Consider the following 225,804-nt stretch of genomic DNA (forward strand, 5'->3'; position numbering starts at 1 on the left):
CGCCGAAGCCTTTGATCTGCTCGAAGATCGCTTCCGCGAATGCCTTGTCGTAACCACGCTGCTGCATGCCATTGACGATGCGGTCGTAGTATTTTTCCAGGCCTCCCTTGCGCTTCCACGCGGCCATTGCCCGCCGTAGTTGATCCGCCTCGCCGGGAGTAAAGCCGGCTGCCAGAATGGCAACCTGCATCACCTGCTCCTGGAAGATCGGCACACCAAGCGTGCGGCCCAGCGCAGTTTCAAGCTCCGGGCTCGGATACGAAACCGGTTCAATCTTCTGCCGCCGGCGCAGATATGGATGCACCGCACCGCCCTGGATCGGACCCGGTCGCACGATGGCCACTTCGATCACGAGATCGTAGAAGGTCCTGGGCTGCATGCGTGGCAGCATACTCATCTGCGCACGTGATTCGATCTGGAAGACTCCGACCGTATCCGCTTGTGAAATCATCTCGTAGGTCACGGGATCTTCAGGCGGAATGTCCTGCATCTCGAAGCGCTCGCCGCGTTGGTTGGAGACAATATCGAGCGTGCGCCGAATAGCCGAGAGCATGCCGAGCGCGAGCACGTCGATTTTCAGAAGGCCCAGCGCTTCAAGGTCGTCTTTGTCCCATTGAATGGCGCTGCGATCGGCCATCGCCGCGTTCTCAACCGGCACGAGGCGCGTGAGCTTGCCGCGGCTGATAACAAAGCCCCCCGAGTGCTGCGACAGGTGTCGTGGGAAGTTGAGAATCTGCGCGGCCAGTTTCGCCCACATCGTGATAACGGGGTTCTGCGGGTCAAGCCCAGACTCCTCGAAGCGGCGCAACAGGTCCTGTGAGTGATCGAACCACTGATGGCTTTTCGCGACCTTGTCGACGATCTGCGGATCAATGCCGAGCGCCTTGCCGGTTTCGCGCAACGCGCCGCGAGGCCGGTATGTGGACACCGCTGCCGCGATCGCTGCGCGATCCCGTCCGTATTTGCGATAGATGTACTGGATGACCTCTTCACGCCGCTGATGCTCGAAGTCGACATCGATATCAGGCGGCTCGCCGCGTTCCTTGCTGATAAATCGCTCGAACAACATGTTGCCGCGCGAGGGGTCGACTTCAGTCACGCCCAGGCAGTAACAGACCGCGCTGTTCGCGGCCGACCCGCGTCCCTGACACAGGATGTGCTGGCTACGTGCGAAACGTACGATGTCATAGACCGTGAGAAAGTACGCTTCATAGCGCATCTCGCCGATCAACTGTAATTCGTATTCGATCTGCTTTTGCACGTCATGCGGAATGCCCGCAGGAAAGCGTTTATGCGCGCCAATGTAGGTTTCCTGCCGCAAATACGCTTCGTGCGTAAAACCCTCCGGTACGAGCTCGTCAGGATATTCGTAGCGCAGTTCGTCCAACGAGAACGTGCAGCGCTCGCAGATGTTGAGCGTTTGAGCCACTGCATGGGCTGGATATAAGTTGCTGATCCTTAAGCGTGAGCGAAGGTGTTGCTCCGCGTTGGGCGCAAGATCGTAACCGCATTCGGCAACGGGCTTGCCGACGCGGATCGCCGTCATCGTGTCTTGCAGCGGTTTGCGGGAGCGCACATGCATGACCACATTGCCCAGCGCGACCACCGGCACCCGGTGTTGCTCCGCGACGTACTCGACGCTACCGCGGTGAATGTCATCCATCGCGCGTTGATGCAGGATCAGGCCGACCCAGCCGCGCGACGGAAACGTCTCGTTGAGCCATTCAACCTGCGCGGAGAGTGCCTCTTCCTTCGCCGGAAAATCCGGCACGAGGATCGCCAGACAATCGGGCATGCCACGCAAGTGTGCGTATTCCTTGTCGGGCTTCGACAGATCGTGCGGCGTGAGCAGGTACGTGCCTTTCGTTGCGCGCATGCGCCCGAGCGTGATCAGCTCGGACAGGTTGCCGTAGCCGTTACGGTTCTGTGCAAGCAGGATAAGGCCGAATGCCGGACGCTTGTCGGCGTGGGCGAGTCGAAAGTAGGAGCCAATGATGAGCGGCAGCTTTTCTTCCTTGGCCTGCACGTGTGCGCGCACGACGCCGGCGAGTGAACACTCGTCCGTGATCGCAAGGCCCGAATAGCCGAGTTGCGACGCACGCAGCACCAGCTCTTCGCCGTGCGATGCGCCATGCAGAAACGAGAAGTTCGTGAACGCGAAAAGCTCCGCGTAGTCAGGAAGCGTTGACGAGAAGAGATCCACGGCAACACCACCGATTATCCAAACAGCCCGTGAAGGAACCAGCGGACTTCTTCCGTCTTCACGCTCGGTCGTTCACGGTAGATCCAGTAGCAGCTTTTATCCGAGGCCTCGGCGACATAGTAGTCGCGCGACACCAGTTCACCGTCGTGCCACCCGGCCTCAATGCGCTCGCCCGTCGAGACGAGTTTGAGCGGGGACCCGTAGAACGGTCGGTGATGCTTGATCATTAGCCGCACGGGCGCGTCAAGCAGCCACGTCGGCCGTGGAAGTTCGGCCGGAGGAGGGCATGTTTTCGTTGCCGTCTGCACTGGCACCCATTGATTCGCATGTTCGGGACGATGATCCGAAGTCGGTGCGGGTCGCAGGACGTTCTCGGCCCCCAGGCGCGCGACCAACAGTTCGAGCAAGCGATTGTGATCTTGAGCCGATCCGCCGGGCTCAGGGAAAAGCGAGTCGCTCGGCGGCTCCGCCGGCTCCACTTTCGATGCTGTCAGGCGCAGGGCGATAACGGCTGCCTCAAGTTCGATACGGCCGAGCCGTTCCTTCAACAGACGAACGAGATGCTCTTCCTGCCATGTCGGCTCGGCAAGCGCAATATCGATCGTCGTCGGCTCGATCGCCTGACGGCCGCGTTCATGTTCGAGCGTGATCGTCGCTTGCGTGAGCGCGAGCTGCTGCGCGCTCAACCAACCGCACAACTGCACAATCAGCCGTCGCGCGGAAAACAGAACCGCTTCCGCATGCTCGACGCGATCCGGCAACTCGGTGCGTGCGCTGAACGAAGGCGGCAGCTCCAGCCACTCGTAGAGTTCCGGTGACAGGCCATAGGCGCGGTCAAGCGAATCCAGTAAATCCACACCGCACCTCTTTTTAAGTCCTGCCCGTGGCAGGCGGCGAACATCGTTGAGCACTTGGCAACCAAGGCCGTTGAACCATTCCCCAAAAGACCGAACTTCGGGGACCACCATGAACGGAAGCTCCCCGAGACTGCGTTCAAGCGAGGCCATTTTGAGGACCCGCCGGCGGCCGCGTTTGGCGAGAAGCCACGCGCCTTGGCCCGTAGGCGCGACGCTCATGCGGGCGGTCACGCCGACCGTGTTGACCGTCTCTCGGATCTGTCGGCAAACGTGTCGGATGCCGCCGAACAGACGCAGACTTGCGGTCACGTCCACGACAATCGTTTCTTCTTCCCGCACCGCTACCTGAGGCGAAAAACGCAGCAGCGCGAACGCGACTTCGCGTTGCACATCAAGCTCGCGCGTGGGGCTGCGGTCGTACATCAACGCATCCACCGCGAGCGTCGTGACGCCACCGCGCTTCATGCCTACCATTACCCCTGCCTCTCTTGCCACCTGATCAAGCACGATGACTTTGTCACGTTCGAGCACCACACAGCCGTGTTCAGCCCGAGGTGAGTACCTCGGCCGAAACACCTCCAGCGAGAGCCGGGGCAGGAAGATGGCGACGAACACGGCCATGAGGGCTGAGCAGAATCGGTGAAGGTTGAAGGTGGATGGAGAGTTGATCGGTGCGCGTCGGTCCTCGTCTCTTGATCACGTCGACGAAGATTCCGCCATCGGCTGGCCGAACCCCGAGCCGTAACGTTGCAGGCGATGAATCCTGGGCGGTGGCGAGCGGTCTGACCAGAATCAACAGGGTTTCCGTTGCTTGCGCCGCCAGATGCAAACGCCGCAGTGCTTCAGACCGGATATGGTGTTGCCAGACGAGCAGTGCACCGCAACTTCGGGCGTTCAGCACGCGCTCGGCGCACCACAGGGCGTCCGCTGTCTTGGGCGCGCGCAACATCATGAGCTTGTCCAGCGGTACGCCCAGATAGGCGAACGCCAGGCTGTTCGGTATATGCGGCGCCTGTAACAGGGCGACAGGCCGCTTGCTTGAGGCGACGAGTGCAGGGTTGAGCAAGCGCATCTCCCCGATGCCCGGCTGTTGCACCAGTAGTTCCACCAGCGCTCCAACCGGCCAACCACCGCCGGGCAATTCCGCCGACAGCGCGGCGTAGCCGGTATCGATGGTTTTGCCATAGGCACGCGCGAGCTGAGACCCACGCCAAAGCGCCGGGTGAATCGACTCGATGTGTATAGGCAAAGCGGCCATGATCGGTAATAGAGGGGCGCGAAACCACTGTATAAATGTACAGTGTCGAGTGTAGCGCAGAAATCGGTGCAGTGATCTGCACCTTTTTATGTAGCCGCAGAAACTTGACCCCTATGCTTGCTCCGAGACACCGACGCCCGAGGTCGCCGACCTCGTCGCCAGGCTGTGCGAGACGTCTGGCCATGTGACGATTGCCGAGGCTGTTGCCTATGCAAATGTCGGCGAGCCTTATTTGCAAGAGAATGGCTGAGGCGTCGGGACAGGGTCACCCGACGAGTTCAAACCTTGGTCGGGCTGAAGACACTGTGGGACCGCCTCTACTACGCCTGACGGAATTGATCGCACGGTGGAGCGGAGTCGCCTGCAGCGCGCCGTCGATCTAGGTCGTTGAAAGTGCGCAAGCCGACCGCACTTGCGTACAGGCGGGCAGTCGAAACGGCTGATTTCGCGAGGTGGCGAACGGAGCCGATGAAGGCGGCTAGTATGTTAAGAACACACGAGGAGCGCAATGGATCTACCCGATATTGACGAGCTGAATGGCGCGCGGGCCGACCTCTTGTGCTTTCTGGTGGCAACGCTTGCTGCCTCGCATGCGCTGACACAGGAGTGGCGGGTGGATCACGTCGTGGATAGCTGCCGCATTTGGCTTAAGCGAAACCTCGTTACGATGAGCTGGCCGGAGCGCGTGCGCATCGGACAATTGGCCCTCAACATTGCCCGCCGTGATTTGAAGAGCGCAGGGATCGCCCTTCGTCAATCCGATGTGCCAGTGCTCTTCACTGGCGACATGGGGTTAAACCATGCGAGCACGGTGGTCCAGAAGATGATGAAGCTGTGCCGCGAAGCAACCGGCACGGCAACATAGACGATCAGGCGAACAGCTGAACCTTACAGGAGGCGGCAGTGTGCTACTCGGCGCAGATCCAGGCGGACTATCGACGCTACGTGAAGATGTTTGGCGCACAGATGGATATTCGCGAGTTCGCGCGCCTGTTCTGGGAACGCGCCGAAGGCAGCAAAGCCAAGATCCCGAAAGCGATGGAGGATGCATTTCTTCATCCAGATAACGACGACGAACGCCAGATCAAGGAATTCATCGATCGTTTCAACACCGGGCAGGCGAACACGATCGAACAGGATGTTTTCAAGCAGCGCACCCGCCTCGCCGATGCCGAGCGTGCGTTACAGACCAAGGTCACGAAAGCGGCGACAGAAAGCCGCCGTATCGCCACCGATAAGATCGATTCCGCTCTTCGTCGGCTCGACGACCTGCGACGTACAACACCTAAGGATCGCGACGCCCGAATCTTTCCCGGACACTATGCGCCGGTGCTGATCATCGAAGACGGGCAGTACGTGGTGAAGCCGATGCGCTATCAATGTCGTATCGCGGGCAAGCCCGGGAACTACGATCGGCGCTTCCCCGGCACGTATAACGCTCGTCGGGATAATCTTGAAGGGTTCTGGAAGCCATGCTTTGGCCATACGCACGGCATCATGCTGGTCGACGTGTTCTATGAAAACGTCAGCAAGGCCAAGATGGAAGGCACGCTCCTGGAATCGCATGAGCAGGACGAAAATGTTGTCCTGGAATTCCGTCCGAACAACGGCCAGTTGATGCACGTCGCCTGCCTTTGGTCGCGATGGACTGCGCCTGGGGAGCCTGATTTACTCTCCTTCGCCGCGATCACAGATGAACCGCCGCCTGAGGTCGAAGCGGCCGGCCATGACCGTTGTATCGTCCCAATCAAGGCGGAAAACATCGAGGCATGGTTGAGCCCAGGCAGATCCGATCTCGAACCCATGTATGCCATTCTTGATGATCGGGATCGACCGTATTACGAGCATCGACTCGCCGCTTGAATCTTGCAAATGCGGAGTCAACTTACTCGTGGAACTGCTTCAAGATAAACGATGACACGACGGCGCATACCTACCACATCATAGATAGTGCCTCGTACGCCCGCTCCGGTATTTGCGCAAGTCGGAACGGAGCGGATATCGCACATCACAGACGGTCACTTCGGTGGCTTGAAGGTGCTGTCCGAGAGCAAATTCCTGGTTGTTCAGTCCTCTCGATTTCCCGGGCACCTTGGAGAGGACGTAGCTTGCAATGAGACCTTGTCGGCAGGTTGTTCGATTGGCAGTGACGCCAATCGTTTGACCGTGACTATGGCCGTTTCCGAATAACGAGTGGCGGCTTATATGACTGCCAGCACGCGGCAACCAGCGTCTGCTAGTGGTGCCGGCTGCGACTCGCTGTCGTGGACCCAGGTCGGCCGCGCAGTGCCGTTGGAGCGTCAACTTGCAAGACTTCCGGCTAGTTCGCCGCAAATCTTCTCCACTCTACAAACGCAGCTTTCCGCCTGGAACACCTGCACCTTGCCTGCAACACCAAACCTTATAAATCAGCGCACAGGAAAAGCATTGGAGGTTTGCAGGTGTTCCAGGTCGTGGTTCCCACACCGAAGCGTGTTGGAAGACTAGCGCTCATGGCTTACTCGAGCACTCCCCGTCGGCGACTGGACGTCAATCAACCGGTAGACCCTTCCTAGCAGTCTAACCGCGTAGGTCGTTCCGAGTTTCTTGGTCCGGACATTCAATGTGAGAGGCCTGCTCCTGAGTTGGTTGATATGGAATCAGAAAGAGACCGCTGTACATGCTGTTTTTTAGGGGTTACAGGGGTTACATGGGTTACGCATTCGCAAGTGATTGATTGTAATGGAGATTTTGCGTTACCCATTTCGTAACCCAAGCGGGCACGTAACCCATTTATGGGTTACGACTGCTTCGGTGTAACCCGTTTAGATTGCGATGGGTTACGCTTTTCTCAGAATGGGTTACGCAAAAACCCTTATGCAGCAAGGCTCCGCAGCTGCGTAACCCGTGTAACCCATGTAACCCGTGCTTTTTAATGTGTAGAGGCTATTTCCATATCTCGGCGGTGAAGACGTAGACCTTTGTTGGGCCTTTTTCGGGAATCCGCTCGGCTCGGACGGAACGACCGTCAGCGGAAGGCCGGATCCAACCTTCGACTGCAAGTGCCTTTGCAACCGAACGAGCATCGTAGCCGCTGCAGATTTCCCGCTTGAAGATCTCCGGAAACACTAAGTACTCGACACATCCCTCGCTCTTACGGCGATAGCCCGCTCGATTGATCGTTGGCCTTTCCGACGCGTCATTCAAATCCGTGAAACGGGATTCCTCGTGAGCTTCGAAGAACGCCTTGACGTGGGAAAGAATGGTCGCGTGCTCGTGATTGCCGGCGCCGCCTCGATTCTCTAGCCATGCTCGGAGACAGGTCGCTGCGGCCGCGAGTGTTTCACCGGGCTGCCATCCAGTGATTCCGCGATCCGTCGCATACTCGCCAGACAGGCCGATGAGGGCGAGCCGCTGACACACGCGATGTGCCTGGCCATTGGCGTCAGCCGGCAAGTGCTCGGCAATGAACTCCGCAGTCTCCTGGCGCAGGTACTGTTCGATCACATCCGGCTCCTTTGCTATCGCATTCAGCATTTCAATCGCAGCTACGCCGTAGCTCCGCGTGCAGCCCTCGTTGATCAACGCCGAGAGCTGCGCACCGCCGGCTTGCCCATGCAGCGTTTCAAAGAGTCCGAAGCCTTTCCCTGCATCGGCCGGAATCTCGACCAGTCGCACTTCCTGACCCGCTTTGGCCTTCTTCCCGCCGGTCTGCATATGTTGTGCAAGACCGATCTCACCAGCTGACAGGAACAGGAGCCGCCATGATTGCCTCGCCCGTGCCGAGCCGGTTCGCCCCGCGCGTGCCTTGCCGGTGCCGTTTGCCAGCATGTAGGCGATCTCGCCCGCTTCGCGCGGATCCACTTGCGCCAGCTCATCGAGCACCAGGAGCGTATCGTTATGAAGTGCGGCAAGACCTTCGAGGCCGTTCGACGTCGCGCGCCATCGCTGCATGTAGTCCGGGCCTCCGTACACGCTGCAGGAAGCACGGAGCGCCGTCGTCTTGCCCGTCGATGAGTCGCCAACGAGGTTCAGGCCGCCCGACTCTTGCCCCGAATACGCCAGCATCATCCCGGCGAACGCCGTCGACACCGCAACAAGCATTCGAGAGTTGCCTGAGCAATAAGCAGCAACGTCTCGCTTCCATTCTTCCAGCGTACCGGCCTGGGAATAGGTGCGCATCACAATCTCCGATTGGAATATCACGCGCTCGGCCGACTCGCCGATCGTTCGATCCGGGAACACGAAAGCGCCGTTGTGCCAGCCGGTGCGCGTAACGCACCGCCCGCGTGCTTTCGGCTTGGCCGTCGTTACGTATTCGGTCAGCTTGTTGCGTGCGCGGAAACTCGGCGAGATGTCCAACCCCAACCGCGCGAGCTCGCCGCGCATGTCCGCACCGTCCGAACGCAACATCTCCATGGGCATTGCCCAGACGTGAGGGTGATCGTCAGCGTCCTTCCACTCCAGCAGGCGGCCCCAGTTCTCCGAGGCACGATCACGCACGAGCGCACGGACGTGTAGCGGCGAGCAGATCCAATGCGGCATCCCGTCGTCGTCGGTATAGAACACGCCGTCCTTGCTTATGGAGAAGCCCCGCGGCACGCAACCCTTATCAGCTTGATCAGCACTGTCAGGTGCCGCGGCCTTTTCAATCTGTGCCGCGACTGCGCCTGCTCCAAAGCGTGTGTGCATGTCGTTGAAATCCGTTTCATCATCACCGCGCTTGTCTCCGAATTCAGGCGTGGCGACGGTGCCCGCGACGGACCGCGCCGCTTCGACCGCCTTTTGTTGCCCGGTCCCGAGGTCGGCGAGTACCGTGATTTCGGCGTCGGGACAGGCAGCCCGCATCGCCAGGGCAACCTTCGTGAGGTTGCCCGCCGAGAGCGCGGCCACCGTGGCGTGGCCGGTGCAAGAATGAGCCGACAGCGCGGTGGCAACGCCCTCGGCGATCAGGATGTGCGTGCAATCTTGCGGCACCGCGCAGACGAACCAACAGCCGCCGGCTTTCTCGCCGCGCGCCAAAGCGGCCTTGCGGCCTGACTCGTCGATCATCTCGACAGTGGTGACGGCGCCTTTGATCATCACCGGCGCGATCAGGATTCGACCTTCGAGCGACGCCCCGCCGGACTGCGGGCGGTAACCAATCAGCATCTGGAGCTTTTCGACTTCGAGCTCACGAAGGGCGTCTACCGCCGCAACGCCCTTGCGTAACAGGTAGGGATGGTCATCCGACGCCCGTTTCGACTTTTGGATAATCGCGAGCGCGAGCGTCGCCGCGTGTTTGCGGTCCTTCGCTCGTTTTTGTTCCTCCTTTTGTACGCGAGCATCGCGCTCAGCCCGGCGGCGTTCGACTTCCACCGGATCAACGACGATTGCCGCCTTCGCGTGCGGGTTGTAGCCGTACCTCTTTGCGATCGCAAATAAGGTGGCGATGGTGATGCCGCCGTCAGGATGGATCGAACGCCACGTGTCGCGAACGTCTGCTGCGACGTAGTTCGGGCTGCCCTGACTCCAATTGTCGAACGTCTCAAAGCCCGCGTCGCCTTGCTCATGCTTCAAAGAGGCAGCGATGCGAAACCACACATCGCGCTCCACGTCCGGCGGGATGAACGAAAGCGCTTCGAGGATCCGCTGGTGATTGTCGAAGACGGTGCTCATTGCTGACCTCCCGCAATCACACCTGCCCGCGCAACTACGCGAGCGAAAGCGACGTTGTCTCCGATCGCCGCCGTCGCTTGCCCCGCGAGAGCGCGCATGCGCGGCGAAGGTTCACGCTTGGACATCATGGTTTCAAGCAGATCGGCACGGCGGAATCCCTTCTCGGCGGCCGCAGCAAACACCACGTCGAGCACGCGGCGCGCGAACTGGCGCACGTCGTCATCGGCTTTCTTTGCATGGAACACGAGGAAGCCGCACATCAGCAAGCATTCGGTAGGGCTCGCGTATTCACCTTCAGCGATCGGAATGCCCAGCTTGTAGTTTTCGTTCATCTTGCCTCCTGCGACGCCAGCGTCAGGCCTTGAATGACCTGTGGCAATAGCTCAGGCCGCACCATCAGACCCTTTTGCGTTGGTACGAAGTCACCTGCGGCGTTCACCACCAAGAGCCGGACATCGACGTACCGGCGACCTTTGAATGAGCGATGAGAGACGCGAATCCGCTGCGTCGGGCTCTTCTGGATGTCGATCACGACTTGTTCTTGACTGTTCATGATCAGACACCCCCAAATGAGGAGTACTGAGTTCGATCTTCGTGCGAAATCGGTTCTTCGACCTTGATCTCTGAGAGCTCGTTTGCGAGTTCGCGGGAGAGGCTCGTCAGCAGGCCCACGACACCGAAAACCGGCACCGCACTGTCCTCTTGGTCTTCAGGAAGTGCCGAGAAGAGCGTCTGAAGCACATCGTGGATCTGCCAGGCTCTTGCGGAGAATTCGTAAATGTCATGCATGCTTCACCTCCTGAGCATCAACCGGACGGATCGATTCAGCTAGTCCGACGCTGTGCTCTCGATAGGTTGCGCCTTCCTCCTCATAGGCGGCTGCATTCGACTCACTCATGCGAGCGCCGAGCGCGGCGAGCTGTTGCACGAGCGTGGGATTCTCAGCGAGCGCGCCAAGAGCGTTGAATACAGCCGAGATGTCATTGAACGACTGAGACGCGCAGGCGAATTCGATCGACGCGGATCCAATCAGCGACGCGAGCTCTTTGAGGTCGATGTCCTTAGCCATGCGTCACCTCCGCACGGGCGATCTCAGCGAGGTGTAGAAGTGCTTCGGCGCAGCAGTCGAGCGCGTCGTTCGCGCTGGGCGCAAGCGCTGCGTCGCGCAGAGCGCGATTGATAATCTGAAGTTGCAGTGGGGATTGTGTTTGCGCAGGACGAGCGAGAGTAGTGCCATGCATGGCTTTGCTCCTAGCAGAGACGATGGACCCGCTTTTGAGACGGGTGGGCAGGAGCTCAAAACCGTTGCTAGACGGCGGGCATATTCCCCTTGCGGGTCTTTTATTAGCCGCACTCCCGCCCATTGGAGCAAAACCAATAGACGAAATAATAGCCGCATGTCTGACGGGGCGGCTAACCGCTAGCAAAGGTGTTTTGAGCACCGTGGGTGAAGGATAGACGACCGATTCCGCCTTCGTCAAGCCAGTCGAACTTTCGTACGGGTCTGATGGTGAACAGGTGCTTCGCGCTCTAAGATCGAATCTCTTCTCGCGAATGACCTTGTGGCTGGCCTTCGGGTCAGCCTTTTTTTTATCTGTCATGCGGGCTCTCCGAGGAGGACCGCACGCAGTTCGCCAACGTTCCACAATGCGTGGCCGCCGATGTTGCGGGGTTTCGGGAGGTCGCCGCGCTTGGAACGGTTCCATACGGCAGAGACGCTGCAGGAGCAGAGGGCAGCAACGGTTTGAACCCTGACGCCTGCCGCGGCGGGCAGGCTGTCGAAGTTCCGGATTTCAACGTTGATCATCGAATCGACTCGAAAGGGTGCGGGATTGCACGAGACGAATTTATTTCGATGGTCTGATGGGTTTTGCCAACTGGCAAAGCTAAATGCCAGCTGGCAAATTGGCCTATTTCCGGAGTAGATTTATTCCCTCAGTCACGTTGGCGCGGATACTCGATCGCCCGAGTCCGCTGGAATTGACGTCAGGGATTTCGGCGATGAGATCTACGACGGCTTCTGCGATCTGGCTGGCGTTCGGCTTTTCCCCTCTTCGGTAGAGCGCCGCCTTCTCGGCGAGCAGCGTGGCCATCGCGCCCACTTGCTTGAGCAGCGTTTCCCGCTCTCGCTTGCCGGTTTCTTCCGCCGCCTGATGGCCGCGCGGGGGAACGGACTCTCCGTTCAATAGTATGCGAAGGTCCGTGCTGGCGACGCGGAACACGTTGGGATCGGGAAATTCGACATCAACAATGAAGTCTTTCACGACGCTGGAACCGGAGGCACGGCCAGGCATTCGGCGCAGCACTTGGAGAAGTGATTCTCCGTCTGCGTCTCGGAGGAGCACTCCGTCCGAGAAAATTATCTGGCCTGCTCGGTCTCCGTCGAAGACCTCCTGGCGCTCCCGGCGGGCGCCGACGGCAATCTCATACATTCCCTCCAGCAACCGAACCTGGTCTGATTGCCAGAACCACTGCTCCCGTCGCTTTGCGTCAACAGAACGCCCGCCAACCGGCGAGGGGGAGAGCAGTCCGAAACAGTGACAACCGCGCGCTATTGGAACCGCATAACGTCCCGTCGCATCCCACCAGATTGGAATTTCACCCGCACCGATTTGCTCGAGAACGTCTGAATCTGTGATGTGCTCGTTGAACGCAGTTTCGAGGAGCGCGGCTGCTTGGCTGACAGAAAACCATCGCTTGAAAGATCCAAGCTTCTGCATTTGCTTGCCCTGTAGCGAAGCCCTAATTAAGAGCCGTGCCAGCCGGGTAGGGCATCCGGTTTTCGCCCCGTCGGGCTAGGCACGGCAGACCTTCATGCCTGCTTGTCCATTGAGGTGGCAGTCCCTTCATCGATGACCTTTCCACAGAACGCGGCCCAGTCTTCCATCAGCCGTCGGCGCTTCTCCAGCACGTCGGAGCGCCAGTAGGCCGCCTCGGTCGCGTCGCCCTTGATGTGCGCCAGCGCCACCTCGGCCAGCTCGCGCGGGTAGTTCGTGTACTCGCTCGCCCAGTCCCGGAACGTCGAGCGGAAGCCGTGCGGCGTCGCCTTCAGCCCCTGCCGGCGCATGATGGCCAGCAATGACATATCGGACAGTGCGCGGTTTGCCCGCGGGCTCGGGAAAACGAGGTGGACATCGTCTTGGCGTTCGATCGCCTTCAGCAGCCGCACGGTCGCCGCTGGTAGCGGCACGCGATGCTCCTTTTGCGCCTTCATCTTCTCGGCGGGCACGGACCAGATCCCCTTTTCAAGGTCGATCTCGCGCCAGTCAGCCGCGCGCGCCTCGCCGGATCGCGCCGCCGTCAGTATCGAAAACTCCAGGCAGCGCGCGCTGACGCCTTCGATCGCACGCAGCGATTTCATGAATGCGCCCATCTGCGCGATCGGCAGGGCGGGGTGATTGCGCACGCGCTTGGTTTTCTTCGGCGCGCTCAGAAGCTTGTCGAGGTTGCCGCGCCATGCGGCCGGGTTCACGCCTTCGTCACGGAAACCCTTGACGCGGGCATAGTCGAGAATCGCTTCGATGCGGCCGCGAAGCCGGCTCGCCGTCTCAGTCTTAGACTGCCAAATGGGTTCGAGGATCTCTAGCACGTGAGAGCGCGTCACATGGCGGACTTGCATTTTGCCTATGATCGGGTGAGCGTACTCGCCGAGGGTATATGTCCACTGCGCGCCGTGCTTGGAGTTGCGCCATTCGACTTCCTTCGCAGCAATGTACCGATTTGCGATCGCCTCGAAGGTCATCTCCAGCGCTTGGCTCGCGCGCAGTTGACTCGCCGCTTCCTTCCGCTGCATCACAGGGTCGATACCGCGCTTGATGTCTTCTCGGAGGGCGAGGGCCTTCTCCCGCGCTTCGGCGACGCCCATCCCCTTTTGGGAGTACGCCTCGATGCCTATCTCGCGACGCTTGCCGGCGACGACCACGCGAAGCACCCAGTAGCCTGCCCCAGTGTCAGAAACGTCGAGGTACAAGCCAGTGACGCCGCCCACTGCGTAGCGGCCCGGTTTTTTCAGTCTGCTGACCGCCAGCGGTCCAAGTTCCTTCGCTTTTTTCGGCATTCGCGCTCGTCGAGGTTCCGACAGGCGGTGAGTGCATGAGAGCGCGCGAGCAATCTACCCACCAACCCCTCCGCCATCAGCCCTCCACCATCCCATCCACCATAAAATTTACGATTAAACGCAACGAAACGCAACGAGTCGAGATTCGTTGAGGAGGAGGTGCAGGGCGGAAAGGCTTGTCAGGCGGGCGTTTCAGCGATTAATTGCGATGAAACGAGACGAGAGAAAACAAGCGGGGTGGCGGAGGCGGTGAGATTCGAACTCACGGAAGGATCGCTCCTTCGCCGGTTTTCAAGACCGGTGCCTTAAACCGCTCGGCCACACCTCCAGCAAGGCGCGTATTGTAGCGCAACTCTCCGGCGCGAAGTGGCCATCGCCCCGGGCCTTCACCCTTCCAGCGATTTCGTCGCCCGCAGTGCCGGAAACAGCCGCATCCACAGCAGCGCGACCGCGATCGTGCCGATCCCGCCGATCAACACCGCCGGCATGGCGCCGAACAGCCCCGCGGTCATGCCCGATTCGAACTCCCCCAGCTGGTTCGACGTGCCGATGAACAGCGAGTTGATCGCGCCGACTCTTCCGCGCATGTCATCGGGCGTCTGCAACTGGACGAGCGACGTGCGCACCACCACGCTGATCACATCCGACGCGCCGAGCACGGCGAGCGCGATCAGCGACAGCACGATGTTGTGCGACAGCCCGAAGAAAACGGTCGCGATGCCGAACACGATCACGCCGCCGAACAGCGCCGTGCCCGCGCGCTGCCGCAGCGGAAAGTGCGCGAGCACGATCGAGCCGGTCAGCGCCCCGACGGCCGGCGCCGCGCGCAGCACGCCGAGTCCCCACGGACCGGTGTGCAGGATGTCGCGCGCATAGACGGGCAGCAGCGCCGTCGCGCCGCCGAGCAGCACGGCGAACAGATCGAGCGACAGCGCGCCGAGAATCACCGGCTTGCTGCGAATGAAGCCGATGCCCGAGAACAGCGCCTCGAACGACAAGGGCGCGCGCATGCGGACCGGTTCATCGATGCTGATCGCCGCCACGGCGCACGCCGCCGCCATGAACGCGAGCGTCACCGCGCCATACACCGTCAACGCGCCGAAGCCATACAGCAGGCCGCCGAGCGCCGGGCCGAGAATCATCGCGGTCTGGTTGGCCGAGGTGGACCACGCGGTCGCCTGCTGCAACTGCGTGCGCGCGACGAGGTTCGGCAAGAGCGCTGCCATCGACGGCGATTCGAACGCGCGCGCCGCGCCCGTGATCGTGGCAATGGCATAGATCGGGCCGACATGATTCCAGCCGTGCCACGCGCCGAGACACAGAGCGAGCGCGCCGATCCCCTCGATCGCCTGGCAGACATACGCGATGGTGCGCCTGTCGTAGCGATCCGCCACGTGCCCGACCACCAGCGTCAGCACGAACATCGGCAGGAACTGCGCGAGTCCGACGAAGCCGAGCGCATAGGCGCTGTGGGTGATCGAATAGACCTGCCAGCCGATCGCCACGGACATCATCTGGAACGCCACCGACGACATCACCCGCGCGCTCCAGAACAGCGCGAACGGACGATGCCGCATCACCGAGCCGGACGCCACCGTCGACGCGCTCAATTGTGCGGATCCTTCAAGAACATCTCCTGGAGATCGTTGAGGAAGCGCTGGCCGAGCTCGGTCGGCGCAATGCGTTCGGGGGTGCGCGTGATGAGTCCGCGCTGTTCGGCGCGCTGGAGCGCCGGCTCGATCGCGGACAGCGACAAGCCGGTGCGCTCCACGAAGGCATGCACCGGAAAGCCTTCCACGAGTCTCAGCGTGTTCAGCATGAACTCGAAGGGAAGATCGCGCGGACCAACTTCGCGTTCTTCCTGCACCGGGGTTTCGGTGGGCGAAAGCGCGTGGTCCATGTAGCTCGCCGGATGCTTGAAACGCGCCTGCCGCAGGATCCGCGACGGGAACGACAGCTTCGTATGCGCGCCCGCGCCGATCCCCAGATAATCGCCGAAGCGCCAGTAGTTGAGGTTGTGACGGCTCTGCCGATGCGGCTTCGCATACGCCGACACCTCGTACCGTCCATAGCCCGCGTCGCGCGTGCGCTCGTGAATCCACTCCTGCATGTCGGCGGAGGCGTCGTCGTCGGGAAGCGCGGGCGGATACTTCGCGAAGACCGTGTTCGGCTCCATCGTCAGGTGATACAGCGAGAGATGCGGCGGCGCGAACGCCAGCGCCGTCTCGATGTCCTGCCGGCATTCGTCGAGCGACTGCTGCGGCAGCGCGAACATCAGGTCGAGGTTGAAATTGTCGAAGTGCCGCGCGGCAATCTCCACGGCCTGGCGCGCCTGGCCTGCATCGTGGATGCGGCCGAGCGCCTTCAGATGCGCCTCGTTGAAACTCTGGATGCCGATCGACAGCCGGTTCACGCCGCTCGCGCGAAACGACGCGAACTTGGCCGCTTCGAACGTGCCGGGGTTGGCTTCGAGCGTGATCTCGGCATCGGCGTCGACGGGCAGCAGCGCGCGCACGTCCGACAGCAGCCGGTCGAGTCCTTGCGCCGACAGCAGCGAAGGCGTGCCGCCGCCGATGAAGATCGTATGCACCTGCCGCCCCCACACGAGCGGCAGCGCGCTTTCGAGATCGGCGCGTAGCGCGTCGAGATAACGGTCTTCGGGAAAGCTGTCGCCCTTCCACTCGTGCGAGTTGAAATCGCAGTACGGGCACTTGCGCACGCACCACGGGAAATGCACATACAGCGCGAGCGGCGGCAACGACGTCAGCCGGATGCTGCCCGGCGACGTGAACGTCTGCACCACGTTGATCGTCTTCGGTCCCGCGCTCACGCCAGTTCCTTCAGTCGTTGCAGCAGGTCGCGCAGCGCCAGCGCCCGGTGGCTCAGCGCGTTCTTGCGGGCGGGATCGAGCTCGGCGGCGCTGGCGTGCAGCGCGGGCAGGAAGAAGTACGGGTCATAGCCGAAGCCGTGCGCGCCACGCGGCTCATCGAGCACTTCGCCATGCCAGCGGCCTTCCGCAATCAGCGGTTCAGGGTCTTCCGCATGGCGCACCAGCACCAGCACGCAGAAGTAATACGCGCGGCGGTCGGCCACGCCGGCGAGATCCGCGATCAGCCGCGCGTTGTTCGCCGCGTCGCTTTTCTCTCCGCCGGCAAGCGACGCGTAGCGCGCCGAATACACGCCCGGCGCGCCCTGCAACGCGCGCACGCACAGGCCGGAGTCGTCGGCGAGCGCGGGCAGGCCCGTCAGCGCCGACGCATGGCGCGCCTTCGCCAGCGCATTCTCGATGAAGGTGACATGCGGCTCGGGCGCTTCGGGCACGCCGAGTTCGCCCTGCGCGATCAGTTCGATGCCCGCCGCTTCCAGCAGCGCCGCGAACTCGCGCAGCTTGCCCGCATTGTTCGAGGCGAGCACGACACGGCCCGGCGCCGCCCCGGGTGCAAACGAATCAGACACCGCGAATCCCCAATGCTTCCTTCTGCTTCAGCACGAGCGCCTTGATGCCGCTGTCGGCAAGCGCGATCAGCTCGTTCATTTCCTCGCGCGAGAACGGCGCGCCTTCCGCCGTGCCCTGGACTTCGACGAATCCGCCCGAGCCCGTCATCACGACGTTCATGTCGGTATCGCACTGGGAGTCTTCGTCGTAGTCGAGATCGAGCACGGGCGAGCCTTCGTAGATGCCCACCGAGATCGCCGCGACGAAGTCCTTCACCGGCGACTTCGCGATCTTGCCCGCCGCCAGCAGCTTGCTCGTGGCGTCGTAGGCCGCGACGAACGCGCCCGTGATGGACGCCGTGCGCGTGCCGCCGTCGGCCTGAATCACGTCGCAATCGAGATGCAGCGTGCGCGCGCCGAGCGCGTTCAAATCGAACACCGAACGCAGCGCCCGGCCGATCAGACGCTGGATTTCCTGGGTGCGGCCGGTCTGTTTGCCGCGTGCGGCTTCGCGGTCGCTGCGGGTATGCGTGGCGCGCGGCAGCATGCCGTATTCGGCGGTGAGCCAGCCCTGTTCGCGGCCGCGCAGGAATTCGGGCACGCGCTCGGCGATGCTGGCCGTGCAGATCACCTTGGTATCGCCGAATTCGACGAGCACCGAGCCTTCCGCGTGCTTCGTGTAGTTCCGCGTGATGCGCACGTCGCGCAGCTGATTCGCGCGGCGGCCGCTCGGACGCGGGGGAGAAGGCTTCAGCAGGGGGGAGTCGGTCATGAGGATCGAGTGGTGAGAGTGAAAGCGCGCGCGTCTGCCAGAGAACGCTTGCAGGACATCCGTGAGACGCCGCGCAGCAAGGCTGGATTTTATCGCCAAACCCCGCATGGCGTCGTGCGGGCCCTGTTCGGCCGACCCCTGGTATCGGCGGTCTGCACGGCAAAAATGGGATAATGCCGGTTCCTCGCCCGGCGGTCATACACGCGCCACTCCAAGGGGCTTCCAGGAGCGCCGGGCGCTTCGTATCGAAACGGCCTTCGCAACGAAGGTCTCAATCGCGAGACGTACCATGATCTACAGCATGACTGGCTATGCCAGCGCGACGCGCGAAGTCGTCGCGGATGGCGCGGGACCCAATGGCGCGGGCGGGTCGGGCGTCGGGGTATCGGTGGAATTGCGCACGGTGAATTCGCGCTTCCTCGATCTCAATTTCCGCATGCCGGAAGACGTGCGCGCCACCGAGCCGCAGTTGCGCGAAATGCTGATGAGCAAGCTTTCGCGCGGCAAGGTCGATATCCGCATCAACCTGAATCGGGTCGAACAGACAGCCAACGCCGGCGCGCTCAATCGCGACGCGCTCAGCCAACTCGCCACGCTCGAGCGCGCCGTGCTCGACATCTTTCCCGACGCCGAACGCATGCGCACCGGCGAAATCCTGCGCTGGCCCGGCGTGCTCGCGGAAAGCTCGGTGTCGCAGGAAACTTTGCGGGAAGCGGTGCTGGCGTGCGGCAAGCAGGCCATTGGCGATCTCATCGAAGTGCGCGGCCGCGAAGGCGCCGCGCTCGGCAATGTGCTGCTCAACAGCGTGACGGAGATGGAAGCGATCGTCGCGCGCATCACGCCGCTCGTGCCCGAACTGATCGCGCGGCATCAGCACAAGATCGTCGAGCGGCTGCAGGATGCGCTCGGCATCGCCACCGCCGACGGCGCCTCTGCCGCCAGCGTGCCGCGCGAGGAAGTCGCCGAACGCATCCGCCAGGAAGTGACCATCTACGGCATCCGTATCGATATCGCCGAGGAATTGCAGCGTCTCACCGCGCATCTGACCGAGACGCGCCACGTGCTGCAAAAGGGCGGCAAGGTCGGCAAGCGGCTCGACTTCATGATGCAGGAACTCAACCGCGAAGCGAATACGCTCGGGTCGAAAGCCGCCGCGAAGGAACTCGCCGACGCCTCGATGACGCTCAAGCTGCTCATCGAACAAATGCGCGAGCAAGTACAGAATCTGGAGTAACGCACCATCATGTCGAACCCCACACCGCACCGCTCGCACAGCCACTACACCGGGATTTATCCGGGCAACCTGTTCATGGTCGTCGCGCCGTCGGGCGCCGGCAAGTCCACGCTCGTGAACGCTTTGCTCGCCGAAGATCCGGCCATCCTGCTGTCGGTTTCCTACACGACGCGTGAAGCGCGTTCGAAGGAAACCAACGGCGTGCAGTATCACTTCGTGTCCGTCGACGAATTCATGGAGCGGCGCGAGCGCGGCGAGTTTCTCGAAAGCGCCGAAGTGCACGGCAACTACTACGCCACCTCCAAGGTGTGGATCGCCGACCAGATGAAGATGGGCCATGACGTGCTGCTCGAAATCGACTGGCAGGGCGCGCAGCAGGTGAAGAAGCAGTTCCGCAATGCGGTGGAGATTTTCATTCTGCCGCCCTCGCTGGATGCGCTCGAAGACCGCCTCAAGAAACGCGGCCAGGATTCCGACAAGGTGATCGTGCGCCGTCTGCTCGCGGCCGGCAGCGAGATGGCGCATGCGTCGGAAGCGGAGTACGTGGTCATCAACGAAAATTTCGACCGCGCACTCACCGAGTTGCGTTGCCTCGTCGCTGCAACGCGTCTGCGCTTCACGTCGCAATACGCCCGCAATACGCAGCTCTTCGTGGATCTCGGCATCCATTCCACGCCGCAATCATGACCACCGCGGTGGCCGGGTCCTGTCGGTCACATAAGGTAGAATAAAGTTCATATCGAGAAGGAAACCAACATGGCCCGCATCACCGTCGAAGACTGCCTGAAACAAATCCCTAACCGCTTCGAGCTCGCACTCGCTGCAACCTATCGCGCTCGCCAGCTGGCGCAAGGCCATACGCCGAAGATCGAAAGCCGCGACAAGCCCACTGTCGTCGCACTGCGTGAAATCGCATCGGGGCAAGTGGGCATCGAGATGCTGAAGAAGGTGCCCGTCTGAGGGCTTGAATCAAGCAGGGAACCGGCCTCGGTTCCCTGAGTTACATCTGCAACCCGCGTCGCACACATCACCACGGAGGAGGCGATCATGAGTCAGACACCGTTGCCCGTCTCCGCCGCCGTGGACCCCGATCTCGACACCGACGCCGATCCCTTGCTCGACGCCGACAAGCCGCATGCGGCGCGCAGGTACATCGACGCCGTTCTCGAACAATCCTTCCGCCATCTGTTCGGGCCGACCGCGACGCCTGAACAGCCGCGCAAGCATGACGTCGTTTCCATCGCGAAACTGACGAATGCGCTCTCCGGCTACATCACGGCCGAAGAGATCAAGGAAGTCAAGCAAGCCTTCCATTTCAGCGACGAAGCGCATCTCGGGCAGTATCGCCAGAGCGGCGAGCCGTACATCACGCATCCGGTGGCGGTCGCGGAAATCTGCGCGAGCTGGAAGCTGGACGCGCAATCGATCATGGCGGCGCTGTTGCACGACGTGATCGAAGATCAGGGCGTGACCAAGACGGAGATTGCGGAGCGCTTCGGTGCGAAGGTCGCGGAACTGGTCGACGGCTTGTCCAAGCTGGACAAGATGGAATTCCGCAATCGCGAGGAAGCGCAGGCGGAGAACTTCCGCAAGATGCTGCTCGCGATGGCGCGCGACGTGCGCGTGATCCTCGTGAAGCTGGCCGACCGCCTGCACAACATGCGCACGCTGGGCGCGGTGCCGCCGGAAAAACGCCGGCGCGTGGCGCGCGAGACGCTGGACATCTACGCGCCTATCGCGCACCGGCTCGGTCTGAACAATACCTACCGCGAGCTGCAGGACCTCTCGTTCGCGAACTTCAATCCGACCCGCTACGCCACGCTCGAAAAAGCGGTGAAGGCAGCGCGCGGCAACCGGCGCGAAGTGGTCGGCAAGATTCTCGAAGCGGTGCAGCGCACCATCGCGGACGCCAAGATCAACGCGGAAGTCACCGGCCGCGAGAAGACCATCTACAGCATCTACAAGAAGATGCGCGACAAGCAGTTGTCGTTCTCGCAGGTGCTCGACGTGTATGGCTTTCGGGTGGTCGTCGAGAGCGCGCTCGAATGCTATACCTGCATCGGCGCGCTGCATGCGCTCTACAAGCCGGTGCCGGGCAAGTTCAAGGACTACATCGCGATCCCGAAGGTCAACGGCTATCAGTCCTTGCACACCACGCTGGTCGGCCCGTTCGGCGCGCCTATCGAGTTCCAGATCCGCACGCGCAAGATGCACGAGATCGCCGAAGCCGGCGTCGCGGCGCACTGGCTCTACAAGAACGGCGGCGCCGACCTGAACGACGTGCAGAAGCGCGCGCATCAATGGCTCAAGTCGCTGCTGGACATCCAGAGCGAAGCGGGCGATTCGAGCGAATTCCTCGAACACGTCAAGATCGATCTGTTCCCGGACGCCGTCTACGTTTTCACGCCGAAGTCGCGCATCATGCCGCTGCCGCGCGGCGCAACCGCGCTCGACTTCGCGTATTCCATTCACAGCGACCTCGGCAACCAGTGCGTCGCGGTGAAGATCAACAACGAGCTCCTGCCGTTGCGCACGGAGCTGAAGAGCGGCGATATCGTCGAAGTGATCACCGCGCCGTATTCGAAGCCGAATCCGGCGTGGCTCGGTTTCGTGCGCACCGGCAAGGCGCGCTCGGCCATCCGTCACTATCTGAAGACGATGCGCCTGAACGAGTCTGTTCAACTGGGCGAGCGGCTCGTCGATCAAAGTCTCAAGGGCTATGGCCTCGCGCTGTCGGACGTCACGCCGGAAGTCTGGGAAAAGCTCGTGCTCTGGACCGGCAACAAGACCCGTCAGGAAATCTTCGCGGATATCGGCCTCGGGCGCCGTGTGGCCGCGGTGATGGCCAAGCGCATCGAGGTGCTGATGAACGGTCTCGACGGCGACGAGCATCCGCATCGCGACCATCACAACACCAATACCGCGCCGCCGGTCGTCATCACGGGCACGGAAGGCATGTCGGTGCAGTTGTCGCCGTGCTGCCGCCCGATTCCCGGCGACGACATCATGGGCTATATCGGCATCGGCCTCGGCATGGCGATCCACACCACCGATTGCCGTGTCGCGCAGCGCATTCACAAGCGCGATCCGGGCCGCTGGATCGACGTCGCCTGGGCGCCGCAGCCGGGCCGCCTGTTCGACGTCGCCGTGAAGGTGCTGGTCAAGAACACCAAGGGCGTCTTCGCGCGCGTCGCGGCCGACATCACGTCGGCGGACGCGAACATCGTGCACATCGCGATGGATGAGGACGTGTCGCAGGAAGCCAAGCTGCTGCGCTTCGTGATCCAGGTCAGCGACCGCGTGCATCTGGCGAACGTGATGCGCCGCGTGCGAACCAATCACGACGTCATGCGGATCGCGCGTGAACGTCCGAGCGACGAACCGCATCATCGCAATCAGGACGGCGGCATGCGCGTCGACCGGGAACGCGCCGACTATTGATCCCGGCGCGGGAACGCGGCGTGCAGGCTCCGTCCTTCATCGACAGGAGAAAGCGCCGCAATGAACACATCCGATCTCGAAGGCGCCACACTCGACTACTGGGTCGCGCGCGGGCTGCACGAATTCGTTCGGGAAATCCACTTTACCGATAGCGGCGAGACGCTTTCCATCCGCGGCAACGATCGCGGACGGCCATGGGACGGGCGCTTTTTGCCGTCGACATCATGGGAAGCCGCCGCCGTGGTGCTGGAGCGTGCCTGCAAGCTCGAGATGCACGATCACGGGCGCGGCGAAGTGGTCTGCAGCGTGAGCTTTGGCAAGGACGGCGAGAACGTGGAAGGGCGCGGAGCGTCGCTGCGCATCGCGCTGTTGCGCGCGTTCGTGCGGCAGGCGTTCGGCGATACGGTGGAAGACGAATTCATGCGCCGCCCGCAATCGTTGCTGGGGACGCGTGCGGAAGCGATCGGCGAGTCGAGCGCGGTGGTGTCGGTGGAAGACGTGCCATCGCCTGAGAAGCATATTGGCGACATCGGTTCGAGTCCGCGCGGTTGATTGCACGGTCCGATGCAGGTAGTTCACGCCTGCAAAAGAAAAAGGGCCTTCCGTCTGGAAGGCCCTTCTAAGATGGTGCGGCTGGCAGGATTCGAACCCACGACCCCTTGGTTCGTAGCCAAGTACTCTATCCAACTGAGCTACAGCCGCACGCAAAACGGTACTGCTTCATGTGACTTCAATGCGCTTATGGTCAAGCGCGTGATGCAATCATCTTTTGGCGCGACCGCCAGTGACGAAGACATCAGGAAAAAAGTGGTGCGGCTGGCAGGATTCGAACCCACGACCCCTTGGTTCGTAGCCAAGTACTCTATCCAACTGAGCTACAGCCGCACGCAGAAGCGGAATTATAGCCAAGCTAGTCCAGAATTGGAAGGCTTATAGGGCAAATTCCCGGTTTTCTTCGTATGACATGCATGTTCCGCATGGTAAGTTGATGTTTTGAAAGCGTGTGTCATCTCGCAACCGAATCTGGATTCGCATCATGAACAAGGCATTTGTCAAAGAGTCGGACGACAGCGACGACGATCTCGAAACCGCGCACCCCGACGTCCCGGCGGGCACGAAGAACTACATCACGCCGCAAGGGCATCAACGCCTGCGTGACGAGCTGCTGCAACTGCTCGACAACGAGCGTCCGGAAGTGGTCAAGCTGGTGTCCTGGGCGGCGTCGAACGGCGACCGTTCGGAGAACGGCGACTACATCTACGGCAAGCGGCGCCTGCGCGAGATCGACCGGCGCATCCGCTTCCTGACCAAACGGCTGGACGCGGCGGAGGTGGTGGACAGCAGCAAGCAGGAGAACGTGGACCAGGTCTTCTTCGGCGCGACGGTCGATTACGCCGGCGACGATGGCGAAGTGAACACTGTGACGATTGCCGGCGTGGACGAGGTGGATCTCGAGCGCGGCTGGGTGAGCTGGATCTCGCCGATGGCGCGTGCGTTGCTGAAGGCGAAGATCGGCGATACGGTGGCGCTGCATACGCCCGCGGGCGTGCGGCAGATCGATATTCTCGACGTGCGTTATCCGCGCTGAGGCGCCTGTTTCGTCCGGCTCAGGATGGCCTGCACGGCTGCAAAACGAAAAAAAGCCGCTCCGAAGAGCGGCTTTTCTACATCAAGACTGCCAGTGACGCTTAGAAGCGGTGACGCACGCCAACCGTTGCCGAAACCTGGTTCGACGACGACGACATACCGACGCCGTTGATCGTCGCGCCGATGGGCAGGCCATCGTCGTCGGTCATGTGTTGGTATTCGCCTTGCAGGTACACGTCCGTACGCTTCGACAGCGCGTAGGCCGTTTGCAGGCTGAACTGATGGAACTTCGGCTTTTCGCCAGCGATGCGGCTGTCCGTGTACGTGTACGCGCCAGCAACCGACAGAGCCGGCGTCAGGTTGTAACGGCCATTGACTTCGTAGTTCGTGAAGCGAACGTGGCTGTCGCCGAGGTTGATGTTGCCTGCGTTCGTTGCGACGTTGTTCAGCGACGTTGCGTTGTCCAGCATCGTCTGCGTGAACACGAAGCCGACCGTTGCCGGGCCGAACGCGTAGTTGATGCCACCGCCGAAGATGCGCTGACGACCAGCCGTGAACGGCGAGTTGTCGCTGCCGACTGCACCAGCGATGTTGTTCGTTGCCGAACCGACGTTGTTCAGTTGCATGTACGCGCCAGCAACGTTCAACGGGCCGTAGTTGTACGATGCGCCGACGCTGTAAGCACGGTTATCCGCAAAGCCGCCTGCCTCGTTCGAGAAGCCGTACATCGCGCCCAGCTTGAAGCCGGCGTAGTTGGCGCTCGTGTACTTGATCGAGTTGTTGACGCGGAACGTGTTGTCCAGGTTGTCGTTGTCGAACGGGTGGGCGAACTGCGTGCCGCCGTATTGCGTGCCGGTCAGGGCCAGCGGGCCGACGAAGTCGACGACGGAGTCATACTGACGGCCGAGCGTCACGGCGCCAAACTGCGTGCTCGACAGACCGACGAATGCCTGACGGCCGAACTCGCGACCACCTTGGCCGTTCGTGCCGTTCATGATGTTGAAGCCGTTCTCCAACGTGAAGATTGCCTTCAGGCCGCCGCCGAGGTCTTCAGCGCCGCGCAGGCCCCAACGGCTGCCGTTGACCGAACCGCTCGTCGCCTTGAAGTTGCTGTGGCCCGTGCCGCCGGCCGTCGTCACGTTGTTGTTCGTGTAGGTGATGCCGGCATCGATCAGGCCATACAGCGTGACGCTGCTTTGCGCATGGGCGGCGGAAGCAAAAACGCCCGTCAGGGCGGCGACCATGAGAGTCTTTTTCATCTTTGTAACTCCGAGAGCAGATTGGGCCCAGGACCCAGGCTTTGAGGAAACCTCGTTCCGGCGCGCTGCGAGAGGGCGCGGCCAGAAGAGCAATGCATCGGCAGCCAACGCATTTGTTTCCGGACCAGACGAAGTGTAAAGAACCGTGTCACCCAGAGCGTTGTTCGATTTCCGCAATAAACCATTCTCGCTCGCGCAATGATCGGAAATCTGCTTATTCCTGTTTATTTACAACGGTTTAAGTACGAATGAAGTCGTAAGGGCTAAGGTGTCAACCGATTGGCGTTGCGCATGAACGACACAAATTGACGTGCAGAAGCAACAAATAATTTCCCCAATTGGATTGTTGATAAATCTGAAAGAGAAGTTTGTGTTTTATGCAGGTAATTTGTGCGAGGGGCGTCGCTATACTGAGTGTTCTGCTTTCCGAAGCAGACTTTTTCGTTGACGGAAAAAGATCTCCAAACTTTGTCAGCGCGACTTCCCAGTCGCGCTTTTTTTTCGTCCTGATTTTCGAATGACGCGTGCGTCCGCAAGACGTCCGGAGCCTTGCGCAGACTGGCTGGAGAGGAAAATGAGGTTGAACGGGGGATGGTGCCGGCTGTCATCGGGACAAAATTCCTTGTTGTGCTCTTATTGACCCGGTCAAAGCTTCCTGCTTCGAAACTAGTGAAAGCAGTTTGTCGTCGGCGCCATTCTGGATGTTGATAGCGGATAAAACCGGCAGGTGGCGTTCGTGGAGAATCCGGCAAGGGTGGCGGGTGCGTGTTGTTTTGAATTTTATTTGTCGATAAAATCCGTATTTCCTCGTAATTTATTTATTGTCTGGAATTGCAACTTTATTTGAGTTGGGGAATCGATTCGATGCTTTGAAGCGCGCTGGATAAGACGCTTTTCAACGCAGCCGTTATCAATACTCCGGTTTGAATTTGGAGAATAACGGGGTTTGAAACTTCAACCTGATTCATGTCGGCGTAGCGGCGCGTTGTCCCTCTCAAGGCACAGCGCCAGCGAGGCCGGGCCTTGCAGGCAGGGATGCAGCGCGGGGTGCCGCCTCGGTGCACACTTTGGCTTCCCCGAAGCGCGTGAAGTCCCTTTCCTGCGCGTTAATCAGTCGGCTTGATTGAGGGTTTGCCTCTATTGCCAGTTTATTTATGAAATGGTTTTCGACGTTTTTATCTTTCACCTCAGCGTTCATCGCGTCTCGATTGCGCCACCACGAAATGCGGGGAATGCTTAATTGTCGAGTGACGCGTCTGCGCGGCCGGGACCAAGCGATGCCCTGCGTTAGAATGGGCAATTCATTTTTATTACGCGCCTGTCCGGTCCTGTCAGGCGCACCGCTTCCCCGCCGTCCATGATGCACTCCGATTCATCCCGTTTCACGCTCCCGGCCGAACCCATCGTTTTCGTCGATCTCGAGACGACAGGGGGTACCTTCGGCGTCGACCGCATCACTGAGATCGGCATCGTCGAAGTCGGTCCGCAGGGCGTCTCGCAGTGGACTTCGCTGGTCAATCCACAACGGTCAATTCCCGCGTTCGTCCAGCAGCTGACCGGCATCAACGACGCCATGGTGCGCAACGCGCCCACGTTCGACCAACTGGCCGAGAGCCTGCTCGAACGGATGAGCGGGCGACTCTTCGTCGCGCACAACGCCCATTTCGATCACGGTTTTCTCAAAGGCGAGTTCAAGCGCGTCGGACTTCGGTTCGTGCCGGACGTGCTTTGCACCGTGCAGTTGTCGCGGGCGGTGTATCCGTCCGAAGCCCGTCACGGTCTCGACGCACTCGTGCAACGCCATGCGCTCGTGCCGTCGGCGCGCCACCGGGCGCTCGCCGACGCCGATCTCCTCTGGCAGTTCTGGCAACACCTGCATGGCGCGCACGCGCCGGACGTCATGCAGGCGCATCTGGAGCGGGTGACGCGCCGGTTCCAGCTTGCAGCGCACATCGACGAGGACACGATCGAGCGCATTCCCGCCGGCTGCGGCGCCTACGTGTTCCATGGCGACGACGACACACCGCTGTACGTCGGCCGAAGCGTCCGTCTGCGGCAGCGCGTGCGCTCGCATCTGGTCGGACCGAAGCGTTCCGCGAAGGACTTGCGGCTGGCGTCGCTCGTGCGCCGTGTCGAATGGAAGGCGACGGGTGGCGAAATCGGCGCAATGCTTGCCGAGGCGCAGTGGATTGCGGCGTTGCGGCCGGCCCACAACCGTGTACCGAAGCCGCGCTCCGGCGAAGCGCGTGGCGCGCCCTGGCCGTATGCGGGTGCGATTGCCGTCGAGGAGCGCGACGCCGAGTCGGCGCGACGCGTATGGCATGTTGTGAATCAATGGCAATACCTTGGCTCGGCCGACTCGCTGGACGCAGCGGCTGTGCTGTCGGCGGGGGCCGTGGCGCCTGGCTTCGAATTGACGACCTATCGCATCCTGAGCGAGCGACTCGCGCGCGGTCTTGCCGTGACGCCGCTCGACATCCGCCCGCTCGCCGCCGCGTTCTAGTCTTCGGTCAACCCACCGCGCCCAACCCGCCGCTTGCGCAGACATGCGACAGGGCGCGCTCGAGCGGCGCATCCATCGCGGCGTCGTAGCGCGTCAGATGCTTCCATCGCGCGACGCTTTCTGCGAGCCGGACGGGGCAATCGTCGGTGTGACGAAGCGGCTCAACGTGCCCAAGCGCCGCGATCAGCGAGCGTGTGAGCTGATCGAGCTTCGGGCGCGTGTCTTTTGCGAGATCCGGCGGCGTGCCTTCCGGCGCGGCCTTGAGCTTGCGCCAGTTGGCGAACAGGGCGTTCTGGACGTCCTTGCTCGCCTCGATCTGATCGCGAAAGAAGGCACGCGCAAATTCAGGATCGACCTGCGCGGCACGCGCTTTCTGTTCGACTTGCTTGAGCAGCGCTTCCTCGCGCGGCGCGTCGGTGATCGCATCGTGATGCGCCCACTTCCAGCGCGCGACGGGTTCTGCGAGCGCAAGACGCTGCGAAACCAGAGCGATGACGTTGGTGAAGGCGGACTCGTCGCCATCGGCGTGGGCGGTTCCGGGTGCGGCAAGCGCAAGTGCGCAGGCGAAAGCGGCGGGAACGAGAAGGGAGAGGGTCGGGCGGCGGCGCATCGGCATGAACGAGCAAAAGCGCCAGAATAGCGTACCGTCGGCGGGGATCAACAAAGAGGAGGAGGTGAGCGTCCTGAGCAGGCGAGCCGGCATCTGCGACTCGCCCCTGAATCAACGACGTGTAACAACCTGGCGCGCGCCACGTCCGGACGCGAACGTCCGCTTGCACCGCACACGGCGGGCAGTCATTCCCACGACGACTGCGTGATCCAGTGCATCCTGCCTACTTCGACTGTGCAGCGTTGCGCTGCTCGTCGAAGAAGGCTCTGACATGCTCAGGCAATTCGGTCGCGAGAAATTCGACGGCTACCGGATCCTGATCCGGACACAGCACCTTGTCGGGCGTCGGGATTTTTGTCGGTTTTGCGTCCATGATCTCTCTCCTCAATGACAACACTCAATTGCGCCAACCTGATGGGTGCGGCTGTTGCGCCGCCGCACACCAGCAGCAGTTCAAACTCAAAATCCTCTCAAAATGCGTTATCGGATGGCTGCCGATTCAACTTGAATCCAATCGATACGGCTAAAGCACAACGCATGATCGTTCGTGTTCTGAAGGGTGGCGCATCGGTAATGCATACTCACCCTTAAAATCCCTTATCGCAAAAACTTCGCCTTCCAGGCCTTACGGGATCTCGCTGTCAGCCGCATGGCGCCTTGCTTGCCGATCCCACGACCTCAAATCATGTCCGACTGTAGCGTTTCCTCTATGGATATAACGATACCGGGAAACCTGCGTTGACGCTCGATGGTGCAGAGCGGAAAATAGCGTGTTGTTGTACGAAGCCGCACATAAAAAGCGAATCAGACGCGCACTCGGGCTGAACGTGAAATCGCGGAGGAAGTTTCGACCAAAGACGCGCACGCGCTGAAGCGGATCAAGACCACTTGAGGGAATCGTGGCATAGGTGCGCGGCATACGCATCCACCCACTCGTGGGGTACGAAAAGAGTGCGGACAGGAAATGAACGGATAAAGCAAAACCCCGCGTCACTTGCGTGAACGCGGGGTTTTTTACTGCTGAATCCTGATGGTGCCGGAAAGAGGAATCGAACCCCCGACCTTCGCATTACGAATGCGCTGCTCTACCGTCTGAGCTATTCCGGCATCAGAGAAACAAGATTATAGCGACCGTTTTCTCGAATTGGCAATAGCTCGAATCAAATTTTCTTTTCGTGATGGTAGCGCGTGACGCGATCCACTTCGCTCTTCGAGCCGAGGAACACCGCGACGCGCTGATGCAGGCTCGTCGGGACGATATCAAGAATGCGCTGCTCGCCGTTGGTCGCCGCGCCGCCGGCCTGCTCGACGATGAACGCCATCGGATTGGCTTCATACATCAGGCGCAGCTTGCCGGGCTTGGACGGGTCGCGCTTGTCGGCCGGGTACATGAAGATGCCGCCGCGGCTCAGGATACGGTGCACGTCCGCGACCATCGAGGCAATCCAGCGCATGTTGAAGTCTTCCTTGCGCGCGCCTTCCTTGCCGTCGGTCAGCTCGCCGACATAGCGCTGCACCGGCTCATACCAGTGCCGGCTGTTCGATGCATTGATCGCGTACTCGCGCGTCTCGACCGGAATCGTCATGTCGCGCTGGGTGAGCACCCACGAACCGAGTTCGCGATCGAGCGTGAAGCAGTTCACGCCATGGCCGGTCGTCAGCACGAGCACGGTTTGCGGACCATACACCGCATAGCCGGCCGCCACCTGTTGCGAGCCCGGCTGCATGAACGCCTGTTCGCTCGGTTCCACGCCGTCCGGACAGCGCAGCACCGAAAAGATCGTGCCGATCGACACGTTCACGTCGATGTTGGAGGAGCCGTCGAGCGGATCGAAGGTCAGCAGATAGTTGCCCTTCGGATAGCGATTGGGGATCGGGAAGATCTTTTCCATTTCTTCCGATGCCATCGCGGCCAGATTGCCGCCCCATTCGTTGGCTTCGAGCAGGATTTCATTCGAGAGCACGTCGAGCTTCTTCTGCACTTCGCCCTGGACATTCTCGCTGCCGGCCGAGCCGAGCGCTTCGCCCAAGGCGCCCTTGCTCACGTGATAGCCGATCTGCTTGCAGGCCCGCGCCACGACTTCGAGCAGGAGACGCAGGTCGGCGGGCAGATTCTGGTGTTCGCGCTGCTGCTCGATCAGATACTTCGTGAGCGTGGTACGGCTGGAAATGGAGGACATGCGAGGCTCCGTGAGCGTTAGACGAATATTTGCGATTCTAACCGCTCGACCCTGTCCCACCGTGTGACAACGCCGGTGTGCATCGGCCAGAAACGAGCAAGGCCGCCGCGCGCCAGGCTGCGCACGGCGGCCTCCAGCCGCTTGCCGCCACTCACTCGGCGGAAAAAAACCCCGACAAAACAGTGCTCAAGCGGCGAGCGCCTTCTCCACGACCTCGCGCACATCGCGCGATTTCGCCTTCGCCGCCACCTCGCTCAGCGCGGCATGCATTTTCTCGCGCAATGGCGGCGTGAAGCGGCGCCACAACTCCAGCCCGCGCGCCAGACGCGCGGCGACCTGCGGATTGAGTGCGTCGAGGGCGATCACCTGTTCGGCCCAGAACGCGTAGCCGGAGCCATCGGCGGCATGGAACTGCGCCGGATTGCCGCTGCAGAAGCTGAAGATCAGCGAACGCGCGCGGTTCGGGTTCTTGAGCGTGAACGCCTGGTGCTGCATCAGCTTGCGCACGATCTCGATCACCTTGCGATCCGGTCCGCCGCGCTGCGTCGCCTGAAGCGCAAACCACTTGTCGATGACGAGCGCCTCCTTTTCGAAGCGGCGATAGAAGTCGGCCAGCGCCGCGTCGGCGACGGTCGCATCCGCGCCGGGCGTCGCGCTCGCGAGCAGCAGGGCGGCGAGGGCGGCCGAGCGGTCGGTCATGTTGTTGGCGCTGTCGTACTGCGCCTGCGCGAGGCGGACGGCGTCGGCGGGGTCGTCGAGCTGGCTCAGGTAGGCAAGGGCGAGGTTCCTCAGGCCGCGCTTGCCCGCGTCTTCCGGCACCGGCCGGTACTCGCCGGGCGTGCGGTTCGCTTCATACGTCGCAAGCCACTTGTCGCGCAGTTGCGCTGCCAGCCGACGGCTCATGAAGACGCGCGCCGCATGCACGGCGGCCGGGTCGGACACCGTCATCTGTTCGGCCAGATAGCTTTCCGAAGGCAGCATCAGCGCGAGTTCGCGGAAGGCCGGCGTGAGGGTGGTGTCGTCGAGCAGCTGGGCGAACGCCGCGATCACGGCATCGTCGATGGCCAGCGCCTCGCCCTGCGCCGCGCGCCCGGCGAGCGCCAGCAGTTCGCGGGTCGCGAGCCGCTGACCGGCTTCCCAGCGGTTGAACGGATCGCTGTCATGCGCGAGCAGGAAGGCGAGTTCTTCGTTCGTATAGTCGTATTCGACGATCACCGGCGCCGAGAAATTGCGCAGCAGCGAAGGCAGCGGCGCCTCGTTCACATCGACAAACGTAAACGACTGCTCGCGCTGGGTGAATTCGAGCACGCGCGTCGTGCCGTTCGGCTCCTTCTCGCCTTCCAGGCGCAGTGGCAGATCGGCGCCGTTGCGGCCGATCAGGCCGACCGAGAACGGAATCAGCAGCGGACCTTTCTGGGTCTCGCGCGCGGCTTCGGACGCGTCGCCATAGCCCTGTGTCAGCGACAGCGTATAGCGCTTGCCGGCGGCGTCGTACTGCGCGCGCACCGAGACGCGCGGCGTGCCCGCCTGGCTGTACCAGCGCTCGAACTGGGCGAGATCGCGATGATTCGCGTCGGCCAGCGCCTGGCGGAAGTCGTCGCAGGTGACGGCCTGGCCGTCGAAACGCTTGAAATACAGGTCCATGCCGCGGCGGAAGCCGTCGCGCCCGAACAGCGTCTGGTACATCCGCACGACTTCCGAGCCTTTCTCGTAGACGGTCATCGTGTAGAAGTTGTTGATCTCGACGTAGCTCTCCGGGCGCACCGGATGGGCCATCGGGCCTGCGTCCTCGGCGAACTGCATCTGGCGCAGCACGCGCACGTCCTCGATGCGCTTGGTCGCGCGCGCCGCGGCGCTGGCCGCGCCGTCGGCGTCGCCGGCGGCCATGTCGGCGGAGAATTCCTGGTCGCGGAACACGGTCAGGCCTTCCTTCAGGCTCAACTGGAACCAGTCGCGGCAGGTCACCCGGTTGCCCGTCCAGTTATGGAAATATTCATGGCCGACCACGGCCTCGATGTTCGAGAAATCGGTGTCGGTGGCGGTTTCCGGATTGGCCAGCACGTACTTCGTGTTGAAGATGTTGAGGCCTTTGTTCTCCATCGCGCCCATGTTGAAGTCGCTCACCGCGACGATCATGAAGCGGTCCAGATCCAGTTCCAGCCCGAAGCGCTTTTCGTCCCAGCGGATCGAGTGGATCAGCGAGTCCATCGCATGACGGGTCTTGTCGAGATCGTGCGGCTCGACCCAGACCTGCAGCAGTTTCTCCTTCCCGGAGCCCGACTCGATGCGCTCCTCGATGCACACCAGCTTGCCGGCCACCAGCGCGAACAGATAGCTCGGCTTCTTGAACGGATCTTCCCATTGCGCGAAATGGCGGCCGTCTGGCAGATCGCCCTCGGCGATCAGATTGCCGTTCGACAGCAACACCGGATACGCGGTCTTGTCGGCGCGCAGCGTGACGGTGTAGGTGGCCATCACGTCCGGACGGTCGAGGAAGTAGGTGATGCGGCGAAAGCCCTCGGCTTCGCACTGCGTGAAGAAGTTGCCGCTGGAGACATAAAGTCCGGAGAGCGTCGTGTTCTCAGCCGGATTGCAGATGCTCTCGATGCTAAGCTCGAAGGCATCGGACGGCAGCCCGCCAAGCGACAGTCCCGCCTCGTGAACCCGGGCATCCGCGTGCGCCGCGCCGTTGACCGTCGCGCTGACGAATTCGAGTTGCTCGCCCATGAGTTCGAGCCGCGCGTCCGGTCCGAAGGCGGCAGCGTCGGGATTGCGACGCAGCTTCATCGTGTTCCTGACCACTGTGCGCGACGGCACGAGATCGAACTCGAGCGCGACAGACTCGATCAGGAAGGCGGGTGGCGTATAGTCCTCGCGGCGGATCACTGCGGAAGCGGTCGTGGTAGACATGGCAGGGTCTTCATGTTTGGATTGAACGGCGGCGCCGGCGTCCCGCATGCGAACGCAGAACGCATGAACGTCGAACGCACGAACGCGTGCGCGCCTGGTCGAACCATTGTACAAGCCGCTCGGGGATCGTGAACCGGACGGCATGACGCGCCGCAAACCCCACAAAACAAGGAGGCTTCCGGGCTGCCCGGAGGCTGGTGATAAACCGGTATGGGTGCTGCAACGGAGTGAGGATGACCATGAACGGGACCATGAACGCGTTTTTCAGATGGACGCTGTTACTCGCGGCGACCTGGCTCGCGGGCTGCACGACCTACGTGCAGACCCAGGTGACCGCCTTCTCCGACTGGAGCGGCAACGACACGACCCGCACCTACGCATTCGCGCGCAAGGACGAGCAGCGCAACAGCATCGAACAGACGACGTACGAGACGCTCGTCGCCAATGAGCTGTCGAAGTACAACTTCCGCCAGGTGCCCGACGCGAGCGCGAACTATCAGGTCGCGATCAGCTATTCGGTCCGCGGTGACACGATGACCGTGCGCCAGCCGGTCTATTACGATCCGTGGATGTACGGCGGCCCGTGGGGTGGTCCATGGGGCGGCCCGTGGGGCGGCTGGGGAGGGGGCTGGGGCGGCTATGGCCCGTGGGGTCCGACAGCCTATGTCGACCAGACCTATCCGGTGTACATCCACGCGCTGCAGATCCGCATGACCGACCGCCAGACCGGCCGCGAAGCCTACAAGGTCACGGCCGTCAATTCGACGGGCGATGCCTCGCTCTACCAGGCCATGCCTTATCTCGTCCGCAGCGCGCTCGCCGACTTCCCGCTCGGCAACGGCACTGTGCGTACGGTCACGCTGCCGATGGGCAAGGACGGCATGATGTCGAACGAAACGGCGTCCGCGACGAGTTCGAACGAGCGCACGGTGCCGCCGCCCGCTCCCGCGCCGGTGCAGAAGACGGTCGAATGATCGCGTGTCCGAACCGGCAGCCGGGTTGCGGGTTCGGCATCGGAAAGTTTTGCCGTGTACAACAATTTACGGCTTTGTCGAAAGTGAAAGTCGAACTTTCAGAATCGCCCGCTGGCCTTGACTAAACAGGGAGTTATCGCTGAAACGGCGCCCCGCAATATATGCAGGTTCGCCGAATTAGCGATATATTCCCGGGATGACAAAATCGTGTCCGCCCCATCCCAAAGCCGTTCCTGAGCCCGCCACCTGGGACGCACGGCTTGCCCGACGCCTCGTCACGCCGCTCGTCGGCACCCCTGTCACACCCAACCATCTGACCACGCTGCGCCTTGCGATCGGTCTGGCTGGCGCCTGGTATCTTTCGCTCGGCGAGTTCTGGTTGTGTTCGCTCGGCGCCGCGCTGATCGCGCTGTCGAATCTCGTCGATCACACCGACGGCGAACTGGCCCGCATCAGCGGACAGTCGAGCAAGATCGGCCACCTCTACGACCTCGCGTGCGACGCGCTCGTCACGGTGCTGCTGTTCCTCGGCATCGGCTTCTATGTGGCCGTGCATCATCCTTCCTTGCTCGTGCCGGCCCAGTGGCTCGGCGGCCTTGCGGGCGTCGCGGTGGCGCTGATCTTCTATCTGCGCATGCGCATCGAGTCGATGGTCGGCAAGTCGGGCACGCAACAGGCCTCGATGGCCGGCTTCGAGACCGAAGACGTGCTTTATCTGCTGCCTGTCGTCACTCTTCTGAACGGCATGACGCCTTTCCTGATGGCCGCGGCCATCGGCGCGCCGCTGTTTGCCGTGTACGTGGCCGTGGACTATCAGCGCGTCGCCGCGAAACAGCGACGCGCGCAGGCGTCGCCCGCGAAGGACGGCAATGATTTCCAGGCGGTGAGATGAGCACGACGGCTTTTCCGGACAACCCGGCGGCGCAGCCCGCCGCGGCAGCGACGGTGTCGCGGCGCGACATCGACGCAACGATGAACACGCGCCTCGCCGCGCTGCCCACGCCCGCATTGCGGGACGAGTATGGCCAGCAAGGGTCGTTTCTGTACATCGAAGACTTCCTGCCGCCTGATTTCACCGAGCGCCTGATCGCCGCCGTGCATGCCGTGACGCCGGCCGTGAACCGCAACTACCTGCCGGGTCACAAGGCGGGCGGCAGCGTGAGCCGCCATACGCTGGACCAGCTCGCGCCGTTCATCGCGGAGCTGTACCGCTCGGAAGCGCTGCTTGCGTGGCTGGAGTCCATCACCGGCGACAAGCTGCAAGTTTCCCCGCCCGACGACGCCCACGCCTACGCGCTGTATTTCTACACGCGCCCGGGCGATCACATCGGCTGGCATTACGACACGTCGTATTACGAAGGCCGGCGCTACACCTTGCTGCTCGGCGTGATCGACGACTCCACCTGCGCGCTCGAATACGAACTGCACACGAAGACGCCCGGCGTGCCGGACCAGCCGGGTGCGGTGCGCTATCCGCCGGGCGCGTTCGTCTTCTTCGACGGCGACAAGCTGCGCCACCGCGTCACGCCGCTCGGCGAAAACCAGATGCGCGTGTCGCTGACCTTTGAATACGTGACGAATCCGTCGATGCGGCCGTTCCAGCGCTTCATCTCGAACATGAAGGATTCGATCGCGTACTTCGGATTCCGGCAGGTCTTTCGCCGCAAGGGCGGCAAGAACGGACCGGCATGAGTCGCGCCGGTACCTTCCTGCTGTCGGCCGGCGTGGTGTTGTTCATCGCGCTGCTCGGCTGGCAAGGCTTCGGTTCCGTGGCGGCGACGCTCGCCGCGGCCGGTTGGGGCCTGGTCGCGGTGGCCGCGTTTCACTTCGTCCCGCTGTTCATCGACGCCGTTGCCATCAGCGTGCTGTTCCCGGCGCACGAGCGCAGCGTGGCGCTGCGCGAAGCGCTGCTGGCCCGCTGGGCCGGCGAATCGGTCAACAGCCTGATGCCGGCAGGCCAGATCGGCGGTCCGATGCTGATGGTCCGCTACCTCGCACAGCGCGGCATGCGCGCGCGTGACGCCGCCGCCGTCATCACCGTCAGCACGACCATGCAGACGGTCGCGCAACTGCTGTTCGCGCTGGTCGGCGTCGTGCTGCTGACCGGTTACGCGACGGGCGGATCGTCGTCGAGCGTGACGATTGCCGTGCTCGCGGTGATCGGCACGATCGGCCTGATGATCTTCGGCTTCTATCTGGCGCAGCGGCGCGGGCTGTTCGGCCGAGCGATGCGCTTCGCCTCCGGCATCGCCGCGAAGTTCTCCGCGAAGCGCGACTGGTCGTCGCTCGTCACACGCGCCGAAGCCGTCGATGTCGCCGTGCACGAGCTCTATCGCGAGCGCCGCAAGGTCGCGTCGAGCTTCGGGCTGAGCCTGCTCGGCTGGTTCGTGGGCACGGGCGAAGTGTGGTTCGCGCTGCATCTGCTGGGTCATCCAGTGGGCTGGACCGAAGCGCTGATGCTCGAAAGTCTCGGCCAGGCGATCCGCGGCGCGGCCTTCGCCATTCCCGGTTCGCTCGGCGTGCAGGAGGGCGGTTATCTGCTGCTCGCGCGCCTGGTCGGCTTGCCGCCCGAGGCGGCGCTCGCGTTGTCGCTCGTCAAGCGCGCGCGGGAGTTGCTGCTCGGCGTGCCGGGCATCGTCTATTTGCATTTCGTTGAAAAAGGCTGGCAGCGCCGCCGACTCGCGCGCGTGCCGGATATCGACTGAACACCCTCGAAGGGAACAACAACCATGCGCGCAATTATTCTTGCGGCCGGGATGGGTCTGCGTCTCGTGCAACCCGAAGGCCAGCAGAAGCCCAAGTGCTTGCTGCGTTTCGGCGATGCCTCGCTGCTCGAACGCCATCTGCATTTCCTGAAAGCCGCCGGCGTGACTGAAGTGGTCTTCGTGACCGGCTTCAAGAGCGAGCAGATCGAGGCGGAACTCGCGTCGATCGACTGGAAGCCCGCGAGCGAAGTCGTCGTCAACGATGAATTCACGCTCGGCAGCGTGCTGTCCGTGCATACCGCGCGGGACGCCATGACGCGCGGCGGCGACGTCCTGCTGATGGACGCCGACGTGCTTTACGACGAGCGCATTTTCGCGCCGCTGGTGGCGGGTGCGAGCGTGAACCGCCTGCTGATCGACCGCGACTTCGAAGCCGGCGACGAGCCGGTGAAGCTGTGCGTCGAAAACGGCGTGCCGGTGGAATTGCGCAAGCAGGTCGCGGCGGGTTTGCAGTACGACACGATCGGCGAATCGGTCGGCTTCTTCCGCTTCGACCACGCGACGGCCACGCGCCTCGCCGAGATCTGCGCCGACTACGTCGCCACGGGCCGCGCGAAGCTGCCGCACGAAGAAGCGGTGCGCGACCTGCTGCTGGAAAAGTCCCACGTGTTCGACATCGCCGATGTGACCGGCGCACCGTGGATCGAAATCGATTTTCAGAATGACGTGAAGCGCGCGGCCGACGAAGTCCTGCCGCAACTCAACGCGCTGCATCAGTTTGCCGGAGCCTCCCAACAATGAACGCACCTACCCAAATTCCCGTCGGCTATTCGCGCACACTGCGCCTGCGCGAGATGCTGCAAAGCAACCGCCTCGAATTCCTGATGGAAGCGCACAACGGCATTTCGGCGCGTATCGCGAGAGAAGCCGGCTTCAAGGCGATCTGGGGCTCGGGCCTGTCGATCTCCGCGCAATTCGGCGTGCGCGACAACAACGAAGCGAGCTGGACCCAGGTGGTCGACAACCTCGAGTTCATGGCGGACGCGAGCGACCTGCCCATCCTGCTCGACGGCGACACCGGCTATGGCAACTTCAACAACGTGCGGCGTCTGGTGAAGAAGCTGGAGCAGCGCGGCATCGCGGGCGTGTGCATCGAGGACAAGCAGTTTCCGAAGACCAACAGCTTCATCAATGGCGAAGCGCAGCCGCTCGCCGACATCGATGAATTCTGCGGCAAGATCAAGGCCGGCAAGGATTCGCAGAGCGATCCGAACTTCTCGATCGTCGCGCGCGTGGAAGCGCTGATCGCGGGCTGGGGCATGGAAGAAGCGCTGAAGCGCGCCGAGGCGTATCGCCAGGCAGGCGCGGATGCGATCCTGATCCACAGCAAGCTTTCGAAGCCGGACGAGATTCTCACGTTCGCGCGCGAGTGGGCAGGACGCGGTCCGCTCGTCATCGTGCCGACGAAGTACTACAGCACGCCGACCGACGCGTTCCGCCAGGCCGGCATCAGCTGCGTGATCTGGGCGAACCATCTGATTCGCGGCGCCGTCTCTGCAATGCAGGCGATCGCGAAGGAAATCCACGACAGCGAAACGCTCGTCAACGTGGAAGACCGCATCGCGGCAGTCAACGAGATTTTCCGTTTGCAGGACGCGGACGAATATTCGGCTGCCGAGAACATCTATCTGAGCGCGGCCAACGAGAAGCGCAGCGCGGTGGTGCTGGCCGCGAGCCGCGGCGCGGGCCTCGAAGCGCTCACCGAAGAACGTCCGAAGGTGATGCTGCCGGTGGCGGGCAAGCCGCTGCTGCGCCATCTCGTCGAAGCGTTCAAGAAGGAGCGCATCAACGACATCACCGTGGTGGGCGGTTATCGCGCCGATGCCATCGAGAAGGGCGGCGTGCGTCTGGTCGTCAACGAGCGGCATGCATCGACGGGCGAACTCGCGTCGCTGGCGTGCGCCGCTGAGCACTTGAACGGCGACACCGTCATTTCCTACGGCGACTTGCTGTTCCGCAGCTACATCCTGCGCGATCTGGTGGAGTCGGACAGCGACTTCTGCGTGGTGGTCGATTCGTCGCAGGCGCCGCAAGCCGGTGAATCCGCCACCGACTTCGCCTATTGCTCGACCGGCGACGACCGCGCGCTGTTTGGCCAGAAAGTGTGGCTCGAAAGCGTGGTCGGCGCGGGACAGAACGCGCAGCCGGGACGCGCGCCGCAAGGCCGTTGGATGGGTCTCATCAACGTGCGCGCGGGCGCGCGTGAGCGCCTGCTCGCCGCGCTTGGCGAATTGCAGCAGCGCCCGGACTTCGACACCCTCGACATGGCCGCGCTGCTCAACGCGCTGCTGGCGGCGGGCCAGAAGATCGAAGTGCAATACGTGCATGGCCACTGGCGCGGCGTGAACGATCTCGATGACTTCCGCCGTGCGGGCGATTTCGCGCACGGCCAGACGCCGATCGGTACGGACGGCCTGGACAGCACGGAGCGCGCGCGTGATTGAGGCCGCCCAGTTCGTCGAGGCCGCGCGCACTCGCGGCTTCGACTGGTACGCGGGCGTGCCGTGCTCGTATCTCACGCCCTTCATCAACTACGTGTTGCAGGACGAGTCGCTGCATTACGTGTCGGCGGCGAACGAAGGCGATGCGGTCGCGCTGATCGCGGGCGTCGCGCTCGGCGGCGGCTCCGGTGAAACGAAGCGCCGCGGCATCGCGATGATGCAGAACTCCGGTCTTGGCAATGCCGTGAGCCCGCTCACGTCGCTCACCTGGACTTTCCGTCTGCCGCAGTTGCTGATCGTCACGTGGCGCGGCCAGCCCGGCGTGCATGACGAACCGCAGCACGCGCTGATGGGCCCGATCACGCCGCAGATGCTCGACACCATGGAGATTCCATGGGAACTGTTCCCGACGGAAGCGGAGCAGATCGGCCCGGCGCTCGACCGCGCGACCGAATATATGGACAGCACCGGCCGTCCCTATGCGCTCGTGATGCAGAAGGGCAGCGTCGCGCCGTACGAACTGAAGACGAGCGGCCTCTCAGGCTTGCGCGCCCATGACGCGCCGGCGCAAGTCGCGCGTTTCGCGGGCGAACGTGTCACGCGCCACGCCGCGCTGCAACGGGTGATCGCGCGCACGCCGCAGGATTCGACCGTCGTGCTGGCCTCGACCGGCTTCTGCGGCCGCGAACTCTACGCCATCGACGACCGCGCGAATCAGCTGTATCTGGTCGGCTCGATGGGCTGCGTCACGCCGATGGCGCTCGGTCTTGCGTTGTCGCGGCCGGACCTGACCGTGGTGGCCGTCGACGGCGACGGCGCCGCGCTGATGCGCATGGGCGTCTTCGCGACGCTCGGCGCCTATGGGCCGAAGAACCTCGTACACCTGCTGCTCGACAACGGCGCGCACGAATCGACCGGCGGCCAGGCGACCGTGTCGCGCGGCGTGGATTTCGCGTCGGTCGCGTCGGCATGCGGCTATGCGCTCGCGCTCGACGGCGACGATATCGGCGTGGTCGACCGCCTGTTCGACGCGGAGAATGGTGACGGCGCCCGCTTCGCGCGCCTGTCAATCACCACCGGAACGCCCGCCGACCTGCCGCGTCCGAAGGTCACGCCCGAGGACGTGCGCGCCCGTTTGCAACACCACATTGGAGGCCGTTGATGCTTTTGCTCAATCCGGGTCCTGTCACGCTGAGCGAACGCGTGCGCAAGAGCCTGCTGCAAACCGACCTGTGCCATCGCGAGCCGGAATTCTTCGATCTGCAGGATGAGGCGCGCCGCCGTCTCGTCGCTGCCTACGAACTGGATCCGGCCGTCTGGAGCGCCGTGCTGATGACGGGCTCGGGCACCGCGGCCGTCGAAAGCATGATCGCCGGCCTCGTGCCGGAAGGCGGGCGTCTGTTGATCGTGGAAAACGGCGTGTATGGCGAGCGCATCGCGCAGATCGCGCAGCAATACGGCATCGAGCATGAAGTCGTGAAGTACGAGTGGATGCAGGCGCCGGACATCGACGCGATCATCCGCCTGCTCGACAGCAAGAGCTTTACGAATCTCGCCATCATCCATCACGAGACCACGACCGGCCGTCTCAATGCGCTCGATCAGTTGTCGCGCGCATGCGCCGAGCGCGGCGTCGGCCTGTTGCTGGATGCGGTGAGCAGCTTCGGTGCCGAGGCGATCGATTTCGACGGCGGCGGCATCGCCGCGATCGCCGCGACGGCCAACAAGTGCCTGCACGGCGTGCCGGGCGCGGCGTTCGTCATCGCGCGCCGGACCGCGCTGGCGCAGGCCGCGAGCCGCACGTACTACCTCGGCATCGCGCGGCTCGCGAAGCTGCAGGATCAGCGCAACACGCCGTTCACGCCTTCGGTCCATGCGTACTACGCGCTGGTCGAAGCGCTGCGCGAGTTCGAAGAACAAGGCGGCTGGCGCGCGCGGCATCAGCGTTACGCGACACTCGCGGAACAGGTGCGCGCGGGACTGGCGGCGCTGGGCATCGAGAGCGCGCTTGCGCCGGAAGAGTCGTCGGTGGTGTTGCGGGCGTACCGGCTGCCGCAGGGCGTCACGTACGAAACCCTGCACGATGCACTGAAGGCCAAGGGCTTCGTGATCTATGCGGGGCAGGGCGGTTTGTCGAAGGAACTGTTCCGTATCTCGACCATGGGCGCGCTCGACACGGCCGACATGGACCGGCTGATCTCGTCCTTCGTGGAACTGTTGCGCTGAGCACTGCGTTCCAGGCGATTACTGCTTGCAGAAAATCGCCGTGATGAAAGGCGCGACGTGGTGCACCACCGCGTCGCTGCCTGCCTCGCGCACCTTTTGCGCGACTTCCTCGTCGCCGCCCCAGACGACCGCGCCATAAGCCGCATCGCCGATCGGCTCGCCCTTGCCCTGCTTGAAGAGCGGATCGTCCTTCTGATACGCGACCAGCGCGTAGACCTTGAAACCGTAGGCCGTCAGCGTCGCGCCCTTCACGGCACGGAAGGCGTTGACCGAGTTCGCCTCGACCCGCATCGGCTTCTTCTCCAGCAGATTGTCGTCCTGTAGCGGCGCGATGAAATCGTGCGGCGTCGACTTGCAGTCGAGCTGCGCTTCGAGCGCACGCGCGTGGACGAATGCGCTGAACGAGGCCAGCGCCAGCGACAGCGCAATCAATGTGATTCGGGAGGCGGGCTTCTTCATGGCGGCGCGGGATCGTGACAGGCTGCACTTTAACGAGAATGCAATAAAAGTGCTTGGACTGTCGAGAGCGTGCGCGGGGATCTGCGCTTGCTTGCTGTGCGTCTTTATTGATACGACATGGTGAAGGTCGCCAGGCCGGCGACTTTGCCTGGCGTGATCGGATTCGCGGTGCGTATGTACCGCACGTTCAGCGGGATCGTCATCGGACCGCCGTTCGCCGTGCCGGCCGACCATTGATTGCTGTTCCCGGCGGCGCTGGAATCCGGCCCGTAAGCGATCGGCGTCATGCCGTTGAGTATCTGCATGCCCACACCGAATGCCGTCGATCCGCTTCCCAGTGTCAGCACAGTCGACGTATTGGACGGCGTGGTGGCATCGGTCAGGGTGAGATTGACCCGCGTGCCGGCCGAGCAGTTCAGGCCGAGCGAGAAGGAGGTGTCTCCCGCCACGGCGCCGGTGCTCGCCAGACTGGAAGGTGAAACAGAGGGCAGGGTGACCCCCACGGACGGCGTGGTGACGTTGCAGCCGCGTGCGGTGATGGATGTCGCCCCGCCCGGCGAAATGACGCGAAACGCGTAGAGTCCGTTGTTACCGGCGAAGAAGTATCCAACGACCCCATTGGCGCCGACCCCGGTCGGGTTCAACGTCAGCACGCCGCCCTTGACGGGTCCGGTGACGACGAGATTGACCATGACGGTAACCTGCGAAGAAAAATAGTTGGCGCCTGAATTGTTGGGAAGCGACGGACCGTTGATGGCGGTGTCCATCGTGGCGGGACCGCTGAGGCCGCCACCGGATACCGACGAGGTGTATCCGATGCCTGGAACCGAGGTCGTGCCTGTCCGGTTCGCCTGAACATAAGTGGCGGCAATGGCCCAGTAAATCGTGCCGCCATTGCCGCAGTTATCGCTGTAGGTCGCCCCGGCCGTATTCGGAATCGGCGCGCTCACCGTGGCGATGACCGAACCCACCGGCGCGTTGGCGGGCACGCTGATGGTGGCCGGGAACGTGACGGATGTGTCTGGAAAGATCGTCGACGGCGCACAGGCATGCGCGCATCGGGCGCCGATCAGCATGCTGGAGATCGCTATAACCGCCGCGATGATCTTGCGCGCTGCCAGCGTGGTCGATCGATAACCGCGAAAACGGGGCAAGGTCTTCCGCGCGTGAAGCGAGAGCCTGGAACGTCCTGAGCCAGACATGAGAAACAGCCTGAATAACTTGTCGGTCTCGATAGCTGAAAACACAGCGGGTCTTCCGTTTGAGCAACGCCTCTTCGTGTTCGATCAGGAACGTGCCGTCAGGCCATTCGATGTCGATGCTTCCTGTCAGGCTTCCACGCAGCCCGAATGTTAAGAAGCCGAAACGTTCTCCGCCATCGTACTAATCCGAATGATGCGGACATGCCAAAAATGCGCATCGATGGCCGCCCGCCGCATGCATGCCGCGATTCGTCAAATTAGGTTTGAACGGCGGTCTGGCCAAGGCAAGTCGGCTACCGTGTGCTCTGCGTTTCGCGAAGTGAATCGATGCCAGCGCGCGGGGTCAGCTTGCCGGCTTGTCGTTTCATCGCGCGTTTCCCTACTCCAGAAGCCGCACGTTTCTGACCACCTGTCCGACGCGCACGCAGCGTGGCGCGAGCATCGTCCGGTGGTTGTCGCAGCGGCAACAACTCGCGTGGGAGGTTGACATGGTTCGAACCCTGGTTGCACTTCGAAGGCTGCTTGCGTCGTTGCTGTGCTGCGCTGTTCCCGGCGTGGCGTGTGCAGCGAATCCGCCGCCGAATCCCTTTCTCGCCGCGCCGAGGCTCGCCATCAGCCACTTCGGTTCCGCGCAGACCAACGCCTTGCCTTATCCGGTGAACCGCGGCACGCAGACGGTGCCGCTCGGCTCCGTGCCTCAGGTTCCGGCCGGCCCCGTCAATCTCATGACGCTCGCCAGCACGTCGCCTGACGCCATGTGGGGCGTGTCGGCCACGGGGGTCGAATACATCGACGTCCGCCACAACGGCTTCAAGGCGGTCGCGCGGACCCTGCTGCCGGGCGTGCAGCCCGCAACCGTCATCCAGCTGAACGCACTGCTTGCCAACGTCCGGAGAGAGCCCGTCGATCTGCAAGCCAGGGTGGCCTCGGCGCAGTCCTTTCTCAAGCAACTGTCGTCCGGTTCGGGCGGTATCTCGTCGGCCTACAGCGTCGTCGACAACAACAATGTGCTGTACCTCAACACCGGCACGCGGATTCTGGCGCTGGGCGTGTCGGACGGACTTCGAGGCAAGCAGATCAACATCCTGCGCTCGATCGACACCACCACCTTCCTGCAAGCCGGAGAAGCGCTGACCGGCATCGTGATGACCTACGACGGCAAGCTCGTCGTGCTGGGAACGCGCTCGGTGCATATCCTGGACCGGAGCTTCACGGGTGCGGTGCCGTCGCTGGTCTTCGGCAGTGACGAGAGCATCAGCAACTCGGCGGCGGTCGATCAGGACAACGGGATCTACATCGTGTCCGACAAGCTGATGCGCAAGGTCGTCTGGACCGGCACGGCATTGTCGGACAGCGCGGCGGACGGCGCATGGAGTTCCCCGTATCCAACCGGCGATACGTTCTACACGCTGTTCGGTTCCGGTTCCGGAAGCACGCCGACGCTGATGGGTTTCGGCAGCGGCGATTCCGATCACCTGGTCGTCATCACGGACGGCAAGAAGCGCATGGGGCTCGTGGCGTTCTGGCGTGATCAGATTCCCATCGGCCAAACGGATCGCATTGCCGGGCAGATTCCGGTGACCTGCGGCTTGCCGCCCAGCTATGCCGGCGATATCCAGACCGATCAATCCGTGACCGTCAATGGCTACGGCGCGTTCGTGGCGAACAATATCTCCGCCTCGAACACGGGCACGACGCCAGTGGTCGACAACCTCATTCGCGGCCTGCCGGGCGCGCCGCCTTCGCCGCTCGGTGTCCAGCGCTTCACCTGGGATCCGCAGATGCACACATGGGCATCCGCGTGGGCACGTCCGGATATCTCGTCGGACAACATGGTGCCCGCAATGAGTTCGCGCTCGAAGGTGGTGTTGGTGAGCGGGTATTACCCCGCGAACCATCAAGGCTGGACCATCAAGGGTCTCGACTGGGACGGCACGGGCGCGGACGTGCAGACGACGATCCTCGGCCCCGGCCTGTTCGGCAATGGGATCTACGCGATGATGGAGTTCCTGCCGAACAGCGATCTGTTGCTCAACAGCGTACTCGGGCCGGCCCGGATCGCCGGACCGGGCAGCGCGCTTCGATAGGCGGCTTCATGCCGCCTTGTCGAGGATGACCGTCTTGCGCCCGTCGCGCGTATGCACGCGTTTGCCGGCGGCATGCGTCTCGAAGACCGCGCGGTCGTCGCCGAGCAGCGCGAACGCGAACAGCAACTCTTCCAGCGACTCGGTGCGCGACGTGCGGCGCGCCAGCAGCGGCGTCGCGTTCGGATCGAGCACGACGAAGTCCGCTTCGCTGCCGGGCGCGAGCGTGCCGATCCGGTCGTCGAGTTCCAGCGCCTGTGCTGCGCCGGTCGTGGCGAGCCAGAACATGCGCGTCGCGGTCAGATGGTGGCCGGTCAGGCGCGCGATCTTGTGCGCGGCGCCCATGGTCTGGAGCATCGAGAACGACGTGCCGCCGCCGACGTCCGTTGCCATCGCCACCGGCATGTTGGCCGCGCCGGCCTTCTCGAAGTCGAACAGGCCGCTGCCGAGGAACAGGTTCGACGTCGGGCAGTGCGACGCCACCGCGCCGGTTTCCGCCATGCGTTCGCGGTCGCGGTCGTCGAGATGGATGCAGTGGCCATACACCGAGCGGCGACGCAGCAGACCGTAGTGATCGTAGATGTCGAGATAGCTGCGATGCCCCGGGAACAGGCTCTCGACCCATTTGATCTCGTCGGTGTTTTCCGCCACGTGCGTCTGGATGAACACGTCCTGATGCTGCTGCGCCAGCGCGCCGCACGCTTCGAGCTGCGCTTCCGTGGAGGTCGGCGCAAAACGCGGCGTCAGCGCGTACTGCTGGCGGCCGCGTCCGTGCCAGCGCGCGATCAGTTCGGCGCTGTCGTCGTATCCGGATTGCGCGGTGTCGCGCAGGAACTCGGGGCAGTTGCGATCCATCAGCACCTTGCCCGCGATCATGCGCAGGTCGCGCGACTCGCTTTCCGTGAAGAAGGCCTCGGCGGATTGCTTGTGCACCGTGCAGTAGACGAATGCCGTGGTCGTGCCGCAGGCGAGCAGTTCGTCGAGGAAGAAGCTGGCCGTCTCGCGCGCGAGCGCCGGATTGTCGAAGCCGCGCTCGGTCGGGAACGTGTAGGTGTTGAGCCAGGGCAACAGGCCCGGCGCCGGCGACGCGATCATGTCCGTCTGCGGATAGTGAATGTGCGAGTCGATGAAACCCGGCACGATCAGCTTGTCGCGCATCGTGTGGACGGTCGCATCGGCGGCGAGCTGATCGCGCACCGACGCATACGCGCCCGCCGCGACCACTTTGCCATCCTCGACGATCAACAGGCCGTCGGCCTCATACACCGCGCCGTCGGCGGCATGCGCGGGATCTTCCCGGAAAGTCAGCAACTGGGCGCGCCAGGCGGTCTGAGTCATGATGCAACGTCTCCGTTTCTGTGAATGGACTACAACTGCGAAAGCAGAACCAAGGCAAAGGCCGCGATGATCCACATCGCCGGCTTGACTTCCCGGGCGCGGCCCGTCGCCGTCTTCAGCACGACGAACGCGAGGAAGCCGTACGCGACGCCATCCGTGATCGAATAGGTCAACGGGATCAGGATCATCGCGAGGAAGGCGGGAATGGCTTCGTCGAAACGCTGCCATTCGATCTTCGTGATCGCCTCCATCATGAAAACGCCGACGAGCACGAGCGCGGGCGCGGTGGCGATGGCCGGAATCAGCGACAGCAGCGGCGAGAGGAACAGGAACGGCAGGAAGCACAGGCCGGCCACGACGGCCACCAGCCCGGTGCGCCCGCCCGCCGAAATGCCCGCCGCCGATTCGATATACGCGTTCGCCGGGCTGGTGCCGAGCGGCGCGGACACGAGCGCGGAGAACGAATCGACCATCATCGACTGGCGGATGTTGCGCGGATTGCCGTCCTGGTCGTAGAGCTTGCCGGCTTCGGAGATCGCCATGAAGGTGGAGAGCGCGTCGAAGAACGACGTGAACAGCATCACGAAGATGAACGGCCAGTAAATGACCTTGAGCGAACCCATCAGGTCGAGCTGGCCGATGGCCGAGAAGTCCGGCGCGGCGAACAGGCCGTTCCAGTTGACGAGCGTTTTGGTCGCGATGGCGGCGGGCCAGTAGGCCGTGCCATCGCCCCACCAGCGGCCGATCGGCAGCGCGATGAGCGTCGTGAACACGATGCCCAGCATCAGCGCCCCCGTGACCTTGCGCGCGACCAGGATGGTGGTGACCGCGAGCCCGATCAGAAACGTGATGACGACCGGATTCAGCGACGCCGAATGCACGACCGTGACCGGATCGCTCACGACGAACTTCGCGTTGACGAGGCCGATCAGGCTGATGAACAGCCCGATGCCGCACGAGACCGCGTGCCGCAGGTTGGCCGGAATGGCATCGACAACAAGCTTGCGTGCGTTGAAGGCCGCGAGCACCGCGAAGATCACGCCGGACCAGAACACGCAGCCGAGCGCGGTCTGCCACGGCATCTTGCCGCCGTGCACCATGACGAAGGCGAACAGCGCGTTCATGCCCATGCCGGGCGCGACGAGCACCGGATTGCGCGCATACAGGCCCATCGCGCAGCTGCCGAGGAAGCTCACGATGACGGTCGCCGTGAGCGCCGCCGGAAACGGCACGCCCGCCTGCGACAGGATGCCCGGATTGACGACGATGATGTACATCGCCGTGAGGAAGGTCGTGATGCCCGCGACGACTTCCGTCTTCACGCGCGAACCCGCCGCGCGCACGCCGAAGAAGCGTTCGATGGCGGTCATGTCCTGGTTGGACGTTGCGGTCGTGTGCATGGGCTCACTGCTTCCAGTACGCGTCCAGGCGCGCGATCATGTCGGCGCGCTGCGCGTCGGTCACGAACGACGCTTCCAGGCTGTTGCGCAGCAGCGTGTAGACCTCGTGATCGTCGAGCCTTAGCGCATCGACGATTGCGAAGTAGTTCGCGTTGACGTAGCCGCCGAAGTACGCGGGATCGTCGGAATTGATCATCACGGCGACGCCCTGATCGAGCAGGTCTTTCAGCGTGTGCCTGGTCATGTCGTCGAACACGCACAGCTTGAGGTTCGACAGCGGACACACGGTCAGCGCGATGCGTGCATCCGCGAGACGGGCAACCAGCGCCGCGTCCTCGATGCTGCGCACGCCGTGATCGACGCGGTCCACTTTCAGCAGATCGAGCGCCTCGTAGACGTAGGACGGCGGGCCTTCCTCGCCCGCATGCGCGACGAGTTTCAGGCCGCGCTCGCGCGCCTTCGCGAACACGCGCTCGAACTTCGACGGCGGATGGCCGCGTTCCGACGAATCGAGTCCCACGCCAATCAGCCGATGCGCGTACCGGTCGAACAGCGGCAGCGCGCTTTCATAGGTGGCGAGCGCGTCTTCCTCGGACAGATGGCGCAGGAAACACAGGATCAGCTTCGACGTGAGGCCGCGCTTTTCGGCATCGGCCAGCGCCCGTTCGATGCCGGCCACGACCGTTTCGATCGGCACGCCGCGTTCGGTGTGCGTCTGCGGATCGAAGAAGATTTCCGTGTGCGTGACGTGATCGGCCAGCGCGCGTTCGACGTAGGCGGCCGTCATGTCGTAAAAGTCCTGCTCGTGCAGCAGCACGCTCGCGCCGGCGTAGTAGATGTCGAGGAACGATTGCAGGTCGGTGAACGCGTAGGCGGCGCGCAGCGCGTCGATGGAGTCGTACGCGAGCGGCACGCCGTTGCGCTGCGCGAGCGCGAAGATCAGCTCGGGTTCGAGCGAGCCTTCGATGTGGATATGCAACTCGGCCTTGGGCGCGTGCGCGATCTTGTCGGCGAATGTGGGATTCATGGGCTGTGATGGGTTGGGGCTTGTCTTGCGTCCGGGCTCAGACGCTCTGTTGCGACGACGCACGCGCATGCGTGTTGGCTTCGACCGCTTGCAGCAGCTGGGCGGCTGCCGCGACCGCGATCACCTCGGGCGCCTTGTCGACGATGCCGTCGATGCCGATCGGGCACACCATCCGCGCGATGCGCGCCGGGTCGATGCCGCGCGCCACGAGCCGGTGCTCGAACTGTTTCTTCTTCGTGAACGAGCCGATCATGCCGAAGAACGCAAAGTCGCCGCGCCGCAGGATGCACTCCGCCAGCGCGAGGTCCACCGTGTGGTTGTGCGTCATCACGAGGTAGTAGGCGTGGGCCGGCGCGCGGTCGATGGCTTCGTCGGGGGCGTCGTTCGGCTCGATCGTCACGTTGTCCGGCACGAACTGCGGCGCGGGAAACGCGGCGTCGCGCTCGTCGACCCAGGTCACATGGCAGGGCAGCGTCGCGAGCACGCGCACGAGCGCCGCGCCCACATGCCCCGCGCCGAACAGCACGACCTGGAAGTCGCGCGGCGCGATGGTTTCGGTCAGCAGCGGCCCGCTTTCCGCGAAACCGGCGCCGTCCCAGAGCAGACAGTCGGCATCGGCGTCGGCCGCTTCGGGATCGGACAGCATGACGGCGTCGGGCTGCGGCGAGAAGGACACGCTGCGCACGGTCGAGAGGCCCTGCGCCGTGCGCTTCGCGAGTGTGGTCACCCAGTTCAGGTCCGCGACGTCGAGCCGCTCGAAAGCCAGCACGACCGCGCCGCCGCAGCACTGGCCGAGACTCGGCCCGAGCGCGAAGCGTTCGAGCCTGCGCATGTGCGGCCGGCGCATGCCTTCCTTCAGGACTTGTCGGGCGGTCTCGATGGCCTTCCATTCGAGATGACCGCCGCCGATGGTGTAGCGCGCATCCTCGCGCGTGACGATCATCTTCGTGCCCGGCTCGCGCGGCGCGGAGCCTTCGACACGCGCGACCGTCACGAGCACGACGGCATCGCCGTGCGCGAGCAGGTGTTGCAGGTCGTTCAGCCAAACTTGCATCGATGGAGCTCCGGGAAAGTAATGAATGTGGCGTGAGGGTGGATCGTCGCAATCCGTAGTTTATCGGGATGGCTCGATGCGCCCCCGCGCGCGCGGAGACTGCCGGTGTTCGGACGTGCAAGGGCCGGGCGCAGCGGTCCGGCAAGGACGCGCGGGCGCCGTGCGCGGAGAGACGTGACAGGGGATGCGGATGGTGTGCTTTGTCATGATCAGGAAGACATTGCGGACCCGGCGCGCGTTACGCGGTTGTCGTTCGTTTCAGGGCTCACCGGAAAAAACACGGCTTGCCTGGGGCAGAACGGACTGCGCGCACGTAGATCGCCATCCAGACACGACCTTAGCATCGCAATATCAAAAAAATATTGCCGGCCCCGTATCAAGGGTATGCGGTCGGGCTGATGCGTGGCGGGAAAGATGGTTTGGAACGGGGAGACGGGCGGCGCGAACGCGCCGCCCGGAAACAACGAACAGCCCGAGCGGCAGGAATTACCGCGCGGTCGCGCGCAGCTTGCGCTTGAAGCGCAGGCTCGCCAGCACCAGCACGAAGATGATCGCGAAGGCGATCAGCGACCATTGCGGCAGCGACAGCCCGAGGATCGGCGGATACGGGGTTTCGCACAGACCCGCGACCTTGAACACCTGCGGCAGCCAGTGCGCGGGCGGCAGGCTGTCGACGACCGGCTGCAACGCGTCGAACCCGCAGCTGAAGCCCGGATGCGATTGCACATACACATGACGCACGGCCGTGGCGAGCCCGCCGAGCGCCGAGAGCGCGACCAGCGTCTCCAGCAGCGCAATGCCGCGCCAGTTGTTGAAGCCCGCGCCGAGGAACGCGAAGACAGCGATCAGCACGAAGAAATAGCGCTGGATGATGCACAGCGGGCAAGGATCCTCGCCGTGATAGAACTGCAGATAGAGCGCGCCGCCGACGAGCCCCAGACTGACGAGCCCCAGCAGCACCAGCAGGCGCCGCTCACGCCGCATGACGCGGTCGCCCTGATGCATCGAGAAGTGATGTAAAGAGTTGTTCATTGTTCCGCAACGATTCGAGAAGGAAGTGCCTGAGTTGCGCCGCTTGACGGTGAATTCTAGCGCGAACGCCGCAGACGCGACGACGCGCCGCCGCTTCAGCGCGTCGTGTCGAGTACGGCTTCGACCGCGCGCCCGATGGCCAGTAACGCGTCGTCGGCGTTCGGCGCGCCGGCCAGCATCAGGCCGACAGGCGCGTCGCCGCGCGGGTGACACGGCAGCGACAGGCCGCAGGCATCGAGGAAATTGAAGGCGGTCGGATTGCGCAGGATGAGCGCGTTGGTGCGCGTGAAGAGGTCGTCGTCGGCGTCCAGGTCGGCGATGCGCGGCGGCAGCACCGGCACGGTCGGGCAGATAATCGCGTCGAAGCGCTGCCAGAGCGTCGTGCGCGCTTCCTCGATCATCGCGGCACGGGCCTCGCACAAGTCGATGTAATCCGCGGCGCTCGCCGCTTCGGCGCGCTTCAGGCGGGCCAGCACGCGCGGATCGTATTGCGCGCCGCGTTCTGCCATCAGCTTTCGGTGCCACGCAAAGGCTTCGATCGCAACCAGCGGATAACGGTTGATTTCCGGCAGCCGGTCGAGCGGCGCGAAACGCACGTCTTCGATCACCGCGCCTGCGGCCGCCAGATGATCGATGGCCGCGGCGACCGCGCTGGCGACCGGCGCCTCGACGCCGTCCGTGACGTAGTTCGTCAGCACGCCGAGGCGCACGCCATCGAGCGGACGGACGGCGGGCACGCCGGGCTCGCGGCCCGCGAGAATGCGGTCCACCAGCGCGCAGCAGGCCACCGAGACGCCGATCGGTCCGAACGAATCAAGGGTGCGGGAGAGCGGCACGCCGCCTTGCTTCGGGATGCGGCTGGCGGTGGGCTTGAAGCCGGTGATGCCGCACAGCGCCGACGGAATGCGGATCGAGCCGCCGGTATCGGTGCCGAGCGCGACGGCGGCCATGCCGTCCGCGACCGAGGCCGCCGCGCCCGACGACGAGCCGCCCGCGATGCGCGCGTCGCCCGGCACGTCGGCGTGCCACGGCGAATGCGGCGTGCCGTAGTGCGGATTGAGCCCGAGGCCCGAGAACGCGAACTCGCTCATGTTGGTGCGGCCGATCAGCACCGCGCCCGCGCGGCGCAGGCGGGCGACCGCGACGGCGTCGGCGCGGGCGGGTGCGGCGTCGTTCAGCGCGGTCGAGCCGGCGCGCGTCACCTGGCCTTCGATATCGAAGAGGTCCTTAATGGACACGGGAATGCCGGCCAGCGGCGACAACACCGTGCCGGCGCGGCGCAGCGCGTCGTGGGCGTCGGCGGCGGCGCGGGCCTGAGCGGCATCGACGTGCAGGAAGACGGTCGAGCCCTGACCCGCGGGATCGGCGATCCGTTCCAGAGCCGTCTCGACCAGCGCGCGGCTGGTCGTGCGGCCGGCGTGCAGATCGGCGGCGAGTTGGGCGAGCGGAGCGAACTGCGGCGAAGGGCTGGGCATGACGTGGCGGTGGCAGGGCCGTTCGCGATGCGCCTTCGACCGGCCCGGCGCTTCGCATCGGCGTGAATGGACGGGCGCGGGGTCTTGCGTGCAGTGCGTGCGGCTCCGGCGCCCAGAGTGGCTGTCATTCTAAGCCAGCGAGGTAAGAAATACGCGTCCTGACGCGTCGTCGCCGCCCGTCTTTGCCTCAGAGCGTCCGGGAGAAGCGCTGCGCGCCGGTCTGTCCCAGATAACGGTCGAACACCGACGCGACATTGCGCACCAGCATGCGTCCCGCGGGCAGGACGCGAAGCCCGTCGCGCGAGAGCTCGATGAGGCCGTCGTCGGCCATCGGCGCGAGACGTTCGAGCTCGTCCGCGAAGACCGCGGGAAACGCGATGCCGTGCGCCTGCGCGACGTCGTGGAAACGCAGCTCGCCGCCGCACATGACGCGCATGATGAGGTCGCGCCGCAGCGCGTCGTCGGGCGAGAGGCGCACGCCGCGCGCAATCGCGAGCGTGCCGGCGTCGATCGCCGCCGCGTAGTCGGCGAGCGTGCGCGCGTTCTGCGCGTAGACGTCGCCGACCTTGCCGATCGACGACGCGCCGATGCCGATCAGATCGCAATCCGCCTGCGTGCTGTAGCCCTGGAAGTTGCGCTGGAGCGTGCCGGCCGCGTGCGCGCGGGCGAGTTCGTCGTCGGGCAGCGCGAAGTGATCCATGCCGATGTACACATAGCCCGCCTCGCTCATGCGCGCGATCACGCGTTCGAGGATCGCGAGGCGCACGGCCGGCGAGGGGAGCGCGGCGTCGTCGATGCGCCGCTGCATCTTGAAGAGCGCCGGCAGGTGCGCGTAGCCAAACACGCTGACGCGATCCGGCCGCATCGCGATAAGCGCGTCGAGCGTGCGCGAAAAGCTCTCGACGCTCTGATGCGGCAAGCCGTAGATCAGGTCGGCGCTGACCGAGCGGAAGCCGTGCCGGCGCGCGGCATCGAGCACGCGCTCGGTCAGCGCGCGCGGCTGGATGCGGTTGACGGCGCGCTGGACGCGTTCGTCGAAGTCCTGCACGCCGAGGCTCAGGCGGTTGAAGCCGAGTTCGCGCAGCAGCGCGACCGTGTCCGCCGAGGCCTCGCGCGGATCGATTTCGATCGAAAATTCCGCGCGCTCGTCGGGTACGAGATTGAAGTGCGCGCGCGTGGCCGCCATTAGTTCGGCCATCTCGTCGTGCGCCAGGAAAGTCGGGGTGCCGCCGCCCCAGTGAAGCTGCGTGACGGGGCGCGCGGGATCGAACAAGGTCGCTTGCAGCGCCAGTTCGCGCTTCAGGCGTTCGAGATAGGGCCGGGCATGCGCGCGGTTCTTCGTCGCGACCTTGTTGCAGCCGCAGTAGAAGCAGACGGTGTCGCAGAACGGAATGTGCACGTACAGCGACAGCGCATCGTGCGCCTGGCCGCGGCGGGCGGCCGTGCGGTAGTGCGCGGGGTCGAAGATGTCGGTGAACTGGACGGCGGTCGGATACGACGTGTAGCGCGGGCCGCGCGCGTCGTAGCGGGCGAGCAGGTCGGGGCGGAAGAACGGAACGGCGGTTGTCATGGCGAGCCTCTGGAATCCGTTCGAGTGTAGGGCGCAGTCGGGCACCGGACGTGCGCGCCAAGGTCGCAGAACGACACGCCCGGTTTGACGAAGCGCAAGACAATGCGTGGGACAATGCGGCTTTCGCATGTTCGTGTTCCCGCGTCTCCTTATCGATATGCCGATCGACTCTTCGCCTCACGCCTGCCGCGAGGGCTGCGGTGCGTGCTGCATCGCGCCTTCCATCTCCAGCCCGATTCCAGGCATGCCGCAAGGCAAGCGTGCGGGCGAGCGCTGCGTGCAACTCGGCGATGACCTGCGCTGCGCCCTCTTCGGCGATCCGCGCAGGCCGGCGTGCTGCAGCGGCTTGCAGCCTTCGGAGGAGATGTGCGGCGAGTCGCGCGAATTCGCGCTCCGCTGGATCGAGACGCTCGAACGGGATACACAGCCCCGCGCGACGCAACTGTCCCGCTGATCGATGGTCCAAAAGCCGAACCGCGCCAGCCGGCGCCAGGATTCGAAGAACCCAGCACTGGAGGAATACGCATGACGCACACCGTCGCGCCGCTGCGGCGCCGGTTCGTGCTGGCAGCGCTGTCGCTGCCCACGCTCGCTCTCACCTCGACCGCCCGCGCGGCGTCGAACTCGATCTTCCCATTCATTCCGGATCACTACACATTCTCGACGCAACAGGTCCAGGAAGCCGTCGCCCGCAAGTTCCCGCTGCAACGCACGGCCTCGCAGATTTTCGATGTCGTGCTGAGCAATCCGGTCGTCGGCATGGCGCCGGACCGCAACCGCGCGACGGTGCGCGTCGATGCGCGTCTCGCGACGCCCTTCATGCCCAATCCCGTGGTCGGCACCTTCACGCTGTCCACGCAACTGGCCTACGATGCGCCCAGCCGTTCGGTGATTCTCGTCGCGCCATCTGTTGACGATGCGCAGTTCAGCGGTGACGCTGGTCAGTACAACCAGCAGATCGCGTCGGTTGGCGCGCAGCTCGCGGCCCAGCTGCTCGACCGCTATCCGATCCACACCTTCAAGCCAGAAGAACTCCAGTTCGCCGGGGTGTCTTACGAACCCGGTACAATCACAGTCCTTACAAACGGCATACGTGTGCAGATCGTCGAGAAGTAAGTCGACATCCGCCTGTACGGTGCTTGACAAACAACAGCTGTATCGGCGAACAAGGGCTGCGGATGGACTGGATACTGATGGTGAAGGCGCTCGTTCTGGGCGTCGTGGAAGGCTTGACCGAATTCCTGCCGGTTTCAAGCACGGGGCATCTGATTGTTGCTGGCAGTCTGCTGAATTTCACCGACGCGCAATCGAAGACGTTTGACGTCGTCATCCAGTTCGGCGCGATTCTCGCCATCTGCTGGGAATATCGCGCGAAGATCGGCTCGATCGTCACCGGGCTGCCGAGTCGCCCCGATGCGCGGCGCTTCACGCTCAACGTCATCATCGCGACCATTCCGGCCATCGTGCTGGGCTTGCTGCTGGAGAAGCACATCAAGGCGGTGCTGTTCTCGCCGGTGCCGGTGTCGGTGGCGCTGATCGTCGGCGGCATCGTGATTCTCTGGGCCGAGTCGCGCCAGCGGGAACGCGGCGTCGCGGCGCGCGTGACCTCCGTCGACGAACTCGCCTATGCCGATGCCTTCAAGGTCGGTCTCGCCCAGTGCTTCGCGCTGATTCCGGGTACGTCGCGTTCAGGGGCGACGATTATCGGCGGGATGTTGTTCGGGCTCGAGCGGCGCGTCGCCACGGAGTTTTCGTTCTTCCTCGCCATCCCGATCATCTTCGGCGCGACGCTTTATGAAATGGCCAAGTACTGGCGCACGCTGACGGTCGGCGATATCGGCTTGTTCGCCATCGGGCTGGTGGCGGCGTTCATCAGCGCGTTCGTGTGTGTGCGCTGGCTGCTGCGCTATGTCGCGTCGCACGACTTCACGGCGTTCGCGTGGTATCGCATCGGCTTCGGATTGCTGATTCTGATCGTGGGCTACAGCGGCGGGCTGAGCTGGGCCGACTGACGTCCACTGTGCGATAGAAAAAAAGCCACGGTTTCGCCGTGGCTTTTTTGCGTGTGCGCCCAGCATCGGCGCACTCCTGCGGGTGCAGGTCCCGTCATAAGCTCATCTTCCCGAACCGCCCGGCGCGGACCCGCGTGCCGGGTGATACGGTCTCATGGCCACCCCTCATGCCGATGTTCAGCGACGCCGGAACATCAGGTCCCACACGCCATGCCCGAGGCGCAGTCCGCGGCGCTCGAACTTCGTGACCGGACGGAAGTCCGGACGCGGCGCGTAGCCGTCGGCGGTGTTCTCGAGCGCGGACTCCGCCGAGAGCACGTCGAGCATCTGCTCCGCGTAGTTCTGCCAGTCGGTCGCGAGATGCAGATAGCCGCCCGGTTTCATGCGCGAGACGAGCAGGGCGACGAACTTCGGCTGGATCAGGCGGCGTTTGTGATGACGTGCCTTGTGCCACGGATCGGGGAAATAGATGTGCACGCCGTCGAGACTGTCCGGCGCGATCATGTGTTCGAGCACTTCCACCGCGTCGTGCTGCAGGATGCGGATGTTGCCGAGTCCCTGCTCGCCGATCAGCTTGAGCAGCGCGCCGACACCCGGCTCGTGCACTTCCACGCCGATGAAATCATCGCCGGGACGCGTGGTTGCGATTTCTGCCGTCGTCGCGCCCATGCCGAAGCCGATCTCCAGCACGCGCGGCGCTTCGCGGCCGAAGAGGGCGCTCCAGTCAGCGGGTTGAGGCGCGTAGGGCACGACGTAGCGCGGACTGAGTTCATCGAGGGCGCGCTGCTGTCCTATCGATACGCGGCCCGCCCGTGTGACGAAACTGCGGATGCGCCGGTGCCGCAGCGTCGAGGCTTCGTCGGTGGAGGCGGGATGGTCGGGGGCGCTGTCGGCGGCTTCGTTCTGGGGATCGTGATTCATGGCGAGGCAATGCTGAAAATCAAAAAGCCGCCCGAGTGTGACTGGAGGCGGCTTGTTCGGGTGTTTTGATGCGGCTTGCGCTGAGAAACCTGGAGCGGGCGATGGGAATCGAACCCACGTCTGTAGCTTGGGAAGCTACGGTAATGGCCATTATACGACGCCCGCTTTGAGCCGATGCTTGAGCTACCCGCTCGAGCCAGCCGCTTGAGTCCGCAATTGTAAGCGCAACGCCTTCGCAGGCGCAATTGCGCGCGCCGCTCAGATCCCGAACAGCGTCATCGATACCGCCACGCGCGTCACCACCATCAGCAGCACCTGCACGATGACGAACAGCAGGATCGGCGAAAGATCGATGCCGCCGAGCCGCGGCAGAATGCGCCGCAGCGGGTCGAGAAACGGCGCGGTGATCTGAAACAGCAGCGGCATGGCCGGTGACTGCGGATTGAGCCACGACAGCAGCGCCATCAGGATCGTCATCCAGATGATGAGGTTCAGCGCCCACTTGATGACCGTCAGCAGGGCAACGAGCGCGAGCATCGGCAGCATGAGCGTCGGGTCGACGCCGGCGAGCACGACCATCAGCGTGACATAGACAGCGGCGGCGATCAGCGCCGCGAGAATGCTCGCCCAGTCGATCTTGCCGCCTGGCAGGATCTTGCGCAGCGGCAGGACGATCCAGTTGGTGGCCTGCATCACGGCATTGGAAACCGGGTTGTAGGGCGGCATGCGCACGACCTGCATCCAGGCGCGCAGCAGCAGCGCCGCGCCGAACAGGGTGAAAACGGTGCTGAGCAGAAAACGGGCGATATCGCCGAACATCTCGGGTCCTCTTGTTTGCGTGTGCAGCGTGGCGGCTGCGTCGGGTCGACTGGAAGAAGCTTGAAACGAACGATGCCAGGGACTAGCGGAGGAGCCCGACTCTCCGTGCGCGGCGCGCGACAGCGCCGGCTGCGACAGCGGGGCGCACGCTCGCGCGGCGCAACTCGGGGTGCTTGACCTTGATCATTGTTCGTTCTCGGGACGGGAGTGTGTTACCAGGTCATCGCGAGCCGTCATCGGCCGACGCGGCGTGCGGCGAGTCTGATAACTCGCCGGCCGCCGCCGGGCCGACCCTGAAACGTCGCGACATCCTGTTCATGGCGACTTGACTTCCCCGCCCACCGGGCCTGCTCGGTGGGGCGCCGGTCGTCACCTTAACACGGCTACAGCGCCCGTTGGGGGCGGCCGAGCGCATGCGCGGGCGGCGACGTTGTCATTTGCATGGCAGTCGAATGAAAGTGAACCGTAATTTTCAGATTGATCGCCGATATTCCGGCCCGTGTTGCGATTTCGACACGCGGGTCGACGACGCGCGTCACGCAATGCTGGCAGGATAGACTGCATAAAGTGAAACGGACGCACAACGGTGGGTTCGAATCCTCGACGGCCCTTGAACGCAATGCGCATTTTTGCGGGCCAGAACGGCATGGATTCTGCTGAATGTGGTCAAGCCCACATCGAAGCCAGTGTTGAGTTCCCTGGCGTACGAAGTGAGCGAGGACAGCGCGAAATACTAAAGAGAAGAAGCATTCGACTGAAGAGGCGGGCGCAACCGGCCTTCCACCTCTTCTTCAGGTTTCATTCGCTACGTTCGGAGGTTGCCATGAGCATTTTCTCGTATCGGAAGCATCTGCGATTCTTGAGTCAGACCCAGCGCCGCTGCTGGTGGGATCAGAAGAAGCGCTTGACGCCGCGTGTCGTCATCAGCGGCGCCTATGTTCCGCCCAATGTCACGCGCGAGTTCGCCTATGTGAAGGTTGGCTGAACGCGCGACGCATGAGCGCTTTCCGAGCGCGCATCGAAGCCCCGTCGAAGAATGCTCGACGGGGCTTTTTCGCTTATTTGTAATCAGACGTTACCCATTATTCGTGCGCCGAGATCGCACGTCCTTGCTTGGGCGTCGAGAGCCGCGTCGGTGGGCGTTTTCACGTGACTTCCCAATTGCACGCCGCTTTCACCTTTGAAGCCGCGTTAAGGAACTTGCAATTTGCAACAAATGGTCCCAGCGATAAATGTGCTTTTTCGTTAAATTCGGCTCATACCGTCGCTCATGTTCCGCGCAAGCCGGAAACGATGCGAAGCGACGAGGAGAACGAAAGTGAAAAAGCTCGGTAGTGTGTTGGTGGCTGGCGCGCTGGGCGTCGGCTTCATGAGTGCGGCACAGGCGCATGTGTCGATTGGCGTCGGCATCGGGGTGCCTGCTTATCCGGTTTATGCCGCGCCGCCTCCGCCGGTGTATATGGCTCCGCCGCCGCCGGTGTATGTCGCGCAGCCGCCGGTCGTTTATGCGCCGCCGCCCGCGGTGGTTTATGGTGGCTATGGCGGTTATGGTTATTACGGTCGGCCGTACTACCGTCACCACGGTTATTACCGGCACGGCCCGGGTTACTGGCGTCATTGAGTCAACCCGAACACCAGTCTGAAGTAAGGGCGATTCGCTATAAAGCGCGTCGCCCTTGTTGTTTCCGGCACCCGGGCAGCGCGGCATAAACTGGGACAATGCCCTTTCCTCCCAGCACAGGTTGCCGCCGATGACCTCCCTTCCCGCACCCACCTACGATGACGTCGCCGATGCCGCCCGACGCCTCGAAGGCTTCGCCCATCGCACGCCGGTCCTGACGTCGCGTACCGCTGACGACCTTGCCGGCGCCTCGCTCTTCTTCAAGTGCGAGAACTTCCAGCGCATGGGCGCGTTCAAGTTCCGCGGCGCGTGGAACGCGCTGTCACACTTCGATGCCCGCCAGCGTGCGGCCGGCGTCATCACTTACTCATCGGGCAATCATGCGCAGGCCATTGCGCTGTCGGCGAAACTGGCGGGCATACGCGCGACCATCGTGATGCCCGAGGACGCGCCGGCCGCGAAAATGGAAGCCACGCGCGGCTATGGCGGCGAAGTCATCACCTACGACCGCTATACGCAGAACCGCGAGGAGATCGGCCGGCAACTCGCCGACGAGCGCGGCATGACGCTCATTCCGCCCTATGACCATCCGCACGTGATCGCCGGTCAAGGCACGGCGGCGAAGGAGCTGATCGAGGAAACCGGGCCGCTCGATTATCTCTTCGTCTGTCTGGGCGGTGGCGGGCTGATCGGCGGATGCGCGCTCGCGGCGGCCGCCCTTGCGCCGGACTGCAAGGTGATCGGCGTGGAGCCGGAAGCGGGCAACGATGCGCAACAGTCGCTGGCGCGCGGCGAGATCGTGCATATCGACGTGCCGCGCACCATCGCCGATGGCGCCGCGGCCACGCATGTCGGCGCTTATAACTTTCCGATCATCCGCGAACACGTGGAGCGCATCGTCACGGTGAGCGATGCGCAACTGATCGACACGCTGCGCTTCTTCGCCCAGCGCATGAAGATGGTCGTCGAGCCGACGGGATGCCTCGCGGCGGCAGCGGTCCTGCAGAAGATCGTGCCGGTCGAGGGCAAGCGCGTGGGCGTGATCGTGTCCGGCGGCAATGTCGATCTCGCGAAGCTCTCGCAGTACCTTGCCTGAAGGCGCCGTGTACGCCGGGATCAGCTTGCCGCGTGCACGATCAGATCGCGATATCCATTGACGATCACGCTATAGGCGAAGTACGCGAAGAGCACTGCCGACATCACATGACAGGCGCGCAGCAGCCGTGTGCCGGCGCGTTTGCGGCCGTGGCTGGCCAGCGTGCAGATGAAGAGCGTCCAGGCGAGGCCGCCGCAAAAGAAGCCGGTCAGGAACAACGACGCGCTGACGGTGCTCGTCGCGCCCGCCTTGGCAATGAGCGCGCCGCCGACGGCCGCGAACCACAGGATCGCACTGGGCGACGACACCGCCAGCAGGCAGCCGCGCACGAAGCTCTTCCAGTGCCGGGGACGCGGCACGGCGAGATCCGCCTCGCCTTCGACGGGCGGCGCCGACGCCGGATCGAGCGCCTCGCGCGCCATCTTCCAGGTGAGGAACAGCAGCACGATGGCGCCGCCGATCCACACCACCCAGCGCACGGCGGGGAACTGCAGCAGCGCCGTCATCCCGAGCAGCGCGAGCGCCGCATAGAACAGATCGCCGAAACAGGTGCCGAGGCCCAGCACGAGCCCCGGCTTGAAACCGTGTGACAAGGCCAGCGAGATGATCGCGACGTTGGCGATGCCGATATCGAGGCACAGCGACAGCGACAGAAAAAATCCGTCCGACAGCAACGACCACGCATGCATGTTCAAGCCTGATGGGAATGCAGCGTGAAGCGCACGTCGAGCTGGCCGGTCGGCACGCCCATGGTGTTGCGCACGACGGGTTGACGGAAGGCGGCGAGCGCGTCGCGCTGCTGCGGCGTGCCGATGCCGAGCTGATCAAGCACGTGAACGACGACCGCGTTCAGCACCGCGGTATTGCCGTCCTCGATCTTGATCGCGATGCCGAGCGTGCCGTGCTCGCGCCGCACGCCGATCGCATAGCACGCATCTGCGCCGGTCTTGCCGACCAGCGTGCCGTCGAAGGCCTGCATCAGCAGCGTGCAGAAACGCCCTTCGCCCGCGACGAGTTCGGGATGTGCCGTCATCGCCCGGTAGATGCGGGCGAGCGGCGCGTCTTCCGGAGCGTCGGCGATCTTCATGAAGAGCTGCGCGAGATGCGCGAGCGGGAAGGCGGGCGTCGGCAGGTTGCAGCCGTCGATGGCCCATTGCACTTCGTCGTCGGCCAAGTCTGCGGCGCGCGCCATTGTGCGTCTCACGTGCGCCTGTAGCGGATGGCCGGGCAAGTGATAGTCGGCGAGCGCAAGACCCATCGCGCGAGCGCCCGCGAGCATGCCGGCGTGCTTGCCGGAGCAGTTGCTGCACACGGCGGTCGGCGTGAAGCCGCGTTTGATCCAGTCGCGCTGCACCGCGTCCGAGATCGGCGGATGGCCGCCACAGCGCAAGTCGCTCTCGCTCGCCTGCGTCTTCGCGAGCATCGCGCGCACGCGTTCGACATGGCGCGGCTCGCTGCTGTGCGAGGCGCACATCAGCGCGAGATCTTCTTCCGTGAAGCCGAAGCGTTCGAGCGCGCCGGTCTCGATGACCGCCAGCGCCTGTGCGGGCTTCGCCGCCGAGCGCGGCAACGTGACGCGCTGCGGGTCGCCGAACGAATGCACGAGCCGGCCCTGCGCATCGACCACGGCGACGTGCGCCGCATGCGTGTTCTCGACGATGTCGCCCCGATAGAGCGTCGCTGCGAGCGCGCTCATGCGTCGAGCCCGAGTTCGGCCCACAATCCGTCGACGCGGCGTTTCACCGCCTCGTCCATCACGATGGGACGGCCCCATTCGCGGTTCGTCTCGCCGGCCCACTTGTTGGTGGCGTCGAGGCCCATCTTCGAGCCGAGTCCCGCCACCGGCGACGCGAAATCGAGGTAGTCGATCGGCGTGCTGTCGACCATGACGGTGTCGCGCGTGGGATCGACGCGCGTCGTGATCGCCCAGATCACTTCCTTCCAGTCGCGTACGTTGACGTCCTCGTCCACCACGACGATGAACTTCGTATACATGAACTGGCGCAGGAAGCTCCACACGCCGAACATCACGCGCTTGGCGTGTCCCGGATAGCTCTTCTTCATCTGCACGATCGCCATGCGATAGCTGCAGCCCTCGGGCGGCAGATAGAAGTCGGTGATCTCGGTGAACTGCTTCTGCAACAGCGGCACGAAGACTTCGTTCAGCGCGACGCCGAGCACGGCCGGTTCGTCGGGCGGCTTGCCGGTGTAGGTGGAATGGAAGAGGGCGTCGCGCCGCATGGTGATCTTCTCGACGGTGAAGACCGGGAACCACTCCTGTTCGTTGTAGTAGCCGGTGTGATCGCCATACGGGCCCTCAAGCGCGTGCTCGTAGCGCGCGGCGGCACCCGTCGAGGGACGCGGCGGTGCGCCTGCGGGCGCGGCTGCGGGATTGCCGTCGTGCGGATAGATAAAGCCTTCGAGCACGATCTCCGCGCGCGCCGGCACCTGCAAGGTGTCGACGCCCGGCGTCAGGCACTTCGCCAGTTCGGTACGCGAGCCGCGCAACAGCCCCGCGAACTGATATTCGGACAACGAATCCGGCACCGGCGTGACCGCGCCGAGAATGGTCGCCGGGTCCGCGCCGAGCACGACGGCGACCGGATACGGCTTGCCCGGATTCGCCAGCGCGAACTCGCGGAAATCGAGCGCGCCGCCGCGATGCGCGAGCCAGCGCATGATGAGCTTGTTGCGTCCGAGCAGTTGCTGGCGGTAGATGCCGAGATTCTGGCGCGGCTTGTTCGGTCCGCGCGTGACCGTGAGGCCCCAGGTGAGCAGCGGTCCTGCGTCGCCGGGCCAGCAGGTCTGGATCGGCAGGCGATAGAGGTCCACGTCCTGGCCTTCCCATACGACTTCCTGGCAAGGCGGCGCGCTGACCGATTTCGGCGCCATGTCCCATACCGCCTTGGCGAGCGACAGCAATTTGCCGGCGTCCTTCAAGCCTTTCGGCGGCTCGGGTTCCTTCAGCGCCGACAACAGCCGGCCGACGTCGCGCAGCGAACCCAGCGCGGCGACGTCGCCGCCGAGGCTCGTGTCCGCACTGCCGGGCGCGTCCGTTTCGATGCCCATGCCCAGCGCGACGCGCCGCGTGGTGCCGAACAGGTTGGCCAGCACGGGCATGGTGTGGCCGGTGGGCGCTTCGAACAGCAGCGCCGGGCCGCCTGCGCGCAGCACGCGGTCCGAGATTTCGGTGATTTCGAGAACAGGGGAGACAGACTGCCGGATGCGGCGCAGTTCACCGAGCGCTTCGAGGCGGGCGGTGAAGTCGCGCAGGTCTTTGTATTTCATCGATGCTCGCAGGTGGACTCGGGACGCCCGCGGGGCAGGTCTGCACAGGGCGGGACGGCTGCGCGCCAGACGATTGTCGATTTTACCTGTGCTCGCGTCCGTGCGTTGGGGGACATTCAGCGAAAAACCGTGTCGAGCGCAGAGAAAACGTGCTTTTCGGGCACTGAACACTGTTCAATATAACTGTAAGTAATTGAAACGGAAGTCTATAGCATTGACGGATCATTAAACCCTGCTAGAATCGCTTGGCATCCAAAGCAGGTTTTGAAACTTTTTACCGCTGCCTCAGGTCTTTACAGACGCACATGCGTCGCCTGCGCCGAACCTGCCCGGCGACTCATGGCTGTTGGTTGTCCTTGCCGGCGTTTCTCACGCCGGTTTTTCGCGTCGAAGGTCACCTGCGCATTCAGGGCATGCAGTACGTGCCGCGCAACCCGGTGCTCATGCCGGATCGACCTTCCAGACGGCGCATGCCGTATCCCCGATGCCGCTTACGCTTGCCAAGAGCGAGCGGTGTCTGATTTGTGCTTTTGATATGGGCTTTATTCATATTCATCTGCGCTAATCATGCAACATTGGGAGCATCGATGAACGCTTGGTTATCGTGGGGTTCCGACACTCGCGCCGCGCAACTCGTGCGCATTGCGCTACGTCGTGGACGCCGTTTGAGTCACCATCTCTTCAGCCTGGTTGGCGGCTTCGCCGTCATCACGGCGCTGTCGCTGTGGCTGCTGCCTTCGTGGCGCACCACACTCGCCGCAAAGGTCATGCCGTTCGTGTCCGCTGCCGTGCAGGCCGGTCCGGCCCGCCTGCTCGCGGGGCAGCCGCTGCCGCCGTTCTCGGCCGTGCATCGGCCGACGAACGACGCCATGCTGCCGGTGAACCTGGCTGTGAACAACGCCAGCGCCGCCAACGCGCCCGCCGCGGACAGCAAGGCGCCCGGCGCGGTCACGCCGTCGCTCGGCGCTGCCGCCAGCGACGACGACAGCACCCGCCAGCTGACCGGCGGCATCAGTCTCGCCGTTTCGCCGAACGGTCTCGACCCGCGCACCATGCCGTCCGTGGGCATGCTGGCGAGCCTGATCCCGGCACAACGTGTCGTTGCCGATGCGCGCGACGACCGCGTACTCGTCTCCACGCGCGAGCAGAAGCTCGTCGCGAACTTCATCGCGCGGCGCTATCGCGTGGCGGAAGAGCCGGTCAGCGACCTCGTGCGCGCGGCCTTCGACACGGGCCGCGAAGTCGGGCTCGACCCGCTGCTGCTGCTTTCCGTGATGGCGATCGAATCGGGCTTCAATCCGTATGCCGAAAGCGGCGTGGGCGCGCAGGGGCTGATGCAGGTGATGTCGAAGGTTCACTCGGACAAGTTCCAGTACTTCGGCGGCTCGCACGCGGCGCTCGATCCGCTCGCGAACATCAAGGTCGGCGCGCTCGTGCTGAAGGACTGCATCGCGCGCGGCGGCTCGGTGGCGGGCGGTCTGCGCTTCTACGTCGGCTCGACGACGCAGGACGACGGCGGCTACGGCGCCAAGGTGCTGGCCGAACGTTCGCGTCTGCGCGACGTTGCGCGCGGCCGCAACGTGCCGATCAACGCTCCGCAGGCGCCGGTCCAGGCTGCGCCCAAGCAGCAGGTGCTGGCGTCCGCCTCGCCCGAAAAGCGCGTTCACGTGACGATCGATACGTCGAAGAAGCAGGGCGCGCAGGACGATGGCGACGCGGAAACGAAGCATGTCGCGTCGGCGGAATTCGGCGCCTGATGGCTGCCTGACGCGTCTGACCAATGAAAAATGGGCACCCGAGGGTGCCCATTTTTCATGGTCGGGACGGGCGCAGTCAGATCAGCGGCTGAACAAGGACCCCAGCCGTGCCACCGCCTCTTCGAGCTTCGCGTAAGCCGTCGCATACGAAAGACGCAAATAGCGCTGCGGCGCATGAAACCCGAAGTCGGTGCCCGGCACGAGCACCACGCCCGCGTCATGCAGCATCGCGTGCGTGAGCGCGTCGCTGTTGCCGGCGGCGGGATGGCGCACCGTGGTGGTGTCGGCGTATACGTAGAACGCGCCGTCCGGCACCACCGGCACGCCGAAACCGAGCGAGCGCAGCGCCGGCACGATGTAGTCGCGCCGCCGCTTGAATTCGCCGCGGCGAGCCTCGTAGATCGCGAGCGTCTCGGGCTCGAAGCAGGCGAGCGCCGCATGTTGCGCGAGCGCCGACGCGCAGATGAACAGGTTCTGCGACAGTTTTTCGAGCGCGCCGACCATCGCGTGCGGCACGACGAGCCAGCCGAGCCGCCAGCCGGTCATGTTGAAGTACTTCGAGAAGCTGTTGACCGTGACGACGTCGTCGCCGAAGGAGAGCGCGGACACGGGTTTCGCGTCGTAGCTCAGCCCCTGGTAGATCTCGTCGACGATGGTGAAGCCGCCGCGCGCACGCACCGCGCCAATGATCCGCCGCAGTTCGTCCGGCTCGATCGACGTGCCCGTCGGGTTCGACGGCGACGCCAGCAGCACGCCGCGCGTCTTGTCGTTCCAGTATTCCTCGACATGTCCGGCCGTCAGCTGGAAGCGTTCCGCCGGACCGCTCGGAATCAGCACCGGCTTGCCGTCCGCGGCCGACACGAAGTGCCGGTTGCACGGATAGCAGGGGTCGGGCATCAGGACTTCGTCGCCGTGATCGACCAGCGCCATGCACGCAAGCAGCAGCGCCGCCGACGCGCCCGCCGTCACGACGATGCGCGCCGGGTCGATATCGAGGCCGAAGGCATCGCGGTAATGCTGCGCAATGGCCTCGCGCAGCGCGTGGATGCCGAGCGCGTTGGTGTACTGCGTGACGCCGCGTGTGAGGGCGTCGGCGGCGGCGCGGGTGACGGGCTCGGGCGCGGTGAAATCCGGCTCGCCGATGCTCATGTGGATGATGTCGCGGCCGGCGCGTTCGAGCACCTGGGCCTGCTTCATCAGCTCCATCACGTAGAACGGCTCGATGGCGCCGACCCGCGACGCCAGCCTCACCAGCGGCTCCGCTGCGTGGTTCATCTACTGGGCTCCGCGCCCGCGCGCCTGCGCCTCGGTGGGCCGCATGGCGACGGCGAGCTTGTCGAGCACGCCATTCACGTACTTGTAGCCGTCCGAGCCGCCGAAGGTCTTCGTCAGTTCGACCGCTTCATTGATGACGACGCGATACGGCACGTCGATGTGATGCTTGAACTCGAAGGCCGCGACCAGCAGCACCGCGCGTTCGACCGGCGACAACTGGTCGATCGGCCGGTCCAGGCACGGCTGCAACTGCTCGGACAGCGCGTCCGCTTCCTTGATCACGCCGTGCAGGATGGCGTCCAGGTGTTCCTGGTCGGCCTTGTCGAAACCCTGCGTTGAACGCAGCTGCGCGTCGATTTCACCGGCGGGCGCACCGGACAGCAGCCATTGATAAAGCCCTTGCGTCGCGAGCTCGCGCGAACGGCGTCGTGCGCTCTTCATGCGCGGTCCTCGTCTTCTTCGTCTTCGTCTTCTTCATCGCCGCCGAGCTGCTCGAGCGCGACGGACAGATTCGCCATTTCAACGGCGACGCGCGCGGCGTCGCGGCCCTTTTCGGTCATGCGCGCGACGGCTTGCTCGTCGTTCTCGGTCGTGAGCACCGCGTTCGCCACCGGAATGCCGAAGTCGAGCGCGATGCGCGAAATGCCCGCGCCGTTCTCGTTCGACACCAGTTCGAAGTGATAAGTCTCGCCGCGCACGACGCAGCCGACCGCGATCAGCGCGTCGAACTGGCCGGACTCGGCCAGCTTTTGCAGCGCGAGCGGAATTTCCAGCGCGCCGGGGACGGTGACGAGCAGCACGTCTTCACCGATCACGCCGAGACGTTCCAGTTCCTCGATGCATGCATCGGCGAGGCCGTTGCACACCGGTTCGTTGAAACGCGACTGCACGATGCCGATACGCAGGCCGTCGCCGTCGAGGTTCGGCTGATATTGTCCGATTTCCATGAATTGAATCCGTTGGTTCTGTTGGAGAGAGGCGGCGTCTGAGAGGTCGTCAGGCCGAGCGCAGCTGCGCGACGGACGGCTCGACGGGCGCGGCGGTCGCGGGGCAGCCGGGCATCGGGATGAAGCCCGTGACCTCGAGTCCGTAGCCCGACATGCTGCCGAGCTTGCGCGGATTCGAGAGCACCTGCATCTTGCCGACGCCGATGTCGCGCAGGATCTGCGCGCCGATGCCATAGGTCTTGAAGTCGATCGGCCGACGCTGCAACTCCTTGGCCTTGTGCTGCTGGTCGAACGCCTCGAACACGGCCACGAGATGTTCCTTCGTGTCGCCGCAATTGAGCATGACGATGGCGCCGAGGTCGCGCGCGGCGATTTCCTTCATCGCGGCGTCGAGGGTCCACGAGTGCATGGAGGCATCGATTTCGAGCAGGTCGAGCACCGACAGCGGTTCGTGCACGCGCACCGGCGTTTCCTGCTCGGGACGCGGCGTGCCGCGCACCAGCGCGATGTGCGGCGAATGCGTGGGCTCGTCGCGATACAGGATCGCGCGGAACGAGCCGTGCGCCGTCTGCATGGTGCGCTCGGAGACTTTCTCGATGATCGATTCGGTGCGGCTGCGATAGTGGATCAGGTCGGCAATCGAGCCGATCTTGATGCCGTGCTGCTCGCCGAACTCGATGAGATCCGGCAGGCGGGCCATTTCGCCGTCGTCCTTGATGACTTCGCAGATCACGGCGGCGGGCGTGAGGCCGGCGAGCGCGGTGAGGTCGCAGCCGGCTTCCGTGTGGCCGGCGCGCACCAGCACGCCGCCGGGCTGCGCCATGATCGGAAACACGTGACCGGGCTGGACGATGTGGTCGGCGCGCGCGTCCGGCGCGACTGCCGCCTGGATGGTACGGGCGCGGTCCGAGGCGGAGATGCCGGTGGTGACGCCCTCGGCGGCTTCGATGCTGACCGTGAACGCGGTGCCGTACTGCGTGCCGTTGCGCTGCGTCATCAAGGGCAGGTTGAGCTGCTGGCAGCGCTCCTGCGTGAGCGTCAGGCAGATCAGGCCGCGGCCGAATTTCGCCATGAAGTTGATGGCTTCGGGGGTGACGAATTCGGCGGCGAGGATCAGATCGCCTTCATTCTCGCGATCTTCTTCGTCGACGAGAATCACCATCCGGCCGGCTTTCAGTTCAGCGATGATCTCAGGAGTGGAGGCGAGCGACATGATGACGTCCCGTAAGGGTCCGGTTCGGGGAAAGGGCGTATTTTACGCCACGGCCGCCACGCGGGCGGTGAAATCCACGGGACGGCGGACGGGAAATTGCCTAGGCCATTCGGACGAATGGTGCGCACGCGCCGAGCCTGAGAGACTGGCTGGACCTCAACTCTCACGGCGTGACAACCATGATCAGCATGAAGCACAGGAACGGATCACAGGCGCTGACCGCCGCGGATCCGGCACTTTCCCCGGATCGCGCGGCGGTGCGCATCACGGACTATTTCGAGGCGCGGCTGCTTGAAATCGAGCGGCAGTGGATCGAGGGGGGCAATGCGGAGGCGTTCGACCTTCTGATCGAACGCCTGGATAAGGAAGTACTGCCCCAACTCAGGAGTGCGCCGCGCATGGGGCGCGATGTTTCCGGACAGATTCCGGAACAGTTCGAAGCGGCGCTCTGCGTGGGTTATCTCGTCGAGCTGCTGGAGCGGGCGAGGGCGGCAGGCGGCGAGCTGTACGTGCACGAGTTCGGCGACGCGCCGTCCGGAGAATACGCACTGCTCTATCTGCTTGCGCAGGACACGCTGTACCTGGTGTCGATCCGGGAGACCGGCGCCGGCGGCGTCACGACGCGCTCATCATCCGTTCCACATAGCGCGCAATCAGATCGATCTCCAGATTCACCCGGGTGCCCGCCTTGAGCGCGCTCAGCGTCGTCACTTCGACGGTATGCGGAATCAGGTTGATCGAGAACTCGCTGCCATCGGGGCGGTCGGTGACGGTGTTGACGGTAAGGCTCACGCCGTTCACCGTGACCGAACCCTTGTAGGCGAGATACTTGCCGATATCCTTCGGCGCGACGATGCGCAGCTCGTGCGACTCGCCCACCGGCTCGAACTTGGAAACGACGCCCAGGCCGTCCACGTGTCCTGAAACGAGATGGCCGCCCAGGCGGTCGTGCGCGCGCAGGGCCTTTTCCAGGTTCACGCCGGCGCCGGCCTCGCCCAGACCCACCGTCTTGTTCAGGCTTTCGCGCGACACATCGACATCGAAGGACTCGGGCGTCTTCTGGATCACCGTCATGCAGGCGCCCTGAATGGCAATGCTGTCGCCGAGTTCGACGTCGCTCAGGTCGAGCCCGCCGGCCGCGATCGTCAGGCGAACGCCCGCGTCCTGTGCGCCGAGCGGCGTGACTTTTTCGATGCGGCCCATCGCCGCAACAATTCCTGTGAACATCTGGAGCGTTCCTTTCGAATCAAAAAACGGAATCAAACCCGGGAGACCGGGGTGCCGTCAGCTTGCCACGTTCGCATCGGCGAAGCGCGCCAGAATGCGTAAATCGTCGCCCAGACGGTCGATGCGATGAAATTTCAGATGCGGACGCGCGTCGAGCGTTTCAGGCGGCGCGAAGTCGAACATGCCGGGCGCGCTGCCGAGCAGGCTCGGCGCGAGATAGACCAGCAATTCGTCGACGCAGCCTTCGCGCAGCAGCGAGCCGTTCAGCTTGTGGCCCGCTTCCACGTGCAGTTCGTTGATGCCGCGATCGGCGAGGGCCGTGAGCATGGCGGGAAGATCCACCTTGCCCTGCTCGTTCGATACCTCGAGCAGCTCCACGCCTTTGTCGCGCAGCGCGGCGGCGCGCGCGGGATCGGCGTCGGCGGCATGGAAGATCCACGGCGGCGCGCCGTCGAGAATGCGGGCTTCGGGCGGCACGTCAAGACGGCTGTCGATCAGCACGCGCTGCGGCTGGCGCGGCGTATCTACCGCGCGCACCGTCAATTGCGGATCGTCCTCGCGCACCGTGCCGATGCCGGTCAGGATCGCGCAGGCGCGGGCGCGCCACGCGTGGCCGTCGGCGCGCGCGTCCTCGCCGGTGATCCATTGGCTGGCGCCGGACGGCAGCGCGGTGCGGCCGTCGAGCGTGGCCGCGACCTTCATGCGCACCCACGGCCGGCGCCGCGTCATGCGCGACACGAAGCCGATGTTCAGCTCATACGCTTCGTTCGCGAGCAGCCCGCAGCGCACGTCGACGCCCGCATCGCGCAACATGGTCAGGCCGCGCCCGGACACGGCCGGATTCGGATCTTCCATCGCGGCGATCACTTTTTCAACGCGCGCGTCGATCAGCGCGTGCGCGCACGGCGGCGTGCGCCCGAAATGACTGCATGGTTCGAGCGTCACATAGGCCGTGGCGCCGCGCGGGTCCTTGCCGCGCGAGCGCGCGTCCTTCAGCGCGCGAACCTCGGCGTGATCCTGACCGGCCGGCTGCGTGAAACCCATGCCGATCACTTCGCCGTTCTTGACGAGCACGCAGCCCACGCGCGGGTTCGGCGTCGTCGTGTACATGCCTTTCGAAGCGAGCGCGAGCGCGCGCTCCATGTGCGTGAAATCGGTTTGCGAGAACATCGGCGCGGCCCGGAAGCGTCAGGCCGCGAGCGACGCGAACGCGCCGCGCGCCGCGTCGAGCGTCGCGCCGATCACGGCGTCGTCGTGGGCGCTCGACACGAAGCCTGCTTCGAACGCCGACGGCGCGAAGTACACGCCCGCGTCGAGCATGGCGTGGAAGAAGGCGTTGAAGCGCAGCGTGTCGCCTTGCTGGATCTGCGCGAAACTCGCCGGCACCTGTTCGGAAAAATACAGGCCGAACATGCCGCCGATCGAGTCGGCGCAGAACGGAATCCGGGCCTCGCGCGCAGCGGCCGTCAGGCCGTCGACCAGCTTGCGGGTCTGCTTCGCCAGGTCGTCGTAGAAGCCGGGGCGCTGGATCAGGCGCAAGGTCGCGAGACCGGCGGCCACTGCAATCGGATTGCCGGACAGCGTGCCCGCCTGATAGACGCCGCCCAGCGGCGCGAGATGGGCCATGATGTCGCGCCGCCCGCCAAAGGCCGCCGCCGGCATGCCGCCGCCGATCACCTTGCCGAGACACGTAAGGTCGGGCTTGATGCCGTAGACCTCTTGCGCGCCGCCGAGCGCCACGCGGAAGCCGCACATCACTTCGTCGAAGATCAGCACGGCGCCGTATTCGCTGCAGCGTTCGCGCAGCGCATTCAGGAACTCGGGGGTCGCGCGCACGAGATTCATGTTGCCGGCCACCGGCTCGACGATCACCGACGCCACTTCCGCGCCGAAGGCCTTGAACGCCTCGTTCAGCTGCTCGACGTTGTTGTATTCGAGCACCGTGGTGTGCTTCGCGATGTCGGCCGGCACGCCCGCCGAAGTCGGATTGCCGAAGGTGAGCAGGCCAGAACCGGCTTTGACGAGCAGGCTGTCGGCGTGGCCGTGATAGCAGCCTTCGAACTTGATGATGCGGCTGCGGCCCGTAAAACCGCGCGCCAGACGCAACGCGCTCATGGTGGCTTCCGTGCCCGACGACACCATGCGCACCTGTTCGATCGACGGCACGAGCTTGCAGATTTCCTCGGCAATCTCGATTTCGGCTTCGGTCGGCGCGCCGAACGAAAAACCCTGCGCCAGCACGCGCTGCACGGCTTCGAGCACGTCCGGGTGAACGTGGCCGAGGATCATGGGACCCCACGAGCCGATGTAGTCGATATAGCGCTTGCCGTCCGCATCCCAGAAATACGGGCCCTGTGCGCGCTCGATGAAACGCGGCGTGCCGCCTACCGAGCGGAACGCCCGCACCGGCGAGTTCACGCCGCCCGGAATGGTTCGCTGTGCGCGTTCGAAGAGTGCTTGATTCTTGGACATGGATGGAAGCCTGCGCTGAAGGTGAATGCGGGAGCCGCGCCGGACCGGCCGCGCGCCGGATGGGCGCTGGCCCGCGGAACGCGCGATCCGACGCGAAAAAACGGTCCTTAAATTGTACCGGAGTCGTTGCGACCGGGCCGGGTCGGGGCCTGGACGTTGACCGGTGTCAAGCGGGCTTGCGGGCAGTGCGGGCGCGCGTGCTGCGCACTGGGGGAGTGGGATCGGGTCGCGCGTTGCGCGGCGGCGGCATGGAAGGCTGCGAGCGCCGCCCGGTGCGCTCGGTCCAGCGCTTTTCCAGCGCGCCTTCGGCCATTGGCTTGATGAGCGTGCCGGACATCTGCGCGTCCCAGGTCTGCACCGAGAAGGGATGGGCCCGCAGTTCATCGCGCGTGACGACCACCTGTTGGTGTGCATCGACAAGCCAGTCATAAACGAAGTCGATGCAGAGCCGGTAGCCCCGCTTGCTGTTGGCGTCCGGCACCTCGTAGGGGGCGCGCGTCACATAACCCGACGCGAACACGCCCTTCGGCTCCTGCGCCACCCGGTGCACGAACACGCGGTCGCCCGGCAGCAGACCGCGCGCCGTGCCGCAGCCCCAGACATCGGCGACAGCCTCTCCCGCGGCCACCCGGCGCGCCAGGTCGGGCAGTTCGGGCCATGGCCACTTTTTCGGGCTCCAGATCAGCAGGAAGGCGGTCATCGGGGCGGCGCGGCGAGTGAGGAAGGAAGCGTCGAGCTTAGCGCACGGCGCGGTTCAGGGCCGGATCGTGGGAAAGCGTCGCGTACAATGACCTTCTCTTACGCGGCCGAAAGCCGCACCGCCTCCACCTTTCCCGTCCTGCGAATTTCATGTCCGACACCTCCCGGCGCCGGCCCGACGGCCGTTTGATTCTGCTGCTCGGCGCGCTCGCCGCCTGCGGTCCGCTGTCGATCGACATGTATCTGCCGAGCCTGCCCGCGCTGGCGGCGGCCTTCGGCACGAGCCCGGCCGCTGCGCAAAGCACGCTGACCAGTTTCATGTTCGGCTTTTCGTTCGGCATGCTGCTCTATGGCCCGATGTCCGACGCCTACGGCCGCCGGCCCGTCCTGCTCGGCGGGATTGCGCTGTATGCGCTGGCGAGCATTGCGTGCGCGGCGGCGTTGTCCATCGATGCCCTCGTGCTCGTGCGCTTCCTGCAAGCGCTGGGCGCGGGTGCAGCCTCGGTGCTGGCGCGCGCCATTGCCCGCGACGCGCACGCACCGGCCGACGCCGCCCGCGTGCTGTCGATGCTGTCCATCGTCACGTCGATGGGCCCGCTGCTCGCCCCGCTGATCGGCGGGCAGTTGATCCTGCTGGGCGGCTGGCGCGTCGTGTTCATCGCGCTGACGCTGTTCGGGCTGACTTGCGCCGTGACCGCCTTCCTGCGTGTGCCGGAAACCTGGCCGAAGGAGAAGCGCGCGAGCGCGGCGCTGACCAAGTCGTTCGCCGCCTACCGGCACCTGCTTACCGATCCGGTTACCTGGGGCCACATGATTTGCGGCGGCATGGCTTTCGCGTCGATGTTCGCGTACATCACGGCCACGCCGTTCGTCTACATCGACTACTTCCATGTGAAGCCGCAGTTCTACGGCTTCCTGTTCGGGCTCAACATCGTGGGCATCATCGCGGGCAATGTGCTCAACACGAAATGGGTCGGCCGGGTGGGCGCCATGAAGATGATCTCGGCGGCGTCGTTCGTGAGCGTCGCCGCGGCGCTCGCGGTGGCTTTCGTGTCGCTGACGGGGTGGGGCGGCCTGTGGTCGATCGTCGTGTGCCTGTTCTTCGTGGTCGGCGTGGTCGGGCTGCTCTCGGCCAATTGCACGACCGAACTGATGCATCGCTATCCACACAACGCAGGCGCGGCCGCCGCCGTGTTCGGCGCGATGCAGCTCGCGCTCGGCGCGTTGTCGAGTCTCGCGGTGGGACTGTTTCACGATGTCTCGCCGCACGGCATGGGCATTGTGATCGGCGTGAGCGGGGTGCTGACCTTCGCCGGACGCACGCTGGTGCTGCGCTCGCACGCGGCGCCGGTGAAGGTCTGAGGCACGGACTCAACTCAACTGATCAGCCCCACCTTCGCCGCGACGAACGTGAACGCGGCAGCTTCCGTCCGCGCCACGGCTTCCGGTTCCACACCCGCGCCGTGACCGCCTTCGCCGGGTTCCGCGTACCACACGTCCGGATGACCTTGCGCCTGCATCTTCGCCACCATCTTGCGGCCGTGAGCGGGATGCACGCGGTCGTCCACGGTCGATGACGTGAACAGCGCCGGCGGATAGGCCGTCTCCGCCCGCACGTTCTGATACGGCGAATAGGTCATCAGGAAGCGCAGGTCGTCAGGGTTGTCGGGATCACCGTATTCTTCGATCCACGACGCGCCTTGCAGCAACTGATGAAAGCGCGCCATGTCGAGCAACGGCACTTCCGACAGCACGGCGCCGAACAAATCCGGTCGCTGCACCATGCAGGCGCCCACGAGCAGGCCGCCATTGCTGCCGCCGCGGATGGCCAGCTGCTTGCTGGACGTGACGCCCGAATCAATGAGCGCCTGCGCGACCGCGATGAAGTCGTCGAAAGCGATCGGCCGTTTCTCGCGCAAGGCCGCCTGATGCCACGCCGGTCCGAATTCACCGCCGCCGCGAATGTTCGCCATGGCATACAGCCCGCCGCGTTCGAGCCACGCGATGCCGGTCGTTGCATCGTAGGCCGGATCCAGCGCCACTTCGAAGCCGCCATAGCCGTACAGCAGGCAGGGCCGCGCAGCCGTGTTCGTCTCGACGTCACGTCCGATCAGCCAATACGGGATGCGCTCCCCGTCCGGCGCGATGGCGTGACGGCGCACGGCGGACATGCCGCCGGCGTCGAACTGGGCGGGCAGACGGGCGAGCAGTTGCCAGGGCGCATCGCCTGCGAGATCCGCGTGATACAGCGACGGCGGCACCAGGAAATGTTCGGCATCGATCAGCACGGTGTCGTCGCGTTCGGGGTCGATGGCGGACACATACGCGTGGCTTGTTTCCGGCAGATCGAAGGCACGCGTCTGCCAGGCTTGCGCGCTGTCCGCAGGCGGGCGCATCAGCGTGACGCGCGGCTCGCCGTCGTCCATTTCCGACACGATCAGCCACTGTTTCGTGAAATCGATGTCGGCCAGCACGCGACGCTCGGACGGCGTGTAAAGCACGGTGAATTGCCGCGAGCCTGCGAGGAATGCGTCGCGGCGGATGACGGTGAGTGTGCCGGGCGCATGGCGGCGGCCGCCTGCGTTCCAGTACTTGCGCGGCGTCACGAAGAGCCAGCCGTGCCAGTGCTCGATGTCCGCGTGCGCCGGCAGTTCGTACTGGCGCCACTCGCCGGAGGCTTCGTCCAGCCAGTAGTTCAACGTGTCGAAGAAGCTGGTTGCGCGCGCTGCATGATGCAGCTTGTCGATGGGGTCGTAGGTCACGCTCGCCGAGATGTCACGTCGTACGCCCTCGAACACGACCGGCGCAGCGGCGAGCGGCGTGCCGCGTGACCAGCGCCGCGCCTGGCGTGGAAAGCCCGACGTGGTGAGCTCGGGGCGCGGGTTCGTCCGGCTGTCGTCCCAGCCGACATAGACCGTATCGCGGTCGATCCACGAGATGTCGTGCTTGCCGACTTCGGTTAGGCAGAAGCCGTCCGCGACGAAGCTTTTTGTCTCGATGTCGAATTCGCGCACCACGCACGCGTCCGAGCCGCCGGGCGACAGGCTCACCAGCGCGCGGTCGTAAGTGGGGTAAAGCAGGTCGAAGCCGGCAAGCGTCCAGCGTGTGTCGTCGTCCTCGCGTGTATTGAGGTCGAGGGCGTCGACATCGAGCACGGTTTCCCATTCAGGCGTGCCTGCGAGCCACGCGCTCCACGGCGTGCGCCGCGTGATGCCGAGCGGATGCGCGTCGTCCTGCCAGGTGTTGTAGCCCCAGTCGTGGTAGCGCGAGCACACGACGATGCGGTCCTGCGACGTATAGATGGCTTCCAGCCGCGCGGCGAGCGCATGCGCGTCGGGCGTGGCGCCGAAGGCAGCCTCCGTGCGGCGGTTCTGGGCGTCGACCCACGCTTGCGCGCGCGGATCGTCGAGGGCTTCGAGGCCGATGAAGGGATCGGCGCCTTCGGACGCCGGCCAGGCGAGTTCGGGATGCGAGGAGAGAAAGGGCATGCGGGGGTGCGGAGGTTCAGGTGTCGAAAGAGGGATTGTGCCAGCCAGTCAGCCACGCGCTACGCGAGCCGTGCCTCGACGAGGCGAGCGGAGGGCACCGCCTACGTCACGTTCTGCAACGCGGAGAGGAGGGCGCGCCAGGCGGTGTCGCCTGCCGACGCGAGATACCCCGACCGGCCGACGTCCATGATCGCGTCATCACAGCCCGCGACGGCCAGCCCATCTTCGTCACGGTCTTGCGCGCGAAGTTGATATCCGAGAGTGACGAGATGTGCCATGAGTCATTCCAGTTTCCGCGTGACCGCGCCCGTGCCACCGACCTTCCAGAGGTTCGACCCTTGCAGCATGAAAGGCAATCCGAAATATCCTGAAAATTGTTTCGCGAATCGGCGTCTATTCCCGCATCCAGACATCAACAGTCGTTCAATCCCGCGCATCAAAAAAAACGCCACGGCGAACCGTGGCGTCCAGACTGCTTTTGCGCGCTGACCTCAAGCCAGCCGCTCCTCCGTCTGCGGATCGAACAGCACGGCCTTCGAAACATCGAACAGCAGCGTCATGTTCGACAGCGGCTGCGGATTCGACGCCGGGTGTACGCGCGACACGATGCGCTTGCCGTTCACCTGAGCGAAGACCAGCGTGTCCGGCCCGGTCGGTTCGATCACGTCGACCCGCACCTCCACCGGCTGCAGGCTGGTATCCGAGACATCGTGCGCGCTGCGCGAATCGGTGATGCGTTCCGGACGCAAGCCAACGATCACGTCCTGACCCACTTTCCCGCGCAGTCGGCCCGCATCGAAGGGCAGGTTCAGCACCTTCTGCGCGACGCCGGTATCCAGCTGCAAGCCCACGCCCGCGCCGGCTTCCACCAGCTTGCCGGTGATGAAGTTCATCGGCGGCGCGCCGATGAACCCCGCCACGAACAGATTCGACGGCGAATCGTAGATCTCCTGCGGCGCGCCGAACTGCTGCACGACGCCGTCCTTCATCACGGCGATGCGATCGCCCAGCGTCATCGCCTCGATCTGATCGTGCGTCACGTACACGATCGTCGTGCCCAGGCGCTGATGCAGCAGCTTGATCTCCGAACGCATCTCGATGCGCAGCTTCGCATCGAGGTTGGAGAGGGGTTCGTCGAACAGGAACATGACGGGATCGCGGGCCAGCGCACGGCCCATCGCGACGCGCTGACGCTGGCCGCCCGACAGCTGGCCCGGCTTGCGGTCCAGCAGATGGCCGATCTGCAGCGTCTCCGACACGCGGTCGACGATCTTCTTCTGCTCGTCCTTCGGCACCTTGCGGATGTTCAGGCCGAACGAGATGTTGTCGCGCACGCTCATCGACGGATAGAGCGCGTACGACTGGAACACCATCGCGATATCGCGGTCTTTTGGCGAGAGGTCGTTGACCGTCTTGCCGTCGATCATGATGTCGCCCTTGGTCACCGTCTCGAGTCCCGCGATCATGTTCAGCAAGGTCGATTTGCCGCAGCCCGAGCCGCCCACGAGAATCAGGAACTGACCGTCCTCGATGTCGATGTTGACGCCCTTGAGAACCGGCACCCCGTTCGGGTAGGTCTTGTACACGTCACGGATGGAAAGGCTTGCCATGTGAATCCTCTATGTAGTCTCTGCAACAGGGAATCGCGCGCTTGCGGCGATCAACCCTTCACCGCGCCGGCCGTCAGCCCGCGCACGAAGTAACGTCCGGCAATCATGTAGACCAGGATGGTCGGCAGCGCGGCAATGATCGCGCCCGCCATGTCGACGTTGTATTCCTTGACGCCTGTCGACGTGTTCACCAGGTTGTTCAGCGCCACCGTGATCGGCATCGAGTCCACGCCCGAGAACACGATCCCGAACAGGAAGTCATTCCAGATCTGCGTAAACTGCCAGATCAGGCACACCATGAAGATCGGCAGCGACACCGGCAGCAGGATCTTCGTGAAGATCGTGAAGAAACCCGCGCCGTCGATACGCGCCGCCTTCACCAGTTCGGCCGGAATGCTCACGTAGAAGTTGCGGAAGAACATCGTCGTGAAGGCGATGCCGTAGATCACGTGAACCAGCACCAGGCCCGTGGTCGTGTTCGACAGGCCGAGGAAGCCCTGCAGGCGCGCCATCGGCAGGAGAATGGCCTGGAACGGGATGAAGCAGCCGACCAGCAGCATCGTGAACAGGCCATCCGCGCCGCGAAAGCGCCAGTGCGTGAGCACATAGCCGTTGAACGCGCCGACGAAGGACGAGATCAGCACCGCCGGAATCACCATGCGCACCGAATTCATGAAGAACGGCTGCATGCCGTCGCAGCGCACGCCGGTACAGGCCTCCTGCCATGCCTTGACCCACGGCGCGAAGGTGAAGTGCGTCGGCGGCGTCAGCAGGTTGCCCGTGCGCAACTGGTCGAGATCCTTGAAGGAGGTCGACAGCATCACGTAGATCGGGAACAGGAAGTACAGCGCGAAGAGAATCAGCACCGCATAGATGACGGCGCGGCTCAAGGTCATCTTAGGCTCCATTGCGGGTGCTCCTCGATTCGAGATACATGAGCGGCACGAGCACCGCGACGACCGTGGCGAGCATCATCATCGACGACGCCGCGCCGACGCCCAGCTGTCCGCGGTTGAACGAGAACGTGTACATGAAGATGGCCGGCAGCGAGGACGACGTGCCCGGACCGCCCGCCGTCAGCGCGACCACCAGGTCGAAGGTCTTGATCGTGATGTGGCAGAGGATCAGCAGCACCGAAAAGAACACCGGGCGCATGCTCGGAATCACGATCTTGCGGTAGATGGTCGGCAGCGTCGCGCCGTCCACTTGCGCGGCCTTGAAGATCTCGGCATCGACCCCGCGCAGTCCCGCGAGGAACAGCGCCATCACGAAGCCGGTGGATTGCCACACCGCCGCGATCACGACGCAGAAGATGGCCTTGTCCGGATCGCCCAGCCAGTTGAACGAGAAGCTCGTCCAGCCCCAGTCGTGGAACACCTTTTCGAGGCCCAGGCCCGGGTTCAGGATCCACTGCCACGCGGTGCCGGTCACGATGAACGAGAGCGCCATCGGGTAGAGAAAGATCGCGCGCAATGCGCCTTCGTTGCGGATCTTCTGATCGAGCAGGATGGCCAGGAACAGCCCGAGAATCACGCAGATGCCGATGAACGGAATGCCGAACCAGCCGAGGTTGGCGGCGGAGGTCCACCAGACGTCGTTGGCGAAAAGCTGTTTGTAGCGGGCGAAGCCTGCGAAGTCGTAGCGCGGCATCAAGCGCGACTCGGACAGCGAGAGATAACCCGTGATGCCGATGAAGCCATACACGAACACGAGCGCGATCGCGACGCTGGGCGCGAGCACGAGCTTCGGGATCCAGCGATCGGCAAGCGCCGACGTGGGCGGCGCGCGACGCGGCGGGTTTTGCGGTTTCTTGTCCGCGGTAAGGGAGGCAGTCACGACTCGACTCCTGGAAAATGCGCCGACGCTCGGTGCGTTCTGTCGCACTTTTCTTATGGCGCCTGATGGCGGAATGGCTGTGCTTCGGCGGAAGCAAACGGCGCTGCTTGCAGCTGGCGTGATGCAGGTGGTGCAGATGCTTGTGTGTGGAAGCGGCGCGCCCGAGTGAGCGCGCCGCTTCTGAGTGCAGCTGGCTTACTTCGTCTTGGCGGCGTTCGCGAGTGCGGCAACCGCGCTCTTCGAATCCTGCGACGAATTCATGAACTTCGTCACGACGTCGGTCATGGCGCCGGCGACGGCGTCGCCCTGAGCCATGCCGTGCGCGAGCGACGGAACATAGCCGCCCGATTTGATCGCCGTCTGTTCATCAGCGTAGGACTTCTTCGCGCAGTCGTCGAATTTAGCCATCGACACGCCGAGACGAACCGGGATCGAGCCCTTGTTCAGGCTGAACTGCTCCTGGAATTCCGGCGTCATGATGGTCTTCGCGAGCGCGAGCTGGCCAGGCGTGGCGGCCTTCTGGTCCTTCTGCTGGAAGAAGACGAAGGAATCGACGTTGAAGGTATAGGCCTTCTCCGTGCCCGGCACCGGCGCGCAGATGTAGTCCGTGCCCGCCTTCTTGTTCGCGCCGGCGAATTCGCCCTTCGCCCAGTCGCCCATGAACTGCATGCCCGCCTTGCCCTGGATGACCATGGCCGTGGCCAGGTTCCAGTCACGGCCGGTGCGGCCGCTGTCGAAATAGCCCTGGATCTTGCGGACCGTGTCGAACACCTGAATCATCTGCGGCGAGGTCAGCGTCTTCTGGTCGAGGTCGACGATCGCCTTCTTGTAGAAGTCCGCGCCCTGCGAGAGCACCACGTCTTCCCACAGCGTCAGGTCCTGCCACGGCTGGCCGCCCATCGCGATCGGCATGATGCCCGCGGCCTTCATCTTGTCCGCGACCTGGAAGAACTCGTTCCAGTTGGTCGGCACCTTGCCGCCAGCCTTGTCGAGCGCCGCCTTGTTAATGTACAGCCAGTTCACGCGGTGCACCGAGAAGGGCGCGGCGACGTAATGGCCGTCCGCGTGGATGATCTTGTCGATTTCCGGCGGCAGGTTCTTCTTCCAGTCACCCGCGACGGAGTCGATCGGCACGAGCACGCCTTGCTCGGCCCATTCCTGGATCAGCGGCCCCTTGATCTGCGCGGCCGACGGCGCATTGCCCGAGATCACCTGGGTCTTCAGCGCGGTCATCGCCGCAGCGCCCGCGCCGCCCGCCACCGCGAAGTCCTTCCACTGATAGCCCTGCTTGGTCATGTCGTCCTTGAGCACGCCGACCGCCTTCGATTCGCCGCCGGACGTCCACCAGTGCAGCACCGATACAGCCTCGGCAGCCTGCACCGCCGACGCCGTCGCACCGCACAGAAGACCTGCGGCGCACAGTGCGCCCATGAGCTTACGGACTTTCATTGTTTATCTCCTCGACACCTGAACAAGAAACGATTGGCTCCCGAAGCCGCCAGAAGCATTGTTGGAAAAACAGTGGTCAAAAACGGCACAACGTGGGCGGCCGGGAATCGGCGGTGTCGGCGGGATGCGGCAGGCGCGAGGCGCATGAACGCCGCGTGCGTGCAGGGCCGGCAGACCGATAGCGGCCGCACGGCTCTCAAGAGATGAGTGGGTGGAATCGCAACTGCTGTCTCCTCTTTTGATTTTTGCCGGCCTGGACGCGCGGAACGGCGGGTGCCCAGGCATGGCGGCGAGGCCGAACGCACTGAAGCTGAAAGGCACGCCTTGCGTGAAAAGCAAGGGTTCCGGGGCTCCGCTAACATGCGCTCAGAAGGTCGGCCTGGATTTCGCACGCTGTCAGATAAACCTCCATGACCGTGCGATTTTCCCTGCGATGACATTTCCTCTTGATTTGAATTGTAGTTAAACTACAATTCAGTGTCAAAAAAAATTTTATCGGACTACGGCCGGTTTAGAGGAATTCTTCAGCGAATGCTTCAGAATAGTGCTGAAATCGTTCCGTAATCGCCATGAAAGTCCGCGAAAAAGTCTAATAAGGCCGCGCTCCCCGTTTCGATTCACCCCGTGTCAGGAACCCACGTTCAGACTCATGCAAAGCGACTCGAACTTCATCTTCGTTCTCTTCGGCGGCACCGGCGACCTCTCCATGCGCAAGATTCTTCCTGCGCTGTTCGAGGCCCATCGCGCGGGCATGCTCAACCCGGCAGGCAGGATCGTCTGTGTCGCGCGCGAGTCGCTGGATCAGGCGGCGTATCGCGCATGGGTTGAAGAGCATGTGAAGCCGCATGTGTCGAAGAGCGGCGTGGACGAGCCCGCGTGGCGCAGCTTCCTCGAACGCTTCCAGTACGTCGGCATCGACCTCGGGCGCGCCGAAGACTTCGTCACGTTACGTGACGCGCTCGCGCAGTTCGACGGAACACGCGTCTTCTATCTGGCAACGGGTCCGTCGCTGTTCGTGCCCATTTGCCGCGCGCTGGCGGATGTCGGCCTGAACCAGAATGCGCGCATCGTGCTGGAGAAGCCGCTCGGCTACGACCTGAAGTCGTCGAACGCCATCAATGACGCCGTCGGCGAGATCTTCCAGGAAGAGCAGATCTACCGGATCGATCACTACCTCGGCAAGGAGCCGGTGCAGAACCTGCTTGCACTGCGCTTCTCCAACGTGCTGTTCGAGCCGCTGTGGCGACGCGAGTGGGTCGAGAGCATCCAGATCACGATTGCGGAAGAACTGGGCGTGGAAGCGCGCGGCGACTTCTACGACAATACGGGCGCGCTGCGCGACATGGTGCAGAACCATCTGCTGCAACTGCTTTCCATCGTGACGATGGAGCCGCCGCATTCCATCGATTCCGATTCCGTGCGCGACGAAAAGCTGCGCGTGCTGCGCGCGCTGAAGCCGGTGGATGAGCGCGACATCAGCCGGGTCGCGGTGCGCGGTCAATATCATGCAGGCGTGATCCGCGGCGCGGCGGTGCCGGCCTATGCCACCGAAAAGGGCGTGCGCCCCGACAGCAACACGGAAACCTTCGTCGCGCTGAAGGTGGAGATCGAGAACTGGCGCTGGGCGGGCGTGCCGTTCTTCCTGCGCACGGGCAAGCGGCTGGCGGACCGGGTTGCGGAGATCGTGGTGAATTTCCGCGCGGTGCCGCATTCGGCGCTGGGCGCGAACGCGTCGCGCGTGGGCGTGAACCGGCTCGTGATCCGCCTGCAGCCGAACGAGTCCATTCGCCTGTACTGCCTCGCCAAGCAGCCCGGCGAGGGCATGAATCTGGCGAGCGTGCATCTCGACCTCGCTTTTGATCAGTTCTTCAAGGAAGGGCAGATGGAGGCGTATCAGCGCCTGCTGCTCGACGTGATCAACGGCCGGCTCGCGTTGTTCGTGCGGCGCGACGAACAAGAGGCGGCGTGGCGCTGGGTCGAGCCGATCCTGAACGCGTGGGCGTCGTCGGCCAACAAGCCGAAGCCGTATGCATCGGGCACCTGGGGGCCGGCGGCATCGAGCGCGATGCTGGCGCAGCACGGCACCTGCTGGCTCGAGGAAGAGAACTGAAGACGTGATGCCGACGCCGTCCGTCAGAGATAAAGGCAGAGACGCGCGCAGCACGCGGTGACAACAGACCGCTTCGTCCATCGTTGCGATGGCGCAAGCAGAAAGCGGATCGATAAACCAAAACAAGCAGGAGGAGCAGTGATCGAGCTTCACACTTTCGATGACCCTCGCGCCCATTCGGACGCGCTGGCGAAAGCCGTGGCGGACGCACTGAGCGCGTCGCTCGCGGCGCGGGGCGCAGCCTCGGCCGACGCCGCCGGGCAGGGCAAGCACGCCACGCTCGCGGTATCGGGCGGCAGCAGCCCGAAGCCGTTCTTGCAGGCGCTCTCGCACGAGCCGCTGGACTGGGCGCATATCGATGTCACCCTGGTCGACGACCGCTGGGTGCCGGAAACCGATCCGGCAAGCAACGCGGAATTCGCGCGCAACACCGTGCTGCAGAACGCGGCGGCAGCGGCGTGTTTCCTGCCGCTCGTGGACACGACGAAGCCGCTTGAAAGCCATGTCGCGGAACTCAATGCCGACCCGCTCCGCCGTCTGCCTGACGTCGCCGTGCTCGGCATGGGCGAGGACGGCCACACGGCGTCCATCTTCGCCGATGCCCCCGAGTGGGACTTCGCCATCAGCACGCCGGATCGTTTCATCGCCGTGCATCCGGGCGCGGCGCCGCATGCGCGCGTGAGCCTGTCGATGTCGGCGCTGACGCAGGTCGGGCAACTGTATTTGTTTATCGCCGGGCAGAAGAAACTCGACGTCCTGAATGCCGCGCTCGCCGCGCCGCAGAAGAACGCCATCTCGACGCTGGCCCATGCTGAAGGAGTGAAGCTCGATGTCTACTGGTGTGCATAAGGGCGTGCATAAGGCAGCGGCTCAGCACGCGGACGGACCGAGACTCCTGGCCGATGTCGGTGGCACCAATGCGCGCTTCGCGCTGGAGACGGCGCCGGGCGAGATCGGCCAGATCCGCGTTTATCCGGGCGCGGATTATCCCGGCATCGCCGAGGTGATGCAGCAGTATCTGAAGGACACGCAGGTCAGCCGCGTGAATCACGCGGCGATCGCCATCGCCAATCCGGTGGACGGCGATCACGTCAAGATGACCAATCACGACTGGAGCTTCTCCATCGAGGCGACGCGCCGCGTGCTCGGCTTCGACACGCTCCTGGTCGTGAACGACTTCACCGCGCTGGCCATGGCCGTGCCCGGCCTCACCGACGCGCAGCGCGTGCAGGTGGGCGGCGGCGCGCGCCGGCAGAACAGCGTGATCGGCTTGCTCGGGCCGGGCACGGGCCTGGGCGTGTCGGGCCTGATTCCCGCCGACGACCGCTGGATCGCGCTCGGCAGTGAAGGCGGTCACGCCACGTTCTCGCCGTTCGACGAACGCGAAGACACGGTCATGCGCTTCGCGCGCCGCAAGTTTCCGCATGTGTCGTTCGAACGTGTGTGCGCGGGACAGGGGCTTGAGCTGATCTATCGGGCACTGGCTGAGCGGGATGCCGTGAACGTCGCGGAGTCCTTCAGCGCCGCCGACGTCACGCATCGCGCGCTGGACGGCGAAGCGCTCGCGCTCGAAACGGTCAACTGCTTCTGCGCCATTCTCGGCAGCTTCGCCGGCAATATCGCGGTGACGCTGGGCGCGTTGGGCGGGATTTTCATCGGCGGCGGCATTGTGCTGAAGCTCGGCGAGCTGTTCCACAAGTCGCCGTTCCGCGAGCGCTTCGAGGCCAAGGGACGCTTCCAGCAGTATCTTGCCGGCATTCCTACCTTCATCATCACGGCCGAGTATCCGGCGTTCCTCGGCGTCTCGGCGATCCTGTCCGAGCAGTTATCGAATCGCGCCAACAGCGGCTCGTCGGCGGTATTCGAGCGCATCCGCCAGATGCGCGACGCCTTGACGCCCGCCGAGCGGCGCGTGGCCGACCTCGCGCTGAACCATCCGCGCTCGATCATCAACGACCCGATCATCGACATCGCGCGCAAGGCCGACGTGAGCCAGCCCACCGTGATCCGCTTCTGCCGCTCACTCGGCTGCCAGGGTTTGTCGGACTTCAAGCTGAAGCTCGCGACCGGGCTGACCGGCACGATTCCGGTGAGTCACAGCCAGGTGCATCTCGGCGACACGGCCACGGACTTCGGCGCGAAGGTGCTCGACAACACGGTGTCCGCCATCCTGCAGCTGCGCGAGCATCTGAACTTCGACAACGTCGAGCGCGCGATCGACATCCTCAACGGCGCGCGGCGCATCGAGTTCTACGGGCTGGGGAATTCGAACATCGTCGCGCAGGACGCGCACTACAAGTTCTTCCGCTTCGGCATTCCGACCATCGCGTATGGCGACCTGTACATGCAGGCCGCGTCCGCCGCGCTGCTGGGCAAGGGCGATGTGATCGTCGCGGTCTCGAAGTCGGGCAGGGCGCCGGAACTGCTGCGCGTGCTGGAAGTGGCGATGCAGCAAGGCGCGACGGTCATCGCCATCACGTCGAGCAACACGCCGCTCGCCAAGCGGGCCACGGTCGCGCTGGAAACCGATCACATCGAGATCCGCGAGTCGCAGTTGTCGATGATTTCGCGCATCCTGCATCTGCTGATCATCGACATCCTTGCGGTCGGCGTGGCGATCCGCCGCGCCGCGCCGCAGCCGGGCGCCAAGCTCACCGAGACGGTCGAGAAAGCGCGCGCATCCGGCGACGATGACGCGACCGCGGTGCTCGACTGGTTGAGTCATGGCGCATCGGGGTCGGCGCGGGAATAGCGCTGACCTTGATTTTGTTGCGAAAGCCGCCGGCGTACACCGGCGGCTTTTTTGCACGGGCTGAACGGCAGTTTAGAACGAATGCTGGATGCCCGCGTACACGCCGCTCTGGCTATGGCCGGGCAGTGGGTTGTCGGTCGCGGCCGTGTTACCCACGTTGTTCGCATTCAGGCCGTAGTTCGCGCTGCCGCTGTTCTGCATCGTCGCCACCTGGAAATCGAGCAAGGTGCGCCTGGACAGGTTGTAGGTGCCGCCAATCGAATACAGCGTGGCGTTGCCCGCGCCGTTGTTGCCGTTGACGTGATACACCGCGGCGATCAGCGCGGCGGCCGGCGTTGCCTGCCAGGTCACGCCGCCCCATTCCTGATCGAGCGCGGAAGGCTGGCCGGGTTGCAGGCCGCTCATGCCCGAGCTGCGGATGGCCTGGTAGCCGCCCTGAAGCTTGAACGACCCCAGGAACACATTGAGCAGCGCGGTGTATTCGCGCGAGTAGGCATAGACGCCGTTGCCGCCATTTGCGTAAGCGCCGCCGAGCGAGCCGTTGGCCGGGTTGCGGATCTCGTCGTAGAGGCCGCGCACCTGGAAGAGCGGCGCGGTGTAGGTGATCTGCGCGCCGGCTTCACGGCCTTGCGGGCTCGTGCCATTGCCATTCCAGCTGCTTGCATTCGAGAAGGCGTACTGGCCGTAGAAGTCGAAGCCCGCGACTTTCGGCGACTGCCAGGAGACGTTGTTGCTCGACTGCGGCCAGTTGCGCCCGCGCACCAGCGATGCCGACGACCACGCCGACTGTCCGAACGGATCGAAGTCCCACAGACCGTTCGAGATGAACAGTTCGCGCCCGACCCGCAGCGTGCCGTAGCGGTCGTTGGCCAGGCCGACCGTGGCCCAGCGGTTGAAGAGGCCGTTGTTGCCCGGGCCCTGGCCGTTCATCGTGTTGAAGCTGCCTTCCAGCTGGAACACCACGCGGTTGCCGTTGCCGATATCCTCGACGCCCTTCAGTCCCCACAGACTCGTGCCCCAGTCGCCGCTTTCGGCGCGGAAGCGGTGCGAACTGCCCGTGGCCGCGCCGTTCGGCGCGACGCCGGTGGGCACGCCCGTCATGTACTCGAGGCCGGCGTCCAGGCGTCCATATAACGTGATGCTGCCCTGGGCCTGCGCGAGCGCGCTGAATGTCCATAGCGCCGCCGACGCGAGCAAAGCCTTCTTCATGGTCTCCTCCAATGTCCTTGATCGATGGCGATTCGATCGGACGCGACGCGCGGCCGGATGAACCGCCGACTCGAATTCTGGAGGAGAAGAGATGCTATTCGGCAGGATGCCTTTGTCGAATTTTGTCCGCCGCGCATGAGGCCGTCAGCCGGGTGATGCAGACGCGGCGCTCCAATAAAAAACGGTGCGATACCCTTTCGGGTACCGCACCGATACGCGCCTCTCGCAGCAGCGTGAAAACCTGTTGAAGCTCTGTTCTTGTCCGCCTCGTGTTTTAGAACGAGTGCTGGATGCCTGCGTACACGCCGGTCTGGCTGTGGCCCGGGAACGGATTGTCCGTCGAGGCCGCCGAACCGTAGTTGTTGGCGTTCAGACCGTAGTTGGCGGTCTTGCTGTTCTGCACGGATGCGACCTGCACATCGAGCAGCGTGCGCTTGGACAGGTTGTACGAACCGCCGATCGTGTAGATGTTCGCGTTACCCGCGCCGTTGTTGCCGTTCACGTGGTAGACCGCCGCGATCAGCGCCGCTGCCGGCGTGGCCTGCCACGTCACGCCGCCCCACTCGTGATCGAGTGCGGTCGGCTGGCCGGGCAGTTGACCCGTCATGCCGGAACTGCGGATGGCCTGATAGGCGCCCTGGATCTTGAACTGGCCCAGGAACACGTTGAACATCGCCGAGTACTCACGCGAATATCCGTACACGCCGTTGCCGCCCGCGCCGCCGTCGATCGCGTTGTACACGCCGCCGAGCGTACCGTTTGCCGGGTTGCGGATTTCATCGTACATACCGCGAATCTGGAACAGCGGCGTCGTGTAGGTGATGTACGCGCCACCTTCGCGGCCTTGCGGCGTCGTGCCGTTACCGTTCCAGTTCGTCGCGTTCGAGAGCGCGTACTGGCCGTAGAAGTCGAAGCCGGCGATCTTCGGCGACTGGTACGAAATGTTGTTGCTCGATTGCGGCCAGTTGCGGCCACGCACCAGCGAGGCGGACGACCAGTTCGACTGGCCGAACGGATCGAAGTCCCACACGCCGTTGGAGATGAACAGCTCACGACCCAGCAACAGGGTACCGAACTGGTTGTTCGCCACACCGACCGTCGCCCAGCGATTGAAGAGACCGCCGCCGCCCGGGCCCGCGCCCGTCATGGTGTTGAAGCTGCCTTCCAACTGGAACACGGCGCGATAGCCGCCGCCCAGATCTTCGACACCCTTCATGCCCCACAGGCTCGTGCCCCAGTCGCCGCTTTCCGCCTTGAAGCGGTGCGAGCTGCCGGTGGCGGGTGCGCCGGCCGGACCGGTCGGCACGCCATTCATATATTCGAGCCCCGCGTCCAGGCGGCCGTACAACGTCACGCTGCTCTGAGCGTGCGCCACCGCGCTGAACGTCAGCAGTGCTGCCGACGCGAGCAAAGCTTTCTTCATCATCTCCTCCAACCCTGTCGAGAAATAGAACCCAAGTGCTGCGGTGTGGTTCGATGCAGGCGCACCCAACCGAAAATTGTTTTTCAGAGGAAGGACACGCGGGCTTGTAGTGCTTGCAGCGATTCACGTGGGGTACGCGCGAATCTGACGCCGATTCGTTGATCGGTGTCGTTCCTCAGTTTCTTGTGGACTTTTGAAGTAAAACTACTTTTTCGGTACTTCGTTTTGGTACTTTCGTTACCAATTTAACAAATTACGTTATGCGCGCCAAAGAAAAATGACAAAGGCCGTTCGTTTGTGTCAAAAACGCAATGGTGATGTGTTATGGAGATGACCCACAGCATGGGAAACACCCCGCAAAGCCTTATGCCACCGAGGCTTCAGCGCAATGTAAGTTTCGGGGTCAGGTTTGTCTCCTATTGACGCGGACGGAGCGTGGCGCTAGTTCGACTTGCGACGCGAAACAGTGGGATGCGGCGGCGCGCGGACGCAAAAAAAGCGCCTCGCGGGCGCTCTTTCTGGAGTTGATGCTTGCTGGTGCGACAGGATGACGCTTACTTCAGGCTGCCCGAGAGGAACTGTTTCAGGCGCTCACTCTTCGTGTTGCCGAAGATCGCATCAGGATGACCTTCCTCCTCGATGCGCCCCTGGTGCAGAAACACCACGTGGTTCGAGACGTTGCGCGCGAACGCCATCTCGTGGGTCACGACGATCATCGTGCGGCCTTCCTCGGCGAGCGTCTGCATCACCTTCAGGACTTCGCCGACCAGTTCCGGATCCAGCGCGGAGGTCGGTTCGTCGAACAGCATGACGTCCGGATGCATCGCGAGCGCGCGGGCGATCGCCACCCGCTGCTGCTGTCCGCCCGACAGATGCGACGGATACTGCTTCTCCAGGCGCGGCGCGAGGCCCACCTTTTCCAGATACATGCGCGCACGGTCCTCGGCGTCCTTCTTCGAGAGCCCGAGCACGTTGATGGGCGCCTCGGTCACGTTCTCCAGCACGTTCATGTGCGACCACAGGTTGAAGTGCTGGAACACCATCGAGAGCTTCGAGCGCATCTGGCGCAGCTGCTTCGGGTCGGCGACCTTGAGCGCGCCGGTCTTGTCCTTCAGCGTGCGGACTTCGTCGCCGTCGACGAAGATGCGCCCCTGATTGGGCTGCTCGAGGAAGTTGATACAGCGCAGCATCGTGCTCTTGCCCGAGCCCGACGAGCCGATGATGCTGATCACATCGCCGGCCTTCGCCTTGAGGGAGACGCCCTTGAGCACCTCGTTGCTGCCGTACTGCTTGTGAATGTCGTCGACGAAAAGCTTGTGCATCTGGGAGTTCATGAACGGTCCTTGACTGACTCGACTACTTATTTGCCTTGCGGCCGCAAATAAGCGAGCCAGCGATGCTCGGCACGGCGGAACAGCCACACGAGCGCGAACGAAATGCAGAGATAGAGCAGGGCGGCGATGCCGAACGCCTCGAACGACTGATAGGTCGCCGAGTTCACGTCGCGCGCGATCTTGAGGATGTCGGGCACGGTGGCGGTGAACGCCACCGTGGTGGCGTGCAGCATCAGGATCACTTCGTTGCTGTAGTAGGGCAGTGCGCGGCGCAGCGCCGACGGCAGGATCACCCGCCGATACAGCGTGAAGCCCGACATGCCATAGGCGCGCGCCGCCTCGATCTCGCCGTAGGGCGTCGCCTTGATCGCGCCGGCGAAGATTTCGGTGGTGTACGCGCAGGTGTTCAGCGTGAACGCAAGCAGTGTGCAGTTCATGCCGCTGCGGAAGAATTCGGCGAGCAGCATGTGATCGCGCACGACCTGCAGGCTGTACAGGCCCGTGTAGCACAGCAGCAGCTGCACATACAGCGGCGTGCCGCGGAACACGTAGGTGTAGAGCCAGACGGCGCGCGACAGCAGCTTGTTCTTCGACACCCGCGCGACCGCGAGCGGCACGGAGAGACAAAAGCCCAGGCCGATGGAAATGACCAGCAGCCACATCGTGATCGCGAGACCGGTGATGCGGTAGCCGTCGGTGAAGAGGTAGTTCTTCCAGTATTCCTGGATGATTTCGATCATGATCCCAGACGCTCGTGATTAGACCAGTAGCAGGATTAGAGGTCGGCGCGGCGCACGCCGATGGAATAGCGCCGCTCGAGCCAGATCAGCACCAGATTCGAGATCGTGGTGATCGCGAGATAGATCGCGCCCGCGAGAAGCGTGAAGAAGAAGAAACGCAGCGTGCCCTTGCCCGCGTCCTGCGAGGCCTTGACGACGTCAGCCAGGCCGATGATCGAGACCAGCGCCGTCGCCTTGACCATCACCTGCCAGTTGTTGCCGATGCCCGGCAGCGCGAAGCGCATCATCTGCGGAAACATGATGCGCGTGAAGGTCTGCCAGGGCGTCATGCCATAGGCCGCGCCGGCTTCGAGCTGGCCGCGCGGCACCGAGAGGAACGCGCCGCGGAAGGTTTCGGTGAAGTACGCCCCGTAGATGAAGCCGAGCACGAGAATGCCCGCGAGGAACGGGTCGATGTCGATCTGATCCCAGCCGAACAGGTCGGTCAGCTGGTTCAGCCAGATCTGGATGCTGTAGAACAAAAGGAGCATCAGCACGAGGTCGGGCACGCCGCGGATCAGGGTCGTATAGATCGTGCCGACCCCCGAGGCCAGGCGGTTCTTCGACAGTTTCGCCGCCGCGCCGATGAGACCGATCACGAAGGCGAACGCGAGCGACAGCACCGCCAGCTTGACGGTTTGCCAGGTGCCCGCGAGGATCAGCGGACCGTAGCCTTGCAACATGGTGATTCCTTGGTAAGGTGCCTGACGTGCATGCAGTGGAACGAGTCCGTCGCGTGACGGTTCGCGCGACGGCTTCCGGCGGCGTCGGCCGCGGATGACGGCGCCGCGCGCATGGCGAATGGTCTCATCTTTCTCCCCGGCCGTTCGCGCCTTGTTCCGCGCGTTGCAGCTGTATTTCCCGGCCTGGCCTGTTCTGCGCTGTCCGTGTTTCAGCGAACAGGCCAGCGGTCGGTATTCTAGATGGTCAAAAATGCGGATTACCGCGGGTTTGCTGTTCTCGCAAACCCTTGCCGGCAAGCAACTGTCGAGCCGCCATCGTCGCGCGAAACGTCCAGGCGCGGTATCCGGAACGCCTGTCGACCTGCGCCAGGCCGGTCTCGCGCCCGATTACAACGCGTCGCCATCCCGGAAAAGCGCGGTATTTTACCCGAACCCGGCGGACACGCGGACGTGCAGCCGGAAGCGTCCGATTACCTGCATCAGCAGAACAATGTAGTGCCGTTGCACGCGTTGTTCAGCGGGGGCGTCGCCCTTACATTCTCTCCATCGCAAATCAACGCCTTGGGCGGGAGCAAACATCATGTTCGAGATTCGTCGCAGCAACGAACGGGGTCATGCCAACCACGGCTGGCTCGACTCGTATCACAGCTTCTCCTTCGCCGACTACTACGACACGCAGCACATGCACTTCGGCGCGTTGCGCGTGATCAACGAAGACCGCGTGGCCGGCGGCCAGGGCTTCGGCGCGCATGGCCATCGCGACATGGAGATCATCAGCTACGTGCTGGACGGCGCGCTGGCGCACAAGGACAGCATGGGCAACGGTTCGACCATCCGTCCCGGCGACGTCCAGCGCATGAGCGCCGGCACCGGCGTGCGCCACAGCGAATTCAACGGTTCGCCGACCGAGACCGCGCACTTCCTGCAAATCTGGATCATTCCGGATGCGCCGGGCGGCGCGCCGGGCTACGAGGAAAAGCGTTTCGCCGATGAAGACAAGCGCGGCCGGCTGCGCGTGATCGCGTCGCCGGAGGGCGAGGACGGCTCGGTGCGTATCGGGGCGGACGCGCGCATCTTCGCGGGGCTGTTCGACGGCGCCGAACGCGCGGACTTCGACGTGCCGGCGGGCCGCCGTGTCTATGTGCACGTGGCACGCGGCGCGGTGACGGTGAACGGCAAGTCGCTCGGCGCGGGCGATGCCGCGATGATCGAGGATGTCGCGAAGGTCTCGGTGGAGCAGGGCGAGAACGCGGAAGTGCTGCTGTTCGATCTCGCGTAAGTCCGGGTCCGTCACGGCAAAAAAGAAGGCCGCGGGGCGTCAAGCTCCGCGGCCTTTTGCATCAGGACATCAGATCGAGCGCGGGCTTACTGCGCCGCGGGAGCCGATGCACCGGGTGCGGGCGCCGCGCCGGCCGCGCCGTCGCGATGCTTGTTCCAGCGCTCATGCTTGCGTTGCTCGTGCGCGTGCATCCGGGCGAAGTGCTTCTTGAGCGCCGTGCTGACGGTGGTCTTCTGCTGGTCGTTCAGCGCGTTGTAGAAGTTCAGCCACGTGGCGGCGGTCTGCTCGCGCAGTTGCGCATTCTGCTCATCCACCTTCTGATGCGCGGCGTGCATGGCGTTCAGGTCGAGGATCGGCTGGTTTTGCATCGACTTGAACTGCTCGCCCATCTGCTTGAAGTTCGCGTGCATCGCCTGATGGTTCTGCTTCATCGTGGTCAGCGCCGTCTGCCAGAGCTTTTCCTGGTCCGCGTTCAGCTTCAGCTGGCCATGCAGTTCATCCAGCTGCTTCTTCATGCGCTGTTCCATGTGATGCCCGCCATGACCACCGGGGCCGCCGGGGCCACCCATCATCGCCGGGCCGGCCGGCGGCGGCGGGGGCGCGTCCGTGGTGGCGGCATGCGCGGCGCCGAACGTCAAAGCGATGGCGGCTGCTGCCGCGGTGAGAATGCGATATTGCTTGCTCATCTCGAAACTCCCTGATTGTTTTGAAGCCGAGGCAGCAACGCCTGCATGACAGGTCCGTCAGCGGTTTGTGGCATTGCCCTTGTCGGTGAAACACAGCGTAGGGGTTCGCGATGCGAGCCGTGTTACGGCAAGGTTCAGGCTTGTTACGCCGGTTTACGCCATGCTTTCGTGGTAACACCCCGTAACCCTTGAGGCCGGTCCGTCATCGATGGCCGCCTGACTCACGCGCTAAACTTCGAGCCATGACTACGCAAATACTTGTCGTCGACGACGACGCCGAACTGCGCGACCTTCTGCGCGACTATCTGGTCCGGCAGGGCATCGAGGTATCGGTGCTGCATGACGCCGGTGGCCTCGAACGCCGCATCGAACGCGAGCGGCCCGACCTGATCGTGCTGGACCTGATGATGCCGGGCGTCGACGGCCTGACCGCGCTCAAATCACTGCGCGCGTCCGGCGACGACATCCCGGTCATCATGCTGACCGCGCGCGCCGACGACGTGGACCGCATCGTCGGTCTGGAACTCGGTGCGGACGACTACCTCGGCAAGCCGTTCAATCCACGCGAATTGCTTGCGCGCGTGCAGGCGGTGCTGCGGCGGCGCCGCACGGTGCCCTCGGCGGCGCCCGAGCAGCGCGAGCCGTATTCGTTCGGCCGCTTCAGGCTGGACTTCCAGTCGCGCACGCTGCAGCAGGACGACAAGCCGCTCACGCTGTCCGGCAGCGAATACGCGCTGCTGAAGATATTCGTCAACAACCCGATGCGCACGCTCACCCGCGAGCGCCTGCTCGAACTGCTGCACGGCCCGGAATACGACGGCACCGACCGCGGCATCGACGTGCAGGTGTGGCGCCTGCGGCGCATTCTCGAAACCGATCCGTCCGCGCCGCGCTTCATCCAGACGGTGCGCGGACGCGGCTACGTGTTCGTGCCCGACGGCGAGCAAAATGCGCCGGGCAATTGACACGCTGTTCGGACGGCTGGTCGTCATCGTCATCGGCATGCTGGTGTTGTCGCATGTCGCGTGGTTCGCGATCATCCGCTTCGAGCGCGACAACGTGCAGACGCGCTTCGCGGTCGAGGAAGCCGTGTTTCTCGTCGAGGCGGTGCGCCAGCACATCACCAATACGCCAGACCAGCCGCTGCCGCCGCGCGTGCGCGTGGTCCCGCTCGGCAATGCCGAAGTGCCGAGGCCGCCCGACGAAGACCTGCCGCCGCCGTTGCAGCGCTTCATCGAGGATCTCAAGGACCGGCTGCCGGAAGGCACCGAAGTACGCCTGAACGAGCCCGGCGGGCCGCCGAGCGTCTGGGTGCACGGCGCGAAGGATGCGGGCTGGATTGTCGTGCCGGTGCAGCCGCTGCGTCCGCCGCGCTCGCGCGACCGCATGGTCGTGTGGCTCCTGATCATTTTCTCGGCGGCGGTGCTCGCGGCCTTGTTCGGCGCGTGGCAGTTGCAGAATCCGCTGCGCGGTCTGGCGCAGGCCGTGCAGCGTTTCGGCCGGGGCCAGCCGACGCCGGTCGTGCCCGAGCGCGGGCCGCGCGAACTGCGCCAGCTGACGCACGGCTTCAATCAGATGGTGCGCGAGGTGTCGCAGGCCGAGAACGACCGCGCGGTGATGCTCGCGGGCGTCGCGCACGATCTCAAGACGCCGCTTGCGCGCCTGCGTCTGCGCGCCGAGATGATGGACGACGAGAAAATGCGCGACGGCGTGGTGCGCGACGTGGATTCCATGGCGCATATCGTCGACCAGTTCCTGGTGTTCGCGCACGACCGTCCGGACGGCAGCGAGCCGGTTCCAGTGGATCAGCAGTGCGAGCGCATCGTGCGGGCCTACCGGGCGGTCGCGCCAGGCGCCGAGCCGGTGCAACTGAGTCTGGAGGCGGGGCCGACCTTCGCGTTGCCGGCGGCGACGCTGGACCGGCTGCTATCGAACCTGCTCGACAACGCCCATGCCTACGGCGCGCCGCCGGTCGTCATCGAGACGCGGCGCGGCACGGGCGGCTGGGTCCTGCAGGTCACGGATCACGGCAAGGGCATTGCGCCCGACGATCTCATCAAGGCCAGCAGGCCCTTCGTACGGCTCGATCCGGCGCGGGGCGGCAGCGGCCACAGTGGCTTGGGGCTGGCGATCGTCGAGCGGCTGGTGCGGCGCGCGGGCGGCGAGTGTGAAGTCGCCAATTGCGCGGAAGGCGGCTTGCAAGTCCGGATGACGTTCCCGTTCGACCTCGCGACCTTGCCGGCCGACGAGCGCCGCCCGGGTCCGCAACCGGAAGAGCGCGTGCTGTAGAAAACGGCGTGTGCGGCGTGATTGTCGCGCCGGCGGCGCTCAGTCGAACAGCGTTTCGAGCGCCGAGGCCGCCTCGCTGTCCACCGTGTTGTATGTCACCGTGGACGCCTCGAAGATGTAGTGCGTCGTGTACTTGCCGAGCCGCGAGAGAATCTCGTCCTGGATCGCTTCCGGGGCGAGGTCGATCTTCAGGAACCAGGCCGTCGACGAAAGCCGCGTCTGATACGAACCGTATTCGGCGAGCAGGTGGTCGAACGTTTCCGCATCCTGATCCCGGCACACGATCACCAGATTTCCCTTCATGCAATCCTCCGATTGAGGCCAGCGTCATTCGAAATCGAATGTCGATGATACCTGCCCGCTGCGCGAACGTCGCGCCGGGCGCATGACCGTGCATATGACCGGACGTTACCGTGGCACGCGGTCTTACTTGCCCGCGAGCGAGTCTTCGGGATGTCGGGCGGGCGGCGCGGGGTCGGCGGGCCGCACTTCGCTGCGGTCGCGGCCGCGCGACTTGGCCTCGTAGAGCGCCAGGTCGGCGCGGGACAGAATCCATTCGAGCGCGTCGTCGGGCGCCAGTTCGGTAATGCCGATGGACACCGACAGCGCCGCATCGTCCGGCAAGTGCGCGCAATGCTCGTGATGGAAGCGCTTGCGCAGCCGTTCGAGTACGGCCTGGGCGTCGGCGAGCGCGGTCTGCGGCAGCAGGATGCCGAATTCCTCGCCGCCGAGCCGGCCGATCGCGTCGCTCGGCCGCAGCTGGGTCCTGCACACCTCGACGAAATGCTCGAGCGCCCGGTCGCCGGACGCATGGCCGAAGCGGTCGTTGATCTGCTTGAAGTGGTCAAGATCCGCGATCGCGACCGAGAGCGGCGTGCCGACCGAACGCGCCAGTTCCACTTCGTGCCGTAGCGTGTCGAGGAAGTAGCGCCGCGACAGCGCGCCGGTGAGCGCGTCGTGGCGCGCTTCGGCGGAAAGCAGGGTATTGGCTGCCTGCAACTGCTCGGCGAGATCGCGCGTGGCGCGGTGCAGGCGGCGCTCGCGCGAGTACGAGGTCGCGATGACGATGGCCAGCGTCACCACGCCGAGCATCGTCAGGAAGACCAGAAAGCGGTCGCGGCTGTGATTGCGGCTGATTTCCGGCCAGCTCGTCAGCGGATGCACGATATGCGCCGAGAGCCCGGAGTTCAGGCCGGTGCGCTCGTCATACAGCGAGGGCACGTTGCTGCCGTTGGCGGCATAGAAGGTCTGCGCGAGCGCGGGCGCAAGCCAGTGTTCGGACGCGCGCATCTGCTCGCCGACGCGCGTCAGGCGCAGTTCGGGAAAGGCGTCGCGCCGGTAATGCTCGACCCTTTCGCGCGCGGTCATGCGGCTGACGGGCGCCTGGGGCATGGCTTCGTATTCGAGCCGGCCGTCGTGCGCCATCACGATGACGCCGTTTTCATCGGTGACGAAGGTGCCTGCGCGCGACACCCAGTGGCGCAGGCGGTCGATGCTCACCTTCGCGATCACCGCGCCGACCAGGATCCCGTCCTGATAGGACGGCGCCGCGATGAAGATGCCCGGCTCGCCGGACAGCCGGCCCACGCCGTACATCTCGACGAAGCCGCCGAGCAGCGCGCGCGTGACATAGCCGCGCGCGCTCATGTCGAAGCCGATGAAGCTGTTTTCGTCGCCTGCATTGCTGGAGGCGATGCAGTAGCCGTGCTCGTTGACGAGCCAGATCGTATCGAGTCCGGAGAAGCCCTGGGCGTCGTGCAGGAAGAGATTGACCTTCTCGAGCCCGGGGCGCGCCGCCCATGTGTTGCGCCGTTCGAGTTCCGTCTCGCCGGGCTTCGAGGCATAATTCCGCGACTCCGCGAGGGCGCGCTGGGTCAGGTCCATCTGGGCGAGCGTGGCGGGAATGGCGCGCGACAGCGCCAGATCGCTCGCGATGATCTGCGCCATGTTGTCGACGATCGACGCCGCCATGTTGCGCTCGGTGCGCACGGTCGACGTCATCTCCTGCTGTACCATGCGGTCCGACAGCAAGCCCGCGGCGATCCAGCATGCGAACGCCAGCACGGCCAGGCCGAGCGTCGCGATCACACGGTGCAGGATGAGCTTGTTCATCGGACTGGGGCGCAAGGGTGGTTCACGCGGCCTGCATGAATGGCGCGCCGCCCGGCCGATGCCCGTCCACCCGCTTGGGGAACAGGCATGCTGCGAACCAGGCGCGCGGCTTGCAAGGCGCTGGGTTCGCGGCGGCCTGAATCAGGCTCACGCCGTGACGGCGGGCAGGGGACAGGCGGACTTCCGGCTCGGATCGGGCGTCTCGCATCGCATCGGCGCTCATTTTATTGTTCGTGACAAGCCCAGATTGGACGATGTTTTTTGCCGTCTATCAAGCGCCTCGTGACGGTCTGCGACGTGCGCCCAACACAGGCGTCGCGCAAGGGTTCGCGCACTTGACCGCGCCGTTCTTCGCACGGTCCGGCGCACCGCTTGCCGCGCTGCCCGGCAAGGACGTATTGCAGCCCTGTTGCAGCCCGTCTGAAAGGAAGCAATAGCACGCGGGAGGCATTCACGGAAGCGCTCGTCGACCCTTCATTGTGCCCTTGCCGCGCCGAAGAGCAACAGAAACATCGCATGAATGACGGGTGCGGACGCAGTTACGGTTGTGCGTGTCATGTTGCTTGGTGTAGTGTCGCTCGGTTCGGCACGGGCGATCCTTGAAACGACAGGCAGCGCGTATGACGTTCGTGTCGTCCATTTAGTCGCGGCGCGCGTTGAGCATGGGGCTGCCGGCGACTGCTCCGCCCGTCCGCCGCCTGCCGGGCTGTCACCAGTATCAAGTATCAAGTACCAACCCGCGCTCGCGCGGTCGCATCACAGCCTTACGGGGAGGGCCTTGCATGGAATTTGGTTTCAATCTGAAGCGCACGGCGAATGCGTCGGCCTGGCGGATCCTGCCCAACCGCTGGGATTTCGTCGCCTTCCCGATGATCATCTGCCTGATCGCGCTGGCCGCCGTCGGCTTTCACGAAACCCTGGCGCCGATCTCGACGCTGCAAACGCAGGCCATTTCGCTCGATCCCGCGAATCTCCCCGAATACGCGCTGCGCACGACCCTGCGCATGCTGCTGGCGATGGTCGCCTCGCTGATCTTCACGCTGGTCTACGGCACGCTCGCGGCCAAGAGCCGGCGCGCGTCCATCGTGCTGGTGCCGATCCTGGACATTCTCCAGTCGGTGCCCGTACTCGGCTACATCTCGTTCACGGTGACGTTCTTTCTCGCGCTGTTCCCCGGGCGCGTGATCGGCGCCGAATGCGCGGCGATCTTCGCCATCTTCACGAGCCAGGCGTGGAACATGACCTTCAGCTTCTACCAGTCGCTGCGCACGGTGCCGCGCGACCTGGACGAAGTCTCGCGCGGCTTTCATCTCACCAACTGGCAACGCTTCTGGAAGCTCGAAGTGCCGTTCTCGATGCCCGGCCTCATCTGGAACATGATGATGTCGATGTCGGGCGGCTGGTTCTTCGTCGTGGCGTCGGAGGCGATTACCGTCGGCAACCGGACGATCGTGCTGCCGGGCATCGGCGCGTATCTGGCGGCGGCCATCGGCGAGCGCAATCTCGCTGCGATCGGCTGGGTCATCCTCGCGATGACGGTCGTGATCCTCGCCTATGACCAGTTGATGTTCCGCCCGCTGGTCGCGTGGGCCGACAAGTTCCGCATGGAGAACACCAGTTCCGGCGACGAGCCCAGCTCCTGGCTGCTCGACCTGATCCGCCGCACGCGCCTGATCCACCGTCTGCTGGTGCCGGCGGGCTGGATCCTCGCCAAGGCCGCTCGCGTGCCGATCAAGCTGCCGTCGCTGCAGGGCGCGCTCGAGAACGTCAGGCTGCCGCTGCGCGCGAAGACGCCGTCCACCCGCACGGGCGACATCGCGTGGGGCGCGGTCGTGCTGCTGATCACCGTGTTCGTCGTGTGGAAGGTGGTGTCGTTCGTGTCGACGGGCGTCACCTGGAGCGAAGTGGGCCACGTGTTCGTGCTCGGCTTCATTACGCTGCTGCGCGTGGTCGTGCTGATCGCGCTGGCATCGGTGGTCTGGGTGCCTATCGGCGTATTGATCGGTTTGCGTCCGGCGCTCTCCGAGAAGGTCCAGCCGCTCGCGCAGTTCCTCGCGGCGTTCCCGGCCAACCTGCTGTTTCCGGTGTTCGTCGTCGTGATCGTGCGCTGGCACCTGAACCCGGACATCTGGCTGTCGCCGCTGATCGTGCTCGGCACGCAGTGGTATATCCTCTTCAACGTGGTCGCGGGGGCGTCGTCCTATCCGAACGATTATCGCGAAGCCGCGAGCAACTTCCAGATTCGCGGCTGGCAGTGGTGGAAGAAGTGCATGCTGCCGGGCATCTTCCCGTACTACATCACCGGCGCGATCACCGCGTCGGGCGGCGCATGGAATGCCAGCATCGTCGCGGAAGCGGTGTCGTGGGGCAAGACCGAGGTCGTCGCGCACGGCCTGGGCGCCTATATCGCGCAGACCACCGCCGCTGGCGACTATCCGAAGATCATTCTCGGCATCGCCGTGATGTCGCTGTTCGTCACGCTGTTCAACCGCCTGTTGTGGCGCCCGCTATACGCCTACGCCGAAGCACGGCTCCGGCTGGATTAAGGACGAGTTCCGATGCAGAACCCCAAAAACCCGCAGACGTCCGCTGCACCGGGCTTCCAGCGCCCGCCAGGCACGCCGCCGCGGCTCGGCGCGGAAATCATGCGCGTGCAGAATGTCAGCCGCGGCTTCAACAAGACCCAGGGCGAGCTATTGGTGCTCGACGATGCGAACCTCGCGTTGCGCGAGGGCGAGATCGTCGGCCTGCTCGGACGCTCGGGCTCCGGCAAGTCCACGCTGTTGCGCATCATCGCCGGGCTGATCGAGCCGACGGCCGGTGAAGTCACGTATCTGAACGAGCCGTTGCGCGGTCCGGCGAAGGGCGTCGCGATGGTGTTCCAGACCTTCGCGCTATTCCCGTGGCTGACCGTTTTGCAGAACGTGGAAGCGGGACTGGAGGCGCAGGGCGTCGGTGCGCGCGAGCGACGCGAGCGCGCGCTGGCGGCGATCGATCTGATCGGTCTCGACGGGTTCGAGAACGCCTATCCGCGCGAGCTGTCGGGCGGCATGCGGCAGCGGGTCGGATTCGCGCGGGCGCTGGTCGTCGATCCCACCTTGCTGCTGATGGACGAGCCGTTCTCCGCGCTCGACGTGCTCACCGCCGAGAACCTGCGCACCGACCTGCTGGACCTGTGGACGCAGGGCCGCATGCCGATCAAGTCGGTGCTGATCGTCACGCACAACATCGAGGAAGCGGTGTTCATGTGCGACCGGATCCTGGTGCTGTCCTCGAATCCGGGGCGCGTGATGGCCGAGATCAAGGTGCCGTTCAAGCATCCGCGCAACCGGCTGGATCCGGCGTTCCGGCGGCTCGTCGACGACATCTACGCGAAGATGACCGCGCGGCCGATGGACGAGGCGAAGAAGAAGGGGCTGGAGCTCGGCACCTGGCTGCCGTCGGTGTCGACCAACCTGATGGCGGGTCTCATCGAAACGCTGGCTGCCGCGCCGTACCATGGGCGCGCGGACATGCCGGAGATCGCGCGCACGCTGCATCTCGAGGTGGACGACCTGTTCCCGGTCGCGGAAGTGCTGCAGCATCTCGGCTTCGCCGACGTGCGCGAAGGCGACATTTTCCTGACGCCGCAGGCGCGCGTGTTCGCGGAGTTCGGTACGCAGGAACGCAAGATGATGTTCGCCGAGCATCTGCTGCGGCACGTGCCGCTGGCGGCGCGGATCAAGAAGGTGCTGAACGAGCGGCCGGGGCACCGGGCGCCGCGCGTGCGCTTCGAGCAGGAACTGGAGGACTTTCTCTCCGACAAGGCCGCGCAGGAATCGCTCGATGCGGTGATCGACTGGGGCCGCTACGGCGAGATCTTCTCGTACAACGATCAGACCGAAATGCTGAGTCTGGAGGACGTGGAGGCCTGACGGTCTTCCCTGCAGTCGGAAAGCGCGAAGAAAAAGCGCGGCGCGCCGGTGACGGCGGCCGCGCTTTTGCATGAAACGATCTTATTGCAGGTTGCCCCAGCGAGCCACCGCCGGTTCCGCCGACGCCCACTTCCAGCCGCTCGACTGCTGGCAGGCCGTGGCGACGAACCACTCGGCGGGCGCCTTCGCGTCATCACCATCGACGACCGAGAAGGCGAACTCCTTGCAGGTCGCAAGCGCGCTGCCGAATTCACGCAGCACGCGCACTTCGCCGTGGCCGTTCTCGACCGGCAGCGTGTGCTTGACCTTCCACGGCCGCGTTTCGCCGACCGAGGCCGTGCCCGCGGTCACCGCGATCATGACCTGCTGATCCTGATGCAGCGACTTCATCGTGCGCTTCACGAGTTCGTCGGTGGCGCTTTGCACCGCGACGCCCACGCCGAAGCCAATGGCCGGATTGGTCGTGAAGGCGCCCGTCGCAATGCCGGCCGCGGCGCCGGTGGCCGCGCCGATCGACGCACAGCCATTCAGGGTCAAGCAGGCCGCGGCGCCGGCCGCGAGCAGGCCGATGCGCAACGCCATCGGCACGCTGATGGGACGCGTCATTGCAGCGAGCCCCAGCGCGGCGTCGCCGGTTCGGCGGAGGCCCATTTCCACTTGTTGCCGTCGCGGCAGACCGAGGCGACGTAGAAGGCGCTGTCGGCGGGACGGTCTTGCGTGGCGTCGCGATCGACGGAAAACACCACTTCCTTGCACTCGAGCGCGCCGCTGCTGATGATGCGGCTCACGGTCACGCGGCCTTTTTCGTCGTCCTCGATCGGCACCGAGTGCACGATCTTCCACGGCGCCACCGCGCCGACGTCGAGCGGACCGGCAGCCGATGCGATCTGATCCTGGGTGTTTGTGTGGACCACGCGCTGGCTGTACTGCACGCCCGTTCTGGCCGCGGCGACCGCGCCGAGGCCGATGCCGGTGGCCACGGCCGCATTGTTGGTGACGCTGCTGGCGATGGCTGCGCCGCCGATACCCGCGCCGGCCGTCGCGCCTTCGCTGTAGAGGGAGTTGCATCCCGTCAGGCTTGCGCAGGCCATGACCCCCGTCACGAGCGCAGCCAGTGCGGCCGCGCGCCGGCCACGCCGGTCTACCCTGTTTTGCATGTTGCTTTCCTTCATTGTCCGGTTCCCGGCCGAGCGGACCGGGTGCTCGAATCTGCTTTAACTTTCGCCGCCGGAACGAGGCCAGCCAGGCGGAACAGCGCCCGTGAAAAGCGCGACGCTAACGTTTCACGAGCTTTGCGCATTCTGAAGCAAGCCTCTAATTACCGGGCTGTGAAAATTGCAAGCAAATGCAAACGAACGGAACGCCCTCGGCGTGGCGTCATGCCTGCGGGCAAAAAAAAGCGAACGCTGCAGGGCGTTCGCTTTGCGTTGATTGCGTATCGGCGGGGTTGCCGGGGGCGCGTCAGCTTTCGTTCTTCGAGGCGGATGCGCCGGAATCGGAGTCTTCGTTTTCGTAGGCGCCGAGCCGGTTGTACAAGGTCTTCAGACTGACCCCGAGCGCCTTCGCCGCACGCCGTTTGTCGCCGCCGCAGTGCTTGAGCGTGCCGAGGATGATCTGCTTCTGCGCGTCGGCAAGGGGCGTTCCGACCCAGACGTTCATGGCATCGCCCTGCGTCACCGGCTTCTTCACCCGCGACGCAAGATGCGGATGCGCGATTTCAACCGTCTTCTCGGCCAGAATGAACGCGCGATACACCGTGTTCTTCAATTCCCGCACGTTGCCGGGCCAGGAATAGGTGCGCAGGACATCGAGCGCGCGCTTGCTGAACGCCTTGTTCGTGCCTTCCTGCGCGTTCATTTCGGCCAGGAAATGCTGGGCGAGCAGCTCGCGGTCGGCGTCGCGCTCGCGCAGCGGCGGCGCGCGCAGCGGGAACACGGCGAGGCGATACATCAGGTCTTCGCGCAAGCCGTTTTCCTTGACGGCCGTGACGGGATCGCGGTTGGTCGCGGCGATCACGCGCACGTCGGACGTGATCAGGTCGTTGCCGCCCACCCGAAAGAACGTGCCGGTTTCGAGCGCGCGCAACAGCTTGACTTGCCGCACGGGCGACATTTCGGTGACTTCGTCGAGGAACAGCGTGCCGCCGTTGGCGTGCTCGAAGTAACCGATGCGTCCCTGGACCGCGCCGGTGAAGCTGCCTTTCTCGTGACCGAACAGTTCGGCTTCGATGAGATTGTCGGGAATCGCGCCGCAGTTCACCGCGATGAACGGAGCATCCTTGCGCGCACTGTGGTCATGAATGGTCCGCGCGACGAGCTCTTTGCCAGTGCCCGACTCGCCGATGATGAGCGCGGTCGCGTCGGTGGCGGCGACGCGTTCGATCTGCGCATATAACTCCTGCATCACGGGCGACGAGCCGAACATCAGTCCATAGGACTTCAGGCCGGGCACTTCTCCCGCGCTGCGCTTTTTCTGCGCTGGTGTATCGCCGACTGCGATGGGCGGCTGATCGAGATCGGTTGACGCCATGTGTCCTGATGTGTCCTGAGTGCTTGCGAATAGGGTTGTCCGGGCGGCGTCCGGCGGCGCGCCTGCGCTGAGTCCGGTAGCGGCCGGCGCGCGAGCGACGCGGAAGTGCAGTACCGCGCGCGTCGGAAGGCGACGCGCAACGCCCGTTGCCGGATGCGTTCCCCGCGCTGGGCGGGTGTCGATTCCTGGCCGTGCGTCGGTCCAGGCGCGTCTGCGCGGCGAGGCGGCCTCGATGTGCTTCAAGGCCGCCTGAACGCGGACGTTCCTGTCTCATAAACGCTATTTAACCATTCGCAACGACATTGCGGCAATGCGCGCTCAAGGCCATGCGGTGTTTTGTCTGAAGGCGCCCGGCGCTGGCGTCAGATTCCGGCAAGGTTCGCCGGACGCGTCGCGAATTTACAAAGGCACGGCGTAATTGTTACCCGCTTCTGTCGGCTGTCTGTTCATGGCGGCGCGGGCTGTGCGCATGCGGGCTTTTGCTTCTCATCAAAACGGTTGCTGGCACGAAAGCTGCATCTTACCCATCGATCTTATTCGAAAGCGCCGCGGTGACACGGATCGGCGGCGCAAATACGAGGATGGGCGAGAGAGGCAAGAGCATCATGGACAACATCCAGCATTTCGACAGTATCGCGTACGAGCCCGTCCGGCCCGCGAAGATGCGCGGCACGCGCGGCAACCGGCCGGAACTCGCGGCGAGCGAACCGATCGACATTTATCACTGGGCCGCGGTGGCGCTGGTGACCGCGCTCATGTGCGCGGTGTTAGGGTATGCGGCAGGGACGCCCGCGCTAGCGCGCGCGGCAAATGTGACGAGCTTCGTGTTCGGCACGATGGGCGGCGCGCTGGTGGCGAGCGGTCTGGTGCGGCGTCTGCGCGCGCGCGGCGCCGCAGGTCAGCGGCTCGCCGTGTCGGTATCCGTCGCCGAAACGCATTGAAAACCGCATCGATAAACACAAGCACGCCCGCCGGTAGCACTACCAGCAGCAATGGCGATGCGTGCATGACCCCACTTGGGCGAGGACTTCACTCCATGAGTCAGACGACTGTCCAGCTTGCGTTGGGCAAGCAAAAAATCATTGAAGACATCAAGGTGCTGCTCAACGACTCGGAAGAGTTGCTGCGGCTTTCGGCGACCCTGCCGGGAGAAGGCGTGGACGCTCTGCGGTCGCGCCTGCGCGAACACGTCGATTCGGCCCGCACCGCCCTCGAGGACGCGCAGGCGAGCGCACAGACGCGCTATCGCGCAGGCGTGGACTGCACGGAGAAATACGTGAAGGACAACCCCTGGCAGTCGCTCGGCATTGCAGCCGGCGTCGGCTTCCTGGTCGGGCTGCTCGTCTCGCGATGACTGCGCACGCCGGGCACCCATGACACAGGCCGAAAGCCGGACGCATGGCCGCGTCCACGTTTCAGCGATTTTTCATGACACTGGGAGAGAACATTCATGGCACGTCCTTCGATCGGAATCTTCGGTGCGTTGTTCGCAGTGGGCAGCGTGCTCGCATGGAAATGGGTGCAATCGCAAGACGCCAGCCGGCGAACCGCCCGCGACGTCAGCCGCTGGGAAGACGAAGGCGGCAAGGTGCTGACGCCGGCTTCGGGCGGTGCGGTGAATGGCCACGGCGTAGTCGGCGGCACAGCTGACGCGTGGCACTTCCCGCGCAGCTGAGCCCGCGCGTACACGGGCGCCTGCGGATGCGAGAAAGCATCGCGCAGCCGCTTCAGGCAATGAAACGCACGTCTGGTCAGCGTGCGTTTTTGACTTGATAAACGCTTATAATCAGTGAAACTCTTTCATAAGTTGTGTAAATGGAAAAACTTACGATGAGTTGATTCCAAGCGTGCGGAATATCGGAAATTATTCTATTTTTGCGGAATCACACGGCGCGCGCCTCTCTGACAGATCCAGCGCTGCTGCCCACCGCACCGGCCCGCGCGGCCTGCCCGCACGGAGAAGACCACGCCGCATCGAGGCGTGTGACCTGAAAACGCTTTGGAAACATTCGAGACGCAATGCCACACGTATTGATTGTCGATGACGATCCCAGTACCCGCGAGGCACTAGCCGCGATCATCGGCGAAGACGGACTGACAACGGCCGTTGCCAGCGATTTGCGCGAGGCGCGCATCCAGCTCGTGCGTCAGACGCCGGACGTCGTCTTCACGGACCTGAAGCTGCCCGACGGCACCGGCGTCGATCTGTTCGAAGATCTGGACCCGCGCTCGGGTGTCGAGGTGATCGTCATCACCGGACACGCCACGGTCGAATCCGCCGTCAGCGCGCTCAAAATGGGCGCCGCCGACTATCTGGTCAAGCCGATCAACATGCAGCGCGTGAAGGCCATCCTCGCGCGCCTGCCGCGTGCCGGCGACCTTAAGGCGGAAATCGGCACGTTGCGCGGCGAACTGCGCCGCATGGGCCGCTTCGGTCTGATGCTCGGCAATTCCCCGGCGATGCAGACTGTGTACGACCAGATTGGCCGCGTCGCGCCCACGGCTGCGTCGGTGCTGCTGATTGGTGAATCGGGCACGGGCAAGGAAGTGGCGGCGCAGACGCTGCACGAGCTTTCGCTGCGGCGCAAGCACGCGTTCATTGCGGTGAACTGCGGCGCGATCTCGCCGAACCTGATCGAATCGGAGATGTTCGGCCATGAACGCGGCTCGTTCACCGGCGCGGATCGCCAGCACAAGGGCTATTTCGAGCGCGCCAACGGCGGCACGCTGTTCCTCGACGAAATCACCGAAATGCCGATCGAGCTGCAGGTGAAACTGCTGCGCGTGCTCGAAACCGGCATGTTCATGCGCGTCGGCACGACCAAGGAAATCGAGACGGACGTGCGCCTGATCGCCGCGACCAACCGCGATCCGGAACAGGCGGTGCTCGAAGGCAAGCTGCGCCTCGACCTCTACCACCGGCTGAACGTATTCCCGATCAACCTGCCGCCCCTGCGCGAGCGCGGCAAGGACGTCGAGTTGCTTGGACAGGCGTTCCTCGACGAGCTGAACAACCGCTACAGCACGAAGAAGGTTTTCCCGTCTGCCCTGCGGGAGATGCTGGCCTCGTACAACTGGCCAGGCAACGTGCGCGAACTGAAGAACTACGTGCAGCGCGCGTACATCATGTCCGCGTCGGATTCCGACAGCACTGCCACCGTGCCGCTGCAGATTTCGCTGTCGAAGCCCTCGGCGGGGACCTCGGTGACCATTCCGTTTGGCACGTCGCTGGCGCAGGCGGACCGGCAACTGATTCTCGCCACGCTCGAACAGTGCGGCGGCGTGAAGACGCGGGCTGCGGAGATCCTCGGCATCAGCCTCAAGACCCTCTATAACCGGCTCGTCGAGTACGGTGAGGATGCCAGCAAGGCCACGGTCGGCGAGGGTGGTGAAGTCGGCGAGCCGGATAGCGAAAATCCTTGAACGTCGGCTATCTTTAGACGAATCAGACGCCTGCTGCTGTTAAAAGCGCAGGCGTTTTTCATTGGCAGGCGCCTTTTCTGCGCCGATAATGAGACCCATAAAAGCGTGAGAGCGGGATTCCGAAGGGCATGCCCCTTGCTGTCTTCTGATTGACATCCGCGCAAGGCGCGAAGGCGCCGGCGCCGGATAGGGAACGTACGATCACAAGACCGCAAGGAGCCCATCATGTCCCGGAATGATTCAAGTCATATTTTCCATGCTGTGGGTATCGAGGCGCAGACGCCGCAACCGCCGGATCCGCCGGTGACGCCGCCCGATCAGCCGCCGCCGGTTCCGATGCCGCCCGACACCAATCCGGATCCGACGCGCGAGCCGCCCGAGCCGCCGTCACAGCCGATCGGCGATCCGCCGCCCGGGCCGAACGAAACGCCGCACGTGTATTGAACGCTTGTAAGGCGGTTGAACAGCTTGCAGAACCGCCGACGTTGGACCATGCCCAGACTTCGTGCACGGTTTGAAGAAATTTCCATCCCGTACGTAGGGATTACAAGGAAAGACGCAATAATGACCGGCGATTCGCTTTGTCGCCGGTCGTTTTTTCTGAAGCTGCGCTCGTCCGGAGCGCATCGGTCCGACGCCGCCGAGGTCCTATCGCGACGGCCTTCTTCTCTGGAGGCATCATGAGGCATCCCGCACTTCGACGCTCCGCGCGTCATTCTTCCAAGCGCGAAGCGCGCGCCGAAGCCGCCAAGGCGGCCGGCACGCAAGCCGGCCCGGCGTCCGCGACAGAGCACGATCCCGCCAGTCAGAACCGCGCCGCGCCTGACGCTCCGCCCGATGGCGAGCACAATCAGGGCGGCGTGCGGCGCGAGGGAATAGACTATCAACGCGACCTCGGATCCGAGCAGGATTCGTGATCGGGGCCGATCGGGCAATCCGGTTTCAAGAACAAAAATTTCTACGCGGCGGACGGTCGCCGCGTGTTTTTTTTCGTCCGTAACATCCACGTACAAATTTTTATTTACGGAAGGTCACAAAAAGGCACACTTTTTGCGTACTCTTGATCGCCAATTCGAGCATGCAACGACAACTGAGAGGTGAAGCTGTAATGAGCAGATTGATCGTGGTATCGAATCGCGTCGCCCCGATTCAGGAAGGCAAGCCCAGCGCGGGCGGCCTCGCTATCGGCGTGCTGGATGCGCTCAAGGAGACGGGGGGCGTGTGGTTCGGCTGGAGTGGCGAGATCGTCGGCGAGGCGGCTGCGCCGGTCGTCGAGAAGGGCGGCAAGGTGACCTACGCGACAGTCGGGCTCACGCGTCGTGACTATGACCAGTACTATCGCGGCTTCTCGAACGCCACGCTGTGGCCGACTTTTCACTATCGCAATGACCTGTCGCGCTTCGACCGCGAGGAATTCGCCGGTTACATGCGCGTCAACGCGAGCCTCGCGGCGAAGCTGAAGACGCTGCTGAAGCCCGACGACATCATCTGGGTGCATGACTACCACATGCTTCCCTTCGCTCAGGAGCTGCGCAAGCTGGGCGTCACAAACCCGATCGGCTTCTTCCTGCACATTCCCTTTCCAGTGCCGGAAGTGATGCGCACCATCCCGCCGCACGAGGAACTGATGGCGGCGATGTGCCAGTACGACGTCGTCGGTTTCCAGACGGACAACGACAAGCAGTCGTTCATCGATTACATCGAACGCACCGGGCGTGGCCACTATAGCGACGACGGCATGCTGCAGGCGTTCGGACGGATGATGAAGGTCGGCGCCTATCCGATCGGCATCTATCCGGACGCGATCGCCAAGTCGGCCGAGCAATTCGCCAATCGCAAGCAGGTCAACAGCCTGCGCGACAGCATGCGCGGCCGCAAGCTCATCATGAGCGTGGACCGGCTCGATTATTCCAAGGGGCTGGTGGAACGCTTCCAGGCTTTCGAGCGCCTGCTGCTGAACGCGCCGGGCTGGCATGGCCGGGTGTCGCTCGTGCAGATCGCGCCGCCGACGCGTTCCGACGTGCAGACCTATCAGCGCATCCGCCAGAATCTGGAAGGCGAGGCGGGCCGCATCAACGGGCGCTTTGCGCAGCTCGACTGGACACCCATTCAGTACCTGAACCGCAAGTACGAACGCAATTTGTTGATGGCGCTGTTCCGCCTCTCGCAGGTCGGCTATGTGACGCCGTTGCGCGACGGCATGAACCTCGTCGCGAAGGAATACGTCGCGTCGCAGGATCCGGAGGATCCGGGCGCGCTGGTGCTGTCGCAGTTCGCGGGTGCGGCGGATCAGTTGCCGGGCGCGCTGGTCGTCAACCCGTTCGATTTGTCGCAGATGTCGGAGGCGCTGGAGCGCGCGCTGTCGATGCCCCTCGCCGAACGTCAGGCACGCCACGCCGACATGATGGTGCCGCTGCGCGAGAACAACCTGTCGGTCTGGCGCGACTCGTTCCTGTCGGACCTGCGCAGTGTGGCCACCGCAGCTTCGGTGACGGAGAAGACCGTCAAGACGGTCAAGCAGAACGCAACGTCCGCGGCAGGCTCCGCAGGCGCGGCGGCCGTAAAGCCTTCGGCAGCGCAGGCCTGAAGCCTCGCTTTGCCGCGTTGAACCGCAGCCCCGCGTTTCGAGAGAAGCGTGGGGTTTTTTATTGACGTGCGGAACGGCTTTTGCGGAACTCCATGGAACACGAACAGGAACCGACCATGGAGGTCACGATGAGTGGAAGCACATTGAACCCGCCCGAAGACGACGGCGCGGAATACGGCAAGGGACATGGCACGGGCGCGCTCGGTCCCAGCGATTCATCGGACAGCGGCTCGGACGTGCAGGGCGAGAAGCGCTATCCGGGCGAGATCGAAAGCGAACTCGATGCCCACGCACTCGGCCAGTCCGAAGCGGAATTGAACAGCGATACCGATCGTTACGGCACGGGTGAAGCGGCGTCGGCGGACGGCGACAATCATCTGACGCCGGATGGCGACATCCTTCCCGACGAAGTGGAGGACGAGACGCGCGGCATTGCCGACGACGAAGCCGATCCGGACGCCGAGCGCCCCTGAGCACATCCAGGCGTGAATGGAGGCAAGCGGCACGTTCCTTAGGGATCGTGCCGCTTTTCATTCGCGCCCCCGCTGTGCGCGCCGTCTGTCCGGGCTAACATCAGCGCTGGCACCTTTCGCCGCGCTCCGTTTTCCTGTCTCCTGTCAATGGATCAGAACCTTCGCCCGACCACCAGCCAAACTCCAACCGTTGCCGCCGGCCGCACGTCGCGGGTCGGCTGGCTGTCGTGGCTGGTCGACCCGGTGTCGCAATGGGTGCAGGACCACTGCCTGATGTTCTCGGCGTCGATCGCCTTCTTCGCGGCGTTTTCGGTTGCGCCGACGCTGGTCATCGTCATCGCGGTGGCGAGCATCTTCTTTGGCGCCGACGCTGTGCAGGGACGTCTGTTCGATGAGATCAGCGGCGTCGTCGGCGCCGACGCGGCTCACGCGCTGGAGGCGATCGTCGCGAACGCGTGGCATGCGGATATCGCGCGCAGCACGGCGCTGCTGTCGCTCGCGGGCGTGCTGGTCGGGGCGTCGGCTACGTTTTCGACGCTGCACAGCGCGCTCAACGTGATCTGGCCGACGCCCGCGGTGAGTGCGCGCGAGAGCATCGTCTCGCTGCTGCGCGTGCGGCTGATGTCCTTCGGGCTCGTGATCGGCGCGGGCCTGCTCGTGGCGGCGCTGCTCGTGCTGGATGCGCTCGTCGAGATTCTCGGGCACTGGGTACTCGGCGACGGCAGTCCGTTCATCGTGCTGTCGGGGCTCAGCCAGCGGGCGATCTCGCTGTCCGTGCTGATGCTCGCCTTCACCGTGCTGCTGAAGTTCCTGCCGACGACCCGCATGCTCTGGCGTGACGCCGCGCTGGGCGCGGCTGCGGCGGCCTTGCTGTTCGAGGGCGGCAAGCGGCTGTTCGCGTTCTACCTCGCGCATGCCGGGACGGCCAACATGTTTGGCGCAGCCGGGTCGCTGGCGATCATTCTGATGTGGCTGTATTACTCGGCGGCGGTGTTCTTGCTGGGTGCTGAACTCGCGGCCACGGCGGCGCGCAAGCGCACGCATAGGGCTTCTGGATGGCGCTGAAGGATTTCGGTTGAACGCTGTGAGAAACACGGCGCTGAACGGAGGCGTTGAACGAGGGCGCTGTGCGAAGGCGCGGAACGGAGGCGTTGGACACCGGCGCTGAACGGAGGCGCAGAACCAAGGCGCTGAAGGGAGGTGCTGGACGGAGGCGCTGAACGGAGGCGCTGAACGGAGGCGCTGAAGGAAGGCGTTGAACCCGGCGTTGAGCGAAGGCGCCGAACGAAGGCACTGAACGGATGCGCTGAAGGAAGGCGTCGAACACCGGCGTTGAACACCGGCGCTGAGCGAAGGCGCCGAACGAGGGCGTTGAACGAGGGCGCTGTACGAAGGCGCGGAACGGGGGCGTTGAATACCGGCGCGGGACAAAGGCGCGGAACCAAGGCGCTGAATGAAGGTGCTGAACGGAGGCGCTGAACGAAGGCGCTGAACGGAGGCGTTGAACACCTGCGCAGAAAAGCCACGCAGAACGACAGCACTGAACAGCGACGTTGAACAACGCGCCAAGCGCAGGAACAGCGACCCTGACCTCCAGCGCCCGCAAAAAAAGGCCGTCCGCGAACGGACGGCCTGTCGGCTACGCTCCCTGTCGCTCAGGCGCCTCGCTTGACCGGGTCGTCGCCGAGCGCTTGAGAGCGTGACAATCAGTGCATCCGCGTGAGCCGCTTGCCCACGCGAACGAAGCGCATCACGCCTGGCGACGCAACTCCGCGGGCGGCACCTTCATCAGGTGGCGATACTTCGCCACCGTGCGGCGCGCCACGATCACGCCCTGGTCCGCCAGCATCTTCGCGAGACTCACGTCGGACAGGGGATCGCGGGTGTTCTCCTGCGAGATCATTTCCTTCAGCAACGCACGCACGGCTGCGGCCGAGCAGGTGCCGCCGCTTTCCGTCGACAGCTCGCGCGGGAAGAAATGCTTGAACTCGAAAATGCCGCGCGGCGTGGACATGTACTTGTTCCCCGTCGCGCGCGAGATGGTCGACTCATGCAGACCGAGTTCATCGGCGACGTCGCGCAGCACCAGCGGCTTCAATGCGATTTCGCCATAGTCGAAGAACGCCTTCTGATGCGACACGATGCATTCCGCCACGCGCTGGATCGTAGTGAAACGTTGCTGGGCATTGCGGATCAGCCAGCGTGCTTCCTGCAGCTGCTGCGCGAGCGGCGAACGGCTTGCGCCGGCCGATTGCGCGAACAGTTCGGCATACATGCGGTGGATGCGCGCGCGCGGCAGCACGGCAGGATTGATCGTCACCAGCCACTGCTTCTTGACCGGACGCACGATCACATCCGGCACGACGTAGTTGTCCTCGCTCTGGCCGTAGTTCTCACCCGGTTTCGGATCGAGACGGCGGACGAGCGCGCAGGCGATGCGCAGTTCATCGGCGCTACAGCCAATCTTCTTCTGCAGCTCGGCTTGCTCGCGTCGCGCCAGACGTTCGAGGTGATGCGCAACGATCTCGAGCGCGACCGCGCGGCCCGGCGTGTCTTCGTCGAGCGCTTCGAGCTGCAGGGTCAGGCATTCGGACAGATTGCGCGCGCCCACGCCCGGCCGGTCGAGCGATTGAACCAGCTTGAGTGCAATCGTGAGTTCGTCTTCGCCGAGCGCCGGCTCGATCTCGACCACATTGGCCAGATCGCTCAATTCCTGGCGCAGATAACCGTCGTCATCCAGCGCTTCGATGATGAGCTGCGCGATCGCCCGATCGCGCTCGCTCAGTTGATACATGCGCAACGAGTCGTGCAGGGTCTCATGCAGCGACGGTTCGATGCGGACCCAGTCCGCCGGATCCGAGCCTTCGCCGTCGCCGTTGTTGCGGGACCCGCTGCGTCCGAACGGGTCCGAGGAATAGTCGCTCATGGAATCGTCGCGCGAGCCTGCATCCACGCTGGCTTCGCTTTCGCTCGACGATTCGGTGCTGCTGGGCCCTTCGCTTGCGCTATCTGTGGGAGTAGAAAGCGTCGAATCGCTCATGGAGCTGCCGTTGTCGGCGCCGAGCGCGTTGTCTTCGGTTTGCGTTTCGTCGTACTCGAGAAACGGATTGGTGTCGAGCGCATTGCGCAGTTCCTGCTGGAACTCGAGCGATGACAGTTGCAAGAGGCGAACGGACTGCTGGAGACGCGGTGTAAGCGCGAGGCTTTGCTTCGCGCGGAGTTCGAGTATGGGCGGCATTGCGTGCTGATCCTCGATTGTTCTGACTGTGACGGGCTAATGTGCAAGTCTATAAAGCACAGGCCGTGCCAGCGTTCGTTAAGCTCGTGCCGCGACTGGCTTTTTTGCGTCAGGATCGATTCTTCGATGCGTGGCCGAGGCCACATTCACGTACTTTTTTACACGCACTCAGACAAAAGCGCTGCGTGTTTTACGGATTCGCACGGGCTGGCCGCCACGCCCGCTGGCGGCTTTTGAGTGCGTCTTCGCAACCGCAGCAAGCCCTTGATTCTTCACAGGGATCGCGGTCGGTATGGCCACTGTTGTACGCCGTGGACAAGCCTTCGGCACGCAAGTTGCGGTAGGGAGATCACGTTCCGCGTGCTACGGCGCGACGTAAATCGAAGAGCGGCTCCTCGCCTTTGCTAACAAGCAGCGAGTGAGTACGCCAGACCAAAATCGACAAAATGGGAGTATTGCCATGAAGACGACTCAAATCCTGAAGGCAGCTGGTGGTATCGCTTGTGTGATGTTCGCGCTGAACGCCAGCGCCCAGAACGCGACCGTGACCCCGGCATCGTCCACCAGCGGTTCCGGCACGACGATGGGCCAGAAGGTCGATGACAGCGCGGTCACGACCAAGGTCAAGGCCGAACTGCTCGGCGCGAAGAACGTCAAGTCGACGCACATCCATGTGAAGACCCGTTCGGGCGTGGTGTCGCTGACCGGTACGGTGCCGTCGGCGGAAGACAAGACCGCCGCCGAGGAAGTCGTCTCGAACGTCTCCGGTGTTGCATCCGTGAAGAACCATCTTAAAATTGCGGCCAAGTAATGGCATAGTGCGTATGCCCGGCTTCGCCACGGCGGGCCGCGGTTGAGTGCCAGCAGCAAGGAACCCGCGCAGGGTCCGATGGTTCGCCGGAAGGCGGACGGCCGGATCGGGCGCGGGTTCTCGCATCAGGGCGTCGTGATTCGTGTCGCAACGGATCCGGCGCCGCAGTCGCAACATGACTCCGCTTCAGGCAGTGCGCATTACCTCGCAGCACTTCGAAATCTAAAAACGAAGTACGGCCGTTCAGGACGTTACTTACACAGGTGGTTGACGAGCGTGCAGAACAGCGCCGTTCCGAAGCCCCGACAAAAGGAGCTCTTCATGAAGACGAAAAAGATGGCATTGATCGGCGCGCTGGCACTGGCGTTCTCCACGGGCGCCTTCGCACAGGCTGCATCGGATGCGGCGGCCACCGGCTCGCACGCGAAGAAGTCGAAGGGCACCTATCTGCATCAGCAGGACAAGGCGCACAAGCTGAAGGGCGCTTCGGCGGCCGCAGCGGCGTCGTCGCTGGGCACCAACGACAAGGGCGCACCGCAGTAAGCTGCGCGTTCCTGACCGCAAGAAGAAACGGCCGCGCAAGCGGCCGTTTCTTCATCTGCAGACCTGGTACCGATCAGGACTTGGCAGCCGCATATTGATCGCGCAAGTCGCGAATGCGGTCGTGATTCTCCAGCACGCCTTGATATTGACGCTCGACGATCGCGCGGACATCAGCCGGCAGATCCTTGTCCAGCGCCTGGCGATAATTCTTCTTCGCCGCATCTTCACCCCGCTCGCATTCGGCGAGGATGGCATGGTCGCTATGACCGCTGACGGCCGACTTCACATCCACCCAGCCACGATGCAACGCGCCGGCCACTGAGCCGCCGGTTTCCGGCTTGCCGCCGAGACGCTGAACCACGTCCTGCAGTTCGCGCGCGCCTTCGGCGCACTTTTGCGCGCGGTTCTGGAACAGCAGCTTGAGGCTGGGATCGCGCGTGTCCTCGGCGGCCTTGAGGAAGCCCTTTTCACCGTCCTTCGAGGTTTCGACGAGATCATTGAGTACCGATACGACGTTCGTGCTCATGGGATACCTCCGTTATTGGATTGAGATTCTTGCTGCGCCGCGGCCTCCCTGCGAGTTGCGGCTTGCCGATACTTAGCGCATGCAGCGTGCCCGCAAGGCGTGCTGTTTGGGCTCGCCTCTCGAGGGTCATGGACGGAAGAGGGCGGCACACAGCTTGCTGCTCTCCGGCCACTACAAGCGCGAATCCCATTGAGGCGTCGCGCACGACAAGCGGAGAAAACAGCATGGATTTCTTGCATCGGCTCGCGAAGCGCGAGTCCCTCGTACTCGTGGCCATCGTGGCTTCCGCGCTCACCCTGCAAGTGCGACAACACGTCAGCGCCGCTCAAGAGACAGCCACACAGGCTCAACCGGCGCCTGCCGCGCCGATCTGCGAGCCTTCCTCGGCCCAGACGGACACGCCGCGCATGCAGCCCGCCGATTGCAGCATCCGCGCGCATGCACGACCCACGCATCCCGTCGGGCTCTGGGTCTGACCGGCTCTGACAATCGGTGACCTCAATGCAGAAACGCCCGCTTTCGCGGGCGTTTCACTGTGAGACATGGACGGAGGCCTCAAGCGCGCGTCTGCGCGAACTCGCCTACCGGATGCGGCGGCTGCAGCGGGTCGAAGTCGCTCCAGCGCCCTTGTTTCCAGCGTCCCGACGCCCGCTCGATATCCATGCCGCCCGCCGCGCGCAGCGTATCGGCGGCCTGGCCCTGGGACTCGGGAGAGACATGCACGGCCACCACCACGCCGGCATGACGCATCGGCTCCTCGGCCTGCGCGGACGTCTTCGGCTTGCGCGTATGCGACATCGCGCCAACCAGCGATCCGATATACGCGCCGACGCCCGCCGCGATCACGGACACGAGCAGCGGCGCCTGAAACACGGCGAAGATCGCCGCGCCGACAACCGCGCCCGCCACCGCGCCGATTGTCACGCCCTTGCCGGCGCCCTTGGGTGCGGCGCTTGCACCGGCATCGGTGCCGACGTCACCGCCGATAGGATGGCGCGCGTGCTGCCCGCTCGGGTTGACGAAGAACAGCGTCACGTCCTCTTCGACGAAACCGTCTTTGAACAGGCGCTGCGCCGCCGCCTCGGCAGCGGGAAAAGTTTGAAATCGGCCCGCAATGATCAGGGACATGTTCCCTCCTTATCGACTGGGTGAATGGGTTCGACGCGCGGCATGCCGGTCCGGATCACTCCGGCTCCAGGCCCGCGACGCGGAACAGCCCGCTTCTCAGCACGACGGGCTGGCCGCCGTTGTCATCGAGTGCTTCGGCGCAGACCGCGCGGATGCGCGCCTCGCCATTCGCGAAAGCTGCGCGCAAATCGTCTTCGCGCGGCGATGGTGCGCCGAAGTGGTCTTCGAGCGCCTCGGCGGAGATCGAACAGACGACCGGTTCGCCATCGACGAGTGCGGCGAAGTGAATCGCGAGGTCGTCACCGTCGTAAACGGGGGATTCGTCTGCGAACGTGATGTGCATGGTCGAGTCCTCATAAGCGGGACGAGGGTGGGCGACGCGCCGCATGGCGTGAGCGAGGATCATGACGCCGCGTTTCCAATATAGGCCGTGCCGAAAGCATGACCGCAGGGATTTTCGGAGGCATCCGCCGCCAGGCGGGAGCCGCGTCCCTGTGCGTACATGCGCTCGTATCGACTGGACGGATTGGACATCGTGACAACTCCGTTGCGATGTTGCCGGCTCAGGCCGCGCGCGTCCGGCTGAGGGCTTCGATGAGCGCGCGATTGAAAGCGGGCAGGTCGTCCGGCTTGCGGCTCGTGATGAGATTGCCGTCCACCTGCACTTCCTGATCCACCCAGGTGCCGCCGGCGTTGCGCACGTCGTCCTGCAGGCTGGGCCAGCTGGTCATCGTGCGGCCCGCGACGATGCCCGCCGAAATCGGCAGCCAGCCGCCGTGACAGATCACCGCGATCGGCTTCTTCGCCCGGTCGGCTTCCTTGACGAAGCTTTGCGCCTTGGCGTCCAGGCGGATGGCGTCGCCGTTGACCACGCCGCCCGGCAAGACCACGGCGTCGTAATCGCCGGCGTTGGCGGCATCGAGGGTGATATCGACGTCTACCTTGTCGCCCTTGTCGACGTGCTTGAAACCCTGGATCTGGCCAGCCTTCTGCGAGATGACATGCACTTGCGCGCCGGCTTCCTCGAGCGCGCGTTGCGGCTCGACGAGTTCGGCCTGCTCGAAGCCGTCGACGGCGAGAATGGCAACCTTGCAACCGTTGAGCGATGCGCCCATGAACACACTCCTGTCAGCAATTTTCGGGGGATTCGCGTGTGCGGAATCCATGCTCGAAGTTCAGCAAGGGGTGTGCCCAAAGGGCTGGCTACAGCGATGCGGGCGTTTGTCTCAGGCAGTCTCGACGCGGCGTCCGCCGGTCATCCGCAGCAGGCTGACGACGGCGGCCACGGCGGCGAATCCCGCGCCGAGGCTGAGCGCGAAAGTGGCGCCGTTTTTGGAATCGATGCCGAAGCTCAGCGCGACGAGCGCCGCGCCGAGCGTCTGGCCAGTGAGGCGAGCCGTGCCGAGCATGCCGCTCGCCCCGCCGCTGCGATGACGCGGCGCCGCAGAGATGATCTGGCGATTGTTGGGCGACTGGAACAGGCCGAAGCCAAGGCCGCAGACGGCCATGCGCCACGCGATGTCGAACGCGTCCGGATGCGCGCCGAGCGTGGCGAGCGCCACGAGCCCGAGCGACAGGATCGCGAGTCCGATGCCGCCCAGCAAACCTGCCGAGTAACGATCCGCGAGAATGCCCGAGAGCGGCGCGACGAACACGATGACGAGCGGCCAGGGCGTCATCAGGAAGCCGGTTTCGACCTGGCTCATGCCGAAGGTGTCCTGCAGCAGGAACGGCAGTGACACGAAGGCCAGCATCTGCGCGCAGAACGAACAGACCGAGGTGCCGATCGACAGCGCGAAGACCGGAATGCGCAGCAGGTCGACCGGCAGCAGCGGCTGACTGCGGGTCAACTGCCGCCTGACGAAGAAGTAGCCGATCACCACGACCACCGCGAACTCGCCGATGACCCATGGCCGATGCGCGCCATGACCGGCGCCGTCCACCGCGACGATCGCGAGACCGAAGAACAGCGCGTTCATGATCGCGCTGAGGTAGTCGTAGGGCTGGCGATGCCCCGGCGTGCGCGGCAACGCGCGGATGCCGATGGCGAAGGCGGCGAGGCCGATCGGCACGTTGATCGCGAAGAGCCACGGCCAGGTGGCCACCGCGAGCACGCCCGAGGCAACGGTCGGGCCGACGACCGAGGACACGGCCACGACGGTCGTGTTGATCGCGACGCCGCGCCCGAGCTGCTTGTGCGGATAGATCATGCGCACGAGCGCCGTGTTGACGCTCATGATGCCGGCCGCGCCGAAGCCCTGCACGATGCGCGCAATGGTCAGTCCGACGAGCGAGCCGGACAGCGCGCAGGCCAGCGACGACACCGTGAACAGCGCCAGTCCGCCGACATACACGTGACGGTAGCCGATACGGTCGCCGAGCGAGGCGAGCGGCAATAGGGAGATGGTGATGGCCAGCTGATAGGCGTTGACGACCCAGATGGAATCGGCGGGCGACGCGTTCAGGTTGCGCGCGATGGTCGGCAGCGCGACGTTGGCGATGGCGCCGTCGAGTACCGCGAGCGTCACGCCGAGCGCAACGACGAGAATGGCCCAGTAGCGCTGGGGCAGCGGCAGACCTTGATCGGAGTCCATCGATAGGCAGGAAGTGGCGGCGCCGCATTGTATGACACGCCGTTTTCAAATGGCTTGTGCGCGGGCGCTGCAAGCCGGGACGCGGACCTCGCGGACCTGGTTGACCTTCAAGGCCGCGTCCTGGTCATGCCTACTTCAGTTCATAAAGACCGGTATAGGTCGCCGAATCGATTTCGTTCAGGTGCGTCATGAAACGCGCCACGGCATTGGTCGCGTTGACGTCGAGCGGCAGGCTTTCCGCGGACAGCGCATGGATGCGGAAGATGTAGCGATGCGGTTTGTGGCCGCGCGGCGGCGCCGCGCCGCCGAAGCCAATCGTGCCGTAATCGTTGCGCAGTTGCAGCGCACCGGCGGGCAGCAGGCTGCCGTCGGCCTTGCCGGCATTGCGCGGCAGGGAGCGAGTATCGGGCGGAATGTTGACGACGATCCAGTGCCAGAAACCGCTGCCGGTCGGCGCATCCGGATCGTAGACGGTGAGCGCGAGACTGCGCGTCTCGGCGGGCGGGGCATCCCACTGCAGCGCCGGGGAAATATTTTCACCCGCGCCGCCGAAGGCTTGATGGTCGAACTCGTGGGCGCGCGTCATGAAGCCATTGGCCGGAAATTCATCCGACCAGATGCGAAAGTCAGCCATGAGAGTCATGCCTCCTGGTGGTTGCGTGTCGATGACCGCGGCATCGCGCCGTGTGTCGTGCCTGGGTGCGCGCGGGCGAGGCGAGGTGTCGTGGATCTGCAGGAAGTGCAGCAAACGTGCCCGGTCTGTACGCGGCGAACATCGTGTTCGGGGTTGCCGGGGGCTGCCTGTGAATTGAGTGTAGCATCTGCCCCCGATACACGGCGGCGACCTTGGCGAGGACCTGAGCGCGACCTGAGCACGACCTGAGCAGCGACCTGAGCAGCGACCCGGACCCCCGCAAAATATGGCGCGCTACAATAATGAGATGATTCGGGAGCGATCCCGCATGCCTTAGCCATGACCGAGAGCCGGCGCCAGCCGAAAGGACCCCCATGCCAAACGACCCGCGCCGCGCTGCCGGTCAATTCACGCCGGCGAGCGTACCGGAGGACGATGCCGACATGTTCGACCTCGCCCCGGTCTCGCTCTGGCTCGAAGACTTCAGCGCGGTGCGCGATCAGTTCGAGCGCTGGCGGGCGGCGGGCGTCACGGACTTGCGTGCGTTTCTCGCCGACGAGCCCCAGCGCGTGGCGGAGTGCTCGTCGCGCATCCGGGTGGTGAAGGTCAATCAGCGCACCTTGTCCCTGTTCAAGGCGAAGGACACCGATCATCTGGTGCAGAATCTCGACCGCGTGTTTCGTGACGACATGCTCACGACCCACGTCGACGAACTGGAGCAACTCTGGTCCGGCAAGGCGCGTTTCGTCAGCCAGACGGTCAACTACACGCTCGACGGCAAGCGTCTCGACGTGCTGCTCAAGGCGGTCGTCCTGCCGGGGCACGAAGACACGTGGAGCCGCGTGCTCGTGACGATCGAGGACATCACCGAACTCGAAGCGATGCGGCGCACGGCCGCCGCCAGCGAACTCTATGCGCGCGGCCTGTTCGAGCATTCGCCGGTGTCGCTGTGGGTGGAGGATTTCAGCTCCGTGAAAGCGTTGCTCGACGACGTGCGCGAGCGCGGCATCGTCGATTTCCGCACCTTCACGAATGTGCATCCGGAGTTCGTCGAGCGCTGCATGCAGGAGATCCACGTCCTCGACGTGAACCAGCACACGCTGCGCATGTTCGCCGCCCCCGACAAGGCGACGCTGCTGTCGCGCCTGCCCGATGTGTTCCGCGACGACATGCATGCGCACTTCCAGGAGCAGTTGGTCGAGCTGTGGGAGCACAAGCTTTTCCATCAGCGCGAGGTGGTCAACTATTCGCTGGAAGGCAACGAGGTGCACGTGCATCTGCAATTCTCGGTGTTTCCGGGGCACGAGGCGCGCTGGGACCTGGTGCTCGTCGCGCTGACGGACATCACCGCGCGCAAGAAGGCCGAGGCTTACCTGGAATTCCTCGGCAAGCATGACGTGCTCACGAAGCTCAAGAACCGCTCGTTCTACGTCGATGAAATCAACCGGCTCGAACGCAAGGGGCCGTTCCCGGTGACCGCCATCGCGATCGATGTCAACGGCCTGAAGGCAGTGAACGATCAGCTCGGTCACGCCGCCGGCGATGCTTTGCTGCGGCGCGCGGGCGAAGTGCTCGGCAAGGCGGTGGAGAAGCCGTTCCAGGCGGCGCGCATCGGCGGCGACGAATTCATGGTGCTGCTGCCCGGCACCGACGAACGCGGCGGCGAGGCGGTGATCGACAGCATCCGGCAGTTGCTCGAAGTGAACAATCAGTTCTATTCGGGCATGCCGCTGTCGTTCGCCATGGGCGCCGCCACGGCCCAGGACGGCGAACGGCTCGAGGGGATGCTGCAGCGCGCGGATGCCGTCATGTACACGGAAAAGCGCGCGCACTACGAGGAAAGCCAGCGCAACGACGAATGAACGCCATCCCGCTGCTTACTGCGACGGCTGGGCCGTGACCTCGTCGATGCCCCGCGCGAGTGCCGGACACGCCTCGCCAATCTCTTTCTTGTACTCGGCCGGCTGACTCGTCTTGAGCCGCGCGAAGCGGTCGACGGTGGCCTGCGCCTGGGCCAGCCCGAGTTTCCATTCGCCGTCGAAGTCGGGCGCGTCGGGGTAGCTGGTGTGGACCACGTCCTTGAAGCGCGCGATCTTGGCGGCATCGATATGACAGACGTCGGCGGCGCCGCGCGCGAGGCTCGCGCTGGTCATGACGCCTTCGGCGGCCATCAGTTGTTTGGCATCGGGATGACCCGGCGGGAGGGCGGTCTGGGCGAACAGGTCCGTGTTTCCCATCAGACTGCATGCGGCCAAAGCGCACGCTCCCAGCGTTTTCGAGTGCTTCATGCGTAATGATTTTCTTGATTGCATGCGGGGAAGAAAATTATAGGCGAAGCGCCCGGAAAGGATTGGCGCGTACGCCAAGGATGCCTATATAGCCCATGCTAGAATCGATTTTCCATGCCGTTCTCAGACAGAAAAATGAAAAAAGGAAGCAAGGCCGCCAGTACTGCGCCCTCGTCGACCACAGCAGAAGGACGGCGCAAGTACGACCCTGAGGAGACCAAGCGGAACATTCTCGACATCGCCACGCAGGAGTTCTCGGCGATGGGCCTGACCGGTGCGCGCGTGGACGCCATCGCGGAGCGCACCAACACCACCAAGCGCATGCTGTACTACTACTTCGGCAGCAAGGAAGGGCTGTACGAAGCCGTGCTGGAGCAGGTCTACGGCGACATCCGGGCACTCGAGCAGGAACTCCAGCTCGCGGAGATGGAGCCCGAGGAAGCGCTGCGGGAATTTGTCGGCTTCACCTTCGACTATCACGACAAACACCGCGACTTCGTGCGGCTCGTGACCATCGAGAACATTCACTCGGCCAAGTACATCGAGCAGTCGAAGACCTTCAAGGCGCGCAATTCGAGCGTCGTGAAAACCATCGAGGATCTGATCGCGCGCGGGGTGGCAGCGGGCAAGTTTCGCGGCGACGTCGATCCCATCGACCTGCATCTGATGATCAGTTCGTTCTGCTTCCACCGCGTGGGCAATCGCCACACATGGAGCGCCGCGTTCGGACGTGATCCGTCAGGCGTGCGTTCGCGGGCACGGCATCGCGAGATGATCGTCGATGCGGTGCTGTGTTTCATGCGGCGCGACGACTGAGCGCCACGGCCAGGAGCGCCTGGTTCCTGCGGCGCCTGACGCCCGACCATCCCGCTGATCACCTGTTCTTCGCCATGGGGCTCGACGGCGCGCTCGATGCACGCGGTGCTTGCGGTCGTCGAGCGGCACGAGATCCTGCATGCCCGCTTCTCGAAGATGCGCCGCGCTGAAACGCCAACGGCGGCTCTCTTGCGAGGCCGCCGTTTTTCGTGATGCCGCTTGAACGTTCAGCCTTCCAGCAGACTCTGGAAGTGCGCGAACATGCGTTCGGCATCCGGCTCGCGGCCGGTGAAGATGCGCAGCGCATCAACGGCCTGGCACACCGCCATGCCGCCGCCGCTGACCGTGCGGCAGCCAAGCGCTTTCGCCGCCTTCAACAGCTCGGTTTCAAGCGGGAAGTACACGATCTCCGCCACCCACAGTTCCTTGTGCAGATAGTCCGCCGGCAACGGCAAGCCGGGCAGCTTGGCCATGCCCGTGGGCGTCGCGTGGATGAGGCCGCTCGCGGCACCCAGCGTCTCGCGCAGATCGCCGCCACTCGTCACCGTGCGGTCCGGAAAACGCGCGCCGAGGTCGGCGGCGAGGGCAGCGGCGCGCGTGGAATCGGAGTCGAACAGCGTCAGCGCGCGCGCGCCCATCGCCAGGGCCGCGTGCGCCACAGCCGCGCCCGCGCCGCCCGCGCCGAGCTGCACGACACGTTCGAGCGGCACGCCCGGCAGGCCACGCTGGAACGCGCGCGCGAAGCCTGATCCGTCCGTGTTGTAACCGATGCGCCTGCCGTCCTTCAGCACGACCGTATTGACCGCGCCCAGCGCGCGGGCGTCGGGATGGAGTTCGTCGAGCAGGGGGATCACCGCCTGCTTGCACGGATACGTGATGTTCAGGCCGTCGTAGCCCATGCGCTCGGCCGCGACGAGCAAGTCCGGAAGGGCAGCCGGTTCGAGTTGCAGCGCCTGCAGATCGATGCGCCGATACACATAGTTGAGGCCGAGCGTGCGGCCTTCCTGCTCGTGCATCGCGGGCGTGAGCGAGCCGCCGATACCCGAGCCGATCAGGCCGATGAGATACGAAGTCTTCTGAGTCATGCATGCGCTCCGGCAAGGTGGGGCACTGCGCGAGGATTCGATGCTGCAGTGCGAAATCGAGTACGGCGCAGTGTGAACGGCCTGATGAGACGTGTCGTTCGGTGTTTTCACGTATTTGTACGGTCTAGTTAGTTTGCTATCATGCCGCAGACTGACATGGATTGCGCGCCGTGCTCGTTCATCTCCGGCGCGAGGGGTCCATAACGGCCTACACTGGCACGAGAGGCGCCCAGTCCATGCCGCATCCCATCGAACGAACCGAATGCAACCAGGAGGCAGCGATGCTGCGTTCAATCCGGACATCCATCGCGACGGTTTCCATCAGCGGCACGCTCGCCGAGAAACTGCAGGCCATCAAGGCGGCGGGTTTCGACGGCGTCGAGATCTTCGAGAACGATCTTCTGTACTTCGACGGCACGCCCGCCGACGTACGCCGCATGTGCGAAGACCTGGGCCTCGCCATCTATCTGTTCCAGCCTTTCCGCGATTTCGAGGGCGTGAGCGCGGAGCGTCTCGGGCGCAATGCCGAGCGCGCGAAACGCAAGTTCGAGCTGATGCATGAGCTCGGCACGGACCGCATGCTGGCGTGTTCCAACGTGTCGCCCGACATGATTCGCGACGATGCGCTGATCATCGATCAGCTTGGCGTGCTCGCGCGTCTGGCGGAAGAAGCGGGCGTGGTCGTCGCGTACGAGGCGCTCGCGTGGGGCCGGCACGTGAATTCGTACAAGCATGCGTGGCGGCTCGTCGATGCCGTGAACGTCCCGAGCCTCGGCCTCGCGCTCGACACGTTCCATACGTTGTCGATTGGCGATTCGGTGGACGAGATCGCGTCGATTCCCGGCGAGCGCATCGCGTTCGTGCAGATCGCCGATGCGCCGGTCCTCGCCATGGACGTGCTCGAATGGAGCCGACACTATCGTTGTTTCCCGGGGCAGGGCGCATTCGATGTCGCGGGCTTCACGGCGCGCGTGCTCGAGGCGGGCTACACGGGGCCGCTGTCGCTGGAAATCTTCAACGATGGCTTCCGCGCCGCGCCCACCGCGATCACGGCGGCGGACGGCTATCGCTCGTTGCGCTTCCTCGAGGAACAGACGCGCGCGCTGATGGGCGACAAGGCGCCGCCGGAACTGTTCGATCCGCCCGCGCCGCCGGCGCACATCGGTTTCCAGTTTCTCGAATTCGCCGTCGATCAACCCACGCGCGAGCACCTCGCGCAATGGCTCGGCAGGCTCGGTTTCAGGCTTGCGGGCCAGCATCGCTCGAAGGACGTGCAGCTGTACCGGCATGGCGCGGGTTCGATCGTGCTCAACGCCGAGGCCGATTCGTTCGCCAGTGCGTTCTTCCAGCAGCATGGCCTGTCGCTGTGCGCGTCGGCGTTTCATGTCGACGATGCCCGGCTCGCGTTCGAACGCGCCGCCGCCTATGGATCGAAGCCGTTTTCGGGGCGTATCGGGCCGAACGAACGGCATGTGCCGGGCGTGCAGTCACCCGATGGCAGTCTCGACTACTTCGTCGACGAAGCGCCCGGCGGCCCGACGCTGTGGGAGTCGGACTTCGTGCTCACCGACATCGACGGGCCGTACGAAGTGGGGCCGTTGTCACGTATCGATCACGTGTGCCTGTCGCTGCCCGCCGATGCGCTCGACACCTGGGTGCTGTTCTTCCGCAGCGCGTTCGGTTTCGAGACGGAAGCGGCCGTGCTCGTGCCGGACCCGTACGGTCTGGTGCGCAGCCGGGCCGTGCGCAGCCGCGACGGCTCGGTGCGCATTGCGTTGAATGCGTCGGTGGACCGCTATACGGCGGTGTCGGAATCGCTGTCGGCGTATCGCGGCTCGGGCCTGAATCACGTGGCGTTCAGCACGCCCGACATCTTCGATGCGATTCCCCGTCTGGAGGCAGACGGCGTCAAGTTCCTGCGCATTCCGCGCAACTACTATGACGATCTGGTGGCGCGCTTCGGCTTGCCTGACGAGCAGATCGAGACCATGCACGAGCACAACATCCTCTACGATCGTGACGAGCGTGGCGGCGAGTTCTTTCACGCCTATACGGAGCAACTCGACCAGCGCTTTTTCCTGGAAGTGATCGAGCGGCGGGGCGGCTACGACGGGTATGGCGCGGCCAATGCAGCCGTGCGACTCGCGGCGCACGCGCAGCAGCAGCGGGCGCGCAAGGCGGGCTAGGCGGGCTAGGCGGGGAAACGCAAAGGGTATTCAGGCGCTGCGCGGCTTGACGCCGGCGGCGAGCGTGGCGAGAGCGGCAGTATCGGCTTCGGCGGCGCGCTCGCGTTCACGTTGGCTTTCACGCTTGCGCACGTCGGCCTCGAAGGCGTCGATATGCAGGTACAGCCGATGCACGGTCTGAATCTGGGTATGGGAGAGATGCGACTGACGCGTGATCGATGCAAGCCGCTCGCGCCAGTACGAGGGCGGCAACAAGGGACCGCCGAGATCGGACGACAATGAGCGCCGCAACACCTTTTCGAGGTGCGTCAGGTCTTGGTCTGCCAGCAACGCCGAAAACGCGCCCTGCGGCTTGGAATCGGGAATGGGGTCCATTAACGCGATGGCGGCGCGGCCTGGCGATTCTTGATAGGCGTAAACCCGTATTCATCGGAATTTATCGCCGCTCATGTAGCGGCCAGATTTTTGCCAAAGTGCGGTCGATGCCTGCCAAGCGCCTTTGCTATACTCTGCGCTCGCTCGCCGATGCCCTCGGCGAGCGGCGGTCCGCTCCCCGTAGTTCACGGGGTGGAATGAAAGCTCTGCGCTTTACAGGAAAAGGATTTCCCCCCTTGCTGTAGCAATTCTGTAGCAGGTGAAAAATGTAGCCGGCCTCCTGCCCTCGCGACAAATTTCGGGCTGAACCAGTTGAGGCGCGGACATCGTTAGTTGTTTGCTTTTCGATATCTCTGGTATCTCTGATGGGCAGAGTTGTTAAGGCGCTGCTTACGCTGGAAAGCCGACACTCCGCCTCGCCAGCGATCCGTCTTGCCGTTCCGGTCAAACCGTATCCACAAGACCGTGTGCGGGCCAACCTCGGGCACAGACGCAGTTGCTCCTTAGAATGGGTTTGTCAGAGCTTCACTGAGGTAACTGAGCTCGAATGCGCAGGACCCCCTGATTCGCCGGAGCCGCTGCTCTCACAGTTCCTTCAATAAAAAGGTCAGCAGTCGGCCAGTACCTGCCGTTCACGGTCAACTGCGCATGGTCACTCCAATGGCTGTTCAGCCTTGAACAAGAGACATCAAGGCGGGTGGGCGGTTTGCGAAATCGTGGCGATGCTTCGGACGAAACATAGACAACGGGGTACGCCGGAACCGTGTCCGCCGGGAGGCATCTCCGACGGCACGGTCGACCGTGCCGTTCAGCGTTCGCTCCTGTGCCTGTGGTCCACGAAGGGCGATCTCGCAGGCCTGTATGACATGCTTGGGATCTCGAAGCCGGCGGCGAGCCCGCCGGAACGACCTCCAGTCGAATGCAGTCACTATTTGGCCGGGCTCGGTACACTTAACGACTGCCGTCTCCGCATTTTTATCCGCCGGACAGGCAAGTCCGTTTCACGGACTTGCGTCGTTGTTGTCACGGGATTTTCAACCGCAAGTCTTTGGTAGTCCCAGCGCGAGCTAAGCTGGCGGCATCGCGGCTCCCCGGGCGGCAGCTTTGAAAACCGTCGCCCCCTTGCAGCGATGCCATAGAATGGGGCTCGGTGTCAGCCATAATTCGGGTCATATCGCGTTTTCTGACTGGACGGGATTGGCGTTGCACCGAAAACTCCTTGGAGAGACCAGATGGACAATCCCATTACCATCGCCGGCACGCCGATGGATGCATTCCATGTGTGCGCTTTTTTCGACAGCCGGGACGAGGAGTACGACGCGCTGAATCCGTTCTATAAGCAGGCAATCGAGAACGGAGAAAAGAATTTCCACATTGTCGACCCGGCGCTGATTGACGACCACCGTGCCAGACTCGAGGCTTCGGGCATTAGGACGCACGACTGTGAAGCGTGCGGGCAGCTCGAAGTCGTTACCTGGCCCGAGGCCTACCTGGATGGCGAAGGCAGCTTTAACAAGGACCGAATGCTGGCAATGGTGGACCGCCTCACAGGTTCGGGTCGCGACGCGGGCTTTTCCCGGCTGCGCATCATGGGAAACATGGACTGGGCCTTCGGCGACACGCCAACTGTGCCCGACCTCATCGCGTACGAAGCCGAAGTAAACGAGATCATCGAACGTAACCGGCAACCTGCCGTGTGTGTCTACGATATGGCCAAGCTGACGGGTGCGATGCTGATGGACGTGCTGCGCACACATCCACTGACCCTCATCAATGGCATTGTCCAGGAAAATCCGTTCTTTATCTCTCCGTCGGAAATGATCAAGGAACTCGACTTGCGCAAATCGCGAGCCGCAGTCTAAAAATCAAAATACAACGTACGCCTTTCATGTCAGAACGGGATAGATGAGCATCGATCGGGATACTCAGCAAAGTGCGGAGCGCGCCCTGAGAGACCTAATGGGTCTGCTGGCGCTTCCCGCGCTCTGGGCGGGGCGAGACGGGAAAGCCATCGTCGAACTGATGATCCAGGCGATCGAGCGAATCGTTCCCCTCGACATCTGCCATGTCGACGTTCCGTTGCTGCCGCAGGCGGCGGCACTCGTACAGATGCGACTCGGTGGCAGGGATGTCGAGGTCGACGATGCAAGCGCCTGGTACCAGACGGTTGCCGAATGGCATCGGCTTCCAATCGGCACGCGAGTCAATCTGTGCGAAACCCCGGTCGGCCCGATGAGGGTGATTCGCCTGAGCATGGGCTTCAGTTCCGGGCAGGGAAGTATCTGGTTCGGTGCAATGGAGCCCGACTTCCCGACCGTCAACCAAATCGCTTTCTTGCGTGCGGCCACATCGCAGGCAGCGACCGGCATCCAGGCGGCCAAGGCTGCACACGAACGTGAAGAGGCAAACCGGTCAAAAGACGAATTCCTCGCGATGCTCGGACATGAGCTGCGCAACCCGCTGGCGCCGATCACCACCGCGTTAGAGATGATCCGTCGCGAACGTGGCAACGTGACGGACAAGTATTACGAGATTATTGATCGTCAGGTTGCCCACCTGTCGCGCCTTGTCGAAGACCTGCTTGATGTCAGTCGCATTACCCGGGGGAAGATCGAGCTGCACCGCGAAAGTCTGCGAATCAGTTCGGTGATCACGCGTGCAGTGGAAGCCGCCAGTCCGCTCGTGGAACAGCGCAAGCAACGGCTCTCAGTGGAGGTGTCCGACGACGGTGCACAAATCTTCGGGGATCTGACACGTCTGACCCAAGCCTTTAGCAACTTGCTGAATAACGCGGCCAAGTACACAGAAACTGGCGGAGAGATCAGGGTCGAAGCTCGCGTGGTGGCAAGCCAGGTCCTGATCTCAGTTCGCGATGACGGCGTCGGCATCAGTGCCGAACTGATGCCGAAGCTTTTCACGATTTTTGAGCAGGGACGCACGACAATTGACCGTTCAAAGGGTGGGCTGGGGATCGGTCTCGCACTTGTCAAAAATCTCGTTGAGCTCCACGGCGGTTCTGTCACGGCGAGTAGTGACGGACCGGGACAGGGGGCGACATTTACAGTGACACTGCCGCTTGCTACACCGGCCGAGATTGCAAGCATGCGCGCAGCGCGCGCACCAACCAAGCGTATCGTTCCGAGTTGCGCGGGAACACGCGTACTTCTCGTTGATGACAATGCGGACAGTCTGTTTTCTATGGAAGCCTTTCTCTCTGAATCGGGCTTCGACGTTGCGACAGCAATGGACCCCATACAGGCTCTTGAGGTCGCAACACATTTTGAACCTTCAGTTGCCGTGCTTGATATCGGCCTACCCGGCATGAGTGGATATGAACTGGCCGTCATCCTGCGTGCGCAGCCGCAACTTGTTGGGCTTCGTCTGTTCGCGCTTACAGGCTATGGCCAGGCCGAGGACCTGAGGCGTTCATCCACTGCTGGCTTCGAGCGCCATTTTGTGAAGCCCGTGGCATTGCCGAATCTTGTTGATGCACTAAATGACAAGAAAGACCGGCTGGCCAACTGAAGCATACCAATGCCTCGCGATGAATGTCCTTTGGTTGAGGAAGTGTTCGGCCGGGGAGCAGACACAGCCATCCGAGACAGATCCGGAGGCAGCAGTTACGCAGCGGGCTCAACTATGGCAATGTTTCTGTCGGCACTGCACGTTTGGTCAAACACGTGCGATTCGCGAAGCGAGTGGCACTTAGATCCTGGAAGCAGTCGTTGGCATGGTGCCAACGCGCGTGTCTGTTTCGGGTCGGTTTCGGGCGACCGCGTCGAGCAGTGAGTGGCCAATGCGCATTGTTCGATCTTCGCAGGTCTGGTTTGGGCTGCATCCCTTAGCGGTGACTCCTGAATAGGCCCCGGCCAAGTCAAGCAGACGCCCTCTGTTCCTCCAAGGCGGAGCAACGCAAGCGGATCTCACAAAGTCACTCACTCGGCACGGAAAAAGCGTCGCCGACGCGATAGGCGTCATCGCTGATATACGTCAGAACATCTTTGGATATGGAAGGGACTGAGCGAACGAGTCCAGCTCGGCGAGTTCGCCCCTCGCTGCCCGCGAGTCTATTAGGCCCTTAAGTTGCAAATCGCAACCTGTTGAGATTCCGCCGGCGATCTAATCTAGCGCGGCCTACGAAAAGGCGAGGGGCTATGCGCCCACGTTTCTTGAGAGAAGGTCAATCGCTTTAAGAAGCAGTTCAACGCATGCGTCCAAGTCGCGCTGCGTTTGCCCGGCTCGACCCGCCATGACCAAACAAGCGGCGTGCACGGCGTTCGAATGCCGCGCAAGGGCGAGCAGATGCTCGCCTTTCGGCCCCCGCGTTGCGTTCAGCCAGTTTTGCGCGGTCCGCTCGCTGGCTCCCGTCCAGCGCGCCGCGACTTTGACGGCGTTCGCGGAGTCTCTGAGGTCTGATTTCAAAGCCATCGCGATCGCGAGGGGATATTCGGCGCCGACTGGCTGAACATCGCGCAAATTCTTGCGGTTTCTCGGCAACATGTTTCTCGCCTCCAAACGTATAGTTTCCGAACGGAAGAATCGAGGCTTGGCTTGGCGCGCCGCCTGTCGGGACGCCGCTAGTCTTCGAGCTAAGGAGGCGAAGCGTGATTTGGCTCGCGCGCGATCAAAAGACAAGTGACGAAGCCGCCGGGCGAGCGCGCGCGGCCGCGTATGTGCGCATGTCGACGGAGCATCAGAAATACTCCACCGAGAACCAACGCGAGGTCATCGGCGCATACGCCGAGCTGCGCAACCTCGACATCGTGCGCGTTTATGCTGACGAGGGCAAAAGCGGGCTGCGACTCGACGGCCGGGAGGGCCTGAAAGATCTTCTGCGAGACGTAGAATCGGGCCGGGCAGACTACGATTTCGTGTTGGTCTATGACGTGAGCCGCTGGGGACGCTTCCAAGATCCGGACGAAAGCGCGAGCTACGAAATCCGATGCAAGCAAAAGGGCGTCCGCATCCTCTATTGCGCGGAGCAATTCGAGAACGACGGCTCCCCGGTGAGCAGCATCATCAAAAGCCTCAAGCGCTCAATGGCCGGAGAATACAGCCGCGAGCTTAGCGTCAAGGTTCACGCGGGGCAAACGCGCCTAATCAAAATTGGCTACCGCCAAGGGGGCGCAGCGGGCTACGGGCTTCGCCGTGCCGTTGTCGACCCGGCCGGAGAGGTGACGGAACTCACCGCCGGCAAGCACAAATTCGCCCAAACTGACCGAGTCATTTTGCGTCCCGGCCCCGCACAAGAGGTGGCCACAGTGCGGGAGATCTATCGCGCGTTCGTCGAGGAAGGCCGCGCCGAGAGCGAGATCGCGCATGTACTCAACGCGTCGGGGACTCGCACGGATAGAGGCGCCGTATGGACGCGCGGGACGGTGCATCAGATCCTGATAAACGAAAAATACGCAGGGCACAATGTTTGGAATCGCGTCTCCTACAAGCTCAAACAAGAGCGGGTGAGAAACCCTCCCGCAGAATGGGTGAGAAAGGATAACGCGTTCGAGCCGATCGTCGACCAGATCATGTTCGACGCGGCCCGCCAGATGATCCTCGCGCGATCTTATCGCCTTAGCGATGCCGACATGCTCGACGCCCTGCGGCGAGCGCTTCGAGAACACGGTTATCTCTCTGGGATAGTCATCGACGAGACGCAGGACTGTCCGTCAAGCAGCGCGTTTCGCGGCCGATTCGGAAGCTTGTTGCGCACGTATTCGCTCATCGGCTACCGCCCGGACCGCGACTACCGATACGTCGAGATCAACAGGCGCTTGCGAGAGATGCACCCTGAGATTGTTCGAAAAGCCAAAGAGGTGATGGCGGCTTCGGGGGCTTCCGTCGAGGACGACGCGGAACCGGGCCTTCTGTGGATCAACGCCGAGTTCAAGGCCTCCTTGGTCCTCTGCCGATGCCGCGCCACTCCAGGCGGCGGCCTGCGTTGGATCGTTCGGCTCGACAACGCGCTGCGGCCCGACCTGACTGTCGCTGTGCGGATGGAGCCGGACGCTCAGGCGATCCGCGACTACTACCTCCTGCCCGCATGGGGGATGGGCGAAGCGATGCTGCGCATCGGAGAACAAAATGAGCGCGGCCTGGACGCGTTTCGCTTCGACGACTTAGAGATGTTGGCTTTCATGGGGCGCAGAGCGCCATTGCGAGGAGCGTCTTATGGATGACGAAGCCAAGGGGTTGGGAGCCACGCTGCCTCGGGAGGAGCAGATCACGTTGTTGCCGGCGGAGCGCCTTCGAGTCCTCAATCCGCGCACGCGCAACAGCCTTTTCTTCGCTCAACTCGTGGAGAACATCGCCACGGTCGGCTTGAAGCGCCCGATCACCGTGGCGTTTGGAGGAAACGATGAGGGCGGCCCTTGGCACGAAGTGCTGTGCGGCCAAGGGCGATTCGAAGCCCTAAAATCGCTGGGTGAAACCATGATCCCGTGCTGCGTGGTCGAGGCGGATCGGGTTGAGCGCTTCCTCATCAGCCTGACGGAAAACATCGCAAGGCGGCGGCACACGACGGAGGAGCTTCTCAGCGGCTTGCAGATCCTCAAGGATCGAGGATACACGAGCGAGCAAATCGCCAAAAAGACCAACTTGGATTCGAGCTACATCAACAACATCCTGCACTTGTTGGCCAAGGGCGAACAACGGCTGCTTCGCGCCGTTGAGAAGAAGCAAATCCCGATGTGGGTGGCGCTCGACATCTCGCGCTCATCAAGCGACGAGATTCAAGCCGCGATGGTAGCCGCTTACGAAAGCGGAACGCTGAAAGGCGAGCAACTGATCAAGGTGCGCAAGCTGATCAGCAAGCGGGAGGCGATCGGGAAGGCCTACCACTCCAAGAAGCCGATGCCCAAAGACGCTCCCACCCCGCAAAAACTGCTGCGGACTTATCAAACTGAGGCTCGGCGCCAACGCCGCATCGTACAAAACGCCGCGTTTCAAGAGCAGCGGCTTCTCATGATCACATCGACGTTTCGAAGACTGCTCGCTGACGAGCATTTCCGCACCTTGCTTAGAGCGGAGGGAATCAAAGACATTCCGCAAGCGCTCGCGAGCCGCATCCCTGAGGAGTTATTGCCATGAGCGGCATCAAGCATGGATTTGAGCGGCAAATCATCGAAGTCCCCATCGCCCTCATTCGCCCTGGCGCGCCGATGGCGCCCCGCGTTCTGTTGACGCCGAAGTTTCGAACGATTCTGAGTTCGGTGCGGGAGCTGGGCGTGATTGAGCCATTGGCTGTGTTCCGGTCGGCCGACAACGAAGGCGAGTATCACTTGCTCGACGGGCGCCTTCGGCTTGAAGCGCTCAAAGAATTGAAAAGGCAAACAGCGCCGTGCATGGTGTCCTCGGACGACGAAAGCTACACCTTCAATCGCCACATCAACCGAAGCACCGCCGTTCATGATCATCGAATGATCCGGGCCGCGCTTGCCAAGGGGGCATCGGAGGAGCGCATCGCAGCGACCTTGCAAATGGACCTTAAACGTGTCCGAGAGAAAGTTCATCTCCTTGACGGCATCGCGCCGGAGGCTGTCTCTTTGCTCAAAGACCGCATGGTGATCCCGAGGGTTTTTTCGACCTTGAGAAAGATGAAACCTATGAGGCAGATCGAAGCCTGCGAAATGATGATCGCGGCAAACCGCTTCACGGCGAGCTATGCGGAGATGCTTTTGGTTACTACACGCCCTGACGCGTTGGCGGAACCGGCGAAAGCGAAGAAGCGCGAGCATATTTCGCAAGAGGACCTCGCGCGCATGGAGAAGGAGATGGAGCGGCTGAATCTAGACAGCCAGGCGGCCGAGGAAAGCATCGGGGACACGATGCTGACACTTGTCGTTGCCAAGGGCTTCACAACGCGGCTGCTTCGAAATGAGGCGATACACAAGCATCTGCGGCACCACCACCCCGACCTCTTGGCGACATTGGTCGCGACGATGGAGGCCATTGCCGCCGACAGTCGTAGCCCCGAGCGAGAGTAGGTGCTCGTCCGCCATTTGGCGCGCGTTTCGACTCTGCCGACTTGACAGACTGCCGGGCGTTCGATCGGCGCGTCGGTCTGAGACTGGCGGATGCATAAGCAGGTGCGGCTCCGCTGCTGGCTTAGATTAGTCTCGCCTTCGGCAGGTTATTCGAGGATTTGAAACGCAGCATTTCAGTTTTTGATCTTTCGAGATGGCCCGGTGTCGCCAATACTTGGATGGCGCCGGTCGCACGGCGACTCTCACTGTTCAAGTTTTTGGCCCGTCTTTAAGATGGGCCTTCTTCTTCGCGTTCAAGTTTCTCTATGCGCTTCGCTATTAGCCGGCGATGTTCGATCATGGCATTCAGCGTGCCCTGGAGGGTTATCAGTAGTTTGACAGCCATGTCTGCGTCGTGACCGTCCCGTTGCAGTTCGTGGATGATTTCACCCTGGCGCACGATCCGCGCGTGGGCTTGATCAATGTCAATGTCTGCCTTGGCTAGATGCTGTTTCTCGTCGTCTAAGTTCATAATTGCATCCCCTTCGATACTGGGTAGGCGGCAAGATCTGATCAAGAGGCCGGTTCGCACGGAGATTGTCGCATTAACCGTTGACGAATATCCCGTAAGCGTCCCATACCTCCATAAAGACACTTACGTTGTCCATACTGCGCTCGCGCCGCTCGCATGGCGTTGTGTGTACGTCGGAAGTTTTAAGCCCGCCTCCACGCGGGCTTATTTTCTCTTAAGCGATTCCTAAGGCGCCGCGTGCAGACTAATCGGTCGCGTCACATGAATCCCCGGACAACGCCCTTGATAGATCATTTCATTCAACATGGGACTTATCCAATACTGCTCGACCTGCGGGGAGCCCTTCTTCTTTGATGGCGACAACGGGCTCGTCGGCGATCACTGTCCAGCTTGTCATTCACTGCTGGTGCTGATCATGGCTGCAAGCATCCAATTTTCGCAGGCTGCCAACGATCCGAGTAACTTGGAAACTGAGACGCTTGGTGGTCACAGTCGCTCTGATTTAAAGTGCTGAAGACCGGCCGGCAGCGGGGCAGCAGCCCCGCTGGGTTCTGACTGCTCCGGCTGCAAAATCGGACTGTGCGAGTCTAAAATATATCGGTCAATTCCGCGAACGCGCTCATGAAAACGCTCACCGCCGAAGGCACTGACGTCCGTGAAGTGCTCGTGCGTCCGGTGTTCCAAAACGTCTATCAAATCGAGTTCCACCAGCCTCGCGGAATTTTTACCGTAATTCTTGTAGGGTTGCCGCAGGCATTGTGGCTGGCTGCACGAATCCGGCCTGGCGCTAATGTCAGGCTTGTGCCCGCTGCAGATTCTTCCCCTCAATGGCAAGTCAGCGATACGAGCATGATCCTTGCTGCGAGGAACCGTGCGACCGCGGGGAGTCGTGATTTGCACGGTGCAATAGTGAAAAAATCAGATGTTTTGTTTTTGATCGAGTCGCTTAAGCGGCGGCTAGGTGATTCGTCGGAATGGACGAGCATGCAGCTGCGCAATGAGGTTACCTGGATCGCCGACCAAGCGGAACGATGGTTGGAGCCAACGAAGGAGTTGCACTACAGTTTGCTGCTCGTGCGCTCCATGGCGCTTACGGGTAGGCCCTTGGCGGCATTGCAGCGGCTTGAACTGGTCATAATCGATTTAAATCCAGCAGGGGATCAATAGCTGAGGTGGGGTGGCTCGACGTGTGCTAAATCTATCTTCACGCGCGGTAATGGATGCTTCTCGTATGACGATGGGATGCCTTTCGGCAATTCTTGCCGTTAAGACGGATGAGGGTGGCATTGAATGCGAAATCGAGAATTCGAATGAACGACAACGCTGCCGAGAGTAGGTCTGAAGCAAAGAGTCGATCAGGCAAATGCACTGGCTGTCACGTGCCGGCGCACGAGGTAATTGACTTAGCTTTTGCTTTTCAGCCGATCGTTGATACTAGAAGCGGTGCAGCTTACGCGCATGAGGCACTGGTCCGCGGTCCGAATGGTGAGTCAGCCGCATCGATCCTTGCACAGGTTGGCGAAAATAATCGCTACCATTTCGATCAGCGCTGCCGCACGATTGCCATCGAGCAGGCTGCATCGCTCGACCTCAGTGGCTATCTTTCAATCAATTTCATGCCCAACGCCGTTTATCGGCCAGAGGCATGTATTCGGAGCACGTTTCAAGCGGCAGAAAAGTATCATTTCCCGACCGATCGGATCATCTTCGAGACGGTCGAGGGCGAAAACATCATCAGCCGCGCGCATTTAGTCGAAATTTTTCGCGCGTATCGGCGCTTTGGCTTCCAGACGGCTATCGACGATTTTGGCGCAGGCTATTCAGGGCTCACTTTGCTCACAGAGTTCCAACCGGATTTGATCAAGCTTGATATGGAACTTGTGCGGGGCATCGATACAGACGGTGTTCGCCAGAGCATAGTGCGAGGTGTGTTATCAATGTGCCGGGATCTGGGAATCCGCGTGATCGCTGAAGGTATCGAGACAGGTGGCGAGCGAGACTTTTTTGTTGCCAACGATGTGACGCTCATGCAAGGATACTTCCTCGCGAAGCCAGCATTTCGTTCGATACCGGATCCGACCGAGAACTGGCTTGTGACGTAAGGATGCACGGTGCGTGTTGAACGCAACGGGAAAACGCGCGACCATAATACAGATATTGCTGGAAATCGTGGTCTCCTCTGGCGCGCGCTGGTGGTAGCCCCGTTGTGCTAGCGTTGCAGGAAGCGCCCCTGTGATGAGGGCATCTACCGACCTACTCGGTCAGGGCTATCTGCCCAGGCGCTTGGATCAAAATAGCTGATGCAAGTCCGAGGCAATCCAAGTGCCTCCGTCATGAAGATCACTGTGTCCTGGCCCGTTGCCCTTTTCATTCTTGGTTGCTAGCCAGTTAGAGACTTGGTGACAATCGCCAAGAGTTCGGCCGTCGAATCGGGTATTGGAAAGGGATCCCAACCGCTGCACCCAGTCAGACTCTGAAAAGACGTTGCTCACTGACGCAATATTTCTGAGGTTGACCGTGTACTCCCTGCAAATGGGCGTTCCTAGGAGAATCAGGCGATTGATTTTGAGTCCGGCGCGTGCGGCAGCCAGGCAAACGTTGCCGCCATGGCTGTGAGCAATGATGTCCACAGAGGAGGATGTCGATCGAGCTACCCATTCCGTCAAATCGTGTGCCGCTGTGACGCGTGCACGGTGAGCGTTGTCTCCCGACCAGATGAACGGGGAAGGTCCGTCGTAAAGGTGTGCCCAGTGTTCCTTCACGTAATTCCAAAAGCGTCCTCCTGGTCTCCACCAAACCTCCTTCGCTGCCCAGGTTCCATGTACGATGAGAGCGATACGACCGCCTGCCTGACGAGGGGGCTGCGGTTTAAGTTCGCGCATCGAAGACCGAAGCTGATGCACCTGACTCGCCTCGATGGCCGCTGCCGCCGCGAGGCGCGTAGGCGCTTTCCACGTAGTAGAGAAATGCTCCTCCGCGTGAGCTTCAAAGTCGCTGTGCATGAAGTTAGCGGACAGGTAGCTGGCAGCCAGTAACTTGGCCATCGCATCGATATTGTGGTCTGAGTAGAGGCTAACGATTTCTTCGCGAGATAGTAAGCCGGTTAGATATAGCCCGGTACGCCATTCGTCGGGGTCTTCAGATGCGGTTAAGCGACGCAAGGAGTCGCTTGGAAACGACACATCAATGCCTACTTCGAGCTGCCGTAAATACTGCATCGCCCGGCGTGCGTCATCACTTGGTTGGGGAATTATTTCAGCACAGCTAACACCACCGCACTGAGCAACAAGCAGGGAGTTGGTATTCATAGCGCCCTCGACGATAACAAGAGTTGTTTATGACGCGTTGACCAGAGCCGCAAGGTCAACACTTGGTTCGCTTGGTCGACTAATGGATCACGGGGTAAGGGAATGATCCCGAGCTTTCGCAGACATGTCGTCGAGATAATCGGCGACAGCGTCGTATGCTGCGAATCGCTTCGCGCCTTCTGTGTAGGTTGGGATAGGGAACGTCTCGGCACTGACCTGATTACGGATCGTGCCTTCCGACATCACGAGAAGGGTTGCCAGCTGATTCATCGTGAGGCGGACGCCGTATCTCTCGAGAATAAAAGCGCGAGTAAGAAGCTTCATTGGCTTGACCCCCGACTGGCAAGAAAGGCGGCGTGCTCCTGCATCGCTCTGAGCGTCTCGTTGCCTCGAAAGGAGAAGGCCGGTGCTGTCGCGGAAGGCGCCTGCCCAGGCAGACACCAAAACGCATCGAGTCGTCCCCGCGCGCTGAGCATCGTGAAGCTTTCGACGAGTGCTTCCTCTTCGAGACGAGCGAGAGCGTCGTTCATCACCCTCAAGCTAGTCCGTAGCTCGATCACGAGCCGTGATTTCGTTGTATAGCCGGCAGCGAGGCGGTCGACAATCCGATCACGAGGAGCGCCGCCGTCGCGAGTTAAGCGCAGCTTTGCGCGACGATCTGGAACTGTTGAAACGCGTGATGATGTACAGGTGAAATGCACCATATGGCGAATATTATAGGTAGTTGTACTTAGAAAATTGAGCAGGCATTCTCGGGAAACGATGAATGCAGAGAAACGGGTATCTCCGAGGAGACAATCGGTGCAACCGGATGCGCTCTAATTCACTTACGCGCCCCTGTGACATTACTGGAGCGAAGGGCAGAGTCTTGGGCAACGAGTACGTGAGACGGCACATGACTCCGTTGTTGAGGACTCGGGTCGAGTGTTGAGCGAATGGCTCAGTCCTCTAGACCTCGCTTAAGTTTAGTGTACACTAAACAATGTGACAAGCGAACTCTGAACGCCGCGCGTCGTTGCACTCTTTGTAGGTCGCTTACCCTTTGGGCCGAGGATCTTGATCGGTATGTCCTTCCCTTGCGAGAAGTTCGGCGAGGAGCCGAGCATTCTTGTCGGCCATGCTTTGCATGATGTCCGCTATTTCCGCCTTCTGTGTCTCTGTCATCTGAGGAAGCAATCGAAGAACGAGCTCGGACGCGGTTTCCCGATGCTCCTGCTCTATGTCGTGCGCTGGACCGCTCTTAGCAGCGTCGTCCGTTCGATGTGATGTCGAGGCGACAGGTGAGTCAAGGTAACCGTCAGCCATACCGTACTGCTTTTCGATGCGTCGAGCGGCCTTCTCGCCGAACGACGCAGCTCCGTTGGTCAATTGAGAAAAATAGCTTTTCTCCTTTGGCGGCATGGTATGCGTTTCCAGCCATTCCCTGAGCCGTGCGCGGCGCGTGTCAGATATTTTCATCACCCCAGTTTAGTGTTTTATAAACAAGTAATCACTTGACTTTAAGTTAAGTAAACACTATGGTTTGGCGATGGATTGCGTTCTGTCTTGATCACCAGCCGCCAGCGGAAGGCCCGGCAGATGCGCGTACCTCGGGCTCACGTCGTCGTACGTGTCTCAGATCGCATCAAGAAGACGCACTCCGTCTGCTGCACGATCCGTCTAAATCGAAAATTTCTTTCACTACTCATTTAGTCGTCGGGAATCGCGACGACGAGGCTGGCACGAGATTTGGCCAGGCTTGCTTGAATGGGAAGCACTGCATCGAGCCCCTCCCATCGAGCCGACGTGAAGCAAAGGAGCCTAAATGACTGAGTCCGTCTCAAGCAGATGCTCGCGTCGGCAAAGGGCAGGAGCTGTCCCGGTGGACCGTCGACCGAGCAGGGCATTCGCTGCCGCTGAAACGTCGATGCATGTGCAACGGTTGCTACTTGCTCGCGCGTATGCATGGGTGACGACGATCGCGGGCTGGATCGATCGCTTCTTTGATCGCTTGATGGCGGCAAGCATGCGGAACTCGGCTAACCGGCAAGCACGGATGGTCGGGGTATTTGCGCGTCTACGCATGAGTTTCGTGCAACTCACAGGCGACTGCGGCGACCTGCTGATTGAACGCGCTTACGTCATTCGACGCTACGAGCGCTTTCTGCTTCGGTGTCGATGCGGCTTAGTCGATACGACGAGTCTACCTTGCATGGGCTTCACCTCTATTGAGTGTTACCGGCTCATTACCGGTAGCAAAAGGCTTCTCGACGAGATCGAGAACGTCGTTGTCACCTATGAAGGACGTGGCAAGTGACGAACCCACTTGGATCAAATCGCGATATTGACGTACTCGCCTGTCGGATAATCGTTTTTACATATCGGGAAAACGAGAATGTACTCGTACGCCACTTGCGCGCGCTTGAGTACGCCTTTCTTCGCCGCGTTGTCCATGCAGGACTGACAAAGGTAGTGAGGGCTTCGGCCGGTCTTCGAAGGATTCAGCTCCGCCAGGACAAAGACGCCTTCACTGAGCTCGTGAAGGTCGTAGCTTTCGCGCTCGGACCGTTGCTTCTCAGGCTCAGCTATTCGTGCACTCAGCTCTCTTTTCCCGTCTTTGAGCGCCTGCTTTTCATCCAGCAGAGACGAAATTTTTTCTTGGGCTTGAAGTGCGGTGTTCTGGACATCAATGATCCGATTTTGAAGGTCCTCCAGCGCCGCGGTGATCTTCGCATCATTGCGCAAGACTGCCGCGGACCTAACGAGTTCAAATGCGGTTCATGCGTCGCTACGCGCCGCGTGGGCAAGCGCGACAGTGGGCGCTTGCCCAATCTCATCCTTCGAAGGGAAGCAAAAGAATGAATTTGGTCAGATGGGGAATCCCATTGGTGCGGCGTCTTCTTCGTTCACGCGGTATATCGCTACGACGGCGTGATGCGGAATGTGAAGAGATTGATGTGACTTGTCTCCCTTCAACGGGCGCGTTGCGAAAAGATAAGTCGGATGGTCGATTGAAACGTCGGAGCAGAGCAGGGCAGGGTGACTGAGCTGTGCCTCTGCGTCAGGAACGTTAGTGTCAGCCTTTCGGTTATAGATAGCGCCGATTGGCGAGCGTACGTCGAGCACGACTAGATAGTTCACAGGGGTCTCCGGTCAGAACGGCAGTTTCGAAGTGTGGAAGCCAAGATTCTGCCAGAGGTCGGAGCCCCCGCAATTTCTATAGGAGACGCATATATGCACCTGGAACGACATCGCAAAATGTTGATGGAAGCATCTAAGGAAGCAGTGCCCGCAGTTGTGGCGCAGATCAAGAGAGAGAAGCCAGAAGCGTTGCATGTGCTGTCAGGCAAATACGAAACGCTTTCTCAGCGCAATTTTCATGATCAACCGGTCAGCGAGATCCCGATGGCGAGCTTTGTCCGCGCCTTTGTTCCGCCACCGCCGCCGACCAAGACGGATGCAGCGCCTTCGTCGGAGGAAGGCAACGTACAAGCGGAAGACGGCGCTCCCTCTGAGCCGGTAAGCATCGATTAGGAAACCCATTTTAGGAAGGAGGACCCTTTGAAAGAATTCGCACTACTACCGAAGCACGAGCGCAGCAAAGCCAAGGATGGCGAGGATGTGAAGAGCATCGAACGCGTCGAACCCGACACTTTGTCGAGAGACCGCTATCCCGCAGCCGTCTTGCTGACATGCCTGTCTTGCGGGGCACGGCAGGACCTTGATGGCCGCCTGCCGTGCGACCACTGACCTAATTAGGAAAGGCCGATGGCTAAGAATTCAGTTGACGCATATGGAGCGTCAGGAAAGACCAATCTTCTGTTCTTCGATCCCGAGCGATTGGTGCTCGTGACCGATGTAACGTCGCCGCTGTATGACCCGCGCGTCGACCTCCCGGTGAACGAGGACCTTGCTCGCAACATCGACTTCCAGGGCGTGTTGCAACCGATCTCCGTTGTAAAGAACACCGAGACCGGTGAGACGGAAGTCGCGGTCGGACGGCAGCGTACCAAGGCGGCGCGGCTCGCTAACGAATGGCGGCGCGCACGTGGAGAACAACCGATTCAGATTCCGGCGCAGGTCTACCGAGGCGACCGACGAACTGCGCTTACTGCAATCATCGGTGAGAACGAGTTGCGCGAGGCCGACACGCCGCTCGGCCGAGCGGAAAAGATGCGACGCGTCATGGCGCTTGGGTATAGCGAGGCCGAGATCGGCACAATCTTCGGCTGTTCGACCTCGACAGTGCATGCCACGCTCGCGCTGCTCGATTGCTGCGCCGAAGTCCGCAGAGCAGTCGAAAGCTCGCGCATCAACGTTACTCACGCGCGCCGCTTATCGAAGCTGTCTCCAGAGCAACAAGGTGAGAAGGTTCGGGAGCTAATCGCAGCAGGGGAGCATGTAGTCGGGCATGCGCGAGCTCGTGCTCAGCGCGCGGTGATCGGCGAGGCCAAACCGAAGCTGCGCAATCGCAAAGAGATCATGCACGAGCTGAGCTCGTCCTCGGGTGAACGCGCACAGGCTCTGCGCTGGGTGCTCGGTCTTAACGCAACAGACGAGGAATGCCCGTGAGGGTCTCTGACGTTCTTCGTGACATCGGCCGACCAGTGGCGTACTACCCTGGTCTTGCGCGATACCTTGGTGGCGTTAAAGCGACCGTGCTGTTCTGCCAGATTTTCTATTGGCAGAGCCGGGCGACCAGCGAGCTCGGGGTTCATAAGACTTCGGAGGAGCTGTGTGCCGAGACGGGCTTGACCTACGAGGAGCAGAGGGCGGCGCGGCGCGCGTTGAAGAAGTGTGGCGTGTTGATCGAGACCGAGAAGCGTCTGGAGCACAAGATCTACTTCCGCATCGACGAGGACGTTCTCGAGCGGCTGGTTGAGGAAGGCCAGGCGAGCCAGGTTGAGCAATCAGCCGAATGGGAAAACCCCATCTCCCGAAATGGGAAAAGTCCATTTCGGGAAATGGACTTTTCCCAACCCGCCGAGCGGTCAAACCCTTGTCCGCGGACCGGTAGAACCCTTGCCCGCGGAGAGGGGTTTGACCAGGTCGTTAACGGTGTAAAGACTACAGCAGAGATTACAGCAGAGAGCAGCAGCAACGCGTGCGCGCGTGAGCCTGTGGATAACTTCGATGCTGCCGCTGCTGCTTCCTTGCGAGCGGATTCGTCAAAACGTGAGCTCGAGCTCACTGACCTGCTTGTAGCTTTGGAGGCTGCGCGTCGCAAACGTTGTCAGGTCGATCGCAGTCGGGACCGAACCCAGGTGCTCGCCTGGGTGGGTCGTGGTGTCTCGACCGAACAACTTCGCGAAGCGCATCGCAGAGCGGCGGCGGCGCGCGAGCGGGACGCTGATAGCCGGGCCGTGAATGTCGGATTTCTCGCCCGCTTCGTTGATGAGGTGCTGGCCGAGACTCCCGGTAAGCAGCAGTGTGCGGAACACGCCCAGTGGTGGCTCAGCGGCGAAACGGATGTTTGTAGCGAGGGCGCGCGCCTGGGCGTTCGTGCGAAGCGCCCTGATGAATCTTTGCCCGAATACCGCGTGCTCGTTGCGAAGGCCGCCGGCAAGGGTCCTTGGATCGACCATGTGTTGCGGGATGCCAAGCGTAGCGGCTCCGAGCGCTTCTATCAAAACGTCATTGACACGTTCGGCGATGCACTGCTGCCGACGGATTTCTACGCCTGAGTTATGTGAAGGCAAAGGGGAAAAGTTGAAGCAGAAGGTGAGGCGGTTTTGTGCTTTAAAGCCGGGAGTCGCGGGCGAATGGATGAACGACATGCTGCGCACGTTCAGCCGCGAGCGCGAGGGACCGTACGATCAGCTCTATGCCCCATTCAAAGGCATCCCGCGCAACAGGAACGGCAACTCGGAGGCCGCATGACGAAGCGCACGTCAGGTCTCCGTTTCACGGCAAGCACCACACGAGTCGGCACCGCTCACGTGCGGGAGGACTGGACCATCGCCCCTGATTTCGCACGCAGCCAACTGATGCGGCAGACGGGCAACCAGCCGAACTGCGAGTTCGACGAGATCGCATCCGGCCATGGTCAGGTCGCCTCGCTCGCGCCGGCGCCGATGCCCCGGACGATCAAGTTCACGGTTGCAGGCCAACCGGTACCGAAGGGTCGCCCACGGGCTTCTCGCACGGCGACAGGCGTCCGTATGAGGACGCCTGAGAAGACCGCAAGGTACGAACGTAAGGTCAAGGCCTTCGCGATCAACGCGATGTTGGGTGGCAAGCCCATCGCGCGGCCGGTGCGCCTGAAGATCTCCATTGTCGTGCCGATTCCGGCGAGCTGGTCAAAGCCTCGAAGGGAGAAGGCGCGCACTGGCGAGATCTGCGCAACGAAGAAGCCGGACGCGGACAACGTGCTGAAGGCGATCAATGACGCCATGAACGGCGTGGTCTACGCGGACGACGCCCAAGTCATCGAGATCCAACTGAGCAAGGCATACGGCGACGAGCCGCGCGTCGAAGTTGCCGTCACTGAAATCGGCAGGGAGGCAGCGTGAGTCGAAGCAAGAAACCGCGCAAGCAGTATCGTCCGCGCGCCGTGAGCGCGACGGCAGAAATTGACGTGCTGGGGCGCCGCACGCCGACGAACAGAAGCCAGGCGACCGATCTAGGTGTGGAGGCTCGATGAAACGCTCTGCACCCCTCGCGCGCAGGAAGCCGTTGAAGTCGAGCGGCTCCAAACGCAAAGCCATCGCCCCGATTGGCAAGCGGCCATCGCCGCAGACGTCGCTGACGCGCGGCGTGATGAAGCGCAGCACGAAGAAACCGACCATGACGCTGGGCTCGAAGTATCTGGCCGCGTGCCGAGGCGAGGCGTGCTACCTGGGCGTGCTCGGTGTGTGCGTTGGCCGCACCACCGTCGTGCCGTGCCATTCGAATCAGGCGCGCCACGGGAAGGGCATGGGGATCAAGGCGAAGCACAAGTTCACGGTGCCCGGCTGCCGGGCGTGCCATGCGTGGATCGATCAGGGGCCGGCGACGCGCGAAGCAAAGTTCCGGCAGTGGGATGTTGCGTACGCGAACTGGGAGCCAGTGCGCGCCGCGAAGATGGGATTGACGGAGGGAGCAGCGTGAGAACGATAGAGCCGATGTGGTTGAAATTCCACGTTCCGATGATTGGGATCTTTGCGGAGCGGTGGCCCTTCCGGCACCGATACCTGAAGCCTCGGGTGGTCCAGCAGAGAGAAACGGACGGGATGGTGTACGGGCTACGACGGATTCGAACGCTGGACCATGGCGGGAAGCAATACATGCTGGAAGTCTTGGCGTTTATCAAGCCGGGATATGGCCACAACATCCCCAAAGAGAAGTGGGTGACGGATGACATCGCGTGGGTCAAAAGCCTCTATTCGATGAACTGCAACCCGAAATCCGTGGGCGCGCTGGCCGTGCAGGCCCTCGAAGAATTCCGTGAGAGTACCGATTACGAATGGCTCGCCCCGGATGCGCCGATGCCGGGAAAGCAAGGAGACGCGCCATGAACTGCAAACCGGGCGATCTGGCTATCGTTGTGGTGCCAACTGACTGGCCGCGTAAGACGCTCGGCGGCCTGGTCGTCGAGGTCGTTCGATTCGTACCGCCGCGCGGGCCTGAGGCGCATTGGGATCAGCGTCCGGCGTGGTGGTGCACGTGGAAGGCCGCTTGGTTCAACGACCACGGCGTTATGTTCCTCAACGGCGAGCTGCTCGATTCGTGGCTTTGCCCCATCAGCGGTGTGCCCGTCAATGACGAAGAGCCGGCGGCCGTGAACATGCCTGAAGCGTTCCAACTCTCGCTCGGCATTGAAGTGAGGGCGCGGGCATGAACGTCGAGCGACTCACCGGCGCGCAGCTCGACTACTGGGTCGCTCGCGCCGAGGGCATGCAGGCTGAGGTGAAGCACGCGTACGGCATGGACTGGTGCCAGGTCGACGTGCAGTACGTCGGCTTCATCCAGTATCAGCCGTCCGAAAACTGGCACATCGCCGCGCCGATCGCCGAGCGTCAGTGCTATGTGACTTACCCGCGTGTGCGCGAGGACGGAAAGCTCGAATGGCTGGCGGAAGCGCAGCTCAACCCCGACTTCCACGCCATGTTCGCGGACGAGTCGCCAAAGGTAGCCATCTGCCGGCTGCGCGTCGCGGAGGCGTTCGGCAACGAGGTGGCGGATTGATACCCCGCGCGCCGCGCGCCTTCCGCGATCCGCTCCGCCAGCTGATTGAGAAAGAGGGCAACACCTGCAAGGGCTGCCCACACGAACGAACCTACGACTTCATCGGCACCATGCAAACCATCTGCGCCATCGGCAAGAACCACGGACACCGCTGCGAACAATACGGAAAGAGGAAAACCATGACGACGAGCGCAATCGACGCTGACGAGATCGACGCTGTGCTGACGGAGTGGTACGAGTGGAGCGAGTCGTATCAGCCCGCTGTCGGCTACGGCCGAGCGAGCGCCATGTTCCGCGACTGTCGCAGCAGCCGGCAATGGATGAGCTATGACGAAATCGGCGACGTCGTTGATAGCCAGTTGCGCGCTGCGACCGGGCGGGCCGTCGAGCCGATCATCCAGACGCTGTCGCTCGCGCATCGCATTGCGGTGATGACCGCCGTGCGCAGCTTCGTCGCAGGCGCGCCCATCTTCACGAACCCGCGCAGCCCGGCGACGCAGGACCGCGACTATGCCGAAGCGAAGGAACTGATGCGCCCCGCGCTTGTGGCGAAGAACCTTATCTGCGCGCGCTGATCCTGTAGCTACAAATAATCCTTGCGCTTGATATTAAACGTAGCTACAATTATTTACATGGACATCACATACGACCCGCCCAAAAACGAAGCGAACATCGGCAAGCACGGTGTGTCGATGGAAATGGCAAGCCAGTTGTGTTGGCCGGACGTGATGGCCTATGTCGATGCCCGCGAAGACTACAAGGAAGTGCGTGAAGTTGGTTTCGGCATCATCGACGAGCGCCTCTACTGCGTGGTGTTCACGCAGCGCGGCGATAGCATGCACATCATCAGCATGCGCAAGGCAAACAAGCGAGAGGTGAAAGACTATGTCGAGCAAGCCTAAGATCATCATGCCGACGGACGAAGAAGACGCGGCAATCAACCGCGGCATTGCCGCAGATCCGGACACGTACGAAGTGTCGGCCGAGGACTTCAAGAAGATGAGGCGGCTCGGCACGCGCGGGCGGCCGCGTCTCGATTCGCCGAAGGTGCTGCTGTCCGTGCGCTACGATGCGGACATCGTCGAGGCATTCAAGGCATCCGGCGAAGGATGGCAGACGCGCATGAACGATGCGCTGCGTGACTGGCTGAAGGATCACGAACCCGCCTGACGCGAAAGGGGTTGTAAACCCGTTCGACCTATCGTAGTATCTTGTCCGTGGGGAGTTCGCTCGCCCAAAGAAAAGCCCGCTCGGTTCGCTCCGCGCGGGCTTTTTGCATTGGCGCGCCTGACGCGCGATAGCCTCGTTCGAGGCTAGTTGATGAACCTCACTGTTGCAACCTGCTAATGCCGACCAGACCAATGCGCCCATGCAAGCATCGCGGGTGCAGCGCTCTCGTGCCGGGAGGCAAGACGTACTGCATGCAGCACGCTTGCGAGGAAGTGAAGTGGAAGCCTGACGCGGTGCGCGGCAATCGCCACGCACGAGGCTACGGCAGCGCATGGGCTAAGCGGCGCGATCGCATCCTGCTGCGCGACTGCGGCTTGTGTCAGGTCTGCCGACGTACAGGCCGCGTCTCGCTCGCGACTGAGGTCGATCACATCGTGCCGAAGGCGCAGGGAGGAACTGATGACGACGCAAACCTGCAGTCGATCTGTCATCCCTGCCACGCCACGAAGACGGGCGGTGAACGCCGTTGATGGGGAGGGGGGAGGCGAAAATCTGAGCCGAATCGGCTAGGGACCGACCACTCCGTCAGATTTTTACACCCGCGAAATTAAAAATTCAGGAGTTGGCCGATGAGTGGGGTTGCCACGGTTCCAGGCCGCGGCAGAAAACCAAAGCCGACGGCGCGAAAGATCGCTGCCGGAAATCCCGGCAAACGCGCACTGAATAAGCATGAGCCGGATTTCGGTGCCATCGCAAACATTGATCCGCCGGATTGGATAACCGGCTATGCCGCGGACATATGGAAGCGCGTGGCACCGCGGCTTTGCACCCAGAACGTTTTGCAGTGGACCGACGTCGAAGTGCTGGAAACGTATTGCTCCGCGTACAAGGACTGGCGCCGGGCCTGCGAAGATCTTGATAAAAATGGGCTGGTTGTCATGAGCGCACAAGGCTCGCCGATGAAAAACCCCGCGGAGACGGTCAAGCGCGGAGCCTTCGCAACGATGCGCGCGGCAGGCGCGTTGCTCGGATTGGATCCGGTGAGCCGTCAGCGAATGTCGGGTAGTGGTATCAAGACCGACAACCCATTCGACGCGCTGCTAGGCAGTTAAGTCACGATGGTCAGAGTGTATCCGCGGGTGGAGCAAGGCCTCCAGTTTGCGCGAGCCGTTGTGCGCGGCAAGCGGCTGGCCGGCGAATATGTGCAGCTCGCATGTCAGCGTCATCTGGACGAACTTTCGTCCAGTCGCAGAAAAGATTTCCGCTGGAAGTTTGATGCGGCAGCAGCCGAGAGGAAGCTCGCGCTCATCGAGCTCCTTCCGCACGTGAAAGGTGAGTGGGCGTTCAAGCGTCAACTCGTGACACTCGAGCCGTGGCAAAAGTTTGGGCTGATGTGCACCTTCGGTTGGGTCGATAAAAGAACGGGCTTCCGACGCTTTCGCGAATCATATTGGGAAGTGCCGCGAAAGTGCGGGAAGAGCATTATTGCAGCCGGCGTCGGCATCGCGATGTTCATAGCGGATGCGGAATTTGGTGCCGAGGTGTATGCAGGCGCGACGACGGAGAAGCAGGCTTGGGAGGTGTTTCGCCCCGCTCGCTTGATGGTTAAACGGTCTCCGCTTTTGATTGAAGCCGCCGGCATCGAGGTCAACGCCTCGAATTTGAATAAACCGGCTGACGGGAGCCGCTTCGAACCACTGATCGGGAATCCAGGTGACGGCTCGTCGCCGTCCTGCGCGATCGTTGACGAGTTTCACGAGCATGACAGTTCGGCTTTGTACGAGACGATGCTGACTGGCATGGGCGCCCGGCGGCAGCCGCTCATGTTCATTATCACGACCGCCGGCGCGAACATCGAGGGACCGTGCTATGACAAGCGTCGTCAAGTCATTGAGATGCTTGAAGGAACGGTGCCCGACGATGAGCTTTTCGGCTGGATCTGGACGATCGACGAAGGCGATGACTGGTCCGATCCGCGAGTGCTGGCGAAGGCCAACCCGAACATCGGAGTTTCGGTCTTTCAGGAGTATCTGGAGAGCCAGCAGCAGCGCGCTATGAAGTCCGCGCGTTTCACTAATACGTTCAAGATGAAGCATCTAAACGTCTGGACGTCGGCGAAAGCGGGGTATTTCAACCTCAAAGATTGGAAGAACTGCGAGGACTCGTCGCTGACGCTTGAGCGCTTCGAAGGCCAGGACTGCATCCTTGCTCTCGACATGGCGCGAAAGCTCGATTTGAACAGCATGGCTCGGCTCTTCTGGCGCGACATCGACGGCCGGCGGCACTACTACAGCGTTGATCCACGGTTCTGGGTACCAGAGGAGACGGTAAAAAACACCGAGAACCGGCGCATGTCAGAACGCTACCAAAAGTGGGTGAATTCTGGCGATCTGTTGGAAACGCAAGGCGCCGAAATTGATTATCGTGAAATACAGCACGAAGCCGTTGAAGCGAATCGCGCTTGTCGTGTGCAGTGTGTACCAATGGACCCGCATGGCGCGACAAACCTTGCGCACCAACTCGAAGACGAGGGGCTGACTCCGGTCACAATCGTTCAGAACTACACGAATATGTCCGACCCAATGAAGGAGTTGGAGGCGGCGATTGCGTCTGGTCGGTTTCATCACGACGGCAATCCGATCATGACTTGGTGCGTAAGCAACGTGGTGGGCAAAAACCTTCCGGGCAACGACGACATCGTGCGCCCAATAAAGCAAGGAAACGACAACAAAATTGACGGCGCGGTGGCGCTAATCATGGCAATAGGTCGAGCGTCGCTTGCAAATCAGCCAAACTCAGGCTCAATTTATGACCAAGGGGTAAGCGTTTGAATTCAGTTAGCGTTGCAGCGTGGACCGTGGGGCTGCTCGGATTTGGGGTGCTGGTTTGTGGAATCGCCCTGATCAGCGTGCCCGCCAGCCTGGTCGTAGCCGGCGGGCTGCTGTTGTTCTGGGCTTTTCTAGCCGATCGTGCAGCAGCACGCATCTCGCTTGCGTTGCAGGATCAAGATTAGTCGATGTTTTTCAGCAAACATTTGCTACCCAATGGGGGCATCCCTAAAGCTGGCTCGCAAGGTTGGGTGTCAGCGCTGCTCGGTAGCGCTTCGTCGGAATCCGGGCAAGTCGTCACCGCCGCAAGCGCGCTTTCGCTTACGATCCTTCAAAACTGCGTCACGCTTCTTTCGGAAAGCATTGCGCAGTTGCCGCTCGAGCTCTACGAGCGCTCCGGAGACGATAGGAAGCCGGCGGTCGATCATCCACTGTATTCCGTACTGAAGTATCAGCCTAACCCTTGGCAAACGCCCTTCGAATATCAAGAGCAATCCCAAATCACTGTTGGACTGCGCGGAAATAGCTACAGCTTCATCGATCGCGATTCTGATGGAGTTGTTCGAGGCCTGTATCCCCTCGATACAGAATCTGTCACGGTCATGAAAGGCTCTGACTTGAGACCGGTCTACCGCGTCAACGGCGCTGACCCGATGTCTCAACGCCTCGTTCATCACGTCCGGTGGATGTCGACGAATGGCTACACCGGCCTGTCGCCGATCATGCTGCATGCGAATTCGATCGGTCATGCTCAGGCCGTTCAGCAATACGCCGGGAAATCGTTCATGAACGGCACCGTGCTCTCTGGCGTGATTGAGCGACCGAGCGCAAGCGCGCCGATCAAGGAACAGACGAGCATCGATCGAATCACAGACAACTGGAACGCAAAATTTGGCGGCACCGGCAATGCGAAGAAGGTCGCGCTTTTGCAGGAGGGAATGACCTTCAAGCCGCTATCGATGACCAACGTCGACGCAGCGTTGATCGATGCGCTGCGCCTTTCCGCTGTCGATATTGCGCGGATCTACAAGATTCCAGCGCACATGGTGAATGAGCTCGAGCGTGCGACGTTTAGCAACATCGAGCATCAGGAGATTCAGTTCGTTATCTACACGCTGCTGCCGTGGATCAAGCGCCACGAACAGGCAAAGATGCGCGATCTGCTTCTCCCCTGCGAACGCAATCGATACTTCATCGAATACAACCTATCGGGTCTTCTACGCGGTGATCAGGCGTCGCGGTATGCCGCTTATGCTGTTGGACGTCAATGGGGCTGGCTGTCAATCAATGACATTCGGCGCTTAGAGAACATGTCACCTGTAAAAGGCGGCGACATATATCTGAGCCCGCTCAACATGGTTGATGCATCGAAACAGACGCCTTCTCCCGAAAGCAAAACAGAGCCTACGGATGCCCAAATCAAAGACGTTGAGAGGATTTTTTCTTGAAACCACATCTTAGACTTGCGAGCCTGATCTTCAATCAGCCTCAGCTCGTCAGTGACCCCATGATGTCGCTTGCTGTGCAATGGGCGAACCAAGCCATGCACCTGAACATCGTGAACCTGACAGTGAACGGCACGCAGCCAGAAATCATGGACAACGATGACTCGGCTGCTGGCGCGCAGATGGCGAGGGCTTCAGATCGCCGACGCGCCGTCGTGGCGGATACCGGTCTCGACATCATTTCGGTGTCTGGAATCCTCGTGTCGCGTTCGGCACACTTGAATCCTTGCGAGCCGATGACGAGTTATGAAGGCCTGCGCTCTTCGTTAAATCAGGCCGTCGGCGATCCTGCGGTCGAACATATCATTCTCGATATCGACAGCAACGGGGGCAGCGCGACGGGCGCGTTCGAGCTCGCTAACGACATCCGTACTGCTACAAAACTGAAACCGATCACGGCGATCGTCAATTTTTCGGCGTTTTCAGGTGGCTATCTGATCGCGGCGGCCGCGTCGAACGTGATTGTGAGCCAGACCTCCGGCTTGGGTTCGATCGGTGTAATCGCGAAACACCTCGACGCGTCCAAGCGCGACGAGCAGCAAGGCATCAAAGTCACCTCGGTGTTTGCTGGCGACCGGAAGAACGACCTTACGCCTCACGAGCCGCTTAGCGATCAGTCTCTGCAGTTTCTAACCGAAATGGTGCAGACCAACTACCTGCAGTTCGTTGATGCAATTGCGAACTTCCGCGGTCTTACCACAAAGGCGGTCAAAGATACGCAGGCGGGAATCTTCTTTGGCAAAGAAGGTGTAAGCGCGGGTCTGGCCGACACTGTCGAGACGCCACAGGCCGCCGTGAACCGAATCGCGGCCGAGGTCCGCGACTCGCGCGGCGAGCGGGCGTCGAACATCGCTTCGCGACGAAGCGTCGCCGCCCAGGCCGCTGCAATGAGCATGCGAAGCACGTACTAACGCAACCCAAGTTTCGTCCTTGAGCGCGTTCGCGTCTCGGTCGAGTACTGCCGCCCTGAGGCGGCTTTTTTATTGGAGGTCTGATTTTGAATATCAATGAACTTCGCCGCGAACGCGCAATCCTTAACCAGCAGGTCCAGGCGCTCGCCGCGATCGAGGCCGGGGGCGTTGCACTGTCGGCCGAGCAGCACGCGGAGTTTGCAAGTTTGAGCGCAAAATTCAGCGAGATTACGTCGCAGATCGAACGGGCCGAGTCGGCTGAGCGCATGGCGGCCGCGGCGGCGGTCGTCGTCGATCCGACGCCAGCGGCGATGTCGGCGCCCGGTGCGCCGAGCATTCCGGCGGAGCCGAAAGTTCCGGAAGTAAAAGGCGCGAAGATGGCGCGCATGGTCCGCGCCCTAGCTGCTGCGCGCGGCGATGCGCAGCTTGCCTCAAAGCTTGCGATCGAACGCGGCTTTGGCGAGGAGGTGGCGATGTCCCTAAACACGCTCACTTCGAGCGCGGGCGGCGTGCTCGTGCCGTCGAACCTGTCGAGTGAGGTCATCGAGCTGCTGCGTCCAAAGTCGGTCGTACGTAAGCTCGGCGCACGCACTCTGCCGCTGTCGAACGGCAATATCACAATTCCCCGATTGAAGGGCGGTGCGGTAGTGAGTTACATCGGGTCCGACAGCGATATCAACGTGACGGAACAAGAGTTTGATGACCTGAAGCTGACGGCGAAGAAACTCGCTGCCTTGGTACCGATCTCCAACGATCTCATCAAGTATGCAGGCGTGAATCCCAACATCGACCAAATCGTCGTTGGTGATCTGACGAGCGCGATTGGGGCTCGAGAAGACAAGGCGTTCATTCGCGACAAGGGCGAAGCGAACACGCCGAAGGGTCTGCGCTTCTGGGCTGCTGGCGCTAACCTCCTGGCAGCAAGCGACGGGACAACGCTTCAAAAGGTAGAAATCGACCTGAACAAGGTCATCCTTGCGCTCGAAAGCGCAGATGCGAACATGATCACGCCGGGGTGGATCATGGCACCTCGTGTGTTCCGCTTCCTGGCGAGCATGCGCGACGGAAATGGCAACAAGGTCTATCCGGAGCTGGACAATGGCATGTTGAAGGGCTATCCGGTCGGGCGGACGACGCAAGTTCCAGTCAACCTTGATGTAGAGGTAAAAGGAACGAAGACCAATGATGCATCTGAGATTTACTTTGCGGATTTCGGCGACCTCTTTATCGGCGAAGAAGAGACGCTTGAGATCGACTACAGCAAGGAGGCGACCTACACGATCACCCGCGATGGAAAAAGTGAGACGGTGAGCGCCTTCCAGCGCGATCAAACGTTGATCCGTGTGATCGCGAAAAACGACTTCGGCCCTCGCCACGTCGAATCGATCGCCATTCTCACCGGCGTTCGCTGGGGTGCGTAACGCACGTCAACGACAGGTGATCGCCAATGGCTGCTGTGCTTCTTGAATACCTGGACGTCGAGCCGCTGACGTTCGAAGACGTCGCCGCGCAGTGCCGCATCGACGATGAAGATGAGCGGGAGTTTATTGAGCGGATCGTGATTCCTGGTGCGCGGCAGGCGGCGGAAAGCAAGTCGGGCGCTGCTATTCGGAAGGCCCGTTATGTGGAGCGTTTTGCTGGCTTCCCGCAAGGCGATTTAGTGTTGTCGATCGGGCAGATCCTGACCGTTGATAGCATTCAATCGCGCACGGCTTCGGAAGCGTTGACGACGTTCGATCCGAACAGCTATGAGACTGTGCAGTTGGGACGCGAGACGCTTCTCACACTGTTCAACGGCAGTTCTTGGCCCACTGCAAGCGCCGTCTTCATCACGTATCAAGCAGGCATCGATTTAGAACGATATCCGTCGGTGCGTTCGTGGATGCTTCTTTCCGCCGCATGGGCGTATGACCACCGCGAGCTGTTCGCTAACGGACAAGCGATCGCAGCGATGCCTGGCGGCTATGCCGACGTGCTCCTCGCGCCGATCTGCGTTCCCGCGAGGTTCTAGTGGGAGCAGGTTCATTCAATCGGAACGTGCGCATCGAACGCCGTGTTCTTAATCCGGATGGCGAATCGTTTGTGTGGGAGCTTGTCGCTAGCACGCGCGCGTCGGTGATCATGCAGAGCGGCAAGGAAATTATTGTTGCAGACGCACCGATCAGCCTCATGAAAGCAAGCGTGCGCATCCGGTATAGCAAGCGCAATTGCGAGGAAATCCACGTAGGCATGCAGCTGACTGTTGACCACATTGTGATGCGCATCGAACAAGTGCAGCCGGACCTCGCTCGGCACGAACACGTCCAACTCGTGTGTATAAGCGATGACCGCTGAAGATATCGTTCGTGACGCGCTCGCCCATCTTGCCGACGGTCACGTGTTCGAGGATGTCGCTGATCAAGGGGTGCGTCTGCCCTGGATCGTGTATCAGGTGGCGGGTGGAAAAATCTATGTCGATTTGAGTGGCAATGCGTATGATAAGTGTTGCAGGCGCGTGCAGGTCGCGGTGTGGCACGGGACCGCTAAAGGTCGGTCCTCGCTGATGCGGCAGGTCGTACGCGCGTTAGTTAATCCAGAAGTGGGGGCTATTCCAATCGGTGCGCCGAACAATGTATTCGAGCGTGAGACGCGTCTGTATGGCAGTCGGCTCGATGTGAGTGTCTCAGTTGAATTTTAGTTAAGTCGATATAGTGAAAACCGCCTTCCCAGGCGGTTTTCTTATTTAATAGGAAGATTCTGAATGGCAGACGCACGAACGTTGCAAGACGACGGGAGCGGCCAAAAAGGTTCGACGGCGGTTCCATCGCAGAAAACGAAGCTGCATTATCGCGCCGCGTCGAGCAACGGCGCGTGGTCACAAGTCGCGAACTTGACCGATGTGACGGGCTTCAACGGCTCGGCAAGCATGGCCGACGTCACACGACTGGATAGTGATTGCAAGGAGAAGCGCCCCGGCTTGCAAGACTGGGGGCAGGTATCAATCGCTCTGCACATCAACTTCAAAGAGGAGTCTCACAAGGCGCTGCTGGATGCGAAGCGTGCCGGCATGTCGCTGGACTTTAAGCTGACGCTTTCCGACAAAACCACAATCGAATTCACGGCGTATGTGAAGGACTTCCCGGTTTCGGCGAAGGTTGATCAGTATGTGTCGGGCACGGTCAATCTCGATATCACTGGCGACGTCATTGTCACGCCGGTTCCAGAGCCTAAAAAATAGGAGCGCGGCGTTGCCGTGGACAGAAACGATGAATAAAGAACAGATCTTGGCGGCGCTCGCGCCGCGAGTGGCCGAAGAGACGGTCAATTCGCTGGACGGCGCAATCGTACGTTTCCGAGAACTTTCGGGGGAGGCGCGCGATGCGTTGTACGACAACGCGAAGAACGGCGGCGGCAATAGCGATTTCGAAGCGACGCTGATTGCTTCAACGGTCGTCGATGAGAGTGACGCGCTGCTATTTAGCGAGGATGACGTAGCGGCGATGCGCGGGGGACGCGCACCGCTGCTCGAAGAACTCGCGCAAATCGCCATGCGTTTGAATGCGCTTGGCCAGCGCGCGCAGGAGGAAGCCTCAAAAAACTAAGGGCCGACCCGCGGAAACTGATGTGGATGCGCATCGCCGCGAAACTCGGCATGTCGGTGCGGCGCGCCAAGCTCGAAATCTCCAGCGTGGAATATGCGGACTGGGTGGCGCTATTCGAGCTCGAACCGTGGGGCGAGCACATCGAGGATCTGCGGGTTGGCACACTCATGAGCCTCGTCTATAACTCGAATCGAGGTAAAGATGCGCCGGCGCTAGGTGCGGTGGATTTCACGCCGTGGTCCGGTTGGTGTCGCGAGTCGCTCCACAAGCACGGTGGTGAATGTGAACGGGATGCAGACGACATCGCAGCCTGCGCTTTTGGTATTGATCTGGAAGCGATCAAACGCTCCGGCGACAAGCGGGTTGTCGTGCGTAAGGGCGAGGTGGTCGAGAGATGAGTAAAACCTATCGGGTCGAGAATCGCGAAGCCTTGACTGGGATGCTGCGGAGGCTCGATGAGTCGGTTAGCGAGAGCACGCTCCGTCAGGCGGCTGTTGCTGGCGCGCGCATCATCCATGACGAGACAAAGCGCCAAGCACCGGTGGGTCAACGCGCCGGGGTGGTTGCTGGACAGCCGCACTGGCCTGGCTTTCTACGAGATCACTTGTTGATCGCGTATGACCAGCAGGAGTCTGTGCCCGGCAAGTACGCTTCTTACCTGATCACCTGGAGCAAAGAGGCCTACTACGGGCGGTTTGTTGAACTCGGCAAGCGAAACGCGGTGAAATTAACCGCGCGAACGCTAGCGCGCGCGATTGAGGAAATCGAGTTCGGCAGTTCGCGCACGCCCGCCCAGCCATTCCTTCGCCCTGCGTTTGATGCCTCAAAAGCACAGGCCGCAAACAAAGTGGCGGAGATCGTCGAAAAGAAGATCAGGGAGGCGAGCAATGGCTAACGAGGTGATCACCCGCGTCAGCGTCGATGCAAGCGGCTTTGAGGCGGGTATGGAGCGCGTCGGTCGTGCAAGCAAAGGGTTTGTGTCCGCTCAAGAGACGTCCGCACGTAAATATGATGCGTGTCAGAAAGAGATGGCTGCGAGCGGCGCAACGACCGCACGCGCGCTTGAGGAGGCGGTTAGTAAAGGAAGCGCTGCAACGGCTCGCCAAGTCAGTGCAGCGGTCCGAAGCTTCGAGAAGATGGCTGATGCGGCGGGCAAGACGCGCGTCGATCTTATGCGCCTGAAGGCTGCGAAGTTAGGCATCGCCGAGGCGGTCGAGCCGTTGATTGGAAAGGTCGAGGCGGCGTCGCGCGCAATGCATCATCTAGGAACGGGGAGTTCAGCGGCCCGGCGTGAGCTGTTCGTGCTCGGACACGAAGCGATGCAGGGCCGTTGGAAGAACTTTGTGGGTTCGCTGATGGTGCTGGGCGAGTGCATGGACGTCCTGCCGCTTTTATGCGGACCCGCCGGTATCGCACTAGGTGCCCTGGGCGCGAGTGCATACGTTGCTTACCACGCGATTCAAGGACTCACCGAGCAACAGAAGGAGCTGGATCGCGCGATCGTATTGACGGGCAACTACGCTGCGCTTACCCAAGGCAAGCTTCTCGCTTATTCTGAGACGATCTCACGCCATTTAGGCGTGTCGGCTAATGATGCACGCCAGGCGCTGAGGAAGCTTGCGCTGTCTGGTCATGTAGCCGGTGCCGATCTGTCGCTGGTCTCCGAGAGTGTGGCGGCGTATGCAAAGGTATCGGGTCAGTCGGTAGAGGACACCGTGCGGCAATTCGAGCAGTCATATGGTCATGCGGCCGAGGCGGCGCGCAAGTGGTCTGAGTCGCATCATGATTTGACGCGAGCGCAGATCGAACAGATCCGTGCGATGGAGCAGGCCGGCGACAAGGCAGGTGCGTGGGCGAAGTTTGTTGCGACCGCAAGTGCGGAGGCGCGCAAGTCGATCACCTCTGATAACCATGCCATGGCCGAAAGCTATGAGTCGCTGGGGGAGCGATGGGAACGTTTCTGGCGCAGCATCACGGGCAAGGGCGATGAGCTTACGAAGCTGCAGGATGGAATCGCGTCTAAACGCGCGATGTTGTATGACGCAGACGCCAATCCGTTCGGGATGAACACTGAGGCGATCGAGAAAGAAATTACCGTCCTTGAGCGACGCAAGAAGGTTATGTTGGACCAAGCCTCTAGGAGCGACGAGCATAAAAAGAGCGTTGACACGTTCGCTTCAATGATGGCGCGCCACGACGAGGAGCTGAAGTCAGCCCGTTCATGGAAGGAAAAGCTCGATGACGCAAATGCCAGCGCGCGCGCGGCGAGAGACAGCATTCTAGAGGTCGCGAGAGCAGCAGGAAAAAGCCATGAGGAGCTTCGTGCACTGGGGCAGAGGCTCGACGCAGACCTGAAAAAAACCATCGCTCACAATGAGGATGTCTATCGACCGCGCCGTGGGGCGGCAGGCGTGCCGAAGGTCGATGCCGGCTCGCGCTACCTTGAGCATGTTCGCGAACAGGGCGCAGCCTTGGAGGCGCAATCGCGCGCAACCGATAAGCTCACCAATGCGCAGAAGGAACTCGCCCAATTCAACGAGAAGATAGCGGCGGCCAAGCGTCATATCGGCAATGCCGACGAGGCAAGTTTAGTACGTTCAGAGAAGGCGATTCGGTCATCGCTTGAGCACAATACGGCGCTAGAAAAAGGCATCAGGCTTCGCGAGGCGCGGGCAAAGCTGCTGGAGCGGATGCCGCGCATGGACGAATACCAGCAGTCGCAGAAGGAGCGTTACACGCGCGCACTTGACGAACGCAGGAGCGGAGGCGGGATCGATCCTCTGTCTCGGGACGAGCGGGCGGATATAACCAAGATCGTGCATGACTATCAGCGCGCACTCGATAAGTTGAAGAGAGTCACGCCTTCAGAGTTGCTCGGCAGCGAAGAGTATCGGCGGGCAGTCGAACAAATCAAGGCGCAACTCGATGAGTCGACGGCGCTTCACACGGAGCACTTCGGAACGCTTGAACATCTGAGGGACGATTGGGCGGCGGGGCTGCGCAACGGCATGGCCGATTTCTATAAAGACACGTTCGATAAGGCCGACTTTGCAAGGCGTGCCATGACCGATGCGATGAGCGGGATGGAGGGCGCGATTGAAAAGTTTGTGTCGAGTGGCAAGCGTGGGATGAAAAAATTCGTTGCAAGCGCGCTCGCAGACTTATCGCGGCTTTCTATGCATCAGGCGCTCGGGAGCTTGATCGGAAGTCTCCTGCAATCTTCACCGACCACAGGCCTGATTGGGCAGATTTTGAAGTTTCTTCCTCATCACGCACGAGGAGGGACGATTAGCGGGCCGGGCACCGGCACCAGTGACAGCGTCCCCGCCATGTTGTCGAATGGTGAGTACGTTGTGAATGCGGCGTCAGCAAGACAACATCACGCTTTGCTCGAAGCCATTAATTTGAATCACGTCGCGCATTTTGCGTCAGGCGGCCCCGTCGGGGCGACGCCGCTTTCAGCGTCACAAATAGGCGGCGCTCAAATCCACATGGAAATACATAATCACGGAGGCGGCGGATTGAGCGATCACGACGTACGCGAATTGAAGGAAGTGGTGAGCGCATTTGTCGATCAGAAGATTTCGCGTCGAATGGGCGGTCAGGGTGGAGTCGGATATCTCATGTCGCAGGGCCATCTCGCGTGAGCCAATTATCGACGCGGCGCACTTTCAAGTGGTCGCCCTCAGTAGGTGCAGAGGGCACGACGCATTATCGAGTAAGAACCGTGCAATTTGGCGACGGCTACAGCCAAGCGGTGCCCGACGGAATTCACAACATAGCCGACTCGTGGCCGCTTCGCTTCGTTAGCGACGCCGGCGAGATCAAGGTGATCCGGGAGTTTCTCGACGCTACGCGTGGTAGCGAATCGTTCTTCTGGACGCCGCCTCTGGGCGCTAAGGCGTTATTCCGTATCGACACGCAGCAAGGCGTGCAAACGAGGGCGCTCGGTGGCGGCTTGTACTCGTTGAGCGTGACATTCAAGGAGGCGTTCGATACATGAACGGAGTAAATGCAGACGTCCAGCGTCTTGAGCCAGGCGCGCTTATTGAGTTGTATGAGCTTGATCTGACAAGATGGATTTCTGAGGTTCTACGATTCCACGCCCATGAGGACGGCGGCATCATAAAGTGGAATGGTCACGAATATCACGCATTCCCGATGCAAGTCTCGGGCTTCGGGCGCACGGGCGATGCGGCGCAACCTACGCCGATGCTGAGCGTGGCGAATTTGGACGGTCTCATATCGCATTTGTGCATGAGATGTGATGACATGGTCGGCGCGCCGTTGCGTCGGCGACGAACCCTCGGGCAGTATCTCGACGGCAACCCAAGCGCCGATCCCACGGCGGAGATGCCAGTCGAGCTGTGGCACATCGAGCAGAAGACGCTCGAAACGCATACCGTAGTCGAGTTCGCGCTCAGTTCGGCGTTAGACCTGTCGGGTAGAAAGTTGCCTGCGCGACAGATCATTGGGTCGGTATGTCAATGGATCTACCGCGGGCCTGAATGCGGTTACAAGGGGCCCCCGTACTTCACGCGCAATAACGTCCCAACAACTAACGAGAAAGAAGACGCGTGCGGTAGGCGCCTCGCATGTTGTCGGTGCCGCCACGCTACTGAATCAGTTCTGCCGTTTGGTGGTTTTCCCGCAGCGGGTGTGGCGGGCTCCTTCACGCGCAGATAAGTGTTGACTTTGAATCGTGACGCACGTGTGGCGATCGAATCGCACGCAGTGCGATGTTACCCGAATGAGGCATGTGGGCTGATCGTGCAGGGCGATTACATCCCATGCACGAATATCGGCCCAGATCCGGCGCGAGGTTTCGTGATCCCAAGCAGAGAATACGCAAATGCCGAGGATCAAGGAGAAATCCAAGCAATCGTACATTCGCACCCGGATGCCGGCGCTTTGCCAAGTATAGAAGATTTGACAGCTTGCGCGACGTCGAGCATTGCTATCTGGATTATCGTCAACGTGAGTCGTGACCAGGAGGACCGACCGTATGTGGGTCGCTTTCATCTGTTCAGTAAGTCCGTTGAAGGTTGCGCGCTTATCGGCTTGCGATTTGCCCATGGCACGAATGATTGCTATGGGCTTGTACGGCGCTACTACCGCGCGGCCATTGGCTTGAACTTGCCTGATTTCTCGCGATCGGGAATATGGTGGGACGACGGACAGTCGTCTTTATATATGGAGAACTACAAGGCTGCCGGCTTCGTGAGCATCGGTTGCGATGCGAGCTTGCACGAGGGTGACGTATTGCTTATGGCGGTCGCGAGTCGCCGTGGCATCCCTAATCACGCTGCAGTTTATCTCGGCGATGACACGATACTTCATCACCTTTGGAATCAACTATCGCGGCGGGAAGGTCTACCGCGCTACCGCGCGCACGTAACGCACGTGCTGCGGCATCGAGACATGCTTGAATGGAACAGGTAGTTCGATCGATCAGACTGTACGGCAGTCTAGGCGCAAAGTTTGGCCGGGAGCACCGGTATGTAGTAGGTTCGCCTCGCGAGGCGTTGCGCGCACTCGGCATAATGATTCCGGGCTTTTGGCGAGAGTTGTGCGACAGCGGTGATCGCGGTGTCCGCTATGCGGTATTTGTGGATCAACGCAATCTAAGCGAGATGCAGCTCGGCATGCCTGCGGACGGTGACGTGATTCGGATCGCGCCAGTCATTGCCGGCAGCAAGACAGGTGGAGTATTTCAGACAATCGCGGGCTTTGCGTTAGCGGCCGCGGGGGCTGCATCGATGTTCATCGTGCCGGGAAATGGATTCGGTATCGATATGATGCTCATGGGGGCGTCTCTAGCGTTGGGCGGCATTGCTCAGTTGGTCTCGCCGCAGACGCCAACGCCGTCCCGGGTCAACCAGCACGGGATGCCCGGTATTCAGAACGTTCTGTCGCAAGGCGGCCCCGTGCCCTTGCTATACGGGCGCATGCGAGTCGGGTCGACAGTGATCAGCGAATCCCTCAAGGCAATCGATTCTTCCGCTGGCTCGGTCCAGGACGAAGACAACGGACTTGATTCGGCACAAGACTGCGGTGCGTTCACCTCCAACAGGTACTTCAATAGCAAGGTAATCTACAACGCTATTGACCTTGTTTCGGAAGGCGAGATCGAAGGGTTGGTTGTTCAAGGCGAAGGGAGCGGAGCGTCTGTGCTTCGCTCCGTGTATCTTGACAATGTGCCCTTGAAGAATTTCGATGGCACAGATAACTTCGAGATCGATAATTTTTTCTATCGCAGAGGGGAGTCGAATCAACTCCCGTTTGACAGCAAGGCGATCGACTCCGCAGCGAATGAGGTACATGTTGGAATCGAGTTGCGAAGACGCTCAGCGGATGAGGGGCGGATCGTCGTGCCCCTTCCATGGGTGCTGGAATTAGATGAGCCGGACGTCGACGAAGTGGCGCTCATGCTGTGCTTCAGCGATCAGCGCTGGGATGACAGAGGAAAAATTTCGAACGCCTCTGTAACGGTTGAATTCACTGCCTCGTACCCTTCGGACCCAAACAGCAAACCAGATACACGGATCGACACGATTGACGGCGTTTGTCACAGTTACCGTAAGACCTACGTTTTTACGGTGGAGGCAGGCAAGCCATTTAGACTTCAGATTAAGCGCACTGACCCGATTGGACAGGGGGACAATGCAAAGAAGAAACATGGAAAGGTTCATGTCGACAGCTATACGAAGCGTCGAACGGGGCAATTCGCTTATCCGAGAAGCGCGTTGATGGCATTGCAGATAACGTCCGAAAAATTCGACCGCATACCGGTCCGCTCGTATGATTTGAAGGGACTGATAGTCGATGTGCCTTCGAATTATGATCCTATCAAGCGAGTGTATGTGGGCAGCTGGGATGGAACCTATAAGCGAGCTTGGACCGATAATCCCGCTTGGATCCTCCGCGACGTTCTGCTTAATCGCCGATACGGAGCAGGTGCGTGGATGAACGAAACATCCGTCGATCGATACGGGCTTTATGAGATCGCGAAATACTGCGATCAGTCCGTTCCAAATGGCGACGGGGGCACTGAGCCGCGTTTTTCGTGCAATTGCCACATCACGTCCCGGACGCATGCGTTCGCGTTGCTTCAGCAACTAGCTAGTGTATTTCGAGGCATCGTCTACTGGAGTGCGGGAACCGTGCTGAGCTCGGCGGACATGCCAAGCGATCCGGTGTATGTGTATAACCCGACAAACGTTGTGAACGGCATCTTCAAATACACCGGCAGTTCGTTGAAATCTCGTTATACGGCAGTCGCGGTGACCTGGTGCAATCCTCATAACGGATACAAGGGAGCGGTAGAAACCGTAGAAGACGCCGAGGGCATTGCGTTATACGGTCATAATGCGGCGGAAATCACTACCTTTGGCTGCACGAGCCGTTCCCAGGCGCAGCGCGCCGGACATTGGTTACTGCAAACGTCGAAATGCGAGACAGAGACCGTAACGTTCGGCGTCGGACTTGATGGTGTGCTGGCGCTCCCAGGTCAAGTGATTGAGGTGGCGGACCCATTAAGATCACCGCTGCCTGTCGGTGGGCGCATCGTGGATATCGACGCTTCCGGACGCGTTGTGCTCGATCGAGAGGTGCGAGCTCAGCGCGGCGATTACATCACGTTGATGATGCCGGATGCAAAAGCTCATCGCGTTGAAATTAGCGAAGCAAGCGGAACGGCGGTGACACTGTCTGTCCCGCTTGCGCAGAGGCCTGTGCGAGGGGCTGCATGGACGCTCAAGTCATCCGGAGTCGCAACGCGGCTCTTTAGAGTCGTCAGTGTTTCAGAGATGACCGAAGGAACTGCTTTCAGTATTTCCGCTGCGACGCATAGACCCGAGAAGTTTGCAGCAGTAGACAACGCGGCGACTAGCAACGTTATCTACGATAGATATGTTCCCGTTGATTCGCCTCGCAATTTGCAAATTCAAGCCGTTCAAGGGCCTAACATGGAAATGGCGGCAAGGGTGTCTTGGGATCTTGTGAAGGACGCGCAGCAATACAACCTCGAGGTTTCTGGGCCGAAAGGCCGCCGAGAAGTTGTAGTTGTGAAGAGTCCAGACCGCGAAGTTGTCTTCTCCGATATTCAGCCGGGCGCGTATGCCGCGAAGGTAACTGCACAGGCTTGGGATGGACGTTTGTCTGTTATCGCACATACAGAAGCCGTATTGGCAGGGCTGGTATATGTTGAGGGTTTTTGGTCGGAGACCATCAGTGATCGTTCGGTGCTTTTATTTGAGGTCAAGAACGCCTGGGACGTACCGGATTGGTTTATTGAGCTTCGCCTGAGCGAAACCGAGAACTTTGACCAGTCTACTGAAACGATCCTTGGAAGAACGCGTGATACTTTTATTTCTATTGATCGGAGGAGGAAGGGGTTCGCGTGGGCGCGCGCCCGGTATGGAAAAGGCGAATGCAGTTTGTTCAGTGCGAGCGCGTGGTATCCGAGCGAAACCGGGGCTGGCGAGCCGTTTGGAAAGGACTGAACGGGAGAAAACAAATACGGCTATCAGGCGCCGTAATTTTCGGATGGTACCAAGTTCGAGTATCGGCGTACGCGGACGCGCTGAAGTATTTTAGGTGAGCCACGTGTCGCGGCGTGATCTCCGACGCGATCCTGCCCGAAATGTGCGTTGCAGGCTCAGAGCGCTATGACGCTTCATGGCCAGTCTAGGCGTTCAGTCTGCATCCGAAACCGTACGCGTCCAATTGCCGACTTGACAACGGGATTTTAAGCTTGATTGCACTTCACTTCAATCGCTCCTTCGGACAAGTTCCGATGACGCCGATAGGTTGCGAAGCGCAACTATCGTGAGATAGTCGCTGTGTATCCTCCGTTTTAGCCGCCTTCGGGCGGCTTTTTTTCGCTTTCGATCCATCTAAGTAACGCGGCGGCAGGATGAGCTACGTTCGCGCGAAAGACGCTGCGATCGAATTGGTAATACGGCAACTTATCGTGCAGTGATTGCGGAGAAGGAAATGAAAAATGACATGGCCGCAAGTGCGGCGACGACGGCACCAGCGATGGGCTGGAATTTTTGGCTATGGTTGAGTGATCACGATATTAATTGGTGGGTCGCAGTGGCCACGCTCGCTTACATCGGTGCGAGTTTTGCTTTTGCTTTAAGGAAAGACCAGCGGGACAAACGCCCAGAGCCGCGATGACGCAGAGAAGAAATTACAGCGAAGTTAGCAAAGCGGACAGAGCAGAGCATCAGCACCGAAAATCTCATTATCGACGGGAGCTGGGGCTTTTTTTCCCTTTGAGGCACCTAATGCACAATCTGCCGAAAGCAGCGCTCGTCAGTGTAGTCGGCACCACGGCCGCGGCGATTTTGATCTCTTTTGTTCCCAAATTCGAGGGCGTCATTCACCGCGGCTACTTTGATCCCGTAGGTATTGCGACGAAGTGCAGCGGGGACACGCACGATGTCGTCGTAGGCAAGCAGTACAGCGCAGCTGAATGCTGGACATCATTGAATCAACAATTGCTGGCACACGCCGAGGATGTCCTCCGGTGTACCCCAGACCTCAAAGACCATCCCAATCAACTCGCCGCTGCGGTGAGCTTTGCTTATAACATTGGCGGTCACAACTATTGCGCGAGCACGACCGCGAAGCGATTTAATAAGCACGATTGGAAAGGTGCATGCCGGGCAATGAACGAAGCCGACGACGGACGAGCATTATGGGTGACCTCACATGGCACGGTGCTTTCTGGTCTTGTGCGACGCCGTGCTGAAGAACGTGCGCTCTGTGAACGAGGCTTATGATAGGGCAAACGTCGGATATTGTGCGCATGCAACGACAAATCCCAATTGGATTAAAGTTAGATTATTTAATATTACAAAGATAGGTCAGGTTGGGATAGAAGAAAGCGGGATAGGACTTTGATTGCGTGATCGGAATTAATATAATTCCAATAGTGAAGATATCGTGTGAAATTAATTCGATCAAATTCTATTGAGGTGTCAAACATAGAGCCGCAGAATTGATTACTCGAGTCGGCAGTCGACCGAAACTCAGTCGACTGCCGCGCGTTACATAGACAAAAGGAGCGATAATGCCCTTGCGGACGTGTTTGCGATAATCAACTCGTTCGAGTTTATACGGGAGATCTCATATCCGTCCTGCAGAAAATAATTCTGTGGAAGTGGAAACCCACGCATCGAAACTTGCTACCTACGCGTAACGGAAACGAAGTCACGCGCAGAAAGATGGAAGTGCCATCACACGCGTTCCTTCGATTAACCGTAGGGATGGGTTCACTTTAAGATGCACATTCCATTGGCATAGATAGGTTCTTTAGCACATTTTTGAATGCAATTCGACTTTCCTTCCATTGTGCAGCCTAATTCCATCATTGATGTGCTTTCGACGTGTCCATTCGGTAGTGCAGCCGCCGAAGCAATGGGAAAAGCCAGCGCGGCTGAAAAAGCGATCGCGGAACCCAGAGTAGAACGATCAAGTTTCATATTGTTTAAGGTTAGGAAGTTTAAGAGTTTTATAAGTGACGGTAGAGGGATTCAATATTATAAAAAATCAGGTTGTGAGACGGTGCGCTTGTTGTTTGGATAGTTGTTGACTTTATATCTAGAGCGAGGAACAGATATCATGTTCGCAAATGTTTGCATCGCAAGTATCGCCGGCGTAGTCGGGATCGCCATTGGTGGTGGAACTGCTATTCGTGTCGTTGATCGTGTCAGTCTCGCTCAAGAGCAGCGGGATCACGCGTTCGACAATGCAGCCAACACACAAAAGCTAGCGGCCATTTCAGATCGCGCAGCAAAAGCGGCAAGCGACGCTATCGCAGCTAACTACGCCGCTAATAATCGTATCTTGGCACTCAATCAACGTTATCACCAAGAAAATAAATTTTATGAACAGAGCAACTCAAAGAACCGCGCTTCTATTGCTAATGGCACTCGTCGGCTGCGCATCGCAATCCAAAGCTCCAGAAGCGGTGACCTCAAGAAATCAAATTCTCCCCCCGGCGGCATGGGCAATGGAGCCGGTCGCTACGCCGACATATCGCCAAAGGTTGGAGAAAATCTTTTCGGAATAGTCGATGACGCCGACCGCGACGCTCGGGCTAAAGCTGAGTATTTGCAGCATTATGTCTGCAGCCTTCAGCATTCGGGCGTCATTGCGGGCCGATGCGTTCTTAAAGATCCTTCATTGTAGCGCGCATAAGGTTGCATAGCGTGTAAAAGCCTGGACGAAATTCTGCATCCCTGCGTGCGCTATACCGTGATTCGGCGCTATCTGAATTGGATACTTCCGTCGACATGTCAAAACGCGGGGTTTCGGCTCTGATCGCGATGGTTAATGATCGTGCTTAATATCCACGGCGTGGTTCGTATGTCGAAGAACGAATTACCTACTCCAAGTCGGAGGCTATCGTTGGGGTTGCAATTGAACAACGATCTCCGATATTCTGATCCCCGTGAGAGTCTCAGAAATCACCTTCAGTGCTGTTGAGCGCGCGTCAACTGCTGCGGCTCTTACTATTTGTCGAGCCCCCGGCAGAAGATAACGTCCTGGAACAATAAAACTACGCATCGAGGGAATTAGAGTCGCAACGGCATTGAGGCAGAGTATGTGGCCACTAATGTTCTCGATAGTTATATCCCCGTGTTTGTTCAAAGAGGCAGATAACGGAGAGTGTGACTGGCTTAATTTTCGCATCTCTGGAGAACGCGCAAGAAGCGGAAGCGATGTGTTTCCCTCTTCGCATTCCCGATCGCCGCTAATGGTGATCCAATCGAAGGCTATGTGGAAAAGCTGCTCCCTATCTGCATAATCTCCAAGAAGAAAGAAATCGACTTTTGCGCATTCATCCCTGTCGAGCTCCAACAGAAGCGGGGCTACCATCACCATGGCGGTGTGACTTTCCGAGATACGATAAACTGCAGGGAATACGAGAAGTTTGGCAGGACTAGCATTTTGAACTGTTAAACTTGTCTTTTTGCGTGGCGAATCAATCGTGAGGGCGCTAGCACTGAGCACTAAAGAGTGAGTGGCACGGCTACTCGCTTCGCTCGCAGTTATACGAGACCGATGACAACTAGCGTCACCCTGATTTTGTTCTTTCGCGGACTGAGCTTTGTCATCTGGCGAATATGTGGCCTTCGTCTGATCATTCGTTGGTTTGTTCATTAAGGCTCCAAAAGGGGGCTTGCTATTGACGAATCACAACGAATTATTTATTCATTTTTTGTTGACAGCAATCGGACAGGTCGGTTTTTTTCTAGTATTTGTCCGAGATGCGAAATTCGTACATGTCAGATTGAATCGTATTTGGTCTCCCCGTAGGCTAGTCACCCCGTAGGAGGGGCGTCGCCTCGCCGTTCGGTTCCATATTTTTAGTGGGAGGCCAAACTCGAATATGGCAATCAATGTGATTACAGCTGAAAGCCACCCGATCACCGCTTTAGGTCTTGAGGCGGTTCTTCGACGATGCCACGGTGTGAATCTTCTCGCGACAATCAGCAAAGGGCATGAATTTTCGCAGGTCATGTCGGCTTTTGAGTGTCACGTCGTAGTGACAGACCGGGAGGCTGCGTGTGGAGTTAGCAGCGGCACATCGGAGCCGCTAATTAAGGTTATCCTCGAAGAACATCCAAATATAGGAGTGGTTCTACATTCGTGCGTTCGAAACGCGGCCTACGTCTCTACTTTATGTCAGCTGGGAGTGCATGCCGTATTGGATAAGGATGATGTCCTTGAGTATCTGCCTGCCGCCATAACGGCGGCGCATGCGAAGGCTAGTTACGTGTCTCCAAAACTCACCGACCCGGCGTTGCTGAATACGCGATCGAGGACTGATGTCAGGCCGCTTTCCCGTTGCGAAGTAGTTGTAATTAAAGCGGTCTTGTCAGGCTCGTCGGTGAAACAGATTTCGATGTCGCTCTTCCGTTCGAAACAAACGATCAGCACACACAAGAAGAATGCGATGCGCAAATTGCAGGTCGACTCTGAGGCGGAACTGTTTCGAGTATTTTCGGAAACAGACTTCAGCCTTATGGCGATCACTGTCTCACGTCACGCTCTCTAAACCTGGCTGGATGTCAAAGCGTTCCGCCTGTTGAACTACTGAGTTCCTGCATGATTAAGTTGATGCTATCGCTCGTTCTAGCGCTGGGGTTTTTGCTTGGATGCACGAACCCGTTTATCGATAGCTTCCAAAGATTTCGCGGCGGTGCTTGCCGCGACAGAGTGGCTCAGCATACAAATATTGAGGTTCGACGAAGCAGCGATCTTGAGAAGGATTGCGCCGCATTGATCGACGCTGGCTTTGTAATGCTAGGCATTTCGTGCTTCGTTGACACAGACACCGGTGACCGATGGGACGATGCTGCGCGGTTCGGGAAACAAGCGGGCGCGGATGTCCTTCTGATGTGGGACATGCCAGTGACTAATGCAGCGATGCGCATCCCACGCGGATTTGTGCCTCGCCAACCTAGCCCGTGGGCAACATTGCCAAAGGAGATCGAGGTGCCGATCGCAGCGCGAGCGTACTGTGCGATCGCGTTCGCTCGGTCCTCGGGTCCTCCAAGGGCTTCCTTGCCTAGGTAATGGTGGTCTCGAAATGGCGACCGCGGGTCTTCGCAGCCGCCGCTGGCTGATCACGAAACTTTGGGCACGCTGACTCGTCCTTTCTGGGCGACGTTTTCGGGACTCAAGTTAGTGTATCGTTTCAAATTACGCCAGTCTTTATGACCAGTTACGGTTGCAACCTCGGGAATATTCCAGCCGGCCTCAAACAGCGCGCTTGTAGCTTCGTGCCGTAAGTCGTGCAGGCGCAGATCGAGGATTGCTTTGCCGTCACATGCTTGCTTGAAATATTTGCTCGCGGTGCCTTTGTTGAACCGGAAGATGAACTCGTTACGGTGCGGATCCAGATTGGGATCTGCCGCGCGTTTCCTGGCATATTCTTCCGGGATTGGATACCGCGCCTGCCTCATGATAATTTCCAGCGAATTACCAATAAGAGGCACCCATTCGTTGTTACCAATTTTCTGCCTCGGGTGTTTGCGATCTCGCACCAGCGCGAGATGTTTTTGCTGGTCAATGTCTTCCCATCGAAGCGAAAAAAGCTCTCCACGGCGGAAAGCACATTGCATGGCGAGGCGCAACAGGTCAGGCATGGCTTGCTCGCGCTCAGGGTGCTCAGCAAACCAAGCGAAGATTTTCTCGATCTCTTCTTTCGTCGGGCGGCGCTCGCGCTTTCTGCCCGGCCCTATTAAGTGAAGATGATTGAGGACGGGGCGCGCGGCGCCCACTGCGTCGGGCAGAACTATGTCAAGAAATGACGCGGTGTGACGCATCACCGTACCTAGCTTCGAAATATCCATGTCGATCGTGTACTCGCCAGCGCCAGCGGCCCTCCGCTGTTGTGCGAATTTCACGATCTGTTGAGTGTTGATCTGCGCAGCCAGGCTATCTGAAAATGAATCCGCAAGCCGCTGCAAGACGTAATCCTCGTTTGATTTGAGCTTGACAGGGCGGCCGGAGGCGGCACGCGTCTCGCGATATTTGGCGATCAAGTTTCCGAGGGTGACGACGTGAACGTTGGCAGCATTTTGTCCTCGGTCAATAGTCGTTTCCTGCTCGCGGGCCCACGCTTGGGCCGCACTCTTCGTCTTGAACGTCTTTGTTATACTCTGGCCCCGACGGCGAATTTGTGCGCGCCAGCGGCTTCCGATTTGTAGAATCGACGCCATAACTTCCTCCAGATTTGTAGCAGGGCCAGATCAAGGCGGCGGTGGTACGGTCGGTTCGTAGCAAAATTGTAGCAAACGAAGCGTTACACTGCGGTCAATTGCGATTCATGGTGCTTCATTTAGGGTGAGGGCAAAACACCGGAAACGCATGCTGGGAAAGGGGGAAGCTCGCTGCGACAGGCTTCCGATCGATCCCGTTGAAAGTCTCATCTCCCCGTAGTTCAATGGATAGAACGAGTGCCTCCTAAGCGCTAGATGCAGGTTCGATTCCTGCCGGGGGGACCACGGCCCTCTGACGCATGCCGGATGATTCCATCATCCGCGTCGCCTGCCTCCTGCCTCCTGCCATTCGAGCGGGATGACTTCCGCCCTTTCAGTACCCGCTCTGCTTACGCGCCGCACACCTGCGCGCTCCCGTGTCGTCCTGATCAAATCCGTCAAACCCCTTGTGCATCCACTGTGCGCAACGATCTCGCTGTCTACGCACCGCCTCTGAAAAATGCGCACGATTAAGAATCGTCCGAGGTGCGATTGCGGAGCATTCTTATAAAGTCCTACAAATTCCTGACAATGCTTTCAGATGGAATTCAGATTCAACGGCGATCCCGGCGCGCAGCGCGGGCGATCGATTCGTCACGGTCAATCAGGACAAGAAAATGAAGAAAAGTGTGCTCACACTCGTCGCCATGCTGAGCGGCGCCGCCTGCGGCGTGGCCCATGCTTCCGGCGGTACGTTGACGATCATCGGCCAGCTCACGGCCAGCACCTGCCAGGTCAGCGGCAACGGCGGCACCGGTGACGACACCGTCCCGCTGCCGACCATCGCGGCATCGGACTTTGCCGAAGCCGGGCGTTCCGGCGGCAACACGCCGTTCAACCTCGCGTTGACCAATTGCACGCCGGACACCGGCAACGTGCATGCCTTCTGGGAGAGCGGCGCCAACACGCTGCCCAACGGCAATCTCAAGAACACCGGGACGGCAAGCAACGTCGAAGTCCAGCTGGTCGACGTGAACAACGGTGTAAAGGTCATCGACGTGAGCAAGACGGATGGCGCGCAGAACGCCCAGAACGTCGCGATCACCGGCGGCCGGGCCACGCTCCGCTATGCGGCCCAGTACACCACGTCCGCAGGCGGCGCGACGGCCGGCACGGTGAGCACGGTCGTGACGTACTCGATGTCGTATCAGTGACCGGCTCGCGCCCGGCGCCGCGGAGGCAGGCCAGATGACTTTCCGACGACGAAGCCCCGAGCCCGCGGCCGTGCGAGCGCTTCCGGCGCCGTTCATCGGCCCGCTCGTCGCGCTCTGGCTGGCGGTGGCGCTGGCGCTGACGCTTGCGGCGATGCCGGCCTGCGCGTCGGTCGTCGTCGCGGGTACGCGGGTGGTTTATCCGGCCGCGGAGCAGGAAGTGACGCTCAGGCTGTCGAATGTCGGCAAGTCGCCGGCGCTTGCCCAGGTGTGGCTCGACGCAGGTGATCCGAAAGTCGACCCGAGCCTGCTCGATCTGCCGTTCATGCTGACGCCGGCGCTCGCGCGCCTCGACCCGGGCAAGGCGCAGACGGTCCGCATCGTCTACACCGGTGAGCCGATGCCGCCGGATCGCGAGAGCCTGCTGTGGTTCAACCTGCTCGACGTGCCGCCCAGTCCGGCCGAGGCCGTGACGGGCCCCAACTACGTGCAGCTGGCCTTCCGCACCCGGCTCAAGTTCTTCTTCCGCCCGGCGGGCCTGGCGGGCCGGGTCGACAAAGCGCCGGACACGCTCGTGTGGCGCCTCGTCACCGAAGGCGGGAAGTCTGCGCTGCGGGTGTCGAATCCGTCGAGCTACTACGTCACGATCATTTCGGCCCGCGTCGGCGGGAGCGATCCACTGGCCCGGTTCGATGCCGGCGACATGGTCGCACCGGGCGACGCCGTCTCGCTGCCGCTGTCGGCCGCGCCCGCGCAGGCCGGCACGGTGTTCTTCACCACGCTCGATGACTACGGCGCGCCGGTGAAGCACGAAGCGTCGCTCAAGCTCGAGTAACCCGCACCCGGTGTGACCGGATGAGCGCTCGTCCGCCGCCGCGCCCGTCTTCGCACTACCGCATTCGGTTCCATCAACCCTCGCACCTCGATGCCGGCGCGTCTCCGCTGCGGCAGCGGGAGCGTTCGCCTGTTTGCCGGGCATCCATGAAGAAGAATCGCTGCTCGAGGCCGCGCGCGTCCAACCGCGATTTCCTGTCGCTGAGTCCGGCTGGCGTCGCGGTGTTGCTGGCGGTTGTCGCCACGAATGCCGAGGCGGACAGCGCGGCGCTCCCGCCTGCGAATCCGCGGCCGGAAGCGGCTGCCCCGAACGGTGCCGCCCGCGCGCTCGCAGCGCCCGACCCCGCGCCGGTGCGCTTCAATGCGCGGTTCCTGAGCGGCAGCGCGGCGGCGCAACTCGATATCAGCCGTTTCGATCGCGGCAATCTCGTCGCGGCGGGCACCTATCGCGCCGACCTGAACGTGAACCAGACCTGGATCGGCACGACCGATATCACCCTGCGCGAGGTGAACGGCCCCGGCACGGCCGCGCAGCCGCTCTTCGACCGCGCGCTGCTGACGCGTATCGGCGTGGATCTCACGAAGCTGGGCGATGCCGCGCGCGCCACGCTCGACACCGCGCAGGCCGCTTTGCTACCCGAGTTGATACCCGGAGCGAGCGCTGTCTTCGACCCGGGCGAACAGCGCCTCGACGTCAGCGTTCCGCAGGCCTGGATGAGCCGCACGGCGCGCGGCTGGATCGATCCGACGTTCTGGGACGACGGCGTCCCGGCGGCGCTCGTGCAGTACAGCGGCAATGTCTATCGCTCGAACGGCAACGGCGTGTCGAACATGCAGAGCTATCTCGGCGTGAACGCCGGTGTGAACCTGGGTCCGTGGCGTTTCCGGTATAGCGGCAACCTCACCGGGGCGACGGGCGCGGGCGTGCGCGGCCAGAGCATCCAGAGCAACGCGCAGCGCTCCATCGCGCGGCTGAAGAGCCAGTTCACGCTGGGCGACACCTACACCGACGGCTCGGTCTTCGATTCGTTCGGTCTGCGCGGCGTGCAGATCGGCACCGACGACCGTATGGTTCCCGAGTCGCAACGCGGCTATGCGCCGACCGTTCGCGGCATCGCCAATACGAACGCCCGCGTGCAGGTCACGCAGCGCGGCAACCTGATCTACGAGACCACGGTGGCGCCCGGTCCGTTCGAGATCGACGATCTCTATGCGACGGGTTACGGCGGCGACCTGCAAGTCACGGTGACCGAGGCGGACGGCAGCCGGCACACGTCGCTGCTGCCCTACGCCGCGCCCGTCAACGCGCTGCGCGAAGGACGCTGGCGCTACAGCGTCGCCGCGGGCCAGTACCGCAATGCCACGGGAAGCAACACGCCGTTCGTGTTGCAGGGCAATGTCCAGCACGGCCTCAACCGTTTCATGACGCTCTACGGCGGGGCCATCGTCTCGTCGGGTTACGGGTCGGCGGCGGCAGGCGTGGCGCTCGACACGCCGGTCGGCGCGTTCGGCTTCGACGTGACCCAGGCGAACGCGTCTCTGCCGAACGTGCCGCCGCGCGGCGGCCAGAGCCTGCGCGTGTCCTATTCGCGCAGCTTCACGCCTTTGCAGACCGACGTGACGCTCGCCGCCTATCGCTATTCGACGCAAGGCTTCCTGAGCTTCGCGGACGCGATGGCCCTGCGCGATGCCGCCACGGCGGGCAATGCGTCCGCGCTGACGGGCAGGCAGAAGGGACGGTTGCTGCTGACCGTGAACCAGAGCCTGCGGGAATACGGGTCGATGTATCTGTCGGGCTCCGCCCAGATCTACTGGAACCGCTCCAGCCGCGATACCTCGTTCCAGGCCGGCTACAACACGTCGATTCGCCGTGTCGGGGTGAACGTCTCGGTGTCGCGGGAACTCGATTCGAGCACGGCCCGCTGGGGCACGCGTTTCATGGTGAGTCTCTCCGTGCCGCTGAGTCTTGGCGCGCGCCACGCGAACTCGGTGACGAGCTTCACGCGCGATTCCCGCGACGGCAGCAGCCAGCTCCAGACGTCGTTCACCAGCTCGGCCGGCGCGAACCATCGCCTGAACTATGGCGTCACGACGGCGCGGCAGTGGCGCGGCGCGCAGACGGACGACAGCGTCAACGCGAATCTCACCTTCCTGTCGCCGGCCGCGCAGATGCAGTTGAATGCCGGCCGCGCCAACGGCTACACGCAGGTGGGCGGGGGGCTGTCGGGTTCGATCGTCGCGTACGGCGGCGGCGTCGTGTTGTCGCCGCAGAACGGCGACACCTTCGCCGTGATCGAGGCCGACGACGCCGTAGGCGCGAACGTATCGAGCTCGCCGGGCGTGCGCATCGACGGACGCGGCCATGCGCTGATCGCGGGCTTGCAGCCGTACGCGCTCAATCAGGTTGGCATCGATGTGAAGGGCCTGCCGATCGGCCTGCGCCTGAAGACCACGGAACAGCGCTTCGCCCCGACCGCCGGCTCGGTCGTGCGCGTGCAGTTCGACACGGAAGATCGCGGGCCGGCGCTGGTCGTGCGCATCAGGCGCCCGGACGGCCAGCCGGTGCCGTTCGGCGCGGAAGTGCTGAACCCGCGGGGCGATGTCGTGGGCACGGTGGGACAGGGCAGCCGCGCGCTGGTCTATGGCGGAACGGGCGGAATCGGCGGGGAGGAATGGACGGTGAAGTGGGGTGAAGGCGCCGGGGGGCGGTGCCGGGTGCGTGCGGAATGGCCGGCTGCATCGAAGGCGCCGAGCCGGGCGATCGCGGCTTTCGCGGAAGCGAGTTGCCGATGAGGCTGGCAATCCCGATACGAGCAAGCCGAGCAAGCCGAGCAAGCCGAGCAAGCCGAGCAAGCCGAGCAAGCCAAGCAAGCCGAGCAAGCCGAGCAAGCCGAGCAAGCCGAGCAAGCCGAGCAAGCCGAGCAAGCCCAGCAGCCGAGCAAACCCAGCAGCCGAGCAAGCCCAGCAAGCCCAGCAAACCCAGCAAACCCAGCAAACCCAGCAAACCCAGCAAACCCAGCAAACCCAGCAAACCCAGCAAACCCAGCAAACCCAGCAAACCCAGCAAGCCCAGCAAGCCCAGCAAGCCCAGCAAGCCCAGCAAACTTCACGGAGATGGACATGAACACGAAGCGCCTCAGCTTCAGACCGGCCGCGTGGCTGCGACTCATCGCACTGACGGCGGCGGGGCTGGCGCGGGAAGCGGCCGCGTGCAACCCCGACGCCGCCGCGACCTGCTACACCTGCTCGGCGCCGCAGACGCTCACGCTGCCTGCGAGCCTTTCGGTGGCGTCCGACCTGCCGCCCGGCGCGCTCCTGACCCAATGGGTGACGAGCGGACTCGTTGAATTCACCTGCAAGACGCAGAACGCCACGGTCGGAGTCGTCATGAATCTGAACGGCGACGCAACGACGCGCACGGGTGTCGAGGTCCCGTACAACGGCGCGAGCATTCCCGTGCTGGCCACCGCCTCGCAGGGCATCGGTATCGCCATCGCCATGCAGTTCGAATCGGCCGACGGCTCGACGACCGCGTGGCAAGGCGCGCGCAAGAGCGGTCCCACGTATGCCGACGCATCAAGTCCGTTGCTCGCCGGTCAGACGGGCACGAAGACGGTCGGCGCACGGACGTCCATCGCACTCGTGAAGACCGGCCCTTTGCAGATGGGCGGATGGGTAGGCGGCGAGCAGATCATGACCCTTCAGCCCTACGTGAACACCACCATCTCGCCGACGCTGCCGATCTCGACGGTCGTCAGCATGGTCCTGCCGATGACCTGCACGACGCCGGACCAGAGTGTCGACGTCGGCACGTTCATGGTCTCGGATTTCCCGGCGGTCGGCTCGCTGTCGCCGCCGCAGCCGGGCAAGGGCATGTTGAACGTGCAGTTCCTCAGCTGTCCCGGCGGCAGCGACAACCCGGGCACGCAGGCCGGTTCGATTCACTCCGTCACGTACATGATCTCGCCGCAATTCGGCGAGGCGGCGAACGATGTCGCCGCATTGCAGCCGGAGGCGGGCTCGGCGGGCGGCGTGGGGGTGCAGTTGCTTGACAACAGGACGGGCCAGGTCGTGCCGTTCGACACCTGGCAGGCCCTGGCCGGTTACAGCAGCTACTCCGGCGGCAACTATCGAGTACCGCTGACCGCGCGTTTCTACCGGACCGGCCCGGTCACGCCGGGCAACGCGAGCACGATCATGACCATGACCGTGCTCTACCAATGACGGGCTCGTGCCCGCCACTCTTTCGACGGAGCGTACCGAATGCGCAGCATCCGGCTCATGACGGCAGTTTCGATGCTGCTGAGCGCCCCGGCGGCGCTCGCCAGCTCGCAGGCCACCTTCAGCTTCTACGGCTCGATTCTGGCGTCGTCGTGCTTTCCTAACCCTGCAACGCTGCCGCAGGTCGTCACGCTCGCCACCGTGCCGGTCGCGGACTTCACCGGCGTCACGAGCGGCGCGAAGGCGTTCGTCATCGAGCTGTCCGGTTGTCAGCCGCAAACGTCGTTGACCATGTCCGTGAGCGGCACGACCGATACGCTTCCCACCGTGCTCAAGAACCTCAACGGCAGCGCGCGGGTCGGCGTGCAATTGCTGCTGGCAAGCGCGCCGGGAGTGACCACCGGCACACCCATTCCGATCAATGGCGACGCCGTACCGCTCGGCACCAGCGGGCCGACCGGCACGATGATCATCCCGCTGGTCGCGCAGTACTACCGGCTCGGTGCGTTGTCGGCGGGGACGGTCGGCGTGACCGCGACCGTGACCTTCACGTACGACTGAATCGACTGAAGCCGCCGGACTTTTTGCGGAATCGAAACGAGCGGCGCCATTTCCACCCATAATGCGCATGTTTCGGCCTCGCCCTTCCGGCTCAACCGCTCATGACGGAAATCCAGACCGCGGTACTCGTCTTCGTGCTGCTGCTGGCCAGCACGGGCCTGGGCGCCATCGTGCGGCCGCTGTTGCCCGAGGAACACAAGGCGCAGGAAACGGTGCAGCTGCTTCAATTGCTGGTCGGCATGCTGGTGACGTTCGCGGCGCTCGTGCTCGGCTTGCTGACGGCCTCGGCGAAGACCGGCTTCGACACGACCAACAATGACATGCGTACTTACGCCACCGTGCTCATCGAGCTGGACCGCACGATGCGCGACTACGGTCACGATCTCGATGACGCCCGCGCGCTGCTGCGCACCTACACGGCGGCGGCGATCGCCAGCACCTGGCCCGATGAGCCGCGTCCCGCGGGCGACTATCCGGCCATTGCGCCTTCCCCCAAGAACGGCGATCTCGCGAGCCCCGAACTCGGCACGCTGCTCGGCCGGGCCCAGCACAGCGTGCGTCTGCTGCAGCCGGCCGACGCCTACCACCGCGCGCTCGCCGACGAAAGCGCCGGGCGCTTCGAGCAGCTTATTGCGCTGCGCTGGAAGCTGATCGAGGAGGCGCACGGCTCGCTCTCCTATCCGTTCGACCGCATTCTGGTGGGATGGCTGCTCATCATCTTTCTGTGCTTCGGCCTGATCGCGCCGCGCAATGCGCTCTCGCTGGTGACGATCATGCTCGGCGCGCTGTCGATCGCGTCCGCCGTGCTCGTGATCGTCGACCTCGACACGCCCTTCAGCGGTCCGATCATGATCGCCAGCCAGCCGATGCGCGACGCGCTTGCTTATCAGAGTCACTGAGCCAGGCCACTGATGCTCTACACCGATCCGCGCCTGGTCGCGCTCTACGACGTCCTCAATCCGTTCGCCGCCGATACGGCGTTCTATCTGTCGCTCGCCGATGGAGCCGCGCATGTCGTGGACCTTGGCTGCGGCACCGGGTTGCTCGCCTGTGAACTCGCCCGGCGCGGCGTGCGCGTGACCGGCATCGATCCGTCGCGGGAGATGCTGCGCGTGGCGCGGGCGCGTCCGGAAGGCGACCGGGTGACCTGGATCGAAGGCGACGCCGGCGCGCTGCCGTTCGTCGGTGCGCCGGCGGATCTGCTGGTGATGACGGGGCACGTCGTGCAGATGTTGCTCGATGACGCCGCGTTGCTGGCTGCGTTGCAGGCCGGGCGCCGCGCATTGCGTCCGGGCGGTCGCTTGGCGTTCGAGAGCCGCCATCCGGCAGCGCGCGCATGGGAGAACTGGACGCCGGAGCGCTCGATGAAACGCATCGAGGCGCCTGGCGGCGGCACGGTCGACGTGTGGCAAGAGCGGCATGCGCAGCCCGATCCCGCGACGACGGGCCGCGTCGCGTTCACGACGCATTACCGCTTCGTGTCGACAATGGGCGGGACGGATGCCGCCGAAACGCTCAGCGCCGAGAGCGAGTTGCGCTTCCGGACCGCTGACGCATTGACGGACTTACTGAAGCGCGCGGGTTTTGCGCACATCGACTGGTATGGGGACTGGACGCGCGCGCCCCTGGATGAGACGAGCCGCGAGCTGATCGCGGTGGCGCGCTGACGGCCGGCCGGCGCCCGATGGCGTAGCGTCCGCCGCGCGGGCGCGCGGCGGCAACGATCAGAATTCGACGGCGACGAAATCCGCCTTGCCGACGTCGCACAGCGGGCAGCGCCAGTCGGCGGGAATGTCGTCGAAACGGGTTCCGGCCGCGATGCCTTCGTCGGGCAAGCCTTCTTCCTCGTTGTAGACCCAGCCACAGATCAGGCAGACCCAGCTCTTGAATTCGATGACTTCGCTCACGGCAGACTCTTGATTCCAGAAAGAATGAACAGGCCGCGCGGACCACGCCCGGACGGGCAGGAACGCGGCGAGCCGCATCTTACAGGAATCTCCGCTTGGCCCGCGCGGGCGCGACGGCGTGCCGCGGCGTGGCCTTCGAGATGGCGCTGCGCAGTGGTCCCGATGTGACGGCCGGAACGCCCGGTGTATGCTGCTGCGAATTCCCGGCGCCGAGGCCGCGCCATCGACCGGTTTACCTTGCATGGAGAAAACGATGTTGAAGAAGACACTGTTGGGTGCGGTGCTGTCGGGCGCGGTGCTGATGTCCTTCATGAACACCGCGCAGGCGCAGGCGCGGGTCTATTTTGTCCAGCCGAAGGACGGCGCGACGGTCACGAGCCCGGTGCACGTGCAATTCGCGGTCGACGGCATGTCGATTTCGCCCGCCGGCACGATGACCGAGGGCACCGGCCATCATCATGTGCTGATCGACGGCAAGCCGCTGCCGAAAGGCACCGTGATTCCGGCGAACGATACCTCGCTGCATTACGGCAAGGGCCAGACCGAAGCCGATATCAAGCTGCCTCCCGGCGATCACACGCTGACGCTGCAATTCGGCGACGGCGCGCATCGCTCGTACGGTCCCGAGATGAGCCAGACCATCAAGATTCACGTGCAGTAACCTCCCAACGGCCGGCCGCACGGTTGCGGTCGTCCGTTCGGCCAGCAGGGAGGCGCACGACCCCCGCGCCCGGCACGCCCGGTACAATGAACGCTTCCCTTGATTGCCGGGCACGCCGGCAATCCTTCGCCCTTCATCCGGTTTTCCCATGTCGCTTTATTCCATTTCGGACGCGCAGCTCGCGTTCGGCCATGTTGCATTGCTGGACCACGCCGACTTCACGCTCGAAGCGGGTGAGCGGGTCGGGCTGATCGGCCGCAACGGCGCGGGCAAGTCGTCGCTGCTCAAGATCGTCGCGGGCCTCGCCGCGCCCGATGACGGCCTCATCACGCGTCAGGGCGAGCTTTCCACGGTCTACGTGCCGCAGGAGCCTGAATTCGATCTCGACGCCACCGTCTTCGACGTGGTGGCCTCGGGTCTCACCGAGGCGCGCGCGCTGCTAGACGAGTTCGATGCCGTCACGCATGCGCTTGCCGACACGCCCGAAGGCCCGGAGCACGACACGCTGCTGTCGCGCATGAACGCGCTGCAGGGGGCGCTCGACACGCGCGACGCCTGGAACTGGCGCACTCGCGTGGCCACCACGCTCGCGCAGATCGGCCTGGACGGCGACGCCCGCACCGGCGCGCTGTCCGGCGGCATGAAGAAGCGCGTGGCGCTGGCGCGCGCGCTGGTGGTTCAGCCGGACGTGCTGCTGCTGGACGAACCCACCAACCATCTCGACTTCGAAGGCATCCGCTGGCTGGAGGACCTGCTCGTCACGCTGCGCTCGGGCCTGCTGTTCATCACCCACGACCGCGCGTTCCTCGACCGTGTGGCCACGCGCATCGTCGAGCTGGATCGCGGGCGCCTGCTGTCGTATCCGGGCAATTTCAGCGCGTACCAGACGCGCAAGGCGCAGCAGCTCGAAGTCGAGCAGGTCGAACAGGCCAAGTTCGACAAGCTGCTCGCGCAGGAAGAAGTGTGGATCCGCAAGGGCGTCGAGGCGCGCCGCACGCGCAGCGTCGGGCGCATTGCGCGGCTGGTCGAGATGCGCAATGAGCGCGCCGAGCGCCGCAACGTGCAGGGCAACGTGCGGCTGGATGTAGGCCAGGGCGAGAAGTCGGGCAAGATCGTCGCCGAACTGACCGAGGTGACCAAGCGCTATGGCGCGCGCACCATCGTCGATAGTTTCACGGCCACGGTCATGCGCGGCGACAAGATTGGCTTTGTCGGTCCGAACGGCGCGGGCAAGACCACGCTGCTCAAGCTGATCCTGGGCGAACTGCAGCCCGACGAAGGCCGCGTGCGCACCGGCACCAACATCCAGGCGGCGTACTTCGACCAGATGCGCGCGCAACTCGACCTCGACAAATCGCTCGCCGACACCATCAGCCCGGGCAGCGAATGGGTCGAGGTGAACGGCGTGAAGAAGCACGTGATGAGCTATCTCGGCGACTTCCTGTTCGCGCCGGAGCGCGCGCGTTCGCCGGTGCGCTCGCTGTCGGGCGGCGAGCGCAACCGCCTGCTGCTGGCGCGGCTGTTCGCGCGGCCCGCCAACGTGCTGGTGCTCGACGAACCGACCAACGACCTCGACATCCCCACGCTCGAACTGCTCGAGGAACTGCTCGCGGACTACGACGGCACCGTCCTCCTCGTGAGCCATGACCGCGCGTTCCTCGACAACGTCGTGACCTCGGTGTTCGCGGCCGAGGGCGGCGGTTTGTGGCGCGAATACGTCGGCGGTTTTTCCGATTGGCAGATTCAGCGCGAACGTTCGGAGCGCATCGCGGAAGAGGCGGCACGTCAGACCGCGAAGGAGGCGCCGAAGGACGAGACACCGAAAGACAGCGCGGCCGGCCGCAATGCGCAGCGCACCGTGAAGCTGTCGTTCAAGGACCAGCGCGAGCTGGAGGGGCTGCCGGCGCGCATCGCCGCGCTGGAAGAGGAGCAGAAGTCGATCGGCGCGCAGCTCGAGGACGGCTCGGTCTTCGCGCGCGACGCGAAGGAAGGCGCGCGTTTGTCGGAACGGCACGCGGCGATCGAAGAGGAATTGCTGGTGGCGCTGGAGCGTTGGGAGGAACTGGAAGCAAAACGGAAATGACGGGCGTGCCCGGCGCGATGGGTGTAATGGTCGCGATGCGTGCGATGGGTGCGCCGGGCACAGTGGCTACAGCGGCTACAACGGCTTCGGCTACAGTGGCCGCAGCGGCCGCAGCGGCTACAGCGGGCACAGCGGCCACAGCGGCCACAGCGGCCACAGCGGCCACAGCGGCTACAACGGCCACAACGGCCACAGCAGTCACAACGCGCGCCCGGACCCGGCCCGAGCCCATGACATCGCCCCGCCAGCCGGGTGTTTTACGCTCCCGAGGTGGGCGCGGCGAGCGAAAAACGCTATTCTCCTAGCGCGGCACGGAGCGCCGGGCGGGTCGACACCCCGCCGCAGGCCGTTCCGGCCAGGCACTTTCATCAGCATTCGCCGGCAGCCCGGGCGTCACGCGAGCGTCACGTTGCAGCACTTTTCCGCGCACGCCGGGGAGCCGGATCAACGTTCAACTATGTCCACGAAAAAATCCAGCGCAATGGCGACAGGAACCGACCGAGGCAAGCGGCCTGTCATGCATGCCAAGGCAGCCGGTTACAGCGAAGCATCGATCAAGGTGCTCAAGGGCCTGGAACCGGTCAAGCAGCGGCCCGGCATGTACACGCGGACCGAGAATCCGCTGCACATCATTCAGGAAGTGATCGACAACGCCTCCGACGAGGCCTTGGGCGGCTACGGCAAGCAGATCACCGTCACCGTGCACAATGACAATTCCGTGTCCGTCGAAGACGACGGCCGCGGCATTCCCTTCGGGCTGCATCCGGAAGAAGGCGTGCCGGTCGTCGAGATCGTGTTCACGCGTCTGCACGCGGGCGGCAAGTTCGACAAGGCCGCAGGCGGTGCGTATACGTTCTCGGGCGGGCTGCACGGCGTCGGCGTGTCGGTGACGAATGCACTTGCCACGCGTCTCGAAGTCACCGTCTGGCGCGACAACAAGATCGCGCAACTGGCGTTCTCCAATGGCGACGTCGTCGAGGAACTCACGACGCGCGCGGGCGAACGCGGCGTGAAGAAAAACGGCACCCGCGTGCGCGCGTGGCCGAACCCGAAGTATTTCGATTCGGCGAACCTGCCGGTCGGCGAACTGCAACGTCTGCTGCGCTCGAAGGCCGTGCTGTTGCCGGGCGTCGAAGTCGTGCTCGTCATCGAGAAAACCGGCGAGCACCAAACCTGGAAGTATGAAGACGGCCTGCGCGGCTATCTGCTCGAAGGCATGGGCGGCAGCGAGTTGCTGATTCCGCTCTTCGAAGGCGAACGCTTCGCCGAAAGCTCGAAGAACACCGAGGAAACCTTCGCGGAAGGCGAGGGCGCGTCGTGGGTCGTCGCGTGGAGCGAGGAAGGGCCGCTGTTGCGCGAATCCTATGTAAACCTGATTCCGACGCCCGCCGGCGGCACGCACGAATCCGGCCTGCGCGACGGTCTCTTCCAGGCCGTGAAGAACTTCGTCGAGATCCATAATCTCCAGCCGAAGGGCGTCAAGCTGCTCGCGGAAGACGTGTTCGCGCGCGTGTCCTTCGTGCTGTCGGCCAAGGTGCTCGACCCGCAGTTCCAAGGCCAGATCAAGGAACGGCTCAACAGCCGCGATGCCGTCAAGCTCGTCTCGTCGTTCTCGCGGCCCGCGCTCGAGTTGTGGCTCAACCAGCACGTCGAATTCGGCAAGAAGCTCGCGGAACTGGTGATCCGCCAGGCGCAGGCGCGCACCCGCGCCGGCCAGAAGGTCGAGAAGAAGAAAAGCTCGGGCGTCGCGGTGCTGCCCGGCAAGCTGACCGACTGCGAATCCACCGATATCAGCCGCAACGAGATCTTCCTGGTCGAGGGCGATTCGGCGGGCGGCTCCGCGAAGATGGGCCGCGACAAGGAATTCCAGGCCATCCTGCCGTTGCGCGGCAAGGTGCTGAACACGTGGGAAACCGAGCGCGACCGGCTCTTCGCGAACAACGAAGTGCATGACATCGCGGTGGCCATCGGCGTGGATCCGCACGGTCCGGACGAACAGGTCGACTTGTCGAATCTGCGCTACGGCAAGATCTGCATTCTGTCGGACGCGGATGTGGACGGCGCGCACATCCAGGTGCTGCTGCTCACGCTGTTCTTCAAGCATTTCCCGCAGTTGATCGAACGCGGCAATGTGTGCGTCGCGCGTCCGCCGCTGTTCCGTGTCGACGCCCCCGCGCGCGGCAAGAAGCCGGCGCAGAAGCTCTACGCGCTCGACGAAGGCGAACTCGAAGCGATTCTCGACAAGCTGCGCAAGGACGGCGTGCGCGAAACCGCGTGGACCATCAGCCGCTTCAAGGGCCTGGGCGAGATGAGCGCCGAGCAGCTCTGGGACACGACCATGAACCCCGACACGCGCCGCCTGCTGCCCATCGCGCTGGGCGATCTCGGCTTCGACCTCACGGTGTCGCGCATGACGATGCTGATGGGCAAGGGTGAAGCGGCATCGCGGCGCAGCTGGCTCGAAGAGAAGGGCAACGAGGTCGAAGCGGACATCTGAGCCCGCTCCGAACTCGACCTGAGACACGCATAACGGAAATTCGATGGGAACCACAGACGATCTCTTCGCCGCCCAGACCGCACCGGACGGCGAACAACTGATGCTCGGCGAGTACGCCGAACGCGCTTACCTGTCCTACGCGGTGAGCGTGGTGAAGGGCCGCGCGCTGCCGGACGTGTGCGACGGCCAGAAACCGGTGCAGCGCCGCATCCTGTTCGCGATGAACGAGATGGGCTTGTCGAACAACGCGAAGCCGGTGAAGTCGGCGCGCGTGGTCGGCGACGTGCTGGGCAAGTATCACCCGCACGGCGACCAGTCGGCGTACGACGCGCTGGTGCGGCTCGCGCAGGACTTCTCGATGCGCTATCCGCTCATCGACGGGCAGGGCAACTTCGGCTCGCGCGACGGCGACGGCGCTGCGGCCATGCGCTACACGGAAGCGCGCCTGACGCCCATCGCGCATCTGCTGCTCGATGAAATCGACCAGGGCACGGTCGATTTCATGCCGAACTACGACGGCTCCTTCGAAGAGCCGAAGCTCTTGCCCGCGCGCCTGCCGTTCCTGCTGCTGAACGGCGCGTCGGGCATTGCGGTGGGTCTCGCGACGGAAGTGCCGTCGCACAATCTGCGCGAAGTGGCGCAAGCCGCCGTCGCGATGATCCGCGACCCGAAGATCGGTCATGCCGGATTGATGGAAAAGCTGCCCGGACCGGACTTTCCCGGCGGCGGGCAGATCATCTCGTCGCAGGCCGAGATTTCGGCGGCTTATGAGACCGGGCGCGGCAGCCTCAAGGTGCGCGCGCGCTGGAAGATCGAGGACCTCGCGCGCGGACAGTGGCAGGTGGTGATCACCGAACTGCCGCCGGGCGTGTCGAGCCAGAAGGTGCTCGAGGAAATCGAGGAGCTCACCAATCCGAAGATCAAGCTCGGCAAGAAGACGCTCACGCCCGAGCAGGCGCAGACCAAGCAGACGTTGCTCGGCCTGCTCGACGCCGTACGCGACGAGTCCGGCAAGGACGCGCCGGTGCGGCTCGTGTTCGAACCGAAATCGAGCCGCCTGGACCAGACCGAGTTCGTCAATTCGCTGCTCGCGTATACGAGCCTCGAATCGAACGCGTCGATCAACCTGGTGATGATCGGCTCGGACGGCCGTCCGCGGCAGAAGGGCATCGTCGAGATCCTGCACGAGTGGGTCGGCTTCCGTTTCGTCACGGTGACACGGCGCACGCAGCATCGGCTCGGCAAGGTCAACGACCGCATCCATATTCTCGAAGGACGGATGATCGTCTTCCTGAATATCGACGAAGTCATCCGCATCATTCGCGAATCCGACGAACCGAAGCAGGCGCTGATCGCGCGCTTCAACCTCTCCGACCGCCAGGCCGAGGACATCCTTGAAATCCGTTTGCGTCAACTGGCGCGCATGGAAGCGATCAAGATCGAGCAGGAACTCAAGGACCTGGGCGAAGAGAAGGCCAAGCTCGAAGAACTGCTCAACAGCGACGCCTCGATGAAGCGTCTGCTCATCAAGGAAATCGAAGCCGACGCGAAGCAGTATGGCGACGACCGCCGCACGCTGATCCAGCAAGCCACGCGCGCGACGTTCGAGGCGCGCGTCGTCGACGAGCCGGTGACGGTCGTCGTGTCGCAGAAGGGCTGGGTGCGGGCGCTGAAGGGACATGGACTCGATCCGGCTGGCTTCACCTTCAAGCAGGGCGATGGTCTCTACGCGGCCTTCCAGGCGCGCACGCCGGACGCGCTGGTGGCATGGGGCAGCAAGGGCCGGGTGTATTCGGTGTCGGTCGCGGCCCTGCCGGGTGGACGAGGTGACGGCGTGCCGGTCACGTCGCTGATCGAACTCGAATCGGGCACGCATCTGCTGCATTACTTCGCGGCGAATGCGGAGCAGCAACTGCTGCTGGCGTCGAGCAACGGCTTCGGCTTCATCGCGAAGCTGAGTGACCTCGTAAGCCGCCAGAAGGCGGGCAAGGCGTTCATGACCATCGACGAAGGCGCGGCCCCGCTCGCGCCGATGCCGGTCATTCCGGGCGCGGCCTATGTGGCGTGTCTGTCGAGCGCGGGACGCTTGCTGGTGTTCGGCATGGACGAGATGAAGACGCTCTCCGGCGGCGGGCGCGGCGTCACGCTGATGGCGCTCGATCCGAAGGAAACGCTGCGTCAGGCGCTCGCCATCGACGCGCGCGGTGTCGTGATGATCGGCACCGGACGCGGCGGCAAGATCAGGGACGAGAAGCTGGCCGGCTCGCAACTGCAACTGCACCTCGGCAAGCGGGCGCGGAAGGGCAGGGCGCCGGATTCGTCGCTGAAGGTGGCGGAACTCAGGCCGGTGTTCGAGGGATAAGCATCAAGGCTTGCTTCGGCATTGTCTGGAACGCCTCGTCGCAAGCTTGCGGCGAGGCGTTTTTATTTGGCTCGTGGCCGCACGCACAGGAACTGGCGGGCGGCGTCCTAGTCGAATGCCCAAACTCGAATACCCGCGACACCCGCGTTCAAGCCCACGACGTCAGCCCAAAACCACAATGAACAAAGCCATCGAAGCCGCGCTTTTCCTGCATCTCCTCGGCGTTGCCGTATGGATCGGCGGAATGATCTTCGCGCATTTCTGCCTGCGTCCCGCGCTCGGCGACCTCACGCCGCAGCTGCGCCTGCCGCTGTGGGAATCCGTCTTCACGCGCTTTTTCAACTGGGTCGCGGCGTCGGTGCTCGTCATCCTGCTCTCGGGCGGCTTCCTGCTGGCCGAGTTCGGCGGCACGCACGCTGCAGTGCCGCTGCACGTGATGGCCGGCCTCGGCGTCGTGATGATGCTGATCTTCGGGCATATCCGCTTCGCCGTGTTTCCGCGCATCCGGCGCGCGGTGCAGGCGCAAAACTGGCCCGACGGCGCGCGCGCCGTCGGAACCGTGCGCAGGCTCGTCGTGATCAATCTGGTGTTGGGTATCGTGACGATTGGTGCAGCGGTGTTGTCACGCGGTCTGTGAAGTGCGTCTGAGGCTGAGGCTGCGCGGCTTGCGGCTCCAGTTGCGGGCCATCCTTCAGATAGCCTTCCTTTGAAGGATCGCGCATGCACAGCGACACGAGCCCGGCCACGGCGCACAGGGCGGTGACGTACCAGTAGAACATGCTTTCGATGCCCGCCTGCTTGAGCCAGAGCGCCACGTATTCCGCCGAGCCGCCGAAGATCGCATTCGCCAGCGCATAGGACAGGCCCACGCCGAGCGCGCGCACGTGCACCGGGAACATCTCCGCCTTGATCAGGCCGCTGATCGACGTATAGAAGCTCACGATGCAGAGCGCCGTGACGATCAGCGCAAACGCCGCCAGCGGGTTGCTGACATCCTTGAGCGTGTCCATGAGCGGCACCGTGCACAATGTGGCGAGCGAGCCGAAGCAGATCATGGACTTGCGTCGCCCGATGCGGTCGGAGAGCGCGCCGAAGAGCGGTTGCAGCAGCATGAACACGAACAGTGCGGCCGTCATCACGTGGCTGGCGGTCTTCGCGTTCATGCCGGCCGTGTTGACGAGATACTTCTGCATGTAGGTCGTGAACGTGTAGAACACGAGCGACCCGCCGGCCGTGAAGCCCAGTACGGTCACGAAGGCGCCCTTGTGCCGCCAGAGTCCGCTGAACGAACCGGCCTCACTGCTGCGGCGGGACTCGGCGGTGGTGGTTTCGTCGAGCGAACGCCGCAGCAGGAGCGCGATGACCGCCGCCGCCGCGCCCACCAGGAACGGAATGCGCCAGCCCCAGGCCTTCAGGCTTTCGGTGCTGAGCGTTTGCTGAAGGATAACCAGCACGAGCAGCGCGCAGAGTTGCCCGCCGATCAGCGTCACATACTGGAACGACGCATAGAAGCCCCGGCGGCCTTCGAGCGCGACCTCGCTCATGTAGGTTGCGCTCGTGCCGTATTCGCCGCCCACCGAGAGTCCCTGAAACAGACGCGCGACCAGCAGCAAGGCGGGCGCCAGCGCGCCGATCTCGGCATAACCGGGCAGCAGCGCGATGACGAGCGATCCGCCGCACATCATCAATACCGACACCATCATCGACGCGCGCCGTCCATGCTTGTCCGCAAGACGGCCGAAGAACCATCCGCCAATGGGACGCATCAGGAAGCCTGCGGCAAAGACGCCTGCGGTGTTGAGCAACTGCGTGGTCGTGTTGCCTGCGGGGAAGAAGGTGGACGCGAAGTAAATGGCGCAGAACGAGTAGACATAGAAGTCGAACCATTCCACAAGATTGCCCGACGACGCCCCGACAATGGCGACGATGCGGCGCCGTGTATCGCGTTTATCACGTGGTTCGGATGGGCGAGTCAATTGCGGTTCAGTTGATTCTTTCATTGTTGATTATCTCCATAATTGTCATCAAGCAGGTGGATTGAAAAAACGCTCTTAGAAAAGTCTTATTTGTTATGGGCCACATTAAGATTATTTTTGGATTTTTCTTAAGTCACGCTAAATAATCATTAAAAAAATCAGTCATCCTTTATACAGGATATTAAAATGCGATTTGTATAAAAATTCATCGCACAAGCTAAGGAAATAACGCCGACCATGGCATGCCGTCCTTGTCAAAAAACGGCCGATCACATCCTCTCGATCAATTTCCTTTGCGGAGCTCGTATGATTTCAGTGTCCAGCGATTATTCGAAAAGCACCCAGACGCTGAGCGGATCCAGCGACACCTCGGATGATCCGCCGCCGGCCCAGCAGCCTTCACAGGACGCGGAAGCGTCGTCCTCGCAGGGTTCGGACGGCACGTCGGGTTCGGGATCGGCGCAGACGGATTCGGCCTCTGATATCCCGCAAAAGTCGCCCGCTTCGACGAACGCGGAAGACGCCCAGGACGCGCAGAACGCGCAGAACGCGCAGACAGCGTTGCCCACATCGACTGCGCAGGCCGGTCAAGTTTCACCGACCGGGCAGGACGTCGCAGGACAGCGCGCGCCGGGCGTCGGAACGCAGCAGCAGTTGTCGCTGGAACAGCCGTCGCCGGCTACGCAGTCCGTTCCGGACGCCAGTGCTTCAACTAAGACGTCGGGCACGCCACGAACGGCAACCGACAAAGCTTCCGCTGACATGACTTCGCGAGATCTCGCGGATTCGCTCGTCTTGCGGAACGACCTGGCGGCGGCTGGCGACCGCTTCAATTCCGCGGTCGATGACTCGATGAAGGACGTGAGGGACGGCAAGGACACCACCGACCATGTCATCGCAGCGGGCAGGGCGTTCGACGAGACTCAAAAAATCCTGGGGCAGACCACACTGAGCCGCGATCAGCAAGACCGGTCGGACCGCCTTGCGTATGCGTTCGAACATCGGCAGGACAATGACACGCCCGAATCCATCAGCAAGAACGCCAACGTCGATCTGAAGCCGCTGACGAAGGACCACGCACTCGATGACTTCAACAAGTATGGGAAATATCCGGGCATCATCGCGCGCTCGGCGCTCTTCGATGAAGGTCGTTTCAACAACTCCCAGGTGTTGAAGAACTGGCCTGTGGTATCGCGGTTCCAGACTCCCGGCCAGAGCCGGTTCGACTGGATGGGTCCGAACGGCCGGCTCGCGACGCTGCTGGGTGCGCGCGGGCTGGCGGCGACCAACAACTTCTCCAAGGCGGGTTCCATGTTCATGTCGGGCATCCAGAAACTGAAGGACGGCAAGGATCCCACTGACGACTTCGTCGGCGGCGGCTCGGCCATGGCGCAGGGCCTGAACGAGGTTAGCGGCGGCGCGGGCACGGATATCGGGAATCACCTCGCCAAGCAGTGGCAGGCGAAGCAAGCGCAGGCCGCCAGGTCGGAACCTGTTTCGAGCCCGGGGAACGGCTCGAACACCAATGGCACTGCGCCTGCGCAAAACGGCTCGAACACCGTCGGCACTTCGCCTGCGCAAAACGGTACGAACACCAATGGCACTGCGCCTGCGCAAAACGGCTCAAACACCAATGGCACTGCGCCTGCGCAAAACGGCACGAACACCAATGGCACGTCGCCCGCGCAAAACGGCTCGAACACCAATGGCACTTCGCCCGCGCAAAACGGCTCGAACACCAATGGCACGTCGCCGGCGCAGAACGGCTCGAACACCAATGGCACGTCGCCTGCGCAGAACGGCACGAATACCGTCGGCACTTCGACACAGCCGAGCGGCCCGTCAACGAGCGCGGACGATGCGCGCTCGATCCATTCGCTGAACCAGCAAGTCGACGCCGATCTGGCCCATGTGAGCGGCGCAATCGACGGGCAGGTCGCGGATCGCCAGAAGCAACTCAAGCAAGATGTCTTCAAAAGGCTGGATGGCACCGATCCCACCAATCGGCGACTGATCCTGCAACGCGCGATCCCGGAGATGTACGGCGAATACAGCGGCATGCAGACGATGGGCGATGAACTCAAGAAAGCCGCTCGGGAAGACGCGCAAAACGCCCACGACAATTTGCTGAAGATCGAATCCGAGTCGCACACGGAGATGCAGAAGCTCAACGATCTGGGCTTCCAGACTGTCGAGGCGGCGCGCAAGTCGGAGAACGCCGCGGCACGGGACGCGGTCAGCCGTCTGGACCATCTCGGCCAATTGAAGCACGACACCTACGACCAGTTCGATCGTGCGATGAACGAGCGGGAGGCGTTGATGAAGGACGCGCCGACGGCATACAGGGAATTGGGACAGGCGATGAACACGCCGAGTCAGGAGGTCCGGCAGTCGCAGATCGGCCAATGGATGGACAAGTACGGCGAGAATTTCAGCAAGTATCAGAACACCTTTCTCGCGAATACCGAAACGTATCCTGACTGGTTCAAGATCTCCAAGCCCTTGCGCACGCAGCTTGTGCCCTCGATGATCGGCACCGCGTTTGGAGCGGTCGGTTTTGGCGCCTCACTTCATTCCTACTTGCAGAAACAGCAGGCGGGCACATTGACCGTTCCGGACAAGCTCAATCTCGGCGCGCAGGTATTGGGTCTGGTGGGCGGTATCGTGGGCTTCGTGCCCTTTGTCGGGCCGGTTGCAAGCATCATCTGCACGGGCGTCGGCGCGGTGATGGGCGGTATCGCCGATGGTTACGACGACTACCAGCGGACCGAAGCCCAGAACGATCTCCTGAACCAGTACCGGGACGAATGGAACAAGCGTCATGCCGAAGCAGACCAGATCGAGGAGCCGTTCGATGGAGGTTGATGGGCCGCTTTATGGGCTGCCTTATGGTCCACGTTATGGCCCGCGTGAAGGCCCGCGTGAAGGCCTGCGGAGCAGTGTGGCGTCCGACAGAGCCTTGGCCGTCGGGCGCGGTTGCTGGTCATGGGGATGCGTGCCGGCCCGCTGATCGTTCGTGCGAACCACCGGCCGGTGCGCCATGGGCCACCCTGGTTCCGACAGCCGCGCCTAGCGTCCGCCGGGTTCGTCGGTGAGGGCGGGGCTCGACGGCTCCCGGCCGACGTCATTGCGGGTCCGCGGCGCCTGTCCGCGCGACCAGCCGCATACGCCGAAGCGATCGAGCAGCGCCTGCACGCCGTCGGCCGGCACGGGCCGCGAGAACAGGAAGCCTTGCGCTTCCACCGGCCCCAGCGCCGCGAGCCACGCGATCTGCTCGTCGCGCTCGGTGCCTTCCACCACCACCGTCAGGCCGAGCGAACGCGCGAGATTGATGATGGCCGACACCATCACGCACACGCTGCGGTCCTCGGGGATCGCCTGGATGAACGAGCGGTCCACCTTGAGCGTATCCACGGAGAAGCGGTTCAGATACGACAGCGACGAATAGCCGGTGCCGAAGTCGTCCAGCGCGATGCGCACGCCCAGGCGCTTCAGCGCGACGATCTTCTCCTGCACGAGCTCGGGATATTCGACCATCACGGTTTCGGTGATCTCGAGTTCGAGCTTGTCCGGCGGAATGCCGCTCGCTTCGATCGCGCGCGCGACCGTCTCCAGCAAGTCGCCGCGCCAGAACTGCACCGCCGAGATGTTCACGGCCAATGAAAGCCCCGTATAGCCGTCCTGCTGCCATTGCGCGAGTTGCCTGCACGCGGTGTGGATCACGAAATCGCCGACCGCGACGATCAGGCCGGTGGACTCCGCCACCGGAATGAACTCGTTCGCCGGAATCAGCCCGTGCTGCGGATGGTTCCAGCGCACCAGCGCCTCGAAGCCGGTGATGCAGCGGCGCGTCAGGTCGATCTTCGGCTGGTAGACGAGGAACAGCTGCTCCTCGGTGAGCGCGACGCGCAGCTGCTGTTCCCACTTCATCAGGTGATCCGCGCGATGCGACAGCTGCGGCGAATAGAACTGATAGCAGTTGCGGCCCGCGTCCTTGGCGCTGTACATCGCGAGGTCGGCCTTTTTCAGCAAGTCGATCTCGCTCTCGTTCGACACCGAGAACAGCGCAATGCCGATGCTCGCATGCAGCACGAACGCGCTGCCGCGCACGTCGAAGGGCGTGGCGAACATGGTGGAGATGTCGTCGGCGAGCGTGACGGCGCGCTGCTCGACCTCGTCGCCCTTCACGACCACCACGAACTCGTCGCCGCCGATGCGCGACAGCGTGCCGCTCTGGCCCACCGTCTCCGCGAGCCGCGAGGCCGTCATCTGCAGGACGATGTCGCCGGCATTGTGGCCGAGCGTGTCGTTGACGGTCTTGAAGTTGTCGAGGTCGATGAAGAGCAGCGCCAGCCGCCCGATGTTCTCCTGCTGCGCGACGTCCTGGCGCAGCGCGCGCAACGTGGAGTAGCGGTTGCGCAGGCCGGTGAGCAGGTCGTACTCGACCAGGTGCGTCATCTCGCGCTCGCGCCCGAGCAGCTTGCCGATCAGGCCGGTGGCAACCGCGAAGAAGCCGAGCATCGCGAGCGAGATGAAGCTCGCCATCAGCAGATAGACGTTGCGCGTGTGGTTGTAGTCGATCATCTCTTCGCGTTCGGAGAGACCGACGAGCACGCCGAGCGGATAACCGTCGATATGCCGGTACGACACGATGCGCTTCACGTGATCGATGGGATCCACATAGATGCCCGACGCGTGATCCAGCGTCGGATACACGCCGCTCGCGGTGAAGTCCGCGCGGGCGCGGCTGCTGGCGGCAGCGCTTGCATCGCCGCCGTTGCCTTGCGCAGCGGCCGTGGCGGCCGCGGCGCCATCGGCCAGGCCGCCGCCCGTGCTGCGCGCGAGCACCGAGCCGCTGTCCGACACCACGGCGATCACGCCTTCGCGGCCGATCGACGCGACGTTGTAGAAGTCGCTCGTGAAATAGGCCGGGTCTTCCGACACGACCACCACGCCCGCGAACGAGCCATCCGGATGATTGAGCCGGCGCGTGAACTGCAGCGTCCACAGGCCGGACACGCGGCCGCGCACCGGGCGGCTGACGTAAAGGAGGTCGTCGTTGGAATGCGCGTGGACCTTGAAGTGCTCGCGGTCCGACAGGTCGATGGGTTTCGGATGCGGGTCCGAGGTATTGCCGACCAGCGTGCCGTATTCGTCGATCAGCGAGACCTGCACCAGCGTGTCGCTTTGCACGACGCCTTTTTCGACGGTGGCGATCAGGTCGAAGTTGTCAGGCGATTTCTCGTATTCGTATTTGACGAAACGGGTGATCTGGTCGACCTGATGAATGGCCTTGATGGTGTGCTGCTCGAGCGCCGCCGACAGAATGGCGGCGGAAGACATGGATTCGTGCGTGGTGGCTTCGCGCTCCACCGAAAGCCGGGCGAAGATCACCGCCCACAGCAACACGAGCACGAAAGTGCCGAGTACCGGAATGGCCAGCAACGCCCGCCGCCGCCGCGCCGCCGGGGCGCTTGTGAGGGTGTCCGGGACGGCATGCGTGCGCGCCCGCTTCATGGCGCTCCCTGCAACGCTGGATCGCGTAGCGCCTGACGTGCTGCGAACTGCGCGAAATGGATGAAGCGATGCATGTGCGGAAGCGTTCGGCCGAAACGAGTGACTATACCGCGCGCGGTACGCCGCGGTTGAGGGATGGACATTCTTTGGCAGATCCTGTTCGCGGCGTCATTCGGGCGCGTGGCTTTCGCTGTGCGCGCTGTGCCCGGCGGCGCTTGCCGATTGTCCTGGCGCGCCGGCACTGAGCCGCTGAAGGATGCTTCGAGTCTGGATTCGGGCTGCGCCCCTGCCGGCTCCGTCACGTTGCCGCCGCCACGCCCGACGCTATTTGTATTCCCATTGGTCAGATAGTAGCGAAGCCGCTTCCTTTAAGAAAGAGTCCGCTCTTGGGGGTATACGCGCGCCGGGGGAAACGCACAGGTCATTGTTTCAGCAACGGAAATTTCCGTCGATCACAGTTACCGAATGGCCGCCGATCCACACGGGCTCGCCGTCCGCCGGATCGTCGTAAGTGACGCTTACGCGGCCGTCGCGGCCGAGCACGGTGCCTTGCCGAACCGTATAGTGCTCACCCGGACGTTTGCCCTGCTGCGTCAGCAGCGTAGCGAGCGCGGCATTCGCGCTGCCCGTGACCGGATCCTCGATGTTCTCCGCGCCCAGCAAGAGCGCGCGCAGTTCGAAGGTCGCCGGTCCGCCGGGCGCGTGCGGCCCATAGACCACGATGCCGTGCGTGCCCGTCTCCGCGACGATCTGCCGGACTGCTTCGCGCGACTCGCCCGCCAGCGTCAGCGCAAGACATTGCGCTGCGTCGCGCACGCGCACCACGAGCCAGGGCGCGCCGTTGTCCACCGCGGCGGGCGGCGCTTCGGCATCGAGTGCAGCGGGCGCGAGCGCTGCCGCGAGACGCGCGTGCTGCGCCGCACTCAGCGGCGTGATGCGCGCAGGCGGCGCGGCGAAGGCCCACTCGCCGCCGGCGCGTTCGGCGAGCGTCACGAGGCCGACGCCGCATTCCTGCACCAGCCGTCCGGGCGTCTTCGGCGTGTAGCCAGCGTCGATGAGCGCGTGCGCGCTGCCGAGCGTCGGATGCCCGGCGAACGGCAATTCCACCGCGGTCGTGAAGATGCGTACGCGGTAGTCGGCGCGTGCATCGGTCGGCGGCAGCAGGAAAGCGGTTTCGGACAGGTTGGTCCAGCGCGCGATCTCCTGCATGCGTTCGGTGGAGAGGCCGTCGGCATCGAAGATCACGGCGAGCGGGTTGCCCTTGAACGGCACCGAGGTGAAGACGTCGACCTGCTTGAACTGGACGACGCGTTCAACGTTGTGTGGGGACATGAGCTTGTGTCTCGCTGAAGCAGAGCATAAAAAAACCCGACGCGTCGCTGCGTCGGGTTTCGCGGATGAACAGGCGAACGGGACGCGCTTCAGGCGACTTCCGCGATCAGTTCAATCTCGACGCACGCGCCGAGCGGAATCTGCGCCACGCCGAAGGCGGAACGTGCGTGCTTGCCGGCATCGCCGAAGACTTCCGCGATGAGCTCGGACGCGCCGTTCGTCACGATGTGCTGTTCCGTGAACTCGAAGGTCGAGTTCACGAGGCTCATGACCTTGACGATGCGCTTGACGCGGTTCAGGTCGCCGACGTGCGCGTGCAGCGTCGCGATGAGGTCGATGGCCACACTGCGCGCGGCCGCCTTGCCTTCTTCCGTGCTGATGTCGGCGCCGAGCTTGCCGGCGTGCACTTTGCCGTCCTTCTTCGCGATATGGCCGGACAGATAGACCGTGTTGCCGCTCTGCGCGCTCATCACGTAGGCGGCCGCCGGCGCGCCTGCCGTGGGCAGGTCGATGCCGAGTTCCTTCAGCTTGTCGTACACATTCGATGCCATCGGTTGCTCCTTGACTTCAAGCGGGTGAAGGGGCGCGCGGCGCCCCGGAAATTCAGAGGCTCGCGCGGATCAGCGCGCCGAGCCGGCCGACGCCTTCGTCGATCGTCGCGGGCGGCACCGTCACGAAGGACAGGCGCAGCGTGTTGTGCGCGGCTTCGTTGGCGTAGAACGGACCGCCCGGCACGAAGGCCACGTTCTGCGCGACGGACTGCTCGAGCAGCTTCATCGTATTGATGTGCTTCGGCAGCGTCAGCCACACGAACATGCCGCCCTCCGGACGGTTCCATTCGACACCGGCGGGCATGTGACGTTGCAGTGCGTCGAGCATCGCTTCGCACTGGTCGCGATACAGCGTGCGGATCTTCGGCACGTGCTGGTCGAGGAAGCCGTCCTTGACCACTTCGTAGACGATGCGCTGCGTGAGGCTCGGCGTATGCAGGTCGGTGGCCTGCTTGGCCTGCACGAGTTTGAAGTGCAGTTCCTCGGGCGCGATGATGTAGCCCACGCGCAGGCCCGGCGCCAGCACCTTCGAGAACGAGCCGAGATGCACGATGTGATCCGGCGCCATCGAGAGCAGCGTGGGCAGCGGGGCGCCGGCGTAGTCGAGCGCGCCGTAGGGATCGTCTTCGATCACCGGGAACGCGGCCGTCTTCGCGAGGGCGGCGAGCGCCTGGCGGCGCGCGAGCGGCAGGCGGCGGCCGGTCGGGTTCTGGAAATTGGGCTGGGCGTAGAGCAGGCGCGCGCCGGCGGTGAGCGTGGCATCCAGGCCTTCGGGAATCAGGCCGGATTCGTCGGTGGGCACCTGTACGTAGTCAGGCTCGAACAGCGAGAACGACTGGAGCGCGCCGAGGTAAGTCGGCGTTTCGACCAGCACGCGGCTGCCCGGATCCACCAGGGTCTTGCCGAGCAGGTCGAGCGCCTGTTGCGAGCCGGTGGTGATGAGCACCTGCGACGGACGGATCGACGCGCCGTTCACCGAATAGCGCGCCGCCACCCATTCGCGCAGCGGCAGGTAGCCTTCGGTCGCGCTGTACTGGAGCGCCGCGGACGGCTGGTCGCGCAGGATGCGCTCCGACGCGTGCCGCATTTCCTCGACCGGAAAGGTCGCGGGCGAGGGCAGGCCGCCCGCGAAGGAAATGACCTCCGGCCGCTCCGTGACTTTCAGGATTTCGCGAATCGCCGAGCTCGTGAGCTTGCGGGCGCGTTCGGAGAGTTGCCACGGGGTGGCGCGGAGATCGGCTTGATTCATGGGGTGCCTCGGTTGGCTTTGGAGTGGTCCCGCGTTGGGTGGAAATCGGGGTGCGCGGGCGAGCGGCGCTCGCGCAATCCAGCATTATCGCGCGAGCGCGTCATCTTGCGTGCGTCGGGCCGGCGGCGGGCGCCGGCACTGCCTGAGTCTGCGGCGGCGCGGGACGTACGGCGGCGCGGCGGCCGAGCACGACGGTCACGATGACCGCGGCCGCGTACAGCCACGTCGAGCCGCTCACGTGTTCACCGAAGAACAGCGCGGAGAAGGCCATCGTGAAGAAAATCTGCAGCAGCTGCACCTGGCCCACCCGCGCGATGCCGCCCATCGCCAGGCCGGCGTACCACGCGAAGAAACCGATGAACTGCGAGAACAGCGTGACATAGCCGAAGGCGAGCCACACCTTGAGCGAGAGCGGCCCGGGATGCGCCGCGTGATGCGCCCACGCAAGGCCGCCAACCGGCAAAAGCAGGAACGGCGCCGACAACACCAGCGCCCAGCAGATCACCTGCCAGCCGCCCATCTGGCGGGCGAGCCGCGCGCCTTCCGCGTAGCCGAGCGCGCCGATGCCGACCGCGACCAGCATCAGCAGGTCGCCCGCCTGCAGGCCGCCGCCGCCCGTCTGCACCGCAAATGCGACGACGATCGCGCTGCCCGCGAGCGCACTGACCCAGAACAGCTTCGACGGCCGTTCGTGCGAAAGCCACGCGGCGTAGATCGCGACGCACAGCGGCTGGAGACCGTTGACGACCGCGCCGTGCGACGCGGGCACGTATTTCATCGACCACGCGGAAAACACCGGAAACGCGATGATCACGCCCAGCGACACGACGGCCAGGCTCTTGACCTGCGGCCAGCTGGGCCACTTTTCGCGCCGCCAGGCGAGCAGCGCGGCGGCGGGCAGGGCGGCGACGAGCGCGCGGCCGAGCCCGTTGAGCAGCGGATGCACCTCCGCGACGACGATGCGCGTCATCGGCAGCGTCAGGCTGAAAATGACGACGCCGATCAGGCCGAGCAGCATGCCTTCGGTTTCGCGGGTTCTCATCGTGGGGTGTCTCCTCGGATCGGATCTCAGATGTCTTGTTGGGGTGTGCCGGGCAGGTCGAGTTGCTGCGGTGCCTGCGTGTCCGGTTTCTTCGCGCGGCGGCGTTTGGCTGCCTGAAGCGCCTCTTCCTCGCGCGCCTGAGCCTGTTCCGCGGATTCGCCGAGCGTAAGCGTCGAGCCGTCCGGCAAGTCGAATTCCGCCACCAGCACCGGCGTGCCCGCGGTTGCCTCGATGTGCATCAGGTGCGCCGCGCCGAGCCACGCGAGCTGTTCGGCGATGCGCGCGGCATCGGGATGAAAGCCGCTCAACGACCGCAGCGCGATGCCGCTGGGCGGCAGCACGTCGCTCGGCAGCAGCGGCGTGTCCCACTGGATCAGCGACGGCAGTACGCCTTGTCCGGCGCCTTGCCACGCGGGGAACGCGCCGTCGTCGGGGACGGTCAGGCCCCAGGTATTGGCGCCGCGCGACATGGCCGCGACCGGCGCAATGCGCTCGGGATACTGCTCGCGCCAGCGCGTCAGCGACTTCGGCCGCGCCACGCGCGCGACCCAGTGCACGAGCTGCGGACCGTGTTCCGCGATGCGCTGCTGCTGCGCCGGATCGTCGAGTGCGAAGAGACGCGGCCGCGGCGCGTCGACGGCAGGCGCGGCGGGATCGATCGCGATGACTTCCAGATAGGCGCCGCCCCACAGGTTCAGCAGGCGATTGTGCGTGCGCATCGACGGATGCGTGCCGCCGGGCGCCGTTTCCACGCCGAACTTCGCGGCGACGAATTGCGCACCTTCCTCGAGCGTGCGCGCGGCGATGACGAGGTGGTCGAGTTGGAGTCGGGAATCGGTCATGACAGGCGCGGTTGGACTGGGAGACGCTCAAGCTTGATGGCGGCCCCGAAAGGAGAATGTAGCGTCTCCTACCATAACAGTAACGGTACAATCGACCCAGCCGTGTTCGGTACAGTTTTTGATGATTCCGGAACAGTCCAGAACGCATCGGCCACGCATCGGCAACCGCCCGGAGGTCCGCATGTCCGTCCCGCTCGACCAGATTCCCGCCCCGCACGACGCCGCGCAGCTCACCCTCGTGGATCAGCTCGTGCAATGGGGCCGCCGCCGTATCGACGAACGCGTGTTCCGGCCCGGCATGCGCATGCCGTCCATCCGCAAGCTCGCGCTCGACAAGGGCGTGTCGCGTTTCACCGTCGTCGAGGCTTATGAACGGCTCGTCGCGCATGGCTATCTCGATTCGCGCCGCGGTTCCGGCTTCTACGTGCGCGAGCGGGCGGCGCCGTCGCTCGTCGCCCGTGGCGAGGCGCCCGCCGCCGCTTCGGAGCGCGAGCCGTTGCAGAACACCATCGACGTGGTCTGGCTGCTGCGCAACATGCTGCACACATCGAGTCCGGAGAAAGGGCCGGGACTGGGTTATCTGCCGGGCCGCTGGCTCGACGGCGAACTCATCACCAACGCCCTCCGCGCGCTGTCCCGCCTGAGCGGCGCGCACATGCTCGGCTTCGGCACGCCGCAAGGCTTCCTGCCGCTGCGCCAGCAGTTGCAGACGCGGCTGGAGGAACTGGAGATCGGTGCATCGGCGGCGCGGCAGATCGTGCTGACCTCGGGCATCACGCAGGCCATCGACCTGATCGCGCGGCTCTATGTGAAGCCGGGCGATGCGGTGGTCGTCGGCGATCCGGCGTGGTTCCAGATGTTCGGGCGCTTCGCGTCGCAGGGTGCGAGGCTCGTCGGCATGCCGTACACGCCGGACGGACCCGACCTCGACGCCCTCGAAGCGCTCGTCGCCACCTGGCGGCCGAAGATGCTGATCATCAACTCCGTGCTGCAAAACCCGACCGGCACCTCGCTGACGGCCGCGCAGGCGTACCGGATCCTGCAACTGGCGCAGGAATACGACTTCATCGTCGTCGAGGACGATGTCTACGGCGACCTGTGCCCGACCAACTTCCCGGCCACGCGCCTGGCCTCGCTCGATCAGCTGAAGCGCGTGATCTTCCTGGGCAGCTTCTCGAAGACGCTCGCGGCGAACCTGCGGGTCGGCTATATCGCCGCCGCGCCGGACGTTGCGAAGGCGCTGGCCGATCAGAAGATGCTCGTCGGCATGACCAGCCCGGAGCTGAACGAACGGGTCGTCTACAAGATCCTGACCGAAGGACACTACCGGCGGCATGTCGAACGCCTGCGCACGCGGCTCGACGGCGTGCGCGACAAGACCGCGCGCATGCTCGAGAAGACCGGCCTGCGGCTGTTCTCGACGCCGTCGGCGGGCATGTTTTTGTGGGCCGACGCGGGCGTCGATTCCGATGGTCTCGCCGCGGCCGGCCACGAAGCCGGTTTCCTGCTGACACCGGGCAGCCTGTTCTCGCCGCAGCAGTCGCCGACCACCTGGATGCGTTTCAATGTCGCCAATTGCGGCGATCCGGCGCTGCCGGAACTGCTGTCGAACTATCTGGACCGGGCGTCGCGGCGCAGCGCGTGAAGCATGAAGCTTGAAGCGGGGCGCTAACGCCTTCGTCCGGGCAGATTGCGCCGCGCGGACGGCATCCGGATGAAGTCCGCGAGCACGGTCTCGAACAGCGCGAGCGCGCCGGGCATCTGCCGGTAGCCCTGCTCGTAGAGCCGGTTCTGGCCGTCGCAGAAGCGCAGCGCGAAATAATCCGCAAGCAGGTTGCCTTGCGCTTCCATGTTGAAGTCGGCGAGACGCTTGCCGACGGCCAGCCGGTACGCGTAGGACAGCCCGATGCGAAACGCGCCGCGCCATCGGACCGGATAGCCGAGCTGGAATTGCCAGACGTGCGTCATCTCGTGAATGAACCACATGCGATTGCCGAGGTCGCAGCACGAGAAATCGTCCTGACAACAGGCGCGCGGAAAATACAGGTGACCATTGGGCGCCATCGCGGTGCGGGGCGGCTGCAGGCCGAACGGCAAATAGGCGCGGGCATGGACGCGCACCGCCGGATAGTCGATTGCGTCGCCGAACACGAGCCGCGCCATACTGGTTTCTCCCGGCGTGAGCGGACGGCCTGGCGGTGCGCGGCGGAACAGGAGCGGCATGACAGTACGGGGCAGGCTGCGGCGAGGTAAAAGCCCCATCATAGGGCGCTGTCCGGAACGGCCCTTGAAAAACGCCGGACCGCCCCGATATCGCTCGGATTGCCGGCCTGGGCGGCGCGCGTTTCGCCACCTGAGCCGTCAGCATCACTTCAACACAGATAAATCAACACAGAGGACCCGGACATGGCGCAAGAAACCATGAGCTTTCAGGCAGAAGTGAAACAGCTTCTGCACCTGATGATTCATTCGCTGTACAGCAACAAGGAAATTTTCCTTCGCGAACTTATTTCCAACGCGTCCGATGCCGCCGACAAGCTGCGCTTCGAGGCCCTCGAGAACAGCGCGCTGTACGAGAACGATCCGGACCTGCGCATCCGCGTGTCGTTCGACAAGGCCGCGCGCACCGTGACCATTGACGACAACGGCATCGGCATGAGCCGCGACGAAGCCATTTCGCATCTCGGCACGATCGCGCGCTCGGGCACCAAGGAATTCTTCTCGAAGCTCTCGGGCGACCAGCAGAAGGATGCGGCGCTGATCGGCCAGTTCGGCGTGGGTTTCTATTCGGGCTTCATCGTCGCGGACAAGATCACGGTCGAGACGCGCCGCGCCGGGCTGCCGGCGGAGCAGGGCGTGCGCTGGACCAGCGCGGGCGAGGGCGATTTCGAAGTCGAGGACATCGAGCGCGCGCAACGCGGCACCACCATCACGCTGCATCTGCGTGCCGACGAAGACGACCTGCTGTCGTCGCACAAGCTCAAGTCGATCATCCAGAAGTACTCGGATCACGTCGCGCTGCCCATCCTGATGAAAAAGGAAGAGTGGGACGCGGAAAAGAGCGAGATGGTCACGCAGGACGAGGACGAGACCGTCAACCAGGCGAGCGCACTGTGGACGCGTCCGAAGAGCGACATCAGCGACGAGCAATACACGCAGTTCTACCAGCACATCTCGCACGACCACGACGAGCCGCTCGCCTGGACACACAACCGTGTCGAAGGGCGCAGCGAGTACACGCAACTGCTGTATGTGCCGAAACACGCGCCGTTCGATCTCTGGAACCGTGAGCATCGCGGCGGCCTCAAGCTGTACGTGAAGCGCGTGTTCATCATGGACGACGCCGAGCAACTGCTGCCCGCGTATCTTCGTTTCGTGAAGGGCGTGGTGGATTCGGCGGACCTGCCGCTCAACGTGTCGCGTGAAATCCTGCAGGAAAGCCGCGATGTGAAGGCGATCCGCGAAGGCGTGACCAAGCGCGTGCTGTCGATGCTGGAAGACATCGCGAGCGCATCGGCCGAAGCCACGGACGACGCCGGCAAGCAGAAATACGCGAGTTTCTGGAGCGAGTTCGGCCAGGTGCTGAAGGAAGGCGTCGGCGAGGATTTCAGCAACCGGGAACGGATTGCGAAACTGGTGCGCTTCGCCTCGACACAGAGCGACAGCAGCGAGCAGACCGTTTCGCTCGCGGAGTATGTCGCGCGCATGAAGCCCGAGCAGACGAAGATCTATTACGTGACCGCCGACAGCTGGCAGGCCGCGAAGAACAGTCCGCATCTGGAAGTGTTCCGCAAGAAGGGTGTGGAAGTGCTGTTGCTGACGGATCGCGTCGACGAATGGATGCTGTCGTTCCTCAATGAATTCGACGGCAAGCCGCTCGCGAGCGTGGCGCGCGGCGACCTCGATCTCGGTGCGCTCAACGACGAAGAGAAGCAGCAGCAGGAGAAGGTCGGCGAGGACATGAAGCCGCTCGTCGAGAAGATGAAGGAAGCGCTGGAAGGCAAGGCGAAGGACGTGCGGCTCACGTTCCGTCTCACCGATTCGCCGACTTGTCTCGTGGCAGACGAAGGCGACATGAGCGGCTATCTGCAACGCATGCTGAAGGCAGCGGGCCAGCAGGCGCCGGAGATGCAGCCGATTCTGGAAGTGAATCCGGAGCATCCGCTCGTGAAGGCACTCAGCGCCGACAATGCCAACTTCGCGGACTGGTGCCATCTGCTCTTCGATCAGGCGATGCTGGCGGAAGGCGGCACGCTGGAAGATCCGGCGAGCTTCGTCAAGCGGACCAACGCGCTGCTGCTCGCGCGCTGAAGCACTGAGGGCAGTGTGAAGCAGGCGCCGCCGGGAAACCGGCGGCGCCTGTTTTTATTTGCGCTTGCGCTCCTTGTTCGACTGGGCGAGCACGGACGCCGCGAGCGTCTTGGTGTCCGGCGAATACTTGGTGCTGTGAAGCACTTCGCTGGCTTTGTGCTCCATCTCGGCGCTGGTTTGCTTGCTCGTATGCGTCTGAGCCAAGGCGGACGCGGCAAGGCTCTTGGCCGTTGCCGACGCCTTCGGGTCATGCAGCGTTTCCGCCGCCAGATGCGCAACCGGTTTGGAAGTCTGTTTCTTGTTTATCGACATTCGATTTGCCTCTCAGGATGAAGCCGGTGCGGCACGCGACCGGCATTTCAGTTTCCGCTTCCGACATGCCCGGCACCATACGAATCGTCCTAAGCTGCGGTCGGCATGTGTGTAAGGCGGGCGTTGGCGGGCGGCCTTTATAATCGCCGCCATGTCCATGCCGACCGATCCCACCGACGCGCACTGGCGCGTCGTCCCCTGTCCCGTTCTCTCCGATGCTCAACAAGACTGGCTGACGCGCGGCGGCTCGCTGACCGCGCATCTGCGCACGCTGGGCGCCGTGACGGTCGATGTCACGCGCGAAGCCGTCAGTCTTCCCTGGCTGGATGAAGCCCGCGCGCTCGGCATCACGCCGCGTACGCCGGTGTGGCTGCGTGAAGTCGCGTTGAAGGTCGAAGGCACGCCTTTCGTCGTGGCGCACAGCATCGTGCCGCTGGCGTACAGCACCGGCATATGGCAGTCGATGCGCCGCCTGCGCACGCGTCCGCTCGCCGAACTGCTGTACAGCGACAGCAGCGTGTCGCGCTCGGCGCTCGCGAGCCGCAGGTTGACGGCGCGCCATCCGCTGCATCGGCTGGCCGTGCGGCAGTCGCGCGACGTATCTCATGCGCTAGTCGCGCGTCGTTCGGTGTTCGAACGGCACGGCGCGCCGCTGATGGTCACCGAGTGCATGCTCGATGCGCTATGGGCCCGCCTTGCCACGCTGCACGGTCCGCACCAGCGCAAGCACGCGCGCGCGTATGGGCATCTGAGTTCGCATGCGAAGCGCGTCGTACGCGGCGAGGCGAAATGACGCTCGCCGGATTCGAGCCGATCGGCGATGACGCCACTCATACGCTGATTCTCGGCAGCTTTCCGGGTGTCGCCTCGCTGGCGGCGGCGCAGTACTACGCGCATCCACGCAACCAGTTCTGGCGGCTGGTGGGCGTGGCGATCAATGAACCGCTGCACGAGCTCGCCTACGACAACCGCCTCGCGCGCCTGCTGGCGCATGGCATCGGCCTGTGGGACGTGCTGGCGGCCTGCGAGCGCGAAGGCAGCCTCGACAGCGCGATTCGCCATGCGTCGCCGAACGACTTCGCCGTCTTCCACACGCGCTTTCCGGCACTGCGCCGCGTTTGCTTCAACGGCAAGACCTCGGGCCGGTTCGCACCGGTGATCGGCGCGGCGGGCTATGCGACGCGGGTGCTGCCGTCGTCGAGCGCGGCCAATGCTATGCTTTCGTTCGACCAAAAACTGCGTCTCTGGCGCGACCTCCTCACCCATGACGACACTGATCAAACGCGCGTCCGCTGAAGCCCGCGCGTTCGGACGCAAGCAGGACTCCAAGAAGCACAGCAAGCAGAAGCAGAAGCGCGCCGCGCGCGAGCACGATGACGACGATCTCGCCCACGCGCCGCGCATCGAGGCGCCGCGCAAGCCGCGCTTCGCGCCGGTGACGTTCTCGGAAGAGGGCGGCGTGCGCTATCTGCATTTCGGCACGGAGTGGGTGCAGGGCGCGATGCGGCTGAGAAAGCCCGACCACATCGAACTCGAATACGTGCAGCAGATGATGGCCTGGCTGCTGTTCATCGAGACGCCGGAGCGGATCGTGCAACTCGGGTTGGGTGCGGCGGCGCTCACCAAGTTCTGCTACCGCTTCCTGAAGCGCGCGAAGGTCGAGGCAGTGGAAGTGAATCCCGCTGTCGTGATCGCGGCGCGCGCGATGTTCGATCTGCCTTATGACGACGCGCGCCTCACCGTCACCGAACGCGATGCCTGGGAGTTCGTCAACGATCGCGCGAATCACGGCACCGTCGGCGCCCTGCAGATCGACGTCTATGACGCCGCCGCGCAGCGCCCGGTACTCGACAGCGTGTCGTTCTACCGCGCCTGCCGTGCATGCCTCACACCGGCGGCGGGCGTCGTCACGATCAACCTGTTCGGCGACCATCCGAGCTTCGTGCGCAATATGCGGCATCTGAACGAGGCGTTCGATCATCGCGTGATCGCGCTGCCGGAAGTGCACGATGGCAATCGCGTCGCGCTGGCATTCGCGGGGCCGGCGCTCGACGTGCCGTTCAGTGCGCTCGACACGCGCGCCAGGCTGATCGAGGACCAGTTGGGTCTGCCCACGCGCAAGTGGGTCAAGGGTCTTGCCGAAAGCGCAGGCCTCAAGCCGGGCGAATCCTTTCGGATCTGACGGCGCACCGTGCGGCACCGTGCGGCACCGTGCTGGACGTGCGTTCCAGCATGGTTACAAAAGCCTTTCAAATCAGGGGAATAGTCGGGAATCCCCTTGCTTGACCGGCATTTAAGGGTCCATATACTCCTCCTGTTATTTCGGGGCGCTTTCAACGGCCGCCAGGCCAGCAAAGTGGCGTGAAAACCGATACGACAACCGGCACGTCATCCGTCCGGACCGTAGACCAAAATCAAACAAGAGGAGAGGACCGTTCATGGCTCAAGAAGCTGCGACCGGCACTGGACAACCGCGCAACAAGCACTGGCTGTGGCTTTTGATCCTTCCGTGGATCGGTGTGGTATGGGTGCCGTTTTATAACAAGATCGAGCCCGTGTTGTGGGGCTTTCCGTATTTCTACTGGTACCAGCTGCTGTGGGTGCTGATTAGCGCGGTAATCACCGCGGTCGTCTATCAGAAGACCAAGGCGTTGCCCTCGGGCCGGAAGAGCGGAGGTGCGCGATGATGAATTCCACCGCAACCTTCGTCTTCGTTCTCTTCTTCGTCGGCGTCACGATTCTCGGCTTCATTGCCGCGCACTGGCGCAAGGGCGATCTCGCCCAGCTCGATGAATGGGGTCTCGGCGGCCGTCGCTTCGGCACCATCGTCACCTGGTTCCTGCTCGGTGGCGACCTCTACACGGCCTACACCTTCGTCGCGGTTCCGGCGCTCGTGTTCGGCGCGGGCGCAACCGGTTTCTTCGCGCTGCCGTACACCATCCTCATCTATCCGTTCGCGTTCGTCGTGTTTCCGAAGCTGTGGAGCATCGCGAAGCGTCACGGCTATGTGACCGCCGCCGACTTCGTGCATGCCCGCTACAACAGCCGCATGCTGGCGCTGGCCGTCGCGGTGACCGGCATCGTCGCGACCATGCCGTATATCGCGCTGCAACTGGTCGGCATCGAAGTGGTGATCGGCGCGCTCGGCTTTTCCACGCAAGGTCTGGTCGGCGATCTGCCGCTGATCATCGCCTTCGCGATTCTCGCCGCGTACACCTACACCTCGGGTCTGCGCGCACCGGCGATGATCGCCGTGGTGAAGGACGTGCTGATCTACATCACGATCATCGCCGCGATGATCGTGATTCCGGCGCAGCTCGGCGGCTTCGGTCACATCTTCGGCATCGTGCCGCCCGAGAAGATCCTGCTGAAAGCGCCTGACGCCGCGAGCCTCAACGGCTACAGCGCCTATGCGACGCTGGCGGTGGGTTCCGCGCTCGCGCTGTTCCTGTACCCGCACTCGGTCACGGCCATCCTGTCGTCGAATTCGGGCAACACGATCCGCCGCAACATGTCGCTGCTGCCGGCGTACTCGCTGGTGCTCGGCCTGCTGGCGCTGCTCGGCTACATGGCGCTTGCCTCGGGCGTGAAGGACATGCCGGAATACGCGCCGTACTTCAAGGCCTACGGCGCGAACTTCGCCGTGCCGGCGCTGTTCCTGCATTACTTCCCGTCGTGGTTCGTGGGCGTGGCGTTCGCGGCGATCGGCATCGGCGCGCTGGTGCCGGCGGCGATCATGTCGATCGCGGCCGCCAACCTGTACACGCGCAATGTGCACCGCGAATTCGTCAATACGTCGATGACGCCGGAACAGGAAACCAACGTTGCCAAGCTGGTGTCGCTGATCGTGAAGGTGGGCGCGGTGGTGTTCATTCTCGCGCTGCCGCTGACCTATGCGATCCAGCTGCAACTGCTCGGCGGTATCTGGATCATCCAGACGCTGCCCGCGCTGGTGCTCGGCCTGTACACGCGCGTGCTCGACCATCGCGGTCTGTTGATCGGCTGGGCGGTGGGGATCGGCGTCGGCACCTGGATGGCCGTGTCGCTGCAGCTGAAGGGCTCGATCTATCCGCTGCATCTGTTCGGCTATGTCGTGCCAGGCTACGCCGCCGTGTGGGCGCTGATCGCCAACCTGATCGTGTCGATCGCCGTCAGCCTGCTCGTGCGCGTCCTGGGCCTCAAGCGCTCGGATGACCGCACGCGTCCGGAAGATTATCTGGACATCGTGGAGAGCTGATCCAGCCGCCGCTGGTGCCGCTTTGCCACGCCGGACGCTCACCCGGCGCGGCTCGCGAAAAGCTGGTAAAACGCCCGTAGCAGCCGCTGGCCGCTACGGGCGTTTTGTTGGTGCGACGCGCGCGGCGGGCGGACGGTCGATCATGTTCATCGACGCGAGCGAACCATGCTTTCTCCGACATCGACGTCAGTCAGACACGGCCGTCTGTCGCGTCTGTTCAGCTGGATTGGATCGCCGTACTTTCGCTATCGCCACGCCAACCTGATTCATGGCGTGCGGGTCGCGCTGGCCGTGGCGATGTCGATTGCCGTGACCACCGGCATCGACGTGCCGCATGGCGTGTGGGCGACGGTCTCGGTGCTGGTGGTCGTCGGCGGCTTGCAGCACTACGGCAACATCCGCAAAAAGGCCGCCGAACGCGCGATCGGCACGACGCTCGGCGCGGCGTTCGGGCTCGTGCTGATCGCCGCGCAGGCGCTGACCGGCTCGCTGATGCTGTTCTTCGTGCTGATGTGCGCGATCGCGGGCGGCTGCGCCTACTACGCAATCGGCAAGGCGGGTTACGTCGCGCTGCTCACGGCGATCACCATGGTCATCGTCTCGGGACACGGCGACCTGCCGTTCACCACGGGCCTGTGGCGCACGGCGAACGTGATGATCGGCGTGGTGATCGCGCTCGGCTTCTCGTTCGTGCTGCCGCAGTACGCGACCTATTCCTGGCGTTACCGGCTCGCCGACAATTTGCGCGAAGGCGCGAAGATCTACGGCGCGCTGCTCGAAGGGGTGCCGCTGCTGCCGGAAGACATGGCGAAGCGCTTCTTCCGCATGAGCCAGCGGCTGGTGCAATCGCGCGGCCTGCTGGAATCGGTATCCAAGGAAACGAACCTGCCGATGGCGCGGCTCGAGGAAATTCAGCGGCTGCATCGCGCGATGCTCGCGGCGCTCGAAATGCTGGTCACGTCGATGCCGGAGGTGACCTCCGTAGGTGGACATCGTTTTGCGCTCGGCTGCTCGCCGGGCGAAGTCGCGGTGCGCCGTCAATTGCTGCAGATGGCGCGCGCGTTGCGCTTCGGCCGCGTGAGCCTGTTGCATCATGCGCCGGGGACCGCCGCCGACGGACCGACGGTATGCGCCGAGACGCCCGGCGACCACGTCACGGAAGGTATGCACTGGCTCGCGATGCGCTTCGTCGAGCAGGCGGAGCGCTTGCGGCTGCGACTGTCGGAAGTGGAACGGCAGTGGAACATCGAGGGCGCGCGGCCGTTCGGCGCGTGAATCCCGCCCGGCGCGGGCGGAAATGAAAAAGGACCGCGCACCGGATCGGTGCCGCGGTCCTTCCTGTCTCAGACCACGCCCGCGTTACTGCAACGCGGTGATCAGCTTCTCCAGCTTGACGGCGTCGGCGGCGAAGGCGCGGATGCCTTCCGCGAGCTTCTCGGTGGCCATCGCGTCGTCGTTGACGGCGAAACGGAAGGTCGGCTCATCCACCGCGATCTTCTCGACGTTCTCGTTCTTGCTCGCTTCTGGAGAGAGCTTGCGTTCGACGGTGTCGTTGCTGTCGGCGAGCTTCTTGAGCAGGTCGGGGCTGATGGTCAGCAGGTCGCAGCCGGCCAGTTCCGTGATCTGGCTCACGGTGCGGAAGCTCGCGCCCATGACTTCGGTCTTGTGGCCGAACTTCTTGTAGTAGGCGTAGATGCGGCGCACCGACTGCACGCCTGGATCGTTCGCGCCACCGTTCTTGACTTCGTCCCAATCGGCGCCGGCCGACTTCTTGTACCAGTCGTAGATGCGGCCGACGAACGGCGAGATCAGTTGCGCGCCCGCTTCGGCAGCGGCGACGGCCTGCGCCAGCGAGAACAGCAGCGTCATGTTGCAGTGGATGCCTTCCTTCTGCAGCACTTCGGCGGCGCGGATGCCTTCCCACGTCGAGGCCAGCTTGATGAGCACGCGCTTGCGGTCGATGCCGGCGTTCTCATACAGCTTGATGATCTCGCGGCCCTTCGCGATGGAGGCCTGGGTATCGAACGACAGGCGCGCGTCGACTTCGGTCGAGACGCGGCCCGGGACGATCTTGAGGATTTCGGTGCCGAACGCGACAAGCAGATTGTCGATGATCTGCGGCATCGGCTTCTTCGCGTGCTCCTTGACGGTATTTTCGAGCAGCGGCTTGTAGTCGTCCTTCTGGACGGCCTTCAGGATCAGCGACGGATTGGTGGTCGCGTCCTGCGGCTTGAATGCGATGAATTGCTGGAAATCGCCCGTGTCGGCGACGACGGTCGTGTATTGCTTGAGCTGGTCGAGAGCGGATGTCATGTCGAGTCTCAGACGCGTGGCGCCTTGTCAAAGTGCGGTAACGAACCCGCGGATTGCCCATGATTGCGACGCCGCGCGGCGATTTCGAAAACAACTGCCATCGCGCGGCGCGCCCCTGAAAACCATTCCGTCATTCTAGTCCCGCGCGCGGGAAACGCGCTGATCCCGTGCGCGGACGGTGTCGGCGCGTCCGGTTCGACCGGGCGCCGGCTTTAGCGTTCCTTGCGCACGTCTCGTGCCGTCGCGCGGCATGTCTTAATGAGCGGACGAAAGCGGCGGACGAATCAGGCGCGCCGGGCGTTGAGCACCAGATGCGTCGCCAGGCCCGCGATCAGCCCCCAGAACGCCGGTCCGATCGACAGCAGCGTGAGTCCTGACGCCGTCGTCATGAAGGTGACGAGCGCCGGTTCGCGCTGACGCGGATCCTGCATCGCGTTCGTGAGACCGCTCATGATCGAGCCGAACAACGCGAGCGCGGCGACCGAGACGACCAGCGCCTTCGGAAACGACGCGAACAACGCGGCGATGGTCGCGCCGAACACGCCGGCGAGCAGATAGAACACGCCGCACCACACCGCCGCCGTGTAGCGCCGGTTGCGGTCCTCGTGGGCCTCGCGGCCGGTACAGATGGCGGCGGTGATCGCAGCGAGGTTCACGCCGTGCGAACCGAACGGCGCGAGCAGCAGCGAAGCGAAACCCGTCGCCGAGATGAGCGGCGCGGACGGCGTAGTGTAGCCATCGGCACGCAGGACGGCGATGCCGGGCACGTTCTGCGAGGCCATCGCGACGACGAACAGCGGAATGCCGATGCTGATCGCCGCCGACACGGAGAACACGGGCATCGTGAAGACGGGATGCGCGAGCGCGACGTGAAAGCGCGAGAAATCGAGCAGCCCGAGCGCGCCCGCCATGACCACGCCCGCGCTGAGCGTCGCGGGAATCGCGTAGCGTGGCGCGAGGCGCTTGCCGGCGAGATAGGTGAAGAACATGACGAGCACGAGCGGCGTCTGCGCCTGCGCGGCGTGAAAGATCTCGATGCCGATCTCGAACAGGATGCCCGCCAGCAGCGCCGCCGCGATGCCGCCGGGGATGCGCTTCATCAGCGTATCGAACCAGCCGGTCAGGCCGACGGCAGTCAGCAGCGCGGCGCACACGACGAACGCGCCGATCGCTTCCGCATACGGGACGTTCGGCAGCGAGGAGACGAGTAACGCGGCGCCCGGCGTGGACCAGGCGATGACGATCGGCGCGCGGTAACGCAGCGACAGGCCGATGGTGCACACCGCCATGCCGATGGACAGCGCCCAGATCCACGACGAGATCTGCGCATCGCTGAGATGCGCGGCCTGGCCGGCCTGGAACATCAGCACGAGCGAACTGGTATAGCCCGTCATCATCGCGACGAAGCCGGCGACGATGGTGGACAGGGACGAGTCGAACAACGGGCGCAGCGCGACGGGCGCCGCTGACGGGGCTTTCATGGTGGTTCTGCTTTTTGCTTTCTATGAAATTATTTCGACAGCGCCCGCATGGCGCTTTCGAGGCCGGACATCGTGAGGCCGTACATGCGGTTGCCAAGGATCTGGCGGATCGCACCGATCGACTGGCGGTATTCCCACAGGCGCTCGGGCTCGGGGTTGAGCCACGCGTGATGCGGGAACTGGTCGGCGAGCCTGCGCAGCCACACGGCGCCCGCTTCGGCGTTGTTGTATTCGACCGAGCCGCCCGGCTGCAATACTTCGTACGGGCTCATGGTGGCATCGCCGACGAAGATCAGCTTGTAGTCCGACGTGAACTTGTGTATCACGTCGAGCGTCGGCGTGCGTTCCTGATGACGGCGCCGGTTGTGCTTCCACAGATAGTCGTACACGCAGTTGTGGAAGTAATAGAACTCGAGATGCTTGAACTCGGCCTTGGCCGCCGAGAACAGCTCTTCGACGCGCTTGATGTGGTCGTCCATCGAGCCGCCGACGTCGAGCAGCATCAGCACCTTCACGTTGTTGTGCCGCTCGGGCACCATCTTGATGTCGAGCCAGCCGGCGTTCGCGGCGGTGCTGCGGATGGTGTCGGGGAGATCCAGTTCTTCGGCCGCGCCTTCGCGCGCGAAGCGCCGCAAGCGCCGCAGCGCGACCTTGATGTTGCGCGTGCCGATCTCGACCTGGTCGTCGTAGTCCTGATAGGCGCGCTCGTCCCACACCTTCACCGCCGTGCGGTTCCCCGACGATTCCCCGCCAATGCGAATCCCTTCCGGGTTATAGCCGCCATGTCCGAACGGCGACGTGCCGCCGGTGCCGATCCACTTGCTGCCGCCTTCATGACGTTCCTTCTGTTCATCGAGCAGGGCCTTGAGACGCTCCATCAGCTTGTCGAGACCGCCTAGCGCCTCGATGCGCTTCTTTTCCTCGGCGGTGAACTCGCGATCGAGCCGCTTCTTCAGCCAGTCGAGCGGAATGTCGAAGGCTTCGTCGGGCAGTTGCGCGAGCCCGTGGAAGTACGTGCCGAACGCGCGATCGAACTTGTCGAAGTACTTCTCGTCCTTCACGAGCGTCATGCGCGCGAGGAAGTAGAACTCGTCGAGCGACGGCGCGATCACCTGCGCCTTCAGCGCCTCGAGCAGCGTCAGGTATTCCTTCACCGAGACGGGCAGCTTCGCGTCGCGCAGCGAATAGAAGAAGTCGATCAGCATGGCGCGCTCACCATCGGCTCAACGATGATTGCGGTTCATGAACAGGAGCCGCTCGAACAGCGCGACATCCTGTTCGTTCTTGAGCAACGCGCCGTGCAGCGGCGGCACGATCTGCTTGTCGTCGGCCGAGCGCAGCGCCTCGGGCGCGATGTCTTCGGCGAGCAGGAGGCGCAGCCAGTCGAGCAGTTCGGACGTGGACGGCTTCTTCTTCAAGCCGGACACCTGGCGCAGTTCGAAGAAGCTCTGCATGGCCGCGGCGAGCAGATCCTCGCGGATGGTCGGAAAATGCACCTCGACGATGGCCTTCATCGTTTCGGCATCGGGGAAGCGGATGTAGTGAAAGAAGCAGCGGCGCAGGAACGCGTCGGGCAGTTCCTTCTCGTTGTTCGACGTGATGATGACGAGCGGGCGCTGCTTCGCCTGGATCAGCTCGCGCGTCTCGTAGACGTAGAACTCCATGCGGTCGAGTTCGCGCAGCAGATCGTTCGGGAATTCGATATCGGCCTTGTCGATTTCATCGATCAGCAACACGCTCGGCTGGTCGGACTCGAAGGCCTGCCACAGCACGCCCTTGACGATGTAGTTGCGGATGTCCTTCACGCGCTCGTCGCCGAGCTGCGAGTCACGCAGGCGCGAGACGGCGTCGTATTCGTACAGACCCTGCTGGGCCTTCGTCGTGGACTTGATGTGCCATTGCAGGAGCGGCATGCCGAGCGCGCCGGCCACTTCCTCGGCCAGCATGGTCTTGCCGGTGCCGGGTTCGCCCTTGATCAGCAGCGGCCGTTGCAGCGTCATCGCGGCGTTCACCGCGAGCTTGAGATCGTCGGTTGCGACGTACTGCGATGAGCCCTCGAAACGCATGACGAAGATCCGGTCGGAGAAAAAAATCCCAGTATAAGTCAGAAGCCCTTTCGGCATCGGGGGCCGCCGGGTATCGTGTGAGCCGCTTCACGCATGGATTCGCCGCTTCGCCGAGGCGGGTCCGGAACGAGCACGCAGGCGGGCTCGTTGCTTGTACAGGGACGAATTGTCGCAGCGAAGCGCGGTCCTTTTCAGGCGATTCCCCTTGCCAGCAAGGCTGCGAGAGGGTGCGCGTGTGGACGGAGGGTAGGTCGCGCGGTACAATTAGCGCGATTTTTTTGGCCTGCGTGGCGCCAGACCCTGAAGCAGCAAACAGTCCCGAGAAGGTTGTATGCGCTCGGCGCGGGCCGCGGCCTTGTGAGCGCCGGATTTCCCCTCAAGCCAGGTTAGAAGAGCTATGAACAATTTTGTCGGCACATGTGCCGTGATTGCAGCGCTGTCCGGTCTCGCCGGCTTCGCGACCCAGGCGTCGGCCGACGTCGTCGGTAACGCGAAGGCCGCAGAGGGCAAGGTTGCGATGTGCATCGGCTGCCACGGCATCCCCGGCTATCGCACCGCGTACCCCGAAGTCTACGAAGTGCCAATGCTGGGCGGCCAGAACGCGCAGTACATTGCCAACGCGCTGCATGCCTACAAGAAGGGCGACCGTCATTTCGACACGATGCGCGCCATCGCGACCACGCTGTCGGATCAGGACATCGCCGATATCGCCGCGTACTACGCCGCGCAGACTCCCCAATCAAAGAACAATCCCGACAAGTAATCCGCGCGTGACACCGCAAAGCGACAACGGGAAGGAGAATTCATGAAGCCCTCGAAGGCACTTCGCAGCATCAAGGCAGCATGCGCGGCGGCGCTGGTTGGCATGGCAGCGCTCGGCACCGCGCACGCGGCCGACATCAGCAACGGTAAAGCGCTGTCCGACAGCCACAATTGCGCGGCCTGCCACGGCCCCGGTCTGAACAAGCCGGTGAGCGGAGAGTATCCGCGGCTCGCGGGCCAGCACGCCACGTATATCTACTGGGCGCTGCGTCAGTATCAGATCGGCGGCAACAATCCGAACTTCGGCCGCAACAACGCCATCATGTCGGCGCAGGTGCAGAGCCTCTCGCCGAGCGATCTGAAGGATCTCGCGGCTTATATCGAGTCGCTCGACGGCAGTCTCGTGCTGAAGAAGTAAGCGCTCAAGCTTTGATGGTTCGATCGACACCCCGCACATGCGGGGTGTTTCATTTGGTGTGGTTGCGCTGCCTGGCGCGCGTCAGTCGCGCGAGGCGCGCCGTTCGATCAGCGCGAGATAGGCGTCGGTATCGGGCGGTGTGTTCGAACGCTGCGCCTCCCAGATGACCTGGCCGAGACAGTCCATGATTGCGTGCTGCGCGTCGTGCGGCGAACCGAGGCGCGCGACCAGTTTGTCATGCGCGCGCCGGATGCCCGGCGGCTGGTCGATGGACAATTGTTCGCTGATGGCGAGATGCATCGACAGATGCAGGAACGGGTTGGTCTGGCCGCGATCGGGCGAATAATCGGCGTCGCGTGCTTCGGGATGGGCCAAGGCGTCCTGATATTCCGGATGCTCGCTGATCCAGTCGGCGGCCATGCTTTCGAGCGGCGTCAGGATCTCGCCGGCGCGCTCCTTGCGCCAGGCGTCGGTGAAGAACTGGCGAACTTCGTCGCGGCTGGGATTGAACATAAGGTGCTGATTCGATTGCGGGTTTGCGGATTCTGCTGGCCCGATATTGTACGCCCGCGAGGCTTGGAGCCGCTCGAACCCGGCTTCACTCAACCGGCGCGGGCGTCTTCGGACGGTACTCACACAGCGGCTCGATCACGCAATGCCAGCACTCGGGCACGCGCGCCTTGCAGACGTAGCGGCCGTGCAGGATCAGCCAGTGGTGCGCGTCGTGCAGGAATTCGTTCGGCGTGAACTTCTCGAGCGCGGTTTCCACCGCGCGCACGTCCTTGCCAGGCGCAAGACCGGTGCGATTGGCGACGCGGAAGATATGCGTGTCGACAGCGATGGTCGGCTGTCCGAACGCAATGTTCAGCACGACATTGGCCGTTTTCCTGCCGACGCCCGGCAGCGCTTCGAGCGCCTCGCGGTTGTCGGGCACGTCGCCGCCGTATTGATCGATGAGAATTCGGCACGTCGCGATCACGTTCTTCGCTTTCGTGCGATAAAGCCCGATCGTGCGGATATGCCCGGTCACGCCTTCCTCACCGAGCGCCAGCACGGCCGCCGGCGTATTCGCGAGCGGAAACATCTTGCGCATCGCCTTGTTGACGGAGACGTCGGTGGCCTGCGCGGAGAGCATCACGGCGATCAGCAGCTCGAAAGGCGTCGTGTATTCGAGCTCGGTGACCGGATGCGGATTCAGGCTCTGCAGTGTTTCGAAGATCGCGTGGCGCTTCCTGGCGTTCATGGGTCGAGGTCCGGGTTCACGCGGGTTTATCGGGATCGTGCGGCGTAGGCGTGTTGTCTTCTTTCAGGCCGAGACGGCGGCGGCGTGCGTCGGCCGCGTCGATCTGCGCCTGCACCGCGGGGCTCACGTGGTCTGTGTTCTTCGGCCCCGCGCCCAGCTTCGCCATCTCTTCTTTCTTCTTGCGCGCACGGTCCAGCGCGGCCTGGATGATCGCGCGTTTCTTTGCTTCGGGGTCATCGGCCGGGGCGGGCGATGCGGGCTGCGGCGTCGATGTCGCAGCGCTTGCCTCCGCCGGCTGCGCCATGCGCGATGCCTGCCGCGCGTTCGCCTTCGCTTCGGCGGCCGCGCGCTCGCGCTCCAGACGCGTCGCGCGACGGTCGTGACGCGTGCGGGCCGCGTCGGCTTCGGGCTGGCTCCAGGCGTCCCAGCCCGTGCGCGTGCCGGTGACGGGGATCATCGCGATGCAATCGACCGGGCAGGGCGGCACGCACAGATCGCAGCCCGTACACAGTTCCGTGATGACCGTATGCATCTGTTTCGCCGCGCCGACGATGGCATCGACCGGACAGGCCTGCATGCACAACGTGCAGCCGATGCACACGCTTTCGTCGATGACGGCCACCGGCCGCGGCCGTTCGATGCCATGCGTCGTGTCGAGCGGGATCACGGGCTTGCCGAGCAGCGTCGCGATGCGCGCAATGCCTTCGGCGCCGCCCGGCGGGCACTGGTTGAGGTTTGCCTCGCCGGCGGCGATGGCTTCGGCATAAGGCCGGCACGCCGGGTAGCCGCACTTGGTGCATTGCGTCTGCGGCAGCAGGTCTTCGATGCGCTCGGCGAGCGTCCTGGAAACGGTTGCGGTCACGGGGAAGTGCTTTGATGCTGGGGAATGGCGCAGCGTGGATGCGGACGTCGCCGCGCGGGCCGAATGCTTCGAGGGCGCCAAAGGCGCTGTTGATTCGAAGCAGCTCGCACGCTGCCTGTTCCAGGCCGGTTGCATGTGGGGGATCACGCGTCCCGTCAGCGGGCGCGTGACCGATTTTGTCCGTCATTATCGCCGAAGTCGGCGGAGCGGTGACGGCTGGCTTTCAATCCCAATTGCCAACGTTCTTCGATATGCGCATAATCAAATCGCTTTCGTTTGACCGCAGGACGGTGTTCCCCAATCACCTTGGCGCGCCCGTTCACGTCATGCGTCCCTTCTCGGGCTGCGTGACGCTCATCCGGCAACGCGGCTCCCGAATCATGCCACCATGAATCAGCCGAAAATCAAAAGAGATCCTGAAGGCACCCGGCGCCGTATCCTGCTTGCCGCCGCGGAGGAGTTTGCAGCCGGTGGCCTGTTCGGCGCACGCGTCGACCAGATCGCGCGCCGGGCCGAAACCAATGAACGCATGCTCTATTACTACTTCGGCAGCAAGGAGCAGCTGTTCACGGCGGTACTGGAGCATGCGCTGGCCGCGCTCGTCGAAGCCGAGCGCACGCTCGAACTGGATGGCGTCGCGCCCATCGAAGCCATGACGCGTCTCGCGCATTTCGTCTGGGATTACTACCGCGACCATCCGGAACTGCTGCGTCTCATCAATAACGAGAACCTGCACGAGGCGCGCTACATCAAGGGATCGAACCGGATCCGCGAGCTCATCTCGCCCATCGTCACGACGCTGACCGCCATTCTCGAACGCGGCCAGAAAGCCGGGTTGTTCCGTAATGACGTCGATCCGCTCCGGTTCTATGTCACGCTGTCGGGTCTCGGTTATTACATCGTGTCGAACCGCTTCACGCTCGAAGCGACTTTTGGACTCGACTTCAACGAAGCCCATCAGCGCGAGCAGATCGTGCGCATGAATACCGAACTGTTGCTGGCATATCTGACGCGGCGCTGAAGGCGCATGCCCCGCAGAAAACAAAACGTCGCGCCCTGAGAGGGGCGCGACGTTTTCGTTGGTGCTGCGCTGAAAGCCGAGCAGAGCAGACAGACCTCAGGCGGGCACGGCTTCGCTCTTCGGCTGCTTGTCGTGTTCGAGGATGAACTCGCGCAGTTGCGGATACACCATCGTGCGCCAGCGGCGGCCCGAGAAGATGCCATAGTGGCCAGCCTTCTCCGCCGTGAAATGGCGCTTGTGCTTCGCAGGGAGGCCAGTACACAGGTCATGCGCGGCGCGCGTCTGACCGCTGCCGGAGATATCGTCCAGCTCGCCCTCGATGGTGAACAGCGCCGTGTGCTTGATGTCCTGCGGACGCACCATCTCGCCGTTTACCTCCCACGTGCCTTCCGCGAGCCGGAACTCCTGGAACACGATGCGGATGGTCTCGAGGTAATACTCGGCGGCCATGTCCAGCACGGCGTTGTATTCGTCGTAGAAGCGGCGATGTTGCTCGGCATCGTCGTCGTCGCCGCGCAGAAGATTCTGATAGAAGTCCCAGTGGGCGGTCAGATGCCGCTCCGGATTCATCGCGACAAAGCCCGCGTGCTGCAGGAAGCCCGGATAGACCTTGCGGCCCACACCCGGATAGTTCGCCGGCACCGTATAGATGACGTTGTTGTCGAACCATTCGTAGGAATGCTCATTCGCCAGCGAGTTGACCGAAGTGGGGCTGCGGCGCGCGTCGATCGGGCCGCCCATCATGGTCATGGTGCGCGGCGTGTCTTCACCGCGGCTCGCCATCAGCGAAATGGCGGCGAGCACGGGCACCGTCGGCTGGCAGACCGAGATCACATGCAGGTCCTTCGCGCCGATATGACGGATGAACTCCTGGATGTACTCGACGTAGTCGTCCAGATGGAACGGGCCGTTTTCGATCGGCACCATGCGGGCGTCGAGCCAGTCGGTGATGTAGACCTTGTGATCCTGAAGCAGGGTTTTCACCGTGTCGCGCAGCAGCGTGGAGTGATGGCCGGACAGCGGCGCGCACACCAGCACGATGGGTTCGTTCTTCAGCTTGGTGACGGTGGCGCTGTCGTCGGCGAAGCGCTTGAAGCGCAGCAGCCGGCAGAACGGCTTCTCGATCACCGTCTGTTCGACGATGGGAATGTTGTGACCGTCCTTGACGATCTGGTGCAGCTCGAACTCCGGTTTTTCGTAATCCTTGCCCAGCCGGTAGAGCAGTTCGTAGGCGGCGGCGAAGCGCGTGGAGCCGGGCACGTAGGCGAGCGGGCTGGCCGGGTTGACGAAGGACTTCGATGCGGCCTGAGCCCATGCTGTGAGGGGAGACAGCACGGCTCGCTGGAATTCGTGAATTTGATAGAGCATGGTTGCCCCGGTAACTCCGGTCGGAACCGGTACGCCCGTTGATGCCTGCGACCCGAAAAAGCACGGCCCGGCGACGACGTTCAACGGTACTGGATGATCCCCGGCTGCGCGGCGGGCTGAAGCCGCACGGCCGAGGCACTGTCTTCCTGCGATCACTGCCGCTTCCCAAGCAAATCACCAGGAAGCGATGCTCTTTGCACTTAACGACGGCTGGCTCTTTGATCTTGAGCGCAGGATTTTCCGGGTAATGGGCGTTCGATTCAATCGGTCGGTCGAAACTGCCGGCTTTTACACAACACTTCAGACTTTACTTAAAACAGGATACGTTTTGTGCGTTGCACCAATATTACCGTCCGAGCATTATTCTCGCCAGCAAAAACAAGCATTTAGGACTCACCCGAGGCCGCATCGATCGCCGCTTGCGCCGCGTCTTCCGCGTGACCTTCGGAGCCGGATGGCTGGCCGGTCGCCTTTGCCATCTCCTCTTCGTGCCGCATCAGGTTCATCCCGGTGTGCACCAACGCCACGTGGGTAAAGGCTTGCGGGAAATTCCCGACCATGCGCTTCGCCACGGTGTCGTATTCCTCTGCCAGCAGGCCGACATCGTTGGCCAGGCCCACGAGACGCTCGAACATCGCGTGCGCCTCGTCGATCCGGCCCTGCAACGCCAGGTTGTCCACCAGCCAGAAGCTACAAGCCAAAAACGTGCCTTCCCCCGGCGGCAAGCCATCCTCGACTTCGGTCGTGTGATACCGCTTGACGAGACCATCGTGCGTCAAAGTCGTCTCGATCGCATGTACGGTGCCGATTACTCGCGGGTCTTTTGGCGGCAGGAAACCCAATAACGGGATCAACAGAAGGTTCGCGTCGAGCGCTTCGCTGCCATAAGCCTGCGTGAAGGAGTTGAGCTTCGGGTTCCAGCTCTTCTTCAGCACCTCGGCACGGATGCGGGAGCGCATGTCGCGCCAGTGATCGATCGGGCCCGGCAGCTCGAAGGTTTCCGCCGACTTGATCGCGCGATCGTACGCCACCCACGCCATCACCTTCGAGAAAGTGAAGTGCTGACGACCGCCGCGCACTTCCCAGATGCCTTCGTCGGGTTCCTGCCAGACGGTGTCGAGATGCTGGAGCATCGCGCACTGGATCGACCAGGCGGTTTCGTCGCTTTGCAGCCCGCCCACGCGTGCGAGGTGCAGCGCGTTCATCACTTCGCCGTAGACATCGAGCTGCAACTGATTCACCGCGCCGTTGCCGATACGCACCGGCGCCGCGCCCTCGTAGCCCGGCAGCCAGGGAACCTCCCACTCGGGCAGGCGGCGCTCGCCCGCGATGCCGTACATGATCTGGATCTGCGCCGGCGACCCGGCCATCACGCGGCCCAGCCAGGCGCGCCAGGCGCGGGCTTCGTCGTAGTAGCCGCCGCGCATCATCGCGAGCAGGGTGATGGTCGCGTCGCGCAGCCAGCAGTAGCGATAGTCCCAGTTGCGCGTACCGCCCAGCTGCTCCGGCAGCGAGGTCGTGGGCGCCGCGACGATGCCGCCGGTCGGCTCGTAGGCCAGCGCCTTGAGCGTGATGAGCGAGCGGCGGATTGCCGGCGCGAACTGGCCGGTGAGTTCGCTCTGGCCGGACCACTCGCTCCAGTGGTTTTCGGTGCGGGCGAGCTGGGTATGAGGATCGTGTGCGGGCGGCAGACGCAGGTGCGATTGCGAATAGCACAGCGAGAAGGGCACGCGTTCGCCCGGGCTGATCTCGAAGCTCGCGGTCGTGCGCATGTTCTCGCCGACGAGATCCACCGGCGTGCGCAGCACGGCGAGATCGGGACCGGCGATCGCGCGGATGCCGCTGTCGTCGGGCAGACGGCTGACCCACGGCACGGCGGAGCCATAGTCGAAGCGCAGCACCAGTTCCATCTTCATGCGCACCGTGCCGCGCCGTCCGACGACGATGCGCACGAGTTCCGAATGGCCATTGCGCAAGGGCATGAAGTCGATGACTGTCACCGCGCCGTCGGGTGTCTCGAAGTCGGTTTCGAGCACCAGTGTGTCGCCGCGATAGCGCCGCGTGATGACGGGCGTTCGATCATCGGGCATGTCGGGGGCGAGAAGCCAGCGGCCATGCTCGGGCGTGCCGAGCAACGCGGCGAAACAGGCGGCGGAGTCGAAGCGCGGCCAGCAGAGCCAGTCGACCGAACCGTCGCGTGAGATCAGGGCTGCCGTGTGGCCGTCGCCGACCATGGCGTAGTCTTCAATCAAAGCGGGCATAAGCGAACATCTTCCTGCTTGCGGCGTGCGTCATGCGTCGACGCGCGCCGTGGGTTGAGCCAGGGATCCGGGACGCTGCGCGTCCTGGGCGAAGCGCGGCGCCATCGGATAGAGGTGCTGAATCGCGCCGCGTGCATGCCTTCTGGCCGCATTCTGCCGCAATCGTTCGATGTGGGCAGGGAAACGCGCCATCTGACAGCGTGTTGTGTGGCCTCGGACATGCGACTGCATGCCGCGCCGTTCTGGCGGAAAAAGACGGATCTTGCGCCGTTCGCGCCATTGATCCGTCATTGGACTGATGTTTAGAATAAAGCTTCGTGAAAGGTAGCAGCGCTAATTCATGGGCGCGGAACGATAAGCTGCTTTCACATGTCTTTCTTTTGTGTTTCATCTGTCCTGTCTGATCGGTCCTGCTCATTGCCGCCACGCCATGCGCAGTGGGCCTGTCTCCACCGTAGCGTTTTCGAGGAACGGAATTCCATGCTCTATCCGTCGAAAGCCGATTGCATCGCCGTCCTTTCCGCCGCCAGCGACATGACGCACGCGCAAGCGCTGCTCACGCTCGATCATCGGCATCTGGGTTTGTCGCGTAACGCCATGGAAACCGCCGCCGCCTTTCTCACCGAACGCGGCTGCTTCAGCCGCTACACCTTCGACGTGAGCGGGGTATCGGTGGGCGCATTGTCGTTGCAAGGGCGGCTGCGGCTGGATCGGCTCGCCAACGGCTGAGCTTCTCGCGGCACGCTTCAGTCGGGATTCTTCAACCGCGAACACTTCTGACGCGGGTGCACGGCGTGAGCCGCGCATCCGCTTTCGCGCGTCCGTAGCTGTGTGCGCCGCTGAGCTCAGAAATGCGTCGAGCCCATGCCGAACAGGCCAATCAGCCCAATGACGATCAGATAGATTGCGACAATGAAATTCAACAGTCGCGGCATGATGAGAATCAGGATCCCGGCGATCAGCGAAACCAGCGGTCCCAGGGCGAGATGAACGTTCATGGCGGCAACTCCTGTTGTTGGTTCGAATCGGTTGGCCCGTCGTGCGTGGTGTATCTTGGACTCGACACTGTCTTCATGAAGTCCTGAACCCGTCATGAGCCTTGGGCGCCTTTGG

The 225,804-nt window shown here is 62.9% G+C and carries 217 protein-coding genes, 6 tRNA genes and 1 pseudogene; 119 read left to right on the forward strand and 105 right to left on the reverse strand.

Going from position 1 to position 225,804, the window contains the following annotated elements:
- The 3 genes from QCE88_RS05155 to imuA all read right to left on the reverse strand — a co-directional run.
- Positions 1–2,203 (reverse strand): error-prone DNA polymerase (locus QCE88_RS05155; protein WP_309899772.1); only part of this gene is annotated, 2,203 nt, incomplete at its 3' end.
- A 14-nt stretch (positions 2,204–2,217) separates the two neighbouring features.
- A complete protein-coding gene (locus tag QCE88_RS05160) occupies positions 2,218–3,681 on the reverse strand; it encodes a DNA polymerase Y family protein (protein WP_309899774.1) in 1,464 nt (487 codons plus the stop codon).
- The gene (imuA, locus tag QCE88_RS05165) at positions 3,605–4,318 is read right to left on the reverse strand and encodes a translesion DNA synthesis-associated protein ImuA (RefSeq protein ID WP_309899776.1); all 714 of its coding nucleotides are present in this window, start codon (positions 4,316–4,318) and stop codon (positions 3,605–3,607) included. Before imuA ends, QCE88_RS05160 begins: the two co-directional genes overlap by 77 nt.
- Before the next feature lie 508 nt (positions 4,319–4,826).
- On the opposite strand from imuA, the gene QCE88_RS05170 reads away from it, so the two are divergent.
- Both QCE88_RS05170 and QCE88_RS05175 read left to right on the forward strand, forming a co-directional pair.
- A complete protein-coding gene (locus QCE88_RS05170) occupies positions 4,827–5,183 on the forward strand; it encodes a hypothetical protein (protein WP_309899778.1) in 357 nt (118 codons plus the stop codon).
- 38 nt (positions 5,184–5,221) lie between these two features.
- On the forward strand, positions 5,222–6,181 hold the full coding sequence (locus QCE88_RS05175) for an SOS response-associated peptidase family protein (RefSeq protein ID WP_309899780.1): 960 nt from the start codon (positions 5,222–5,224) through the stop codon (positions 6,179–6,181).
- 1,062 nt (positions 6,182–7,243) lie between these two features.
- Here QCE88_RS05175 and QCE88_RS05180 read toward each other — a convergent pair.
- The 14 genes from QCE88_RS05180 to rph all read right to left on the reverse strand — a co-directional run bounded on the left by QCE88_RS05180 (position 7,244) and on the right by rph (position 18,219).
- Positions 7,244–9,955 (reverse strand): DUF927 domain-containing protein, encoded by a 2,712-nt coding sequence (locus QCE88_RS05180; RefSeq protein ID WP_309899782.1) that lies wholly within the window; start codon positions 9,953–9,955, stop codon positions 7,244–7,246.
- Complete coding sequence (locus QCE88_RS05185) at positions 9,952–10,287, reverse strand: hypothetical protein (RefSeq protein ID WP_309899784.1); 336 nt, start codon at positions 10,285–10,287, stop codon at positions 9,952–9,954. The genes QCE88_RS05180 and QCE88_RS05185 overlap by 4 nt, the downstream gene beginning before the upstream one ends.
- Positions 10,284–10,508, reverse strand: a complete 225-nt coding sequence (locus tag QCE88_RS05190) for a transcriptional coactivator p15/PC4 family protein (RefSeq protein WP_309899785.1) — start codon at positions 10,506–10,508, stop codon at positions 10,284–10,286. Before QCE88_RS05190 ends, QCE88_RS05185 begins: the two co-directional genes overlap by 4 nt.
- A 2-nt stretch (positions 10,509–10,510) precedes the next feature.
- On the reverse strand, positions 10,511–10,744 hold the full coding sequence (locus QCE88_RS05195; RefSeq protein WP_309899787.1) for a hypothetical protein: 234 nt from the start codon (positions 10,742–10,744) through the stop codon (positions 10,511–10,513).
- Positions 10,737–11,024 (reverse strand): hypothetical protein, encoded by a 288-nt coding sequence (locus QCE88_RS05200; RefSeq protein WP_309899789.1) that lies wholly within the window; start codon positions 11,022–11,024, stop codon positions 10,737–10,739. Before QCE88_RS05200 ends, QCE88_RS05195 begins: the two co-directional genes overlap by 8 nt.
- Positions 11,017–11,556, reverse strand: a complete 540-nt coding sequence (locus tag QCE88_RS05205) for a hypothetical protein (protein WP_309899791.1) — start codon at positions 11,554–11,556, stop codon at positions 11,017–11,019. Before QCE88_RS05205 ends, QCE88_RS05200 begins: the two co-directional genes overlap by 8 nt.
- Positions 11,553–11,762, reverse strand: coding sequence for a transcriptional regulator (locus QCE88_RS05210; RefSeq protein WP_309899793.1), 210 nt, complete (start codon positions 11,760–11,762; stop codon positions 11,553–11,555). The genes QCE88_RS05205 and QCE88_RS05210 overlap by 4 nt, the downstream gene beginning before the upstream one ends.
- Before the next feature lie 103 nt (positions 11,763–11,865).
- Complete coding sequence (locus QCE88_RS05215; RefSeq protein ID WP_309899795.1) at positions 11,866–12,675, reverse strand: hypothetical protein; 810 nt, start codon at positions 12,673–12,675, stop codon at positions 11,866–11,868.
- 92 nt (positions 12,676–12,767) lie between these two features.
- Positions 12,768–14,012, reverse strand: a complete 1,245-nt coding sequence (locus QCE88_RS05220; protein WP_309899797.1) for a phage integrase central domain-containing protein — start codon at positions 14,010–14,012, stop codon at positions 12,768–12,770.
- A gap of 238 nt (positions 14,013–14,250) precedes the next feature.
- Positions 14,251–14,340, reverse strand: a tRNA-Ser gene (locus tag QCE88_RS05225).
- 58 nt (positions 14,341–14,398) lie between these two features.
- Entirely contained in the window at positions 14,399–15,589 is a 1,191-nt protein-coding gene (locus tag QCE88_RS05230; protein WP_309903405.1) for an MFS transporter, read from the reverse strand.
- A 29-nt stretch (positions 15,590–15,618) separates the two neighbouring features.
- Positions 15,619–16,842, reverse strand: coding sequence for a radical SAM family heme chaperone HemW (hemW, locus tag QCE88_RS05235; protein WP_309899799.1), 1,224 nt, complete (start codon positions 16,840–16,842; stop codon positions 15,619–15,621).
- Positions 16,839–17,468: an RdgB/HAM1 family non-canonical purine NTP pyrophosphatase gene (gene rdgB, locus QCE88_RS05240; protein ID WP_309899801.1), complete on the reverse strand. Its 630-nt coding sequence runs from the start codon at positions 17,466–17,468 to the stop codon at positions 16,839–16,841. The genes hemW and rdgB overlap by 4 nt, the downstream gene beginning before the upstream one ends.
- Positions 17,461–18,219 carry a ribonuclease PH gene (gene rph, locus QCE88_RS05245; protein ID WP_409018045.1) on the reverse strand — a complete coding sequence of 253 codons (759 nt, stop codon included), beginning with the start codon at positions 18,217–18,219 and terminating at the stop codon, positions 17,461–17,463. Before rph ends, rdgB begins: the two co-directional genes overlap by 8 nt.
- Before the next feature lie 289 nt (positions 18,220–18,508).
- Here rph and QCE88_RS05250 point away from each other — a divergent pair, with 289 nt between their 5' ends.
- The 5 genes from QCE88_RS05250 (at position 18,509) to QCE88_RS05270 (ending at position 23,446) form a co-directional block, all read left to right on the forward strand.
- Positions 18,509–19,453, forward strand: a complete 945-nt coding sequence (locus QCE88_RS05250) for a YicC/YloC family endoribonuclease (RefSeq protein ID WP_309899804.1) — start codon at positions 18,509–18,511, stop codon at positions 19,451–19,453.
- Between the two features lie 9 nt (positions 19,454–19,462).
- Entirely contained in the window at positions 19,463–20,140 is a 678-nt protein-coding gene (gmk, locus tag QCE88_RS05255; protein ID WP_309899806.1) for a guanylate kinase, read from the forward strand.
- A 69-nt stretch (positions 20,141–20,209) separates the two neighbouring features.
- On the forward strand, positions 20,210–20,413 hold the full coding sequence (gene rpoZ / locus QCE88_RS05260) for a DNA-directed RNA polymerase subunit omega (protein WP_050456014.1): 204 nt from the start codon (positions 20,210–20,212) through the stop codon (positions 20,411–20,413).
- 87 nt (positions 20,414–20,500) lie between these two features.
- Positions 20,501–22,894, forward strand: a complete 2,394-nt coding sequence (locus QCE88_RS05265; RefSeq protein WP_309899808.1) for a bifunctional (p)ppGpp synthetase/guanosine-3',5'-bis(diphosphate) 3'-pyrophosphohydrolase — start codon at positions 20,501–20,503, stop codon at positions 22,892–22,894.
- A gap of 60 nt (positions 22,895–22,954) precedes the next feature.
- The gene (locus QCE88_RS05270) at positions 22,955–23,446 is read left to right on the forward strand and encodes a phage protein NinX family protein (RefSeq protein ID WP_309899810.1); all 492 of its coding nucleotides are present in this window, start codon (positions 22,955–22,957) and stop codon (positions 23,444–23,446) included.
- A gap of 73 nt (positions 23,447–23,519) precedes the next feature.
- Here the strand turns inward: QCE88_RS05270 and QCE88_RS05275 are convergent.
- Positions 23,520–23,596: transfer RNA gene (locus QCE88_RS05275), tRNA-Arg, on the reverse strand.
- Between the two features lie 106 nt (positions 23,597–23,702).
- A tRNA-Arg gene (locus QCE88_RS05280) sits at positions 23,703–23,779 on the reverse strand.
- Between the two features lie 151 nt (positions 23,780–23,930).
- Here QCE88_RS05280 and greB point away from each other — a divergent pair.
- A complete protein-coding gene (gene greB / locus QCE88_RS05285; RefSeq protein ID WP_309899812.1) occupies positions 23,931–24,482 on the forward strand; it encodes a transcription elongation factor GreB in 552 nt (183 codons plus the stop codon).
- 100 nt (positions 24,483–24,582) lie between these two features.
- Here the strand turns inward: greB and QCE88_RS05290 are convergent, their stop codons facing one another.
- Both QCE88_RS05290 and QCE88_RS05295 read right to left on the reverse strand, forming a co-directional pair.
- Positions 24,583–25,740, reverse strand: a complete 1,158-nt coding sequence (locus QCE88_RS05290) for a porin (protein WP_309899814.1) — start codon at positions 25,738–25,740, stop codon at positions 24,583–24,585.
- Positions 25,741–26,003: 263 nt separating this feature from the next.
- The gene (locus QCE88_RS05295; RefSeq protein ID WP_309899816.1) at positions 26,004–26,348 is read right to left on the reverse strand and encodes a hypothetical protein; all 345 of its coding nucleotides are present in this window, start codon (positions 26,346–26,348) and stop codon (positions 26,004–26,006) included.
- 752 nt (positions 26,349–27,100) lie between these two features.
- Here QCE88_RS05295 and QCE88_RS05300 point away from each other — a divergent pair.
- Positions 27,101–28,243: an exonuclease domain-containing protein gene (locus QCE88_RS05300; RefSeq protein ID WP_309903409.1), complete on the forward strand. Its 1,143-nt coding sequence runs from the start codon at positions 27,101–27,103 to the stop codon at positions 28,241–28,243.
- 7 nt (positions 28,244–28,250) lie between these two features.
- On the opposite strand, the gene QCE88_RS05305 is transcribed toward QCE88_RS05300, so the two are convergent.
- From QCE88_RS05305 to pepN, 5 genes are all read right to left on the reverse strand, one after another.
- Positions 28,251–28,853, reverse strand: coding sequence for a chorismate mutase (locus QCE88_RS05305; protein WP_309903411.1), 603 nt, complete (start codon positions 28,851–28,853; stop codon positions 28,251–28,253).
- A gap of 223 nt (positions 28,854–29,076) precedes the next feature.
- Positions 29,077–29,226: a hypothetical protein gene (locus QCE88_RS05310; protein ID WP_309899818.1), complete on the reverse strand. Its 150-nt coding sequence runs from the start codon at positions 29,224–29,226 to the stop codon at positions 29,077–29,079.
- Between the two features lie 658 nt (positions 29,227–29,884).
- Positions 29,885–29,960, reverse strand: a tRNA-Thr gene (locus QCE88_RS05315).
- Positions 29,961–30,013: 53 nt separating this feature from the next.
- Positions 30,014–31,033, reverse strand: a complete 1,020-nt coding sequence (locus tag QCE88_RS05320) for a class 1 fructose-bisphosphatase (RefSeq protein WP_309899821.1) — start codon at positions 31,031–31,033, stop codon at positions 30,014–30,016.
- Between the two features lie 186 nt (positions 31,034–31,219).
- On the reverse strand, positions 31,220–33,943 hold the full coding sequence (gene pepN / locus QCE88_RS05325; RefSeq protein WP_309899822.1) for an aminopeptidase N: 2,724 nt from the start codon (positions 33,941–33,943) through the stop codon (positions 31,220–31,222).
- Positions 33,944–34,182: 239 nt separating this feature from the next.
- On the opposite strand from pepN, the gene QCE88_RS05330 reads away from it, so the two are divergent.
- From QCE88_RS05330 to QCE88_RS05365, 8 genes are all read left to right on the forward strand, one after another.
- Entirely contained in the window at positions 34,183–34,917 is a 735-nt protein-coding gene (locus tag QCE88_RS05330) for a DUF4136 domain-containing protein (RefSeq protein WP_309899824.1), read from the forward strand.
- Between the two features lie 196 nt (positions 34,918–35,113).
- Positions 35,114–35,809, forward strand: coding sequence for a CDP-alcohol phosphatidyltransferase family protein (locus tag QCE88_RS05335; RefSeq protein WP_309899826.1), 696 nt, complete (start codon positions 35,114–35,116; stop codon positions 35,807–35,809).
- Positions 35,806–36,609: a 2OG-Fe(II) oxygenase gene (locus QCE88_RS05340; RefSeq protein ID WP_409018046.1), complete on the forward strand. Its 804-nt coding sequence runs from the start codon at positions 35,806–35,808 to the stop codon at positions 36,607–36,609. The genes QCE88_RS05335 and QCE88_RS05340 overlap by 4 nt, the downstream gene beginning before the upstream one ends.
- Positions 36,606–37,622 (forward strand): flippase-like domain-containing protein, encoded by a 1,017-nt coding sequence (locus tag QCE88_RS05345; protein WP_309899829.1) that lies wholly within the window; start codon positions 36,606–36,608, stop codon positions 37,620–37,622. The genes QCE88_RS05340 and QCE88_RS05345 overlap by 4 nt, the downstream gene beginning before the upstream one ends.
- 24 nt (positions 37,623–37,646) lie before the next feature.
- Complete coding sequence (locus tag QCE88_RS05350; protein ID WP_309899832.1) at positions 37,647–38,423, forward strand: phosphocholine cytidylyltransferase family protein; 777 nt, start codon at positions 37,647–37,649, stop codon at positions 38,421–38,423.
- The gene (aepX, locus tag QCE88_RS05355) at positions 38,420–40,126 is read left to right on the forward strand and encodes a phosphoenolpyruvate mutase (RefSeq protein ID WP_309899833.1); all 1,707 of its coding nucleotides are present in this window, start codon (positions 38,420–38,422) and stop codon (positions 40,124–40,126) included. The genes QCE88_RS05350 and aepX overlap by 4 nt, the downstream gene beginning before the upstream one ends.
- Positions 40,119–41,285, forward strand: a complete 1,167-nt coding sequence (gene aepY, locus QCE88_RS05360) for a phosphonopyruvate decarboxylase (RefSeq protein WP_309899835.1) — start codon at positions 40,119–40,121, stop codon at positions 41,283–41,285. Before aepX ends, aepY begins: the two co-directional genes overlap by 8 nt.
- Positions 41,285–42,349, forward strand: a complete 1,065-nt coding sequence (locus QCE88_RS05365; RefSeq protein WP_309899837.1) for a 2-aminoethylphosphonate aminotransferase — start codon at positions 41,285–41,287, stop codon at positions 42,347–42,349. Before aepY ends, QCE88_RS05365 begins: the two co-directional genes overlap by 1 nt.
- Positions 42,350–42,367: 18 nt before the next feature.
- Here QCE88_RS05365 and QCE88_RS05370 read toward each other — a convergent pair whose 3' ends face one another.
- Together QCE88_RS05370 and QCE88_RS05375 are read right to left on the reverse strand one after the other, a co-directional pair.
- Positions 42,368–42,808: a hypothetical protein gene (locus QCE88_RS05370; protein ID WP_309899840.1), complete on the reverse strand. Its 441-nt coding sequence runs from the start codon at positions 42,806–42,808 to the stop codon at positions 42,368–42,370.
- 104 nt (positions 42,809–42,912) lie between these two features.
- Positions 42,913–43,884 carry a fimbrial protein gene (locus QCE88_RS05375; protein ID WP_309899841.1) on the reverse strand — a complete coding sequence of 324 codons (972 nt, stop codon included), beginning with the start codon at positions 43,882–43,884 and terminating at the stop codon, positions 42,913–42,915.
- 614 nt (positions 43,885–44,498) lie between these two features.
- Between QCE88_RS05375 and QCE88_RS05380 the strand changes: the two genes are divergently transcribed.
- Entirely contained in the window at positions 44,499–46,097 is a 1,599-nt protein-coding gene (locus QCE88_RS05380; protein WP_309899842.1) for a hypothetical protein, read from the forward strand.
- Between the two features lie 6 nt (positions 46,098–46,103).
- On the opposite strand, the gene guaD is transcribed toward QCE88_RS05380, so the two are convergent.
- The 7 genes from guaD to hemN form a co-directional block, all read right to left on the reverse strand.
- Positions 46,104–47,432, reverse strand: coding sequence for a guanine deaminase (guaD, locus tag QCE88_RS05385; RefSeq protein ID WP_309899844.1), 1,329 nt, complete (start codon positions 47,430–47,432; stop codon positions 46,104–46,106).
- A gap of 29 nt (positions 47,433–47,461) precedes the next feature.
- Positions 47,462–48,832, reverse strand: coding sequence for an NCS2 family permease (locus QCE88_RS05390; protein ID WP_309899847.1), 1,371 nt, complete (start codon positions 48,830–48,832; stop codon positions 47,462–47,464).
- Between the two features lie 4 nt (positions 48,833–48,836).
- Positions 48,837–49,859, reverse strand: a complete 1,023-nt coding sequence (locus tag QCE88_RS05395; RefSeq protein WP_309899849.1) for an adenosine deaminase — start codon at positions 49,857–49,859, stop codon at positions 48,837–48,839.
- Between the two features lie 37 nt (positions 49,860–49,896).
- Positions 49,897–50,913 carry a xanthine dehydrogenase accessory protein XdhC gene (xdhC, locus tag QCE88_RS05400; RefSeq protein WP_309899851.1) on the reverse strand — a complete coding sequence of 339 codons (1,017 nt, stop codon included), beginning with the start codon at positions 50,911–50,913 and terminating at the stop codon, positions 49,897–49,899.
- Between the two features lie 486 nt (positions 50,914–51,399).
- A complete protein-coding gene (locus QCE88_RS05405) occupies positions 51,400–51,918 on the reverse strand; it encodes a disulfide bond formation protein B (RefSeq protein WP_309903416.1) in 519 nt (172 codons plus the stop codon).
- Between the two features lie 122 nt (positions 51,919–52,040).
- The gene (locus tag QCE88_RS05410) at positions 52,041–53,420 is read right to left on the reverse strand and encodes an amidase (protein WP_309899853.1); all 1,380 of its coding nucleotides are present in this window, start codon (positions 53,418–53,420) and stop codon (positions 52,041–52,043) included.
- Positions 53,421–53,607: 187 nt separating this feature from the next.
- The gene (hemN, locus tag QCE88_RS05415) at positions 53,608–54,990 is read right to left on the reverse strand and encodes an oxygen-independent coproporphyrinogen III oxidase (protein ID WP_309899856.1); all 1,383 of its coding nucleotides are present in this window, start codon (positions 54,988–54,990) and stop codon (positions 53,608–53,610) included.
- A gap of 157 nt (positions 54,991–55,147) precedes the next feature.
- On the opposite strand from hemN, the gene QCE88_RS05420 reads away from it, so the two are divergent.
- From QCE88_RS05420 to QCE88_RS05430, 3 genes are all read left to right on the forward strand, one after another.
- Positions 55,148–55,444, forward strand: coding sequence for a YkgJ family cysteine cluster protein (locus QCE88_RS05420; RefSeq protein WP_309903418.1), 297 nt, complete (start codon positions 55,148–55,150; stop codon positions 55,442–55,444).
- 71 nt (positions 55,445–55,515) lie between these two features.
- Positions 55,516–56,106, forward strand: a complete 591-nt coding sequence (locus QCE88_RS05425) for a DUF1439 domain-containing protein (RefSeq protein WP_309899858.1) — start codon at positions 55,516–55,518, stop codon at positions 56,104–56,106.
- A 62-nt stretch (positions 56,107–56,168) separates the two neighbouring features.
- Positions 56,169–57,002, forward strand: coding sequence for an undecaprenyl-diphosphate phosphatase (locus QCE88_RS05430; RefSeq protein WP_309899860.1), 834 nt, complete (start codon positions 56,169–56,171; stop codon positions 57,000–57,002).
- Between the two features lie 177 nt (positions 57,003–57,179).
- Here QCE88_RS05430 and trmB read toward each other — a convergent pair whose 3' ends face one another.
- The 3 genes from trmB to QCE88_RS05445 form a co-directional block, all read right to left on the reverse strand.
- Complete coding sequence (gene trmB, locus QCE88_RS05435; RefSeq protein ID WP_309899862.1) at positions 57,180–57,923, reverse strand: tRNA (guanosine(46)-N7)-methyltransferase TrmB; 744 nt, start codon at positions 57,921–57,923, stop codon at positions 57,180–57,182.
- Positions 57,924–58,013: 90 nt separating this feature from the next.
- Positions 58,014–58,088: transfer RNA gene (locus QCE88_RS05440), tRNA-Gly, on the reverse strand.
- Between the two features lie 93 nt (positions 58,089–58,181).
- A complete protein-coding gene (locus tag QCE88_RS05445; RefSeq protein ID WP_309899864.1) occupies positions 58,182–58,742 on the reverse strand; it encodes a YggT family protein in 561 nt (186 codons plus the stop codon).
- Between the two features lie 823 nt (positions 58,743–59,565).
- On the opposite strand from QCE88_RS05445, the gene QCE88_RS05450 reads away from it, so the two are divergent.
- The 3 genes from QCE88_RS05450 (at position 59,566) to QCE88_RS05460 (ending at position 61,459) form a co-directional block, all read left to right on the forward strand.
- On the forward strand, positions 59,566–59,727 hold the full coding sequence (locus tag QCE88_RS05450) for a hypothetical protein (RefSeq protein ID WP_309807623.1): 162 nt from the start codon (positions 59,566–59,568) through the stop codon (positions 59,725–59,727).
- Positions 59,728–60,060: 333 nt separating this feature from the next.
- Complete coding sequence (locus QCE88_RS05455) at positions 60,061–60,363, forward strand: hypothetical protein (protein WP_309899866.1); 303 nt, start codon at positions 60,061–60,063, stop codon at positions 60,361–60,363.
- A 130-nt stretch (positions 60,364–60,493) separates the two neighbouring features.
- Positions 60,494–61,459 (forward strand): threo-3-hydroxy-L-aspartate ammonia-lyase, encoded by a 966-nt coding sequence (locus QCE88_RS05460; RefSeq protein ID WP_309899867.1) that lies wholly within the window; start codon positions 60,494–60,496, stop codon positions 61,457–61,459.
- A 20-nt stretch (positions 61,460–61,479) separates the two neighbouring features.
- On the opposite strand, the gene QCE88_RS05465 is transcribed toward QCE88_RS05460, so the two are convergent.
- Genes QCE88_RS05465 through QCE88_RS05475 form a run of 3 tightly spaced genes read right to left on the reverse strand, consistent with a single transcriptional unit; the run spans position 61,480 to position 64,747 of the window.
- Complete coding sequence (locus tag QCE88_RS05465; protein ID WP_309899869.1) at positions 61,480–62,148, reverse strand: LysE family transporter; 669 nt, start codon at positions 62,146–62,148, stop codon at positions 61,480–61,482.
- Positions 62,149–62,150: 2 nt separating this feature from the next.
- Positions 62,151–63,155: an asparaginase gene (locus QCE88_RS05470; protein WP_309899870.1), complete on the reverse strand. Its 1,005-nt coding sequence runs from the start codon at positions 63,153–63,155 to the stop codon at positions 62,151–62,153.
- Positions 63,152–64,747 carry a UbiD family decarboxylase gene (locus tag QCE88_RS05475; protein WP_309899873.1) on the reverse strand — a complete coding sequence of 532 codons (1,596 nt, stop codon included), beginning with the start codon at positions 64,745–64,747 and terminating at the stop codon, positions 63,152–63,154. Before QCE88_RS05475 ends, QCE88_RS05470 begins: the two co-directional genes overlap by 4 nt.
- Positions 64,748–65,334: 587 nt before the next feature.
- On the opposite strand from QCE88_RS05475, the gene QCE88_RS05480 reads away from it, so the two are divergent.
- The gene (locus tag QCE88_RS05480; RefSeq protein ID WP_309899875.1) at positions 65,335–66,504 is read left to right on the forward strand and encodes a transglycosylase SLT domain-containing protein; all 1,170 of its coding nucleotides are present in this window, start codon (positions 65,335–65,337) and stop codon (positions 66,502–66,504) included.
- 81 nt (positions 66,505–66,585) lie between these two features.
- Here the strand turns inward: QCE88_RS05480 and QCE88_RS05485 are convergent, their stop codons facing one another.
- From QCE88_RS05485 to ribBA, 4 genes are read right to left on the reverse strand one after another with little or no spacing between them, the layout of a single operon-like run.
- Positions 66,586–67,779, reverse strand: coding sequence for a pyridoxal phosphate-dependent aminotransferase (locus QCE88_RS05485; RefSeq protein WP_309899877.1), 1,194 nt, complete (start codon positions 67,777–67,779; stop codon positions 66,586–66,588).
- Positions 67,780–68,220, reverse strand: coding sequence for a transcription antitermination factor NusB (nusB, locus tag QCE88_RS05490; protein WP_309899879.1), 441 nt, complete (start codon positions 68,218–68,220; stop codon positions 67,780–67,782).
- Complete coding sequence (ribH, locus tag QCE88_RS05495) at positions 68,217–68,726, reverse strand: 6,7-dimethyl-8-ribityllumazine synthase (protein ID WP_309807635.1); 510 nt, start codon at positions 68,724–68,726, stop codon at positions 68,217–68,219. The genes nusB and ribH overlap by 4 nt, the downstream gene beginning before the upstream one ends.
- Positions 68,727–68,775: 49 nt before the next feature.
- The gene (ribBA, locus tag QCE88_RS05500) at positions 68,776–69,939 is read right to left on the reverse strand and encodes a bifunctional 3,4-dihydroxy-2-butanone-4-phosphate synthase/GTP cyclohydrolase II (protein ID WP_309899881.1); all 1,164 of its coding nucleotides are present in this window, start codon (positions 69,937–69,939) and stop codon (positions 68,776–68,778) included.
- 179 nt (positions 69,940–70,118) lie between these two features.
- Here ribBA and QCE88_RS05505 point away from each other — a divergent pair, with 179 nt between their 5' ends.
- The gene (locus QCE88_RS05505; RefSeq protein ID WP_309899883.1) at positions 70,119–70,631 is read left to right on the forward strand and encodes a hypothetical protein; all 513 of its coding nucleotides are present in this window, start codon (positions 70,119–70,121) and stop codon (positions 70,629–70,631) included.
- Here QCE88_RS05505 and QCE88_RS05510 read toward each other — a convergent pair.
- The 4 genes from QCE88_RS05510 to QCE88_RS05525 all read right to left on the reverse strand — a co-directional run bounded on the left by QCE88_RS05510 (position 70,555) and on the right by QCE88_RS05525 (position 74,338).
- Positions 70,555–71,166 (reverse strand): riboflavin synthase, encoded by a 612-nt coding sequence (locus tag QCE88_RS05510; RefSeq protein ID WP_309899885.1) that lies wholly within the window; start codon positions 71,164–71,166, stop codon positions 70,555–70,557. The two genes, QCE88_RS05505 and QCE88_RS05510, sit on opposite strands and share 77 nt — an antisense overlap.
- 57 nt (positions 71,167–71,223) lie before the next feature.
- Positions 71,224–72,336, reverse strand: a complete 1,113-nt coding sequence (ribD, locus tag QCE88_RS05515; RefSeq protein ID WP_309899887.1) for a bifunctional diaminohydroxyphosphoribosylaminopyrimidine deaminase/5-amino-6-(5-phosphoribosylamino)uracil reductase RibD — start codon at positions 72,334–72,336, stop codon at positions 71,224–71,226.
- An 18-nt stretch (positions 72,337–72,354) separates the two neighbouring features.
- Complete coding sequence (hemL, locus tag QCE88_RS05520) at positions 72,355–73,638, reverse strand: glutamate-1-semialdehyde 2,1-aminomutase (RefSeq protein WP_309899889.1); 1,284 nt, start codon at positions 73,636–73,638, stop codon at positions 72,355–72,357.
- 166 nt (positions 73,639–73,804) lie between these two features.
- Complete coding sequence (locus tag QCE88_RS05525; RefSeq protein ID WP_309899891.1) at positions 73,805–74,338, reverse strand: hypothetical protein; 534 nt, start codon at positions 74,336–74,338, stop codon at positions 73,805–73,807.
- A gap of 149 nt (positions 74,339–74,487) precedes the next feature.
- Here QCE88_RS05525 and QCE88_RS05530 point away from each other — a divergent pair, with 149 nt between their 5' ends.
- Entirely contained in the window at positions 74,488–75,699 is a 1,212-nt protein-coding gene (locus QCE88_RS05530) for a Bcr/CflA family multidrug efflux MFS transporter (protein ID WP_309899893.1), read from the forward strand.
- A 14-nt stretch (positions 75,700–75,713) separates the two neighbouring features.
- Here the strand turns inward: QCE88_RS05530 and QCE88_RS05535 are convergent, their stop codons facing one another.
- Both QCE88_RS05535 and QCE88_RS05540 read right to left on the reverse strand, forming a co-directional pair.
- On the reverse strand, positions 75,714–77,825 hold the full coding sequence (locus QCE88_RS05535; RefSeq protein ID WP_309899896.1) for a prolyl oligopeptidase family serine peptidase: 2,112 nt from the start codon (positions 77,823–77,825) through the stop codon (positions 75,714–75,716).
- Positions 77,826–77,926: 101 nt separating this feature from the next.
- Positions 77,927–78,103 (reverse strand): hypothetical protein, encoded by a 177-nt coding sequence (locus QCE88_RS05540; protein WP_309899898.1) that lies wholly within the window; start codon positions 78,101–78,103, stop codon positions 77,927–77,929.
- Between QCE88_RS05540 and QCE88_RS05545 the strand changes: the two genes are divergently transcribed.
- Complete coding sequence (locus tag QCE88_RS05545; RefSeq protein ID WP_309899900.1) at positions 78,102–78,314, forward strand: hypothetical protein; 213 nt, start codon at positions 78,102–78,104, stop codon at positions 78,312–78,314. The two genes, QCE88_RS05540 and QCE88_RS05545, sit on opposite strands and share 2 nt — an antisense overlap.
- 2 nt (positions 78,315–78,316) lie before the next feature.
- Here the strand turns inward: QCE88_RS05545 and QCE88_RS05550 are convergent, their stop codons facing one another.
- The 4 genes from QCE88_RS05550 to QCE88_RS05565 form a co-directional block, all read right to left on the reverse strand.
- Positions 78,317–79,435 carry a sn-glycerol-3-phosphate ABC transporter ATP-binding protein UgpC gene (locus QCE88_RS05550; protein ID WP_309899902.1) on the reverse strand — a complete coding sequence of 373 codons (1,119 nt, stop codon included), beginning with the start codon at positions 79,433–79,435 and terminating at the stop codon, positions 78,317–78,319.
- Between the two features lie 50 nt (positions 79,436–79,485).
- A complete protein-coding gene (locus tag QCE88_RS05555) occupies positions 79,486–80,343 on the reverse strand; it encodes a carbohydrate ABC transporter permease (protein WP_309899904.1) in 858 nt (285 codons plus the stop codon).
- The gene (locus tag QCE88_RS05560; protein WP_309899905.1) at positions 80,333–81,271 is read right to left on the reverse strand and encodes a sugar ABC transporter permease; all 939 of its coding nucleotides are present in this window, start codon (positions 81,269–81,271) and stop codon (positions 80,333–80,335) included. Before QCE88_RS05560 ends, QCE88_RS05555 begins: the two co-directional genes overlap by 11 nt.
- 195 nt (positions 81,272–81,466) lie before the next feature.
- The gene (locus QCE88_RS05565) at positions 81,467–82,720 is read right to left on the reverse strand and encodes an ABC transporter substrate-binding protein (protein ID WP_309831216.1); all 1,254 of its coding nucleotides are present in this window, start codon (positions 82,718–82,720) and stop codon (positions 81,467–81,469) included.
- 649 nt (positions 82,721–83,369) lie between these two features.
- Here QCE88_RS05565 and zwf point away from each other — a divergent pair.
- The 3 genes from zwf to QCE88_RS05580 all read left to right on the forward strand — a co-directional run bounded on the left by zwf (position 83,370) and on the right by QCE88_RS05580 (position 87,582).
- Positions 83,370–84,830, forward strand: coding sequence for a glucose-6-phosphate dehydrogenase (zwf, locus tag QCE88_RS05570; RefSeq protein ID WP_309899907.1), 1,461 nt, complete (start codon positions 83,370–83,372; stop codon positions 84,828–84,830).
- 138 nt (positions 84,831–84,968) lie between these two features.
- Positions 84,969–85,679, forward strand: coding sequence for a 6-phosphogluconolactonase (gene pgl, locus QCE88_RS05575; RefSeq protein ID WP_309899910.1), 711 nt, complete (start codon positions 84,969–84,971; stop codon positions 85,677–85,679).
- Positions 85,660–87,582, forward strand: coding sequence for a bifunctional transcriptional regulator/glucokinase (locus tag QCE88_RS05580; protein ID WP_309899912.1), 1,923 nt, complete (start codon positions 85,660–85,662; stop codon positions 87,580–87,582). The genes pgl and QCE88_RS05580 overlap by 20 nt, the downstream gene beginning before the upstream one ends.
- A gap of 72 nt (positions 87,583–87,654) precedes the next feature.
- Here QCE88_RS05580 and QCE88_RS05585 read toward each other — a convergent pair whose 3' ends face one another.
- The 5 genes from QCE88_RS05585 to QCE88_RS05605 form a co-directional block, all read right to left on the reverse strand.
- A complete protein-coding gene (locus QCE88_RS05585; RefSeq protein WP_309899913.1) occupies positions 87,655–88,791 on the reverse strand; it encodes a porin in 1,137 nt (378 codons plus the stop codon).
- A gap of 274 nt (positions 88,792–89,065) precedes the next feature.
- On the reverse strand, positions 89,066–90,214 hold the full coding sequence (locus tag QCE88_RS05590; RefSeq protein WP_309899915.1) for a porin: 1,149 nt from the start codon (positions 90,212–90,214) through the stop codon (positions 89,066–89,068).
- A gap of 554 nt (positions 90,215–90,768) precedes the next feature.
- Complete coding sequence (locus tag QCE88_RS05595) at positions 90,769–91,548, reverse strand: ATP-binding cassette domain-containing protein (RefSeq protein ID WP_309899918.1); 780 nt, start codon at positions 91,546–91,548, stop codon at positions 90,769–90,771.
- Positions 91,549–91,574: 26 nt separating this feature from the next.
- Positions 91,575–92,288, reverse strand: a complete 714-nt coding sequence (locus QCE88_RS05600) for an ABC transporter permease (RefSeq protein WP_309807656.1) — start codon at positions 92,286–92,288, stop codon at positions 91,575–91,577.
- Between the two features lie 35 nt (positions 92,289–92,323).
- Entirely contained in the window at positions 92,324–93,010 is a 687-nt protein-coding gene (locus QCE88_RS05605; RefSeq protein ID WP_309833691.1) for a histidine ABC transporter permease HisQ, read from the reverse strand.
- A gap of 580 nt (positions 93,011–93,590) precedes the next feature.
- Here QCE88_RS05605 and QCE88_RS05610 point away from each other — a divergent pair.
- Positions 93,591–94,289: a pirin family protein gene (locus QCE88_RS05610; RefSeq protein ID WP_309899920.1), complete on the forward strand. Its 699-nt coding sequence runs from the start codon at positions 93,591–93,593 to the stop codon at positions 94,287–94,289.
- Positions 94,290–94,375: 86 nt separating this feature from the next.
- Here QCE88_RS05610 and QCE88_RS05615 read toward each other — a convergent pair whose 3' ends face one another.
- Positions 94,376–94,975 (reverse strand): Spy/CpxP family protein refolding chaperone, encoded by a 600-nt coding sequence (locus tag QCE88_RS05615; RefSeq protein WP_309899921.1) that lies wholly within the window; start codon positions 94,973–94,975, stop codon positions 94,376–94,378.
- Positions 94,976–95,217: 242 nt separating this feature from the next.
- Here QCE88_RS05615 and QCE88_RS05620 point away from each other — a divergent pair, with 242 nt between their 5' ends.
- A complete protein-coding gene (locus QCE88_RS05620; RefSeq protein ID WP_309807661.1) occupies positions 95,218–95,940 on the forward strand; it encodes a response regulator in 723 nt (240 codons plus the stop codon).
- Entirely contained in the window at positions 95,924–97,264 is a 1,341-nt protein-coding gene (locus QCE88_RS05625; protein ID WP_309899923.1) for an ATP-binding protein, read from the forward strand. The genes QCE88_RS05620 and QCE88_RS05625 overlap by 17 nt, the downstream gene beginning before the upstream one ends.
- Positions 97,265–97,303: 39 nt before the next feature.
- Here QCE88_RS05625 and QCE88_RS05630 read toward each other — a convergent pair whose 3' ends face one another.
- Positions 97,304–97,567, reverse strand: a complete 264-nt coding sequence (locus QCE88_RS05630; RefSeq protein WP_309807664.1) for a hypothetical protein — start codon at positions 97,565–97,567, stop codon at positions 97,304–97,306.
- 123 nt (positions 97,568–97,690) lie between these two features.
- Positions 97,691–99,376 carry a diguanylate cyclase gene (locus QCE88_RS05635; protein ID WP_309899925.1) on the reverse strand — a complete coding sequence of 562 codons (1,686 nt, stop codon included), beginning with the start codon at positions 99,374–99,376 and terminating at the stop codon, positions 97,691–97,693.
- A gap of 782 nt (positions 99,377–100,158) precedes the next feature.
- On the opposite strand from QCE88_RS05635, the gene QCE88_RS05640 reads away from it, so the two are divergent.
- Together QCE88_RS05640 and QCE88_RS05645 are read left to right on the forward strand one after the other, a co-directional pair.
- The gene (locus tag QCE88_RS05640; RefSeq protein ID WP_309899927.1) at positions 100,159–101,922 is read left to right on the forward strand and encodes an ABC transporter permease subunit; all 1,764 of its coding nucleotides are present in this window, start codon (positions 100,159–100,161) and stop codon (positions 101,920–101,922) included.
- Between the two features lie 12 nt (positions 101,923–101,934).
- On the forward strand, positions 101,935–103,290 hold the full coding sequence (locus QCE88_RS05645; RefSeq protein ID WP_309899928.1) for a nitrate/sulfonate/bicarbonate ABC transporter ATP-binding protein: 1,356 nt from the start codon (positions 101,935–101,937) through the stop codon (positions 103,288–103,290).
- A gap of 81 nt (positions 103,291–103,371) precedes the next feature.
- Here QCE88_RS05645 and QCE88_RS05650 read toward each other — a convergent pair whose 3' ends face one another.
- From QCE88_RS05650 to QCE88_RS05660, 3 genes are all read right to left on the reverse strand, one after another.
- The gene (locus QCE88_RS05650; RefSeq protein ID WP_409018047.1) at positions 103,372–103,896 is read right to left on the reverse strand and encodes a hypothetical protein; all 525 of its coding nucleotides are present in this window, start codon (positions 103,894–103,896) and stop codon (positions 103,372–103,374) included.
- The gene (locus QCE88_RS05655) at positions 103,893–104,447 is read right to left on the reverse strand and encodes a hypothetical protein (protein WP_309899930.1); all 555 of its coding nucleotides are present in this window, start codon (positions 104,445–104,447) and stop codon (positions 103,893–103,895) included. The genes QCE88_RS05650 and QCE88_RS05655 overlap by 4 nt, the downstream gene beginning before the upstream one ends.
- Positions 104,448–104,751: 304 nt before the next feature.
- Entirely contained in the window at positions 104,752–105,819 is a 1,068-nt protein-coding gene (locus QCE88_RS05660; RefSeq protein ID WP_309899932.1) for a sigma-54 dependent transcriptional regulator, read from the reverse strand.
- A 605-nt stretch (positions 105,820–106,424) separates the two neighbouring features.
- Between QCE88_RS05660 and QCE88_RS05665 the strand changes: the two genes are divergently transcribed.
- The 9 genes from QCE88_RS05665 to QCE88_RS05705 all read left to right on the forward strand — a co-directional run bounded on the left by QCE88_RS05665 (position 106,425) and on the right by QCE88_RS05705 (position 113,367).
- Positions 106,425–106,760: a hypothetical protein gene (locus QCE88_RS05665; protein ID WP_309899934.1), complete on the forward strand. Its 336-nt coding sequence runs from the start codon at positions 106,425–106,427 to the stop codon at positions 106,758–106,760.
- 95 nt (positions 106,761–106,855) lie between these two features.
- Positions 106,856–107,173 (forward strand): DUF883 family protein, encoded by a 318-nt coding sequence (locus QCE88_RS05670; protein WP_309899936.1) that lies wholly within the window; start codon positions 106,856–106,858, stop codon positions 107,171–107,173.
- Between the two features lie 96 nt (positions 107,174–107,269).
- Positions 107,270–107,494 (forward strand): hypothetical protein, encoded by a 225-nt coding sequence (locus QCE88_RS05675; RefSeq protein WP_309831260.1) that lies wholly within the window; start codon positions 107,270–107,272, stop codon positions 107,492–107,494.
- A 344-nt stretch (positions 107,495–107,838) separates the two neighbouring features.
- Positions 107,839–109,242 (forward strand): sigma-54 dependent transcriptional regulator, encoded by a 1,404-nt coding sequence (locus tag QCE88_RS05680; protein WP_309899938.1) that lies wholly within the window; start codon positions 107,839–107,841, stop codon positions 109,240–109,242.
- Between the two features lie 225 nt (positions 109,243–109,467).
- On the forward strand, positions 109,468–109,686 hold the full coding sequence (locus QCE88_RS05685; protein WP_309899940.1) for a hypothetical protein: 219 nt from the start codon (positions 109,468–109,470) through the stop codon (positions 109,684–109,686).
- A 236-nt stretch (positions 109,687–109,922) separates the two neighbouring features.
- The gene (locus tag QCE88_RS05690; protein ID WP_309899942.1) at positions 109,923–110,159 is read left to right on the forward strand and encodes a hypothetical protein; all 237 of its coding nucleotides are present in this window, start codon (positions 109,923–109,925) and stop codon (positions 110,157–110,159) included.
- A 191-nt stretch (positions 110,160–110,350) separates the two neighbouring features.
- Positions 110,351–111,829, forward strand: a complete 1,479-nt coding sequence (gene otsA / locus QCE88_RS05695) for an alpha,alpha-trehalose-phosphate synthase (UDP-forming) (protein ID WP_309899944.1) — start codon at positions 110,351–110,353, stop codon at positions 111,827–111,829.
- A gap of 128 nt (positions 111,830–111,957) precedes the next feature.
- Positions 111,958–112,302 carry a chemotaxis protein gene (locus tag QCE88_RS05700; RefSeq protein WP_309899946.1) on the forward strand — a complete coding sequence of 115 codons (345 nt, stop codon included), beginning with the start codon at positions 111,958–111,960 and terminating at the stop codon, positions 112,300–112,302.
- A gap of 147 nt (positions 112,303–112,449) precedes the next feature.
- Entirely contained in the window at positions 112,450–113,367 is a 918-nt protein-coding gene (locus tag QCE88_RS05705; protein ID WP_309899948.1) for a YihY/virulence factor BrkB family protein, read from the forward strand.
- A 685-nt stretch (positions 113,368–114,052) separates the two neighbouring features.
- On the opposite strand, the gene QCE88_RS05710 is transcribed toward QCE88_RS05705, so the two are convergent.
- A complete protein-coding gene (locus QCE88_RS05710) occupies positions 114,053–115,540 on the reverse strand; it encodes an RNA polymerase factor sigma-54 (RefSeq protein WP_309899950.1) in 1,488 nt (495 codons plus the stop codon).
- Between the two features lie 460 nt (positions 115,541–116,000).
- Here QCE88_RS05710 and QCE88_RS05715 point away from each other — a divergent pair, with 460 nt between their 5' ends.
- Complete coding sequence (locus QCE88_RS05715) at positions 116,001–116,351, forward strand: BON domain-containing protein (protein ID WP_309899952.1); 351 nt, start codon at positions 116,001–116,003, stop codon at positions 116,349–116,351.
- 321 nt (positions 116,352–116,672) lie between these two features.
- A complete protein-coding gene (locus QCE88_RS05720) occupies positions 116,673–116,894 on the forward strand; it encodes a hypothetical protein (RefSeq protein WP_309899954.1) in 222 nt (73 codons plus the stop codon).
- Positions 116,895–116,967: 73 nt separating this feature from the next.
- Here QCE88_RS05720 and QCE88_RS05725 read toward each other — a convergent pair whose 3' ends face one another.
- Positions 116,968–117,420: a PA2169 family four-helix-bundle protein gene (locus QCE88_RS05725; protein WP_309831278.1), complete on the reverse strand. Its 453-nt coding sequence runs from the start codon at positions 117,418–117,420 to the stop codon at positions 116,968–116,970.
- Positions 117,421–117,644: 224 nt separating this feature from the next.
- Between QCE88_RS05725 and QCE88_RS05730 the strand changes: the two genes are divergently transcribed.
- Positions 117,645–117,896 (forward strand): hypothetical protein, encoded by a 252-nt coding sequence (locus QCE88_RS05730; protein ID WP_309899956.1) that lies wholly within the window; start codon positions 117,645–117,647, stop codon positions 117,894–117,896.
- A 79-nt stretch (positions 117,897–117,975) separates the two neighbouring features.
- Here the strand turns inward: QCE88_RS05730 and QCE88_RS05735 are convergent, their stop codons facing one another.
- The 5 genes from QCE88_RS05735 to QCE88_RS05755 all read right to left on the reverse strand — a co-directional run bounded on the left by QCE88_RS05735 (position 117,976) and on the right by QCE88_RS05755 (position 121,776).
- On the reverse strand, positions 117,976–118,548 hold the full coding sequence (locus tag QCE88_RS05735) for a hypothetical protein (protein WP_309899958.1): 573 nt from the start codon (positions 118,546–118,548) through the stop codon (positions 117,976–117,978).
- Positions 118,549–118,603: 55 nt separating this feature from the next.
- Positions 118,604–118,954, reverse strand: coding sequence for a DUF1488 domain-containing protein (locus QCE88_RS05740; RefSeq protein WP_309899959.1), 351 nt, complete (start codon positions 118,952–118,954; stop codon positions 118,604–118,606).
- 157 nt (positions 118,955–119,111) lie between these two features.
- Positions 119,112–119,663 carry a type 1 glutamine amidotransferase domain-containing protein gene (locus QCE88_RS05745; protein ID WP_309899961.1) on the reverse strand — a complete coding sequence of 184 codons (552 nt, stop codon included), beginning with the start codon at positions 119,661–119,663 and terminating at the stop codon, positions 119,112–119,114.
- A 111-nt stretch (positions 119,664–119,774) separates the two neighbouring features.
- Positions 119,775–121,142: an MFS transporter gene (locus QCE88_RS05750; protein ID WP_309899964.1), complete on the reverse strand. Its 1,368-nt coding sequence runs from the start codon at positions 121,140–121,142 to the stop codon at positions 119,775–119,777.
- A 130-nt stretch (positions 121,143–121,272) separates the two neighbouring features.
- Positions 121,273–121,776: a YbhB/YbcL family Raf kinase inhibitor-like protein gene (locus QCE88_RS05755; RefSeq protein WP_309899966.1), complete on the reverse strand. Its 504-nt coding sequence runs from the start codon at positions 121,774–121,776 to the stop codon at positions 121,273–121,275.
- 374 nt (positions 121,777–122,150) lie between these two features.
- On the opposite strand from QCE88_RS05755, the gene QCE88_RS05760 reads away from it, so the two are divergent.
- On the forward strand, positions 122,151–123,638 hold the full coding sequence (locus QCE88_RS05760; protein ID WP_309899968.1) for a sensor domain-containing diguanylate cyclase: 1,488 nt from the start codon (positions 122,151–122,153) through the stop codon (positions 123,636–123,638).
- Positions 123,639–123,653: 15 nt separating this feature from the next.
- Here the strand turns inward: QCE88_RS05760 and QCE88_RS05765 are convergent, their stop codons facing one another.
- Positions 123,654–124,013 carry a hypothetical protein gene (locus tag QCE88_RS05765; RefSeq protein ID WP_309899970.1) on the reverse strand — a complete coding sequence of 120 codons (360 nt, stop codon included), beginning with the start codon at positions 124,011–124,013 and terminating at the stop codon, positions 123,654–123,656.
- Between the two features lie 186 nt (positions 124,014–124,199).
- On the opposite strand from QCE88_RS05765, the gene QCE88_RS05770 reads away from it, so the two are divergent.
- Entirely contained in the window at positions 124,200–124,880 is a 681-nt protein-coding gene (locus QCE88_RS05770; protein ID WP_309807699.1) for a TetR/AcrR family transcriptional regulator, read from the forward strand.
- A gap of 227 nt (positions 124,881–125,107) precedes the next feature.
- Here the strand turns inward: QCE88_RS05770 and QCE88_RS05775 are convergent, their stop codons facing one another.
- On the reverse strand, positions 125,108–125,965 hold the full coding sequence (locus QCE88_RS05775; protein WP_309899972.1) for a shikimate dehydrogenase: 858 nt from the start codon (positions 125,963–125,965) through the stop codon (positions 125,108–125,110).
- Positions 125,966–126,258: 293 nt separating this feature from the next.
- Here QCE88_RS05775 and QCE88_RS05780 point away from each other — a divergent pair, with 293 nt between their 5' ends.
- Positions 126,259–128,151 carry a TIM barrel protein gene (locus QCE88_RS05780; protein WP_309903421.1) on the forward strand — a complete coding sequence of 631 codons (1,893 nt, stop codon included), beginning with the start codon at positions 126,259–126,261 and terminating at the stop codon, positions 128,149–128,151.
- A 30-nt stretch (positions 128,152–128,181) separates the two neighbouring features.
- Here the strand turns inward: QCE88_RS05780 and QCE88_RS05785 are convergent, their stop codons facing one another.
- Positions 128,182–128,526, reverse strand: coding sequence for a hypothetical protein (locus QCE88_RS05785; RefSeq protein ID WP_309899974.1), 345 nt, complete (start codon positions 128,524–128,526; stop codon positions 128,182–128,184).
- A 1,232-nt stretch (positions 128,527–129,758) separates the two neighbouring features.
- Between QCE88_RS05785 and QCE88_RS05790 the strand changes: the two genes are divergently transcribed.
- Together QCE88_RS05790 and QCE88_RS05795 are read left to right on the forward strand one after the other, a co-directional pair.
- Positions 129,759–130,388: an MEDS domain-containing protein gene (locus QCE88_RS05790; RefSeq protein WP_309899976.1), complete on the forward strand. Its 630-nt coding sequence runs from the start codon at positions 129,759–129,761 to the stop codon at positions 130,386–130,388.
- Positions 130,389–130,431: 43 nt separating this feature from the next.
- Positions 130,432–132,051 carry an ATP-binding protein gene (locus QCE88_RS05795; protein ID WP_309899978.1) on the forward strand — a complete coding sequence of 540 codons (1,620 nt, stop codon included), beginning with the start codon at positions 130,432–130,434 and terminating at the stop codon, positions 132,049–132,051.
- A gap of 627 nt (positions 132,052–132,678) precedes the next feature.
- Here QCE88_RS05795 and QCE88_RS05800 read toward each other — a convergent pair.
- Positions 132,679–133,026 carry a hypothetical protein gene (locus QCE88_RS05800; protein ID WP_309899981.1) on the reverse strand — a complete coding sequence of 116 codons (348 nt, stop codon included), beginning with the start codon at positions 133,024–133,026 and terminating at the stop codon, positions 132,679–132,681.
- A 104-nt stretch (positions 133,027–133,130) separates the two neighbouring features.
- Here QCE88_RS05800 and QCE88_RS05805 point away from each other — a divergent pair, with 104 nt between their 5' ends.
- Genes QCE88_RS05805 through QCE88_RS05815 form a run of 3 tightly spaced genes read left to right on the forward strand, consistent with a single transcriptional unit; the run spans position 133,131 to position 136,508 of the window.
- Entirely contained in the window at positions 133,131–134,702 is a 1,572-nt protein-coding gene (locus QCE88_RS05805; RefSeq protein ID WP_409018048.1) for a recombinase family protein, read from the forward strand.
- The gene (locus QCE88_RS05810) at positions 134,695–135,612 is read left to right on the forward strand and encodes a plasmid partitioning protein RepB C-terminal domain-containing protein (RefSeq protein ID WP_309899982.1); all 918 of its coding nucleotides are present in this window, start codon (positions 134,695–134,697) and stop codon (positions 135,610–135,612) included. Before QCE88_RS05805 ends, QCE88_RS05810 begins: the two co-directional genes overlap by 8 nt.
- On the forward strand, positions 135,609–136,508 hold the full coding sequence (locus QCE88_RS05815) for a plasmid partitioning protein RepB C-terminal domain-containing protein (RefSeq protein ID WP_309899983.1): 900 nt from the start codon (positions 135,609–135,611) through the stop codon (positions 136,506–136,508). Before QCE88_RS05810 ends, QCE88_RS05815 begins: the two co-directional genes overlap by 4 nt.
- A 268-nt stretch (positions 136,509–136,776) precedes the next feature.
- Here QCE88_RS05815 and QCE88_RS05820 read toward each other — a convergent pair whose 3' ends face one another.
- The gene (locus QCE88_RS05820; protein ID WP_309899984.1) at positions 136,777–137,019 is read right to left on the reverse strand and encodes a hypothetical protein; all 243 of its coding nucleotides are present in this window, start codon (positions 137,017–137,019) and stop codon (positions 136,777–136,779) included.
- A 621-nt stretch (positions 137,020–137,640) separates the two neighbouring features.
- On the opposite strand from QCE88_RS05820, the gene QCE88_RS05825 reads away from it, so the two are divergent.
- Both QCE88_RS05825 and QCE88_RS05830 read left to right on the forward strand, forming a co-directional pair.
- Positions 137,641–138,186, forward strand: a complete 546-nt coding sequence (locus QCE88_RS05825; RefSeq protein ID WP_309899985.1) for a hypothetical protein — start codon at positions 137,641–137,643, stop codon at positions 138,184–138,186.
- Between the two features lie 143 nt (positions 138,187–138,329).
- Positions 138,330–139,121, forward strand: coding sequence for an EAL domain-containing protein (locus tag QCE88_RS05830; RefSeq protein WP_309899987.1), 792 nt, complete (start codon positions 138,330–138,332; stop codon positions 139,119–139,121).
- A gap of 186 nt (positions 139,122–139,307) precedes the next feature.
- On the opposite strand, the gene QCE88_RS05835 is transcribed toward QCE88_RS05830, so the two are convergent.
- The 3 genes from QCE88_RS05835 to QCE88_RS05845 all read right to left on the reverse strand — a co-directional run bounded on the left by QCE88_RS05835 (position 139,308) and on the right by QCE88_RS05845 (position 141,728).
- Positions 139,308–140,327 carry an alpha/beta hydrolase gene (locus QCE88_RS05835; RefSeq protein ID WP_309899989.1) on the reverse strand — a complete coding sequence of 340 codons (1,020 nt, stop codon included), beginning with the start codon at positions 140,325–140,327 and terminating at the stop codon, positions 139,308–139,310.
- An 87-nt stretch (positions 140,328–140,414) separates the two neighbouring features.
- On the reverse strand, positions 140,415–140,651 hold the full coding sequence (locus tag QCE88_RS05840) for a hypothetical protein (protein ID WP_309899991.1): 237 nt from the start codon (positions 140,649–140,651) through the stop codon (positions 140,415–140,417).
- Positions 140,652–141,362: 711 nt separating this feature from the next.
- On the reverse strand, positions 141,363–141,728 hold the full coding sequence (locus tag QCE88_RS05845; protein WP_309899993.1) for a hypothetical protein: 366 nt from the start codon (positions 141,726–141,728) through the stop codon (positions 141,363–141,365).
- A 460-nt stretch (positions 141,729–142,188) separates the two neighbouring features.
- Between QCE88_RS05845 and QCE88_RS05850 the strand changes: the two genes are divergently transcribed.
- Positions 142,189–142,623 (forward strand): hypothetical protein, encoded by a 435-nt coding sequence (locus tag QCE88_RS05850; RefSeq protein ID WP_309899995.1) that lies wholly within the window; start codon positions 142,189–142,191, stop codon positions 142,621–142,623.
- 14 nt (positions 142,624–142,637) lie between these two features.
- Here QCE88_RS05850 and QCE88_RS05855 read toward each other — a convergent pair whose 3' ends face one another.
- Both QCE88_RS05855 and QCE88_RS05860 read right to left on the reverse strand, forming a co-directional pair.
- Complete coding sequence (locus QCE88_RS05855) at positions 142,638–143,051, reverse strand: hypothetical protein (protein ID WP_309899997.1); 414 nt, start codon at positions 143,049–143,051, stop codon at positions 142,638–142,640.
- Between the two features lie 123 nt (positions 143,052–143,174).
- Positions 143,175–143,447 (reverse strand): hypothetical protein, encoded by a 273-nt coding sequence (locus QCE88_RS05860; protein ID WP_309899999.1) that lies wholly within the window; start codon positions 143,445–143,447, stop codon positions 143,175–143,177.
- 93 nt (positions 143,448–143,540) lie between these two features.
- Between QCE88_RS05860 and QCE88_RS05865 the strand changes: the two genes are divergently transcribed.
- The 33 genes from QCE88_RS05865 to QCE88_RS06025 all read left to right on the forward strand — a co-directional run bounded on the left by QCE88_RS05865 (position 143,541) and on the right by QCE88_RS06025 (position 169,669).
- A complete protein-coding gene (locus QCE88_RS05865; RefSeq protein WP_309900001.1) occupies positions 143,541–143,840 on the forward strand; it encodes a hypothetical protein in 300 nt (99 codons plus the stop codon).
- Positions 143,841–143,867: 27 nt separating this feature from the next.
- Positions 143,868–144,056 (forward strand): hypothetical protein, encoded by a 189-nt coding sequence (locus tag QCE88_RS05870; protein WP_309900003.1) that lies wholly within the window; start codon positions 143,868–143,870, stop codon positions 144,054–144,056.
- 18 nt (positions 144,057–144,074) lie between these two features.
- Positions 144,075–144,878, forward strand: coding sequence for a ParB/RepB/Spo0J family partition protein (locus QCE88_RS05875; RefSeq protein ID WP_309900005.1), 804 nt, complete (start codon positions 144,075–144,077; stop codon positions 144,876–144,878).
- A gap of 179 nt (positions 144,879–145,057) precedes the next feature.
- The gene (locus QCE88_RS05880) at positions 145,058–145,990 is read left to right on the forward strand and encodes a hypothetical protein (protein ID WP_309900007.1); all 933 of its coding nucleotides are present in this window, start codon (positions 145,058–145,060) and stop codon (positions 145,988–145,990) included.
- 192 nt (positions 145,991–146,182) lie between these two features.
- Positions 146,183–146,818, forward strand: coding sequence for a RusA family crossover junction endodeoxyribonuclease (locus QCE88_RS05885; RefSeq protein ID WP_309900009.1), 636 nt, complete (start codon positions 146,183–146,185; stop codon positions 146,816–146,818).
- A gap of 127 nt (positions 146,819–146,945) precedes the next feature.
- Entirely contained in the window at positions 146,946–147,395 is a 450-nt protein-coding gene (locus tag QCE88_RS05890) for a hypothetical protein (protein ID WP_309900010.1), read from the forward strand.
- 176 nt (positions 147,396–147,571) lie between these two features.
- Positions 147,572–147,802, forward strand: coding sequence for a hypothetical protein (locus QCE88_RS05895; protein ID WP_309900012.1), 231 nt, complete (start codon positions 147,572–147,574; stop codon positions 147,800–147,802).
- Positions 147,799–148,125, forward strand: a complete 327-nt coding sequence (locus tag QCE88_RS05900; protein ID WP_309900014.1) for a hypothetical protein — start codon at positions 147,799–147,801, stop codon at positions 148,123–148,125. Before QCE88_RS05895 ends, QCE88_RS05900 begins: the two co-directional genes overlap by 4 nt.
- Positions 148,122–148,472 carry a phage protein NinX family protein gene (locus QCE88_RS05905; protein ID WP_309900016.1) on the forward strand — a complete coding sequence of 117 codons (351 nt, stop codon included), beginning with the start codon at positions 148,122–148,124 and terminating at the stop codon, positions 148,470–148,472. Before QCE88_RS05900 ends, QCE88_RS05905 begins: the two co-directional genes overlap by 4 nt.
- A 179-nt stretch (positions 148,473–148,651) precedes the next feature.
- Positions 148,652–149,047: a hypothetical protein gene (locus tag QCE88_RS05910; RefSeq protein ID WP_309900018.1), complete on the forward strand. Its 396-nt coding sequence runs from the start codon at positions 148,652–148,654 to the stop codon at positions 149,045–149,047.
- Between the two features lie 57 nt (positions 149,048–149,104).
- Entirely contained in the window at positions 149,105–149,374 is a 270-nt protein-coding gene (locus QCE88_RS05915) for a BrnT family toxin (protein ID WP_309900020.1), read from the forward strand.
- Positions 149,358–149,642, forward strand: coding sequence for a BrnA antitoxin family protein (locus QCE88_RS05920; protein WP_309900022.1), 285 nt, complete (start codon positions 149,358–149,360; stop codon positions 149,640–149,642). Before QCE88_RS05915 ends, QCE88_RS05920 begins: the two co-directional genes overlap by 17 nt.
- Positions 149,643–149,818: 176 nt before the next feature.
- Positions 149,819–150,172, forward strand: coding sequence for an HNH endonuclease (locus QCE88_RS05925; protein ID WP_309900023.1), 354 nt, complete (start codon positions 149,819–149,821; stop codon positions 150,170–150,172).
- Between the two features lie 99 nt (positions 150,173–150,271).
- Complete coding sequence (locus QCE88_RS05930) at positions 150,272–150,754, forward strand: phage terminase small subunit P27 family (RefSeq protein ID WP_309900025.1); 483 nt, start codon at positions 150,272–150,274, stop codon at positions 150,752–150,754.
- 6 nt (positions 150,755–150,760) lie between these two features.
- On the forward strand, positions 150,761–152,473 hold the full coding sequence (locus QCE88_RS05935; protein ID WP_309900027.1) for a terminase large subunit: 1,713 nt from the start codon (positions 150,761–150,763) through the stop codon (positions 152,471–152,473).
- Between the two features lie 185 nt (positions 152,474–152,658).
- The gene (locus QCE88_RS05940; protein WP_309900029.1) at positions 152,659–153,918 is read left to right on the forward strand and encodes a phage portal protein; all 1,260 of its coding nucleotides are present in this window, start codon (positions 152,659–152,661) and stop codon (positions 153,916–153,918) included.
- Entirely contained in the window at positions 153,915–154,886 is a 972-nt protein-coding gene (locus QCE88_RS05945; RefSeq protein WP_309900031.1) for a S49 family peptidase, read from the forward strand. Before QCE88_RS05940 ends, QCE88_RS05945 begins: the two co-directional genes overlap by 4 nt.
- 86 nt (positions 154,887–154,972) lie before the next feature.
- Positions 154,973–156,307: a phage major capsid protein gene (locus tag QCE88_RS05950; protein WP_309900033.1), complete on the forward strand. Its 1,335-nt coding sequence runs from the start codon at positions 154,973–154,975 to the stop codon at positions 156,305–156,307.
- A gap of 26 nt (positions 156,308–156,333) precedes the next feature.
- The gene (locus QCE88_RS05955) at positions 156,334–156,897 is read left to right on the forward strand and encodes a hypothetical protein (protein ID WP_309900034.1); all 564 of its coding nucleotides are present in this window, start codon (positions 156,334–156,336) and stop codon (positions 156,895–156,897) included.
- 26 nt (positions 156,898–156,923) lie between these two features.
- Entirely contained in the window at positions 156,924–157,220 is a 297-nt protein-coding gene (locus tag QCE88_RS05960; protein ID WP_309900036.1) for a head-tail adaptor protein, read from the forward strand.
- Positions 157,210–157,563 (forward strand): DUF3168 domain-containing protein, encoded by a 354-nt coding sequence (locus QCE88_RS05965; RefSeq protein WP_309900038.1) that lies wholly within the window; start codon positions 157,210–157,212, stop codon positions 157,561–157,563. Before QCE88_RS05960 ends, QCE88_RS05965 begins: the two co-directional genes overlap by 11 nt.
- Before the next feature lie 63 nt (positions 157,564–157,626).
- Positions 157,627–158,103: a phage tail tube protein gene (locus QCE88_RS05970; protein WP_309900056.1), complete on the forward strand. Its 477-nt coding sequence runs from the start codon at positions 157,627–157,629 to the stop codon at positions 158,101–158,103.
- Between the two features lie 28 nt (positions 158,104–158,131).
- Positions 158,132–158,467 carry a hypothetical protein gene (locus QCE88_RS05975; RefSeq protein WP_309900059.1) on the forward strand — a complete coding sequence of 112 codons (336 nt, stop codon included), beginning with the start codon at positions 158,132–158,134 and terminating at the stop codon, positions 158,465–158,467.
- 26 nt (positions 158,468–158,493) lie between these two features.
- Entirely contained in the window at positions 158,494–158,865 is a 372-nt protein-coding gene (locus QCE88_RS05980) for a hypothetical protein (RefSeq protein WP_309900061.1), read from the forward strand.
- Positions 158,862–159,362 (forward strand): HK97-gp10 family putative phage morphogenesis protein, encoded by a 501-nt coding sequence (locus tag QCE88_RS05985; RefSeq protein ID WP_309900063.1) that lies wholly within the window; start codon positions 158,862–158,864, stop codon positions 159,360–159,362. The genes QCE88_RS05980 and QCE88_RS05985 overlap by 4 nt, the downstream gene beginning before the upstream one ends.
- A complete protein-coding gene (locus QCE88_RS05990) occupies positions 159,355–162,114 on the forward strand; it encodes a phage tail length tape measure family protein (protein ID WP_309900066.1) in 2,760 nt (919 codons plus the stop codon). The genes QCE88_RS05985 and QCE88_RS05990 overlap by 8 nt, the downstream gene beginning before the upstream one ends.
- Complete coding sequence (locus tag QCE88_RS05995; protein WP_309900068.1) at positions 162,111–162,470, forward strand: phage tail protein; 360 nt, start codon at positions 162,111–162,113, stop codon at positions 162,468–162,470. The genes QCE88_RS05990 and QCE88_RS05995 overlap by 4 nt, the downstream gene beginning before the upstream one ends.
- A complete protein-coding gene (locus tag QCE88_RS06000) occupies positions 162,467–163,153 on the forward strand; it encodes a phage minor tail protein L (RefSeq protein WP_309900070.1) in 687 nt (228 codons plus the stop codon). The genes QCE88_RS05995 and QCE88_RS06000 overlap by 4 nt, the downstream gene beginning before the upstream one ends.
- Entirely contained in the window at positions 163,154–163,909 is a 756-nt protein-coding gene (locus tag QCE88_RS06005; RefSeq protein ID WP_309900072.1) for a Mov34/MPN/PAD-1 family protein, read from the forward strand.
- A complete protein-coding gene (locus QCE88_RS06010; RefSeq protein WP_309900075.1) occupies positions 163,897–166,971 on the forward strand; it encodes a phage tail protein in 3,075 nt (1,024 codons plus the stop codon). Before QCE88_RS06005 ends, QCE88_RS06010 begins: the two co-directional genes overlap by 13 nt.
- 493 nt (positions 166,972–167,464) lie before the next feature.
- The gene (locus tag QCE88_RS06015) at positions 167,465–167,650 is read left to right on the forward strand and encodes a hypothetical protein (protein WP_309900076.1); all 186 of its coding nucleotides are present in this window, start codon (positions 167,465–167,467) and stop codon (positions 167,648–167,650) included.
- A gap of 110 nt (positions 167,651–167,760) precedes the next feature.
- On the forward strand, positions 167,761–168,258 hold the full coding sequence (locus tag QCE88_RS06020) for a lysozyme (RefSeq protein WP_309900078.1): 498 nt from the start codon (positions 167,761–167,763) through the stop codon (positions 168,256–168,258).
- An 841-nt stretch (positions 168,259–169,099) separates the two neighbouring features.
- On the forward strand, positions 169,100–169,669 hold the full coding sequence (locus QCE88_RS06025; protein ID WP_309900080.1) for a hypothetical protein: 570 nt from the start codon (positions 169,100–169,102) through the stop codon (positions 169,667–169,669).
- Between the two features lie 213 nt (positions 169,670–169,882).
- Here the strand turns inward: QCE88_RS06025 and QCE88_RS06030 are convergent, their stop codons facing one another.
- The gene (locus QCE88_RS06030; protein ID WP_309900082.1) at positions 169,883–170,644 is read right to left on the reverse strand and encodes a hypothetical protein; all 762 of its coding nucleotides are present in this window, start codon (positions 170,642–170,644) and stop codon (positions 169,883–169,885) included.
- Between the two features lie 229 nt (positions 170,645–170,873).
- On the opposite strand from QCE88_RS06030, the gene QCE88_RS06035 reads away from it, so the two are divergent.
- On the forward strand, positions 170,874–171,542 hold the full coding sequence (locus tag QCE88_RS06035; RefSeq protein ID WP_309900083.1) for a response regulator transcription factor: 669 nt from the start codon (positions 170,874–170,876) through the stop codon (positions 171,540–171,542).
- A 571-nt stretch (positions 171,543–172,113) separates the two neighbouring features.
- On the opposite strand, the gene QCE88_RS06040 is transcribed toward QCE88_RS06035, so the two are convergent.
- Positions 172,114–173,211 carry a site-specific integrase gene (locus tag QCE88_RS06040; protein WP_309900085.1) on the reverse strand — a complete coding sequence of 366 codons (1,098 nt, stop codon included), beginning with the start codon at positions 173,209–173,211 and terminating at the stop codon, positions 172,114–172,116.
- Between the two features lie 210 nt (positions 173,212–173,421).
- On the opposite strand from QCE88_RS06040, the gene QCE88_RS06045 reads away from it, so the two are divergent.
- The 8 genes from QCE88_RS06045 to QCE88_RS06080 all read left to right on the forward strand — a co-directional run bounded on the left by QCE88_RS06045 (position 173,422) and on the right by QCE88_RS06080 (position 181,684).
- Positions 173,422–173,496 (forward strand) — tRNA-Arg (locus tag QCE88_RS06045).
- Positions 173,497–173,867: 371 nt separating this feature from the next.
- Positions 173,868–174,404 (forward strand): fimbrial protein, encoded by a 537-nt coding sequence (locus QCE88_RS06050; protein WP_309900087.1) that lies wholly within the window; start codon positions 173,868–173,870, stop codon positions 174,402–174,404.
- 70 nt (positions 174,405–174,474) lie between these two features.
- On the forward strand, positions 174,475–175,236 hold the full coding sequence (locus QCE88_RS06055; RefSeq protein WP_309900090.1) for a fimbria/pilus periplasmic chaperone: 762 nt from the start codon (positions 174,475–174,477) through the stop codon (positions 175,234–175,236).
- A gap of 146 nt (positions 175,237–175,382) precedes the next feature.
- Positions 175,383–178,028 (forward strand): fimbria/pilus outer membrane usher protein, encoded by a 2,646-nt coding sequence (locus QCE88_RS06060; RefSeq protein WP_309900092.1) that lies wholly within the window; start codon positions 175,383–175,385, stop codon positions 178,026–178,028.
- Positions 178,029–178,355: 327 nt separating this feature from the next.
- A complete protein-coding gene (locus QCE88_RS06065; protein WP_309900094.1) occupies positions 178,356–179,459 on the forward strand; it encodes a fimbrial protein in 1,104 nt (367 codons plus the stop codon).
- A gap of 57 nt (positions 179,460–179,516) precedes the next feature.
- Positions 179,517–180,017 carry a fimbrial protein gene (locus tag QCE88_RS06070; RefSeq protein ID WP_309900096.1) on the forward strand — a complete coding sequence of 167 codons (501 nt, stop codon included), beginning with the start codon at positions 179,517–179,519 and terminating at the stop codon, positions 180,015–180,017.
- Positions 180,018–180,118: 101 nt separating this feature from the next.
- On the forward strand, positions 180,119–180,916 hold the full coding sequence (locus tag QCE88_RS06075; protein WP_309900098.1) for a hypothetical protein: 798 nt from the start codon (positions 180,119–180,121) through the stop codon (positions 180,914–180,916).
- A 12-nt stretch (positions 180,917–180,928) separates the two neighbouring features.
- Positions 180,929–181,684 carry a class I SAM-dependent methyltransferase gene (locus QCE88_RS06080; protein ID WP_309900100.1) on the forward strand — a complete coding sequence of 252 codons (756 nt, stop codon included), beginning with the start codon at positions 180,929–180,931 and terminating at the stop codon, positions 181,682–181,684.
- A 57-nt stretch (positions 181,685–181,741) separates the two neighbouring features.
- Here the strand turns inward: QCE88_RS06080 and QCE88_RS06085 are convergent, their stop codons facing one another.
- On the reverse strand, positions 181,742–181,924 hold the full coding sequence (locus QCE88_RS06085) for a rubredoxin (RefSeq protein WP_309900102.1): 183 nt from the start codon (positions 181,922–181,924) through the stop codon (positions 181,742–181,744).
- A gap of 253 nt (positions 181,925–182,177) precedes the next feature.
- On the opposite strand from QCE88_RS06085, the gene QCE88_RS06090 reads away from it, so the two are divergent.
- The 5 genes from QCE88_RS06090 to QCE88_RS06110 all read left to right on the forward strand — a co-directional run bounded on the left by QCE88_RS06090 (position 182,178) and on the right by QCE88_RS06110 (position 190,164).
- Positions 182,178–182,585, forward strand: a complete 408-nt coding sequence (locus QCE88_RS06090; protein ID WP_309900104.1) for a DUF4399 domain-containing protein — start codon at positions 182,178–182,180, stop codon at positions 182,583–182,585.
- 148 nt (positions 182,586–182,733) lie between these two features.
- Positions 182,734–184,668 carry an ATP-binding cassette domain-containing protein gene (locus QCE88_RS06095; protein ID WP_309900106.1) on the forward strand — a complete coding sequence of 645 codons (1,935 nt, stop codon included), beginning with the start codon at positions 182,734–182,736 and terminating at the stop codon, positions 184,666–184,668.
- Between the two features lie 517 nt (positions 184,669–185,185).
- On the forward strand, positions 185,186–187,165 hold the full coding sequence (locus QCE88_RS06100) for a DNA topoisomerase IV subunit B (protein ID WP_309900108.1): 1,980 nt from the start codon (positions 185,186–185,188) through the stop codon (positions 187,163–187,165).
- Between the two features lie 43 nt (positions 187,166–187,208).
- Positions 187,209–189,527 (forward strand): DNA topoisomerase IV subunit A, encoded by a 2,319-nt coding sequence (gene parC / locus QCE88_RS06105; protein WP_309900110.1) that lies wholly within the window; start codon positions 187,209–187,211, stop codon positions 189,525–189,527.
- 178 nt (positions 189,528–189,705) lie between these two features.
- Positions 189,706–190,164 (forward strand): CopD family protein, encoded by a 459-nt coding sequence (locus tag QCE88_RS06110; protein WP_309900112.1) that lies wholly within the window; start codon positions 189,706–189,708, stop codon positions 190,162–190,164.
- Between the two features lie 43 nt (positions 190,165–190,207).
- Here QCE88_RS06110 and QCE88_RS06115 read toward each other — a convergent pair.
- Positions 190,208–191,527 (reverse strand): annotated as a pseudogene (locus QCE88_RS06115) (MFS family transporter); the annotation flags it as partial.
- A gap of 282 nt (positions 191,528–191,809) precedes the next feature.
- Between QCE88_RS06115 and QCE88_RS06120 the strand changes: the two are divergent.
- The gene (locus tag QCE88_RS06120) at positions 191,810–194,368 is read left to right on the forward strand and encodes a hypothetical protein (RefSeq protein ID WP_309900114.1); all 2,559 of its coding nucleotides are present in this window, start codon (positions 191,810–191,812) and stop codon (positions 194,366–194,368) included.
- Positions 194,369–194,572: 204 nt separating this feature from the next.
- Here QCE88_RS06120 and QCE88_RS06125 read toward each other — a convergent pair whose 3' ends face one another.
- The 6 genes from QCE88_RS06125 to QCE88_RS06150 all read right to left on the reverse strand — a co-directional run bounded on the left by QCE88_RS06125 (position 194,573) and on the right by QCE88_RS06150 (position 202,036).
- Entirely contained in the window at positions 194,573–197,020 is a 2,448-nt protein-coding gene (locus tag QCE88_RS06125; RefSeq protein ID WP_309900116.1) for an EAL domain-containing protein, read from the reverse strand.
- Positions 197,021–197,449: 429 nt separating this feature from the next.
- Positions 197,450–198,352: a PhzF family phenazine biosynthesis protein gene (locus tag QCE88_RS06130; protein WP_309900118.1), complete on the reverse strand. Its 903-nt coding sequence runs from the start codon at positions 198,350–198,352 to the stop codon at positions 197,450–197,452.
- Positions 198,353–198,441: 89 nt separating this feature from the next.
- Positions 198,442–198,903, reverse strand: coding sequence for a RidA family protein (locus QCE88_RS06135; RefSeq protein ID WP_309900119.1), 462 nt, complete (start codon positions 198,901–198,903; stop codon positions 198,442–198,444).
- Between the two features lie 52 nt (positions 198,904–198,955).
- Complete coding sequence (locus QCE88_RS06140) at positions 198,956–200,152, reverse strand: PLP-dependent aminotransferase family protein (RefSeq protein ID WP_309900121.1); 1,197 nt, start codon at positions 200,150–200,152, stop codon at positions 198,956–198,958.
- Positions 200,153–200,252: 100 nt separating this feature from the next.
- On the reverse strand, positions 200,253–201,194 hold the full coding sequence (locus QCE88_RS06145) for a DMT family transporter (protein WP_309900123.1): 942 nt from the start codon (positions 201,192–201,194) through the stop codon (positions 200,253–200,255).
- 26 nt (positions 201,195–201,220) lie between these two features.
- Positions 201,221–202,036 (reverse strand): VOC family protein, encoded by an 816-nt coding sequence (locus QCE88_RS06150; protein WP_309900124.1) that lies wholly within the window; start codon positions 202,034–202,036, stop codon positions 201,221–201,223.
- A 181-nt stretch (positions 202,037–202,217) separates the two neighbouring features.
- On the opposite strand from QCE88_RS06150, the gene QCE88_RS06155 reads away from it, so the two are divergent.
- Positions 202,218–203,681: a PLP-dependent aminotransferase family protein gene (locus QCE88_RS06155; RefSeq protein ID WP_309900127.1), complete on the forward strand. Its 1,464-nt coding sequence runs from the start codon at positions 202,218–202,220 to the stop codon at positions 203,679–203,681.
- A 23-nt stretch (positions 203,682–203,704) separates the two neighbouring features.
- Here the strand turns inward: QCE88_RS06155 and QCE88_RS06160 are convergent, their stop codons facing one another.
- On the reverse strand, positions 203,705–204,259 hold the full coding sequence (locus QCE88_RS06160; RefSeq protein ID WP_309900129.1) for a Rhs element Vgr protein: 555 nt from the start codon (positions 204,257–204,259) through the stop codon (positions 203,705–203,707).
- A gap of 183 nt (positions 204,260–204,442) precedes the next feature.
- Between QCE88_RS06160 and htpG the strand changes: the two genes are divergently transcribed.
- Positions 204,443–206,347 (forward strand): molecular chaperone HtpG, encoded by a 1,905-nt coding sequence (gene htpG / locus QCE88_RS06165; RefSeq protein ID WP_309900131.1) that lies wholly within the window; start codon positions 204,443–204,445, stop codon positions 206,345–206,347.
- A 54-nt stretch (positions 206,348–206,401) separates the two neighbouring features.
- Here htpG and QCE88_RS06170 read toward each other — a convergent pair whose 3' ends face one another.
- Complete coding sequence (locus QCE88_RS06170) at positions 206,402–206,659, reverse strand: hypothetical protein (RefSeq protein WP_309900134.1); 258 nt, start codon at positions 206,657–206,659, stop codon at positions 206,402–206,404.
- 151 nt (positions 206,660–206,810) lie between these two features.
- Between QCE88_RS06170 and QCE88_RS06175 the strand changes: the two genes are divergently transcribed.
- The 6 genes from QCE88_RS06175 (at position 206,811) to QCE88_RS06200 (ending at position 212,171) form a co-directional block, all read left to right on the forward strand.
- Positions 206,811–207,452 (forward strand): chorismate lyase, encoded by a 642-nt coding sequence (locus QCE88_RS06175; RefSeq protein ID WP_309900136.1) that lies wholly within the window; start codon positions 206,811–206,813, stop codon positions 207,450–207,452.
- Complete coding sequence (locus tag QCE88_RS06180; RefSeq protein WP_309900139.1) at positions 207,449–207,955, forward strand: DNA-deoxyinosine glycosylase; 507 nt, start codon at positions 207,449–207,451, stop codon at positions 207,953–207,955. Before QCE88_RS06175 ends, QCE88_RS06180 begins: the two co-directional genes overlap by 4 nt.
- Complete coding sequence (locus QCE88_RS06185) at positions 207,924–208,841, forward strand: spermidine synthase (protein WP_309900141.1); 918 nt, start codon at positions 207,924–207,926, stop codon at positions 208,839–208,841. The genes QCE88_RS06180 and QCE88_RS06185 overlap by 32 nt, the downstream gene beginning before the upstream one ends.
- 256 nt (positions 208,842–209,097) lie before the next feature.
- Positions 209,098–209,346 (forward strand): DUF3311 domain-containing protein, encoded by a 249-nt coding sequence (locus QCE88_RS06190; RefSeq protein WP_309831356.1) that lies wholly within the window; start codon positions 209,098–209,100, stop codon positions 209,344–209,346.
- Positions 209,346–210,896: a monocarboxylate uptake permease MctP gene (gene mctP / locus QCE88_RS06195; RefSeq protein ID WP_309903425.1), complete on the forward strand. Its 1,551-nt coding sequence runs from the start codon at positions 209,346–209,348 to the stop codon at positions 210,894–210,896. The genes QCE88_RS06190 and mctP overlap by 1 nt, the downstream gene beginning before the upstream one ends.
- Before the next feature lie 165 nt (positions 210,897–211,061).
- Positions 211,062–212,171, forward strand: coding sequence for an FUSC family protein (locus tag QCE88_RS06200; protein ID WP_309900143.1), 1,110 nt, complete (start codon positions 211,062–211,064; stop codon positions 212,169–212,171).
- Between the two features lie 84 nt (positions 212,172–212,255).
- Here QCE88_RS06200 and tal read toward each other — a convergent pair whose 3' ends face one another.
- The 4 genes from tal to QCE88_RS06220 form a co-directional block, all read right to left on the reverse strand.
- Positions 212,256–213,209 carry a transaldolase gene (tal, locus tag QCE88_RS06205; RefSeq protein ID WP_309900145.1) on the reverse strand — a complete coding sequence of 318 codons (954 nt, stop codon included), beginning with the start codon at positions 213,207–213,209 and terminating at the stop codon, positions 212,256–212,258.
- A 284-nt stretch (positions 213,210–213,493) separates the two neighbouring features.
- A complete protein-coding gene (locus QCE88_RS06210; RefSeq protein ID WP_309900146.1) occupies positions 213,494–214,690 on the reverse strand; it encodes a benzoate/H(+) symporter BenE family transporter in 1,197 nt (398 codons plus the stop codon).
- A gap of 29 nt (positions 214,691–214,719) precedes the next feature.
- Entirely contained in the window at positions 214,720–215,895 is a 1,176-nt protein-coding gene (locus QCE88_RS06215) for a VWA domain-containing protein (RefSeq protein ID WP_309900148.1), read from the reverse strand.
- A gap of 18 nt (positions 215,896–215,913) precedes the next feature.
- Positions 215,914–216,756, reverse strand: coding sequence for a MoxR family ATPase (locus QCE88_RS06220; RefSeq protein ID WP_309900150.1), 843 nt, complete (start codon positions 216,754–216,756; stop codon positions 215,914–215,916).
- Between the two features lie 397 nt (positions 216,757–217,153).
- Between QCE88_RS06220 and QCE88_RS06225 the strand changes: the two genes are divergently transcribed.
- Positions 217,154–217,519 carry a c-type cytochrome gene (locus tag QCE88_RS06225; protein WP_309900152.1) on the forward strand — a complete coding sequence of 122 codons (366 nt, stop codon included), beginning with the start codon at positions 217,154–217,156 and terminating at the stop codon, positions 217,517–217,519.
- Between the two features lie 42 nt (positions 217,520–217,561).
- A complete protein-coding gene (locus tag QCE88_RS06230; protein WP_409018051.1) occupies positions 217,562–217,936 on the forward strand; it encodes a c-type cytochrome in 375 nt (124 codons plus the stop codon).
- An 81-nt stretch (positions 217,937–218,017) separates the two neighbouring features.
- On the opposite strand, the gene QCE88_RS06235 is transcribed toward QCE88_RS06230, so the two are convergent.
- The 3 genes from QCE88_RS06235 to rsxB all read right to left on the reverse strand — a co-directional run bounded on the left by QCE88_RS06235 (position 218,018) and on the right by rsxB (position 220,041).
- A complete protein-coding gene (locus QCE88_RS06235; RefSeq protein WP_309900154.1) occupies positions 218,018–218,449 on the reverse strand; it encodes a DUF1841 family protein in 432 nt (143 codons plus the stop codon).
- Between the two features lie 85 nt (positions 218,450–218,534).
- Positions 218,535–219,179: an endonuclease III gene (nth, locus tag QCE88_RS06240; protein ID WP_309900156.1), complete on the reverse strand. Its 645-nt coding sequence runs from the start codon at positions 219,177–219,179 to the stop codon at positions 218,535–218,537.
- A 16-nt stretch (positions 219,180–219,195) separates the two neighbouring features.
- Positions 219,196–220,041, reverse strand: a complete 846-nt coding sequence (gene rsxB, locus QCE88_RS06245; protein WP_309900159.1) for an electron transport complex subunit RsxB — start codon at positions 220,039–220,041, stop codon at positions 219,196–219,198.
- A 388-nt stretch (positions 220,042–220,429) separates the two neighbouring features.
- On the opposite strand from rsxB, the gene QCE88_RS06250 reads away from it, so the two are divergent.
- Positions 220,430–221,062, forward strand: coding sequence for a TetR/AcrR family transcriptional regulator (locus QCE88_RS06250; RefSeq protein WP_309900160.1), 633 nt, complete (start codon positions 220,430–220,432; stop codon positions 221,060–221,062).
- Between the two features lie 96 nt (positions 221,063–221,158).
- On the opposite strand, the gene QCE88_RS06255 is transcribed toward QCE88_RS06250, so the two are convergent.
- Both QCE88_RS06255 and QCE88_RS06260 read right to left on the reverse strand, forming a co-directional pair.
- Positions 221,159–222,430: a polyhydroxyalkanoate depolymerase gene (locus tag QCE88_RS06255; RefSeq protein ID WP_309900163.1), complete on the reverse strand. Its 1,272-nt coding sequence runs from the start codon at positions 222,428–222,430 to the stop codon at positions 221,159–221,161.
- Between the two features lie 386 nt (positions 222,431–222,816).
- The gene (locus QCE88_RS06260) at positions 222,817–224,691 is read right to left on the reverse strand and encodes a glycoside hydrolase family 15 protein (protein ID WP_309900165.1); all 1,875 of its coding nucleotides are present in this window, start codon (positions 224,689–224,691) and stop codon (positions 222,817–222,819) included.
- 480 nt (positions 224,692–225,171) lie between these two features.
- Between QCE88_RS06260 and QCE88_RS06265 the strand changes: the two genes are divergently transcribed.
- The gene (locus tag QCE88_RS06265; protein ID WP_309900167.1) at positions 225,172–225,420 is read left to right on the forward strand and encodes a hypothetical protein; all 249 of its coding nucleotides are present in this window, start codon (positions 225,172–225,174) and stop codon (positions 225,418–225,420) included.
- A 116-nt stretch (positions 225,421–225,536) separates the two neighbouring features.
- Here QCE88_RS06265 and QCE88_RS06270 read toward each other — a convergent pair whose 3' ends face one another.
- A complete protein-coding gene (locus tag QCE88_RS06270) occupies positions 225,537–225,689 on the reverse strand; it encodes a DUF3096 domain-containing protein (RefSeq protein WP_309831382.1) in 153 nt (50 codons plus the stop codon).
- Between the last annotated feature and the right edge of the window lie 115 nt (positions 225,690–225,804).

It is taken from the genome of Caballeronia sp. LZ035 (genome assembly GCF_031451175.1).
Lineage (GTDB): Bacteria > Pseudomonadota > Gammaproteobacteria > Burkholderiales > Burkholderiaceae > Caballeronia.

Excerpts from the sequence above, each read along its gene's own strand:
- QCE88_RS05160 (WP_309899774.1), bottom strand. The coding sequence starts at position 3,681 with ATGGCCGTGTTCGTCGCCATCTTCCTGCCCCGGCTCTCGCTGGAGGTG.
- imuA (WP_309899776.1), bottom strand. The coding sequence starts at position 4,318 with ATGGCCGCTTTGCCTATACACATCGAGTCGATTCACCCGGCGCTTTGG.
- QCE88_RS05170 (WP_309899778.1), top strand. The coding sequence starts at position 4,827 with ATGGATCTACCCGATATTGACGAGCTGAATGGCGCGCGGGCCGACCTC.
- QCE88_RS05180 (WP_309899782.1), bottom strand. The coding sequence starts at position 9,955 with ATGAGCACCGTCTTCGACAATCACCAGCGGATCCTCGAAGCGCTTTCG.
- QCE88_RS05185 (WP_309899784.1), bottom strand. The coding sequence starts at position 10,287 with ATGAACGAAAACTACAAGCTGGGCATTCCGATCGCTGAAGGTGAATAC.
- QCE88_RS05190 (WP_309899785.1), bottom strand. The coding sequence starts at position 10,508 with ATGAACAGTCAAGAACAAGTCGTGATCGACATCCAGAAGAGCCCGACG.
- QCE88_RS05195 (WP_309899787.1), bottom strand. The coding sequence starts at position 10,744 with ATGCATGACATTTACGAATTCTCCGCAAGAGCCTGGCAGATCCACGAT.
- QCE88_RS05200 (WP_309899789.1), bottom strand. The coding sequence starts at position 11,024 with ATGGCTAAGGACATCGACCTCAAAGAGCTCGCGTCGCTGATTGGATCC.
- QCE88_RS05205 (WP_309899791.1), bottom strand. The coding sequence starts at position 11,556 with ATGACAGATAAAAAAAAGGCTGACCCGAAGGCCAGCCACAAGGTCATT.
- QCE88_RS05210 (WP_309899793.1), bottom strand. The coding sequence starts at position 11,762 with ATGATCAACGTTGAAATCCGGAACTTCGACAGCCTGCCCGCCGCGGCA.
- QCE88_RS05215 (WP_309899795.1), bottom strand. The coding sequence starts at position 12,675 with ATGCAGAAGCTTGGATCTTTCAAGCGATGGTTTTCTGTCAGCCAAGCA.
- QCE88_RS05220 (WP_309899797.1), bottom strand. The coding sequence starts at position 14,012 with ATGCCGAAAAAAGCGAAGGAACTTGGACCGCTGGCGGTCAGCAGACTG.
- QCE88_RS05230 (WP_309903405.1), bottom strand. The coding sequence starts at position 15,589 with ATGCGGCATCGTCCGTTCGCGCTGTTCTGGAGCGCGCGGGTGATGTCG.
- rph (WP_409018045.1), bottom strand. The coding sequence starts at position 18,219 with ATGACCGACTCCCCCCTGCTGAAGCCTTCTCCCCCGCGTCCGAGCGGC.
- QCE88_RS05250 (WP_309899804.1), top strand. The coding sequence starts at position 18,509 with ATGATCTACAGCATGACTGGCTATGCCAGCGCGACGCGCGAAGTCGTC.
- gmk (WP_309899806.1), top strand. The coding sequence starts at position 19,463 with ATGTCGAACCCCACACCGCACCGCTCGCACAGCCACTACACCGGGATT.
- rpoZ (WP_050456014.1), top strand. The coding sequence starts at position 20,210 with ATGGCCCGCATCACCGTCGAAGACTGCCTGAAACAAATCCCTAACCGC.
- QCE88_RS05265 (WP_309899808.1), top strand. The coding sequence starts at position 20,501 with ATGAGTCAGACACCGTTGCCCGTCTCCGCCGCCGTGGACCCCGATCTC.
- QCE88_RS05270 (WP_309899810.1), top strand. The coding sequence starts at position 22,955 with ATGAACACATCCGATCTCGAAGGCGCCACACTCGACTACTGGGTCGCG.
- greB (WP_309899812.1), top strand. The coding sequence starts at position 23,931 with ATGAACAAGGCATTTGTCAAAGAGTCGGACGACAGCGACGACGATCTC.
- QCE88_RS05290 (WP_309899814.1), bottom strand. The coding sequence starts at position 25,740 with ATGAAAAAGACTCTCATGGTCGCCGCCCTGACGGGCGTTTTTGCTTCC.
- QCE88_RS05295 (WP_309899816.1), bottom strand. The coding sequence starts at position 26,348 with ATGACAGCCGGCACCATCCCCCGTTCAACCTCATTTTCCTCTCCAGCC.
- QCE88_RS05300 (WP_309903409.1), top strand. The coding sequence starts at position 27,101 with ATGCACTCCGATTCATCCCGTTTCACGCTCCCGGCCGAACCCATCGTT.
- QCE88_RS05305 (WP_309903411.1), bottom strand. The coding sequence starts at position 28,853 with ATGCGCCGCCGCCCGACCCTCTCCCTTCTCGTTCCCGCCGCTTTCGCC.
- QCE88_RS05310 (WP_309899818.1), bottom strand. The coding sequence starts at position 29,226 with ATGGACGCAAAACCGACAAAAATCCCGACGCCCGACAAGGTGCTGTGT.
- QCE88_RS05320 (WP_309899821.1), bottom strand. The coding sequence starts at position 31,033 with ATGTCCTCCATTTCCAGCCGTACCACGCTCACGAAGTATCTGATCGAG.
- pepN (WP_309899822.1), bottom strand. The coding sequence starts at position 33,943 with ATGTCTACCACGACCGCTTCCGCAGTGATCCGCCGCGAGGACTATACG.
- QCE88_RS05330 (WP_309899824.1), top strand. The coding sequence starts at position 34,183 with ATGAACGGGACCATGAACGCGTTTTTCAGATGGACGCTGTTACTCGCG.
- QCE88_RS05335 (WP_309899826.1), top strand. The coding sequence starts at position 35,114 with ATGACAAAATCGTGTCCGCCCCATCCCAAAGCCGTTCCTGAGCCCGCC.
- QCE88_RS05340 (WP_409018046.1), top strand. The coding sequence starts at position 35,806 with ATGAGCACGACGGCTTTTCCGGACAACCCGGCGGCGCAGCCCGCCGCG.
- QCE88_RS05345 (WP_309899829.1), top strand. The coding sequence starts at position 36,606 with ATGAGTCGCGCCGGTACCTTCCTGCTGTCGGCCGGCGTGGTGTTGTTC.
- QCE88_RS05350 (WP_309899832.1), top strand. The coding sequence starts at position 37,647 with ATGCGCGCAATTATTCTTGCGGCCGGGATGGGTCTGCGTCTCGTGCAA.
- aepX (WP_309899833.1), top strand. The coding sequence starts at position 38,420 with ATGAACGCACCTACCCAAATTCCCGTCGGCTATTCGCGCACACTGCGC.
- QCE88_RS05365 (WP_309899837.1), top strand. The coding sequence starts at position 41,285 with ATGCTTTTGCTCAATCCGGGTCCTGTCACGCTGAGCGAACGCGTGCGC.
- QCE88_RS05370 (WP_309899840.1), bottom strand. The coding sequence starts at position 42,808 with ATGAAGAAGCCCGCCTCCCGAATCACATTGATTGCGCTGTCGCTGGCG.
- QCE88_RS05375 (WP_309899841.1), bottom strand. The coding sequence starts at position 43,884 with ATGCTGATCGGCGCCCGATGCGCGCATGCCTGTGCGCCGTCGACGATC.
- QCE88_RS05380 (WP_309899842.1), top strand. The coding sequence starts at position 44,499 with ATGGTTCGAACCCTGGTTGCACTTCGAAGGCTGCTTGCGTCGTTGCTG.
- guaD (WP_309899844.1), bottom strand. The coding sequence starts at position 47,432 with ATGACTCAGACCGCCTGGCGCGCCCAGTTGCTGACTTTCCGGGAAGAT.
- QCE88_RS05390 (WP_309899847.1), bottom strand. The coding sequence starts at position 48,832 with ATGCACACGACCGCAACGTCCAACCAGGACATGACCGCCATCGAACGC.
- QCE88_RS05395 (WP_309899849.1), bottom strand. The coding sequence starts at position 49,859 with ATGAATCCCACATTCGCCGACAAGATCGCGCACGCGCCCAAGGCCGAG.
- xdhC (WP_309899851.1), bottom strand. The coding sequence starts at position 50,913 with ATGCAAGTTTGGCTGAACGACCTGCAACACCTGCTCGCGCACGGCGAT.
- QCE88_RS05405 (WP_309903416.1), bottom strand. The coding sequence starts at position 51,918 with ATGCATCAGGGCGACCGCGTCATGCGGCGTGAGCGGCGCCTGCTGGTG.
- QCE88_RS05410 (WP_309899853.1), bottom strand. The coding sequence starts at position 53,420 with ATGCCCAGCCCTTCGCCGCAGTTCGCTCCGCTCGCCCAACTCGCCGCC.
- hemN (WP_309899856.1), bottom strand. The coding sequence starts at position 54,990 with ATGACAACCGCCGTTCCGTTCTTCCGCCCCGACCTGCTCGCCCGCTAC.
- QCE88_RS05420 (WP_309903418.1), top strand. The coding sequence starts at position 55,148 with ATGCCGATCGACTCTTCGCCTCACGCCTGCCGCGAGGGCTGCGGTGCG.
- QCE88_RS05425 (WP_309899858.1), top strand. The coding sequence starts at position 55,516 with ATGACGCACACCGTCGCGCCGCTGCGGCGCCGGTTCGTGCTGGCAGCG.
- QCE88_RS05430 (WP_309899860.1), top strand. The coding sequence starts at position 56,169 with ATGGACTGGATACTGATGGTGAAGGCGCTCGTTCTGGGCGTCGTGGAA.
- trmB (WP_309899862.1), bottom strand. The coding sequence starts at position 57,923 with ATGAATCACGATCCCCAGAACGAAGCCGCCGACAGCGCCCCCGACCAT.
- QCE88_RS05445 (WP_309899864.1), bottom strand. The coding sequence starts at position 58,742 with ATGTTCGGCGATATCGCCCGTTTTCTGCTCAGCACCGTTTTCACCCTG.
- QCE88_RS05450 (WP_309807623.1), top strand. The coding sequence starts at position 59,566 with ATGAGCATTTTCTCGTATCGGAAGCATCTGCGATTCTTGAGTCAGACC.
- QCE88_RS05460 (WP_309899867.1), top strand. The coding sequence starts at position 60,494 with ATGACCTCCCTTCCCGCACCCACCTACGATGACGTCGCCGATGCCGCC.
- QCE88_RS05465 (WP_309899869.1), bottom strand. The coding sequence starts at position 62,148 with ATGCATGCGTGGTCGTTGCTGTCGGACGGATTTTTTCTGTCGCTGTCG.
- QCE88_RS05470 (WP_309899870.1), bottom strand. The coding sequence starts at position 63,155 with ATGAGCGCGCTCGCAGCGACGCTCTATCGGGGCGACATCGTCGAGAAC.
- QCE88_RS05475 (WP_309899873.1), bottom strand. The coding sequence starts at position 64,747 with ATGAAATACAAAGACCTGCGCGACTTCACCGCCCGCCTCGAAGCGCTC.
- QCE88_RS05480 (WP_309899875.1), top strand. The coding sequence starts at position 65,335 with ATGAACGCTTGGTTATCGTGGGGTTCCGACACTCGCGCCGCGCAACTC.
- QCE88_RS05485 (WP_309899877.1), bottom strand. The coding sequence starts at position 67,779 with ATGAACCACGCAGCGGAGCCGCTGGTGAGGCTGGCGTCGCGGGTCGGC.
- nusB (WP_309899879.1), bottom strand. The coding sequence starts at position 68,220 with ATGAAGAGCGCACGACGCCGTTCGCGCGAGCTCGCGACGCAAGGGCTT.
- ribH (WP_309807635.1), bottom strand. The coding sequence starts at position 68,726 with ATGGAAATCGGACAATATCAGCCGAACCTCGACGGCGACGGCCTGCGT.
- ribBA (WP_309899881.1), bottom strand. The coding sequence starts at position 69,939 with ATGTCGCTCGCCTCCACTCCTGAGATCATCGCTGAACTGAAAGCCGGC.
- QCE88_RS05505 (WP_309899883.1), top strand. The coding sequence starts at position 70,119 with ATGATCAGCATGAAGCACAGGAACGGATCACAGGCGCTGACCGCCGCG.
- QCE88_RS05510 (WP_309899885.1), bottom strand. The coding sequence starts at position 71,166 with ATGTTCACAGGAATTGTTGCGGCGATGGGCCGCATCGAAAAAGTCACG.
- ribD (WP_309899887.1), bottom strand. The coding sequence starts at position 72,336 with ATGTTCTCGCAAACCGATTTCACGCACATGGAGCGCGCGCTCGCGCTC.
- hemL (WP_309899889.1), bottom strand. The coding sequence starts at position 73,638 with ATGTCCAAGAATCAAGCACTCTTCGAACGCGCACAGCGAACCATTCCG.
- QCE88_RS05525 (WP_309899891.1), bottom strand. The coding sequence starts at position 74,338 with ATGACCGCCTTCCTGCTGATCTGGAGCCCGAAAAAGTGGCCATGGCCC.
- QCE88_RS05530 (WP_309899893.1), top strand. The coding sequence starts at position 74,488 with ATGTCCGACACCTCCCGGCGCCGGCCCGACGGCCGTTTGATTCTGCTG.
- QCE88_RS05535 (WP_309899896.1), bottom strand. The coding sequence starts at position 77,825 with ATGCCCTTTCTCTCCTCGCATCCCGAACTCGCCTGGCCGGCGTCCGAA.
- QCE88_RS05545 (WP_309899900.1), top strand. The coding sequence starts at position 78,102 with ATGAGTCATTCCAGTTTCCGCGTGACCGCGCCCGTGCCACCGACCTTC.
- QCE88_RS05540 (WP_309899898.1), bottom strand. The coding sequence starts at position 78,103 with ATGGCACATCTCGTCACTCTCGGATATCAACTTCGCGCGCAAGACCGT.
- QCE88_RS05550 (WP_309899902.1), bottom strand. The coding sequence starts at position 79,435 with ATGGCAAGCCTTTCCATCCGTGACGTGTACAAGACCTACCCGAACGGG.
- QCE88_RS05555 (WP_309899904.1), bottom strand. The coding sequence starts at position 80,343 with ATGGAGCCTAAGATGACCTTGAGCCGCGCCGTCATCTATGCGGTGCTG.
- QCE88_RS05565 (WP_309831216.1), bottom strand. The coding sequence starts at position 82,720 with ATGAAAGTCCGTAAGCTCATGGGCGCACTGTGCGCCGCAGGTCTTCTG.
- zwf (WP_309899907.1), top strand. The coding sequence starts at position 83,370 with ATGCAAAGCGACTCGAACTTCATCTTCGTTCTCTTCGGCGGCACCGGC.
- QCE88_RS05580 (WP_309899912.1), top strand. The coding sequence starts at position 85,660 with ATGTCTACTGGTGTGCATAAGGGCGTGCATAAGGCAGCGGCTCAGCAC.
- QCE88_RS05585 (WP_309899913.1), bottom strand. The coding sequence starts at position 88,791 with ATGAAGAAGGCTTTGCTCGCGTCGGCGGCGCTATGGACATTCAGCGCG.
- QCE88_RS05590 (WP_309899915.1), bottom strand. The coding sequence starts at position 90,214 with ATGAAGAAAGCTTTGCTCGCGTCGGCAGCACTGCTGACGTTCAGCGCG.
- QCE88_RS05595 (WP_309899918.1), bottom strand. The coding sequence starts at position 91,548 with ATGAACTCCCAGATGCACAAGCTTTTCGTCGACGACATTCACAAGCAG.
- QCE88_RS05600 (WP_309807656.1), bottom strand. The coding sequence starts at position 92,288 with ATGATCGAAATCATCCAGGAATACTGGAAGAACTACCTCTTCACCGAC.
- QCE88_RS05605 (WP_309833691.1), bottom strand. The coding sequence starts at position 93,010 with ATGTTGCAAGGCTACGGTCCGCTGATCCTCGCGGGCACCTGGCAAACC.
- QCE88_RS05610 (WP_309899920.1), top strand. The coding sequence starts at position 93,591 with ATGTTCGAGATTCGTCGCAGCAACGAACGGGGTCATGCCAACCACGGC.
- QCE88_RS05615 (WP_309899921.1), bottom strand. The coding sequence starts at position 94,975 with ATGAGCAAGCAATATCGCATTCTCACCGCGGCAGCAGCCGCCATCGCT.
- QCE88_RS05620 (WP_309807661.1), top strand. The coding sequence starts at position 95,218 with ATGACTACGCAAATACTTGTCGTCGACGACGACGCCGAACTGCGCGAC.
- QCE88_RS05625 (WP_309899923.1), top strand. The coding sequence starts at position 95,924 with ATGCGCCGGGCAATTGACACGCTGTTCGGACGGCTGGTCGTCATCGTC.
- QCE88_RS05630 (WP_309807664.1), bottom strand. The coding sequence starts at position 97,567 with ATGAAGGGAAATCTGGTGATCGTGTGCCGGGATCAGGATGCGGAAACG.
- QCE88_RS05635 (WP_309899925.1), bottom strand. The coding sequence starts at position 99,376 with ATGAACAAGCTCATCCTGCACCGTGTGATCGCGACGCTCGGCCTGGCC.
- QCE88_RS05640 (WP_309899927.1), top strand. The coding sequence starts at position 100,159 with ATGGAATTTGGTTTCAATCTGAAGCGCACGGCGAATGCGTCGGCCTGG.
- QCE88_RS05645 (WP_309899928.1), top strand. The coding sequence starts at position 101,935 with ATGCAGAACCCCAAAAACCCGCAGACGTCCGCTGCACCGGGCTTCCAG.
- QCE88_RS05650 (WP_409018047.1), bottom strand. The coding sequence starts at position 103,896 with ATGACGCGTCCCATCAGCGTGCCGATGGCGTTGCGCATCGGCCTGCTC.
- QCE88_RS05655 (WP_309899930.1), bottom strand. The coding sequence starts at position 104,447 with ATGCAAAACAGGGTAGACCGGCGTGGCCGGCGCGCGGCCGCACTGGCT.
- QCE88_RS05660 (WP_309899932.1), bottom strand. The coding sequence starts at position 105,819 with ATGGCGTCAACCGATCTCGATCAGCCGCCCATCGCAGTCGGCGATACA.
- QCE88_RS05665 (WP_309899934.1), top strand. The coding sequence starts at position 106,425 with ATGGACAACATCCAGCATTTCGACAGTATCGCGTACGAGCCCGTCCGG.
- QCE88_RS05670 (WP_309899936.1), top strand. The coding sequence starts at position 106,856 with ATGAGTCAGACGACTGTCCAGCTTGCGTTGGGCAAGCAAAAAATCATT.
- QCE88_RS05675 (WP_309831260.1), top strand. The coding sequence starts at position 107,270 with ATGGCACGTCCTTCGATCGGAATCTTCGGTGCGTTGTTCGCAGTGGGC.
- QCE88_RS05680 (WP_309899938.1), top strand. The coding sequence starts at position 107,839 with ATGCCACACGTATTGATTGTCGATGACGATCCCAGTACCCGCGAGGCA.
- QCE88_RS05685 (WP_309899940.1), top strand. The coding sequence starts at position 109,468 with ATGTCCCGGAATGATTCAAGTCATATTTTCCATGCTGTGGGTATCGAG.
- QCE88_RS05690 (WP_309899942.1), top strand. The coding sequence starts at position 109,923 with ATGAGGCATCCCGCACTTCGACGCTCCGCGCGTCATTCTTCCAAGCGC.
- otsA (WP_309899944.1), top strand. The coding sequence starts at position 110,351 with ATGAGCAGATTGATCGTGGTATCGAATCGCGTCGCCCCGATTCAGGAA.
- QCE88_RS05700 (WP_309899946.1), top strand. The coding sequence starts at position 111,958 with ATGAGTGGAAGCACATTGAACCCGCCCGAAGACGACGGCGCGGAATAC.
- QCE88_RS05705 (WP_309899948.1), top strand. The coding sequence starts at position 112,450 with ATGGATCAGAACCTTCGCCCGACCACCAGCCAAACTCCAACCGTTGCC.
- QCE88_RS05710 (WP_309899950.1), bottom strand. The coding sequence starts at position 115,540 with ATGCCGCCCATACTCGAACTCCGCGCGAAGCAAAGCCTCGCGCTTACA.
- QCE88_RS05715 (WP_309899952.1), top strand. The coding sequence starts at position 116,001 with ATGAAGACGACTCAAATCCTGAAGGCAGCTGGTGGTATCGCTTGTGTG.
- QCE88_RS05720 (WP_309899954.1), top strand. The coding sequence starts at position 116,673 with ATGAAGACGAAAAAGATGGCATTGATCGGCGCGCTGGCACTGGCGTTC.
- QCE88_RS05725 (WP_309831278.1), bottom strand. The coding sequence starts at position 117,420 with ATGAGCACGAACGTCGTATCGGTACTCAATGATCTCGTCGAAACCTCG.
- QCE88_RS05730 (WP_309899956.1), top strand. The coding sequence starts at position 117,645 with ATGGATTTCTTGCATCGGCTCGCGAAGCGCGAGTCCCTCGTACTCGTG.
- QCE88_RS05735 (WP_309899958.1), bottom strand. The coding sequence starts at position 118,548 with ATGTCCCTGATCATTGCGGGCCGATTTCAAACTTTTCCCGCTGCCGAG.
- QCE88_RS05740 (WP_309899959.1), bottom strand. The coding sequence starts at position 118,954 with ATGATCCTCGCTCACGCCATGCGGCGCGTCGCCCACCCTCGTCCCGCT.
- QCE88_RS05745 (WP_309899961.1), bottom strand. The coding sequence starts at position 119,663 with ATGGGCGCATCGCTCAACGGTTGCAAGGTTGCCATTCTCGCCGTCGAC.
- QCE88_RS05750 (WP_309899964.1), bottom strand. The coding sequence starts at position 121,142 with ATGGACTCCGATCAAGGTCTGCCGCTGCCCCAGCGCTACTGGGCCATT.
- QCE88_RS05755 (WP_309899966.1), bottom strand. The coding sequence starts at position 121,776 with ATGGCTGACTTTCGCATCTGGTCGGATGAATTTCCGGCCAATGGCTTC.
- QCE88_RS05760 (WP_309899968.1), top strand. The coding sequence starts at position 122,151 with ATGCCAAACGACCCGCGCCGCGCTGCCGGTCAATTCACGCCGGCGAGC.
- QCE88_RS05765 (WP_309899970.1), bottom strand. The coding sequence starts at position 124,013 with ATGGGAAACACGGACCTGTTCGCCCAGACCGCCCTCCCGCCGGGTCAT.
- QCE88_RS05770 (WP_309807699.1), top strand. The coding sequence starts at position 124,200 with ATGAAAAAAGGAAGCAAGGCCGCCAGTACTGCGCCCTCGTCGACCACA.
- QCE88_RS05775 (WP_309899972.1), bottom strand. The coding sequence starts at position 125,965 with ATGACTCAGAAGACTTCGTATCTCATCGGCCTGATCGGCTCGGGTATC.
- QCE88_RS05785 (WP_309899974.1), bottom strand. The coding sequence starts at position 128,526 with ATGGACCCCATTCCCGATTCCAAGCCGCAGGGCGCGTTTTCGGCGTTG.
- QCE88_RS05790 (WP_309899976.1), top strand. The coding sequence starts at position 129,759 with ATGGACAATCCCATTACCATCGCCGGCACGCCGATGGATGCATTCCAT.
- QCE88_RS05795 (WP_309899978.1), top strand. The coding sequence starts at position 130,432 with ATGAGCATCGATCGGGATACTCAGCAAAGTGCGGAGCGCGCCCTGAGA.
- QCE88_RS05800 (WP_309899981.1), bottom strand. The coding sequence starts at position 133,026 with ATGTTGCCGAGAAACCGCAAGAATTTGCGCGATGTTCAGCCAGTCGGC.
- QCE88_RS05810 (WP_309899982.1), top strand. The coding sequence starts at position 134,695 with ATGGATGACGAAGCCAAGGGGTTGGGAGCCACGCTGCCTCGGGAGGAG.
- QCE88_RS05815 (WP_309899983.1), top strand. The coding sequence starts at position 135,609 with ATGAGCGGCATCAAGCATGGATTTGAGCGGCAAATCATCGAAGTCCCC.
- QCE88_RS05820 (WP_309899984.1), bottom strand. The coding sequence starts at position 137,019 with ATGAACTTAGACGACGAGAAACAGCATCTAGCCAAGGCAGACATTGAC.
- QCE88_RS05825 (WP_309899985.1), top strand. The coding sequence starts at position 137,641 with ATGAAAACGCTCACCGCCGAAGGCACTGACGTCCGTGAAGTGCTCGTG.
- QCE88_RS05830 (WP_309899987.1), top strand. The coding sequence starts at position 138,330 with ATGAACGACAACGCTGCCGAGAGTAGGTCTGAAGCAAAGAGTCGATCA.
- QCE88_RS05835 (WP_309899989.1), bottom strand. The coding sequence starts at position 140,327 with ATGAATACCAACTCCCTGCTTGTTGCTCAGTGCGGTGGTGTTAGCTGT.
- QCE88_RS05840 (WP_309899991.1), bottom strand. The coding sequence starts at position 140,651 with ATGAAGCTTCTTACTCGCGCTTTTATTCTCGAGAGATACGGCGTCCGC.
- QCE88_RS05845 (WP_309899993.1), bottom strand. The coding sequence starts at position 141,728 with ATGCCGCCAAAGGAGAAAAGCTATTTTTCTCAATTGACCAACGGAGCT.
- QCE88_RS05865 (WP_309900001.1), top strand. The coding sequence starts at position 143,541 with ATGCACCTGGAACGACATCGCAAAATGTTGATGGAAGCATCTAAGGAA.
- QCE88_RS05875 (WP_309900005.1), top strand. The coding sequence starts at position 144,075 with ATGGCTAAGAATTCAGTTGACGCATATGGAGCGTCAGGAAAGACCAAT.
- QCE88_RS05885 (WP_309900009.1), top strand. The coding sequence starts at position 146,183 with ATGACGAAGCGCACGTCAGGTCTCCGTTTCACGGCAAGCACCACACGA.
- QCE88_RS05890 (WP_309900010.1), top strand. The coding sequence starts at position 146,946 with ATGAAACGCTCTGCACCCCTCGCGCGCAGGAAGCCGTTGAAGTCGAGC.
- QCE88_RS05895 (WP_309900012.1), top strand. The coding sequence starts at position 147,572 with ATGCTGGAAGTCTTGGCGTTTATCAAGCCGGGATATGGCCACAACATC.
- QCE88_RS05900 (WP_309900014.1), top strand. The coding sequence starts at position 147,799 with ATGAACTGCAAACCGGGCGATCTGGCTATCGTTGTGGTGCCAACTGAC.
- QCE88_RS05905 (WP_309900016.1), top strand. The coding sequence starts at position 148,122 with ATGAACGTCGAGCGACTCACCGGCGCGCAGCTCGACTACTGGGTCGCT.
- QCE88_RS05910 (WP_309900018.1), top strand. The coding sequence starts at position 148,652 with ATGACGACGAGCGCAATCGACGCTGACGAGATCGACGCTGTGCTGACG.
- QCE88_RS05915 (WP_309900020.1), top strand. The coding sequence starts at position 149,105 with ATGGACATCACATACGACCCGCCCAAAAACGAAGCGAACATCGGCAAG.
- QCE88_RS05920 (WP_309900022.1), top strand. The coding sequence starts at position 149,358 with ATGTCGAGCAAGCCTAAGATCATCATGCCGACGGACGAAGAAGACGCG.
- QCE88_RS05925 (WP_309900023.1), top strand. The coding sequence starts at position 149,819 with ATGCCGACCAGACCAATGCGCCCATGCAAGCATCGCGGGTGCAGCGCT.
- QCE88_RS05930 (WP_309900025.1), top strand. The coding sequence starts at position 150,272 with ATGAGTGGGGTTGCCACGGTTCCAGGCCGCGGCAGAAAACCAAAGCCG.
- QCE88_RS05935 (WP_309900027.1), top strand. The coding sequence starts at position 150,761 with ATGGTCAGAGTGTATCCGCGGGTGGAGCAAGGCCTCCAGTTTGCGCGA.
- QCE88_RS05940 (WP_309900029.1), top strand. The coding sequence starts at position 152,659 with ATGTTTTTCAGCAAACATTTGCTACCCAATGGGGGCATCCCTAAAGCT.
- QCE88_RS05955 (WP_309900034.1), top strand. The coding sequence starts at position 156,334 with ATGGCTGCTGTGCTTCTTGAATACCTGGACGTCGAGCCGCTGACGTTC.
- QCE88_RS05965 (WP_309900038.1), top strand. The coding sequence starts at position 157,210 with ATGACCGCTGAAGATATCGTTCGTGACGCGCTCGCCCATCTTGCCGAC.
- QCE88_RS05970 (WP_309900056.1), top strand. The coding sequence starts at position 157,627 with ATGGCAGACGCACGAACGTTGCAAGACGACGGGAGCGGCCAAAAAGGT.
- QCE88_RS05975 (WP_309900059.1), top strand. The coding sequence starts at position 158,132 with ATGAATAAAGAACAGATCTTGGCGGCGCTCGCGCCGCGAGTGGCCGAA.
- QCE88_RS05980 (WP_309900061.1), top strand. The coding sequence starts at position 158,494 with ATGCGCATCGCCGCGAAACTCGGCATGTCGGTGCGGCGCGCCAAGCTC.
- QCE88_RS05985 (WP_309900063.1), top strand. The coding sequence starts at position 158,862 with ATGAGTAAAACCTATCGGGTCGAGAATCGCGAAGCCTTGACTGGGATG.
- QCE88_RS05990 (WP_309900066.1), top strand. The coding sequence starts at position 159,355 with ATGGCTAACGAGGTGATCACCCGCGTCAGCGTCGATGCAAGCGGCTTT.
- QCE88_RS06000 (WP_309900070.1), top strand. The coding sequence starts at position 162,467 with ATGAACGGAGTAAATGCAGACGTCCAGCGTCTTGAGCCAGGCGCGCTT.
- QCE88_RS06010 (WP_309900075.1), top strand. The coding sequence starts at position 163,897 with ATGGAACAGGTAGTTCGATCGATCAGACTGTACGGCAGTCTAGGCGCA.
- QCE88_RS06015 (WP_309900076.1), top strand. The coding sequence starts at position 167,465 with ATGAAAAATGACATGGCCGCAAGTGCGGCGACGACGGCACCAGCGATG.
- QCE88_RS06020 (WP_309900078.1), top strand. The coding sequence starts at position 167,761 with ATGCACAATCTGCCGAAAGCAGCGCTCGTCAGTGTAGTCGGCACCACG.
- QCE88_RS06025 (WP_309900080.1), top strand. The coding sequence starts at position 169,100 with ATGTTCGCAAATGTTTGCATCGCAAGTATCGCCGGCGTAGTCGGGATC.
- QCE88_RS06030 (WP_309900082.1), bottom strand. The coding sequence starts at position 170,644 with ATGAACAAACCAACGAATGATCAGACGAAGGCCACATATTCGCCAGAT.
- QCE88_RS06035 (WP_309900083.1), top strand. The coding sequence starts at position 170,874 with ATGGCAATCAATGTGATTACAGCTGAAAGCCACCCGATCACCGCTTTA.
- QCE88_RS06040 (WP_309900085.1), bottom strand. The coding sequence starts at position 173,211 with ATGGCGTCGATTCTACAAATCGGAAGCCGCTGGCGCGCACAAATTCGC.
- QCE88_RS06050 (WP_309900087.1), top strand. The coding sequence starts at position 173,868 with ATGAAGAAAAGTGTGCTCACACTCGTCGCCATGCTGAGCGGCGCCGCC.
- QCE88_RS06060 (WP_309900092.1), top strand. The coding sequence starts at position 175,383 with ATGAAGAAGAATCGCTGCTCGAGGCCGCGCGCGTCCAACCGCGATTTC.
- QCE88_RS06065 (WP_309900094.1), top strand. The coding sequence starts at position 178,356 with ATGAACACGAAGCGCCTCAGCTTCAGACCGGCCGCGTGGCTGCGACTC.
- QCE88_RS06070 (WP_309900096.1), top strand. The coding sequence starts at position 179,517 with ATGACGGCAGTTTCGATGCTGCTGAGCGCCCCGGCGGCGCTCGCCAGC.
- QCE88_RS06075 (WP_309900098.1), top strand. The coding sequence starts at position 180,119 with ATGACGGAAATCCAGACCGCGGTACTCGTCTTCGTGCTGCTGCTGGCC.
- QCE88_RS06080 (WP_309900100.1), top strand. The coding sequence starts at position 180,929 with ATGCTCTACACCGATCCGCGCCTGGTCGCGCTCTACGACGTCCTCAAT.
- QCE88_RS06090 (WP_309900104.1), top strand. The coding sequence starts at position 182,178 with ATGTTGAAGAAGACACTGTTGGGTGCGGTGCTGTCGGGCGCGGTGCTG.
- QCE88_RS06095 (WP_309900106.1), top strand. The coding sequence starts at position 182,734 with ATGTCGCTTTATTCCATTTCGGACGCGCAGCTCGCGTTCGGCCATGTT.
- QCE88_RS06100 (WP_309900108.1), top strand. The coding sequence starts at position 185,186 with ATGCATGCCAAGGCAGCCGGTTACAGCGAAGCATCGATCAAGGTGCTC.
- parC (WP_309900110.1), top strand. The coding sequence starts at position 187,209 with ATGGGAACCACAGACGATCTCTTCGCCGCCCAGACCGCACCGGACGGC.
- QCE88_RS06110 (WP_309900112.1), top strand. The coding sequence starts at position 189,706 with ATGAACAAAGCCATCGAAGCCGCGCTTTTCCTGCATCTCCTCGGCGTT.
- QCE88_RS06120 (WP_309900114.1), top strand. The coding sequence starts at position 191,810 with ATGATTTCAGTGTCCAGCGATTATTCGAAAAGCACCCAGACGCTGAGC.
- QCE88_RS06125 (WP_309900116.1), bottom strand. The coding sequence starts at position 197,020 with ATGAAGCGGGCGCGCACGCATGCCGTCCCGGACACCCTCACAAGCGCC.
- QCE88_RS06130 (WP_309900118.1), bottom strand. The coding sequence starts at position 198,352 with ATGTCCCCACACAACGTTGAACGCGTCGTCCAGTTCAAGCAGGTCGAC.
- QCE88_RS06135 (WP_309900119.1), bottom strand. The coding sequence starts at position 198,903 with ATGGCATCGAATGTGTACGACAAGCTGAAGGAACTCGGCATCGACCTG.
- QCE88_RS06140 (WP_309900121.1), bottom strand. The coding sequence starts at position 200,152 with ATGAATCAAGCCGATCTCCGCGCCACCCCGTGGCAACTCTCCGAACGC.
- QCE88_RS06145 (WP_309900123.1), bottom strand. The coding sequence starts at position 201,194 with ATGAGAACCCGCGAAACCGAAGGCATGCTGCTCGGCCTGATCGGCGTC.
- QCE88_RS06150 (WP_309900124.1), bottom strand. The coding sequence starts at position 202,036 with ATGACCGATTCCCGACTCCAACTCGACCACCTCGTCATCGCCGCGCGC.
- QCE88_RS06155 (WP_309900127.1), top strand. The coding sequence starts at position 202,218 with ATGTCCGTCCCGCTCGACCAGATTCCCGCCCCGCACGACGCCGCGCAG.
- QCE88_RS06160 (WP_309900129.1), bottom strand. The coding sequence starts at position 204,259 with ATGCCGCTCCTGTTCCGCCGCGCACCGCCAGGCCGTCCGCTCACGCCG.
- htpG (WP_309900131.1), top strand. The coding sequence starts at position 204,443 with ATGGCGCAAGAAACCATGAGCTTTCAGGCAGAAGTGAAACAGCTTCTG.
- QCE88_RS06170 (WP_309900134.1), bottom strand. The coding sequence starts at position 206,659 with ATGTCGATAAACAAGAAACAGACTTCCAAACCGGTTGCGCATCTGGCG.
- QCE88_RS06175 (WP_309900136.1), top strand. The coding sequence starts at position 206,811 with ATGTCCATGCCGACCGATCCCACCGACGCGCACTGGCGCGTCGTCCCC.
- QCE88_RS06180 (WP_309900139.1), top strand. The coding sequence starts at position 207,449 with ATGACGCTCGCCGGATTCGAGCCGATCGGCGATGACGCCACTCATACG.
- QCE88_RS06185 (WP_309900141.1), top strand. The coding sequence starts at position 207,924 with ATGACGACACTGATCAAACGCGCGTCCGCTGAAGCCCGCGCGTTCGGA.
- QCE88_RS06190 (WP_309831356.1), top strand. The coding sequence starts at position 209,098 with ATGGCTCAAGAAGCTGCGACCGGCACTGGACAACCGCGCAACAAGCAC.
- mctP (WP_309903425.1), top strand. The coding sequence starts at position 209,346 with ATGAATTCCACCGCAACCTTCGTCTTCGTTCTCTTCTTCGTCGGCGTC.
- QCE88_RS06200 (WP_309900143.1), top strand. The coding sequence starts at position 211,062 with ATGCTTTCTCCGACATCGACGTCAGTCAGACACGGCCGTCTGTCGCGT.
- tal (WP_309900145.1), bottom strand. The coding sequence starts at position 213,209 with ATGACATCCGCTCTCGACCAGCTCAAGCAATACACGACCGTCGTCGCC.
- QCE88_RS06210 (WP_309900146.1), bottom strand. The coding sequence starts at position 214,690 with ATGAAAGCCCCGTCAGCGGCGCCCGTCGCGCTGCGCCCGTTGTTCGAC.
- QCE88_RS06215 (WP_309900148.1), bottom strand. The coding sequence starts at position 215,895 with ATGCTGATCGACTTCTTCTATTCGCTGCGCGACGCGAAGCTGCCCGTC.
- QCE88_RS06220 (WP_309900150.1), bottom strand. The coding sequence starts at position 216,756 with ATGCGTTTCGAGGGCTCATCGCAGTACGTCGCAACCGACGATCTCAAG.
- QCE88_RS06225 (WP_309900152.1), top strand. The coding sequence starts at position 217,154 with ATGAACAATTTTGTCGGCACATGTGCCGTGATTGCAGCGCTGTCCGGT.
- QCE88_RS06230 (WP_409018051.1), top strand. The coding sequence starts at position 217,562 with ATGAAGCCCTCGAAGGCACTTCGCAGCATCAAGGCAGCATGCGCGGCG.
- QCE88_RS06235 (WP_309900154.1), bottom strand. The coding sequence starts at position 218,449 with ATGTTCAATCCCAGCCGCGACGAAGTTCGCCAGTTCTTCACCGACGCC.
- nth (WP_309900156.1), bottom strand. The coding sequence starts at position 219,179 with ATGAACGCCAGGAAGCGCCACGCGATCTTCGAAACACTGCAGAGCCTG.
- QCE88_RS06250 (WP_309900160.1), top strand. The coding sequence starts at position 220,430 with ATGAATCAGCCGAAAATCAAAAGAGATCCTGAAGGCACCCGGCGCCGT.
- QCE88_RS06255 (WP_309900163.1), bottom strand. The coding sequence starts at position 222,430 with ATGCTCTATCAAATTCACGAATTCCAGCGAGCCGTGCTGTCTCCCCTC.
- QCE88_RS06260 (WP_309900165.1), bottom strand. The coding sequence starts at position 224,691 with ATGCCCGCTTTGATTGAAGACTACGCCATGGTCGGCGACGGCCACACG.
- QCE88_RS06265 (WP_309900167.1), top strand. The coding sequence starts at position 225,172 with ATGCTCTATCCGTCGAAAGCCGATTGCATCGCCGTCCTTTCCGCCGCC.
- QCE88_RS06270 (WP_309831382.1), bottom strand. The coding sequence starts at position 225,689 with ATGAACGTTCATCTCGCCCTGGGACCGCTGGTTTCGCTGATCGCCGGG.